Source organism: Microbaculum mangrovi (assembly GCF_051390635.1).
In the GTDB taxonomy this organism is placed as follows: Bacteria; Pseudomonadota; Alphaproteobacteria; order Rhizobiales; family Tepidamorphaceae; genus Microbaculum.
Window position 1 is genome coordinate 1,070,054 of the sequence record NZ_JBPODT010000001.1, and the last position, 199,323, is coordinate 1,269,376.

The 199,323-nt window shown below is 64.8% G+C and carries 178 protein-coding genes, 2 rRNA genes and 3 pseudogenes (2 of these 183 only partly in view); 49 read left to right on the forward strand and 134 right to left on the reverse strand.

Translation table 11 applies throughout. The features are described 5' to 3' along the window. The 5 genes from ACSF9G_RS05170 to ACSF9G_RS05190 all read right to left on the reverse strand — a co-directional run. Positions 1-261 carry the beginning of a DoxX family protein gene (locus ACSF9G_RS05170; protein WP_436639133.1) on the reverse strand. It extends 369 nt beyond the left edge of the window, so 261 of the gene's 630 nt are visible here — the first part of the coding sequence; its start codon is at positions 259-261; the stop codon falls past the left edge of the window. 3 nt (positions 262-264) lie between these two features. Then, positions 265-1,077 (reverse strand): HvfC/BufC N-terminal domain-containing protein, encoded by an 813-nt coding sequence (locus tag ACSF9G_RS05175; protein ID WP_436639135.1) that lies wholly within the window; start codon positions 1,075-1,077, stop codon positions 265-267. Then, on the reverse strand, positions 1,061-1,960 hold the full coding sequence (gene bufB, locus ACSF9G_RS05180) for an MNIO family bufferin maturase (protein WP_436639137.1): 900 nt from the start codon (positions 1,958-1,960) through the stop codon (positions 1,061-1,063). Before bufB ends, ACSF9G_RS05175 begins: the two co-directional genes overlap by 17 nt. A 55-nt stretch (positions 1,961-2,015) precedes the next feature. Further along, the gene (locus tag ACSF9G_RS05185) at positions 2,016-2,306 is read right to left on the reverse strand and encodes a BufA1 family periplasmic bufferin-type metallophore (protein ID WP_436639139.1); all 291 of its coding nucleotides are present in this window, start codon (positions 2,304-2,306) and stop codon (positions 2,016-2,018) included. Positions 2,307-2,419: 113 nt separating this feature from the next. Next, on the reverse strand, positions 2,420-2,707 hold the full coding sequence (locus ACSF9G_RS05190) for a BufA1 family periplasmic bufferin-type metallophore (protein WP_436639141.1): 288 nt from the start codon (positions 2,705-2,707) through the stop codon (positions 2,420-2,422). A 568-nt stretch (positions 2,708-3,275) separates the two neighbouring features. Here ACSF9G_RS05190 and gltB point away from each other — a divergent pair. Both gltB and ACSF9G_RS05200 read left to right on the forward strand, forming a co-directional pair. After that, positions 3,276-7,967 (forward strand): glutamate synthase large subunit, encoded by a 4,692-nt coding sequence (gene gltB, locus ACSF9G_RS05195; RefSeq protein WP_436639143.1) that lies wholly within the window; start codon positions 3,276-3,278, stop codon positions 7,965-7,967. 4 nt (positions 7,968-7,971) lie between these two features. Further along, complete coding sequence (locus ACSF9G_RS05200) at positions 7,972-9,390, forward strand: glutamate synthase subunit beta (protein ID WP_436639145.1); 1,419 nt, start codon at positions 7,972-7,974, stop codon at positions 9,388-9,390. 16 nt (positions 9,391-9,406) lie between these two features. Here ACSF9G_RS05200 and ACSF9G_RS05205 read toward each other — a convergent pair whose 3' ends face one another. After that, positions 9,407-10,663: an SGNH/GDSL hydrolase family protein gene (locus tag ACSF9G_RS05205; protein ID WP_436639147.1), complete on the reverse strand. Its 1,257-nt coding sequence runs from the start codon at positions 10,661-10,663 to the stop codon at positions 9,407-9,409. 127 nt (positions 10,664-10,790) lie between these two features. Continuing rightward, positions 10,791-11,783 carry a UDP-glucose 4-epimerase GalE gene (gene galE, locus ACSF9G_RS05210; protein ID WP_436639149.1) on the reverse strand — a complete coding sequence of 331 codons (993 nt, stop codon included), beginning with the start codon at positions 11,781-11,783 and terminating at the stop codon, positions 10,791-10,793. A gap of 114 nt (positions 11,784-11,897) precedes the next feature. On the opposite strand from galE, the gene galU reads away from it, so the two are divergent. After that, positions 11,898-12,770 (forward strand): UTP--glucose-1-phosphate uridylyltransferase GalU, encoded by an 873-nt coding sequence (galU, locus tag ACSF9G_RS05215; protein ID WP_436639151.1) that lies wholly within the window; start codon positions 11,898-11,900, stop codon positions 12,768-12,770. Positions 12,771-12,780: 10 nt separating this feature from the next. On the opposite strand, the gene ACSF9G_RS05220 is transcribed toward galU, so the two are convergent. Further along, positions 12,781-14,166 (reverse strand): outer membrane beta-barrel protein, encoded by a 1,386-nt coding sequence (locus ACSF9G_RS05220; protein WP_436639153.1) that lies wholly within the window; start codon positions 14,164-14,166, stop codon positions 12,781-12,783. Positions 14,167-14,360: 194 nt separating this feature from the next. Between ACSF9G_RS05220 and ACSF9G_RS05225 the strand changes: the two genes are divergently transcribed. The 3 genes from ACSF9G_RS05225 to ACSF9G_RS05235 all read left to right on the forward strand — a co-directional run bounded on the left by ACSF9G_RS05225 (position 14,361) and on the right by ACSF9G_RS05235 (position 17,130). Next, positions 14,361-15,368 (forward strand): KpsF/GutQ family sugar-phosphate isomerase, encoded by a 1,008-nt coding sequence (locus tag ACSF9G_RS05225; RefSeq protein WP_436639155.1) that lies wholly within the window; start codon positions 14,361-14,363, stop codon positions 15,366-15,368. Between the two features lie 124 nt (positions 15,369-15,492). Further along, positions 15,493-16,266: a motility protein A gene (locus tag ACSF9G_RS05230; RefSeq protein ID WP_436639157.1), complete on the forward strand. Its 774-nt coding sequence runs from the start codon at positions 15,493-15,495 to the stop codon at positions 16,264-16,266. A gap of 9 nt (positions 16,267-16,275) precedes the next feature. Then, positions 16,276-17,130, forward strand: coding sequence for an OmpA/MotB family protein (locus ACSF9G_RS05235; RefSeq protein WP_436639159.1), 855 nt, complete (start codon positions 16,276-16,278; stop codon positions 17,128-17,130). A 47-nt stretch (positions 17,131-17,177) separates the two neighbouring features. On the opposite strand, the gene ACSF9G_RS05240 is transcribed toward ACSF9G_RS05235, so the two are convergent. The 6 genes from ACSF9G_RS05240 to ACSF9G_RS05265 form a co-directional block, all read right to left on the reverse strand. Next, positions 17,178-17,627, reverse strand: coding sequence for an NfeD family protein (locus ACSF9G_RS05240; RefSeq protein ID WP_436639161.1), 450 nt, complete (start codon positions 17,625-17,627; stop codon positions 17,178-17,180). A 13-nt stretch (positions 17,628-17,640) separates the two neighbouring features. After that, positions 17,641-18,717, reverse strand: coding sequence for an SPFH domain-containing protein (locus tag ACSF9G_RS05245; RefSeq protein ID WP_436639163.1), 1,077 nt, complete (start codon positions 18,715-18,717; stop codon positions 17,641-17,643). Between the two features lie 99 nt (positions 18,718-18,816). Further along, a complete protein-coding gene (locus ACSF9G_RS05250; RefSeq protein WP_436639165.1) occupies positions 18,817-19,662 on the reverse strand; it encodes a polyphosphate kinase 2 family protein in 846 nt (281 codons plus the stop codon). A gap of 79 nt (positions 19,663-19,741) precedes the next feature. Beyond that, positions 19,742-20,800: a ferrochelatase gene (hemH, locus tag ACSF9G_RS05255; protein ID WP_436639167.1), complete on the reverse strand. Its 1,059-nt coding sequence runs from the start codon at positions 20,798-20,800 to the stop codon at positions 19,742-19,744. Between the two features lie 122 nt (positions 20,801-20,922). Next, positions 20,923-21,444, reverse strand: a complete 522-nt coding sequence (locus tag ACSF9G_RS05260) for a c-type cytochrome (protein WP_436639169.1) — start codon at positions 21,442-21,444, stop codon at positions 20,923-20,925. A 96-nt stretch (positions 21,445-21,540) separates the two neighbouring features. Continuing rightward, on the reverse strand, positions 21,541-22,926 hold the full coding sequence (locus tag ACSF9G_RS05265; protein ID WP_436639171.1) for a PQQ-dependent sugar dehydrogenase: 1,386 nt from the start codon (positions 22,924-22,926) through the stop codon (positions 21,541-21,543). A 456-nt stretch (positions 22,927-23,382) separates the two neighbouring features. Here ACSF9G_RS05265 and ACSF9G_RS05270 point away from each other — a divergent pair, with 456 nt between their 5' ends. Next, the gene (locus tag ACSF9G_RS05270; protein ID WP_436639173.1) at positions 23,383-24,900 is read left to right on the forward strand and encodes a bifunctional metallophosphatase/5'-nucleotidase; all 1,518 of its coding nucleotides are present in this window, start codon (positions 23,383-23,385) and stop codon (positions 24,898-24,900) included. 66 nt (positions 24,901-24,966) lie between these two features. Here the strand turns inward: ACSF9G_RS05270 and ACSF9G_RS05275 are convergent, their stop codons facing one another. From ACSF9G_RS05275 to ACSF9G_RS05310, 8 genes are all read right to left on the reverse strand, one after another. Then, the gene (locus tag ACSF9G_RS05275) at positions 24,967-26,187 is read right to left on the reverse strand and encodes a phenylacetate--CoA ligase family protein (protein WP_436639175.1); all 1,221 of its coding nucleotides are present in this window, start codon (positions 26,185-26,187) and stop codon (positions 24,967-24,969) included. An 80-nt stretch (positions 26,188-26,267) separates the two neighbouring features. Continuing rightward, positions 26,268-27,122 (reverse strand): ABC transporter ATP-binding protein, encoded by an 855-nt coding sequence (locus tag ACSF9G_RS05280; RefSeq protein WP_436639177.1) that lies wholly within the window; start codon positions 27,120-27,122, stop codon positions 26,268-26,270. A 98-nt stretch (positions 27,123-27,220) separates the two neighbouring features. Then, positions 27,221-28,540: an ABC transporter substrate-binding protein gene (locus ACSF9G_RS05285; RefSeq protein ID WP_436639179.1), complete on the reverse strand. Its 1,320-nt coding sequence runs from the start codon at positions 28,538-28,540 to the stop codon at positions 27,221-27,223. A 139-nt stretch (positions 28,541-28,679) separates the two neighbouring features. Next, positions 28,680-29,759 (reverse strand): branched-chain amino acid ABC transporter permease, encoded by a 1,080-nt coding sequence (locus ACSF9G_RS05290; RefSeq protein ID WP_436639181.1) that lies wholly within the window; start codon positions 29,757-29,759, stop codon positions 28,680-28,682. 15 nt (positions 29,760-29,774) lie between these two features. Next, positions 29,775-30,731: a branched-chain amino acid ABC transporter permease gene (locus ACSF9G_RS05295; protein ID WP_436639183.1), complete on the reverse strand. Its 957-nt coding sequence runs from the start codon at positions 30,729-30,731 to the stop codon at positions 29,775-29,777. Positions 30,732-30,904: 173 nt separating this feature from the next. Continuing rightward, on the reverse strand, positions 30,905-31,702 hold the full coding sequence (locus ACSF9G_RS05300) for an ABC transporter ATP-binding protein (RefSeq protein ID WP_436639185.1): 798 nt from the start codon (positions 31,700-31,702) through the stop codon (positions 30,905-30,907). Continuing rightward, complete coding sequence (locus tag ACSF9G_RS05305; protein WP_436639187.1) at positions 31,699-33,678, reverse strand: AMP-binding protein; 1,980 nt, start codon at positions 33,676-33,678, stop codon at positions 31,699-31,701. Before ACSF9G_RS05305 ends, ACSF9G_RS05300 begins: the two co-directional genes overlap by 4 nt. Positions 33,679-34,016: 338 nt before the next feature. Further along, positions 34,017-34,691, reverse strand: a complete 675-nt coding sequence (locus tag ACSF9G_RS05310) for a Crp/Fnr family transcriptional regulator (protein WP_436639189.1) — start codon at positions 34,689-34,691, stop codon at positions 34,017-34,019. A gap of 146 nt (positions 34,692-34,837) precedes the next feature. Between ACSF9G_RS05310 and ACSF9G_RS05315 the strand changes: the two genes are divergently transcribed. Continuing rightward, a complete protein-coding gene (locus ACSF9G_RS05315; protein WP_436639191.1) occupies positions 34,838-35,542 on the forward strand; it encodes an SDR family oxidoreductase in 705 nt (234 codons plus the stop codon). 6 nt (positions 35,543-35,548) lie between these two features. Here ACSF9G_RS05315 and ACSF9G_RS05320 read toward each other — a convergent pair whose 3' ends face one another. The 9 genes from ACSF9G_RS05320 to ACSF9G_RS05360 all read right to left on the reverse strand — a co-directional run bounded on the left by ACSF9G_RS05320 (position 35,549) and on the right by ACSF9G_RS05360 (position 47,728). Next, positions 35,549-39,025, reverse strand: a complete 3,477-nt coding sequence (locus ACSF9G_RS05320) for an indolepyruvate ferredoxin oxidoreductase family protein (protein ID WP_436639193.1) — start codon at positions 39,023-39,025, stop codon at positions 35,549-35,551. Between the two features lie 160 nt (positions 39,026-39,185). Further along, positions 39,186-40,058 carry an N-carbamoylputrescine amidase gene (gene aguB / locus ACSF9G_RS05325; protein ID WP_436639195.1) on the reverse strand — a complete coding sequence of 291 codons (873 nt, stop codon included), beginning with the start codon at positions 40,056-40,058 and terminating at the stop codon, positions 39,186-39,188. 31 nt (positions 40,059-40,089) lie between these two features. Beyond that, positions 40,090-41,265 carry a YbfB/YjiJ family MFS transporter gene (locus ACSF9G_RS05330; RefSeq protein ID WP_436639197.1) on the reverse strand — a complete coding sequence of 392 codons (1,176 nt, stop codon included), beginning with the start codon at positions 41,263-41,265 and terminating at the stop codon, positions 40,090-40,092. A 13-nt stretch (positions 41,266-41,278) separates the two neighbouring features. After that, complete coding sequence (locus ACSF9G_RS05335; protein WP_436639199.1) at positions 41,279-42,319, reverse strand: agmatine deiminase family protein; 1,041 nt, start codon at positions 42,317-42,319, stop codon at positions 41,279-41,281. A gap of 70 nt (positions 42,320-42,389) precedes the next feature. Beyond that, entirely contained in the window at positions 42,390-43,598 is a 1,209-nt protein-coding gene (locus ACSF9G_RS05340; RefSeq protein WP_436639201.1) for an acyl-CoA dehydrogenase family protein, read from the reverse strand. Between the two features lie 64 nt (positions 43,599-43,662). Beyond that, complete coding sequence (locus ACSF9G_RS05345; protein WP_436639203.1) at positions 43,663-44,439, reverse strand: SDR family NAD(P)-dependent oxidoreductase; 777 nt, start codon at positions 44,437-44,439, stop codon at positions 43,663-43,665. Further along, a complete protein-coding gene (locus tag ACSF9G_RS05350) occupies positions 44,439-46,025 on the reverse strand; it encodes a TRAP transporter large permease (RefSeq protein ID WP_436639205.1) in 1,587 nt (528 codons plus the stop codon). Before ACSF9G_RS05350 ends, ACSF9G_RS05345 begins: the two co-directional genes overlap by 1 nt. 5 nt (positions 46,026-46,030) lie before the next feature. Beyond that, positions 46,031-46,561, reverse strand: a complete 531-nt coding sequence (locus ACSF9G_RS05355) for a TRAP transporter small permease subunit (RefSeq protein WP_436639207.1) — start codon at positions 46,559-46,561, stop codon at positions 46,031-46,033. A gap of 69 nt (positions 46,562-46,630) precedes the next feature. Then, the gene (locus ACSF9G_RS05360; protein ID WP_436639209.1) at positions 46,631-47,728 is read right to left on the reverse strand and encodes a TRAP transporter substrate-binding protein; all 1,098 of its coding nucleotides are present in this window, start codon (positions 47,726-47,728) and stop codon (positions 46,631-46,633) included. Positions 47,729-47,999: 271 nt separating this feature from the next. On the opposite strand from ACSF9G_RS05360, the gene ACSF9G_RS05365 reads away from it, so the two are divergent. Continuing rightward, entirely contained in the window at positions 48,000-48,800 is an 801-nt protein-coding gene (locus tag ACSF9G_RS05365) for a gamma-glutamyl-gamma-aminobutyrate hydrolase family protein (RefSeq protein ID WP_436639211.1), read from the forward strand. A 100-nt stretch (positions 48,801-48,900) separates the two neighbouring features. Here the strand turns inward: ACSF9G_RS05365 and ACSF9G_RS05370 are convergent, their stop codons facing one another. Beyond that, positions 48,901-49,575 carry a haloacid dehalogenase type II gene (locus ACSF9G_RS05370; protein WP_436639213.1) on the reverse strand — a complete coding sequence of 225 codons (675 nt, stop codon included), beginning with the start codon at positions 49,573-49,575 and terminating at the stop codon, positions 48,901-48,903. 91 nt (positions 49,576-49,666) lie between these two features. Here ACSF9G_RS05370 and nthA point away from each other — a divergent pair, with 91 nt between their 5' ends. From nthA to ACSF9G_RS05385, 3 genes are read left to right on the forward strand one after another with little or no spacing between them, the layout of a single operon-like run. Continuing rightward, a complete protein-coding gene (gene nthA, locus ACSF9G_RS05375) occupies positions 49,667-50,311 on the forward strand; it encodes a nitrile hydratase subunit alpha (RefSeq protein ID WP_436639215.1) in 645 nt (214 codons plus the stop codon). Continuing rightward, a complete protein-coding gene (gene nthB / locus ACSF9G_RS05380) occupies positions 50,308-50,967 on the forward strand; it encodes a nitrile hydratase subunit beta (protein WP_436639217.1) in 660 nt (219 codons plus the stop codon). The genes nthA and nthB overlap by 4 nt, the downstream gene beginning before the upstream one ends. Next, on the forward strand, positions 50,954-51,349 hold the full coding sequence (locus tag ACSF9G_RS05385) for a nitrile hydratase accessory protein (RefSeq protein ID WP_436639220.1): 396 nt from the start codon (positions 50,954-50,956) through the stop codon (positions 51,347-51,349). Before nthB ends, ACSF9G_RS05385 begins: the two co-directional genes overlap by 14 nt. Here ACSF9G_RS05385 and ACSF9G_RS05390 read toward each other — a convergent pair. The 3 genes from ACSF9G_RS05390 to ACSF9G_RS05400 form a co-directional block, all read right to left on the reverse strand. Beyond that, positions 51,346-52,395, reverse strand: a complete 1,050-nt coding sequence (locus ACSF9G_RS05390) for a nickel/cobalt transporter (RefSeq protein ID WP_436639223.1) — start codon at positions 52,393-52,395, stop codon at positions 51,346-51,348. The genes ACSF9G_RS05385 and ACSF9G_RS05390 overlap by 4 nt on opposite strands. Beyond that, a complete protein-coding gene (locus ACSF9G_RS05395; protein ID WP_436639225.1) occupies positions 52,392-53,075 on the reverse strand; it encodes a DUF1007 family protein in 684 nt (227 codons plus the stop codon). Before ACSF9G_RS05395 ends, ACSF9G_RS05390 begins: the two co-directional genes overlap by 4 nt. A 105-nt stretch (positions 53,076-53,180) precedes the next feature. Further along, positions 53,181-53,708, reverse strand: coding sequence for a L,D-transpeptidase (locus ACSF9G_RS05400; RefSeq protein ID WP_436639227.1), 528 nt, complete (start codon positions 53,706-53,708; stop codon positions 53,181-53,183). Positions 53,709-53,992: 284 nt separating this feature from the next. Between ACSF9G_RS05400 and ACSF9G_RS05405 the strand changes: the two genes are divergently transcribed. Next, complete coding sequence (locus ACSF9G_RS05405; protein ID WP_436639230.1) at positions 53,993-55,060, forward strand: Glu/Leu/Phe/Val dehydrogenase dimerization domain-containing protein; 1,068 nt, start codon at positions 53,993-53,995, stop codon at positions 55,058-55,060. 4 nt (positions 55,061-55,064) lie between these two features. Here the strand turns inward: ACSF9G_RS05405 and ACSF9G_RS05410 are convergent, their stop codons facing one another. Together ACSF9G_RS05410 and ACSF9G_RS05415 are read right to left on the reverse strand one after the other, a co-directional pair. Continuing rightward, a complete protein-coding gene (locus ACSF9G_RS05410) occupies positions 55,065-55,892 on the reverse strand; it encodes a beta-keto acid cleavage family enzyme (protein ID WP_436639232.1) in 828 nt (275 codons plus the stop codon). Continuing rightward, a complete protein-coding gene (locus ACSF9G_RS05415) occupies positions 55,889-57,247 on the reverse strand; it encodes an aspartate aminotransferase family protein (protein ID WP_436639234.1) in 1,359 nt (452 codons plus the stop codon). Before ACSF9G_RS05415 ends, ACSF9G_RS05410 begins: the two co-directional genes overlap by 4 nt. 96 nt (positions 57,248-57,343) lie before the next feature. On the opposite strand from ACSF9G_RS05415, the gene ggt reads away from it, so the two are divergent. Next, positions 57,344-59,101: a gamma-glutamyltransferase gene (gene ggt, locus ACSF9G_RS05420; RefSeq protein WP_436639236.1), complete on the forward strand. Its 1,758-nt coding sequence runs from the start codon at positions 57,344-57,346 to the stop codon at positions 59,099-59,101. On the opposite strand, the gene ACSF9G_RS05425 is transcribed toward ggt, so the two are convergent. Next, positions 59,098-60,300, reverse strand: a complete 1,203-nt coding sequence (locus ACSF9G_RS05425; RefSeq protein WP_436639238.1) for an amidase — start codon at positions 60,298-60,300, stop codon at positions 59,098-59,100. The two genes, ggt and ACSF9G_RS05425, sit on opposite strands and share 4 nt — an antisense overlap. Positions 60,301-60,398: 98 nt before the next feature. Next, positions 60,399-61,964, reverse strand: coding sequence for an OpgD/OpgG family glucan biosynthesis protein (locus tag ACSF9G_RS05430; RefSeq protein WP_436639240.1), 1,566 nt, complete (start codon positions 61,962-61,964; stop codon positions 60,399-60,401). Positions 61,965-62,118: 154 nt separating this feature from the next. On the opposite strand from ACSF9G_RS05430, the gene ACSF9G_RS05435 reads away from it, so the two are divergent. Further along, a complete protein-coding gene (locus ACSF9G_RS05435; protein ID WP_436639242.1) occupies positions 62,119-62,829 on the forward strand; it encodes a gamma-glutamylcyclotransferase in 711 nt (236 codons plus the stop codon). A 107-nt stretch (positions 62,830-62,936) separates the two neighbouring features. On the opposite strand, the gene ACSF9G_RS05440 is transcribed toward ACSF9G_RS05435, so the two are convergent. After that, positions 62,937-65,420 carry a heavy metal translocating P-type ATPase gene (locus ACSF9G_RS05440; protein WP_436639244.1) on the reverse strand — a complete coding sequence of 828 codons (2,484 nt, stop codon included), beginning with the start codon at positions 65,418-65,420 and terminating at the stop codon, positions 62,937-62,939. A gap of 92 nt (positions 65,421-65,512) precedes the next feature. Here ACSF9G_RS05440 and ACSF9G_RS05445 point away from each other — a divergent pair, with 92 nt between their 5' ends. Continuing rightward, a complete protein-coding gene (locus ACSF9G_RS05445; protein ID WP_436639246.1) occupies positions 65,513-65,788 on the forward strand; it encodes a metal-sensitive transcriptional regulator in 276 nt (91 codons plus the stop codon). Between the two features lie 329 nt (positions 65,789-66,117). On the opposite strand, the gene ACSF9G_RS05450 is transcribed toward ACSF9G_RS05445, so the two are convergent. The 7 genes from ACSF9G_RS05450 to ACSF9G_RS05480 form a co-directional block, all read right to left on the reverse strand. After that, positions 66,118-67,296 (reverse strand): M20 aminoacylase family protein, encoded by a 1,179-nt coding sequence (locus tag ACSF9G_RS05450; protein WP_436639248.1) that lies wholly within the window; start codon positions 67,294-67,296, stop codon positions 66,118-66,120. Positions 67,297-67,389: 93 nt separating this feature from the next. Continuing rightward, positions 67,390-68,562: a M20 aminoacylase family protein gene (locus ACSF9G_RS05455; RefSeq protein ID WP_436639668.1), complete on the reverse strand. Its 1,173-nt coding sequence runs from the start codon at positions 68,560-68,562 to the stop codon at positions 67,390-67,392. Between the two features lie 5 nt (positions 68,563-68,567). After that, positions 68,568-69,596, reverse strand: a complete 1,029-nt coding sequence (locus ACSF9G_RS05460; RefSeq protein ID WP_436639250.1) for an ABC transporter ATP-binding protein — start codon at positions 69,594-69,596, stop codon at positions 68,568-68,570. Next, positions 69,593-70,570 carry an ABC transporter ATP-binding protein gene (locus ACSF9G_RS05465; protein WP_436639253.1) on the reverse strand — a complete coding sequence of 326 codons (978 nt, stop codon included), beginning with the start codon at positions 70,568-70,570 and terminating at the stop codon, positions 69,593-69,595. The genes ACSF9G_RS05460 and ACSF9G_RS05465 overlap by 4 nt, the downstream gene beginning before the upstream one ends. Positions 70,571-70,580: 10 nt before the next feature. Beyond that, the gene (locus ACSF9G_RS05470) at positions 70,581-71,537 is read right to left on the reverse strand and encodes an ABC transporter permease (protein WP_436639255.1); all 957 of its coding nucleotides are present in this window, start codon (positions 71,535-71,537) and stop codon (positions 70,581-70,583) included. A 3-nt stretch (positions 71,538-71,540) separates the two neighbouring features. Then, positions 71,541-72,521, reverse strand: coding sequence for an ABC transporter permease (locus tag ACSF9G_RS05475; RefSeq protein ID WP_436639258.1), 981 nt, complete (start codon positions 72,519-72,521; stop codon positions 71,541-71,543). Between the two features lie 90 nt (positions 72,522-72,611). Next, on the reverse strand, positions 72,612-74,204 hold the full coding sequence (locus tag ACSF9G_RS05480) for an ABC transporter substrate-binding protein (RefSeq protein ID WP_436639260.1): 1,593 nt from the start codon (positions 74,202-74,204) through the stop codon (positions 72,612-72,614). Positions 74,205-74,429: 225 nt separating this feature from the next. Here ACSF9G_RS05480 and ACSF9G_RS05485 point away from each other — a divergent pair, with 225 nt between their 5' ends. The 3 genes from ACSF9G_RS05485 (at position 74,430) to ACSF9G_RS05495 (ending at position 79,082) form a co-directional block, all read left to right on the forward strand. Next, positions 74,430-74,891, forward strand: coding sequence for a GNAT family N-acetyltransferase (locus tag ACSF9G_RS05485; RefSeq protein WP_436639262.1), 462 nt, complete (start codon positions 74,430-74,432; stop codon positions 74,889-74,891). Positions 74,892-75,058: 167 nt separating this feature from the next. Next, positions 75,059-76,534: a RimK family ATP-grasp domain-containing protein gene (locus ACSF9G_RS05490; protein WP_436639264.1), complete on the forward strand. Its 1,476-nt coding sequence runs from the start codon at positions 75,059-75,061 to the stop codon at positions 76,532-76,534. A gap of 145 nt (positions 76,535-76,679) precedes the next feature. Beyond that, positions 76,680-79,082 carry a DUF3772 domain-containing protein gene (locus ACSF9G_RS05495; protein WP_436639267.1) on the forward strand — a complete coding sequence of 801 codons (2,403 nt, stop codon included), beginning with the start codon at positions 76,680-76,682 and terminating at the stop codon, positions 79,080-79,082. Between the two features lie 34 nt (positions 79,083-79,116). On the opposite strand, the gene ACSF9G_RS05500 is transcribed toward ACSF9G_RS05495, so the two are convergent. The 6 genes from ACSF9G_RS05500 to ACSF9G_RS05525 form a co-directional block, all read right to left on the reverse strand. After that, positions 79,117-79,545, reverse strand: a complete 429-nt coding sequence (locus tag ACSF9G_RS05500; RefSeq protein WP_436639269.1) for a universal stress protein — start codon at positions 79,543-79,545, stop codon at positions 79,117-79,119. A 20-nt stretch (positions 79,546-79,565) separates the two neighbouring features. Beyond that, positions 79,566-82,184 (reverse strand): TRAP transporter permease, encoded by a 2,619-nt coding sequence (locus ACSF9G_RS05505; RefSeq protein ID WP_436639271.1) that lies wholly within the window; start codon positions 82,182-82,184, stop codon positions 79,566-79,568. A gap of 127 nt (positions 82,185-82,311) precedes the next feature. Continuing rightward, positions 82,312-83,271 (reverse strand): TAXI family TRAP transporter solute-binding subunit, encoded by a 960-nt coding sequence (locus ACSF9G_RS05510; protein ID WP_436639274.1) that lies wholly within the window; start codon positions 83,269-83,271, stop codon positions 82,312-82,314. A gap of 180 nt (positions 83,272-83,451) precedes the next feature. Then, the gene (locus ACSF9G_RS05515) at positions 83,452-84,264 is read right to left on the reverse strand and encodes a creatininase family protein (protein ID WP_436639276.1); all 813 of its coding nucleotides are present in this window, start codon (positions 84,262-84,264) and stop codon (positions 83,452-83,454) included. A gap of 1 nt (position 84,265) precedes the next feature. Then, positions 84,266-85,618: an 8-oxoguanine deaminase gene (locus ACSF9G_RS05520; protein ID WP_436639279.1), complete on the reverse strand. Its 1,353-nt coding sequence runs from the start codon at positions 85,616-85,618 to the stop codon at positions 84,266-84,268. A 2-nt stretch (positions 85,619-85,620) separates the two neighbouring features. Further along, positions 85,621-86,010, reverse strand: coding sequence for a RidA family protein (locus tag ACSF9G_RS05525; protein WP_436639281.1), 390 nt, complete (start codon positions 86,008-86,010; stop codon positions 85,621-85,623). Between the two features lie 41 nt (positions 86,011-86,051). Between ACSF9G_RS05525 and ACSF9G_RS05530 the strand changes: the two genes are divergently transcribed. Then, the gene (locus ACSF9G_RS05530; protein WP_436639283.1) at positions 86,052-86,852 is read left to right on the forward strand and encodes a creatininase family protein; all 801 of its coding nucleotides are present in this window, start codon (positions 86,052-86,054) and stop codon (positions 86,850-86,852) included. Between the two features lie 38 nt (positions 86,853-86,890). On the opposite strand, the gene ACSF9G_RS05535 is transcribed toward ACSF9G_RS05530, so the two are convergent. After that, positions 86,891-87,685 (reverse strand): phosphodiesterase, encoded by a 795-nt coding sequence (locus ACSF9G_RS05535; RefSeq protein ID WP_436639285.1) that lies wholly within the window; start codon positions 87,683-87,685, stop codon positions 86,891-86,893. A gap of 317 nt (positions 87,686-88,002) precedes the next feature. On the opposite strand from ACSF9G_RS05535, the gene ACSF9G_RS05540 reads away from it, so the two are divergent. The 9 genes from ACSF9G_RS05540 to ACSF9G_RS05580 all read left to right on the forward strand — a co-directional run bounded on the left by ACSF9G_RS05540 (position 88,003) and on the right by ACSF9G_RS05580 (position 96,664). Continuing rightward, a complete protein-coding gene (locus ACSF9G_RS05540) occupies positions 88,003-89,016 on the forward strand; it encodes an ABC transporter substrate-binding protein (RefSeq protein ID WP_436639287.1) in 1,014 nt (337 codons plus the stop codon). Between the two features lie 122 nt (positions 89,017-89,138). Next, the gene (locus ACSF9G_RS05545; protein WP_436639289.1) at positions 89,139-89,984 is read left to right on the forward strand and encodes an ABC transporter ATP-binding protein; all 846 of its coding nucleotides are present in this window, start codon (positions 89,139-89,141) and stop codon (positions 89,982-89,984) included. 24 nt (positions 89,985-90,008) lie between these two features. Then, the gene (locus ACSF9G_RS05550; RefSeq protein ID WP_436639291.1) at positions 90,009-90,872 is read left to right on the forward strand and encodes an ABC transporter permease; all 864 of its coding nucleotides are present in this window, start codon (positions 90,009-90,011) and stop codon (positions 90,870-90,872) included. Between the two features lie 4 nt (positions 90,873-90,876). Next, positions 90,877-92,202: a cytosine deaminase gene (locus ACSF9G_RS05555; RefSeq protein ID WP_436639293.1), complete on the forward strand. Its 1,326-nt coding sequence runs from the start codon at positions 90,877-90,879 to the stop codon at positions 92,200-92,202. A 29-nt stretch (positions 92,203-92,231) separates the two neighbouring features. Then, a complete protein-coding gene (locus ACSF9G_RS05560) occupies positions 92,232-93,632 on the forward strand; it encodes an FAD-binding oxidoreductase (RefSeq protein WP_436639296.1) in 1,401 nt (466 codons plus the stop codon). Between the two features lie 21 nt (positions 93,633-93,653). Further along, entirely contained in the window at positions 93,654-94,232 is a 579-nt protein-coding gene (locus ACSF9G_RS05565) for an NAD(P)H-dependent oxidoreductase (protein ID WP_436639298.1), read from the forward strand. Then, on the forward strand, positions 94,232-94,834 hold the full coding sequence (locus ACSF9G_RS05570; RefSeq protein ID WP_436639301.1) for an NAD(P)H-dependent oxidoreductase: 603 nt from the start codon (positions 94,232-94,234) through the stop codon (positions 94,832-94,834). The genes ACSF9G_RS05565 and ACSF9G_RS05570 overlap by 1 nt, the downstream gene beginning before the upstream one ends. Before the next feature lie 71 nt (positions 94,835-94,905). Beyond that, positions 94,906-95,400 (forward strand): MarR family winged helix-turn-helix transcriptional regulator, encoded by a 495-nt coding sequence (locus tag ACSF9G_RS05575; RefSeq protein ID WP_436639303.1) that lies wholly within the window; start codon positions 94,906-94,908, stop codon positions 95,398-95,400. 85 nt (positions 95,401-95,485) lie between these two features. Beyond that, positions 95,486-96,664: a pyridoxal phosphate-dependent aminotransferase gene (locus ACSF9G_RS05580; RefSeq protein ID WP_436639305.1), complete on the forward strand. Its 1,179-nt coding sequence runs from the start codon at positions 95,486-95,488 to the stop codon at positions 96,662-96,664. 11 nt (positions 96,665-96,675) lie between these two features. On the opposite strand, the gene ACSF9G_RS05585 is transcribed toward ACSF9G_RS05580, so the two are convergent. From ACSF9G_RS05585 to ureC, 10 genes are all read right to left on the reverse strand, one after another. After that, positions 96,676-97,785 carry an ABC transporter ATP-binding protein gene (locus ACSF9G_RS05585; protein WP_436639307.1) on the reverse strand — a complete coding sequence of 370 codons (1,110 nt, stop codon included), beginning with the start codon at positions 97,783-97,785 and terminating at the stop codon, positions 96,676-96,678. Next, complete coding sequence (modB, locus tag ACSF9G_RS05590; RefSeq protein WP_436639309.1) at positions 97,785-98,453, reverse strand: molybdate ABC transporter permease subunit; 669 nt, start codon at positions 98,451-98,453, stop codon at positions 97,785-97,787. The genes ACSF9G_RS05585 and modB overlap by 1 nt, the downstream gene beginning before the upstream one ends. A gap of 18 nt (positions 98,454-98,471) precedes the next feature. After that, a complete protein-coding gene (modA, locus tag ACSF9G_RS05595; RefSeq protein WP_436639311.1) occupies positions 98,472-99,290 on the reverse strand; it encodes a molybdate ABC transporter substrate-binding protein in 819 nt (272 codons plus the stop codon). Between the two features lie 79 nt (positions 99,291-99,369). Continuing rightward, positions 99,370-99,735 (reverse strand): winged helix-turn-helix domain-containing protein, encoded by a 366-nt coding sequence (locus ACSF9G_RS05600; protein WP_436639314.1) that lies wholly within the window; start codon positions 99,733-99,735, stop codon positions 99,370-99,372. Between the two features lie 49 nt (positions 99,736-99,784). Next, positions 99,785-102,493: an HAD-IC family P-type ATPase gene (locus ACSF9G_RS05605; protein ID WP_436639317.1), complete on the reverse strand. Its 2,709-nt coding sequence runs from the start codon at positions 102,491-102,493 to the stop codon at positions 99,785-99,787. Between the two features lie 93 nt (positions 102,494-102,586). Continuing rightward, positions 102,587-103,177, reverse strand: coding sequence for a HupE/UreJ family protein (locus tag ACSF9G_RS05610; RefSeq protein ID WP_436639319.1), 591 nt, complete (start codon positions 103,175-103,177; stop codon positions 102,587-102,589). Positions 103,178-103,189: 12 nt separating this feature from the next. Further along, on the reverse strand, positions 103,190-103,852 hold the full coding sequence (gene ureG, locus ACSF9G_RS05615; protein ID WP_436639322.1) for an urease accessory protein UreG: 663 nt from the start codon (positions 103,850-103,852) through the stop codon (positions 103,190-103,192). Next, a complete protein-coding gene (locus ACSF9G_RS05620) occupies positions 103,849-104,535 on the reverse strand; it encodes an urease accessory protein UreF (protein ID WP_436639324.1) in 687 nt (228 codons plus the stop codon). Before ACSF9G_RS05620 ends, ureG begins: the two co-directional genes overlap by 4 nt. Then, positions 104,528-105,022 (reverse strand): urease accessory protein UreE, encoded by a 495-nt coding sequence (ureE, locus tag ACSF9G_RS05625; RefSeq protein ID WP_436639326.1) that lies wholly within the window; start codon positions 105,020-105,022, stop codon positions 104,528-104,530. The genes ACSF9G_RS05620 and ureE overlap by 8 nt, the downstream gene beginning before the upstream one ends. An 8-nt stretch (positions 105,023-105,030) precedes the next feature. Then, positions 105,031-106,737, reverse strand: a complete 1,707-nt coding sequence (gene ureC, locus ACSF9G_RS05630) for an urease subunit alpha (RefSeq protein WP_436639328.1) — start codon at positions 106,735-106,737, stop codon at positions 105,031-105,033. 220 nt (positions 106,738-106,957) lie between these two features. Between ureC and ACSF9G_RS05635 the strand changes: the two genes are divergently transcribed. Then, positions 106,958-107,812 (forward strand): c-type cytochrome, encoded by an 855-nt coding sequence (locus tag ACSF9G_RS05635; protein ID WP_436639330.1) that lies wholly within the window; start codon positions 106,958-106,960, stop codon positions 107,810-107,812. Between the two features lie 86 nt (positions 107,813-107,898). Here the strand turns inward: ACSF9G_RS05635 and ACSF9G_RS05640 are convergent, their stop codons facing one another. The 8 genes from ACSF9G_RS05640 to urtA form a co-directional block, all read right to left on the reverse strand. After that, positions 107,899-108,303 carry a lysozyme inhibitor LprI family protein gene (locus ACSF9G_RS05640; protein WP_436639332.1) on the reverse strand — a complete coding sequence of 135 codons (405 nt, stop codon included), beginning with the start codon at positions 108,301-108,303 and terminating at the stop codon, positions 107,899-107,901. Positions 108,304-108,329: 26 nt separating this feature from the next. Further along, entirely contained in the window at positions 108,330-108,953 is a 624-nt protein-coding gene (locus ACSF9G_RS05645; protein ID WP_436639334.1) for an urease subunit beta, read from the reverse strand. Positions 108,954-108,972: 19 nt separating this feature from the next. Then, positions 108,973-109,743 (reverse strand): urease accessory protein UreD, encoded by a 771-nt coding sequence (locus ACSF9G_RS05650; RefSeq protein ID WP_436639336.1) that lies wholly within the window; start codon positions 109,741-109,743, stop codon positions 108,973-108,975. A 61-nt stretch (positions 109,744-109,804) separates the two neighbouring features. After that, entirely contained in the window at positions 109,805-110,503 is a 699-nt protein-coding gene (gene urtE, locus ACSF9G_RS05655) for an urea ABC transporter ATP-binding subunit UrtE (RefSeq protein ID WP_436639338.1), read from the reverse strand. 4 nt (positions 110,504-110,507) lie between these two features. After that, on the reverse strand, positions 110,508-111,260 hold the full coding sequence (urtD, locus tag ACSF9G_RS05660) for an urea ABC transporter ATP-binding protein UrtD (RefSeq protein WP_436639340.1): 753 nt from the start codon (positions 111,258-111,260) through the stop codon (positions 110,508-110,510). Positions 111,261-111,269: 9 nt separating this feature from the next. Beyond that, positions 111,270-112,451: an urea ABC transporter permease subunit UrtC gene (urtC, locus tag ACSF9G_RS05665; protein WP_436639342.1), complete on the reverse strand. Its 1,182-nt coding sequence runs from the start codon at positions 112,449-112,451 to the stop codon at positions 111,270-111,272. Beyond that, entirely contained in the window at positions 112,448-114,067 is a 1,620-nt protein-coding gene (gene urtB, locus ACSF9G_RS05670) for an urea ABC transporter permease subunit UrtB (RefSeq protein ID WP_436639344.1), read from the reverse strand. The genes urtC and urtB overlap by 4 nt, the downstream gene beginning before the upstream one ends. A 123-nt stretch (positions 114,068-114,190) precedes the next feature. After that, the gene (gene urtA / locus ACSF9G_RS05675) at positions 114,191-115,489 is read right to left on the reverse strand and encodes an urea ABC transporter substrate-binding protein (RefSeq protein WP_436639346.1); all 1,299 of its coding nucleotides are present in this window, start codon (positions 115,487-115,489) and stop codon (positions 114,191-114,193) included. A 47-nt stretch (positions 115,490-115,536) separates the two neighbouring features. Between urtA and ACSF9G_RS05680 the strand changes: the two genes are divergently transcribed. Next, entirely contained in the window at positions 115,537-115,695 is a 159-nt protein-coding gene (locus ACSF9G_RS05680; protein WP_436639348.1) for a hypothetical protein, read from the forward strand. A 114-nt stretch (positions 115,696-115,809) separates the two neighbouring features. Here ACSF9G_RS05680 and ACSF9G_RS05685 read toward each other — a convergent pair whose 3' ends face one another. The 4 genes from ACSF9G_RS05685 to ACSF9G_RS05700 all read right to left on the reverse strand — a co-directional run bounded on the left by ACSF9G_RS05685 (position 115,810) and on the right by ACSF9G_RS05700 (position 122,768). Next, entirely contained in the window at positions 115,810-118,920 is a 3,111-nt protein-coding gene (locus tag ACSF9G_RS05685; protein WP_436639350.1) for an efflux RND transporter permease subunit, read from the reverse strand. 18 nt (positions 118,921-118,938) lie between these two features. Beyond that, a complete protein-coding gene (locus ACSF9G_RS05690) occupies positions 118,939-120,057 on the reverse strand; it encodes an efflux RND transporter periplasmic adaptor subunit (protein ID WP_436639352.1) in 1,119 nt (372 codons plus the stop codon). Between the two features lie 236 nt (positions 120,058-120,293). Next, complete coding sequence (locus tag ACSF9G_RS05695) at positions 120,294-121,202, reverse strand: fatty acid desaturase (protein WP_436639354.1); 909 nt, start codon at positions 121,200-121,202, stop codon at positions 120,294-120,296. A gap of 204 nt (positions 121,203-121,406) precedes the next feature. Beyond that, entirely contained in the window at positions 121,407-122,768 is a 1,362-nt protein-coding gene (locus ACSF9G_RS05700) for a malonyl-CoA decarboxylase (protein ID WP_436639356.1), read from the reverse strand. Between the two features lie 466 nt (positions 122,769-123,234). Between ACSF9G_RS05700 and ACSF9G_RS05705 the strand changes: the two genes are divergently transcribed. Then, the gene (locus ACSF9G_RS05705) at positions 123,235-124,071 is read left to right on the forward strand and encodes an isocitrate lyase/PEP mutase family protein (RefSeq protein WP_436639358.1); all 837 of its coding nucleotides are present in this window, start codon (positions 123,235-123,237) and stop codon (positions 124,069-124,071) included. Positions 124,072-124,180: 109 nt separating this feature from the next. Here ACSF9G_RS05705 and ACSF9G_RS05710 read toward each other — a convergent pair whose 3' ends face one another. After that, positions 124,181-125,569, reverse strand: coding sequence for a glutamine synthetase family protein (locus ACSF9G_RS05710; RefSeq protein ID WP_436639360.1), 1,389 nt, complete (start codon positions 125,567-125,569; stop codon positions 124,181-124,183). 344 nt (positions 125,570-125,913) lie between these two features. On the opposite strand from ACSF9G_RS05710, the gene ACSF9G_RS05715 reads away from it, so the two are divergent. Further along, positions 125,914-126,720 (forward strand): glutathione S-transferase family protein, encoded by an 807-nt coding sequence (locus ACSF9G_RS05715; protein ID WP_436639362.1) that lies wholly within the window; start codon positions 125,914-125,916, stop codon positions 126,718-126,720. 203 nt (positions 126,721-126,923) lie between these two features. Here ACSF9G_RS05715 and ACSF9G_RS05720 read toward each other — a convergent pair whose 3' ends face one another. The 15 genes and pseudogenes from ACSF9G_RS05720 to ACSF9G_RS05790 form a co-directional block, all read right to left on the reverse strand. Then, positions 126,924-127,844: a DMT family transporter gene (locus ACSF9G_RS05720; protein WP_436639364.1), complete on the reverse strand. Its 921-nt coding sequence runs from the start codon at positions 127,842-127,844 to the stop codon at positions 126,924-126,926. Between the two features lie 242 nt (positions 127,845-128,086). Continuing rightward, positions 128,087-128,644, reverse strand: a complete 558-nt coding sequence (petA, locus tag ACSF9G_RS05725; RefSeq protein ID WP_436639366.1) for a ubiquinol-cytochrome c reductase iron-sulfur subunit — start codon at positions 128,642-128,644, stop codon at positions 128,087-128,089. A 107-nt stretch (positions 128,645-128,751) separates the two neighbouring features. After that, the gene (locus ACSF9G_RS05730) at positions 128,752-129,813 is read right to left on the reverse strand and encodes a YncE family protein (protein ID WP_436639368.1); all 1,062 of its coding nucleotides are present in this window, start codon (positions 129,811-129,813) and stop codon (positions 128,752-128,754) included. Between the two features lie 152 nt (positions 129,814-129,965). Further along, positions 129,966-130,622: a methyltransferase family protein gene (locus ACSF9G_RS05735; protein WP_436639370.1), complete on the reverse strand. Its 657-nt coding sequence runs from the start codon at positions 130,620-130,622 to the stop codon at positions 129,966-129,968. Then, complete coding sequence (locus ACSF9G_RS05740; RefSeq protein ID WP_436639372.1) at positions 130,619-130,867, reverse strand: DUF2933 domain-containing protein; 249 nt, start codon at positions 130,865-130,867, stop codon at positions 130,619-130,621. The genes ACSF9G_RS05735 and ACSF9G_RS05740 overlap by 4 nt, the downstream gene beginning before the upstream one ends. A gap of 99 nt (positions 130,868-130,966) precedes the next feature. After that, positions 130,967-131,155, reverse strand: a complete 189-nt coding sequence (locus ACSF9G_RS05745) for a cupredoxin domain-containing protein (protein ID WP_436639374.1) — start codon at positions 131,153-131,155, stop codon at positions 130,967-130,969. Between the two features lie 360 nt (positions 131,156-131,515). Continuing rightward, positions 131,516-131,863: pseudogene (locus ACSF9G_RS05750) on the reverse strand (MaoC/PaaZ C-terminal domain-containing protein); the annotation flags it as partial. Positions 131,864-132,033: 170 nt separating this feature from the next. Continuing rightward, positions 132,034-132,732 (reverse strand): DUF2231 domain-containing protein, encoded by a 699-nt coding sequence (locus ACSF9G_RS05755; protein WP_436639376.1) that lies wholly within the window; start codon positions 132,730-132,732, stop codon positions 132,034-132,036. 89 nt (positions 132,733-132,821) lie between these two features. Then, positions 132,822-134,207 carry an ethylbenzene dehydrogenase-related protein gene (locus ACSF9G_RS05760; RefSeq protein WP_436639378.1) on the reverse strand — a complete coding sequence of 462 codons (1,386 nt, stop codon included), beginning with the start codon at positions 134,205-134,207 and terminating at the stop codon, positions 132,822-132,824. Positions 134,208-134,251: 44 nt separating this feature from the next. Further along, positions 134,252-134,674: a hypothetical protein gene (locus ACSF9G_RS05765; RefSeq protein WP_436639380.1), complete on the reverse strand. Its 423-nt coding sequence runs from the start codon at positions 134,672-134,674 to the stop codon at positions 134,252-134,254. A 126-nt stretch (positions 134,675-134,800) separates the two neighbouring features. Next, positions 134,801-135,178 carry a cupredoxin domain-containing protein gene (locus ACSF9G_RS05770; RefSeq protein ID WP_436639382.1) on the reverse strand — a complete coding sequence of 126 codons (378 nt, stop codon included), beginning with the start codon at positions 135,176-135,178 and terminating at the stop codon, positions 134,801-134,803. Then, on the reverse strand, positions 135,175-137,736 hold the full coding sequence (locus ACSF9G_RS05775; protein ID WP_436639384.1) for a heavy metal translocating P-type ATPase: 2,562 nt from the start codon (positions 137,734-137,736) through the stop codon (positions 135,175-135,177). The genes ACSF9G_RS05770 and ACSF9G_RS05775 overlap by 4 nt, the downstream gene beginning before the upstream one ends. After that, positions 137,723-137,932 (reverse strand): YHS domain-containing protein, encoded by a 210-nt coding sequence (locus tag ACSF9G_RS05780; RefSeq protein WP_436639386.1) that lies wholly within the window; start codon positions 137,930-137,932, stop codon positions 137,723-137,725. The genes ACSF9G_RS05775 and ACSF9G_RS05780 overlap by 14 nt, the downstream gene beginning before the upstream one ends. 251 nt (positions 137,933-138,183) lie before the next feature. Further along, the gene (locus tag ACSF9G_RS05785; protein WP_436639388.1) at positions 138,184-139,371 is read right to left on the reverse strand and encodes an NAD(P)/FAD-dependent oxidoreductase; all 1,188 of its coding nucleotides are present in this window, start codon (positions 139,369-139,371) and stop codon (positions 138,184-138,186) included. 7 nt (positions 139,372-139,378) lie between these two features. Then, a complete protein-coding gene (locus tag ACSF9G_RS05790; protein ID WP_436639670.1) occupies positions 139,379-141,151 on the reverse strand; it encodes a PHA/PHB synthase family protein in 1,773 nt (590 codons plus the stop codon). Between the two features lie 360 nt (positions 141,152-141,511). On the opposite strand from ACSF9G_RS05790, the gene ACSF9G_RS05795 reads away from it, so the two are divergent. Continuing rightward, positions 141,512-141,922 carry an SHOCT domain-containing protein gene (locus tag ACSF9G_RS05795; protein WP_436639390.1) on the forward strand — a complete coding sequence of 137 codons (411 nt, stop codon included), beginning with the start codon at positions 141,512-141,514 and terminating at the stop codon, positions 141,920-141,922. 28 nt (positions 141,923-141,950) lie between these two features. Here the strand turns inward: ACSF9G_RS05795 and ACSF9G_RS05800 are convergent, their stop codons facing one another. From ACSF9G_RS05800 to ACSF9G_RS05815, 4 genes are read right to left on the reverse strand one after another with little or no spacing between them, the layout of a single operon-like run. Further along, entirely contained in the window at positions 141,951-143,054 is a 1,104-nt protein-coding gene (locus tag ACSF9G_RS05800; RefSeq protein WP_436639392.1) for an ABC transporter permease, read from the reverse strand. A 1-nt stretch (position 143,055) separates the two neighbouring features. Beyond that, positions 143,056-144,150 carry an ABC transporter permease gene (locus tag ACSF9G_RS05805; RefSeq protein WP_436639394.1) on the reverse strand — a complete coding sequence of 365 codons (1,095 nt, stop codon included), beginning with the start codon at positions 144,148-144,150 and terminating at the stop codon, positions 143,056-143,058. Then, a complete protein-coding gene (locus ACSF9G_RS05810; RefSeq protein ID WP_436639396.1) occupies positions 144,147-145,907 on the reverse strand; it encodes an ATP-binding cassette domain-containing protein in 1,761 nt (586 codons plus the stop codon). Before ACSF9G_RS05810 ends, ACSF9G_RS05805 begins: the two co-directional genes overlap by 4 nt. A gap of 9 nt (positions 145,908-145,916) precedes the next feature. Then, on the reverse strand, positions 145,917-146,855 hold the full coding sequence (locus ACSF9G_RS05815; RefSeq protein WP_436639398.1) for an HlyD family secretion protein: 939 nt from the start codon (positions 146,853-146,855) through the stop codon (positions 145,917-145,919). A 283-nt stretch (positions 146,856-147,138) separates the two neighbouring features. Between ACSF9G_RS05815 and ACSF9G_RS05820 the strand changes: the two genes are divergently transcribed. The 7 genes from ACSF9G_RS05820 (at position 147,139) to ACSF9G_RS05850 (ending at position 151,264) form a co-directional block, all read left to right on the forward strand. After that, complete coding sequence (locus ACSF9G_RS05820; protein ID WP_436639672.1) at positions 147,139-147,789, forward strand: GntR family transcriptional regulator; 651 nt, start codon at positions 147,139-147,141, stop codon at positions 147,787-147,789. A 188-nt stretch (positions 147,790-147,977) separates the two neighbouring features. Then, positions 147,978-148,568 carry a biotin transporter BioY gene (locus ACSF9G_RS05825; RefSeq protein WP_436639400.1) on the forward strand — a complete coding sequence of 197 codons (591 nt, stop codon included), beginning with the start codon at positions 147,978-147,980 and terminating at the stop codon, positions 148,566-148,568. Continuing rightward, positions 148,565-149,002 (forward strand): DUF1284 domain-containing protein, encoded by a 438-nt coding sequence (locus ACSF9G_RS05830; RefSeq protein ID WP_436639402.1) that lies wholly within the window; start codon positions 148,565-148,567, stop codon positions 149,000-149,002. Before ACSF9G_RS05825 ends, ACSF9G_RS05830 begins: the two co-directional genes overlap by 4 nt. Positions 149,003-149,154: 152 nt before the next feature. Next, positions 149,155-149,661, forward strand: coding sequence for a hypothetical protein (locus ACSF9G_RS05835; RefSeq protein ID WP_436639412.1), 507 nt, complete (start codon positions 149,155-149,157; stop codon positions 149,659-149,661). Further along, the gene (locus ACSF9G_RS05840) at positions 149,658-150,275 is read left to right on the forward strand and encodes a hypothetical protein (RefSeq protein WP_436639418.1); all 618 of its coding nucleotides are present in this window, start codon (positions 149,658-149,660) and stop codon (positions 150,273-150,275) included. The genes ACSF9G_RS05835 and ACSF9G_RS05840 overlap by 4 nt, the downstream gene beginning before the upstream one ends. Positions 150,276-150,335: 60 nt before the next feature. Next, positions 150,336-150,722: a hypothetical protein gene (locus ACSF9G_RS05845; protein ID WP_436639420.1), complete on the forward strand. Its 387-nt coding sequence runs from the start codon at positions 150,336-150,338 to the stop codon at positions 150,720-150,722. Positions 150,723-150,775: 53 nt separating this feature from the next. After that, positions 150,776-151,264 (forward strand): hypothetical protein, encoded by a 489-nt coding sequence (locus ACSF9G_RS05850; RefSeq protein ID WP_436639422.1) that lies wholly within the window; start codon positions 150,776-150,778, stop codon positions 151,262-151,264. A gap of 115 nt (positions 151,265-151,379) precedes the next feature. Here ACSF9G_RS05850 and ACSF9G_RS05855 read toward each other — a convergent pair whose 3' ends face one another. Continuing rightward, positions 151,380-152,342 carry a hypothetical protein gene (locus tag ACSF9G_RS05855; protein WP_436639674.1) on the reverse strand — a complete coding sequence of 321 codons (963 nt, stop codon included), beginning with the start codon at positions 152,340-152,342 and terminating at the stop codon, positions 151,380-151,382. 170 nt (positions 152,343-152,512) lie between these two features. Between ACSF9G_RS05855 and ACSF9G_RS05860 the strand changes: the two genes are divergently transcribed. From ACSF9G_RS05860 to ACSF9G_RS05870, 3 genes are read left to right on the forward strand one after another with little or no spacing between them, the layout of a single operon-like run. Beyond that, on the forward strand, positions 152,513-153,025 hold the full coding sequence (locus tag ACSF9G_RS05860; RefSeq protein WP_436639424.1) for a putative pterin-binding protein: 513 nt from the start codon (positions 152,513-152,515) through the stop codon (positions 153,023-153,025). Continuing rightward, positions 153,025-154,824: a sensor histidine kinase gene (locus ACSF9G_RS05865; RefSeq protein ID WP_436639426.1), complete on the forward strand. Its 1,800-nt coding sequence runs from the start codon at positions 153,025-153,027 to the stop codon at positions 154,822-154,824. The genes ACSF9G_RS05860 and ACSF9G_RS05865 overlap by 1 nt, the downstream gene beginning before the upstream one ends. Positions 154,825-154,826: 2 nt before the next feature. Next, positions 154,827-155,912, forward strand: a complete 1,086-nt coding sequence (locus ACSF9G_RS05870; protein ID WP_436639428.1) for a response regulator — start codon at positions 154,827-154,829, stop codon at positions 155,910-155,912. A 27-nt stretch (positions 155,913-155,939) separates the two neighbouring features. On the opposite strand, the gene ACSF9G_RS05875 is transcribed toward ACSF9G_RS05870, so the two are convergent. The 8 genes from ACSF9G_RS05875 to ACSF9G_RS05910 all read right to left on the reverse strand — a co-directional run bounded on the left by ACSF9G_RS05875 (position 155,940) and on the right by ACSF9G_RS05910 (position 165,580). Continuing rightward, positions 155,940-156,698: a TSUP family transporter gene (locus ACSF9G_RS05875; protein ID WP_436639430.1), complete on the reverse strand. Its 759-nt coding sequence runs from the start codon at positions 156,696-156,698 to the stop codon at positions 155,940-155,942. A gap of 468 nt (positions 156,699-157,166) precedes the next feature. Continuing rightward, positions 157,167-158,450, reverse strand: a complete 1,284-nt coding sequence (locus ACSF9G_RS05880) for a TRAP transporter large permease (RefSeq protein ID WP_436639432.1) — start codon at positions 158,448-158,450, stop codon at positions 157,167-157,169. A 2-nt stretch (positions 158,451-158,452) separates the two neighbouring features. Next, positions 158,453-158,980, reverse strand: coding sequence for a TRAP transporter small permease (locus ACSF9G_RS05885; RefSeq protein WP_436639434.1), 528 nt, complete (start codon positions 158,978-158,980; stop codon positions 158,453-158,455). Positions 158,981-159,081: 101 nt separating this feature from the next. Continuing rightward, positions 159,082-160,308 carry a TRAP transporter substrate-binding protein gene (locus ACSF9G_RS05890; RefSeq protein ID WP_436639436.1) on the reverse strand — a complete coding sequence of 409 codons (1,227 nt, stop codon included), beginning with the start codon at positions 160,306-160,308 and terminating at the stop codon, positions 159,082-159,084. 157 nt (positions 160,309-160,465) lie between these two features. After that, positions 160,466-161,524, reverse strand: a complete 1,059-nt coding sequence (locus tag ACSF9G_RS05895; protein ID WP_436639438.1) for an SDR family oxidoreductase — start codon at positions 161,522-161,524, stop codon at positions 160,466-160,468. Next, positions 161,521-163,779, reverse strand: a complete 2,259-nt coding sequence (locus tag ACSF9G_RS05900; RefSeq protein ID WP_436639440.1) for an acetate--CoA ligase family protein — start codon at positions 163,777-163,779, stop codon at positions 161,521-161,523. The genes ACSF9G_RS05895 and ACSF9G_RS05900 overlap by 4 nt, the downstream gene beginning before the upstream one ends. Positions 163,780-163,790: 11 nt before the next feature. Next, entirely contained in the window at positions 163,791-164,012 is a 222-nt protein-coding gene (locus ACSF9G_RS05905) for a biotin/lipoyl-binding carrier protein (RefSeq protein ID WP_261615082.1), read from the reverse strand. A gap of 38 nt (positions 164,013-164,050) precedes the next feature. After that, positions 164,051-165,580, reverse strand: coding sequence for an acyl-CoA carboxylase subunit beta (locus ACSF9G_RS05910; RefSeq protein WP_436639442.1), 1,530 nt, complete (start codon positions 165,578-165,580; stop codon positions 164,051-164,053). 267 nt (positions 165,581-165,847) lie between these two features. Between ACSF9G_RS05910 and ACSF9G_RS05915 the strand changes: the two genes are divergently transcribed. Further along, entirely contained in the window at positions 165,848-166,765 is a 918-nt protein-coding gene (locus ACSF9G_RS05915; protein ID WP_436639444.1) for a LysR substrate-binding domain-containing protein, read from the forward strand. Here ACSF9G_RS05915 and ACSF9G_RS05920 read toward each other — a convergent pair. Beyond that, positions 166,762-168,105 (reverse strand): MmgE/PrpD family protein, encoded by a 1,344-nt coding sequence (locus tag ACSF9G_RS05920; protein WP_436639446.1) that lies wholly within the window; start codon positions 168,103-168,105, stop codon positions 166,762-166,764. The two genes, ACSF9G_RS05915 and ACSF9G_RS05920, sit on opposite strands and share 4 nt — an antisense overlap. 254 nt (positions 168,106-168,359) lie before the next feature. Here ACSF9G_RS05920 and ACSF9G_RS05925 point away from each other — a divergent pair, with 254 nt between their 5' ends. After that, positions 168,360-169,181, forward strand: a complete 822-nt coding sequence (locus ACSF9G_RS05925) for a GntR family transcriptional regulator (RefSeq protein WP_436639448.1) — start codon at positions 168,360-168,362, stop codon at positions 169,179-169,181. A 26-nt stretch (positions 169,182-169,207) separates the two neighbouring features. On the opposite strand, the gene ACSF9G_RS05930 is transcribed toward ACSF9G_RS05925, so the two are convergent. The 4 genes from ACSF9G_RS05930 to ACSF9G_RS05945 all read right to left on the reverse strand — a co-directional run bounded on the left by ACSF9G_RS05930 (position 169,208) and on the right by ACSF9G_RS05945 (position 173,707). Then, positions 169,208-170,092 carry an amidohydrolase family protein gene (locus ACSF9G_RS05930; protein WP_436639450.1) on the reverse strand — a complete coding sequence of 295 codons (885 nt, stop codon included), beginning with the start codon at positions 170,090-170,092 and terminating at the stop codon, positions 169,208-169,210. Positions 170,093-170,126: 34 nt separating this feature from the next. Beyond that, positions 170,127-171,623: a hypothetical protein gene (locus tag ACSF9G_RS05935; RefSeq protein WP_436639452.1), complete on the reverse strand. Its 1,497-nt coding sequence runs from the start codon at positions 171,621-171,623 to the stop codon at positions 170,127-170,129. 20 nt (positions 171,624-171,643) lie between these two features. Further along, positions 171,644-172,189, reverse strand: a complete 546-nt coding sequence (locus ACSF9G_RS05940; RefSeq protein ID WP_436639454.1) for an acetyl-CoA carboxylase biotin carboxyl carrier protein — start codon at positions 172,187-172,189, stop codon at positions 171,644-171,646. Positions 172,190-172,336: 147 nt separating this feature from the next. Beyond that, positions 172,337-173,707, reverse strand: a complete 1,371-nt coding sequence (locus tag ACSF9G_RS05945) for an acetyl-CoA carboxylase biotin carboxylase subunit (protein ID WP_436639456.1) — start codon at positions 173,705-173,707, stop codon at positions 172,337-172,339. A 262-nt stretch (positions 173,708-173,969) separates the two neighbouring features. On the opposite strand from ACSF9G_RS05945, the gene ACSF9G_RS05950 reads away from it, so the two are divergent. Beyond that, positions 173,970-174,116: a hypothetical protein gene (locus ACSF9G_RS05950; RefSeq protein ID WP_436639458.1), complete on the forward strand. Its 147-nt coding sequence runs from the start codon at positions 173,970-173,972 to the stop codon at positions 174,114-174,116. A gap of 153 nt (positions 174,117-174,269) precedes the next feature. After that, positions 174,270-175,371 (forward strand): annotated as a pseudogene (locus ACSF9G_RS05955) (IS3 family transposase); the annotation flags it as partial. Positions 175,372-175,471: 100 nt separating this feature from the next. On the opposite strand, the pseudogene ACSF9G_RS05960 reads toward ACSF9G_RS05955, so the two are convergent. From ACSF9G_RS05960 to ACSF9G_RS06030, 15 genes and pseudogenes are all read right to left on the reverse strand, one after another. Then, positions 175,472-175,680, reverse strand: a pseudogene (locus ACSF9G_RS05960) (transposase); the annotation flags it as partial. Then, on the reverse strand, positions 175,620-175,970 hold the full coding sequence (locus ACSF9G_RS05965) for a hypothetical protein (protein WP_436639460.1): 351 nt from the start codon (positions 175,968-175,970) through the stop codon (positions 175,620-175,622). The gene ACSF9G_RS05965 and the pseudogene ACSF9G_RS05960, both read right to left, overlap by 61 nt. A gap of 254 nt (positions 175,971-176,224) precedes the next feature. Beyond that, positions 176,225-176,509: a cation-transporting P-type ATPase gene (locus tag ACSF9G_RS05970; protein WP_436639462.1), complete on the reverse strand. Its 285-nt coding sequence runs from the start codon at positions 176,507-176,509 to the stop codon at positions 176,225-176,227. A 39-nt stretch (positions 176,510-176,548) separates the two neighbouring features. Then, positions 176,549-178,948: a heavy metal translocating P-type ATPase gene (locus ACSF9G_RS05975; RefSeq protein WP_436639464.1), complete on the reverse strand. Its 2,400-nt coding sequence runs from the start codon at positions 178,946-178,948 to the stop codon at positions 176,549-176,551. Positions 178,949-178,984: 36 nt separating this feature from the next. Next, positions 178,985-179,596: a polyphosphate kinase 2 family protein gene (locus ACSF9G_RS05980; protein WP_436639467.1), complete on the reverse strand. Its 612-nt coding sequence runs from the start codon at positions 179,594-179,596 to the stop codon at positions 178,985-178,987. A 151-nt stretch (positions 179,597-179,747) separates the two neighbouring features. Next, positions 179,748-180,023 carry a DUF5676 family membrane protein gene (locus ACSF9G_RS05985; protein WP_436639468.1) on the reverse strand — a complete coding sequence of 92 codons (276 nt, stop codon included), beginning with the start codon at positions 180,021-180,023 and terminating at the stop codon, positions 179,748-179,750. A gap of 152 nt (positions 180,024-180,175) precedes the next feature. Further along, entirely contained in the window at positions 180,176-180,358 is a 183-nt protein-coding gene (locus tag ACSF9G_RS05990; protein WP_436639469.1) for a DUF2933 domain-containing protein, read from the reverse strand. A 909-nt stretch (positions 180,359-181,267) separates the two neighbouring features. After that, complete coding sequence (locus ACSF9G_RS05995; RefSeq protein ID WP_436639470.1) at positions 181,268-181,459, reverse strand: helix-turn-helix domain-containing protein; 192 nt, start codon at positions 181,457-181,459, stop codon at positions 181,268-181,270. Positions 181,460-181,498: 39 nt separating this feature from the next. After that, positions 181,499-182,362: a DUF2652 domain-containing protein gene (locus tag ACSF9G_RS06000; protein WP_436639471.1), complete on the reverse strand. Its 864-nt coding sequence runs from the start codon at positions 182,360-182,362 to the stop codon at positions 181,499-181,501. Between the two features lie 198 nt (positions 182,363-182,560). Further along, complete coding sequence (locus tag ACSF9G_RS06005; protein ID WP_436639472.1) at positions 182,561-182,845, reverse strand: copper-binding protein; 285 nt, start codon at positions 182,843-182,845, stop codon at positions 182,561-182,563. Between the two features lie 39 nt (positions 182,846-182,884). Then, positions 182,885-183,400 carry a cupredoxin domain-containing protein gene (locus tag ACSF9G_RS06010; protein ID WP_436639473.1) on the reverse strand — a complete coding sequence of 172 codons (516 nt, stop codon included), beginning with the start codon at positions 183,398-183,400 and terminating at the stop codon, positions 182,885-182,887. Between the two features lie 48 nt (positions 183,401-183,448). Further along, a complete protein-coding gene (locus tag ACSF9G_RS06015) occupies positions 183,449-184,804 on the reverse strand; it encodes a multicopper oxidase family protein (RefSeq protein WP_436639474.1) in 1,356 nt (451 codons plus the stop codon). Positions 184,805-184,817: 13 nt separating this feature from the next. Beyond that, a complete protein-coding gene (locus ACSF9G_RS06020) occupies positions 184,818-186,287 on the reverse strand; it encodes a TolC family protein (protein WP_436639476.1) in 1,470 nt (489 codons plus the stop codon). Further along, complete coding sequence (locus tag ACSF9G_RS06025) at positions 186,284-186,499, reverse strand: hypothetical protein (protein WP_436639477.1); 216 nt, start codon at positions 186,497-186,499, stop codon at positions 186,284-186,286. Before ACSF9G_RS06025 ends, ACSF9G_RS06020 begins: the two co-directional genes overlap by 4 nt. A gap of 1,091 nt (positions 186,500-187,590) precedes the next feature. Beyond that, positions 187,591-187,914, reverse strand: a complete 324-nt coding sequence (locus ACSF9G_RS06030; protein ID WP_436639478.1) for a hypothetical protein — start codon at positions 187,912-187,914, stop codon at positions 187,591-187,593. A 527-nt stretch (positions 187,915-188,441) separates the two neighbouring features. Between ACSF9G_RS06030 and ACSF9G_RS06035 the strand changes: the two genes are divergently transcribed. Continuing rightward, positions 188,442-189,710 carry a class I SAM-dependent methyltransferase gene (locus ACSF9G_RS06035; protein ID WP_436639676.1) on the forward strand — a complete coding sequence of 423 codons (1,269 nt, stop codon included), beginning with the start codon at positions 188,442-188,444 and terminating at the stop codon, positions 189,708-189,710. Positions 189,711-190,107: 397 nt separating this feature from the next. Here the strand turns inward: ACSF9G_RS06035 and ACSF9G_RS06040 are convergent, their stop codons facing one another. The 9 genes from ACSF9G_RS06040 to ACSF9G_RS06080 all read right to left on the reverse strand — a co-directional run. Next, positions 190,108-191,067, reverse strand: coding sequence for a phosphate acyltransferase (locus ACSF9G_RS06040; RefSeq protein WP_436639479.1), 960 nt, complete (start codon positions 191,065-191,067; stop codon positions 190,108-190,110). Between the two features lie 3 nt (positions 191,068-191,070). Then, positions 191,071-191,718 (reverse strand): hypothetical protein, encoded by a 648-nt coding sequence (locus ACSF9G_RS06045; RefSeq protein WP_436639480.1) that lies wholly within the window; start codon positions 191,716-191,718, stop codon positions 191,071-191,073. Next, positions 191,693-192,169 carry a hypothetical protein gene (locus ACSF9G_RS06050; protein WP_436639678.1) on the reverse strand — a complete coding sequence of 159 codons (477 nt, stop codon included), beginning with the start codon at positions 192,167-192,169 and terminating at the stop codon, positions 191,693-191,695. The genes ACSF9G_RS06045 and ACSF9G_RS06050 overlap by 26 nt, the downstream gene beginning before the upstream one ends. A 130-nt stretch (positions 192,170-192,299) precedes the next feature. Beyond that, the gene (locus tag ACSF9G_RS06055) at positions 192,300-194,150 is read right to left on the reverse strand and encodes a DUF3141 domain-containing protein (protein WP_436639680.1); all 1,851 of its coding nucleotides are present in this window, start codon (positions 194,148-194,150) and stop codon (positions 192,300-192,302) included. Positions 194,151-194,428: 278 nt separating this feature from the next. Continuing rightward, on the reverse strand, positions 194,429-194,725 hold the full coding sequence (locus ACSF9G_RS06060) for a YHS domain-containing protein (protein WP_436639682.1): 297 nt from the start codon (positions 194,723-194,725) through the stop codon (positions 194,429-194,431). Between the two features lie 110 nt (positions 194,726-194,835). After that, positions 194,836-195,027, reverse strand: coding sequence for a hypothetical protein (locus tag ACSF9G_RS06065; protein ID WP_436639481.1), 192 nt, complete (start codon positions 195,025-195,027; stop codon positions 194,836-194,838). A gap of 84 nt (positions 195,028-195,111) precedes the next feature. After that, complete coding sequence (locus ACSF9G_RS06070; RefSeq protein WP_436639482.1) at positions 195,112-196,299, reverse strand: thiolase family protein; 1,188 nt, start codon at positions 196,297-196,299, stop codon at positions 195,112-195,114. 695 nt (positions 196,300-196,994) lie between these two features. Then, positions 196,995-197,109 (reverse strand): 5S ribosomal RNA (rrf, locus tag ACSF9G_RS06075). Positions 197,110-197,221: 112 nt separating this feature from the next. Further along, positions 197,222-199,323 (reverse strand): 23S ribosomal RNA (locus tag ACSF9G_RS06080); it runs 650 nt beyond the window's last position.

Here is a 199,323-nt window from a genome sequence, read left to right on the forward strand (position 1 = left end):
TTGGTACCTCGCCCCCCCGCTCAGGCTCGGCCAGCCGTTCCACGCCCACGCCTCGGGCTTCAGGAACGGAAAGGTCTCCCACTTGGTCAGGCCCGAATTGACGAACGGCAGCATAAAGAAGACCCAGGCGCGCAGGCCCAGCTGGACCGGCAGCATCGCCCAGCGCATCGCCGGGCCTTTCAGCCAATGATCGAGCGCCAGCCCCGCCCACAGCAGCCCGCTCCGGCGCGTCGGCCGCGCACCCGCGTCGACCCCGATCATGATTCAGCCCCCGGAGCCCACACAGCCGTGGCCCGCACCGGGCGGGTCGGCGAGACGAAACCCGACGATGGCTCCGGCGCCGATCAGACCCTGAAGGTTGGCGGCGAGGTCGAAGTCGGGGCTTGCCGCGATCGCCCGCTCGAAAGCCCCGCCGAGACGCCCGCCTTCGCGTAGCGCCGCGATGAACGTCGCTCCGCCGCGCGGCAACGTTCTCAGTTCCACCTCGTAGGCGGGCCGAATGACGAGGACGTCGCCGCCGCCCGTCGACAGATCGACCGGGCGCACGTCCTCCTCATTGGTGTTGGTGTCCCAGATCGCCAGGACCGGCCAGGGCGAAGAGACGACCTGCATGGAGGGGTGCAGGTCGAAAACGAGGTCGGTCATCCGGTCCGGCGGGATGTCGCCAAGCGCCTGTCCGTCTAGCGGCGTCGCGTCGCCCGCGTGATAGGACAGGTTCCAGGCCCATTCGAGCCGGGCGACATCGGCCAGATAGCCGAGTTCGCGGGCGGGCTCGAAGCTTTCGATGAAGTCGGCGAAATCGTCGCCATAGTGGATCAGCACGGGCGTGCGCGGCAGCGAATTACCGACATAGACCCGCGCCATGCCGCGGAAGAAATCCTCGCCAACCAGTCGCAGAACGACGGGATAGGTACCCATCAGCGCCTCGACCAGACTGACATGGACGTTGTTGCGGTAGACACCGAAGCGCCGCTCCGGCGTCTCGTCGCTGCGTCCGGCGATATCGGCGGGCGGCGGCAGGCCGCGGTCGCGAAGCGCCGAAACGAAACGCGCCTGGACCTCAGCCAGCGAGGGCATAGGCGTTCTCCGACCCGACAGCCTCGCGCATCACCGCTTCGGCACGCCTGGCCTCGGCATGCAGAACCGGCCATTCGGGAACGTTGGCGTCCCATTCGATGAGCGTCGGCACCGGACCGCAACGGCGTATCGCGCGGGCGTAGAGGTCCCAGACGATCCGGTCGACCTCCCGATCGTGCGCATCGATCAGGAGCGGCTCGCCGAGGTCGTCCGTTTCCCGGGCGAAACCGGCGAGATGGATCTCGCCCACATGTTCGATCGGGAATGCGTCGATATAGGCGAGCGGATCGAACCCGTGGTTGGTCGCCTGCACATAGACGTTGTTGACGTCGAGCAGAAGACCGCAGCCGGTGCGCGCGACGAGCGCGGCAATGAAATCGACCTCGCTCATCTCCGTTTCGGCGAAACGAACGTAGGTCGAGGGATTCTCGAACAGCATCCGCCGCCCAACCACCTCCTGGACCCGGTCGACATGCTCTGCCACGCGCGCCAGCGTCTCGCGCGTGTAAGGCAGCGGCAGCAGGTCGTTTAAATAGCCCTCGTCATGGGTCGACCAGGCCAGGTGTTCGGAGAACAGGCCCGGCCGGTATCGCTCGACCAGGGCTTTCAGGCGCGCGAGATGGTCTTCATCGAGCGGTCGGTCGCCGCCGATCGACAGGCCGACGCCGTGCAGCGACAGCGGGTAGCGCTCGCGGATCTCGGAAAGGTATCGGTGCGGCGGCCCGCCGGCCCCCATGTAGTTTTCCGGATGAACCTCGAACCAGCCGATATCGGGCTCGGACTCCAGGATCGTCCGGTAGTGCCGGGCCTTGAGGCCCACCCCGGCACGCGCCGGGATGGAACCGTCATGGCGGGCTGTCGCGGGCTGTACGGTTACGGACATGTGTCGGCCTCCGTCGCGCGCTTGATGTCGTGGCGCAGTTGTTTCCGGGGGGCGGTCAGCTCGGCAGATCACGGTCGAGCGGCTCCAGGCTGCCGTGGCGATCGCCGGGCAGCGCCATGGCGGTGCAGCTGCCCTTGGGCACCAGTTTCCATGCATTGCCCTGGTAGTCGACCGCCGAGGTTCCCGCGCACGTCGTGCCCGGCCCCGCGGCGCAGTCGTTCTGGCCCTTCAGCGAGATACCGTAGCACTTCTCCATTTCCTGCGCTTGAGCGGGAAACGGCGCTGACGAAACGGCGGCGGCGAGTGCACCGGCGATCACAGCGGCTGCGGTCTTGGAACTGTTCATGGGGCGCTCCTTGGAACTGGCGTCGGAATGGGGGCGTCGCGTCCGGGCGACAGCGAACAGCATACGGGACACCGGCGGTTTCCCTCCAGCATCCCGTATCTGTTCGGCAACAATCAGGACGGACGCTTGATTGGCTCTAGCGCCCCCGGCCCCTCCGGCGTCTGCATCGCGGTGCAGCTGCCCATGGCGACCAGTTTGAAGGACTGCCCATCGTAGTCGACCGTCGACATGCCCTTGCAGTCGTGGGCACCGGCCTTGCAGTCGTTCTGCCCCTTCAAGGCGACGCCGTAGCACTTCTCCATGTCCTGCGCACCGGCGTGCTTCGGTGCCGCGGTCATCGTCAGCGCGGTCGCCACCGCGCCGGCAACGGCCATCGCCGTCAGCGTCTTCGTGGTGCTCATGCTCTTTCTCCCTTGAAGTTCGCCCTCGAGAAAATGTTTGCCGCGTCGGCACTTCGGAGCCTGCTGCGGCGCCGGGATCCTAATGATCTGCCGGCAAAGTAAGACTGCGCCGGCGAAACCTTCAAGCGAAAGTCAACTTGATGTTACGGTTTCGCGACTACGCGCGAGTTTTCGTGTTGGCAGTCCGATCGCCCGGATCCACGCGACATTTCCGGATCTGTCGCATTGACGCTATCCTACGCAACAATCGTGCGTGAACGGCCTTGCAGGCGCGTAGTAAATCTGGCATTTTGCCGCGACTGATAGGACAGTCTTACTGACCCAATTCGCGGATCACCGCCGATCACGGACAGCGGCGCTTCGCGACAGAGCGGGTCGGAAAGCGGGTCGGAACCGGCGAGCGGCGCGGCAGTGCGCACGGCGCCGGCCGAACGGCTGCCCCGGACTTTGGGTGCGGACCAACGGCAAAACTTGAACCGATCCGACGGACCACCGGGCGAGAAACCGGGCGGACCGAGGGACGACGCGCCGCCGGACGGCGGCCCGGACAGGCTAGGGAGCGAAGAGAATGGGTGCTGAAACGACAGTTCGGAAGCCAGCGTCGGTGCTGCGGACAACCGGACGCCCGGCAGCCAGGGGCCTGTTCGACCCCGCGCACGAGCGCGACGCCTGCGGCGTCGGCTTCGTCGCGCAGATGAAGGGCGTGGCCAGTCACGACATCGTCGAGCAGGGCCTGGAGATCCTCGTCAACCTGACCCATCGTGGCGCTGTCGGCGCCGATCCGCTGATGGGCGACGGCGCCGGCATGCTGGTGCAGATACCCGACGCCTTCCTGCGCGAGGAGTGCGCGAAGGTCGGCTTCGAGTTGCCTCCCGTCGGCTTCTACGGCGTCGGCCATCTGTTCATGCCGCGCGACGCCGAGGGCCAGAAGGCGATGCGCGCGCTGTGGGAAACGGTGATCGCGGAGAACGGCCAGACCCTGCTGGGCTGGCGCGAGGTGCCGACCGACAATTCCTGCCTCTCCGAAACGGTGATCGCCACCGAGCCGCAGCATGTGCAGATCTTCATCGGCCGCGCGTCCGACGTCGAGGAGCAGGACACCTTCGAGCGGAAGCTCTACCTGATCCGCAAGATCGTCTCCAACCGCCGCCTCGAACCGGACATGCCGGAGACGCTCGACTATTACCCGGTGTCGCTGTCCTCGCGCACGCTGGTCTACAAGGGCATGTTCCTGGCCTACCAGCTCGGCGCCTATTACAAGGACCTGAAGGACCCGCGCTTCACCTCCGCGCTGGCCCTCGTCCACCAGCGCTTCTCCACCAACACCCTGCCGAGCTGGCCGCTGGCCCATCCCTACCGGATGGTGGCCCACAACGGCGAGATCAACACGCTGCGCGGCAACGTCAACTGGATGGCCGCCCGTCAGGCGTCCGTGGCCTCGCCCCGCTTCGGCGACGACATCTCGAAGATCTGGCCGATCTCCTACGAAGGCCAGTCCGACACCGCCTGCTTCGACAACGCGCTCGAGTTCCTGACCGAGGGCGGCTACGACCTCTCGCACGCGGTCATGACCATGATCCCGGAGGCCTGGGCCGGAAATCCGCTCATGGACGAGGACCGGCGCGCCTTCTACGAGTATCACGCCGCCCTGATGGAGCCGTGGGACGGCCCGGCGGCCGTCGCCTTCACCGACGGGCGCCAGATCGGCGCGACGCTGGACCGCAACGGCCTGCGGCCGGCGCGCTGGTTCGTGACCGACGACGACCGCGTGATCATGGCCTCCGAGATGGGCGTCCTCGACGTTCCCGAGGAGAAGATCGTCCGCAAGTGGCGGCTGCAGCCCGGCAAGATGCTGCTGATCGACCTCCAGGAAGGCCGGATCATCGACGACGAGGAGATCAAGGCCGGGCTCGCCCGCGCCCATCCCTACCGCGAGTGGCTGGCCCGCACCCAGATCGTGCTCGAGGACCTGCCGCCGGTCCGCGGCGCCTCGCCGCGCACCAATGTCAGCCTGCTCGATCGCCAACAGGCCTTCGGCTACACCCAGGAGGATCTCAAGATCCTGATGGCGCCGATGGCGACGACCGGCCAGGAAGCCGTCGGCTCCATGGGCAACGACACGCCGATCGCGGCGCTGTCGGAGCAGCCGAAGCTGATCTACAACTACTTCAAGCAGAACTTCGCCCAGGTCACCAACCCGCCGATCGACTCGATCCGCGAGGAACTGGTGATGAGTCTGGTCTCCTTCATCGGGCCGCGGCCGAACCTTTTCGACCTCGAAGGCGTCTCGAACCTGAAGCGGCTCGAGGTGCGCCAGCCGATCCTGACCAACGACGATCTGGAGAAGATCCGGATGATCGGCGATATCGCCGACAACCAGTTCCAGACGCAGACGCTCGACATAACCTTCAACGCCGACCGTGGCGTCGATGGGGTGCAGATGGCGATCGACCGGCTGTGCGAGCGCGCCGAAAGCGCCGTCCACGGCGGATACAACATCATCGTTCTGTCCGACCGGCTGGTCGCCCCCGACCGGATTCCGATCCCGGCGCTGCTGGCGACCGCCGCCGTGCACAATCACCTCATCCGCAAGGGGCTGCGCACCTCCGTCGGCCTGGTGGTGGAGACCGGCGAGGCCCGCGAGGTGCACCATTTCTGCGTGCTGGCCGGCTACGGCGCCGAGGCGATCAACCCGTATCTCGCATTCGACACGCTCGCCGAGATGAAGGCCGACTTCCCCGAGGAGGTCGACGAGTACGAAGTCGTTCACCGCTACATCAAGTCGATCAACAAGGGCATCCTCAAGGTCATCGCCAAGATGGGGATCTCGACCTACCAGTCCTATTGCGGCGCCCAGATCTTCGACGCCGTCGGTCTGTCGCAGGCCTTTGTCGACCGCTACTTCACCGGCACTGCCACCACCATCGAAGGTGTCGGCATCGCCGAGATCGCCGAGGAGACCGTGCGCCGGCACTACGCCGCGTTCGGCGACTCGCCGGTTCTCGAAAACGCCCTGGAAGTCGGCGGCGACTATGCCTTCCGCTTCCGCGGCGAGGCCCATGTCTGGCAGCCCGACACGGTGGCCGCCCTGCAGCATGCCGTTCGCGGCAATGCCCGGGACAAGTATCGCGAGTACGCCCGCCTCGTGAACGAGACCGAGGACAAGTACCTCACCATCCGCTCGCTGTTCCGCATCAAGACGGCGGAGGAAGTCGGCCGCGCGCCGGTGCCGCTCGACGACGTCGAGCCGGCGGCGGAGATCGTGAAGCGCTTCTCGACCGGCGCCATGTCCTTCGGCTCGATCAGCCGCGAGGCGCATACGACGCTGGCGATCGCCATGAACCGGGTCGGCGGCAAGTCGAACACCGGCGAGGGCGGCGAGGAGCCCGATCGCTTCAAGCCGCTGCCGAACGGCGATTCGATGCGCTCGGCGATCAAGCAGGTCGCGTCCGGCCGATTCGGCGTGACGACGGAGTATCTCGTCAACGCCGACATGATCCAGATCAAGATGGCGCAGGGCGCCAAGCCCGGCGAAGGCGGCCAGCTGCCCGGCCACAAGGTCGACGCGGTCATCGCCAAGGTGCGCCACTCCACGCCGGGCGTCGGTCTGATCTCGCCGCCGCCGCACCACGACATCTATTCGATCGAAGACTTGGCGCAGCTGATCTTCGACCTCAAGAACACCAACCCGGCCGCCGACATCTCGGTGAAGCTGGTCTCCGAGGTCGGTGTCGGGACGGTCGCCGCCGGCGTCGCCAAGGCGCGCGCCGATCACGTCACCATTTCCGGGTACGAGGGCGGCACCGGTGCCTCGCCGCTGACCTCGATCAAGCACGCCGGCAGCCCGTGGGAGATCGGGCTCGCCGAAACGCACCAGACGCTCGTCGAGAACCGCCTGCGCGGCCGTATCGCGGTGCAGGTCGACGGCGGCATCCGCACCGGTCGCGATGTGATCGTCGGAGCGCTGCTCGGCGCCGACGAGATCGGCCTTGCCACCGCGCCGTTGATCGCGGCGGGCTGCATCATGATGCGCAAGTGCCATCTCAACACCTGCCCGGTCGGCGTCGCCACCCAGGACCCGGTGCTGCGCAAACGCTTCACCGGCACGCCCGAGCACGTCATCAACTACCTGTTCTTCGTCGCCGAGGAAGTGCGCGAGATGATGGCCGAGCTGGGCTACCGCACCTTCGACGAGATGGTCGGCCAGATGCAGATGCTCGACAAGAGCGCGGCCATCTCGCACTGGAAGGCGCGGGGGCTCGACTTCTCCCGCTTGTTCTACAAGCCGGACGCGCCCGAAGGCGTCGCCATCCATCACAGCGAGACGCAGGACCATCCGATCCACGAGATCCTGGATCGCCGCCTGATCGAGAAGGCGATGCCGGCGCTGCAGGACCGCAAGCCGGTTCGCCTAGAGGATACGATCAGCAACACCGACCGCACCGCCGGTGCCATGCTGTCCGGCGAGGTGGCGAAGCGCCACGGCCATGCCGGCCTGCCCGAGGACACGATCGCCGTCACCCTGCGCGGCACGGGCGGCCAGAGCTTCGGCGCGTTCCTCGCCCACGGGGTTTCGCTGGAGCTGATCGGCAACGCCAACGATTATGTCGGCAAGGGCCTGTCGGGCGGCCGCATCGTCGTTCGCCCGGACGAGAAATGCCCGGCGGTTCCCGAGGACTCGATCATCGTCGGCAACACGGTGCTCTATGGCGCGGTCGAGGGCGAATGCTACTTCCGCGGCGTCGCCGGCGAGCGGTTCGCGGTGCGCAATTCCGGCGCGCTCGCCGTCGTCGAGGGCGCTGGCGATCACTGCTGCGAGTACATGACCGGCGGCGTGGTCGTCGTGCTCGGGTCGTCCGGCCGCAACTTCGCGGCTGGCATGTCGGGCGGCATCGCCTACGTCCTCGACGAGGACGGTTCGTTCGCGTCGCGCTGCAACCTGTCGATGGTGGAGCTGGAGCCGGTGGCCGAGGAGGACGACCTGCTCGAGAAGCTGCACCACCACGGCGGCGACATCGAACACAAGGGCCTGATCGACGTCATGGCCGACATGAGCCGCCACGATGCCGAACGGCTGCACAAGCTGATCGCCAATCATGCCCGTTTCACCGGGTCGACGCGCGCCGCAGAGATCCTGGAGAACTGGGCGAGCTATGTTCCGAAGTTCCGAAAGGTAATGCCGGTGGAATACCGCCGCGCACTGGCGGAGCTGGCCAAGCAACAGGAAGAAGCGCCGGTGATGGCGCGCGCCGGGGAGTAGTCACGTGGGCAAGGTAACCGGATTTCTCGAGATCGACCGCCGCGACCGGCGCTACGCGCCGGCCTCCGACCGCGTCCGCCACTACCGCGAATTCGTCATTCCGCTGTCGCAGGAGGCGACGCGTGACCAGGCGGCCCGCTGCATGGATTGCGGCATCCCCTATTGTCACAGCGGCTGTCCGGTGAACAACCAGATCCCGGACTTCAACGACCTCGTCTATAACGACAAGTGGCAGTCGGCGCTGCAGAACCTGCAGTCCACCAACAATTTCCCGGAGTTCACCGGCCGCGTCTGCCCGGCGCCGTGCGAGGCGTCCTGCACGCTGAACATCCAGGACGTCCCGGTCACCATCAAGACGATCGAATGCGCCATCGTCGACCGCGGCTGGGAGAACGGCTGGATCCGGCCGGAACCGCCCAAGCGCAAGACCGGTCACTCGGTCGGCATCGTCGGTTCGGGTCCGGCTGGGCTTGCCTGCGCCCAGCAGCTTGCCCGCGCCGGCCACACTGTGCATGTCTATGAGAAGAACGCCTTTCCCGGCGGTCTGCTGCGTTACGGCATTCCGGACTTCAAGCTCGAAAAGAGCAATGTCGCCCGCCGCGTCGCGCAGATGGAGGCCGAAGGCGTGGTGTTCGACTGCAACGTCCATGTCGGCGTCGACGTCACCGCCGAGGAGATGCTCGAGCGCCACGACATGATCGTGCTGTCGGGCGGCGCGGAAAAGCCGCGCGACCTGCCGGTGACCGGCCGCGATCTCAACGGCATCCACTTCGCCATGGATTTCCTGCCGCAGCAGAATCGCCGCGTCAGCGACGAACCGGTCGGAAACGTCACGCCGATCCTCGCCGGCGGCAAGCACGTCATCGTCATCGGCGGCGGCGACACCGGCTCGGACTGTATCGGCACCTCGATCCGCCAGGGCGCGCTTTCGGTCACACAGCTCGAAATCCTGCCGCAGCCGCCGTTGAAGGAAAACAAGGCGCTGACCTGGCCGAACTGGCCCTTGAAGCTGCGCACCTCGTCGAGCCAGGAAGAAGGCGCCGAGCGCGACTTCTCCGTCCTCACCCGTAGGCTCATCGGCAAGAACGGCCACGTCACCCATCTCGAATGCGTCCGCGTCGACGACAAGATGCAGCCGGTCGCGGGCAGCGAGTTCGAGCTGAGAGCCGATCTCGTGCTCCTGGCGATGGGCTTCCTGGGCCCCGTCCAGGAAGGCGTGATCGAACAGCTGGGCCTGGACCTCGACCCGCGCGGCAACATTCTCGCCAATACGGTCAACTACCGGACCTCGAACGAGCGGGTTTTCTCCTGCGGCGACATGCGTCGCGGCCAGTCGCTGGTGGTCTGGGCGATCCGCGAAGGCCGCCAGTGCGCCCGCGCGGTCGACCTGGCGCTGATGGGCGAGACGGTTCTGCCGCGCTGAGGGCGGCGGCCCGGTATCAGCCTCCGCCGGCCGTTTCCTCGTCCGGCACGGACGCGGCCGCCGGATCGCTCGGCTGGGGTATGACCGCCGTCGGCAGCGGCACGCTCTTGCGTGGCCAGCTGAAATCGTCGCTGCGCCCCGGCGACGTCTCCGGCGGCTCGCCTTCCAGAATGGTCTGGCGATAGGCGGAATCGCGCGGCGCCTCGGGCGTCGGGTCCGGCCCGCCGGCAAGGGTCGTGCTCAGGCCGCCCCGCGCGCCGGTCAGCGCCACCACCTCACCGACACCGGTACGCAACTGCTCGTCGCTCGGCATGAACGGCTGCGGCCCGGTCGCGCCCTGCGGCAGCGCCAGGAACAGCCCGCCCTCGCGTCCGAAGTCGCGACGGATCTCGCGGGCGACGAAATGGGCCAGCTTGCGGTTGCCGGCTGAGGTGAAATGCAGTCCGTCCTCGGAACGCAACTGCCGGCGCTCGCCGTTGATGTCCGGCCCGGTCGCCGTATAGTTGCCGGCCTCGTCGACGAAGCTGTTCCAGATGTCGACGAACTGGATGCCGTGCCGATAGGCGCGCTCGCGGTACAGTTCATTGAAATAGGCGTAGTCCTGGCTCAGCCGGCCCGATGCGACCGGCGGCAGCGACACCCAGTAGAGCGGCACGCCCCTGTCGTCGAAGAGCTCGATGATGGCATCGATGCGCTCGGCGTAGAGCTCGCGCCAGCGCTCGCTGCGCGCCTGGTGCTCGCCGGTTTCGTCGGACAGGTTCTGCCGGTCGTTGGCGCCGATCATGATCACGGCGAGATCGGTCGTCCTCTCCGGATCGGCGAGCCAGCCGGAGATGAAGGCCGGCCAGTTGAAATGGTCGGCGCGCACCAGACCGGAACTGGCTTCGTTCTGACCGTCGACGATGACGGAGGACGATTCCAGGAAGGCTTCCTTGAGGCCGGCTTCCAGGCCGTCGGCGAAGAAGTCGCCGAACACGACGACCCGCTTGGCGTCTTCGGCCTTCTCGACGGCGACGACCGCCGGCGCGCGCTTGCGCACGACGGCGCCTGAACGGCTGCTCCCTACGTTCTTCTGCGGCGTGCGGATCTGGCGTGCCGGCTGCGATCGCCGGGTGAGGCCGCCGAACAGGGAGTTGAAGAACGACGAGATCGGATCCTTGCGCTGCTGGGCGACGGTCGCGCCCTGCGCATAGGCCGTCACCGGCACGGCGAGACTGACGGTGGCCATCACCAGTGCCAGCACCAGGATCAGCCGGGGGACCGAGCGCAACATTGCCAATACCTTCGCCACTATCTTCAGCCGCCGTGTGCGAATCTTGCGATCGTTACCGGCGGCCAGCCCCCGCTCGCCTGCGCCGACTATAGCGCCGATCGCCGCGCACGCCCAGCCGGGGACGCCGTCAGGCCCCCTTCGCCCTCGTCATCAGATGCCGCTCCCAGTTGAGCGCGTCGGTGACGATCAGGTCGAGATCGTCGCGCTCCGGCGCCCAGCCGAGCGTGTCCCGGATCCGTCCCGCGGCAGCGACGAGCGCGGCCGGATCGCCCGGCCGCCGGTCCGTGGTCCGCACCTCGAAATCGACGTTGGACGCCCGTTTCACCGCGTCGATGACCTCGAGAACCGAGAAACCGCGGCCGTAGCCGCAGTTCATCACCAGGTTCTCGTCCTGCCCGCGCAGATGGTCGAGCGCCAGCACGTGCGCCCGCGCCAGGTCGCTGACATGGATGTAGTCGCGGATGCAGGTGCCATCGGGCGTGTCGTAGTCGGTGCCGTAGACCTCCAGTCGCGGCCGCTTGCCCAGCGCCGCCTCGCAGGCGACCTTGATCAGATGGGTCGCGCGCGGCGTCGACTGGCCGCTGCGCCCCTTCGGATCGGCACCGGCGACATTGAAGTAGCGCAGCGCCACATAGTTGAAATCATGGGCAAACGCCGTGTCGCGCAGCATCGTCTCGGTCATCAGCTTGGAACTGCCATAGGGCGAGATCGGATCGAGCGCGACGCTCTCGCCGACCGGATTGACCTGCGGCATGCCGTAGACGGCCGCCGTCGAGGAGAAGATGAACCGCTTCACGCCGCCTTTCACCGCCGCCTCGATCAAGGAGCGCGATTTCACCGTGTTGTTCAGGTAGTAGCCGAGCGGGTCGGCGACCGAGTCCGGCACCACGATCGAGCCTGCGAAATGGATGATGGCGTCGATACCCCGGCTTTCGATCAGGGCGCCGACGGTCTCGATATCGCCCACATCTGCAACCACAAGTTCCGCCGGCGGCTGAACCGCCCAGTCGAACCCCGTGGACAGGTCGTCGAGAACGACGACGTCCTCGCCGCGATCGATGAGAGCCAGAACCAGGTGGCTGCCGATATAGCCGGCGCCACCCGTCACGAGTACCGTCATGGTCCTTTACCTCTTGAAACGATTGCGGAACGACCCAGGCCGAGGACCCTAGCCGACGGGGCTTTAAGTCTGGTAACTAGCGCCACCTCCTAACCAAGCGAGACGACGAGAACAATGCCCAAGATCCGCAAGGCCGTCTTTCCCGTGGCTGGTCTCGGCACACGGTTCCTGCCCGCCACCAAAGCGATGCCCAAGGAAATGTTGACCGTGGTCGACCGACCGCTGATCCAGCATGTAGTCGACGAGGCGCGCGAAGCCGGCATAGAGCACTTCGTCTTCGTCACCGGCCGCAACAAGGGCGTGATCGAGGACCATTTCGACAAGCAGATCGAACTGGAGATGACGCTGGAATCGCGCGGCAAATCCCGCCAGCTGCGCGAGCTCGAGCAGGCCCTGCCCGGGCCCGGCTCCACCAGCTTCACCCGCCAGCAGGCCCCGCTGGGCCTGGGTCACGCGGTGTGGTGCGCCCGCGACCTGATCGGCGACGAGCCCTTCGCCCTGCTCCTGCCCGACGTATTGGTCCAGTCGAAACCCGGCTGCCTCAAGCAGATGGTCGACGCCTGGGAGGATCTGGGCGGCGGCAACCTGGTCGCGGTCGAGGAAATCGACCCGGCCAAGGTGTCCGATTACGGCGTCGTCGGGGTCGGCGAGGAGAAGGGCCGCGCCTTCGGGATCACCGGCATGGTCGAGAAGCCCGCGCCGGCCGAAGCCCCCTCGAACCTGATCATCACCGGCCGCTACATCCTCGAACCCGGCATCTTCGATATCCTCGACAATCCGGAAAAGGGCGCCGGCGGCGAGATCCAGATCACCGATGCGATGATCAAGCTGATGGAGACGAGGCCCTTCCACGGCTTCAAGTTCGAAGGCCGCACCTTCGACTGCGGCTCGAAGGTCGGCTTCCTCGCCGCCAACATCGCCTTCGCCCTGGAGCGCCCGGACATCGAACCGGAATTCCGGCAGGTGATCGCGGACCTGCTCGACTGACGGGCGCCGGTCAGCGCTGCAGCCGCATGCCCAGCTCGACGCGGGTATCGTCGTAGTTCTGGCCGGGAAGGTTGGTTTCGTAGGCTTGGTACGACGCGTCGAGCTGGAACGACAGCCAGCGGCTGACCAGGTACTTTAGGCCGGCGCTGACCACGTAATCGGTCTCCTCGCGGCCCGAACCGATATAGTCCGACAGCGCGTATGCGAAGTTCGCCGAGGCGATCAGGTTGTGGCGCAAGGCGTGCTCGACGCCGATGTCGGCGGCATAGACAAGCGCGCCCGACGCCGTCGGGTCGAGCGTCGTCTCGGTCGGCTCGATCGACCCGTCGAAGGTGACGGTCGTCAGTTGCGTCGGCTGCCAGACCAGCGACCCGCGGAAGGCGATGCTGTCGATTTCCTTAAGGGACGGATCGACCGGCTTTTGCCGCTGATACCCCACAGCGATCTCCCCCGACAGCGGATCTCCGCGATCAAACGACACGCCGACCAGGAAATCGTATCCGCTGGAGCCGCGCCGCACGCCGTCGTCGTCGATGCTGCGCCGGTATTTGCGCTTGTTGGCGCCGGTCTCGAAGAAGACGGCGCGCGATCCCTCGTCGATATCGACGCTCGCCCGGACCGCGCCGTTCACCTCCGTGTAGTCGCGGTCGGAATTGTCGACGATCGTGCCGTCAGTCAAAACGGCGCTGTCGTAGGTGAACTTCTCGTAGGCGCCGCGCAGCGACACCTCGAGCCGGCCGAACCGGTGCGCGTAGGTGCCCTCCGCGACAGCCTCTTCGGAGTCCGGCGGTTCGATGACGGATTGCGGCACGTTCGGGTCGCCGCGGCTTTCCGGAACGACCGCATAGGCAAGGCGCAATCCGGCGACATCGCGCGCGCTGATGTCGAGCCGGCCTTCGAGTTCGGCGTCGATCGCCGTGGTCGTCTCTCCGGAATAGTCGAAGAAGGATTCGTGATCGACCGCCACGAATCCGCGCAACTCATGGCGCACCCAATCGGACGTGACTTCCAGCTCCGGCGCGACACGGTAATAGCCGCCCGATTGCGGGTCGGTCGCGCTCGAGAATACGTTGCTGGCATGGCTCAGGAACGCCTCGATCGCGGGAAAGATCCGGAACGCCCCGATGCGCAGGCCGAGCGGCGCATACGGATCCGCTTCCGCCTCGTCGACCGGCGCGGCGTCGGGCACCTGGCCGAGTTCGTCGCCGGCAATCTGGGTTGCGGCCTCGAAAGCGGCCTCGTCGTCGGTCTGCGAGCCGGCGTCGGTCGATCCGCGCAGGGTCGCGAACGATCCGGTATCGCCCGAGGATTGCGCGGAGGCCGAGATTGTCCAAAGGGAAACCGCCGCGGTGAGGCACCACGTCGCCAGTCCAGTGATAGAGGGCGATATCGTCACGGACCGCGTACCCGTGCTGTCGGTTCGGGAGGGCGCGGCAGCCGGGGCCGTCGACACGCGTCCACCCTAGAGTGCGTATGGTTAACGGGCGCTTAAATGCCGCGTCTCGACGGGTGCGGTCCCGACCCGAAATGTGCTATCTGATAGACGGTTAGGCTTGGCATCGTCCGGGCTGTCTAGGAAATCCGATTGTCATGGTTGCATTGAAATCCGTGGGGAGCGGGCCGGTGTCCGACACCACGCTGATCGATTCGGCGTTGCGCACGCTCGACCTTGAATCCGCCGGCCTCGCCGCTCTGCGCGAGGCGCTGTCGAACGGGCTCGGCCAGGCCTTCGCCGCGGCCGCCCGGCAGGTGCGCGAGGCGCGCGGACGCGTCATCGTCTCCGGCATGGGCAAGAGCGGTCATGTCGGCCAGAAATTCGCCGCCACCCTCGCCTCCACCGGAACACCGGCGTTTTTCGTGCATCCCAGCGAGGCAAGCCACGGCGATCTGGGCATGATCACCACGGACGACGTGGTCATCGCCCTGTCCTGGTCGGGCGAGACGGCCGAGCTGCGCTCCGTCGTCGAGCATGCGACACGGTTTCAGGTGCCGATGATCGCGATCACCTCCAATCCGGACTCGTCCCTGGCCACCGCGGCGGACATCGTTCTCGCCCTGCCGAAATCGCCGGAAGCCTGTCCGCACGGCCTCGCGCCGACCACCTCGACGGTCATGCAGCTCGCCCTCGGCGACGCGCTCGCCATCGCCCTGCTCGAGAGCAAGGGCTTCACGGCGCGCGACTTCAAGGTCCTGCATCCCGGAGGCCAGCTCGGTGCCCAGCTCAGCTTCGTCAGCGATCTGATGCATCCGCGGGACCGGCTGCCTCTGGCCGCCCCCGACACGCCGATGGCCGAGGCGATCGTGGTCATGACCGAAAAGAGCCTCGGGTGCCTCGGCATCGTCGAGGACGGCCGGCTGGTCGGGATCATCACCGACGGCGACCTGCGCCGCCACATGAGCGCGGACCTGTTGAAACGGACAGCGGGCGAAATCATGACGCCGAGCCCCAAGACGGTGAGCCCAGACACGCTCGCCTCCGAGGCGCTCGCCGTCATGAACCTCGGCGACCGCCCCTTCACCGCACTTTTCGTGGTGGAAAACGGCAGCCCCGTCGGAGTCGTCCACGTTCACGATCTTTTGCGCGCGGGCGTCGCCTGAACCCTGCCCCGTTTCGGGGAATTTCCCGCACACGTTTAGCGTTTGCTTAGGAAGCGCCCATAGGATGACCGCAGTGCTGTTCCGGCCGGAAGGGTCGGGAAACCGTTTGTCTGCGGGAATTCCAATGGATATCGCCACAATTCTTGGCATTTTGTTCGGCACGGGCGTCGTGGGGGCGGCGATTTTCGTCGGCGGCGACGTGACCCTGTTCCTCGACCTGCCCTCGATGCTGATCGTGCTGGGCGGGGCCATGGCGGCAACCGTCATCCGGTTCCCCATTACCGGCGTACTTTCCGCACTGGGACTCGGCGGCCGCGTGGCCTTCACCCACCGCAAGATCGAGCCGCGGCAGCTCATCGACGAAATCGCCAAGCTTGCGGAGGTCGTCCGCAAGCAGGGTCCGCTGGGCCTGGAGAACGTCGAGGTGGACGACGAGTTCCTCGCCAAGGGGATGCAGTACGTCGCCGACGGCTACGATCCCGTGTTCATTCGCGAATCTCTGGAACGGGAGCGCGACCTCAATCTCGAGCGGCTCGAGGACGGCCAGCGTGTCTTCAAGGCCATCGGCGACTCCGCGCCGGCCTTCGGCATGATCGGCACCCTCGTCGGTCTGGTGCAGATGCTGGCCAACATGGACGATCCCGCAACGATCGGTCCGGCCATGGCCATCGCCCTCCTGACCACCCTGTACGGCGCCCTTGTCGCCAACCTTATCGCCCTGCCCATCGCCGACAAGCTCTCGCTGAAGTCCAAGGTCGAGGAGGTCAACCAGACGCTCGTCCTCGACGGCATCATGCAGATCCGCGACTCCAAGAGCCCGGCGCTCATCCGCGAGATGCTGATCGCCTATCTGCCCGAGAAGCACCGCGGCGAGATGGCCGAACCGGTCCCGGCCTGACGCCGAGCCATGGCGCGCCAGAAGAAAGCCTCCGGCGGCGGCGTTCCCGAATGGATGGTCACCTTCGGGGACCTGATGGCCCTGCTTGCCTGCTTCTTCGTCTTGATCATCTCGTTTTCGATCCAGGACGAGAAGAAGCTTCAGGTCGTGGCCGGCTCCATGCGCGAGGCCTTCGGCGTCCGCAAGGAAAGCCGCAAGGAAGGCATGATCGAGGTCGAGGGCGTTCCGGTCCGCGAGTTCGTCAAGTCCATCACCTCGGTGCCGCAGGAGCCCGATTCCGAATTCGCCGAGCAGCGCCACGATCTGCGCCGCAAGCAGGGGCCGGAAGCCAATACCCACGATATCGACAAGACCGATATCGAACGGCCGCGCCAGTTCGCCACCGCCGCCGCCTCCCTGCGCCAGGCCTGGCAGGAAATGCCCGAGATCATGGAGATTTCCGACCAGATACTGGTCGAGGAAACGCCCGAGGGGCTGAACATCCAGCTCGTCGACCAGGAAGGCCGCTCGATGTTCCCGCCGAGCCAGCCCTATCCCTACGAACGCACCCGGCTGATCCTGACCAAGATCGCCAACGTCCTGCGCGAGCTGCCCAACCAGATCGAGATCACCGGGCACACCAGCGCGGACAGGAGCGAAGAACAGCCCGGCCGCACAAACTGGGATCTGTCGGTTCAGCGCGCCAACTCGGTGCGGTCGATCCTCGCCGAATACGGCGTCCCCAACGGTCGTTTCGACGCGGTCATCGGCAAGGCCGAGACGGATCCGCTGTTCCCGGAAGATGCCTTCCTCGCCGCCAATCGGCGGATCAGCATCCTGCTACGCGCCGAGGAACCGCCGCTGCCGGCCGATCACCGGCTCTGATCCCCGGGACAGACTGCCGTCGAAACACCGCTGCCGAGAAGCGGCTGTCACGCGTCTGATTGCCGGACCACGAGCCGCGAGCCGCGCGCGGCCGACACGGTGACATGCGTACCCTCGGGCAGGTCCGGTCCCTCGATGCGCCACACCGTATCGTCGATCGACAGGCGCCCCCGGCCGTTGACGATCGGCTCGGTCAGGACGAAACCGCGCCCGACGATCGCGTCAGCCCGCCTGTTCAGGAAAGGCGCCTCCCCCTCCGAGGGTTTGCGCCGCAGAAAAAACCGCGACAGCCCGACGCTGGCGATCGACAGCACGCCGAACGTGATGAACTGCGCCTGCCACGACCAGTCGATCAGCAGTGACAGAAGCCCGACGACGAGGGCCGCCGCCCCGAACCAAAGCATGAAGGTTCCCGGGGCGACCAGCTCGACGCAGAGCAGCACGATGCCGAGGATCCACCAGTTCCAGTAGCCCAGGGACGCGATGAGTTCGATCACGATGCCGCCCCTGTCAGTTGGAGCCCCAGGGACCGCCGGGCGCTTCCGGCACCGAGGCGGACGGAGCAGCAGGCGCGGCTGATCGTGCCGCGCCCCGGTTCGACGTGCCCCGATCCGGGGTCTGGCCGCCACCGCTGCCACCACCACTACCGGAACCGCCACTACCGGAACCGCCCCTGCCGAACGCCTCGCCGGCGATCTCGCCGATGCCGCCCAGCGCGCCGAGCAGCGCCGTGGCCTCGACGGGCAGGATCATCACCTTCTGGTTCGGCGCCGCCGCCAGTTCCTTCAGGGCGCCCACATACTTGTCGGCGACGAAGTAGTTGATCGCCTGGATGCTGCCCGTGCGCACGGCCTCCGAGACCACCGTCGTCGCCCTCGCCTCGGCTTCGGCGAGCCGTTCACGCGCCTCCGCGTCGCGGAAGGCGGCCTCGCGACGGCCTTCCGCGGCGAGCACCAGCGCCTGTTTCTCGCCTTCGGCCTGCAGGATCTCCGACTGCCGCTCGCCCTCGGCCTCGAGAATGGCGGCGCGCTTGTCGCGCTCGGCCTTCATCTGGCGGGCCATGGAATCGACCAGGTCGCGCGGCGGATTGATGTCCTTGATCTCGATGCGCGTGATCTTGACGCCCCACGGCTCGGTCGCCGCGTCGACCACCTTGAGCAGCCGGGTGTTGATTTCGTCGCGCTGCGACAGCAGTTCGTCGAGGTCCAGCGACCCCATGACGGTGCGCACGTTCGTCATGGTGATGTTGAGGATCGCGTTGTCGAGGTCGGAGACCTCGTAGCTCGCCCGCGGCGCATCGAGCACCTGGAAGAAGGCGACGCCGTCAACCGTCACCGTGGCGTTGTCGCGGGTGATCACTTCCTGGCTCGGAACATCGATGAATTGCTCCATCATGTTCATCTTGCGACCGACCCGGTCGATCAGCGGCACGATGAAGCCGAGGCCCGGCTGCAGCGTCTTCGAATAGCGGCCGAAGCGCTCGACCGTATAGTCGTAGCCTTGCGGCACCTGCTTCACGCCGGAAATGACCAGCAGGATCAGCAGGACCACGAAGACGACAACAACGATATCCAGCCCGAATGCCATGGCGCCCTTCCGCGAATCGTTGCCAGAAAAGCATTGTCCTATGCGCCGCACACGGGAACAAGAACCCAGGGACAGCCGCCAGGTGGTGCCGATCCGCGCCTAGCTGGTCCGGCCAGCGGTGCTCGTGATCAGATCGGAGGTTTCGAAGATCTCGCGCGCGGCGGTTTCCACCCGGACATCGAGCGGTGGCGGTGCGAGATCCACGCCCTTCGCGAGACGATCGGCGATGAGCTTGAGCGCGGTGATCCGCGCGTGCTTCTTGTCGTTCGCCGAAATGAGGTGCCACGGCGCGTGCCTGGTCGAGGTCCTGTCGACCATGTCCTCGATGGCGGCCTCCATCTCGCCCCAGTGCAGACGATTGCGGAAGTCCTCGTAGGACAGCTTCCAGCGCTTCATCGGGTTGCGCAGCCGCTCCTCGAACCGCCGGAGCTGCACCTCCGGCGTGACATGCAGGAAGATCTTGACGATGCGCGTGCCGTCCGCGGTCAGAAGCTGCTCGAATTCGTTGATCTCCTCGTAGGCGTGCCGCCACCGCGCTTCCGGCGTCAGCGCCTCGACCCGTTCGACAAGCACCCGCCCGTACCACGAGCGGTCGAAGACGGAGATGGCGCCGTTGGGCGGCAATCGTTCCCAGAAACGCGTCAGATAGTGCCGCTCCAGGTGATACCGGCGCGGGGCCGCGATCGGCCAGACCTTGAAGCCGCGCGGATCGAGCACGGCCGACATGCGCCGGATCGTGCCGCCCTTTCCCGCCGCGTCCCAGCCCTCGAAGACGATGGCCGCCGCGTCTCCGGTATACAGGTAGGCCTGCTGGATACGTTGCAGCCTAGCCTGGAGCTTCCTGAGCCGAACTTCATAGTCGGCGCGCTTGATCGAGGCATCCATGTCGAGCGATGCCAGGTGGCCACCGCGCGGCCTGCGCCTTCCGGTCTTTCCCTTCGCCATGGCCTGTCTTGCCCCCGGGCTCGCGATAGGTCCGCGAAAGTCTAGCCCGGCGCGACGACCGTTGGCGAGTGGCGTCCGCTCAGATCCAGCCCGCGAGCTCCCGGGACACCACGGTCTCGATCACGCCCATCCCGTCCGCGCTGTCGTTGAGACAGGGGATCGCGGCGAATTCCTCGCCGCCGTGCTCGAGGAAGAACTCCTTGTTCTGCTCGGCGATCTCCTCAAGCGTCTCGACGCAATCGGCGACGAAGCCGGGGGTGACGATCGCGAGCCGTTTGACGCCCTCCCGCGCCATGCGTTCCACGGTCTTGTCGGTATAGGGCTGCAGCCACTCCGCCTTGCCGAAACGCGACTGGAAGGTGAGCACCAGCTTCTTCTCGTCCCAGCCAAGGGCCTCGCGCAGAAGCCGCGTCGTCTTCTGGCAATGGCAGTGATACGGGTCGCCCTTGTCGAAATACTCCTTCGGCAGCCCGTGGAACGAGGCGATGACGACTTCCGGCTCGAAGGGCAGCGCGGCCAGATGCTGCCGCATCGACGTCGCCAGCGCCTCGATATAGACCGGATCGTCGTGATAGGCCGGCACCGTGCGGACCGCCGGCTGCCAGCGCATCTTCATCAGCGCCTCGAAGGCCTTGTCGTTGACGGTCGCGGTCGTCGCGGCGGCGTATTGGGGATAGAGCGGAAAAACCAGGATGCGCTCGCAGCCGGCCTTCTGCAGACGCTCCAGGCGCGAGGCGATCGACGGATTGCCGTAGCGCATCGCCCAGTCGACGACGACCCGGCCCTCGCCGAACGATTCTGCGAGCTTCTCGGCCTGGCTGCGCGTGATCGTCCGCAACGGCGATTCGTTGCGCTCGCGGTCCCAGATAAGATCGTAGGCCTCGCCGCTCGATTTCGGCCGCTTGGTCAGGACGATCAGGTTGAGCACCGGCCACCAGACCAGCCGCGACGTCTCGATCACCCGGCGGTCCGACAGGAACTCCTTCAGATAGCGCCGCATCGACCAGTAGTCGGTGGCATCCGGCGTTCCGAGATTGACGAGCAGAACGCCGACCTTGCCGAATGCGACGGGGGGATGATCCGTCGGAAGCTTGGCGGGCGTACCGGCAAAGGCGCGGCGGGAAGCACTGTCGGGCATGAATTCGTTCCGGTTGACGATCCGGCCGGTTGACGATCCGGGCATTGGCGGGAGCGTGATTGATCCTGCCTATACGCCGTTTTGGCCCTATCGGATCGCCGAAGCAAGCATGGCGGACCGGGTCAGTTCGTCTCGCCGCGCAATTCCTTCAGATACGCCATGACCTTGAGGATATCGTCCTGGTCGATGCGTCGACCGAAGGCCTGCATGGCGCCGGCCCCGCCTGCGTAGATGATCTCGAAGCGGCCGACGTCGCTGGCCACGCGAGGGTGCTTCCATTCGTCGTCGACCAGGCTCGGGCCAATCCGGCCGGTGCCGTCCTTGAGGTGGCAGGCCACGCAGAGCTTGCCCCACAGCTTCTTTCCCGCCGCGATCTTGTCGTCGTCGCCGTCATAGGCATTGACGGCCGTCTTGTGGAAGGCGTCGACGGCCGGAGTGATCGTCTGGTCGGGTCGGTATTCGAATTCGATCGGTTCATCATCGAGGACATGACGGAAAACGATGTTGCCGTCGGCGTCTTTCTCGACACCGGCGGGCAGCTCCGTTTCGCTGGCTCCCGACAGCCGGCTGCCGGAAACACTCGCTATGCCGGTCGCGATCAGGACGACGACGGCGACGGCAACGCGATCGATACCTCTTGCCATGATCGATGGGTCTCCACGTTTGCGCATACAAAGACAATGACGGGCGCCGGAGCGGGTTCCGCCCCGGCGCCCCGATTTTCCTGGAATAGCCTTCGGCTACTTCGCCGTACGCGCCACTTCCGCGTCGGCCGGCACATCGCCCGCCGGCGTCACGCGCCACAGGGCACCGGGCGGATTGGCCTCGGGTCCCTCATCGGCAAGATAGAAGTTGTTGGCGCTGACCGCGTAAACCGCTCCGTCCTCGCCGTAGCCACCGGCGGTGAACTGCAGATCGGTCTGGGCGAACTCGTGGAACTGCCATTTCGAACCGTCCCATCCCAGGCCCCATAGCCGGCCCGAGCACCAGTCGCCGACCATATAGACCCCGTCCATGCCGCCGTAGTTGACGACGCCGAGCCCCTGCGCGGAACAGCCGTAGCCGTCGCTGAGTTCGCCAGCGCCCGGATACGGTGTCTGGTGCGGATAGACCGCGGCGGGAAGCACGCCGACGACGGCGCAGTCCTCTCCTGCCGGATCGCCGGTCATCGGATGGCAGTAGATGCCTTCCATGCGCGCCCATCCGTAATTCTCGCCGCCCTTGCTGGACGCCGGCTGGTAGATGATCTCCTCCCAGTGGTTCTGCCCCACGTCGGCGATGAACAGGTCGCCGGTCTTCGGATCGAAGGAGAACTCGTAAGGATTGCGCACCCCATAGGCCCAGGTCTCGGGAATCGCGCGCGTCTTGATCTTCGAGAACTGTTCCTCCGTGATCCCGAACAGGGACATCAGCTGCTCCTTGGCGGCTTCGGCGAACGGATTGTCCTTCGGGATCGCATAGGGGCGGCTGTCATCGTCGGGATGCACGTCGATGCGCAGGATCTTGCCCAGCGGTGTCGCCAGGTCCTGCCCCGCCTCGTACGGATCGCCTTCCCAGCCGCCGTCGCCGGAGCCAATATAGAGATAGCCGTCCGGACCGAACTCGATCTGGCCGCCGTTGTGGTTGTACCAGGGCTGCTCGATCCGCATGATCACCTTCGCGGTCTCGTTGGTGCGCTCGGGCGTCATGACGTCGGGGCTATCCGGATCGATCTGGAACCGGACGATCATACCGTCGCCATTGAAGGGCAGCGACGCGTAGTGGACATAGAAATAGCCGTTGTCCTTGAAGTTCGGATCGAACGCCACGGAATACAGCCCCTGCTCGACGAACCCGGTCTGCACGTCGTTGCCGAGCGGGTTTATGTTGGTCAGGTCCAGGAACGGGTCTTCCTTTACGCTGCCATCGGGATTGACGATCTTGATGCGCCCGACGCGCTCCACGACGAACAGCCGACCGGAATCGTCGCCGGCATTGGCGACGTTCGTCGGATCGGAGAAACCTTCGGCCACCTTCACCAGAACGACCTCGGGATTCCCCGGAAGGCTGCCTCCCGGCTTGGCCACCTGATCCGTGGTCTGCGGCACCTCGGCCGCCGAAACAGCTCCCGCGGAAGCGAGAGCCATCGTAACGGCCGCTACGCCGACTGTGATAGTTCGCAACATATTGAGCCTCCCTGTTGGCATTCTTTTCCGGGCGGCGCCGTGGCCCGATTCCGCGGCCGCTGCAGACCGATCCGCGGAGACCCGGCCAGGACCGCGCCACCCGCGATCAGTAAAACATGAAATCGATCCGGCCCGAATAGAAATCGTTTAACCCCTATAATTCAGATATTTAATTATAGATTTAGTTGAAACGATCCTTGCCCTATTCCAAACATCCGCCTTATGGCTTTCCCGAACTCTACTGCCGAAAGCATCGATCTCAGGAAAAACAACCGGGCATCGACTCCGGCAAGGCGATTGCGCAAATAAACCCCCGTTCTATCCGGCGACAAAAAACGGCAGCAGCGGCGTCATGTACCGGTCGACAGATCGTGTAGAATGGGTGACCCTAAGTAACCCGGCTGGAAAAGGCTCCCCATGCTGAAGCGATGGCTCTCGCGGTTTGTCCTGGTGGCACTGGCTTTCGCCCTCGGAATGACCGCAGCGCGGACCGACGCGGCCGCGGAGCCCGTCAACGTCACTTTCGTTCTGGTGAACGACCTCGACTCGATCGAGGTCGGAGCGACACGTGGCGGCTTCGCGCGGCTTGCGACGCTCGTCGCCCGCGAACGCGCCGCCAACGAGAACACATTGGTCCTGCACGCAGGCGATGCGATCTTCCCCTCGCTGCTGTCGGGTTTCGATCAGGGCACGCACGTCGTCGAACTCCTGAACATGATCGCCCCGGACGCCATGACCCCCGGCAACCACGAGTTCGATCTCGGCCCCGACGTGTTCCGTGAGCTGGTCGAGCAGGCGACCTTCCCCGTTCTCGCGGCGAATATGCGCGAGGCGGACGGGACGCGCGTCCGCGGCGTCAGGGATACGCGAATGTTCGAATTCGGCGGCGCGAAAGTCGGTCTGATCGGTCTGACGTCGGAGGACGCCTACGAGAAGTCGAACCCCGGCGATCTGACGTTCGGCAAAATGTCTCAGGCGCTCGAGGAACAGGCCGCCAGGCTGCGGGAGGCGGGCGCCGACATTATCGTTGCCCTGGCACATGCCAGCCGCCCCGAGGACCAGGCGCTGATCGGCACGCGCGCGGCCGATGTCATCCTGAGCGGCGATGACCACGACCTCACGGTGTTCTTCGACGGCCGCACCGTGCTCGCCGAGTCGAAGGCGCAGGCCGAGTACATCGTCCTTGTCGACCTGACCATCGACATCGGCGAGGAAGACGGCCAGCGGTCGGTGCAGTGGACGCCGGGCTTTCGGGTCGTCGATACCGCCCGGATCGCGCCGGATCCTGCCATTGCCGCCCGGATCCGCGGCTACGAGGCGGAACTCTCGAAGGAACTCGACGTCGGGCTGGGCACGGTCGACGTCGCCCTCGACAGCCGCCGCGCCACCGTACGCACGCAGGAAACGGCGATCGGCAACCTGATCGCGGACGCCATGCGCTCCGCGACCCGCGCCGACGCGGCGATCACCAACGGTGGCGGCATACGCGGGGACAAGATCTATCAGACCGGTGCGGAGCTGACCCGCCGCGACATCCTCACCGAACTGCCCTTCCGCAACAAGACCGTGATCATCGAACTGACCGGCGCCCAGATCAAGGAAGCCCTCGAGAACGGATACTCGGCAATAGACCAGGTAAGCGGACGCTTCGCCCACGTCTCCGGCATGCGCGTCACCGCGGATCTGTCGAAGCCGGTCGGCGAGCGCGTCACCGGCGTCGAGATCGGCAACGCGCCCCTGGACCCGGCGAAGACCTACAAGATCGCCACCAACGACTTCCTTCTGCGCGGCGGCGACGGCTATACCGTGTTCGGGGAAGGCAAGGTGATCCGCGGCGCGCTGCACGGCAACCTGATGGCCAGCGACGTCATGGTCTATGTGCGTATAAGGGGGACGAAGGGCGCCGCCGTGGACGGACGCGTCTCGCTGCAGTGAGGCTCGTGCCGCGGGGAGGCCGGCCGCAAGGACCGGCGCCGCGGCGGGGCCGACAGGTGTAGGCCGTCAGGTGTAGCTGCGCTCGTCCGCGATGACCTTGCCGTCGTTGGGCAGGCTGCCCGCCGCCACGATTTCAACGGCCCCCTTCATCTTGGTCACCGATTGCAGGGTTTCGGCAAGACCGACCTGATTGCCGCCCTCGGCCTTCAGCGTCATCGCATCCTGCTCGCCGGTGCGAGTGACGACGAGGCGCAGCTTGCCGGCCTCCGGATGGCGACGCCCGATTTCGGCGATCTGCTCGGGATCGACGAACATGCCCTTGACCTTGGTGCGCTGGTCGGCACGTCCCATCCAGCCCTTGATCCGCATGTTACTGCGCCCGCACGGCGAGACGCCCGGCATGACCGCCGACAGGTCGCCGGTGCCGAAACGGATCAGCGGATAGTCCCCGTTGAAGCTGGTGACGACGATTTCACCGACCTCGCCTTCCGCAACCGGTTCGCCGGTGCCCGGCCGGACGATCTCGACGATCATCTCCTCGGTGATGACCATGCCTTCGCGCGCCTCGGTCTCGTAGGCGATGATGCCGATATCGGCCGTACCGTAGCCCTGCAGCACGTCGACGCCGCGCCCGCTCAGTTCCTCGCGCAGCGACGGCGGCAGCGCGGCGCCGGAGACGAGCCCCATCTTCAGGCTGGACACGTCCTTGTCGAGTTCGTCCGCCTTGTCGAGCAGGACCTTCAGGAAGTCAGGCGTGCCGGCATAGCCCTTCGGCCGAAGTTGGGCGATCGCATCGACCTGCAACTCGGTGTTGCCGATGCCGGCCGGGATGACCGCGCAGCCGAGCGCACGCGCACCGGACTCGAACATGTGGCCGGCCGGCGTCATGTGATAGGCGAAGGAATTGTGGACGATGTCGCCGGGTCTCAGGCCGACCGCGAACAGCGCGCGCGCCGCCCGCCACCAGTCCTTGCCCGCCCCCTCCGGCTCGAAGATCGGACCGGGCGACATGAACAGGCGCGCGAAGGCGCCCGGCGCCTTGGTCACCAGACCGCCGAACGGCGGGCGCTCGCGCTGCAGCTCCAGAAGCCTGGCCTTGCGCAGCACCGGCAGCTTGGCCAGGCTGTCCCGGTCCGTCACCGCGCGGGCGTCGACGCCTTTCAGCAAGTCGGCCCAGCCCGGCGCCGCCCGCACGCATTCGCCGATGAACCCCGGCAAGGCGCCGAACAGCGCCCTCTCGCGCTCCTGAGGATCACGGGTTTCCAGCGAATCGAAATGTTCCCCCATCGGGCTTCAACCTCGTTGTGCATTTGCCGCGCCGCCGCGGCATGGGACCTGTCCGTTCGCCGCGGCAGGCGATCGGGCGTTCACGACAGCCAGCGCTTGCGCCGGCGATAGCTTTTGACATCGCGGAAGCTGCGTCGTTCGCCGCCGCCGACGCCGAGATAGAATTCCTTGACGTCCTCGTTCTCGCGCAGGGCCGACGCCTCGCCGTCGAGCACCACCCGGCCGTTCTCCAGGATATAGCCGTACTTCGCGTATTTCAGCGCCATGTTGGTGTTCTGCTCCGCGAGCAGAAAGCTAACGCCCTCGTTGACGTTGAGCTGTTTGACGATCTCGAAGATCTCCTCGACGAGCTGGGGGGCGAGCCCCATCGATGGCTCGTCGAGCAGTATCATCGTCGGCCGCGACATCAGCGCCCGGCCGATCGCGCACATCTGCTGTTCGCCGCCCGAGGTATAGCCGGCAAGGCTCGATCGACGCTCACGCAGGCGCGGGAAGTAGCTGTAGACCATCTCGAGGTCCTGGCGGATGGCCGCGCCGCCGTCGCGGCGCGTGTACGCCCCGGTCAGCAGGTTCTCCTCGATGGTCAGATGGCCGAAGCAATGCCGCCCCTCCATCACCTGGATGCAGCCGCGCCGGACCAGTTCGTTCGGCGACAGCGCCTCGACCCGGTCTCCCTTGAAGATGATCGCACCCTTGGTGACGTCGCCGCGCTCGGCGCCGAGCAGGTTGGAGATCGCCTTCAGCGTGGTCGTCTTGCCGGCGCCGTTGGCGCCCAGCAGCGCCACGATGCCGCCCTCGGGCACCGACAGCGACACGCCTTTCAGCACCAGGATGACGCGGTCGTAGATGACCTCGATATTGTTGACGGAGAGGACCGGCGCCACATCGGGCGCAACCGCATCACCGACATGGTTGGTCGCAGCCACGGCATTCATCGCGATTTCTCCCCGCGGGTATTCCCGGAAAACAGAGTGCTGGACGTCCTGATCGCGGGGGCGCGGCGAACGCCGCGACCCCGCTTGTCGTCATGCGCCTACTGTGCGCACGCCTCCGTCCGCTCCGGCCACGGAGCGTTCTTCTCGGCATACTCCTTGGCGGCGGCCGCGAGCAGCGGCTGCACGACGTCGGTCATCGGCGCGAACCAGTCGGTCGCCTGGGTCCACTTCTCGCCATCCCACTGGGCGATGTACATGTTGTGGTGACCGCTGTGATCCGAACAGCTCATCTTGATGGCCGGTGCGAAGCCTTCCAGGCCTATCTCCTTCCAGCGTTCCTCGGTGATCTCGAGATTCTCGAGTCCGGCCCGCATGTCGGCCGCGTCGATGACCTTCTTGCCGGTCATCTCCTGCGCGGTACGGATGGCTTCGGCCATCAGCACCGAGTTGAGGACGCCGCGGTTGTAGAGGTTCTCGCCGACCTTGGCGGGATCCGTCTGGCCCTTGCCGGTATCGAGGACGTGCTTCTTGATGTCCTGGAGCGCGGGATAGTCGGCGCCGACACCGTTGAAGTTCATCGTCTTGTAGCCCTTGGCGTCCGCGCCGCCGGCGCGCGCGTCGTCGTCGCCGCCCGACCACCAGATGCCGATGAACTTGTCCATCGGATAGCGGATCTTCGCGGCTTCCTTGACGGCGGTCGGGTTCATCGCACCCCAGCCCCACATGACCATGTAGTCCGGTCGGTCACGACGCACGTTCAGCCACTGCGAGGACTGGTTCTGCATCTCCTTGCCGGGAACCGGGTACTGCAGCAGCTCGAACCCGTATTGCTTGGCAAGGTCCTCGAGCAGCGGGATCGGCTCGCGGCCATAACCGGCATCGAGGAAGATGTAGCCGATCTTCTTGCCCTTCAGATTGTCGAGGCCACCCTCCTGGTCGGCGATGTGCTTGATGATGCCCGACGCGCCGTCCCAATAGGTGGCCGGCGGGTTGAAGACCCACGGGAACACGTTGCCCTCGGCGGCCGCCGAAAGCCCGTAGGCCATCGACAGGACCGGGATCTTGTCGACCGAGGCCTTGGGGATCAGCTGCAGGGTGATGCCGGTCGAATACGGATTGTAGACGAGCGGGTTCTTGCCCTTGGTTCCCTCGTAGCACTCGACGCCCTTCTGGGTGTCGTAGCCAGTCTCGCATTCCTCGATCTCGATCTTGACGCCATTGATGCCGCCGTCACGCTCGTTGAGCATCGTGAGATAGTCCCACATGCCGTTGGCGACCGGGATGCCGGAGCCGGCGAAGGGACCCGTCCGGTAGGACAGAAGCGGGATGAACACGGTGTCCTGCGCGAGCGCCTCGGCGGCAAGGCTGCCTGCCATGGCGAACGCGGCGACACCGAGGGCGCATTTTCTAAACATCATTGCGTACCTCCCAGTTGGCCGGCTGTGTATCAGCCGTTGTGGACCGTTGAATTCCGGAAACACCAGGCGCGGTCCGATGCCCGATGGTACCGACTTGAGGTCGCCCGTGAAGGGGCGGCCCGCGATGGTCCGGCGCCCGTCATGCGTACGGGAACGGCCAGACTCGAAGCTTTTCTTTGCCGATCTGCCACAGCCGCGCGAGGCCATGCGGCTCGACGACCAGGAAGAAGATGATGAGCGCGCCCACGATCATCCGGCTGACGTGCTCGACGGTTTCCGCACCGATATCGATGCCGATTTCGGGCAGCCCCGTGCGCAGAACGACGGGAAGGATCCAGATGAAGGCGGCGCCGAAGAAACAGCCGATCAGACTGCCAAGGCCGCCGAGGATCGCCATGAACAGGATCTGGAACGACAGCGTGATCGAGAACGACGACGGTTCCGCCGCGCCAAGCCAGAAGAAGACCATCATCGCCCCGGCGACACCGCAGATGTAGGACGACACTGCGAAGGCCGACAACTTGGTGAAGAGCGGGCGCACGCCCATCAGCTCGGCGGCGATATCCATGTCGCGGATCATCATCCAGGTCCGGCCGATCCGGCCGCGGATGACGTTCTTCATGATCAGCGTGGCGACGACGACGATCCCGAGCACCACATAGTAGCGGGTGACCGGGGGCGAGGCCGGTCCGGCGAGAACGAGCCCGCCCAGTCCGGTGCGCTCCGGCACCTCGATGGCGCCGGAGTTGTTGTAGTTGTAGAGCCACGGAATGCGGATGAAGCACCACTCCAGGAAGAACTGGGCGGCGAGCGTCGTGACAGCGAGATAAAGGCCCTTGATGCGCAGCGACGGCAACCCGAAGACGATGCCGATGCCCGCCGAGAAGATGCCCGACAGAACCACCAGGATGATGATGTTCACGTCCGGGAAGAACGTCGTCAGCTTGTAGCAGGCATAGGCGCCGACCCCCATGAACGCGCCGGTGCCCAGCGACAGCTGGCCGGCATAGCCGGTCAGCACGTTGAGCCCGATGGTCGCCATGGCGAAGATCAGGAACGGGATCATGATCGAGGCCAGGACGAAGTCGGACGCGATGAGCGGGATCAACAGGGCTATGACGAGGATGACGACGACGCCGACCCGATCCTGCAGGATCGGGAAGACCGCCTGGTCCGCCTCGTAGGTCGTCTTGAACTGGCCGGCTTCGCGGTACAGCATTTTTGCTTCAGCCCCTCACACGCGCTCGATGATCTTCTCGCCGAACAATCCCTGCGGCCTGAACAGCAGGAAGATCAGCGCGATGACGTAGGCAAGCCAGCTCTCGATGCCGCCACCGACGAGCGGCCCCCAGTAGATCTCGCCGATCTTCTCGCCGATGCCGATGATCAGCCCGCCGACGATGGCGCCGGGGATCGACGTGAAGCCTCCGAGGATCAGCACGGGAAGGGCCTTGAAGGCGACGATTTCCAGCGCGAAGGAGACATCCGATCGCGCACCCCACATGATTCCGGTCGCCAGCGCCACGATGCCGGCGGCGAACCAGACGATGACCCAGATCTGATCGAGCGAGATGCCGACCGACAGCGCCGCCTGGTGGTCATCGGCCACCGCCCGCAGTGCCCGCCCGATGCGCGTCTTGTTGAAGAACACCGCGAGCGCCAGCACCATGATGATGGCGATGACGGCCGCCGCGACGTCGATATGCTGGAGGATGACGAGCCCGCCGAGTACGTCGAAGGCCGTCGATCCCGTCGGCAGGCCGAGTTCCTGGGTGATCATCACCTTCGGATCGCCGCCGAAGACGAACTCGCCGAAGCCGATCAGGAAATAGGTCAGGCCGATCGTCGCCATCAGCAGGATGATGTCCGGCTGGTTGACCAGATGATGGAAGATCGTCCGCTCCACCACGTAGGCGAGAATGCCCATGATGGCGATGGTCGCGATCAGCGCCACGTAGGCGGGTAGACCGAGCGCATAGAGCCCGACCAGCGACAGGGCGGCGAACACCACCATGATGCCCTGTGCGAAATTGAAGACCCCGGAGGCCTTGAAGATCAGCACGAAGCCGAGCGCGATCAGGGCGTAGAGGATGCCGGAGACGAAGCCTTCCCACAGAACCTGCAGGAGGAAGTCCGGCAGCTCGACCATCTGCACGAAGGGATCGATGAAGACCTGGTAGAGGATGTCCATTGCCATCGTCCCCTAGCGCCAGACGCTCATGGTTCGAGACGGGCTCCTGCGAGCCCTCCTCGCCATGGAGGTCCCCGTGCGCCCAAGCTCGCCGCGAGCACAAACCTCGTCCTGAGGAGCGGCGAAGCCGCGTCTCGAAGGATGGACGTCCCGACTGAAAAACATCGCTCCCCCTAGTGCGAGACGCCGAGATAGGCGTCGATGACGTCCTGATTTGCCTGCACCTCGGCCGGCAGGCCGTCGGCGATCTTCTCGCCGTGGTCGAGCACCACCACCCGGTCGGACAGGTCCATGACCACGCCGATGTCGTGCTCGATCAGCGCGATCGTCGTACCCAGCTGCTGGTTCACGTCGAGGATGAAGCGGCTCATGTCCTCCTTTTCCTCGAGATTCATGCCCGCCATCGGCTCGTCGAGCAGCAGCAGGTCCGGCTCCATGGCCAGCGCCCGGGCCAGCTCGACGCGCTTCTGCAGGCCGTATGGCAGTCGCCCGACCGGCGTCTTGCGGATCGCCTGGATCTCGAGGAAGTCGATGATCTCCTCGACCTTGTGGCGGTTCTCGACCTCTTCCTTCAGCGCCGGCCCCCAGTACAGGCACTGCCAGAAGAAGCCGCGGTGCATCTTCAGGGTCCGCCCGGCCATGATGTTGTCGAGCGTCGTCATGCCGCGGAACAGCGCGACGTTCTGGAACGTGCGGGCGATGCCCTGGCTCGCCGCCTCGTAGGGCTTCATGCGCCGGCGCTGCTCGCCGCGGAAGGAAATCGTTCCTTCCTGCGGATGGTAGAAGCCGTTGATGACGTTGAGCATCGACGTCTTGCCGGCGCCGTTGGGGCCGATGATCGCGCGGATCTCGCCCCGCTTGATATCGAACGACACGTTGCGGATGGCGCGGACGCCGCCGAACGACAGGGAGATGTCGTCGACGGCCAGAAGGGTTTCAGCCACCGTCGACTCGGCTGCCAGCGCGCTCATTCGGCGGCCTCCCGCTGTGCCCCGAGGCCGAAGGTCTGCACGTCTCGGATCTGGACCCGCGCCTTGATCGTGCCCTTGCGGCCGTCCTCGAAGGTCACTTCGGTCGAGATATCCTGCTCGGTCGAACCGTCGTAGAGCGCGGAGATCAGCGGCGCGTATTTCTCCGCGATATAGCCCCGCCGGACCTTCTGGGTGCGGGTCAGCTCGCCGTCGTCGGCGTCCAGCTCCTTGTGCAGGATCAGGAAGCGGTGGATCTGCGAACCGGCCATCCGCGGCTCGTTCGACAGGTCCTGGTTCACCTCGACCACATGCGCCTCCAGCATGTCGTAGACCTGCGGCAGGCCGGCGAGCTCCTGGTAACTCGCATAGGAGACGTTGTTGCGCTCCGCCCAGTTGCCGACGGCGACGAGATCGATGTTCAGCATCATGGTCACGAAGTCGCGTTCATGCCCGAAGGCCACTGCCTCCTTGATGTTCGGGTAGAACTTAAGCTTGTTCTCGAGGTATTTCGGCGCGAACAGCGTGCCGTCCTTGAGGTGGCCGACATCCTTGGCGCGATCGATGATGCGGAGGTGTCCCTCGCTGTCGAAGAAGCCGGCGTCGCCGGTATGCACCCAGCCTTCCGCGGTCTTCGTCGCCTTGGTCGCGTCCTCGTTCTTGTAGTAGCCCACGAACACGCCCGGCGAGCGGTAGAGCACCTCGCCGGACTCGTCGATCCGGATCTCGACCTCCGGCGCCGGCTTGCCGACCGTGTCGGCACGGATCTCGCCGTCGGGCTGCACCGTCACGAAGACGGTGGCTTCGGTCTGGCCGTAGAGCTGCTTCAGGTTGAGGCCGAGCGACCGGTAGAAGCGGAAGATCTCCGGCCCGATTGCCTCGCCGGCGGTGTAGCCGACGCGCATGCGCGACAGGCCCAGCACGTTCTTCAGGGGCTCGTAGACCAGCACCTTTCCGATCGCATAGAGCACACGGTCGGAGAACGGCACCGGCTCGCCGTTGAGGATCTTTTCGCCGGCCCGGCGCGCCACCGCGAGGAAATAGTGGAACATCTTCCGCTTCAGCGGACCGGCGTCCTCCATCCGGATCATCACCGTCGTCAGCAGGGTCTCGAAGATGCGCGGCGGCGAGAAGAAATAGGTCGGGCCGATCTCGCGCAGGTCCTGCAGCATCGTTTCCGCCGATTCCGGACAGGCGACGCAGAAGCCGCTCCAGTAGGATTCGGCGTAGGAGAAGATGTGGTCGCCGACCCACGCCATCGGCAGATAGGCAAGCACTTCGTCCTGCTCGGTGAGACGGTCGAACTCGCAGGCGAGCCTGGCGCTGATCACCGTGTTGTCGAAAGACAGCATGACGCCCTTCGGCTGGCCCGTGGTGCCTGACGTATAGAGGATCACGGCGATGTCGGATCCCTTGCCCTCCGCGATCGAGGCGTCGAGCGCCCTGGCCACGTCCGGATCGGCGGCGAGCTTCTTTCGGCCGATCTCCTGCACGTCGGCGAAGGAATGCAGGCGGCCGTGATCGTAATCCTTCAGGCCGCGGCTCTCGTCGTAGATGATCCGCTCGAGCCCCTTCAGGTCGTCGGACAGCGAAAGCAGCTTGTCGACCTGCTCCTGGTCCTGAACGACGGCGAAGCGCGCCTCGGCGTGCTGCAGCACGAAGACCATCTCGGCGGCCACCGCGTCCTGGTAGACCGGCACCGGGATCGCGCCGAGCATCTGCGCGGCACACATGGTCCAGTAGAGACGGGGCTTGTTGGCGCCGACGATGGCAATCTTGTCGCCGCGCTTGAGCCCGAGTTCGGCAAGCCCGACGGCGAAGGCGCGCACCTCGTCGAGCACCTCCGCCCAGGTCCAGGTCTGCCAGATGCCCAGGTCTTTTTCCCGGATCGCCGGCCGATCGGCCCAGATTCGGGCATTGCGGACGAGCAGCTTCGGAAACGTGTCCTCGCCGCCCGTGGAAGCCACGGCTCGCGTCATCGGTTTCCCCACCTAAAAGCGCGCCGTTTTCGGCGCTTATTGTGCTTTGACGTTAGAACCGACCGGTAGCCACAATCAAGCGTCGCAGCGTCTTATGTATGCGTAGCCGGATGCACCGATCGGAGGGCGCAGTGTGCACATCCTGGCGCATGATACCATCGGACAGTTGACAGACAGATGGGCCTGCCATCAAGTAGGCGTGGGAAAATATAGCTGGCGAACATAGCCGGCGGAGTTTTTCGGGCCGAAATACCTGCTATTTCCGTAGCCGGCAACAAAAAGACCCCGAAAATCGCACGGTTTCGAGCCTTTCCGCGCGACCGCAGATTTCTTCCCTGCTACTCTCCGAAATGCTTCAGACCGTTCAGGTCCAGGATCTCGACCCCGTCGTGCGCGACCCGCACGAGCCCCGCCTCCTCCAGCACCTTCAGGCTGCGGTTCGCCATCTGACGGGACAGGCCCGACAGCAGCCCGAGCTCCTCCTGGCTGATCTCCAGGTGCTTGCCGATGCCCGGCGACAGCACCGGATTGCACAGCCAGGCGATGCATCGCGCCACGCGCGGCGTCGCCTCGAACGCCCTGTCGTGGCCGAGAAAGGCGATGAACTGGCCGAGCCGCTCGTTCAGCTGGGTGACGAGGAAACGATTGAAGCCGGTCGAGTTCTCGAAGAGCCACCGGAACGTGGCGCCGGTCATGCAGGCGATCTGACTGTTGCGCAGCGCCACGATATCGTACTGGCGCGGCTCGTTCTTGATGATCGAGCCTTCGCCGAACCAGCCGCCGTTGGTTATGCCGGTATAGCTTACCGCCTTGCCGGAACTCGTCACCGTGCTCATCTTGACGATGCCCGACACGACACCGGTCCAGGAGTCGAAGCTGTCGCCGCGATGGAACAGATGGGTGCCGGTCGAGAGCGTCTTCTCGGTGATACCCCGGCAGGCCCGATCCACCTCCTCGTCGGTCAGTTCCTTCGACCAGACGGCGATGCGGCTGAGATGTTCGGGGGCGATCACCAGATCCTCGCGGGTTCGTTGCGGGAACAGCGGGAAGTATCGCCCCACACGCCGCGTTGCTCAAGCGCGCGGCGGTGCGGTGTCTTATCGCTGCCGCGAGTGCTAGAAAACCACTGCGAAGGCAAACAGACGGGGAGGACCGGCCCGTGAGCGAACGGAAAGTCGCGATTGTCATCGGCGGAGGCAGCGGAATGGGCGCCGCGGCCGCGCGCAAGCTGGCCGGCGACGGGTTCTCCGTCGCGATCCTGTCCTCGTCTGGAAAGGGCGTGGCGCTCGCCGAGGAGCTCGGCGGCTTCGGCGTCCAGGGCTCCAATCAGTCGAACGAGGATCTGGGCCGGCTCGTCTCCGAGACGGTCGCCAAGTGGGACCGCATCGACGCGGTCGTCTCCAGCGCCGGACACGGGCCCAAGGGCGCCGTTCTCGACATATCGGACGAGGACTGGCACCGCGGCATGGACTTCTATCTGATGAACGTTGTCCGCATCGCCCGGATCGCAACGCCGGTGATGCAGCGCCAGGGCGGCGGGGCCTTCGTCAACATCTCCACCTACGCGACCTTCGAGCCGGAATCGACGTTCCCGACGTCGGGCGTGTTCCGCGCCGGCCTGGCCGCCTTCACCAAGCTGTTCGCCGATGCCCATGCGGCCGAGAACATCCGCATGAACAACGTGCTGCCCGGCTTCATCGACAGCCTTCCCGAATCCGCGGAACGGCGCGCCCGCATCCCGATGGGCCGCTACGGCCATGCCGATGAGGTCGCCGACCTGATCGCCTTCCTGGCCTCCGACCGGTCAAGCTACATCACCGGCCAGAACATCCGCATCGACGGCGGCATCACCCGCTCGGTGTGAGCCCGATTACTCCGCCGCCTGCCGCGCCGGGGCGGCGCCGGAACGGAACGCCTCGGCAAGCGCGGCCCATTCGGCCCTTGCGGCCGTCAGGTTGCGCTCCTTTACCGGCCCGTAGCCGCGGATCTTCTCCGGCACGGAGACGAGCGCCAGCGCCGTCGTGTGCCGTCCGGAATCGAGCCGGGAGACGACCTCGTCGAGCGTCGCCTCGTAGTCGGCGATCAACTGGCGTTCCGTGCGCCGCTCGTGGGAATAGCCGAAGACGTCGAAGGCCGTGCCGCGCAGGCCCTTCAGCGTGGCCAGCATCCTGAAGCCCTTCATCATCCACGGGCCATAGACGCTCTTCTCCGGCCGCCCCGTCTCCGGGTCCGGCTTGTTGAGAAGCGGCGGGGCGAGATGGAACTTCAGTTTGTAGTTGCCCTCGAACGTATCGGCGATCGCCTTGGCGAAGGTGCCGTCGGTATAGAGCCGGGCGACCTCGTACTCGTCCTTGTAGGCCATCAGCTTGAAGAGATAGCGGGCCACCGCCTCGGTGAGCGCAGTCTCGCCGGGCTTCGCCGCCTGTTCGGCGGCACGCACGCGCTCGACCCGTGCGCGATAGCGCTCGGCGTAGGCGGCATTCTGGTAGCCGGCCAGGAAGCTGGCGCGACGATCGATGATCTCGTCGAGGTTCGTCGCGATGTCGTGCAGCGGATCGGCGTCCCGACCCGGCTCCGCCAGCGCTTCCACCGCTTCCGCGTCGATCGCCGCCCAGCGGCCCCAACGGAACGCGGCGACATTGTCGGCAACGGCCACGCCGTTCAGCGCGATCGCCTTCTCCAGCGCCTCCGCGGACAGAGGCAGCCGCCCGAGCTGATAAGCATAGCCGAGCATGAAGATGTTGCCGAGGATCGAGTCGCCGAGAAGCGCGGTCGCGAGCCCCGTCGCGTCGACGGTGTGGACGTGCCCCTGCCCCGCCTGCCCGCGGATCGCCCGTTTCAGCCGCTCGATCGGCAGGCTGAAGTCGGCATTGTGGGTGAGATCGCCGGGATAGGCGGCATGGGTGTTGATGACCACCTCCGTGCGGCCCGGCCGCATCGAGGCGAGCACCTTCTTGGTGCCGGCGACCACGATGTCGCAGCCGAGTACCAGCTCGGCCGCGCCGGCCGACACCCGGATCGCGGAGATCGAGTCGAGATCCTCGGCGATCTTCAGGTGCGTCAGCACCGAGCCGCCCTTCTGCGCCAGCCCGGCCATGTCGATGATGCCGCAGGCCTTGCCTTCCAGATGCGCGGCCATGCCGATCAGCGCGCCAATGGTGACGACGCCGGTGCCCCCGACGCCCGTGACCACCACGTCGTAGGTGCCGTCGATCTGCGGCAGGTCCGGTGTCGGGAAATCAGGGAAACCGGTCTCGCCGACCGTGTTGCGCTTGCCCTTCTTCAGCCGCCCCCCCTCGACGGTGACGAAGCTCGGGCAGAACCCCTTGATGCAGGAATAGTCCTTGTTGCAGCTCGACTGGTCGATCTGCCGCTTGCGGCCGAATTCCGTCTCCACCGGCTGGATCGCGACGCAGTTCGACTGGACGCCGCAATCGCCGCACCCTTCGCAAACGAGCTCGTTGATGAAGATCCGCTTCTGCGGGTCGGGGAACTGGCCACGCTTGCGCCGGCGCCGCTTCTCCGCAGCGCAGGTCTGGTCGTAGATCAGCGCGGTGAGCCCCGGAATGTCCCGCAACGTCTTCTGCACCGCGTCGAGTTCGGAGCGGTGGTGGATGGTGACGCCCGCCGGGAACTCTGTGCCGGTCGGATACTTGTCCGGCTCGTCTGTGACGATGACGACCTTCTTGGCGCCCTCGGCGGCGACCTGGGCCGCGATCTGCGGCACCGTCAGCCCGCCCTCGTGGCGCTGGCCGCCGGTCATGGCGACCGCGTCGTTGAACAGGATCTTGTAGGTGACGTTGACGCCGGACGCGGCGGCTGCGCGCAGCGCCAGATAGCCCGAATGGTTGTACGTGCCGTCGCCGAGGTTCTGGAACACATGCCCGCGCTTGGAGAACGGCGCCTCGCCGATCCAGTTGGCGCCCTCGCCGCCCATCTGGGTGAAGCCCTCGGTATGGCGGTCCATCCACTGGGCCATGAAGTGGCAGCCGATGCCGGCATAGGCGTGGCTGCCCTCCGGCACCACGGTGGAGGTGTTGTGCGGACAGCCGGCACAGAAATACGGGGTGCGGCTGGCCACGTCCTGGGTGTCGGCGAGAACCTTCTGGAAGGCCCTGATCTCGTCCAGCCGGGCGGCGACGTCCTTGTCCTTGCGGACCGCCAGAACGCGCTCGCCGATGGCAATCGCGATATCGTTGGGATCGAGCGCGCCCTTGGACGGAAATAGCCAGCCGCCGGTCTCGTCGTGCTTGCCGACAATCACCGGCGCCTTCCCGGTGCCGTAGAGCTGCTCCTTCAGCTGCGTTTCGATCAGCGAGCGCTTTTCCTCGACGACGATGATCAGGTCCAGCCCCTCGGCGAAGCGCTTGACGCCTTCCGGCTCCAGCGGCCACGGGCAGGCGACCTTGTAGAGACGAATGCCGAGCTTGGCCGCCTTCACCTCGTCGATGCCGAGGTCCTCGAGCGCCTGGCGCACGTCGAGATAGCTCTTGCCCGCCGTGGCGATCCCGATCTTCGGCGTCTTGCCGCCCTGCATGACGATCTTGTCGAGCTTGTTGGCGCGCAGATAGGCAAGGACCGCATAGCGCTTGAAATCGTGCAGGCGGGCTTCCTGCGTGATCGGATGATCGCCGATCCGGATATTGAGGCCGCCGGGCGGCATCTCGAAATCGGTCGGCGTCTTGATCTCGATCCGGTCGACGCGGCCATCGACGATCGCCGTCGACTCGATGGTGTCCTTGACGCACTTGATACCGCACCAGGTGCCGGCATAGCGCGACAGCGCCCAGCCATGCACGCCGTAGTCGAGGATCTCCTGGACACCCGCCGGGCTCAGGATCGGGATCATCGCATCGACGAAGGCGAACTCGGACTGGTGCGCGGTGGTGGAGGATTCGCAGGTATGGTCGTCGCCCATCAGCGCCAGCACGCCGCCGCGCGGCGCGGAACCGGCGAAATTGGCGTGCCGGAACACGTCACCGGTCCGGTCGACGCCGGGGCCCTTGCCGTACCAGATGCCGAACACCCCGTCGAACGCACCCTGCCCGCGCAGTTCGGCCTGTTGCGCGCCCCACAGCGCGGTAGCCGCCAGGTCCTCGTTCAGGCCCGGCTGGAACACCACGTCGGATTGCTGCAGGACCTTCTTGGCGCGGCCGAAGGTCTGGTCGAGACCGCCGAGCGGCGAGCCTCGGTAGCCGGTGACGTAGCCGGCGGTGTTGAAGCCGTCCCGCCGGTCGCGCTCCTTCTGCATCAGGCAGAGCCGGAGCACGGCCTGGGTGCCGGAAACGAAGACCTGATCCTTGGAGAGATCGTACTTGTCGTCGAGCGTGACGGGTTTGAGCGCCATCAGCGTTTCCTCTTGCCGCCCCGCCGATCCGGGGCGGGCCATAATGTATACCCACCATGATAGGTCAGCATTATTGCCTTACAAGAGGTCGCCGACATGGGGGCCATGCACAGACTAGCACGCGGCAACGCGCTCCGCAGGCGTTGAAAGCAGGACGGGCTCATAGCTCGCCGTCGAGCGTGAGCAGCGTGTCGTACATCTCCGGGCGCCGGTCGCGGAAAAGCCCCCAAGACGCCCGTCTTGCGGCGATGTCATCGAGATCGAAGGTCGCGGTGAGCACGGTTTCGGTCGACCGGTCGGCCTCGGCGACCTTCTGGCCCATCCAGTCGGCAATGAAGGAGGAGCCGTAGAAGGTTATCGACGTGTCGCGCTTGCCCGCTTCCGTACCGATACGGTTCGAGGCGACGAGCGGCATCAGGTTGGCGCCGGCATGGCCGCACATCACCGTCTGCCAGTGCGCGCAGGAATCCCATTCCGGATCGATGAGCTCCGAACCGATCGCCGTTGGATAGAAGAGGATCTCAGCGCCCATCAGCGCCATCGAACGGGCGGATTCCGGGAACCACTGGTCCCAGCAGATCCCGGACCCGATACGACCGAATTTCGTGTCCCAGACCCGAAAACCGGTGTCGCCGGGACTGAAATAGAACTTTTCCTCGTAGCCCGACCCCTGGGGGATGTGCGTCTTGCGATAGAGGCCGAGGACGGCCCCGCCCGCATCCACCATCGCGAGCGAATTGTAATGGGCATTGTTGGCCTTCTCGAAGAAGCTCACCGGCAGGACGACGTCGAGTTCGTCGGCAAGCGCCTGGAACCGGCGGATCGTCGGATGCCCGTCGAGCGGATGGGCGCGGCCGAAATGCTCCGGCAGTTCGTCCTGGCAGAAATAGAGCCCCTCGAACAGTTCCTGGATGAGAACGATGTTCGCGCCCTTGCCCGCCGCCTCGCGGATCAGGGCCTCGGCGCGGGCAACGTTCTCCTCGACGACGTCGGTGCAGGCCATCTGCGTGGCGGCTACGGTGACTTCCCTCATGTCGCTTCCCCATGCGTGATCGTGCGCGATGTCATGACGCGGAGCCGGTCTCCCGCGCAACCCCCAAGCCGCGCCGGGCCACGGCGACGACCAGCACCACTGTCCCGAACACGAGAACGGCGGCCGATCCGATCAGGGTCTCGGAATAGCCGACGCCGGTCGCCACGAAATGTCCGGCGACCGCGGGACCGACCATCTGCCCCAGCCCGAACCCCGCCGTCAGGATCGCGATGCCGCGCCCGTCGACGCTCTGCCGGCCGACGGCCAGCGTCAGCATGGTCACGCCCATCAGCGTGCCGCCGAACATGGCGGCGGCGGCCAGCGCGACGAACCCGCTGCCGCTCAGGGCCGGCAGCGCGACGGAGACGATCTGGACCACATAGGCCGCGACCAGCGCGCTGGCGTAGCCGATACGGCCGGCGGCGGCCGCCCACAGCAGCGTGCTGAACACGCCGCCGATGCCGGCGATCACCCAGACCCAGTCGGCGAAGGCCTCCATGCCCGGCCGCCCCTTGACGATCGCCACGATAAAGGTGGCGAAGACCGAATAGCCGAGCCCCTCGCACGTGTAGTTGACGAGCAACGCGGCGAACGGCAGGGGCCGCGGCTGGCGGGTCCGTGCGCTGATCTTGTGCGGCCGCGCCTCGAGTTGCCGATCGCGCATCTCGGCGAAGATGAACGGAACCATCAGCACGCACAGGCCGGCGGCGAGGTACCACATCTGCGCCGACGACAGCGCGTGGCCGGCGACCTGCGCCAACACGCCGGACAGCGCGATGCCGGCGCCGACACCCGAGAACAGCCAGGCCAGCCTGCCCGGTTCACCCGCCAGGTGCAGCGCCTCGGCGACGACCGTCGCCGCGACGATCATCGCCAGGGCGCTGACGACACCGGAGACGAACCGCAGCACCATCCACAATGCGACGTCGTCGGTCAGCCCCATCGCCGCCGTCGTCAGGACACTCGCCACCACGCTGGTCCGGAATATCCACAAGCGCAGCGGCCCGGGTCGGATGAACGACGCGGCAATCGAGCCGACCAGATATCCGGCGAAATTGGCCGACGCGATGTACCCGGCGACAGCGGCGTCGAAGCCGTAGTCGCGCTGCATCAAAGGCAGCATCGGCGTGTAGTAGAAACGCCCGACGCCCATGACCAGCGCCATGGCCAGAAGGCCGGCAAGCAGGAGCCGTGTCGCCTGGCTCATGCCGCGCCCCGTCTCATCCGGCCCGCGCCAGCGGTTCCTGCTGGGTGATGCAGTGGATGCCGCCGCCGCCCTCGAAGATGCGGGTGGCCGGCACCTGCACGACCCGCCGGTCGTTGAACAGGCGGCTGAACATCTCGGCGACCGCCTCGTCCTTCGGATCGTCGAAGCCGCACAGCACCACGCCGCCGTTGACGAAGGAGAAATTCACATAGGTGCAGGACAGCGGCTCGCCGTTCGCCTTGAACCGCTGCGCCGGCGCGTCGATCTCGATGACGTCGAGCGTGCGTCCGGCGGCATCTCTAGCGGCTTTCAGGGTGGCGATGTTCTCGCGGGCGATATCGTAGTCGGGATGAGCCGGATCGGGCTGGCGGTGGGCGAGCACCAGGCCCGGCCTCAGGAAACAGGCCAGCGTGTCGACGTGTCCGTCGGTGCCGGTGTCGTCGCAGTCGGACTCGAGCCCCTGTTTCAGCCAGATCGCCGTGCGGGTGCCGAGCAACGCGTGGATCTCGGCCTCGACCTCGGCCTTGGTCCAGTTCGGATTGCGGTTGGCGTTGAGCTGGACGGATTCGGTCAGCATCACCGTGCCCTCCCCGTCCACATGGATCGCGCCGCCCTCGTTGACGAGCCTGGAGGCGAACCGTTCGGCCCCCGCCCGCTCAGCGACGAAACGGGCGATCAGCGCATCGACCTTGTTGTCCGGAAAGGTGCGCCCGCCCCAGCCGTTGAAGGTCCAGTCGACCGCGCCGAGCCTGCCCTCCGGGCCGAGTACGAAGGTGGGGCCGAAATCGCGCATCCACGATTCGGCGATGTCATGCTCGACGACCTCGACGCCGGCCTCGAGATAGCCGCGCGCCTGCGCCTTGCCCCCCGGCGGCGCCAGCATGACGACAGGCTCGAACCCGGCGATCGCATTGGCGACCGCCGCCCAGGCCCGATAGGCGCCGTCCGCGCCGCCGGTTCCCTCGAGCACGGTCTCCGCCACCGGCCAGGCCATCCAGGTACGGCGATGGGCCGACCATTCGGCGGGCATGTGGAAACCGCGTGTCGAAGCCATGTGTCGCCGTCCTGTGCTGGCCCGTCTCGTCGCAAGCGGGAACCGCGAACGCGAGACCGTCCGCCGAAATCTAGCTCCCCCAGCGCCAGAAGTCCTGCCCCTCCTTCGCGTAGAAACGGGCGAGCACCATGTTGTGGACCTCGGAGGCACCGTCGACGATGCGGGCGCACCGGGCATACCGGTAGATCCACTCGAGGATCGTATCCTTGGAGTAGCCGCGCGCGCCGTTCAGCTGGATCGCCACGTCCGCCGCCTTTTGCAGGGTGTCGGCGACATGGACCTTCGCCATCGACACTTCCTTGCGGGCGAAGTCGCCCTGGTCGAGCATCCAGGCCGCGTGCATGACCAGCAGCCGGCCGATCTGGATGTCGTGGGCAAGCTCGCCCATCTTGAGCTGCACCGATTCCCGGTCGGCGAGCCTGATGCCGAAGCCTTCGCGGCGCGACGTGTACTCCGCGGCGATTTCCATGCAGCGCTTGGCAAGTCCCAGCCAGCGCATGCAATGGGTGAGACGCGCCGGCCCGAGGCGGATCTGCGTCGCCTTGAGCCCGTCGCCGACCTCCATCAGCCGGTCCGCGTCGGCGATCTCCAGCCCGTCGAACTCGAGCTCGCACACCCCGCCGTGTTCGTCCGGGCCCATGTTGTCGATGCGCCGGACGATCTTCCAGCCCGGCTGGTCGCGATGGAACAGGAACGCGGACAGGTGCCGGCGCTTCTCCTCCGGGTTGGGATCGGTGCGGGCGACCAGGATGAAATGCTTGGCGACCCCCGCGCCGGAGATGAACCATTTGCGCCCGCGCACGACCCACGTGTCGCCCTGTTTCTCGGCGCTGGTCAGCATCATGCCCGGATCCGAGCCCCCGCCGGGATGCGGTTCGGTCATCACGAAGGAGGAATTGACCGCACCGTCGATGATCGGCTGCAGCCACTGGTCCTTCTGGTCCTCGCGCGCCACCATCGACAGCAACCGCATGTTGCCGTCGTCCGGCGCGGCGCAATTGATGCAGGACGGCCCGAAGATCGACCGGTTTGCCTCTTCGTAGAGGGCAGCCTGCCCGATCATCGGCAGGCCGAGGCCGCCGCGATCGGTCGGCATCTGCGGTGCGTAAATACCGGCGGCGCGCGCCCTGGCGCGCATCCGGTCCCGCAGATCCAGGCGGATATTCTCGAACTCGTTGTAGCTGGCCGGATCGGCTTCGAGGGGCTCGATTTCGTCGGCGACGAATGTGCGCACCTTCAGGCGAAGGGCGTCGATCTCAGGCGAAAGAATGAAGTCCATGTTCGCTCCCGTCGTTTCGACGGGACAATCGCCGCTCGGGTGGCCGAGGGCAAGATCTATGTCGTCAGAGCGCGATGCCGCCGTCGACGAGGATGGGCGTGCCGGTGATGAACGAGCCCGCGTCCGAGGCCAGCAGCAACAGCGTGCCGTCGAGCTCCTTGATGTCGCCGAGCCGCTTCATCGGCACGTAGCGCTGGATCATCTTCTGGCCGCCCTCGGTCGCGAAGTAGTCGCTGTTGATCTCGGTCTCGATATAGCCGGGACAGATCGCGTTGACGCGGATGTTCGCCTCGGCGAGTTCGAGCGCCATCACCTTGGTGAGCTGCACGACGCCGGCCTTCGCGGCGGCATAGGCGCCGAGCGTCTTCGAAACCTTGAAGGCGATCGCGGAGGCGATGTTAACGATCGACCCGCCCTTGCCGGCCGCGGTCATCCGACGTGCCGCTTCCTGTCCGACGAGGAAGACACCGTCGAGATTGGTATCGAGCACCTTGCGCCAATCCGCCGGGTTCATGTCGGCGATGAACCCCTCGGCGGCGACGCCGGCGTTGTTGACGAGGATGTCGACTGGACCGAACGCCTTCTCCACCGCATCGAAGGCCGGTGCGATGGTATCGACATCGGTGACATCGAGCGGTACCGCCAAAGCGCGGCCGCCGCGTGCTTCGATTTCGGACTGGAGCGTCTCCAGCCGATCGGTCCGACGCGCCGCGATTCCCACGTTCGCCCCGTTTGCGGCCAACACTTCGGCAAAACGCCAGCCGAGACCGCTCGACGCTCCGGTGACAAGTGCAGTCCGACCCGAGAGGTCGAACAGGTCGGTGACACGCGCAATCGCCATCAGTTGTACACCACGCTCGGTAGCCAGGTTGCCAGCGCCGGCATGTACCAAAGTACGATGAGTGCGATCAACTGAATAAAGACGAAGGGTATGATGCCCCGGTAAATATCCATCGTCTTGACGGATGCCGGCGCGACCCCGCGCAGATAGAACAGCGCGAAACCGAAGGGTGGCGTCAGGAACGAGGTCTGCAGGTTCACCGCCATCATGATGCCGAGCCAGACCGGGCTCATAGTGCCACCGTCCGGCATCTCCAGCGTCAGCAGGATCGGCGCGACCAGCGGCACGACCACGAAGACGATCTCCAGGAAGTCCAGGAAGAAGCCTAGGAAGAACATCAGCAGCATGACGGCGATCATCGCCCCCAGCGCGCCGCCGGGCATGCCCTGCAGGGCCTGGTGCACCATCTCTTCGCCGCCCAGGCCGCGGAAGACCAGGCTGAACAGGGCCGCGCCGATCAGAATGACGAACACCATCGCGGTGATCTGCGTGGTGGTCTGCATCACCGGGACAAGAACGTCGCCGCCGTACACCCGCAAGAGCGATATCAGAAGCCCGTAGGCGATCCCGACGCAGAACGCCGCCGCGACCCAGATCCCGACCATGTCGGCGGTCGGGATCTCGGTGCGCGCGACGCGCAAATCCATGAAACCCGTCAGAACCAGAACACCAATCAGCGACAGGCCGGCGATATAGACCGGCCACGGCCTGGTCTCGTCCAGTCGGTACCCCGCGAGCAGAATCGCGCCGATGGCGCCGACGGCCGCCGCCTCGGTCGGCGTGGCGACGCCGGCCAGGATCGAGCCGAGGACCGCGACGATCAGCAGGATCGGCGGCAGCAGTGCGTGCAGAATCTTGCCGACGCCGACGTCGCCCGTGTCCGCTGCCGGCATGGCCGGAGACGTCTCCGGCTTAACGATCGCCATGAAGACCTGATAGACGAGATACATGCCGACCAAGACGAGGCCCGGGATCAGCGCCCCGGCGAATAGGTCGCCGACGGACACCGTCTCCGGCGAGAAGATGCCCATGTCGAGCTGGGCCTTCTGGTAGGCGTTGGACAGCTGGTCGCCGAGGATGACGAGCACGATCGAGGGCGGAATGATCTGGCCGAGCGTGCCGGAGGCGGCGATCGCGCCGGTCGCCAGTCGCGGCGAGTAGCCGTAGCGCAGCATGGTCGGCAGCGACAGGAGCCCCATGGTGACGACGGTCGCGCCGACGATGCCCGTGGAGGCGGCGAGCAGCATGCCGACGATCGTCACCGAAATGCCCAGGCCGCCGCGCATCTTGCCGAACAGCCGGCCCATCGTCTCGAGCAGCTCTTCGGCGACGCGCGAGCGCTCGAGCATGACGCCCATGAACACGAACAGCGGCACCGCGACCAGCACCTCGTTGGTCATCGTGCCGAAGATGCGTTGCGGAAAGGCGAGGAAGAACGACAGGTCGAAGACGCCGGCCAGGTAGCCGATGACGCCGAAGACCAGCGCGACGCCGGCGAGCGTGAACGCCACCGGATAGCCCGCCAGCAACACGACGCAAACGACGACGAACATCGCGATGTCGAGGGAGTGCTGGAGGCCGCCCATCGCCGTTACTCCGCCGACCGCAGGGCTTTTATTTCCTTCTCGTCCCCACGCAACGTGAGGACGGATCGGATGATAATGGCGAGCGCCTGCAGACCCATGAGGACGGCGAAGACGAGGATCGCGGTCTTTTGCAGGTAGCGTGCGGGAATGCCGCTCGCTTCGGTCGAACCTTCCCAGATGGACCACGACTGGACGACATAGGGCCAGGCGATCCAGAAGATCAAAAAGCACATGGGGAGCAGGAAGAAGACCGACCCCAGGAGATTTACCAGCGCCTTCGTGCGCGGCGCTGCCTCTCTGTAGAAGATGTCCACGCGCACATGTCCGTCATGGCGGAGCGCATAGGCAGCGCCGAGCATGAAGGTGAAGCCGAACATGTAGATGACCAGCTCCTGCATCCAGATCGATCCGACACCGAAGACATACCGGCCGACGACGATCAGGAACTGGACGAGCACGATCGCCAGCGCCAGCCACGACACGGCGCGGCCGATACGCTCGTTCAACCCGTCTACGAAATTTGCGATCTCGCGCATCGTGCCCGACGACGGGAGGTGCGGCCCCAGGGGACGCCGCACCTCCCTCGATGTGCCGTTGTTGCGTTGCTACGAGCCCAGGACGCGCGCCCGGTCGCGGACATAGGCCGGTTCGGCGACCTGGCTCCAGCCGCGATAGTCGTCGCGCGACTTGAGATAGGCGTCGTGGATGCGCTTGCCGATATCGTCCGTCGCCGCGGACGCCAGGACATCGGGAGCGGCTTTGCCCAACGCGTCGATGATGTCGTCGGGGAAATGGCTGACCTTGACCCCGTGCTCGTTGATCAGCGTGTTGAGGGACTTGGCGTTGTTGGCGTTGAAGTCCGCATAGAACTGGCTGTTCTCGGCCGCCGCCGCCGATTTGAAGATCTCCTGGTCGGTCGGAGACAACTTGTCCCAGACGCCCTTGTTGATCCCGAGCGCGATCGCGGCGCCGCCCTCCGACATGTTGGGATAGTAGTAGTTCTTGGCGACCTTGTAGAAACCGAAGGCCAGATCGTTCCACGGCCCCACCCAGTCCGCGCCGTCGATGGCGCCGGACTGCAGCGCCGGGAAGATCTCGCCGCCCGGGAGGTTGATCACGTTGACGCCGATCTGCCGCATCAGCTCGCCACCGAGGCCGGGCATACGGAACTTCAGGCCCTTGAGGTCCTCGAGGCTCTTCACCTCGTTCTTGAACCACCCGGCCATCTGGGTGCCGGTGTTTCCACACAGAAGCGACTTGATGTTGAAGCCGGCGCCGAGCTCGTCCCAGAGCTCCTGACCGCCGCCATAGGCGATCCACGCGGACTGTTCGGCGTATGTCATGCCGAGCGGAACGGCACAGAAGAAGGCGTAGGCCGTATGCTTGCCGAGCCAGTAGTAGTCGGCGGCGTGATACATGTCCGCGGTGCCCTGCGAGACCGCATCGAAAGACTCGAACGGCGGCACGAGCTCGCCGGCGGCGAATACCTTGACGGTGATCCGGCCGTCGGTCAGCGCCGTGATGCGGTCGGCGGCGCGCTGGGCTCCGGTGCCCAGGCCGGGGAAGTTCTTCGGCCAGGTGGTTACCATCTTCAGTTCCATTGTGCCCTGCGAGATGGCGGGCGTCGGGAACGAAGCGGCGGCCGCGCTGGCAGCGGCAGCGCTGCCGATGCCGGCTTTCTTCAGAAACGAACGACGATCCATGTGGTTTCCTCCCACTTTCCGTGAGTGTTGGTGACTGCCATCCGGATCCGGCGCACCTATTGTCGTTGTCTCGGTCCCGGCGGCACCGACCGGCCATTGCGGCTCGGCGATCGTCGATATAAAGCGCAGCCGGTTGCGCAACACAAGTCTACTTCCGTTGCCACAAATCTCCGTGTATCGGATCGCAAGCGCCGGGGAAAATACCTAAGTATTGCGGCAACATCGCCAATGCGCCGACGCGTTGCCGGCTAAGCAAAGAAAGGAATTCCGCATGAACGCTGGCGTTAGGGGCCAGTCGGGTAGCCGTCCGGTCGTCGCCGTGCCCGCGGATGTGAAATCCTTCGAAGGATACCGCTGGCACGCGGTCGCTGCCCAGTACCTGGAGGCGGTCGCCCATGTGGCCGGCGCGATGCCCATGGTGGTTCCCGGGCTCGGCGGCGAACTCGACTATTCGCGCGTCCTAGATTTCGTCGATGGCGTAATGCTGACCGGCAGCCGTTCCAACGTGCACCCCGGCAACTACGGCGAAGTGCCGACGCCGGCCTACGAACCCTTCGACGAGGCGCGCGACGCAACGACGCTGCCGTTGATCCGTGCGACACTTGAGCGCGGTCTGCCGCTGTTCGCGATCTGCCGCGGGTATCAGGAGCTCAACGTCGCGCTCGGCGGATCCATCGCCACCGAGATCCAGGAGCAGCCGGACCGCATGGATCATCGTGCCCCGGACTCGACAGTCCAGGACGAGCGGTTCGCCATCCGTCAGAGGATCGAAATCCGTCCCGGCGGACAGCTGGCGTCGATCCTCGGCACCGAGCCGATCAAGGTCAACTCCCTCCATCGCCAGGCGATCGACCGGCTGGCCGACGATCTCGAGATCGAGGCGACGGCGCAGGACGGCACGATCGAGGCCGTCTCGGTCAGGACCGCCAAGGCGTTCGCGCTCGGCGTCCAGTGGCATCCCGAATACTGGGCAGGGTCCGATCCCGCGTCGCGAACGCTGTTCGAAGCATTCGGCGACGCCCTCCGCGGCTATCGGTCGCAGAAGGCGACGCTGCTCTCGGCGGCCGGGTGACACGCGCGCTCCCGAACACCGCAACGTACGACCGGCGGCGGGCGGCCGACGCGCAACACCTGCAGCCGATCGGCGGGAACGGCGCTGCCGCCACGCGGGCTCAGGATATCAGGTCCGGAATAGCGTTCAGCGTCGCGACCTCGGCGGAAATGTCGCCCGGCAGGTTGTCGGGCGGCACGCCGAGCCGGTTGAGACGGGCGACCTTGAAACCGAAATAGGCAGCCCCGCTCGCGTCCCACGGGTTCATCGACACGAACAGCATATCGGCGGCGGGAATTCCCAGTTCATCGACAGCGAGCTGATAGACGCGCGGGTCGGGCTTGTAGATGCCGACCTGCTCGATCGACAGGATGTGGTCGAGTTGCGCGTCCAGCCCCGCCGACTTCGTCGCCGCATCGAGCATCGCGGGCGAGCCGTTCGACAGGATCGCGGTGGTCAGCCCCTTCGATTTCAGGGTCTCCAGGCAGCGGCGCGCGTCCGGATAGGCGTCGAGCGTCATGTAGAGATCGAGCAGCCGCGCCCTCAGCGGGGCGTTCGAGACGCCATGCGCGGCAAGCGCGTAGTCGAGCGCATCGGCTGTCACGGCAAGGAAATCCGCGTGTGCGCCCATCAGGCTTCTGAGCCAGGTGTACTGCAACTGCTTGTCGCGCCACATCCGGGATACCGCGTCGGCCTTGTCGCCAAGCGCGGCGGCAACCTTGGCGACCGGCGCATGAACGTCGAACAACGTTCCATAGGCATCGAAAACGCAGGCGCGGATGCCATCGAGCTTCATGGACCCCTCCTCCCGCTGGCAATCAGACACTGGCCTGCGGCGACCAGCCTGTCTAGGATCGCAATGGTAAAGCTGTTGTGAGGCGCGAGCGATGTCCGGTGACCACCACGACCATGACCACGACAGTTCGGAGCTGTCCCCGACGGCGTTGCGGGTCCGCGCGCTGGAATCCCTCCTCGTCGAGAAGGGCTATGTCGACCAGGCGGCGCTCGACAAACTGATCGACACCTACGAGCACAAGGTGGGCCCGCGGAATGGCGCCCGCGTCGTCGCCAAGGCCTGGAGCGACCCGGCCTACCTGGAACGCCTGCGCGAAAACGCCACGGCGGCGATCGCCGAGCTCGATTACACCGGCCGGCAGGGCGAGCACATCGTGATCGTCGAGAACACGCCCGACGTGCACAACATGGTCGTCTGCACGCTGTGCTCCTGCTACCCGTGGCCGGTGCTGGGCCTTCCCCCCGTCTGGTACAAGTCGCCGCCCTACCGCTCGCGCGCCGTGATCGACCCGCGCGGCGTGCTCTCCGAATTCGGGGTGGAGCTGCCGGAGGAGACCGAGATCCGGGTGTGGGATTCGACGGCCGAGGTCCGCTACCTGGTGATCCCCATGCGGCCGGACCACACCGAGGGCCTAAATGAGGAGGCGCTGGCCGCGCTCGTCACCCGCAACGCGATGATCGGAACGGGGATCGCCCTGTCGCCCGAGGAAGCGCGCGCGGAGGGAGGTTTCGAATGAACGGCGTCCACGACATGGGCGGGATGCAGGATTTCGGTCCCGTCGTTCCCGAACCGAACGAACCGATCTTCCACGCCGACTGGGAACGCCGGGTGCTGGCGCTGACGCTCGCCATGGCCGCGCCGGGAGGCTGGAACATCGACATGTCGCGCCACGCCCGCGAGAGCCTGCCGCCCGCGCAATACCTGTCGTCCAGCTACTATCAGATCTGGCTTGCCGGCCTCGAGAAACTGATGAGCGAACGTGGTCTGCTCACTGGCGAAGAGATCGAGACAGGTCGCGCGACAGTGCCGCCAAAGTCCATCGACCGCATTCTGAAGGCAGAAAACGTGGCCGGGGTGCTCGCCAGCGGCACACCCTACGAACGGCCGGCGGGCGAGCCGGCACGGTTCAAGACGGGCGACAGGGTGCGCGCCAGGAACCTCCATCCCGAGGGGCATACGCGGCTGGTGCGCTACGTGCGCGGCCATGCCGGCACGATCACCCGCGTGCACGGCTGCCACGTCTTCCCCGACGCCAGCGCGCACGGCCTCGGCGATCGGCCCCACTGGCTCTACTCTGTGCGCTTCACCGCGCGCGAACTCTGGGGCGGGGAAGCCTCGGCGCGCGATACCGTGCAGGTCGATCTCTGGGAGCCCTATCTTGAGCCCGCCTGAGGCCCCGCGCCCCGAGATCGCTGCCGCTCTGGAGACGCTGCCGTCGCTCCCACGCGACCGGGATGGTCCGGTATTCGCCGAGCCGTGGCACGCGCAGGCCTTCGCCATGGCCGTCGAACTGAACGCCGGCGGCCACTTCACCTGGAGCGAATGGGCCGACACCCTCGGCGCGGAACTGAAGCGGGCCGGTCCCCGCGCGACCGGCGACGACGCCTACTATTCCGCCTGGCTGAGCGCGCTTGAACGCCTGCTCGATCGCAAGGGGATCGTTCCCGAAGCCGAAAGGTCAGGCCGCGAGATCGCCTGGGACCGCGCCGCGAAGGCGACACCCCACGGCCAGCCGATCGAACTCGGCGCCGAAAACGGGGGTAAGGCCGGCTAAAGCCCGGCCTGCAGCGCGCCGCCCAGCATCAAGAGCCCGAAGGCGCAAACCGCAAGCGCCGCCAGAAGCTCGACGGTCTGCAGGCCCACGGACGCCCAGCCGGCCCCGTCATCGGCGAGCCTGGCGGCGAAGCCGCGCGCGCCGACCGCCAGAGCGGCAAGGATGGCGACGGCCAGTCCGGTCCCCACGGCCATCGCCAGCGTCGAGGCGACGCCCACCGCGTAGACGCCCTGGGAGAAGGCGAAGACCAGCACGACGAGCGCCCCGGTGCAGGGGCGGATGCCGACGGCGAGAACAGCCGTCCAGGCGCGCTTCAGCGAGAACGGCCCGCCCAGCGACGCCGGATCCGGCGCATGGGCATGTCCGCAGCCGCAGTCCGGCCCGGGCCCATGGTGGTGGTGGTCATGGTCGTGATCGTGATCGTGGCCATGATGGTGATGAGGACCGTGGCCGGGAGCGCCGGCTGCCACGGTCTGGGGGGAGCCGACCGGCACCTTCGCGAACAGGGCAAGGCTCTTGCCATAGACGAGCCGCGCGCCGATCAGCGCGATCAGGACGTAGCTTGCGATCTCGACGAATCCGGTCGCCTGGGTCATGGCGACGCTCGTTGCGCGCAAGATCACCGTCAGCACCGTCACCATCGCGATCGCCGTCAATGCCTGCACGAACGCGGCGGCGAAAGAGAGCGCGATGCCGCGTCGCATCGTCTCCCCCGTCGCCACCAGATAGGAGGTGATCACCACCTTGCCGTGACCAGGACCGGCGGCATGGAACAGGCCGTACAGGAACGACAGGCCCGCCAGCGCCCAGCCCGCCCCCGGATCCGTACGAAACGCCGAAACAAGGCCCGAAAGGGCCCTGTAGAACTCGGACTGTTTCGCCGCGATCCAGCCGAACAGGCCGGCGAGCGGCCCCGACTGAACGGCGACGGAGGGGTCGGGTCTGGCGATGCCGAACGGATTGGCCGCAGCCGTTTCGACAACAAGACCGGCGACCGCCAGCACCGCGATCAGCACGACGATCCGCGTTTTCGCGCGAACGATCATTCGCACACGACCTTGATCGTGTTGGCGTTGCCCTCGGTCAGCTCGAGTATCTCCGGCGGCAGATCGCGAACGTCGGCGGGAAACTGCGACAAAAGGTTCGCCGTCGCCGTGTCGAAGCCTTCCGCGCGCTCGATTTCCAGCCGACAGCCCGCGGGCGCGTCGACCAGAAGCGCCGTATCCGTCTCGGCGAGCTGGAAGTCGACAAAGAAGGTCGGGTCGTAGACCTCGATAGCGGTCAGGCCCTGCTTCGGATCGAACGGCTCGCTGAGCGGCAGGGTGAAATGCAGCGTCAGTTTGGTGCCGTCATAGTCCAGCCAATAGTCGACCGGATCGCGGAAGATGCCATAGACCTCGTCGACGCCGATGACGCCGAGATAGGTGAAATAGTCGAACTCGTTCAACGACTCGACGTTGACCTGGGCGAGCGGCTGCAGTTCCTCGCGGGTCAGCTTGCCGTCATTGTCCTCATCAAGCCCCTGGATGGCGTACGCCGAGAAAATCTCGTCGAAGGTCCAGGCATGGCGAACACCGCTGATCGCGCCGTCCGCGTTGAACAGGATGTCGGAGCGGCTGTCGACCCAGACGTGCGGATGCGAAATCGCCCCGCCGGCGAAACCGATCGCTCCGGCCACGAAGGCCGCCCCGGCCAACGCGGATTTCCTGACAGAATTGAGATACATCAGCCGAACTCCCGGCGCCGCTTCAACAGCACGATAGCGGCGGAAGCGTGGCGCGGGAATCCCCCTGGACCGGACCTTGCGGGAACGCCGGCGGGAACGAGAGAGCTAGCGCGCCACGATGACCGGTGCGCCGATATGCACGCGCTCGAACAGGTCGACCACGTCCTCGTTCAGCATGCGGATGCAGCCGTCCGACACCGCGTGGCCGATGGAGCCGGGCGCGTTGGTCCCGTGAATGCGATACGTGGTCCAGCCGAGATACAGGGCCCGCACCCCGAGCGGATTCTTCGGGCCGGGCGCCATGGAGGAAGGCAGCCGCGGATTTTTCTTGCGCATGCTGGGCGTCGGCGTCCAGCTCGGATTTTCCCTCTTCTCGCTGACCCAAGTCGTACCGAACCACTGGTTCCTGGGGCTGCCGACGGCCACCGCATAGCGGATCGCTTTGCCGTTGCCGAGCGCATAGTAGAGCCGTCTTTCCGCGGTCTTCACTATGATCGTACCGTAGCCGTGGTCACCGTCCATCTCGACGATATCGCGTGTCGTCGCCGATGCCGTGCTCGCCCCCCCGACCATCACCGCCATCGCCAGCGCGGCAAGTACAGTCGCGAAAAGCCGTGTGGTAGTCCGGATCATTGCTCGCCCCCCGGCCCGATCGCCGTCATGCCTGACCGCAGTCAAACCGCGCCGCGTTAAAATTCGGCAACCGCCTCGGTCGGTCCGGCCAGCACCGTTACGCAGCCGCAACATACAATGGGGCGAGAATTTTCCCATTTTCCGCCAGATATCGGAACCATTCTTCAGAACCCGAAGAGATACCGCACGGAAAAGATAATTATTCCTATTAATCGGCATATCTTTCCCAAAGACAAAGCAGTCGCCGGCCAGGGCGACCGGCGCGACGATTATGAGGATCCAACATGCCGACCCAGGAATTCGACGCCACCGCCCATCCCAGTTTCGACGGACATCAGCAGGTCGACTTTCGCATCGACCAGAAAACCGGCCTGCGCTCCATCATCGCCATCCACGACACCACCCTCGGCCCGGCACTGGGCGGCTGCCGCATGTGGCCCTATGCCAACGACATGGACGCCCTCGACGACGTTCTGCGCCTGTCGCGCGGCATGACCTACAAGAACGCATTGGCCGGCCTGCCCCTCGGCGGCGGCAAGGCGGTGATCATCGCCGATCCCAAGACCGACAAGTCGCGGGCCCTGTTCGAGGCCTTCGGCGACCATGTCGACAGCCTTGGCGGCCGCTACATCACCGCGGAGGACGTCGGCATCACCGACGCGGACATGGAGATCGTCGCCGGCCGCACGCCGCATGTGCGCGGCATCCGCGCCACGGGCCTGGGCGATCCCTCGCCGTTCACCGCCTGGGGCGTGTTCTGTGCCATGCGCACCGCCGTCGGCTTCGCCCTCGAACGGGCGTCCCTCGCCGGCCTGACCGTCGCCGTCCAGGGCCTCGGCCATGTCGGGGGTCGCGTCGCCGCCCTCGCCCATGCCGACGGCGCCCGGTTGATCGTGGCCGATATCGATCAGGCCCGCGTCGACGAGGTCGTCGCCCGCACCGGCGCGACGTCCGTTCCGGTCGACCGGATACACGCCGTCACCGCCGACGTCTTCGCGCCTTGCGCCCTCGGCGGCGGCCTGAATGAAACGACGGTTCCGCAGGTTCGGGCCGGGATCGTCTGCGGCGCCGCCAACAATCAGCTGCGCACCCTGCAGGACGGCGCGTCGCTGATGCGGCGCGGCATCCTCTACGCACCGGATTATCTGGTGAATGCCGGCGGCGTCATCTCCATCGCCCCGGAGCGGCCCGGCATGACGGCGGACGAAATGAAGTCGCGGATCGCCCGGATAGGCGACACGCTCGGTCTTGTCCTGTCGCGCGCGAAAATGCAGGACCTGCCACCCGAGGTCGTCGCCGACCGGATGGCCGAGGAGCGCATTGCCGCCGCCCGCCGCGACCGCAGCGCCTGAGGGTCTAGAGCCAGCTCCCGACCAGTGCCCTGACGGCTGCCGCCTTGAGCGGCGGTCGCCCGGCCGCGCGCGCGGCATCGGCAGCAAGGCCGACCAGATCGGCCGTGTAACCGGCGGTCTCGCCGTTCGGCAGAAGCATGTTGTTCTCGAAGCCGACGCGCACATGCCCGCCCTCCGCTAGGGCGTGACGCATGCAGGCGTTCTCCTTCGGCCCGAAGGCGCAGACCGACCACGAAACGGCCTCGCGCATCGGCGCCAGTGCTTGCAGCATCGGGTCGAGATCGGACGGCTCGGAGCGCTGGCCGGCGGTATAGCGCCCCAGCACCAGCAAGAGGCTCGGGCGCCGGACGGCGAACAGACCGGTTTTGCTGAGCGCGATGAACCGTTCGATATCGGCCGGATCATACAGGATAATCTGCGTCCAGACCCGGCGTTCCCCCAGCCACCCGAAGAAGCTTCGAACGGGCGTTTCGTCGGCGCCATCGGGCAGGATCTCGCGCAGCGCCACCGACACCGCTTCCGGCTCGAGCGCGCGCATCGTTGCCATCTGTACGTCCGGCGAGTAGCGTCCGACCGCCTCCGTCGTCGGCTGGATGACCAGCGCGTCGCCCACCGCGTCGCGCACCGCCGCGGTCGCCTCCCGGTAGAGTCCGACGTCGAGAGAATGCACGCCGTCGGCGTCGCGCACATGCAGGTGCAGGACCGACGCCCCGGCGTCGAGGCACCGTTTGGCCTCGGCCGCGATCTCGGCCGCGGTCATCGGCAGGTTCGGATGATCCGCCTTGGTGCGCCGCGCCCCGTTCGGCGCGGCGATCACGATGGTCCCGCTCACGCGCGAACCTCGGCGAGCGATGCGGCGATCGCCGCGTCCAGCCGGTCTACCACCATCGCCAGCTCGTCGTCCGACATGATGAACGGCGGCGCCAGCAACACGTGATCGCCATCGATGCCGTCGGCGGTGCCGTTGAACGGGTAGCAGACGAGCCCGCCCGCCATCGCGTGCGTCTTGATACGGCCGGCCAGCCCCTTGGCGCGCGGGAACGGCGCCTTGCTCTCCCGGTCCGCGACGAGCTCGACGGCGCGGAACAAGCCGCGTCCGCGGATGTCGCCGACATTGGCGTGCTGGCCGAAGCGATCAACGAGCATGTCCTGGAACATCTCGCCCGCTGTTCTGACGCGCTCCAGCAGCCCCTCCTCCTCGATCACCTTCTGCGTCTCCAGCGCGGCGGCACAGGCGATCGGATGGCCGATATAGGTGTGACCGTGCCGGAACACGCCGTCATGTCTTTCGATCACCCGGGCCAGGTCCTCGCGCACCAGCGTCGCGCCGATCGGCTGGTGGCCGGCGCCGAGCCCCTTGGCGGTGGTGATCATGTCGGGCACGACGCCGTCCTGCTCGCAGGCATAGAGCGTGCCGGTGCGCCCCATGCCGCTCATCACCTCGTCGAGCACCAGGAGCACGCCGTAGGTGTCGCAGATACGCCGGATCTCGCGGAAATAGCCCGGCGCCGGCGGAACCGCGCCCGACGTCGCGCCGACCACGGTCTCGGCGAAGAAGGCGGAGACGGTTTCCGGACCGACCTTCAGGATCTCGTCTTCCAGGGCTCGCGCCGCGCGCAGGCCATAGGCTTCGTCGCTTTCGCCCTCTTGCCTGTGGCGATACGCATAGCAGGGAACGATATGGCTGACCGGCAGGCCGAGCAGCGGCGCGTAGAGCTCCTTGCGCGCCGGATTTCCGCCCAGCGCCAGAACGCCGAGGGTGTTGCCGTGGTAGGACTGCTCGCGGGCGATGTTGTGCGCCCGTTTCGGCTCACCGCGTTCGACATGGATCTGCCGGGCCAGCTTCAGCGCCATCTCGTTGGCTTCCGAGCCGCCGGAGACGAAATAGACCCGGCCGAATCCCTTCGGCGCCCGCGAGACGAGGAAATCCGCCAGTTCTTCCGCCGGCTCGGAGGTGAAGAACGCGGTATGGGCGTATTCCAGCTTGCCGGCCTGCTGCTGGATCGCCCTGACCACGCGCGGATGCAGATGGCCGAGGCAGGACACCGCCGCCCCGCCAGTCGCATCGAGATAGCGTCTTCCTTCGCGGTCGATGATCCACGCTCCCTCACCGGAGACGGCGACGGGATAGGACGCCTTCAGATCGCGGTGAAAGACATGGCTGTGAGATGTCGTGCCCTCGGGCATCGCCAGATTTCCCTCTTCGTTTCGTTCGCCAAAACCGGTGCGCTCGCATAGCCTAGCAGCGGATTCCGGATCGCGCTGCTGTAAAGGGCCACTTCGATGCTGCGATACATTCGCCCCTCCCTCGCCATCGGCCTGATCGCGACGGCGACCGCTCTGTTCTGGACGCCGGCCTCGGCCGATTCCCTCAGCCGGGCGGCTCCCGAGCCGGCAAGCGTCGGCGTGGCACGGGCGCCCGTCGAGGCGGACCGGCAGATGGTCGTCGCGGCCCACCCCCTGGCTTCGCTCGCCGGCCTCCGCGCCTTGCGCAACGGCGGCAGCGCGGCGGATGCGGCGATCGCGGCGATGATGGTGCTCGGTCTCGTCGAGCCGCAATCGGCGGGCCTAGGCGGCGGCGCCTTCCTGCTGCACTGGGACGAAAAGGCCAAGGCGCTGACGAGCTGGGACGGGCGCGAGACCGCGCCGGCCGCCGCCACGCCGAAGCGCTTCCTGAACGCCGAGGGCAAGCCCAACCCGTGGCCGCAGATGGTGCCGGGCGGCCTTTCGGTCGGCGTGCCCGGTCTCGTGGCGATGCTGCACGACGTCCATGCCCAGCATGGCAAACTGCCGTGGGCACGCCTGTTCGACGACGCGATCGCCCTGGCGAGCGGCGGCTTCGGCGTCTCCCCGCGCCTCTCCATGCTGGTCGCGGGCATGGGGGACGACGCCTTCTCGCCGCAGGCGCAGGACTATTTCCTCGATCCCGACGGCGCCGCTCCCCTGCTCGGCCAGGTGATCGAGAACCAGGCCTATGCCGACACGTTGCAGCGCATCGCCGACGGCGGCCCGGATGCCTTCTATTCGGGCGAGATCGCCGAGGACATCGTCGGCGCCGTCGCCAACGCCTGGCGCAATCCCGGCGACATGACGATGGACGATCTCGGAAACTACCGCGCCATCGAGCGCCCGGCCGTCTGCGGCGACTATCGCGGCCACAAGGTCTGCGGTATGGGCCCACCGTCGTCCGGCGGCCTCGCCGTCGCCATGACGCTTCGGATGCTCGAGCGCTTCGACCTGGGTAAGGCGCCGACGCCGGAGGCCCTGCACCTGATCGGCGAGGCCGGGAATCTCGCCTTCGCCGACCGCAACCGCTATGTCGCCGATCCCGATTTCGTGACCGTGCCCGCCGGACTGATGAATCCGGACTATCTCGCCGAGCGCTCGTCCCTGATCGATCCGGCGAAGGCCGGCGGCGTCCGCGAGCCCGGAAATCCGCCGGCCTCGGCCGAGCCCTCCCCCGGCAGGGACGGCACCAAGGAAGCGCCGGGCACGACGCAGGTCTCCGTCATCGATGCAGACGGCAATGCCGTCTCGATGACCGCCTCGATCGAATCCGCCTTCGGCTCGCGGCTGTTCGTGCGCGGCTTTCTCCTCAACAACGAACTGACCGACTTCTCCTTCGCCCCGGCCGACGCGGAGGGCCGGCCGATCGCCAATCGCGTCGAGGCCGGAAAGCGGCCGCGCTCCTCGATGGCGCCGACCATGGTGTTCGACGAGAACGGCAAGCTGGCGATGGTGCTCGGCTCGCCCGGCGGCAGCCGCATCATCGGCTACGTGGTCAAGGCGATCGTCGCCATGGTCGACTGGGGTTACGATCCGCAAGCCGCCGCAGCGCTGTTCAATTTCGCCAGCCGCAACGGCCCCTTCGAGGTCGAGGAGGTCACCGGCGCCGACCAGTGGATCGCGGCGATGGAAACGTTCGGCGGGCCGGCCAAGACCGCCGACATGACCAGCGGCCTCAACATCATCGCCGTCGGTGGCGGCAAGCTCACCGGCGGCTCCGACCCCCGCCGCGAAGGCGCGGCGATGGGGGATTAGCCGGCCGCGATCCTTCCGGCCAGGTCCACCAGCGCGCGATCGCTGCCCGCCGGGCCGATGATGGAAAGGCCGAGCGGCGCCCCGTGATGCGTCGCCAGCGGGATATTGACCTGCGGCAATCCGCCGATGCCGGCGATGCACAGGATCGACAGCGCCCGGTCGCGGAAAACCTCGAGCTCGGCGACCGGCGTCGCGCAGAGCGGCGCAATCGCGGGAACCGTCGGAAGAATCAGCAGCCGCGCCGCCGCGAGGTCGCGCACATGCTGGCGAAGCGTCGCATGCAGCGCCCACGCCTGGGCTTTCGCGGTCTCGTCGCGATTGATCCGCCGCGCCCATTCGAAACGGTCGCGCACGCCGGGCCCGAACTGCGGATCGAGGCTCTCGATCCAGCCCCCGTGCGTATCCCAGATCTCGGAGGCCTGCGTCGTGCGGAACACCAGCAGCCAGTCGGCAAGCCCCCGGGGGGCGACATGCCGGGGCGCGACACGACCGTGCTCGGTCTCGCCGATGACCGCTTCCGCCTTCGCCAGGGCGGGCAAGAACGCCGCCTTGGTCTCCTCGTCGATCATCAGATCGAATGCATCGCTCAGGAAAGCCGGCCGGCCATCGGGCAGTTTCGCGCTGTCCTCGCCAAGGACAATGTCGCCGACGCGCGCAAACGTCACGGCGTCGCGAGCGAACCAGCCGACCGTGTCGTAGCTCGGCGCAAGCGGCATGCAGCCGGAAATATCGATGCGCGCGTGCGTCGGCCTGAGGCCGAACAGGCCGCAATAGCTGGCCGGCGCGCGCACCGAGCCGCCGGTGTCGGTGCCGAGCGCGAAATCGACGAGGCCGCCCGCGGTCGCCGACGCCGATCCCGACGAAGACCCGCCGGGGATTCGGTCGGGCGCCGCCGAATTCACCGGCGTGCCGTAATGCGCGTTCTGCCCCTGCAGACTGAAGGCGAGTTCGTCGGTGATGGTCTTGCCGACGAAGTCCGCCCCCGCATCAAGCAGCGCCTGCACCACCGGCGCATTCTTAATCGCGATGGACGATCCCGCGAGCTTCGCCGGATTGCCGCAGCCGGTCGGGTAGCCGGCGACCTCGAACAGGTCCTTGACGCCCATTTTCAGGCCGGACAGCGGCCCGGCTTCCGCATGCGCAACGGCAACAGCGGGATAGCGCATGAACGCGCCGATCGGGTCGTCCTGAATGAGCACTGTGGCCTCCCTCGCGTCTTGGCCGGGAGACCTTAGTGCCGGAGACCACGCCTGTCATGCGGATCACGGCTGTCATGCGGCCCGCGACTGCGGACCACTCAGGCCAGCGCCGTCGGGAAGAACTGGTAGATCCAGGTCTCGCTCAACGCCTTGTCGTCCAGGCGCACGAACATGCGCAGGTTGACGGGGTCGTGCCCGGTCGCCTCCAGGTCGAAGAGCACCCGCCAGCGGTCGGTTCCCACCACCGGATAGGCGACTTCGTTGCTCACACTGCCGCGGCTCGCATCGATGACGACCTCGACGCCGCTCGACCGGTCGAGGCCCTCGAAGGCCGGGCCTTCCAGGTCGATGGCGAACTTGCGCACGCCGGGCGGACGCGGCTGGCCGGGAATCCCGCCCATGCCGATCCGCGTCGCCACGATCCGGGCGACCGGCGCGGGATAGGGCTGATCTGCGACCCAGTGCAGCCGGTAGGCGAAGTCGAAGGACTGCCCGGCCTCGACCGGCGCGCGCGGCACCCAGAAGGCGACGATATTGTCGTGGATCTCGTCGTCGGTCGGGATCTCGACGAGCTGAACCGAACCCTCGCCCCACGTACCGATCGGCTCGACCCAGACGCTGGCGCGCTTCTCGTAGAAAACGCCGTCGTCCTGATAGTTGTCGAAGTCGCGGTCACGCTGCATCAGGCCGAAACCGCGGGGATTGGTGTCGAGGAACGCGTTGGTGACGACGCGCGACGGGTTGTCGAGCGGCCGCCAGATGCGTTCGCCGGAGCCGGTCCAGATGGCGAGCCCGTCGGAATCGTGGACTTCCGGCCGCCAGTCCTTCGCGTCCTCGCGGTTGGTTTCCGAGTACCAGAACATGCTGGTCAGCGGCGCCACGCCGAGCTTCTCGATCGCTCGGCGTGTGAACAGGGCGCAGTCGACGTCCTGGACGATGCCCTTGTTCGGCGCATTGCTGACGATCCGGTAGGCGCCGGAAAGGCTCGGCCCATCAAGCAGGGCATAGGCGATCAGCCCGCCGGCCCCGTCGCGCTCCAGCCAGAATTCGGTGAAACGGGGGAACTCCTCCGGTTTCGAGGCCGCCGTATCGATGGCGATGCCGCGCGCCGACAGCCCGTATTGGTCAAGCGGCCCGGAGGTGCGGAAATAGGAGGCGCCCAAAACCGCCAGCCAGTCGGTCTTGCCTCCGGGTGCCATGACGCGGAAGCCGGCAAAGCCGATGTCCTCGGGCAGGTCGCGGGCCACATGATCGGCCGGCATGTCGAAATAGTCAGGCGAATAGAGCAGTTCGCGCGCCTCGCCCTTCTCGACGGCGTGGATCTTCACCGGCGCCTTGAAGTAGCGTCCGAGGTGGAAGAACCGGACGCCCGGGTCGTTGCCCGCCTCGCCCCACATGGTCGACTCGTCCCTGAAGCGAATCTGCTGGTGCGCATCGAAATCGACCGCCTCGAGGACGTCACCGGCCCGAATCTCGGGCCCCTCATAGGGTCTGGCGGCAAGCGCCTCGGCTCGTGCCTTCAACGCGTCGAATGAAAACGGCGCTGCCGCACCGAAGCGTGCGCGCGGGTCCGCTGCGGCGTCCGCGAGCCTCGGCAAGAAAGCCAGCGCGCCGGCCGCAAGTCCGCCGGCCAGCACGCCGCGACGGGAAAATTCATTGCTCATGGCGATCCACGATCCGTTTTGAACGCTCTGCTGATCGATCCGGAAGGTGGAATTTTGATGGCAGCCATGGCAATTCATGGAGCGTTTCAACAGATGTGAACGCGGTCAGCCGCCAGACCCAACTGGTTTTCGTCGCAGGAAAGGACGTTTTTCGATGCCGCCCCGCCGGATGGCCCTGACACCCGATCATGTCGCGCGCGTTTACCGGGACATCGAGTTCAAGGGGCTCGACCCGAACTACACGTATCGTACGGACGAAGAGTACCAGGCCGTCATCGACGACCTGCTGGCTCAGCGTCCGGATACCGAAGAGTTCTGGCTGTTCGCGTCGGGCTCACTGATCTGGAAGCCGGAAGTCGAGCACCTGGAACGGCGGGTCGCGACGATCCGCGGCTATCACCGCTCCTTCTGCCTCCACATGCGCCAGTGGCGCGCCACACCGGAACAACCCGGCCTGATGATGGCGCTCGACCGGGGCGGCCAGTGCAGGGGCGTCATATTCCGACTCGACCACGACGCCTTGGAGGAGCAGCTCCGCAAGCTGCTGGAGCGCGAGATGCGCATGCGCCCGTCGAACAATCTGGCCCGCTGGGTGGCGGCGCAGACCGACAAGGGGCCGGTGCCGGCGCTCGCCTTCGTGATGAACCGCAAGGGACCGGGCTATGTCGGCCGCCTGCCGATCGAGGAAACCGTGACCATGCTGGCGCGCGCCTGCGGCCACATCGGCTCCTGCGCCGAGTACCTTTACAACACGGTCGCGCACCTGGAAGAACTCGGCATCCACGACCGCCACCTCTGGCAGCTGCAGCAGTTGGTGGCCCAACGCATCGCCGAGGATCACGGGCTCGAACTCCCGGCGGAGTGAACCCCCGCCTGCCGTTACAGCGCCGTGCCGCGTAAAGCCCGGCAGTCTCGGGCGTACGCCGCGAGATGCCCGGGTCGGGCCCCGGGCATCCGGTAGAGACGAAGCCGCTACAACTCCACCCGTCGCAGGCGCAGCGAGTTGCCGATGACGCTGACCGACGACAGCGACATCGCCGCCGCGGCGATCATCGGCGACAGGAGCAGCCCCAGGAACGGATAGAGAATACCGGCCGCGATCGGCACGCCCGCCGTGTTGTAGACGAAGGCGAAGAACAGGTTCTGGCGGATATTGCGCATCGTCGCCTGGCTCAGGCGTCGGGCCTTGACGATGCCGTTGAGATCGCCCTTCAACAGTGTCACACCGGCGCTCTCGATGGCGACATCCGTGCCCGACCCCATGGCGATGCCGATATCGGCGGCGGCGAGCGCCGGGGCATCGTTGACTCCATCGCCGGCCATCGCGACGACGCGGCCTTCCTTGCGGAACCGTTCCACCACCGCGCTCTTCTGGTCCGGCAGCACCTCCGCCTCGACCTCGTCGATACCGAGGCGGCGGGCGACGGCCTCGGCGGTCGTGCGATTGTCGCCCGTCAACATGACAATTCGGATGCCTTCGCCGTGCAGCGCCTTGATCGCCGCAGGCGTCGTCTCCTTGACCGGATCGGCGATCGCGACGACTCCGGCCGCCTTGCCGTCGATCCCGGCGAAGATGGCCGTGGCGCCGTCCTTGCGCAGAGCGTCCGCCTTGTCGGCGAGCGGAGCCACGTCGATGCCGTGCTCCTTGAGGAAACCGGCCGTGCCGAGCAGCACCTTGCGGCCGTCGACCGTTCCGAGCGCACCCTTGCCCGTCGGTGCGTCGAAATCCGTGGCGTCGGCGAGCGCGATGCCTCTGGTTTCCGCCGCCGCGACAATTGCCGCGGCCAGCGGATGCTCGCTCGCCCGCTCCACGCTCGCCGCCAGCCTGAGCAGCTCCGCCTCCTCGATCCCGTCGGTCACGATCTCCGTAACCGCCGGCCTGCCCTCCGTAAGCGTGCCGGTCTTGTCGACCACCAGCGTGTCGACCTTCTCCATGCGCTCCAGCGCCTCGGCGTTCTTGATCAGCACCCCGGCGCCGGCGCCGCGTCCGACGCCCACCATGATTGCCATCGGCGTCGCAAGTCCCAGCGCGCAGGGACAGGCGATGATCAGCACGCTGACGGCAGCGACCAATGCGAACGTGAAACGCGGCTCAGGCCCGTAGATCGACCAGGCCGCGAAGGCGATAACGGCCGCGGCGACGACGGCGGGCACGAACCAGCCCGAAACCTGATCGGCGAGCCGCTGGATCGGGGCGCGGCTGCGCTGGGCTTCGGCAACCATCTGGACGATGCGCGACAGCATGGTGTCCACTCCAACCCTGTCAGCGCGCATGACCAGGGCACCGGACTGGTTCATCGTACCACCGATCACCGCGTCGCCGACTTCCTTGGAAACCGGCATGGATTCGCCGGTCACCATGGACTCGTCCAGCGCCGAGTGCCCGTCGACGACCTCTCCGTCGACCGGCACCTTCTCGCCCGGTCGTACGCGCAGCCGATCGCCGATGGCGATATCCTCAAGCGACACCTCCTCATCGGAGCCGTCGTCACGGATGCGCCGCGCCGTCTTCGGCGCGAGATCGAGCAGCGCCTTGATCGCCCCGCCGGTCCGCTCGCGCGCCCTCAGTTCCAGAAGCTGGCCGAGCAACACCAGCACGGTGATCACGGCTGCCGCCTCGAAATAGACCGCGACCGATCCGTCCGCGCCCCGGAACGTCGCCGGGAACAGGCCGGGCGCCACCGTCGCCACCACCGAATAGACCCAGGCGACACCGGTGCCCATGGCGATCAGCGTGAACATGTTGAGGTTGCGCGTGACGATGGACTTCCAGCCGCGCTCGAAGAACGGCCAGCCGCACCACAGCACCACCGGCGTGGCTAGCACCAGCTGGATCCAGTTGGAAAGCGCCGGCGACACGAAATGCAGGCCGAGGACGTGCCCGCCCATTTCCAGAAAGAACACCGGCACCGTCAAGGCGAGGCCGATCCAGAACCGCCGGGTGAAATCGATCAGCTCGGGATTGGGGCCGGAATTCGCGGTGATCATCATCGGCTCGAGGGCCATGCCGCAGATCGGGCATGTGCCCGGGCCGACCTGCTGGATCTCCGGGTCCATCGGGCAGGTGTAGATCGCCCCCTCTATCACCGGCTCCTCGGGGCGCACGTCGGCCAGGTATTTGTCCGGATCGGCGATGAATTTATCGCGGCACTTCGGATTGCAGAAATAGTAGGTCGTGCCGCCGTGCTCGTGCGTGTGCTGCGCGGTCGCCTTGGTGACCGACATCCCGCACACCGGGTCCGTCGCCTTCAGGTACTTGTCAGGGTCGGCGACGAACTTCTCGCGACACTTTGGATTGCAGAAGTAATAGGTGGTCCCGTCCAGCTCATGGGTGTGCTTGGCGGTCTCGATCGTCACCGTCATGCCGCAGACGGGATCGATGGCCTTGCCCTCCGGCGCCCCGGTTTTGGCGGCCGGTTCATGATGGCTGCAACAGGATGCGGTCTCGCTGGACATGACACTCTCGATTCTGCTCGATGGGCCCGGATACCCGATGGGGGTATCGCATTCGCTTGACTACATATACCCCCATGGGGTATCTGACAAGCATGCAGGACAAAGCAAAGAACGCCGTCGCCAAACGGCTTGGCCGGATCGAGGGACAGGTGCGCGGCATTGCCCGCATGGTCGCCGAGGACCGATATTGCATCGATATCGTCACTCAAATCGATGCCGTCCGCGCCGCGCTCAAGCGCGTCGAGGAAGAAGTTCTGCGCGACCACGTCGCCCATTGCGTCGAGCACGCCATCCTGAGCGGCGACAAGGAAGAACAGCGCCAGAAGATCTCCGAGCTGATGCAGGTACTGGAGCGCAGCGGGCGCTAGGCCGACCTCCCGACCCCGTTCATTCCTGCGCAAGCGGGAAGCGGCCTATTGTCTGCTGCGGCGGTACGTCGCCTCGCCACATCGCAGCCTCCGACAAAGGGGGACCTGCCAATCGCGACCCGACTCCCGCTTTCGCGGGAGCGAGCGGAACGCAGCCTGGCGCAAGCCCCCCACCTCGGCCGTCATGCCGGACTCGTGCCCGCTGCGACCGGCAATGAAAAAAGCGACGGCGGCGGCGTTTCTCGGAAGGCCGCGCGGGGCGTTTGACGCAACGAAAAAAGCCCCCGCTCTCGCGGGGGCTTCGTTCTTCTGCGAACGCCGATCGAACCCTACGCTGCCTTCGGCAGCACCGTCTCGACCAGCGAGGCCCAGTAGCCGACGCCATAGGGGATGGCGTCGTCGTTGAAGTCGTATTGCGGCGTATGCACGTTGGCGCCGCCCTTCTCGCCGGGCATGCCGTTGCCGAGCCAGATGTAGCAGCCGGGCCGCTCCTCGAGCATGTAGGAGAAGTCCTCCGCCCCCATCTTCGGCTCGCCGGTGGTCGAGACCTCGTTGGCGACGTTGCGGGCCGCCGACGCGGCGATCTCGGTCTCGTCGGACGTATTCACGGTCGGCGGATAGTTGCGCATGTACTTCACTTCCGCCGTCGCGTCGAAGGCGAGCGCCACGTTGGTCGCGATACGCTTGAGCTCGGTCTCGACCAGGTCGCGCACATCCGGCAGGAAGGTGCGGCAGGTCCCGCTCAGCTCGGCTTCCTCGGGGATGACGTTGAAGGCATCCCCGGCATGGAACTGGGTCACCGAGACGACGGCCTCCTTGATCGGATCGACGCGGCGGCTGGCAATCGACTGCAGCGCCGTGACGATGTGCGAGCCGATCAAGACGGGATCGCGCGAGACGTTCGGCATGGCGCCGTGGCCGCCCCTGCCCTTCACCAGGATCCTGAACTCGTCGGCTGCCGCCATGCACGGGCCCGGCCGCATGGAGATCGCGCCGAGCGGCAGGCCGGGCATGTTGTGCATGCCGTAGACGGTCTCGCAGTTGAAGCGCTCGAACAGGCCGTCCTCGATCATCACCTTGCCGCCGCCGCGGCCTTCCTCGGCCGGCTGGAAGATCAGGTAGACCGTTCCGTCGAAGTTGCGGTGGTCGGCGAGATAGCGCGCCGCGCCGAGCAGCATCGTGGTGTGCCCGTCATGACCGCAGGCATGCATCTTGCCGTCGGTTTGGGAATGATACTCGAGACCCGTCTTCTCGAAGATCGGCAGGGCGTCCATGTCGGCCCTCAGGCCGATCGCGCGATTGGAGCCGCCCTTGCCGCGCACTACGCCGACGACTCCGGTCCTGGCGATACCGGTGTGAACCTCGTCGACGCCGAATTCCTTCAACTTCCGCGCGACAATCTCGCAGGTACGGGTCTCCTCGAAACCGAGTTCGGGATGGGCATGGATGTCGCGGCGGATCGCCACAAGTTCATCCATATAGGGCTTCACGCGGTCGGTATAACTCATGCCAGGATCTCCTGAATTCGATGCCTTACCTCTAGTTGTGCCTACCTGCGGCCGATTGGCAAGCGCGACGTGACCGCAAAGCCGGCATCGCGGCTAGTCCGGCCTCGGTAAAGCGGTTTCGACAAGCGAAACCCAATAGCCGACGCCCGCGGGGATCGCCGCGTCGTTGAAATCGAAATCCGGCGCATGGAGCCAGGGGCGATCCTCGCCCGTCCCGAGCCAAATATAGGTTCCGGGGCGGGCACCCAGCATAAACGCAAAATCCTCCGCGCCCATCAACGGTGTCACATCGGTCTCCACCGCGTGCGCGCCGACGACCCGGCGGGCCGCCGCCGCCGCCAGCTCGGTTTCCTCCGGTGCGTTCACCGTCGTCGGATACCCACGGCTGTAATCGACCTCGGCCACGGCCCCGAACGCGGAGGCGACCTCCGTGCAGATCCGCTTCATTTCGGCTTCGATCAGATCGCGCACCTCGGGCAGAAAGCTGCGGCAGGTGCCGCCGAGCTCGATTTCCTCGGGTACGACGCTGCCCCCGGTGCCCCCCCGGAACGTCGTGATCGAGACAACCGCCGAATGGATCGGATCAACGCGCCGGCTGGCGATCGACTGCAGCGCCGTGACGATATGGGCACCGGCGACGATCGGATCGCGCGTCTGGTGCGGCCAGGCGCCGTGTCCGCCCGTGCCGCGCACCACGATGCGGATGATGTCGGACGCCGCCATGATCGGCCCCGTGCGCATCGCGATCGAGCCGAGAGGGCGGCCGGGCATGTTGTGCATGCCGAACACGGACTCGCAGTTGAACCGCTCGAACAATCCGTCGCGGATCATGAAATCCGCGCCGCCGCCGCGTTCCTCGGCCGGCTGGAAGATCAGATGGACGGTTCCGTCGAAGTCCCGGTGTTCGGCAAGATAGCGCGCGGCCCCGAGCAGCATCGTCGTATGCCCGTCGTGGCCGCAGGCATGCATCTTGCCATCGACCGTCGAGCGGTAGGGAACGTCTGTCTTCTCGGTAATCGGCAGCGCGTCCATGTCGGCCCTGAGGCCGATCGCGCGATTTGACCCGCCGTGTCCGCGCAGGACACCGACGACGCCGGTGCGCCCGATGCCGGTATGCACCTCGTCGACGCCGTATTCCTTGAGCTTTTCGGCGACCAGCGCCGCCGTACGGTTTTCCTCGAAGGCGATCTCGGGATGCGCGTGGAGGTCGTGGCGGATCGCCACCAGCTCGTCGATATAGGGTTCGACGCGACCGGCGATCGACATGTTCATCATTTTACGCGTTCCGTCTCCATGCGCTCCATCCGCCCTTCCTCCACCGCATGGCAGGAGACCAGATGGTTCTCGCCGACCGGCAGGAGCCGCGGCTCCTCCGATTTACAACGATCGAAGGCGTAGGGACAGCGCGGATGGAACGTGCAGCCGGGCGGAGGATCGATCGGATTGGGCACCTCGCCCTTGACCGGCGTGCGCGCCCGCCCCGTCATGTCGATGTCGGGCACCGCGTCGAGAAGCATGCGAGTGTAGGGATGACGCGGATTGTCGAAAAGCGCGCGCGACGGCGCATCCTCGACCAGCTTGCCCAGATACATGACGCCGATGCGTGTCGCCATGTGCCGGACGACGGCGAGGTTGTGGCTGATGAACAGATAGGTCAGGCCGAACTCGTCCTGCAGGTCGCGCATCAGGTTGAGGATCTGCGCCTGCACCGATACGTCGAGCGCCGAGGTCGGCTCGTCGCAGATAATGAATTCGGGCTTGTTGGACAGCGCCCTTGCGATCGCGATGCGCTGGCGCTGTCCGCCCGAGAACTCGTGCGGAAACTTGGCCCCGTCGGCGGGATCGAGCTTGACCACTTTCAGCAGCTCGCCCACCTCGTGCTCGATTTCCCGCGTGTCGCGGGCAAGGCCGAAGGCGCGGATCGGCTCGGCGATGATCTTGTCGACCCGCCACCGCGGGTTGAGGCTGGCGAAAGGGTCCTGGAAGATCATCTGGAACCGGCGCCGCAGCTTGCGGTCCTCGGCCGCTGGCCGCGCCGCGCCACGGTCGATGCCGTCGAAGACGATCTTGCCGGCGGAGGGATCGATCAGGCCGGCGACCATCCGCGCCACCGTCGATTTGCCGCAGCCCGACTCGCCGACCAGCGCGAAGGTCTCGCCGGCACCGATCTTGAAGCTCACGTCATGGACGGCGCGCAAATGCTGGCGTGGTACGCCCTCGATCACCCGGTTGAGGAGCGGTTTGGACACGTCGAAGAAACGCGTCAGCCCCTCGACTTCGACCAGCGGGGCCCCGTTCATGTGACGGCCTCCTCCGCGTAGAGCCAGCACGCCGCCCGCGTTTTGCCGGTATCGAGCAGTTCCGGCCGCTCCGCGCGGCAGCGATCGAATACCCTCGGGCAGCGCGGATGGAAGGCGCAGCCCTGCGGGATCGCCGTCAGGCGGGGCATCGAGCCGTCGATCTGTTGCAGCCTGGCGGCCTCGTGGGCGAGCGAGGGGATCGAAGCCATCAGGCCCACGGTATAGGGATGGCGCGGGTTCTTGATCACCTCGCGCACCGGGCCGATCTCGGCGATGCGCCCGGCATACATGACCGCGACGCGATCGGCCGTCTCGGCGATGACGCCCATGTCGTGGGTGATCAGCATGACGGCCGCGCCGTGTTCGGCGCAGGTCTTCTTCAACAGCCGGATGATCTGTGCCTGCACCGACACGTCGAGGGCCGTCGTCGGCTCGTCGGCGATGACCAGAACGGGATTGACGGCAAGCGCCAGGGCGATCACGACGCGCTGGCGCATGCCGCCGGAGAACTGGTGCGGATAGGCATCGATGCGCGAGCCGGGCGCCGGGATGCCGACCTCGGTCAGGAGCTCGATCGCTCGCTTGCGCGCGTCCGCATCCGACATCCTGACGTGTGTCTGGATCGTCTCGGTGAGCTGCTCGCCGATCGTGTAGAGCGGATTGAGACTGGTCAGCGGGTCCTGGAAGACCATGCCGATCTGCTTTCCGCGGATCTTGCGCATCTCCTCCTGCGGCAGGTTGTCGATGCGCCGGCCCTGCAGGATCACCTCGCCGCCGCCGATGCGACCGGGCGGCTCCAGCAGATTGATGACGGCCGTGCCGGTCAGCGACTTGCCGGCGCCGGATTCGCCGACGACGCCGAGCACCTCGCCCGGCGCGATGTCGAAGGACACCTTGTTCACGGCCGTCAGCGTTCCGCGCCGGGTCGGGAACTCGACGACGAGGTCGCGGACCTGGAGAAGAGGTTGAGTCACGCCGCCTCCTTCACCGGAGCTTCGGATTGAGCGCGTCGCGCAGCCAGTCGCCCAGCAGATTGACGGCGAGCACGAGCGTTGCCAGCGCGGCGCCGGGAAAGATGGTGATCCACCATTCTCCCGAGAACAGGAAGTCCTGGCCGATGTCGATCAGCGTACCGAGCGAGGGCTGCGTCGGCGGCAGGCCGACGCCGAGGAACGACAGCGTCGCCTCCAGAATGATGGCCACCGCCAGGTTGATCGTCGCGATCACCAGCACCGGCCCCATGACGTTCGGCAGCACGTGGCGCAACATGATCAGGAACGGCGGGATACCGATCAGCCGCGCGGCCTGGACATATTCCTTGTTGCGCTCGACCAGCGTCGAGGCGCGCACGGTGCGCGCGTACTGCACCCAAAACGACAGACCGATCGACAGGATCAGCACGCCATAGGCGGTGTCCTCGCGGCTGATGTCCCTGAACAGGCCGTGCACCACACCGTCGATCAGGAGCGCGATCAGGATCGACGGGAAGGTGAGCTGTATATCGGCGATGCGCATGACGATCGTGCCGAAGGTGCCGCCGAAATAGCCGGCGGCCAGCCCGAGCCCGATACCGAGCGTCGCGGCGAACAGCACACTGGCGAAGCCGACGGCGAGCGAAGCCCGCGCGCCGTAGAGGATGCCCGACAGGATATCCCGGCCTTGGTCGTCGGTGCCGAGCAGGAAACGCGGGTCGCCGTACTGCTCCCAGGCCGGCGGCATAAGCGAATCCATCAGGTCGATGGAGGCCAGGTCGAAGGGATCATGCGGCGCGATCCACGGCGCGAAGACGGCGCCGAAGATGAACAGGAAGGTGACGAGGGCTGCGAGCATCGTCAGCTTCGACTGCTTGAAGGAATGGAAGATATCGCTGTCGAGCACGCGCGTGGCGAAGCCGTGCGGCTTCGACAGGAATTCGGCTTGGGTCTCGGGTCCGCCGGTCATGGCCTACACCGCCGCGCCGCCGTCGAGCCGCACCCGCGGGTCGACCACGGTGTAGAGGATATCGACGACGAGGTTGATGACCACGAACAGGAAGGCGATCAGCATCAAATAGGCCGCCATGATCGGAATATCGACGTTCTGCACGGATTGCAGGAACAGAAGCCCCATGCCCGGCCACTGGAAGACGGTCTCGGTGATGATCGCGAACGCGATGATCGAGCCGAGCTGCAGGCCGGTCACGGTGATCACCGGGATCAGCGTGTTCTTCAGCGCGTGACCGAAATTCACCGCCCGCTCGGTGAGGCCGCGGGCGCGAGCGAACTTGATGTAGTCGGTGCGCAGAACCTCGAGCATCTCCGCCCGCACCAGCCGCATGATCAGGGTGAGCTGGAACAGGCCAAGCGTGATCGCCGGCAGGATCAGCGCCTTCAGCCCCGAGACGGTCAGGAGCCCCGTCGACCAGAACCCGAGATCTACCACGCTGCCGCGCCCGAAGCTCGGCAGCCATTGCAGGTTCACCGCGAAGATGAAGATCAGCAGGATGCCGATCAGGAACGGCGGCAGCGAGATGCCGACCAGCGAGACGGTGAGGAACAGCTTCGACATCCAGGCATTGCGGCGGATGCCCGTATAGACGCCCATCGGGATGCCGACGAGCAGGGCAAAGAGCGCCGAGACGATCGACAGCTCCAGGGTCGCCGGCAGCCGGGACAGGATCATATCGGAGACCGGCTGCTTGAACTGGTAGGAGATGCCGAAATTGAACTGCGCGGCGTTCAAGACGAACCGCGCGAACTGCACCATGATCGGGTCCCTCAACCCGAGCCGCACGCGCAGCGCCTCACGCTCGGCCGGCGACGTCTCGATCCCGACCATCTGATTGATCGGATCGCCCACGTACCGGAACATCAGGAAGGCGATCAGCGCCACGACCAGCATGACCAGGACGGCCTGAAGGAGGCGGCGGATAATGAATGCGGTCATCGTGTCGGAACGCCAGGCGTCGGGTGCACAAAGGAACGCCGGCGGGAGGCCGCCTTCAACGGTCTCCCGCCTGTCGTCGGGACTACGCCGTCAGTTCTTGTTGACGTAGTAGAACATCAGCGTGTTGTCGGCGCGCTGAGCCAGTTCGACACTATCGGCAACGCCCCAAGCCAGGCCCTGCTGGTGCAGCGGAATGTGGCCCGCCTCATCCAGATGCATCTTGAACGCGTCGGCGATCATCTGATTGCGCTTGTCCGGGTCATTCTCGACCAGGATCTTCGCCGTCAGCTCGTCGACCTTCGGGTTGCAGTAGCCGCCAAGGTTGAACGGCGCCTCGCTGCCCTCTTCCGTCCGGCAATGGATGATGTTCTTCAGGATGTTCCAGGAGTCGAACGAGCCCGGCGTCCAGCCGAGTAGATAGAACGACGTGTCGAAGCCGTTCGACTGCAAGACCTTGGCGAAATACTTCGCCTTCGGCTGGGCATTGAGGTCGACCTTCACACCGATCCTGGCAAGCATGGAGACCACGGCCTGGCAGATCGCCTCGTCATTGACGTAGCGGTCGTTCGGGCAATCCATGCCGACCTCGAAGCCATCCGGATAGCCGGCATCGGCCAGAAGCTTCTTGGCCTCTTCCGGATCATACGGATAGCGCTCGAACTGATCCGACAGGGCGAACAGGAACGGCGAGATCATCAAGGCCGACGGGGTCGACAGACCGCGCATGATCTTCTGCTTGATCGCTTCGATGTCGATCGCCTTGAATAACGCCAGACGCACCCGCTGGTCCTTGAAGGGATTCTTGCCCTTGACGTTCGAGTACAGAAGCTCGTCACGCATCTGGTCCATGCCCAGGAAAATCGTCCTGAGTTCGGGCCCGGTCAGCGCCCGCGTGCCGTCGTTGCCCTCGACACGCTTAATGTCCTGGACCGGCACCGGATAGACCATGTCGAGCTCGCCCGACAGGAGCGCGGCGACACGGGTCGCGTCCTCGCTGATCGGCGTCAACTCGACGGTGTCGACGTTGAACTTCTTGTTTCCGTAATCCCACCAGTCCTTGTTTTCCTCGAAAACCGTCTTCACGCCGGTTTCGTGGCCGGTGATCATGAACGGCCCGGTTCCGTTGGCGTGCAGACCCGCATAGCTTGGGCTTTCGTCGGACGCCGACATCACCTTCGTGGTGTTGTTTTCCTCGGACCACTCCTTGTCCATGATGCCCCACGTATCCCACTCGTAATGCAGGATCGGATTGGGGCTCTGCAGCACGAAGTCGACCGTGTGGTCGTCGACCTTCTCGACCTTCACATCAGCGCCGATGCGGGTCTTCAGGTCGGATTCCTGGGACCGCACGCGATCGGCCGAGAACACCACGTCGTCGGCGGTGAAGTCGTTACCATTGTGGAACTTCACCCCCTTGCGCAGATGGAAGCGCCAACGGGTCGGTTCGAGGATCTCCCAGCTTTCGGCCAGCGCCGGCTGGATCTCCAGGTCCGGACCGCGGCGGGTCAGGCCTTCGTAGACGTTGCCCAGCGTGCCGAGCGAGAATGTTTCATTGAGGCTGTAGGGATCGAGCCCCTTTAGTTCCCCCTGGAACGCATACTTGAACGTTTCGGCCTGGACGGAGCCCACCACGCCGATTGCGACGGCAAACCCCGCCGCGATAGCCGTTTTACTAAAGGCCATCTGTCACCTCCCTAAGTTTATTTTTTGATCCACCGTCCGGCGGATTTAATTACCAGTCTATATACGCTGCGAGGCCGCGTCACCCTCGTCTGTACGCGACCTTAGCTTACCTCATCATACCGCTCGGCAGCCCACAACGGTAGGATTGCCAAACTATCTACTTTGCGATGAAAAATCCGCAGTGGTCCGATGGCGGACCGTGATGCCTGCGAAGGGCCACGCACAATGACGGACCGCTTGCGGACGGCCGTACCTGCCGACCTGGATGCCCTCGTCGAAATCGAGAAAGCCGTCTTCGTTCGACCGGCCTACGAGCCGATGTCGCGCCGCCAGTTCCGCTGGCACATCTCCAACCCCCGCGCTGCCCTGATCGTCTGCACCCGCAACGGCCGTGTCGTCGGCTACGCGCTCGGCCTCGCCCGCGCGGGTTCGCACCACATGCGGTTCTACTCGCTGGCCGTCCTGCCGGAGGCCCAGGGCGGAGAGCTCGGCAAGCGCCTGTTCGAGGCGATCGAGAGGGCGGCGCGCGAGCGCGGACTGGGCGTCATTACCGAGGTTCGGGCCGACAACACCAGGCTTCACCGCCGCTATCTGGGGCTCGGATACGCGGAATTCGAGCGCAGGCCGGATTACTATCCCGACGGCTGTGCGGCGATCCGTATGAAAAGGTCGATCGGGAAGGTTTGAGCCTCGCCATCAATAAATCGCAATCGCCGCTGAAAGCCTCTTGTTCCGCCGTATAAACGGCGTAGGTATAGGCAATGATTCGGCGTTGCCGCTTCGCTAGGACGTGTCCGCTGCGTGACGCGCCTCGCCATTGACGCCCCTGAAAGGAGGGGCCGAACGCCTAGAGCATGAGAAAGCCGCTCTATTCGGGCTGGGTCATCCTCGTCGACAGCCTCAAGGATTTCCCGAACGCCGAGACCCCCCACAAGGTCATCACTACCCGCGACTACCTCGCCCGGCCTCAGCTTTTCGACGCCGGCCGGCCGAAGGTGGTCAACCTGTCCCGTTCCTATGCCTACCAGAGCCGCGGCTATTTCTGCTCGCTGCTCGCCGAGGCGCGCGGTCACCGGGTTATGCCGACCGTCGAGGCGATGCTCGATCTCGCAGGCCGCGAGCTCTACGGCCACGCCATTCCGGAGCTGGAGCAGGAGTTGAACCGCTGCGCCCGCACCGCCAAGCACGTGCCTGAGGAGGAGTTCCAGTTCCTCGTCAGCATGGGTCGGATCGAGGACGCCCGCTACGAGCGCTTCGCCCGGCTTCTGTTCGACTGGTTCCGCTGCCCGATCATCGAGGTCACGGTCGCCCCCGGCCAATTGCTGTCGATCAAGCGCATGCGGCCGCGCCCCTTGAGCAAGCTGACCGAGGCGCAGGCCGCCGCGTTTCGCGATGCCCTGCAGCATCACACCACGCGCGACTGGCGCACGCCGAAGGCGCGGCCCAGCCTGAAATACAGCCTCGCCGTGCTGTACGATCCCGACGAGGCCCTCGCACCCTCGTCCCCGGCCTCGATCCGGCACTTCGCCAGGATCGCCGAGAAACACGACATCGACGTCGAGCCGATCACCAGGAAGCAGTTCCACCAGCTCGCCGAGTACGATGCCTTGTGGATCCGCGAGACGACTTCGATCGACAATCACACCTATCGGTTCGCCCGGCGCGCGATGCAGGAGGGCATGCCGGTCATCGACGATCCGATCTCGATGATCCGCTGCACCAACAAGGTCTATCTGAAGGAGTTGCTGACAGCAAACGACGTGCCGGTGCCGCCGACCGTCGTCGTTGCGAACAAGGACGAAATTGCCGGCGCGGAGGAGCGGCTCGGGTACCCTCTGGTCGTCAAGATCCCCGACGGGTCCTTCAGCCGCGGCGTCCACAAGGTCGAGACGCCCAAGGCCTTCCGCGATCTCGCCAAGGAGCTTTTCAAGGAAACCGACCTGCTGATAGCCCAGAAATTCATGCGCACCGACTACGACTGGCGCATCGGCGTGCTCGGCGGCGAGCCCCTGTTCGCCTGCCACTACCTGATGGCGCGCAGCCACTGGCAGATCGTCAAGCACAAGCCCGACGGGTCCGCCATCCAGGGCTCAGCCAGGGCGTTCCGCTTCGACGAGGTGCCGCCGGAGGTTCTCGATGTCGGCGTCCGCGCCGCCCGTTTGATCGGAGACGGCCTGTATGGCGTCGACATAAAGCAGAACGCCGATGGGGTGTTCGTCATCGAGATCAACGACAATCCGAATGTCGACCACGGCTGCGAGGACGCCGCCGGCAAGGACGATGTCTGGTCGAAACTCGCCCGCTGGTTCTACGACCGCCTGGAGATGTAGGCCGCCGCTGTCTTCCAGCGCCGTTCACCCAAGTGATCCACACCGGGTATTTAGCCGACACCGATTACGTCGTACCGTATAGTTTCTTGTTCATATCAATCAGCGCGTGTCCATCTGCGCGCGGCAGGAAGCTGACGGAAACGGCATGTATCGAGGGCTCTCTCTTGCATTCGCGCTGATCGTTTTCCTGGGGCTCGCAGCGGGCGCCAACGCGCAGGACGGTTCTCAGGACGGTTCCCAAGAGGACTTCAGCAAACGCGTTGCGGCCTGGGAGGAAACCGCTACGCGTGTCGAGCAGGCCCTGCGCGACGAGACCATCTCGAAAGCCACGCTCGATCAGCTTCGCGCGGACGCCGTGGCCGACCGCGAGGAAGCGTTCGAGATTATCAAGGACGACAGCCTCGAGGTCCGTATGCTCCAGGCACAGCTGGATGCGCTGCCTGACCCGCCCGGCGAGAATGTGGAAGAACCCGCCGCAGTCACAGAGCGGCGCGCGGAGCTGCTCCAAGCCATTGCCACGGCCAATGCGCCGACGCTCGCGGCGCGGGAGGCCTACAACCGCGCCGATGTTCTCGTCAGCGAAATCGACAGAATCATTCGGTCGCGTTTCACCACCGATCTGATGGAGCGGAGTCCTTCACCGCTCATCCCGACACATTGGCCCGCGGCCATAGGGGAACTATTCGGCTACGTCGGTGCCGTGTCTGCGCAGATCGGCACGGACCTGGAGAAACCGGAAAACCGGACACGCTTCCTCAGGGGCCTGCCGATCGCGATCGGCCTGATCATCATTGCACTCGTCGTGCTGCTGATCCTCCAGCCCTGGGTCACGAAGCGGCTGGATGCCCTCGTGCTGGCGGCCGACAAGCCGACGAAGGAGCGTCTGTACTGGTTTGCCACCCTGATGGTCCGGCTGATCCTTCCGACGATCGCCGGCGCCGCCTTCTATTACGCCTTCAAGGCCCTCGCCATCAGCCCGTTCGCTGCGCGCTCGGTCGTCGCGGCTATCGTCAGTTTGCCGATATTTCTGGTCGTCGGCTACTGGCTGGGGCAGTTGGTGTTTTCTCCCACCGTCCCGGCGCACCGTGTCCTCCAGATGGATGACAAACGGGCAGGCCGCGCGGCACACCTGTGCCTCGCCCTTGGCGGGGTTCTGGTTGCCGAAGCCCTGGTCGAAGCGGCCGGCCGGGACTACGACTTCACGCCGGCGTCCGACGCCATCCTGTCCGCCATCGTCGTGGTGACCGGGAGCTACTTCGTCTGGCGGCTGGCGCGAACACTGATCGCCGCCCGACAGGCGCCGGCCGACGCACCAGGCCGCCCGATGCCAGCGGAGACCGGACCGGGCGTCGATTTCGTCACCCTGCTCGGCCGCCTGATGCAACTGGCCGCGGTGGCGGCGGTCGTCTTCGTCGTCTTCGGATATGTGAAGTTCGCGCGGCAGGCGATGGTTCCGACAATCCTGTCGCTCGGCGCCATCGGGTTCGCACTGGCGATCTACCTTCTCCTGTCCGGCCTCTCACGCGGTCTGCTTCGCGGGCGGCCTCCCGAAGACGTACCGATCTATTCGATCGTCCCGATTGCAATCGCCTTCGTCGTCATCGCCGCCGCGCTACCCATCTTCGCGCTTATCTGGGGCGCGCGCGTTGCGGACCTCCTGGAGATCTGGATCCTGTCCGTCCAGGGCGTCGAGGTTGGCGGCACACGGATTTCGATCGGGGTCATCTTCATACTCATCGCCGTTTTCCTGGTCGGCATGTCGATCACGCGATGGCTGCAACGCGTACTCGACACGTCCGTACTGCCGAAGACGCGCATGGATCGCGGCGCTCGCAAGGCGGTTCTGACCGGCCTCGGCTACACAGGCGTCACCCTGTCGGCCCTTGTCGCGATCTCGGTGGCCGGGATCGACCTGTCCAACCTGGCGATCGTCGCCGGTGCGCTGTCGGTCGGTATCGGCTTCGGCCTGCAGGCGATCGTTTCGAATTTCGTCTCCGGCATCATCCTGCTGATCGAACGCCCCGTGAAGGAGGGCGACTGGATCGAGGTATCCGGCTACTCGGGTATCGTGCGCCGGATTGCCGTGCGGTCGACGCGCATCGAGACATTCGACCGGCACGAGGTGATCGTGCCCAATTCGGAGCTGATTACCGGGACCGTCACGAACATGACTTTGAGTTCCAAGACCGGCCGGCTGATCGTGCCGGTCGGGGTCGCCTATGGCGCCGACATCGAAAAGACGCAGGAGATCCTGCTGGAAGCGGCACGCGACAACGATAAGATCATGCCGAATCCCGAACCGGTGGTCCTGTTCGTCGGGCTCGGCGAAAGCTCCATCGATTTCGAACTCCGCTGCTTCCTGGCCGACGTCAACACGGTCGTGACCGTCAAGTCGGAACTTCTGCTGGAGATCTACAGGAACCTCGGGCAGGCCGGCATCGAAATACCGTTCCCGCAGCGCGACATCACCGTTCGCAATGTCGATGCCCTCGCCGAGGCCATCGCCTCGCAGGTCGCCGCGCGTGCCAGTGCGAGCCAGATTTCCTAGAGGAGACCACGGCCGGCCCGCCCAATCGAAACCCCTATTCGCGAACCACCAGCACCGACTGCCTGGCGTGGCGAACCACCCGCGCGGCGTTGGGGCCGAGCAGATAGTCCCGCATGGCCGGGCGATGCGAAGCCATGACGATCAGGTCCGCCGAGAGCTGATCGGCGGTCCGCAGAATCTGCTCGTAGATGCTGCCATGCATGACATGGCCCTTCACCTTCACGTCGCCGGGCACGAGATCCTCGAGATAGGCCTTCAGCCGATCCTTGGTCTCATCGAGCGCCTTCTGCTCGAAGCCCTCCGGGAAATAGCCGCCGACGATGGACATGCCCATGTCCGGCACGACGGTCACCACGTGCATCGTCGCATCATAGTCCCTGGCCATCTGAATGGCCGCGTTGAGCGCCCGGCCGGAGCTATCCGGCTCGGCCAGATCGATCGGAACGACGATCGTCTTGAACATCGCTTTCTCCTGCCTCTCGATCAGAACGCGGGCACCGTCTGGCGCCGGCGCTGCAGCAGCACCACGATGACGAGCAGAACCAGCGCCGGCAGGTAGAACAGCTCCTTGGCAAAGCGGTCCTTAGGCAGTTCCACGTTGGAGATCGTCACCAAGGTGTCGCCGTAGAAGTCGAAATCCTGGAAGGTCTCGAAGAAAGCCGTGCCCGGGAACGGCTCTTCCAGAACCGCCTCGTCGCCTTCGATCATCACCAGCAACCCGGCTTGTTCCAGCCGCGCCGCGCCATCGCCTGCCTCACCGAGCGGGACGGCGATGGTCAGCGTGTCGATCTGGTCGGGATTGTCGAAATCCGGCCCCGCGATGGTCATGCGCAGCGCGGCACCGGCCGGCTGGCTTCCGGCGATCTCGATGACCTCGACGCCCGGCCGGTTATCGTAGGGCGGCTCCACCAGGTCGAGCCAGAAACCGGGCCGGAACAGCGTGAAGGCGATCAGCAGCAGCGCCACGGTTTCCCAGATGCGGTTGCGTGTCAGGAAGTACCCCTGGGTGGCGGCCGCGAACAGCAGCATGGCGATCGTGGCGATGCAGAACACGAAGACCGCCTTCCACACGGTCACGTCGATCAGCAGGAGTTCGGTGTTGAAGATGAACAGGAACGGCAGCAACGCGGTGCGGATGTCGTAGCCGAAGCCCTGGAAGCCGGTCTTGATCGGATCACCGCCGGAGATCGCCGCGGCGGCAAAGGCGGCAAGCCCCACCGGCGGCGTATCGTCGGCCAGAATGCCGAAATAGAAGACGAACATGTGAACCGCGATCAGCGGCACCAGCAATCCGCTCGCCGCGCCCACCGAGACGATCACGGGCGCCATCAGCGAGGACACGACGATATAGTTCGCCGTCGTCGGCAGGCCCATGCCGAGGATCAAACTCATCACCGCGACGAGCAGCAGCATCGCCATCAGGTTGCCGCCCGACAGGAACTCGACGAACTCGCCGACGACCTGATGCGCGCCGGTCAGCGAGATCGTGCCGACGATAATGCCGGCCGCCCCCGTGGCGACGCCGATGGCGATCATGTTGCGCGCGCCCGAGATCATGCCCGAGACGAAGTCCTCGGCGCCCTGCTTGAACGCCCCGCCGATATCGCCGGCACCGCGCAACATGCTCTTAATCGGGTGCTGGGTGACGACGATGACGATCATCGACAGTGTCGCGTAGTAGGCCGACAGGGACGGCGAGAACCGCTCGATCAGGATGCACCAGATCAGGATCACGATCGGCAGCACGAAGTGCAGACCGGTCACCGCCACCTCGCCCGCACGCGGCAGTTCCCGCAAGGGCGCGTTCGGATCGTCCATCTCCAGATCGGGATGGCGCGCGGCGAACCCGACCAGGAGCAGATAGGCGACCAGGAACAGCAGGATGACCGTGAAGAAGGTCATGTTCGGGAAGGCGACCTTGATCCAGCCGAGGCCGTAGTAGACGGCGGCGGCCAGCACGCACATCGCGATGAATCCGGTCAGCACGCCAATCATCCGGCGCATCAGCGTCTGCGTCGCCGGCGGCTTGACCAGGCCCTTGAGCTCCAGCTTCAGCGCTTCGAGGTGAACGATGTAGACGAGCGCGATGTAGGAGACGACCGCCGGCAGGAAGGCGTGGCGGATGATGTCGGTATAGGCGATGCCCGTGAACTCGGCGATCAGGAAGGCGGCCGCGCCCATGACCGGCGGCGTCAACTGCCCGTTGGTGGACGAGGCGACCTCGACGGCACCGGCCTTTTCCGGAGGGAAGCCGGTCCGCTTCATCAGCGGGATCGTGAACGTGCCGGTGGTGACGACGTTCGCGATCGACGACCCCGAATAGAGGCCCGAAAGCGCAGATGCTACGACGGCCGCCTTGGCCGGCCCGCCACGCAGGTGCCCGAGCAAGGCGAAGGCAAGCTTAATGAAGTAGTTGCCAGCGCCGGCCTTCTCCAGGAGCGAGCCGAACAGGACGAACAGGAAGATCATCGAGGCGGACACCCCGAGCGCGACGCCGAAGACGCCCTCCGTCTGCATCCAGTAGTGCCACATGGCCTTGCCGTAGGAGGCGCCCTTCCACTGGATCGCCTCCGGCAGCCAGCGGGCATCGCCGAAGAACACGTAGCAGACGAAGACGCCGGCGACGATGACCAGCGGCAGGCCGAGCGAGCGATAGACCGCTATGGCCAGGACCGTCATGCCGATCGTCGCGGCGACCAGGTCGCCCGTGGTCGGCAGGCCGGCGCGGGCGGAGATCGCCTCGTCGAAAACGATCAGGTAGAGACAGGCATAGACGCCGAGGACGGCCAGCAGCCAGTCGTACCAGGGAATGTGGTGGCGCCCGCTCGACTTGAACAGCGGATAGGCGAGCGCGGCCAGTGTCAGCGCGAAGGCGAGGTGAACGACGCGCACTTCGAAGTTGTTGAGGACGACGTTGACGCCGATCGTCCCGGTGATCCAGAAGGGAACGTTCGAGGCGACGTAGAGCTGGAACAGCGACCAGACAAACGCCAACCCGGCGATGAAGAGACCGACAGCGCCTGAAACGCTGCGTGCGCCGGTATCGACCTGCGCTACCAGTTCGTCGACATCGATCTCGCGCTTTTGGATGTCTTCGGCCATGCCGCCCTCGGATCACTCACAATCCGTCGCCCCCCAGCGACGTCCCGCCGGCGAAAAACCCGGCTACGCCTGAAAATCGGAACTGAGTAAAAAAGGGGCGGCCTGACGGCCACCCCTTCCGGAACACTCACATCCAGCCGCGTTCCTTGTAGTACTTCACCGCACCGGGATGCAGGGGAGCGGACAAGCCGTCCTTGACCATCTCCTCCTCCTTCAGATTGGCGAAGGCGGGGTGCAGGCCCTTGAAGTCGTCGAAATTGTCGAACACGGCCTTGACCACCGTGTAGACGACGTCCTCGGGAACCTCCTCGGATGTCACGAACGTCGCGCCGACGCCAAAGGTGTTCACGTCGTTGTCCTGTCCCGCATAGGTGCCGGCGGGGATCGTCGCCAACCGATAGTAGGGCTTCTCGGAGATGAAGCTCTCGATATCGGGACCGGCCACGTCCGCGATCACGGCGTCGCAGGTCGACAACGTCTCCTGGATCAGCGCCGACGGATGGCCGACCGTGTAGAAATACGCGTCGATCTTGCCGTCGCACAGCGCCTGCCCCGTCTCCGCGGGCTTCAGCTCGGCGGCGAGCTTGAGCGCGTCCGTATCCACGACGCCGGCCTCGTTCAAGGAATCCCACAGGGCACGCTGGCCCGAACCCGGGTTGCCGATATTCACCGACTTGTCGGCGAGATCCTGGTAGCTCTTGATGCCGGAGTCGGCACGGGCCACGAGCGTGGCGGGTTCGGGATGCACCGAGAACACGGAGCGCAGGCCCTTGAAGGGCTTGCCGTCCCACTGCGCCTTGCCTTCATAGGCATTGAACTGGACGTCGGACTGGGCGACGCCGAACTCGAGCTCGCCGCCCTGGATGGTGTTGACGTTGTAGACGGAGCCGCCGGTCGATTCCGCCGAACAGCGGATGCCGTGCTCCTTGCGGTCCTTGTTCACCAGCCGGCAGATCGCACCGCCGGTGGGATAGTAGACGCCGGTGATGCCGCCGGTGCCGATGGAGACGAACTTTTGCTGGGCCGAGGCGCCACCCGCGCCGACGGCCAAAGCCACGGCAAAAGCGCCGAATGCCAGATATCTCATCACATCTCCTTCCGTCACTGCTTAGTTAAGCGCCGGAATTGCGCCGGCTTTGTCGGTTATTGGGACAACGCGCGAAACCGCGTCTCCCCTGGTGCTTATGTCATCGCCAAATGCTGGCTAAGACAACCCTCTGATAGGGGGCACGTTGTGTGCGGCGCAATATCCGGGGACTAGAAGAGATCACTCGGAGAGCCGCGACAGGTCAAAACGATCGATATCGCCGAGAAGGGCAAGGAAGCGATCGACGGCGAAACCGGCAGCCCGGCGGCCCTTCTCCGCGGACGCCGCGGCCGCGTTTCCGCAGGCTCCGCTCGAACTGAGATCCGCCGTCGTCCAGGCGAACGCCACACGGCCGGTGCCGCGCAGGACGTCGAACTCGTCTTCCATCGCAACCGACGCCGGAACGAAATCGCCGCACTCGGCCGACCGTACCGCCTCCGGCTTCAGGTGCAGCATCAGCGAGGTCTCGATGTCGCCGGCATGAATGCCGTGGGCGATCTCGGCCTCGTCGAACAGACCGGCGGGATAGCCCATTCGCGCCCAGCTCGTAGCCACGACGAGCATGCGATGGCGGATGCGAAGCGCCCGGGCGGCAAGGCCCATCACCTCGCTGTTGCCGCCGTGCGAGCTTATGATTACCAGTTTGCGCAGCCCCGCGCGGGCGACCGAGTCGCCGAGCGCCTCCAGCATGTCGAGCAGGGGTCGCGCGTCGATGCTGAGCGTTCCGGGAAAACCGAAATGCTCGTCGCTCTTGCCGACCGCGACCGTCGGCAGGATCAGCGCCGGCAGATCGGCAGACATACGTTCGACCGCTTGCCCGATCAGACCGTCGGCAATGACCGTGTCGACGCCGGTCGGCAGATGCGGCCCATGCTGCTCAGTTGCAGCGATTGGCAGCACAGCGATCCAGCCAGACGTGTCGGCCTCGAAGTCGGCGGTGGCGAGGTCCTGCCAGAAACGGCTCGGGGGAAGCGAGGGCGCGGACACTGCCATCTCACAGCGCCTCCAGGAACCGCTTCGCCGCCGTGCCGTGCTCAACCCTGAGGCGCTCCACGTCGATGCCGACCGGCATGCCGTCCTCGACCTTCCATTCGCCGGCGAGCATCACCCGGTCGGCCTTGTGGGCCCCGCACAGGACGAGGGCGGCGAGCGGATCGCCGGCGCCGGAGAAGCGGAGCTCGTCGAGCGTGTACAACGCAAGGTCCGCCTGCTTGCCGACGGCGACGGCGCCGATATCGTCGCGGCCCAGACACCGGGCCGAGCCCTCGGTGGCCCAGCGCAACACGTCAAAATGCGTGACCGCGCCGGACCCGTATGTCAGCCGGTTGATCATCAGCGCGTGACGCACGCCTTCCATCAGATTGGAACTGTCGTTGGAGGCGGAGCCGTCCACCCCGAGCCCGACCGGGGCACCCATGGCTTCGAGCTCTTTGGTGCGGCACTGGCCGGAGGCGAGCACCATGTTGGAGGTCGGGCAATGGCTGACGCCGACCCGGTGGCGGCCCAATCGTTCCACCTCGTCGTCGTTGAAATGGATACCGTGGGCGAGCCAGACCCGCTCGTTCATCCAGCCGATTTCTTCCAAGTACTCGACGGGACGGCAACCGTAATGCTCGAGGCAGTAGGCGTCCTCGTCGTGGGTTTCGCCGAGATGGGTGTGCAGCCGGCAGTCGAAGCGCTCGGCGAGCCCGACCGAATCCGTCATCAGCCGCTTGGTGACGGTGAACGGCGCGCACGGGGCGAGCGCCACGCGGATCAGTCCGCCTTCGCTGGTGTCGTGGTATCGCGACAGCACCCGCTCGCAATCGGCGAGGATCGTATCCTCATCCTGGACGACGTTGTCGGGCGGCAGGCCGCCGTCCTTCACCGACAGGTTCATCGAGCCGCGCGTCACCGTCATGCGCATGCCCAGCGCAGTCGCCTCCTCGACCTGGATGTCCATCGCGCTCTCGAGCCCGTCGGGAAACAGGTAATGATGGTCGGAGGCCGCAGTGCAGCCCGACATCAGCAGCTCGGTCAGCGCCAGCCGCGTCGCCAGCCGGAAGCCGTCGGGCGTCAGCCGGCTCCAGACCGGATAGAGCGCCTGCAGCCAGGGGAACAGCTCCTTGTTGATGGCGTCGGGATGCGCCCGCGTCAGCGTCTGGAAGAAATGGTGATGGGTGTTGACGAGGCCCGGCAGCGCGACATGGCGGCCGGCGTCGAAGACCGCATCGACGGGCGCGGCCGGCTCCTGGCCCCTGCCGACCAGCTCGACGATGCGTCCGCCCTCCACGACGATGCCGCGTTCAGCGCCTTCCGCTGGATTGGCGGCCAGGATCGCGAGCGGGTCCTTGATCCATCTGCGCATGATCAATCCACCCTGGCCGCGATGACCTCGACCTCGACCTTGAACTCAGGCCGCGCGAATCCCGACACCACCATCAGCGTCGAGGCCGGCGGCGGATCTGCAGTGAACTCGTCGCGCGCGGTCATATAGTCCTTCAGGTAGGCCCGGTCGGATACGAAGGCGTTGATGCGCACGATGTCGGCCAGCACCATGCCTCCCGAAGCCAGGATCGCGCGGATGTTCTCGAAGCACAATCGGGTCTGGTCGGCGGCGCTGTCCGGGATCGCGTCGTCCGCCGCGATGCCGAGTTGGCCGGAACACAGCATCAGCCGCGCGCCCGGCGCGATCTCGACGCCATGGCTGTACCGGGCGAAGGGGGGACGGATGCCCCCCGGCGTGTGATGCGTTACCATGACTGCTCCCGCCGAACGAGTTTTCGATTCCGGAGACGCTAATGACCGCCGTGCGCCACTGGCAAGACCTGACCACCGTCGACTTCGAATCGCTCGATCCCGACCGGACCGTCGCGGTGCTGCCGGTCGGTGCGATCGAACAGCACGGCCCGCACCTTCCCGTCGCCACCGACGCGCTCGTCGCCGGCGCCGTGGCCGAGGCCGCCGTCGCGGCGGCCGACCCCGACCTGCCGGTCCTGCTCCTGCCGCTGATGCCGGTCGGCAAGTCCAACGAGCACATCGATTTCCCCGGCACGCTCACGCTTCCCGCCGAAACGCTGATCGCGGTATGGCGCGAGATCGGCGAGAGCGTCGCCCGCTCCGGCTTGCGGAAGGTGCTGTTCATCAATTCCCATGGCGGCCAGCCACAGGTGATGGAGATCGTCGCCCGCGAACTGCGGGTGCGCCACGAGATGTTCTGCGTCTCGTCGAGTTGGTGGCAAATGGGAACGCCCGAGGACCTCGTTCCGCCCCACGAAGCGCGGCACGGCATCCATGGCGGCCTGGTCGAGACCTCGCTGATCCTGCACCTGGCACCCGATCTGGTCCGGATGGACAAGGCGGAGGATTTTAGGCCCGTGATGGCGGAAATCGCCGGCGACTACGAAAAACTCACCTATCTCGGCGGCGTCGGCATCGGCTGGCAGGCGCAGGACATCCACCCGGCCGGCGTTGCCGGTGACGCCAGCAAGGCGACGGCGGACATCGGCAAGGCGATCTTCGACCACGTCGTCGCCGGTTACGCGAAACTGCTGGCGGAGATCTCCGCCTATCCCCTGTCGCGCATCCGCAAGCGCCAGTGACATCATAAGCGCCGAGGCTCTCACGAACGCCGGGGACCTCATGCGAACAGAACGCCCGGCCCGTAGTCGCCGATATAGCTGACATGGCTGACGAGCCCCGCCTGCGGACGCCACAGGTGCAGCAGACAGGCCGGCGGTTCGGCGACCCAGGCGGCCCGCGCAAACGGGCCGAAATCGAGCGTCACCTGATGCGCCGTTCCCGGCGCGATCGACGCGATCGTGCCGGCGAACCGCGTCTGCACCGGCCGATGGACATGTCCGCAGGTGACCGCCTCGATCTGGCGATGGCGTACCACGACCGCGGCGAGCGCACGCCAATCCTCGAGCATGATCTCGTCCATGAAGCCGATCCCCGTCGCGAACGGCGGATGGTGCAGAAACAGGAGGGTCGGAGTCTCGGGCGCCGCGGCAAGCGCCTCGTCGAGCCAGTCGAGCTGATCCCCGCCGAGGCGTCCGGCGTCCGTCCCCTCCACCAGCGTGTCCAGCCCGACGAGCCGGACCGGATGGTCCTCGACCACGTAGTGCAGCGGTCCCGTGGATGGCAGCACGCCCGTATAGGACAGGTGCCTGCGGACCAGTTCGCGGCGGTCGTGATTGCCGGGTATCGGATAGACCGGCATCGGCAGTCGCCGGAAGAGATCGGCCAGCGCCGCGTAATCCTCGTCACCGCCGTCGTTGACGAGATCGCCGGTGACGATCACCGCGTCGGGGCGCGGGGTCAGCGCCAAGAGGTGGTCAATCGCTCGTTCCGTCGCGCCGTAGGTATCGACGGCACCGAACAGCCTCACGCCGCGGACGCGGAAATGCAGGTCGGAGATCTGGGCAATGAGCAAGGCTGGCTCCCGAGGACTTGGCGAATGATCCATGGCTTTGATCTTCCGCCGGCCGCAACACACCGATTTTACGACTTTGTCGAGCCTGTTCCCTCCCCGACCGTGATGATAGGGTGAGCGGCCACCGCCTGGTTGCCCTTTTCTTGGGCTCCGGGATTACGAGAAATTTGGATTCGCGCGCGGATTGAGCCGCGAATCGGGGTGGCACGGGGTTTGCTCCGAAGACCCGGTTCGCAATTCGATCCGTTATAGTTTTGACCGAGTTTCCGGGGAGTCGACGCCGATACCCGGGTTGTCAACAAGGGAGGTTTTTCCGGATGTCCTTGCTCAAGCGCACGATCCCGGCAATCGGTGCCGTTCTCGCTGCTGTCGGGCTTGCCGGCCCGGCCGCGGCGCTGGATGAAGTCACGTTCGGCACGAACTGGCTCGCCCAGGCCGAGCACGGCGGCTTCTACCAGGCGGTCGCCGACGGCACCTACGAGAAGTACGGGCTGAAGGTGACGATCCGCCAGGGCGGCCCGCAGGCCGGCAACCAGGCCCTGCTGATCGCCGGCAAGATCAATTTCTACATGCAGGGCAACATGCTTTCGCCCTTCGACGCCGCCGAACAGGGCATTCCGCTCATCGAGGTCGCCGCGATCTTCCAGAAGGAGCCGCAGGTCCTGCTTGCCCATCCGGATGCGGGCGTGGAGACATTCGAGGATCTCGCCAAGCTGCCGACGCTTTACCTGTCGAAGGACGGCTACTCGTCCTATTTCCTGTGGATGAAGTCGGCCTTCGAAGGCTTCAACGACGCCCAATACAAGCCCTACACCTTCAACGCGGCGCCGTTCATCGCCGACAAGCAATCCGCCCAGCAGGGATATGTGACGTCGGAGCCCTACGCCATCGAGAAGGAAGCCGGCTGGGAACCCAAGGTCTTCCTGCTCGCCGACTCCGGCTTCAACACCTATTCGACCCTGATCGAGGGCATGAAGGACTATGTCGAGGCCAACCCCGACATCACCAAGCGCTTCGTCGAGGCCTCGATCATCGGCTGGTACAACTATCTGTATGGCGACAACACGGCTGCCAACGCGCTCATCAAGACCGACAATCCGGAGATAACCGACGAGCAGATCGCCTTCTCCATCGCCAAGATGAAGGAGCATGGCATCGTCGACTCCGGCGACAGCCTGACCATGGGCATCGGCTGCATGACGGACGAGCGCCAGAAGGACTTCTACGAAAAGATGGTCAAGGCCGGCGTCGTCAAGGCGGGCATCGACTACACGACGACCTATACGACCGAGTATGTCTGCAAGGGCCTCGGCCTGGACCTGAAGAAATAGCGCCGCGTCCCGGCGTGCACGCAATCGCCGATGGCGGGTCTGTGGACCCGTCGTCGGATTTCGGTACTGGTGGCGAGTGAGATCGCCGACGCCGGCTTCCTGGCGTAAAACGGAGGCGGACTTTGACCACCCACACAGAAGCGGCCCCTGCGGTTCGCGACCCGGTATCCGGGCCCAGCGACGCCGCGACGCGGCCAATCGTTTCGCTGCGCGCGATCAACAAGACGTTCTCGAGCGGCACCGTGGCGCTCCAGGACATGTCGCTCGACGTTCATCCCGGCGAGTTCATCAGCCTGCTCGGCCCTTCCGGTTGCGGCAAGTCGACGGCGCTGCGCCTGATCGCCGGCCTCGGCGAGCCGACATCGGGCACCATCGACTGGACGGGTACGGCACAGGACCGGTCCGGCCGGGTCGACAACGAAATCGGCTTCGTCTTCCAGGAGCCGACGCTGATGCCCTGGGCCACCGTCTTCAACAATGTCTGGCTGCCGCTGCGGTTGAAGGGCCAGGCCAAGGCCGGCGCGCGCGACGAGGTCATGAACGCGCTCGAGATGGTGGGGCTCGAGAACTTTGCCGACGCATATCCGCGCGAACTGTCGGGCGGCATGAAGATGCGTGTGTCGATTGCCCGCGCGCTGGTCACCCGGCCGAAACTGCTGCTGATGGACGAACCGTTCGCCGCGCTCGACGAGATCACGCGGTTCAAGCTCAACAACGACCTGCTGCACCTGTGGGAGAGCTTCGGCTGGACGGTGATCTTCGTCACCCATTCGGTGTTCGAATCGGTCTACCTGTCCAACCGCATCGTCGTCATGGCGGCACGCCCCGGCCGGGTGGTCGCCGATATCGCGATCGACGCCCCCTATCCGCGCGAGGACGATTTCCGCACCTCGACCGTCTACAATGATCATTGCCGCGAGGTGTCGACCGCCCTCCAGGAGGCAATGGCCAGCAAGGCGGAGGCGTGACGCCCGGAACATGACGGCTGGACCATGACGACCGTGCACACGACATCCAAGCCGACGGCCGCCGTTGACGAGGAAGGCCCCTTCTCCACAGATCCGAACCGGCTCGGAGAGCGCCTCCTGCGCATCATCGTGCCCGTCGCCATGCTCGGCGGCCTGGTGCTTGTGTGGGCCTGGTACGTGACGGCCTTCGACGTACCGCACTACATCCTGCCGAGCCCCGCCCGCGTCGCACAGGCAATGATCGAGGACTGGCCCATTCTCGGGCCGGCTTTGCTGGTCACGCTGAAGATCACCTTCACGGCGCTGGCGCTGGCGCTCGTCGGTGGCGTCGCGTTGGCCGTACTGCTGATCCAGTCGAAATGGATCGAGCTCGCGCTCTACCCCTATGCCGTGATCCTGCAGGTAACCCCGATCGTGGCGATCGCGCCGCTGATCCTCATCTACACGCCGACCACCCAGGCCGCTCTACTGATCTGTGCCTGGCTCGTCGCCTTCTTCCCGATCCTGTCGAACACCGCTCAGGGACTGAAGAGCGTCGACCACAACCTCCTGAACCTGTTCGAGCTCTACGGCGCCAGCCGTTGGCAGAGCCTCTACCTCCTGCGCCTGCCCGCCGCCCTGCCCTACTTCCTCACGGGCTTGCGGATCGGCGGCGGACTGGCGCTGATCGCAGCCGTCGTCGCCGAGTTCGCGGCCGGCTCCGCCGGCGCCAGTTCAGGCCTTGCCTTCCGCCTGCTCGAATCGCAGTTCCGCCTCAACATCCCGCGCCTGTTCGCCGCGCTGATCCTGTTGTCCGTGACGGGCGTCCTGATCTTCTTCGCAACCAGCCTGATCTCGCACCTGCTTCTCCACAAGTGGCACGAGAGCGCTGTCAAACGGGAGAACTAGCGAGATGCCCACTGGCTTTGCCCGCGTGCCGTCCGCTGGGCGGTTTCTGATCGCCAACGCGACGATTCCCGCCGCGCTGGTCGAGACGGAAGGCCCCCTTCCCGACGCCGGCGACGGCCTGCTCCGCGCCGAGATCGAGATCGACGGTACGACCATCGCCGCGATCCGCGCGCCCGGCGGTGGCCAGAACGAGGACCTGCCCGCCCTCGACCTGGACGACGGCCTTGCCTGGCCCGGCTTCGTCGACATGCATACCCATATCGACAAGGGCCACATCTGGCCGCGCAAGCCCAATCCGGACGGCACCTTCTTCGGCGCGCTGAACGCCGTGCACGCGGACCGCGAGGCCAACTGGTCCGCACGCGATGTCGCCCGCCGCATGGACTTCTCGCTGCGCTGCGCCCACGCGCACGGCACGGTACTACTGCGCACCCACCTCGATTCCCTGCAGCCGCAGCACAAGATCTCCTGGCCGGTATTCGCCGAGATGCGCGATCGCTGGGCCGGCCGCATCGACCTGCAGGGCGTGGCGCTGGTGCCGATCGAGGTGGCCGAGGACCGCGCCTATCTGGAAGAGATCGCCGCGCTGGTGAAGGCGCACGGCGGCGTCATGGGCTGCGTCACCTATATGCATCCGGGCATCGACGGCCTGCTCGACGCGGTTATCGCGGTCGCGGAGAAGCACGGCCTCGACCTCGATTTCCACTCCGACGAATCCCAGGACCCGAACGAGCGCTCGCTCGCCCATGTCGCGGACGCCATCCTGCGCAACCGCTTCGAGGGCAGGATCGTCTGCGGCCATTGCTGCTCGTTGACCCGCCAGCCCGCCGACGAGGCCAATCGCACAATCGAGCGGGTCGCCGAGGCCGGCATCGCGATCGTCTCGCTGCCGATGTGCAATATGTACCTGCAGGACCGCGAATCGGGCCGCACCCCGCTGTCGCGCGGCGTCACCATGCTCCACGAACTCGCCGCAGCCGGCGTCGAGGTGGCCGTCGCCAGCGACAACACCCGCGATCCGTTCTACGCCTACGGCGATCTCGACATGCTCGAGGTGTTCCGCGAGACCGTACGCATCGGCCAGTTCGACCATCCCTTCGGCGATTGGCCGGCGACCGTTGGCGCCACGCCCGCCCGCATCCTGGGTCGTCCGGACCGCGGCGTCCTGCGCGCCGGAGCACCGGCCGACATCGTCTTGTTCCGGGCAAGGAGTTGGACCGAGTTGCTGGCGCGCCCGCAGAGCGACCGCACGGTCCTGCGCAGCGGCCGCCCCATCGACAAGACACTGCCCGACTACCGCGAGCTGGACGATATTTTCGCGGGAAGTTGAGCGGCCAGCCAACACGGACGGAGAAGACGATGACCGACCTCGCCGCGCTGAAGAAGGCGCTCGAAGGCCTGAAGATCGAGGACAATCCGGCGCTGGTTAAGCAGAAGAGCCGCGACTTCTTCTGGTACAGCCCGGTCCTGAAACGCCAGCTCGACGCCGTCACCGCCGACATGGTCGTGACCCCGAAGAGCGAGGCCGAAGTCGTCCAGGTCCTCAGGACCTGCTTTGCGATGGACGTTCCCGTCACTGTACGCGGTTGCGGCACCGGCAACTACGGCCAGGCGATGCCGCTGTCGGGCGGCATCATACTCAACATGGCCGAGATGAACCGAATCATCGACATCAAGCCCGGACGTCTCGTCTGCGAACCGGGCGTTATCCTCCACGATCTCGACCAGGCCGCCCGCGCCGATTCGGGCCAGGAGATGCGCATGCATCCCTCCACCGCCAAGACCGCGTCCATCGGCGGCTTCATCGGCGGCGGCTCCGGGGGTGTCGGCTCGATCCGCTGGGGCGGCCTGCGCGATCTCGGCAATGTCCTGCGTCTGCGCGTGGTCACCATGGAGGAGACCCCGCGTGTGCTCGAGCTCGACGGCTGGGACCTTCAAAAGGTCAGCCATGCCTACGGCACCAACGGAGTCATCACCGAGGTTGAGATCCCGCTGACCGCGGCCTACGACTGGGTCGACGTCATCGTCGGGTTCGACGATTTCATGGACGCGGCCCGCTACGGCAACGCGCTCGGCACCCACGACGGCCTCCTGCTCAAGCTCGTCACCCCGATAGCCGCCCCGATCCCGCACGATTATTTCCTGCGCCATCGCAAGTTCATACCGGAGGGCAAGAGCGTCTGCCTCGTCATGGTCGCGCCGCACGCGGTCGAGTCGCTGATCGCCTATACCGAGCGCACCTCAGGCGAGATCCTGTTCCGCTCGGATACCGCCGAGGACCTGAAGGGGCTTCCGCCGGCCTTCGAGCTTGCCTGGAATCACACCACGCTGCGGGGTTTGAGAGTCGACGACGGCATCACCTATCTTCAGGTCCTCTATCCCTTCCCGGATCAGATCGAGCTGGTCCAGAAGGTCCACGCGCACTTCGGTGACGAGGTCATGGCGCATCTCGAATTCGTTCGCTTCGACGGCAACGTCACCTGCTTCGGCCTGCCGATCGTGCGCTTCACCACTGAAGAGCGGCTGGAGGAGATCATGCGCATCCACGAGGACATGGGCTGCGTGATCTTCAATGCCCATCGCTACACGCTGGAGGAAGGCGGCATGAAGCAGACCGACGAGGTCCAGCTTGCCTTCAAGCGCGAGGCCGATCCGAAAGGCCTGCTCAATCCTGGCAAGATGGTCGCCTTCGAGGATCCAGAATTCGACTTCTCCGCCCACAAGGTCTACCTGTTCCCCGGCCTCGAGCAGGCGGACTGAGGTCGGTCCGGCGAGCCGCACATGCGAGTCCTGGTCGTCTACGCCCATCCAGTCGAAACGAGTTTCTGCGCCGCCTTGCACACGCGCGTCGTCGACACGCTGCGCGCCGGCGGCCACGAGGTGGACGACTGTGATCTCTACGCCGAGGACTTCGAACCGCGGCTAAGCCGCGAGGAACGGCTCGGCTATCATGACGTGCCGCAAAACCGCGATCCGGTTGCTCCCCATGTCGACCGGCTGTTGGCGGCCGAGGCGCTCGTTCTGGTATTCCCTGTGTGGAACTACGGCTTCCCCGCGATACTGAAAGGTTATTTCGACCGGGTCTTCCTGCCCGGCGTATCGTTCCGTCTGGAAGACGGCATGGTCTCGCCGAACTTGTCCCATCTCAAGCGGATCGCCGCGATCACGACCTATGGTGGAACCCGTCTGCGCGCCTTTGTCCTCGGCGATGCGCCACGAAAGATCGTCAAGCGCCTGCTGCGCGCGACGTCGCCGGGCGCCCGCGTCGATTACCACGCGCTGTACGATATGAACCGCAACGACCGGGCGACACTCGATAAACACCTCGAATCGGTCGCGCGCTTAATGGAGCGTTTCTGATGCGAGCCCTCGTGGTCTACTGCCATCCCTGCGAGGAGAGCTTCAATCGGGCCGTTCTCGACACGGTTCTCGGCGCCCTCGGCGAATCGGGCCACGAGGTGCGGCTAATTGACCTATACGAAAGCGGTTTCGACCCGGTGATGAGCCCCGAGGAGCGGCGCGGCTACCATACGCCGCAGGAGAACGAAGCCCCCATCGCAGACCACCTCGCCCTGCTGAAATGGGCGGAAATGCTGGTTTTTGTCTATCCGACCTGGTGGTTCGGCCTCCCGGCAATGCTGAAAGGCTGGTGCGACCGGGTATTCGTGCCCCACGCGACCTTTGAGATGCCCGATGAGTCGTCGCCGATGGGCCCGAAACTGACGAACATCCGGAGACTCTCCGTCTTCACCACCTGCGGCGCGAGCTGGTGGATGTCGAAATATGTGGGAGAACCCGGCCGTAGAACAATTTTGCGTGGAATACGGTGGCTATGCCACCCAAAATGCAAGACCTCTTTCGCGGCTCACTATAAAATGGACACTTCTACGCCGGACAGCCGCGCGCGCTATCTGAATCGCGTATATCAGTTATGCCGACTTATGACTTGTAAACTCAACTAATGGAAGTAGGTTTCTAGGATCACCGCCATAACGGCAATCATCCACTCTGGGAGTTGGGGGACTTCCTTGAAATGAAGAAATGGTACGAAGATTCTGTCGGGCTGCGTCTCACCCGGGCAGCTCGGCTGCATCGGGCGCGAGCTCACACGATGCTCGGTGAAATCGGCATCCATCCCGGACAGGAAAACGTCCTTCAGGTACTTCTGGAGGACGACGGACAGCCGATGACCAAGCTCGCTGCCGAGCTCAAGGTCAAGCCGCCTACAGTCACGAAAATGGTATCCCGGATGGCCGCCCAGGGTTTGGTGCGGCGCATCGCGTCGGAAACGGATGCACGCAGCGCGCGCGTATTCCTGACCGACGAAGGGCGTTCGTGCGGTATCGAGCTGAAGAAACGCTGGAAGCGGCTCGAGCAGATGACCATGCGCAACGTCCCGGAAAAGGATCGCGCCAAGCTGATCAAGCTGCTGATGGCTGTAGAGGCTTCGCTCGACGGCGACGCCTCCGCGGCTGGAGCGGCGGACGTCGACGCCGATCTCGACGTTTACGACGAAACGGCCGCCTGAGGCTCTCGTTTTTCTCTCCGCCGGGGTTTGCAACGCGCCGATCGTTGGCGTTAGCTAGCCTCGGCGCAAGAGGAGGGCCGGCCCCGTGTTCAAGACCGTCGCATCGTTCGACCGTATAGGCGAAGAGAACGCGTTTGCCGTGCTCGCGCGGGCGACGGCGCTCGCCGCTGCCGGCCGCGACATCATCAATCTGGGTATCGGACAGCCGGATTTCCGCACGCCCGACCATATCGTCGAGGCCGCGGTGAAGGCGTTGCGCGACGGTCATCACGGCTACACGCCGGCAACCGGCATCCTGCCTCTGCGCGAGGCCGTGGCCGCCGACATCCACAAGCGTCTGTCCGTCGAGGTCGATCCCGAACTGGTGCTGATCGTGCCGGGCGGAAAAGTGACCATGTTCATGGCGATCTTGATGTTCGGAGAGCCCGGCGCCGAGATCCTCTATCCCGACCCCGGCTTCCCCATCTATCGCTCGATGATCGAGTTCACCGGCGCGCGGCCGGTCCCGGTCCCGATCCGCGAAGAGAACGATTTCGCCTTCTCGGCCGAGGAAACCCTCGCCCTGATCACGCCCCGGACGCGGCTCCTGATTCTCAACAGCCCCGCCAATCCGACCGGAGGCGTCACGCCGAAGGATGAGATCGACAGGCTCGTCGAGGGCCTCGCCCGCCATCCCGACGTTGCCGTGATGTCGGACGAAATCTATGGGCAGATGACCTATGACGGGCTGGAGCACCGGACCCTGCTCGCCTATCCCGACATTCGCGACCGGCTGATCCTGCTCGACGGCTGGTCCAAGACCTATGCCATGACCGGCTGGCGCATGGGCTACTCGGTGTGGCCGAGGAAGCTGCACGACTATGCCCGCAAGTTGGCGGTCAATTCCTATTCCTGCGTCAATGCCGCCGCCCAGTTCGCCGGTCTCGCCGCACTCCAGGGGTCGCAGGACGCCGTTGCCGCGATGGTCGCCGAATTCGACCGCCGCCGCACGGTTGTCGTCGAGGGACTGAACGGGCTGCCGGGCATCTCCTGCCGCACGCCGAAGGGCGCCTTCTACGCCTTCCCGAACATCAAGGAGACGGGCTGGCAGGCCAAGCCGCTTGCCTCGGCCCTGCTCGAGGATGCCGGCGTCGCCACCATCGGCGGCCCGGATTTCGGCGTCCATGGCGAGGGCTATATCCGCGTCTCCTACGCCAACTCGACCGAGAACATCCGCCGCGCCATCGACCGCATGGGCGAGTTCCTGACCGCGAAGGCCGCCTAGAGCCTTTCACCCTAGGCAGACGCATCCTCTGAGCGCGGCATCAGATGGATTCCCTCGGCCAGCAGGGAAACGGTGATGGCGGCGCCCGCTTCGATACCGTTGCGGCGGGCGACATGCACGGGCACCGAGAACTGCAGCGGCAACTCCTCGGTCCCGTCGATTCGCATCGTCACGTGCACCGTCTGGCCGATCGCCAGCACGTTGTCGACCAAGCCGGACACGGGGTTTTCGCGCTCCCCGCGCGAGGGTCGGTCGCGCCGGTGCAGCACCACGAATCCATCGGGGATCACCCAGGCGACACGGGTGCCGGCCGCGAACCGCCGTTCGGCCGGGATTTCCAGGCGGTGCCCGGCCCAGTCGAGCGCGCAACCGCTCTCATCGCTTGCAATGACGGTCGCCTCGAACACGTTGCGCAGGTCGACGAGCCGCGCCACTTCCGGTGACGCCGGCCGTGTCGTGATCTCCTCCGGCGTGCCCGTCTGCAGGATGTGGCCGCGATGGAGGACGGCGATCCGGTCGGCCAGCATCACCGCCTCGTCAAGATCGTGCGTGACCAGGATGACGGGCACGTCGAGACTGCGGCGCAGCTCGGCGATTTCGCGGTAGAGCCTCTTGCGGGTCGCCCTGTCGACGGCGGAGAACGGTTCGTCGAGCAGTAGCACCTTCGGATCGCGTGCCAGTGCCCGCGCTACCGCGACGCGCTGCTGCTGCCCGCCGGAGAGTTCCGCCGGCCGCCGCCCTTCGAGCCCATCGAGATGAACGAGCTCCAGCAGCTCGCGCGCCCGCGCCGACCGCCGGTCCGTGCCGACATGATCGAGCGCCGCCTCGACATTGGCCTGCGCCGTCATGTGCGGGAACAGCGCGTAGCTCTGGAACACGAAGCCGACGGTACGCCGATAGGCCGGCAGGGTCGTTCCGGCCGCGGTATCGAGCCAAATCTCCTCACCGACGCCGACCCTTCCCTCGTCGGGTCGGTAGAGCCCGGCGATAACCCGCAGGATCGTCGACTTGCCGCTGCCCGACGGCCCGACCAGCGCCAGCACCTCGCCGGGCGCGCAGGAGAGTTCCGCATCGAGAGGGATCGGCTTCGCCTGCCGGATATGCGCCTTGAGGTCGGGCATCAGCCGAGACGCCGACCGACACGCCGCGACAAGGCGATCGTCAAGGCGATCGTGACCAGCGACAGGGCGAGCAGGAAGGCGGACATCTGCGCCGCCGCCACCCCGTCGAAGGCCTGGACCCGATCGTAGATCGCGATGGCGATCGTGCGGGTCTCGCCCGGGATGGCGCCGCCGACCATCAGCACCACGCCGAACTCGCCGAGCGTGTGGGCGAAGCTCAGGACCATCGCCGTGGCGATCCCCGGCCAGGCGAGCGGGATCTCGATGCGCCGGAGCGCCTTGAGCGGGGTCATGCCGGAACAGGCCGCGGCCTCCCGCACTTCCGGCGGGATCGCCTCGAAGGCACGCTGCATCGGCTGGATCGCGAACGGCAGGTTGACGATCACCGAGGCGACGAGCAGGCCCTGGAAGGTGAACACCAGCGAGCCGCCGAACAGCGTCTCCCACATCCGGCCGACGGGGGATGCCGCGCCGAAGGCGACTAGCAGGTAATACCCGAACACCGTCGGCGGCAGGATCAGCGGCAGCGCCACCAGCGCCTCGACGATGCCCTTGCCGCGAAACTGCCGGTAGGCCAGCAGTCGCCCGACGACGATGCCGATCGGCAACAGGACCAGGACCGCGAAGAAGCCCAGGCGCAGCGACAGCCAGAGTGCGGTCCAGTCCATGTCCGCCTCGAAGCCTCCTCAGTCCGTTTCCCCGGGCAGGGCGTAACCATACCTGCGGAAGATCGCACGGGCCGGCGGGCTCTGTACAAAGGAATAGAAGCGCTCGGCGGCCGGTCCCGCATCTTTCAGCAGCACCATTCGCTGCTTCAGCGGCGCATGCCAGTCCGCCGCGATCAGCGCGTGATCGGCGACCGTCAGGACCTTCGGCGACAGAGCGAGCGAATAGGCGACGATGCCGCCCTGGGCGTTGCCGGAGGTCGCGAACAGCGCCGTCTGGCTGACGTTCTCGCCAAGCACCAATTTAGGCTGGATCGCCTCCCACAGCCTCGAATGTTGCAGGGCTTCCTTCGCGGCCTGGCCGTAGGGGGCGTGCTCCGGATTGGCGATCGCGAAGCGGGAGAGCCGTCCGTCGGCGATCGCGGCCTTGAGATCCTCCAGACTCCCGTCAGCCTTCAGTGGCGAACCCTTCGGAACGATGAGCACGATTCGGCCGCTTCCGTAGAGCATCCCCTCGTCGCGGGTGAAGCCGTCGCGGGCGAGATCGAGCACGTAGCGCTCATCGGCGGAAAAGAACAGTTCGAACGGCGCCCCCTGGCGGATCTGCGCGGCGAAGTTACCGGACGAACCGAATGTCAGCCTCGGTTCGAGCCCGGTCTCGGCCGTGAACACGTCCGCGATCTCTTCCATCGCGGCCTGCAGATTGGCGGCGACCGCGATCGGCGGTGCGTCCTCCGCCCAGACCTGCCCCGCCAGCCCGGATAAAACCAATCCGGATAAAACGGTCAGGACCGACAGAACCCCGGCCGCGGCACCCAATACCCGCCGAAACGATGACATCGTCCCATTCATGGTCATCCCCCATCGATATGTCTGAATAAACATATCGATCGAAGAAGGGCCTTGCCAAGCGTTATATTCATTTGGACATATCGCGGATTTCCGCCCGGAGCGCGGCGATATCGGTCTCGACGGCCGCGCTTGCCGCCTGTTCCATCCGCCGATAGGCCTCGCGCACCCGCTCGCCGAGCGCCGTGAGCTGCGCTCCGCCGCCGCCGGCACCGCCCTTGCCGGTTTCAACCAGCGGGTCGGCGAACCAGCCGTTCATTTCGTTGACCAGCGACCAGGCACGCTTGTAGCTCATCGTCATGCGTCGCCCTGCCGCCGATATCGATCCGGTTTCGGCGATCGCCTCAAGCAGGTCCGCCTTGCCGGGGCCCAGCGCGACGCCGGGCGCGAGCACTACCCGCAGCCGAACGCCGGTTGTCTTGTTTCCCGCTTTCATACCGCGATCATCGGCCCGCCGGCGCGCTTTGCCAAGCGGTCAAACCGCGTCAGGCTCGCAGGATGCGGCGCGCGACCAGCTTCTCGGCCTCGACGATCAGGAAGAGGCCCACGGCGGCGCCAACGACCAGCCCCCAGTCGGAAAGGCTCAGGGGCCTGGTGTCGAATATAGTCTGGAACAGCGGCACATAGGTGAACACGAGCTGCAACACGGCGACAGCGGCAACGGCGACAAGCACCGGCACACTGCCGAACAGACCGCGCCACGACAGGACGGGTCCGCGAACGAACCGGCTGTTGAACAGATAGGCTGCCTCGAAGGCGACGATCACGTTGACGGCAAGGCTGCGGGCATGGTCGAGCCCATTGCCGGTCTTGACGTGGACGAACAGCGCGAAGACCGCGAGCGTCATCAGCGTGGCGACGTAGGCTGTGCGCCAGATCAGATAGGCGCCGATTATCGGCTCCCCGGGCGGGCGCGGCGGACGCCTCATGATATCGGCCTCGGCCGGCTCGACGGCCAGCGCCAGCGCCAGGGTGACGGTCGTCACCATGTTGATCCACAGGATCTGGATCGGCGTGATCGGCAGCGGCAACCCGACGAGGATCGCACCGATGACGATCATCGCTTCGCCGCCGTTGGTCGGCAGCATGAAGGCAATCGACTTGCGGATGTTCTCGTAGATGGTGCGGCCCTGCTGCACCGCCTTGGCGATCGTGGCGAAGTTATCGTCGGCGAGCACGATCTGAGCGGCTTCCTTGGCCGCCTCCGAGCCTTTGATGCCCATCGCGACGCCAACGTCGGCGCGCTTCAACGCCGGCGCATCGTTGACGCCGTCGCCGGTCATCGCGACGATCTCGCCCTTGTTCTGTAGCGCCTCGACGAGACGCAACTTGTGCTCGGGGCTGGTACGCGCGAACACGTCGATCTCGGCTGCCCGCTGGGCGAGTTCGGTCGGTGCGAGAAGGTCGAAATCGCGACCGGTCATCACCGCGTCCGTAGACAGCCCGAACCGGCCCGCGATCGCCCGGGCGGTCTCCGGATGGTCGCCGGTGATCATCTTGATGCGGATGCCGGCGGCGCGGCAGTCGGCCACCGCCGAAATGGCTTCCGGCCGCGGCGGATCGGCCAGACCGATCAGCCCGAGCATGGTCAGCCCCTCCTCGAGGTCGCCGAAATCCATGTCGGTCAGGCTTGCGGGTACGGCCCGGCAGGCGACCGCGATGACGCGCTGGCCGGCGGCCGTCATTTCCTCCAGCCGGCGATGCCACATCGCCAGGTCGATGCGCTCGTCGCCAAGCGTGTCGCGCTGCCTGTCGCACAGGACAAGCAGCCGCTCCGGAGCGCCTTTCACGTAGATGACGCCGCCATCGTCGATGCGGTGAAGCGTCGCCATGAGCTGGGATTCGGATTCGAACGGAATCGTGTCGAGCCGCGGCATGGCGGCGCTGTCATCGTCGCGGTCTATCCCCACCTTGGCCGCCAAGGCGAGCAGCGCGCCTTCCATCGGGTCGCCCTCGACGTGCCAGTCGCCGTCGTGATCGCGGCGCAGCCGCGCGTCCGAGCACAGACCGGAGGCGCGCGCGAGCTCGACGAGGGCGGGCTCCGCCGCCACGTCGACCGGTCCGTCGTCGGCCATAACGCTGCCGTCCGGCGTGTAACCGGTTCCGGTGATCCGATAGAGTTTGCCGGCGGTCGCCACCTCCTCGACGACCATGTCGTTGCGGGTCAGCGTCCCTGTCTTGTCGGAGCAGATCACGGTGACGGACCCAAGCGCCTCCACGGCCGGCAGGCGCCGCACGATGGCATTGCGCCGCGCCATCCGCTCGACACCGAAGGCAAGCGCGATCGTCAGGATCGCGGGCAGTTCCTCGGGGATCGCGGCAACCGCGAGGCCGACGGCAGCGAGGAACATGTCACCCAGCGGCAACCGATCGACGAGTACGCCCCAAGCGAACATTGCCGCCGACACGACGAGCACGACAGCCGCCAATCCTTGGCCGAACCGGGCGACGCGCCTGAGAAGCGGCGTTGCCACCGTGCCGACCCCCTCGATCAGCGTGCCGATCCGGCCGATTTCGGTGCGCGATCCGGTTTCCACCACGACAGCGGAGGCGTGGCCACGGGTCACCAGCGTGCCGAAGAAGGCAAGATCCGCCCGGTCGCCGATCGCCGCATCGTGCCACACCGCCGCGACCTGCTTTCCCGTGGGCAGCGATTCACCAGTCAGCACTGCCTCGTCGATCTCGAGGCCCTTGACGTGCAGCAGACGAAGGTCCGCGGGAACGCGGTCGCCCGGTTCTAACAGCACGACGTCCCCCGGCACCAGCACGGCCGCATCGAGCGTCAGGCGGCGCCCGTCGCGCAGCACCGCGGCCTGCGGCGACAGCATCTTCCGGATCGCTTCCAGCGCCGCCTCGGCGCGGCCTTCCTGAACGAAGCCGATCACCGCGTTGATCACCACCACGGCGACGATCACCACGGCATCGACGTAATGGCCGATCGAAACCGTGATCGCCGCCGCGACAATCAGCAGATAGACGAGGACGTTGTTGAAATTGGCGAGAAAGCGCAGCCAGGCCGGACGGCGTGGCGCTTCCGGCAGCAGGTTGGGACCGTAACGGCGCAGCCGCGCAGCCGCATCCCCCGCGCTGAGGCCGGCATGTTCGGTTTGCAGACGCTCGAGCACCTCCCGCGCCGAGAGCGCGTGCCAGGCGGTATTGTCGCCAGTCTGCGGTTTGCCGTTTCCCGTTGCCACGTCTTTGCCTTACCTGCCCGTATCGTTGTCCGTTCAGATCGACACGACCAAGCGGCTATGACGCCCTCCGACGCGCATTGCAAGGTAGCCGGATCAGCCGGCGGCGAGTGCCGCTCCTGCGAAGGCAACGCCGGCTCCGAGACTGCGCACGAGCGCCGGCGACATACGGAAGCGCGCAGGTACGATGGCGATAGCGATGCCGACGCCAAGAATAGTTGCGGTCGCCAGCGCGAATCCGGCCAGATAGTCGACGCCCGCCGCCGTCTCGGGGATTTCCGTGCCGTGCGCATGCCCGTGGAACATCGCGAAACCGCCGACCACCAACGCCCCGAGCGAGACCGGCGCCCGGACAGCCAGCGCGACGGCCGCGCCGACCGCGATTACCGAGGCGAGGATCGCCGGCTCAACGAACGGCAGCGGCACGCCGGCCATGCCCATGCCCCCACCGGCAATCATCACGCCGATGAATGCGGCCGGCCACACCCAGAGCGCCGAACCGCCGACAAGACCGGCCCAGAGCCCGACACCGACCATCGCGAGCAAGTGGTCGGGGCCGAGTAGCGGATGGGCAAAACCCGACGCGAACCCCGACGTCGCGCCGGCCCCGACATGAGCGAGCGCCGGTGTCGCGGCGAGCAAAGCCAGAAGGAAAACGAGTTTTCCAGTCGATATCCTGCTAATCATTGGCGTCCCCTTTCAACGCGAGGCGGCGACGGCCGCGGTTTCGTCCTCTCCGACGGCCGGCTTCAACCCGCCGGCGGCCTCGATGAAGTCGATGATGGTCGGAAGCCCCTCGCCGGTTTTCAGGTTCGTGAAGACGAAGGGCCGCTCACCCCGCATCCGTTTCGTGTCCGCATCCATCACCTCGAGCGACGCCCCGACCAGCGGCGCCAGATCGATCTTGTTGATCACCAGGAGATCGGAGCGGGTGATCCCGGGCCCGCCCTTTCGCGGGATCTTCTCGCCTGCGGCGACGTCGATCACGTAGATCGTGATATCGGCAAGCTCGGGCGAGAACGTCGCCGCCAGATTGTCGCCACCCGACTCGATCAACACGAGGTCGAGATCGGGAAACCGACCGCGCATTTCGGCAACGGCGGCGAGATTGATCGAGGCATCCTCGCGGATCGCCGTATGCGGGCAGCCACCCGTCTCCACCCCGAGGATACGCTCGACCGGCAGCGCGCCGGCACGTGTCAGGATCAGCGCGTCTTCCTTTGTGTAGATGTCGTTGGTGATCGCGGCGATGTCGTAGGTGCCGCGGATCGCTTTGCACAGCGCCTCCATCAACGCCGTCTTGCCCGAGCCGACCGGTCCGCCAATGCCTACTCTCAGGGGTCCGTGGGGAGAGTTCGTCATGTCCTGAACAGCCTCGTGTACTGGGTTTCGTGACGCATCGACGCGATGTCGGCGAGAAAGACGCAGCCGCCGAGATCTTCGAGTGTCGCCGTCTCGGCCTCCGCCGCGACCTGCGCGACGACGGGCTCGAGAGCGGCCGTCACCTTCTGCCCGTCGGTCTGGCCGAGCGGTATCAGCCGGACGCCGGCCGAGACGATGTTCGCCGCGAAGGCGTGCAGATAGGCGACGAGGGAGGCGTCGAGCGGGATACCGTGCCGCCCGGCCGCGATACCGACCGCGACCGGATAGGCGAGATCGCCATCCGGCAACGGCGCGCCGGCCACAGGCCACGCCGCCTCGGTGGCGAGCACGAACGCCTTTCCCTGTGACAGGGTCTCGACGGCCCGCTCCTTCGATGGCGACAAGGCCGCCGCGAGCTCGGCGATCTCGTCCAGCCGCCGTCTGTCGCCCGCGGTCATCGCCCGCCAGGTCGCGGCAAACAGGATCGCATCCTGCCGGCCGGCGCCAAAGCGGAGAATCTGCCCGACCCAGGCCTCAAGGCCTGCCGCGTCGGCGACATCGCCGATCTCGGCGGCCCATTCGAGACCGTGGCTGTGCGAGAAGGCGCCCACGGGAAAGGACGGGGAGAGCCAGGCCATCAGCCGGTAAAGAGCCGCGGGATCGAGGGGCTGCCGTTCAGCCATCGCCGTCACCGTCGTGGTGATGCCCCCCGTGGCCGTCCTCGTGATCGTGCCCGTGCCCGCCGTGCGCATAGGCGCCGCCTTCCGGATCGAACGGCGCACGAACCGCGCGCACCCGGCCGCCAAGCCCTTCGATCATTTCGGCGATCACGTGATCGGGGCGGATCAGGATCCGGTCGGCCCCGATCGCCGCGGGCAGATGCCGGTTGCCGATATGCCAGGCGAGCCGCATCAGGTGGTGGGCGTCGGTCGCGGTGATCTCCATGAGGTCTTCGTCCGCCGCACGGACGATAACGACGCGCCCGTCCTCCAGTTCGAGCCCGTCGCCGTCCCTGAGCGCCACCGCTTCGGGCAGGTCGAGCAGGAACTCCGTCCCCTTGGCGCCGGTCAGCGCGATACGGCGGCGGAAGCGGCTGTCGTGATCGAGCGTCACCGTGTCGACGGCAGCCGCGTAGCCGCCTTTCGGAAGGACTTTCAGAGCGCGTAGCATCGCCATCCTCAGAACAGGAAATACATCTGCGCCATCGGCAGCACCTCCGCCGGCGGACAAGTGAGCAATTCGCCGTCGGCCCGCACCTCGTAGGTCTCCGGATTGACGTCGATGCGCGGCGTCGCCGCGTTGTGGATCATGCTCGCTTTGGAAATGGCGCGCGTGCCGGCCACCGGGACCAGCGTCTTCGCCACGCCGAGCCTGTTCGACAGACCCGCATCGACGGCAGCCTGCGACACGAAGGTCACCGAGCTCGTCGTCAGCGACTTGCCGCAGGCGGCGAACATCGGGCGGTATTGAACCGGCTCCGGCGTCGGGATCGAGGCGTTCGGATCGCCCATCGGCGCCGCGACGATCGAGCCGCCGAGCAGCACCATCTCCGGCTTCACGCCGAAGAATGCCGGCGACCACAACACCAGATCGGCGCGCTTGCCGGCCTCGACCGAGCCGATATGCGCCGACATGCCATGTGCGATCGCCGGATTGATCGTGTACTTGGCGACATAGCGCCTGACCCGGAAATTGTCGTTGTCGCCGGTTTCCTCGGGCAAGCGCCCACGCTGTACCTTCATCTTGTGTGCCGTCTGCCAGGTGCGGATCACCACCTCGCCGACCCGACCCATCGCCTGGCTGTCGGAGGCGATGATCGAGAAGGCGCCCATGTCGTGCAGGATATCTTCCGCCGCGATCGTCTCCTTGCGGATACGGCTCTCGGCAAACGCGACGTCCTCGGGGATCGACGGATCGAGATGATGGCAGACCATCAGCATGTCGAGATGCTCGTCGACCGTGTTGCGCGTGTAGGGCCGCGTCGGGTTGGTCGATGACGGCAGGACATTGGCAAGCCCGCACACCCTGATGATGTCCGGCGCATGACCGCCACCCGCGCCCTCCGTATGGAAAGCGTGGATCGTGCGGTCCCTGAAGGCCCGGATCGTATTCTCGACGAAGCCAGACTCGTTCAGCGTGTCGGTGTGGATCATCACCTGCACGTCGTAGTCGTCGGCGACCGACAGGCAGCAGTCGATCGCGCCCGGCGTCGTGCCCCAATCCTCGTGCAGCTTCAGCGAGCAGGCGCCGCCGAGGATCTGCTCGACGAGCCCCTGCGGCCGCGACGCATTGCCCTTGCCGGACAGGCCGATATTCATCGGCAATCCGTCGCAGGCCTCGATCATCCGGCCGATGTGCCAGGGTCCCGGCGTACAGGTCGTCGCCAGCGTCCCGTGCGCCGGGCCGGTTCCGCCGCCGAGCATGGTGGTGACGCCAGAATAAAGCGCCTCGTCGACCTGCTGCGGGCAGATGAAATGGATATGGGCGTCGAACCCGCCCGCGGTCAGGATCTTGCCCTCGCCCGCGATCGCCTCGGTGCCCGGCCCCACGACGATGTCGACACCCGGCTGGATGTCGGGGTTTCCGGCCTTGCCGATGCCGACGATGCGACCGTCCCTGAGCCCGACATCGGCCTTGACGATCCCCCAGTGGTCGACGATCAGCGCATTGGTGATCACCGTGTCGACCGCGCCGTCCTCGCGCGTCACCTGGCTCTGGCCCATGCCGTCGCGGATGACCTTGCCGCCGCCGAACTTCACCTCCTCGCCGTAGGTCGTGAAGTCCTTCTCGACCTCGATCCAGAGATCCGTGTCGGCAAGCCGCAGCCTGTCGCCGACGGTCGGGCCGAACATGTGGGCGTAGTCCTTGCGGGACATCCTAGCCATTGCGCCGAACTCCTGCGTTCCCAGCGGAGCAAATCCGTCGGTGTTTTCGCCCCAGAGATTTTCGACATAGCGATTTTCGCCCCAGCGAATTACGCACCGCCCGTTTCCCTGAAATAGTCCTGAAACGATCCGGACCTAAACGAGCAGCCCGCCGGCCCAGACCTCGGCATCGCGACGCGACGACGTCGGGGACGGAGCTCGTACCAATGGAGAAAAGACCTTGAAAACAATCCGGATTCTGATCTCGGCGGGCGTCATCGCCTGGTTCGTAAGCCCCGCCGAAGCGGAGACGCCGCTCGAACGGGGCACCTACCTGATGAACGGCCCCGCCGCCTGCGCCAATTGCCATTCGCCGATCAACGCCGACGGCACCCCCGTTCCCGGCAAGGAGCTTTCCGGCCGGCTCGTCGACGACAACGAAGCCTTCACCGCCTACGGATCCAACCTGACCCCCGACGAAGAAACCGGGATCGGCGCCTGGACGGACGAACAGATCATCACGGCGATCCGCGAGGGCAAGCGTCCGGACGGAACCATCATCGGCCCGCCGATGCCGATCGGCCTCTATCGCGGCATTTCCGACGCGGATGCCAGGGCAATCGTCGCCTATCTGCGCGCGCTGCCGCCGGTGAAGAACGCCGTGCCGAAATCCACCTACCGAATTTCGCTGCCCCCGAGCTACGGCCCGCCGGTCGGCGAAGTCGCAAGCCCGGAACCGGGCGCAACCGCCGAGTACGGCGCCTATCTCGCCGGTCCTGTCGCCCACTGCATGGAGTGCCACACGCCGATGGGACCGCAGGGACCGGACTTCGCCAATCGTCTCGGCGCCGGCGGTTTCGAGTTCCACGGCCCGTGGGGCGTTTCGGTCACCTCCAACCTGACGCCGCACGAAGATGGCATCGCCGGCTACAGCGACGAGGATCTCGTCGCGATGATAACCACCGGCACGCGTCCGGACGGTACCCGCATGTTGCCGCCGATGGGATATGGCTACTACGCCAACATCAAGCAGGACGACCTCAAGGCGATCATCGCCTACCTGCGCACGCTTCCCGCCCAGCCCGATCCGCAATAACGCACCCGCCATCCCGCCAGGCCCGGACTGCCGGAGTCGGGCCTGGACGGACTTGCCGTGAGTGGACGGACGCATGACCGGCACGCTCAGTTCCCCATGCCCTCGACCAGAATGGTCAGGTCGCCGATGCGCTGGCGCGTCAGACGTTCCAGACATTCGTTGATCACCAGCCCCAGCATCGAGCCGCCGCTGACGAGATAGCCCTCCGCCTGGCAGGCGTCGTCGCGGTAGGGGATCCAATTGCGCTGCGCGGTCTTCAGGGCGTCGGCCGCGCCGCGCTGATCCTCCGGCAGGTAGCCGTCGATCGTCTTCATCGCCACCATTGCCGACTTGTAGAGGTCGTTCAGCTCCGCGTCGGCGGCAAGAAAGGATTGCTCGGCGCAATAGTTGAGCTCGATCTGCACCTGCGGATCGGTGCAATCGATCTTGTCATCGTCTGCCGCGGCAGCGAGGGGCAGCAGGACAAGAAATGTCGCGAGGCTCAGTTTCATTCGACGTTTCTCCCTTTGGCGCGCGCCTAGAGCGCGCCCATGATTTTCTGGTTGAAGCCGTAGACTATACGCGCACCGGAAAGCCGGACGAGCGTCACCTCGCGGGTCTGGCCGGGCTCGAAGCGCACCGCCGTGCCGGCGGGGATATCGAGCCGGAAGCCGCGTGCCGCCTCGCGGTCGAAGTCGAGCGCCTCGTTGGTCTCGTGGAAATGGTAGTGACTGCCGACCTGCACCGGCCGGTCGCCGGTATTGGCGACCGTCAACGTCACTGTCTCGCGCCCGGCATTGAGCGCGATGTCCCCGTCTGCCGGCTCCAGCGCACCGGGCACCGTCGCCGCTTCCGCCGCGCCGCGCACCGGCTGATGCACGGTGACGAGCTTGGTGCCGTCCGGAAACGTCGCCTCGACCTGCACCTCGTGGATCATGTCGGCGACACCCGGCATCACCTGCTCCGCCGAGACGACATGCGCACCGGCCTCCATGAGATCGGCAACCGAGCGACCGTCGCGCGCGCCCTCGACGATGAAGTCGGAGATGAGGGCCATCGTTTCGGGGTAGTTGAGCCTCACTCCGCGCTCGAGCCGCTTGCGTGCGACCATCGCCGCCATGGCGACGAGGAGCTTGTCTTTTTCTCTCGGCGTCAGTTTCACGCCCCGCCTCCCTCGGTTTCTAGATGGACCACGCGCGCGGCGTGCGAATGGCCGTCGCGTTGCAAAGTCTGACGATGGACTGCCGCAGGGCCATGCCATCGTCGGCGACCAGTCGTACGGCCAGCATGCCATCCCAGCCACTCGCCCCGCCGGTCGCCGGGCAGTTCTCGAGTGCCGCGCGTGCCGGCTCGATCCGCGCCTCGGCATTCGGCGCCAGCACCAGGAGCGACGCGAACGCCCGCTTGCCACCGAGCGTGGCGCTGCCGTCGGTTCCCCGGTTCCCGTGGATCGTCGTGTTGTCGGCATAGACGAGCTTGCCACGGCGGCGAACGCGCCAGCGATCCGTGATCAGGCCGTCGCGCACGCTCTCGCCATGCGCGGCACGGCCAAGGATGACGGCTTCGCACAATACGGCTTCCGCATCGTCCTCCATCACCACGTCGAGCCGACGTTCGTAGCGTCCGCCGTCAAACAGAATGGTCTCGTGCGGCAGCCAGGCAAGCCGGGCACCGGCAGCGAGTGTCAGGGAAACGTCGAAACGGCCTTCGCCACCGGGCGACCGGTAGATCTTCTCGGCGGCCTGCGAGGTCAGCGTCAACGCGGCCCCCGCATCGATCTCGGCCTCGACACGGAAGCGGTCGCCGCCAGTGATGCCGCCGGCCGTGTTGAGGAGTACGGCCTCCGGAACCTCGGTATCGGATTGACGGGGGAACCGAACCTTGAGCGAGCCCCCCTGATAGCAGCGGTCGAGCCGGCTGCGCCCCGCGGCGTTCGCGATGCGAACCCGCACTGCCCCCTCGGCGCGCTCCAGACCGGCAGGCTCGAGCGCCCTTTGGACGGGCGCGGCATTCTCAAACCGTGAGACGGCGGCGTACATCGTCTTCGACCATCTCTTCCCGCGTCCCGGCCAGGACGATCTCTCCGCGGTCCATGACCGCGAAACGATCGGCGAGGTCTCGGGCAAAATCGAAATACTGCTCGACCAGCAGAATTGCCATGTCGCCCTTGTCGCGAAGATAGGCGATTGCCCGGCCGATGTCCTTTATGATCGAGGGCTGAATACCCTCGGTCGGCTCGTCCAGCACCAGCAGCCTGGGCCGAGTCACCAGTGCCCGGGCGATGGCGAGCTGCTGCTGCTGGCCGCCCGACAGGTCGCCGCCGCGTCGCCGCTGCATGCTTTTCAGGACCGGAAACAGCTCGAATACCTCGTCGGGCACGGCCCGCTTCACGCCCCGGCCAAGCGCGGCGAAGCCGGTTTCCAGGTTTTCGCGGACGGTGAGTAGCGGAAAGATCTCTCGTCCCTGCGGCACATAGGCGATCCCGCGCTTCGCGCGATCGTAGGGGCGCAGGCCCTTCACGTCGCCGCCCTCCCAGACGATCGCCCCGGCGCTTACCGGATGCTGGCCGACGATCGCCTTCAGCAGCGACGTCTTGCCAACCCCGTTGCGCCCGAGCAGGCAGGTCACCCGGCCAGGCTCGGCCGACAGCGAGACATCCCGGAGCGCCTGGGCGGCGCCGTAGTGCAGATCGACATGTTCGACGTTCAGCATGACGCTAGCGTCCCAGGTAGACTTCGACGACACGGGGATCGGCGGACACGTGATCGAGCGAGCCTTCCGCCAGCACGGAGCCCTCGTGCAGCACCGTGACCTTGACGCCGAGGTCGCGCACGAAGGCCATGTCGTGCTCGACGACGACGACCGACTTGGTCTTGGCGATCTCCTTCAGGAGGATCGCCGTCTGCTCGGTCTCCGCGTCGGTCATGCCGGCCGCCGGTTCGTCGACGAGCAACAGTTTCGGCGCCTGGGCGAGCAGCATGCCGATCTCCAGCCACTGTTTCTGACCATGGCTCAGGTTGGCGGCCACCTCGTAGCTTTTCTCGGTCAGGCGGATCGTCTGAAGCAACGCGTCGATGCGTTCGCGCTCTTCCACGTCGGTGCGGTGAACCAGCGTCGCGAACGGCCCGCGCGGCGCCTTCAGGGCAAGCTCCAGATTGTCCCAGACCGTGTGACTCTCGAATACGGTCGGGCGCTGGAATTTCCGCCCGATGCCAAGCTCCGCGATATCGGTCTCGTCGAGATGCGTCAGGTCGGTATCGCCCTGGAACAGCACGACGCCCTCGTCCGGCCGCGTCTTGCCGGTGATGACGTCCATCATGGTGGTCTTGCCGGCGCCGTTGGGGCCGATGATCGCCCGCATCTCGCCCGCCTCGATGACGAGCGACAGGTCGTTCAGCGCCCGAAACCCGTCGAACGATACGCTGACACCGTCGAGATAGAGAAGCGGAGAGGTCGTGGGCTGGTTCATGCCGCGCTCCTATTCCGCAGCCTGCGGCTTGCCGGCGAGCGTATCGGTGTCGACGCCCGCTTCGGCATCCTCCGAAGCCTCGCGCAAATCCGCGGCCGAGGGCGCCGCAGCGCGCCGGTAGGTCATGGCCTGTACGACCGCCCCGACGATGCCCTTGGGCAGGAACAGCGTCACCGCAACGAACAGGCCGCCGAGCGCGAACAACCAGAGGTCGGGCAGCGCGCCGGTGAAGTAAGTCTTGGCGTAGTTGACCAGCACCGCGCCGATCACCGGCCCCACCAGCGTGCCCCGCCCGCCGACCGCGACCCAGATGACGACCTCGATCGAGTTCGCCGGGGCGAATTCGCTCGGGTTGATGATGCCGACCTGCGGCACGTAGAGCGCGCCCGCGACGCCGGCGAGCACCGCCGACAGGGTCCAGACGAACAGCTTGTAGTGTTCCACCCGGTAGCCGAGGAACCGGGTGCGGCTCTCCGCGTCGCGCACGCCCACCAGCACCTTGCCGAACTTCGAGGACACGACCGCACGGCAAATCACGAAGCCGGCGGCGAGCGCGATCGCCGATGCCGCGAACAGCGCCGCCCGGGTCTCGTCGGCCTGTATGTTGAAGCCAAGGATGTCCTTGAAGTCGGTGAGGCCGTTGTTGCCGCCGAACCCCATGTCGTTGCGGAAGAAGGCGAGCAGCAGGGCGTAGGTCATCGCCTGGGTGATGATCGACAGGTAGACGCCGGTCACGCGCGAGCGGAAGGCGAACCAGCCGAACACGAAGGCGAGCATGCCGGGCATCAGCGCGACCATCACCATCGCGAACGCAAAGTTGTCGAAGCCGTACCAGTACCAGGGCAGCTCCTGCCAGTTCAGGAACACCATGAAATCCGGCAGGTCCGGATTGCCGTAGACGCCGCGGCTGCCGATCTGGCGCATCAGGTACATCCCCATCGCGTAGCCGCCGAGCGCGAAGAAGGCGCCGTGGCCGAGCGACAGGATGCCGGCGAAGCCCCAGATCAGATCGACCGACAGCGCCAGCAGCGCGAAGGTCAGGTACTTGCCAAACAGCGTCACCACATAGGTCGGGACGTGGAAGGGGTTCGACGGCGGCAGGCCGAGGTTCATCGCCGGCACCAGCACGGCGAGCGCCAGCAGGATGGCGAGGAAGGTCGCCGAATAGCGGTTGATGCCCCTGAGGATCATGCCTCGACCGCCCGGCCCTTCAGCGCGAACAGGCCGCGCGGGCGCTTCTGTATGAACAGGATGATGAAGACGAGCACCAAGATCTTGCCGAGCACCGCGCCGGCATAAGGCTCGAGGAACTTGTTGACGACGCCGAGCGTCATCGCGCCGACGAGCGTGCCCCACAGGTTGCCGACGCCGCCGAACACCACGACCATGAACGAGTCGATGATGTAGCCCTGCCCGAGATTGGGGCCGACATTGTCGATCTGGCTGAGCGCCACGCCGGCGATCCCGGCGATCCCCGAGCCCAGTCCGAAGGTGAACGCGTCGACCCAGGGCGTACGGATCCCCATCGAGCCGGCCATCGGCCGGTTTTGCGTCACCGCGCGCATCCTCAGGCCGAATGAGGTGCGCTTTAGCGCGATCACCAGCAGCGCGAAGACGGCGAGCGCGAACAGCACGATGACGAGCCGGTTCCAGGTTATCGACAGTCCGCCGATCTCGAAGGCGCCCGACATCCACGACGGCGCGCCAACCTGCCGGTTGGTCGGCCCGAAGATCGTGCGCACGGCCTGCTGCAGGATCAGCGACAGTCCCCAGGTGGCGAGCAGCGTCTCGAGCGGCCGCCCGTAGAGGAAGCGGATGATACCCCGCTCGATCGCGATGCCGATCAGTCCGGCGACCAGGAAGGCGAGCGGCAGGGCGATGACGACGGAGGCGTCGAACAGGCCCGGCGCATGGTTGCGGATCACGTCCTGCACGACGAAGGTCACATAGGCGCCGATCATCACCATCTCGCCGTGCGCCATGTTGATGACGCCCATAACGCCGAAGGTGATGGCAAGTCCGATTGCCGCGAGCAGCAAGACGGATCCGAGCGACAGGCCGTACCAGACGTTCTGGACCGCATCCCACAGGGAGAGGATCTGGTCGACATCGCCGATCGCCTGTTCGGCCGCGGCTTTCACCTCCCCCTCGCTGTTGGCAGCGACCGCCGTGAGCAGGCTCAGCACGTCACGGTCGCCGCGCGCGGCAACGGTTTCGATGGCGGCGATCTTCGCTGCATCGTCGGCGTCCGAGGACAGGACGATCGCGGCGCGCGCCTGCTCCATCGTGGCGCGGACCGCAGCGTCGCTCTCGGCCTCGATTGCGCCGTCGAGCACCTCCGCCATGTCCGTGTCGGGTGACTTGAACAGCGTCTCCGCGGCGGATGCCCGTGTCGCGAAATCGGGCGAGCGGAGCGTCAGCCCGGCGAGCGCACCGCGAATGACACGGCGCAGGTTGTTGTTGACGCGGATCTTGTCCACCACCGAACGACCCGCCGTGCCCGCATCCTCGCCGGTCAACGGATCGGTCAGCGTATAGTCGCTGCCCGCGCGTTCGGCGACGAAAACCCGTTTGTCGGACTTTCGGACGTAGAGATCGCCCTCGCCGAGGGCCTCCAGCACCGACGCCACCGCCGGATCGCCGGTCGCGCCGAGCACCGCGATCGCACGCTCGGTCTCGTCGAAACCGCCCACCCCGAGCGCATCGACGAGGCCACGCAGGTCCTGGGCGACCGCTGGCAGGGCCGAAACGCTCAGGACAAGCGCGAGGACGGCAGCAAGACGTCTGAGGACAGGCAGGGCAGACATATGTCGTCCGGGATGATTGGGTTTTGGATGACCGGCTCGATTGCCAGGAGAAGCCGTCGCCGGCCGGGTTTGGCGTTGGCCGCGACCCGCCGGCGACGTCCCCTCTGGTAGCTCTTCAGGCGATCAGGAGCCCTGGCCGCCGCACTTGCCGGAAGCCACGTTGAAGTTCCCGCAGGACATCGGCGCGCGCCAATCGGAGATCAGGTCCCTGGAGCCCTCGAGATAGTCGGACCAGGCATCGCCAGGCACGAGGCCCGAGGTTTCCCAGACGGTCTCGAACTGGCCGTCGTCCTGAATCTCACCGATCAGCACCGGCTTGGTGATGTGGTGGTTCGGCATCATCGCCGAGTAGCCGCCGGTCAGGTTCGGCACGGCGACGCCGATCATCGCATCGATCACCGCATCCGGGTCGGTGGTGCCGGCCTTCTCGACCGCCTTCACCCACATGTTGAAGCCGATGTAGTGGGCTTCCATCGGGTCGTTGGTGACGCGGTCCGCGTTCTTGATGAACTCATGCCAGGCGGCGATGAAGTCCTCGTTCTCCGCAGTGTCGGCGCTCATGAAGTAGTTCCAGGCCGCGAGGTGGCCGACGAGCGGCGCGGTATCGAGACCGGCAAGCTCCTCCTCGCCCACGGAGAACGCCACGACCGGAATGTCCTCGGCCTTGATGCCCTGGTTGCCCAGTTCCTTGTAGAACGGCACGTTGGCATCGCCGTTGATGGTGGAGACCACCGCCGTCTTCTTGCCGGCCGAGCCGAACGCCTTGATCTCGGAAACGATCGACTGCCAGTCGGAGTGACCGAACGGCGTGTAGTTGATCAGGATGTCCTCGGCGGCGACGCCCTTAGCCCTCAGGTACGCCTCGAGGATCTTGTTGGTGGTGCGCGGGTAAACGTAGTCGGTGCCCGCCAGCACCCAGCGCTCGACGCCTTCGACATCCATCAGATAGTCGACGGCGGGGATCGCCTGCTGGTTCGGGGCAGCCCCCGTGTAGAACACGTTCCTGGAGGATTCCTCGCCCTCGTACTGCACCGGATAGAACAGGATGCCGTTCAGCTCCTCGAACACCGGCAGAACCGACTTGCGGCTGACCGACGTCCAGCAGCCGAACACCGCCGCCACCTTGTCCTGGGTTATCAGCTCGCGCGCCTTCTCGGCGAACAACGGCCAGTCGGAAGCCGGGTCGACAACGACCGCTTCCAGCTTCTTGCCGAGAAGACCGCCCTTCTTGTTCTGCTCCTCCACGAGCATCAGCATGACATCCTTCAGGGTCGTCTCGGAAATCGCCATCGTTCCCGACAGCGAATGCAGAATGCCAACCTTGATGGTGTCTTCTTGTGCATGCGCCGGTGCGCCCGTCACCGATAGCGCGACGGCCGCAGCCCCCAGTACCGCACTCGCGCCTGTCCAGATCCTCGACATGTGACAACTCCCCTCTCTGAGCGGCGGCCGAACAGTCGGCCACCGTGATGCTGCATCGCAAAAGCCGGGCCAAGTCGGTGCAGCGCCGCGGAGTCGTCCGTAAGGAATTGAAAAATCGAGGATTTCAGAGAAGCCAAAAAAACTACTGGGCTATCGGCACTGCAAAAGAAATCAGCGCGGTCGAGCGCCGTGCGATTATTTCGTGAGCATAATGACCATTGCCGAAAATATAGCCACACGCGAAAACCGCACGGCAAGCGCCCTCCCGGTCACCGGGGAGCGATCGCGGAAACCGTGGGGGCGCACGGAACGGCGGCGGTTCAGGACGCGCCGCCCTCCGGCGTGGCCTCAGCGGCCTCCATATCCCTGATCGCCTGCTCTTCCGCCGCCAGTCGCTCGCGCGTACCGGCCCGGTCCGTCGCCAGGAAGGTGTAGATCACCGGCAGCACGAACAGCGTGAACAGGGTGCCAATCAGCAGCCCGGCGACAATCACCACCGCGATCGAGAAGCGGCTCGCCGCACCGGCACCGGCGGCGAACAGGAGCGGCAGCAGCCCGGCGACCATCGCCGCGGTCGTCATCAGGATCGGGCGCAGCCGCAGTTCGGCGGCATGCTGCACCGCCTCCGCACGCGACTGGCCGAATTGCTCCTGCTGCTCGCGCGCAACTTCGCAGATCAGGATCCCGTGCTTGGTGATCAGGCCGATCAGCGTCACCAGTCCGATCTGACTGTAGATGTTCAATGAGGCGACGCCGAGCGCCAACGGTATAAGCGCGCCGACGATCGACAGCGGGACCGACACCAGGATCACCAGCGGATCGCGCAGGCTCTCGTATTGGGCGGCGAGCACCAGATAGATCACGACCAGCGCGAAGACGAACACGAGATAGAGCGCGCTGCCTTCCTGGATGTATTGGCGCGAGGTGCCGGCATAGTCGACGGAGAAGCCGTCCGGCAGCGAGCGGGCCGCCTCCTGCTGGAGAAATTCAAGCGCGACGCCCGGCGTCAGGCCGATCATCGGAACCGCGTTGATCGTCGCGGCGTTGAGCTGGTTGAACCGGTTGAGGCTGATCGGCGCGACTTCCTGATCGATCTCGACGAGGCTCGACAGCGGAACCATGTCGCCGCTCGCGGTCTTCACGTAATACCCGCCAAGCTGCTCGGGGATGAGCCGGTCCGCACGCGGAACCTGCGGTATCACCTGGTAGGAGCGGCCGCCGAGATTGATGAGGTTGACGTAGTTACCGCCGGTCATCATCGCCAGCGTCGCGCCGATGTCGCGCATGCTGACGCCGATCGCGCCGGCCTTGTCGCGATCGATCTTGATGATCGTCTGCGGCGTGTCGAACTTCAGGTCCGTATCCAGAAACAGGAACATGCCGCTGTCGCGGGCCGCCTCGACGATGCGATCCGTCACCTGGAGAAGCTGCTCGTAGTCCGCCGTCGTCTGGACGACGAACGAGACCGGAAAGCCCGCCCCGGACGTCGGCAGCGGCGGCGGCGAGAAGACCGAGCCCTTGATGCCGGGGATCTTGTTCAGGTTCTCCTGGATTACCGGCTGCATCTCCTGGGCGGTGCGCTCGCGCTCGCTCCACGGCACGAAGGTACCGATACCGATCGCCGAACTCGCAGTGCTGCCGTCGAAACCGACGATATTGAAGGCGAGCTCCGTTTCCGGGAGGTCGGTAAAGGCCTCCGCGACATCGTCGGAGAACAGGTTCATGAAGTCGATGTTGGCGTAGCTCGGCCCATTGTAGAGCGTGAACAGCGCGCCCTGGTCCTCATCCGGCGCGAGTTCCTGCTGGATCGACGGAAACAGAACGCCGATCATGCCGAATACGATGAGCGCGAACACAATCGTCGTCGGCCGGTCCCGCAGGGATGCCCCGAGCGCCCGCCCGTAGCCGCGCTGCAGGCGGCCGAACACCTTGTCGATCTTCGCCGCGAAACCGCCTTGGGCACTGTGCGTCAGGACCTTCGAGCACATCATCGGCGACAGCGTGAGCGCGACTATGCCCGACACCACCACGGCGCCGGCGAGCGTCAACGCGAACTCCCGGAACAGCGTGCCCGTCAATCCGCCGGTCAGCGCGATCGGCGCGTACACGGCCGCCAGCGTTATGGTCATCGAGATGACCGGGTTGGCGATTTCGCGCGTTCCCTTGATCGCCGCCTGGAACGGCGTGAGCCCTTCCTCGATATGGCGGTGGATATTCTCCAGAACCACGATGGCGTCGTCCACGACGAGGCCGATCGCGAGCACCATCGCAAGCAGCGACATCAGATTGATGGAGAAACCAAGCGCGTAGAGCGCCGTCATGACGCCGATCAGCGACAGCGGGATGGTCACCATCGGTATGACGGTGGCACGGAAGGATCCGAGGAACAGGAAAATGACCACGATGACGATCAGCGCCGCCTCCGCGACCGTCTTCACCACCTCGAAGATGGATTCCTGAATGAACTCGGTGGCGTCGTAGGCGATCTCGAGATCGAGCCCTTCCGGGAGTTCGTTCTGGATTCGGGGCAGTTCCTTGCGGACGGCATCGATAACGGTGATCTCGTTGGCGTCCGAGGCGACCTGAATGCCAAGGAACACGGCCGACTTGCCGCCGACGATCACCGCCGAGTCGGCGCTTTGCGACCCGAGGCCGATCGTCGCCACGTCTCCGAGCCGGACGATATCCGTACCGTTGTTGCGCACCACCAGCGCCCGGAAATCCTCAACCGTGGTCGCATCCGTCTCGGCCCGGTTGGTGACGATGTCGTAGTAGCCCTTGGTGGCGCCGGCGGCCGACGAATAGTTGTTGGCCTGCAGGGCGGCCAGCACCTCGGCGGCCGACAGGTTGAACTGGGCGAGTTTCACCGGATCGAGCCACACCCGCATCGCGAAGGTGCGGTCGCCGAGAATCTCCGGCGAGGCGACGCCCGGGATGACCGACAGCTCGGGCTGCACCACGCGGCTCAGATATTCGGTGATCTGCTCCTCGTTCAGGATCGGCGAGGTAAAGGCGACGTACATCGACGCGAACGTGCTGCCCGTCGCCTTCACCAACACAGGATCGTTGATGTCGGAGGGCAGCTGCGCGCGCACCTGGTTGACCTTCGCTGTCACGTCGGTCATCGCGGCGTTGGCGTCGTAGTTCAGGCGCACATAGACCTGGATCACGCTGACGCTCTGCGCGCTCCTCGAGGTCAGGTAGTCGATACCGTCCGCCGTTGCCACCGCCTTCTCGATCGGCTGCGTCACGAAGCCCTGCATGAGGTTCGCGTCCGCGCCGGGATAGGTGGTGGTGATGGTGATGACCGTGTTCTGCATCTCCGGGTACTGACGCACCTGGAGACTGAACACAGATTGCAGGCCGACCACGAAGATCAGCAGGCTGACGACGACGGCGAGGACCGGTCGGCGGATGAAGATATCGAACACCGTCTGTCTCCGTCCGCGCTAGTAGGGCTGTTGCGTCACGTCCGGCCGCGTCAGCGGTTCGGACGCCGCGTCGATCTGCATGCCTGGGGACAGCTTGAGCTGGCCCGAGGTCACCACCGTCTCGCCGGCCTCGACGCCCGTCTCGATGACGACCATGCCGTCGCGCCGGTCTCCGGCCTCGACGATAACGCGCTTGACCGTCGGATGGTCGGCGCCTTCGGCCTTCGGCTCGACGATGTAGACGAAGTCGCCGTAGAGATTGTAGCTCACCGCAGATTCCGGGATCACCACCACATTGCGCTCGTCGGCGAGGTCGACCTGGACGCTTACGAACATGCCGGGACGCAGGATGCCATCGGGATTGGGAAGGCTGCCTTCCACCCGGATGACGCCGGTGGCGGAGTCGACTTTCGGTTCCAGCGACGTGATCTCGCCGGTGAACGTCTTGCCGGGAACGACATCGGCGAAGACCTGTATCGTGCGGCCCGGCACGACCTCGCGGACGTCGCGCTGCCCGACCGAGAATTCCACCCGCAGATTGGTCAGGTCCTGAAGATTGACGATCGCCGTACCTGGCTGGATGTACTCGCCGACGTCGACTCGGCGAATACCGAGCTTGCCGTCGAACGGCGCCGTGATCGTCTTCTTTGAGATTTCCGCGTCGAGCGCGGCGACCCGCGCCTTCGCCGCCTGCATGGCGAACAGGTTTTCGTCGATCCGCGCCTGCGAGACGACGGCGCCCTGCTTCAACGAGCTGACGCGCTTGTAGTTCGCCTCCGTCAGTTGCGCGTCGGCCTCCGCCGCGTCTCGGTTGGCCTGCAGGATGTCGGAATCGAGGACGACCAGCGTCTGGCCGGCTCTTGCCTCCTGGCCGGACTTAAAGAGGATCTTCTGGATCTGGCCCGGAACCGCGGCCGTGACATCGACGCCGTTGAACGCCCGCAGCGTGCCGACCGCGGGAACCGTCGTGTTCCACTTCTCCGTTTCCGCGTCTGCGACCGTGACGGTGACCACCGGCTTCGGCATGTTGGCGAAGAACTCGGCGATCTTCATGTTCTTGAACTGGATGAAGCCGTACACGCCGCCGAAAACGACGCCGGCCCCTACCAGCATCACCGCCATCCGTTTCCACCGCATGCGTCACTCCAGTCCACAAAAACGCACGCGGCCATTCGCGGCCGCGTGACTCAAAATCCGAGGCCGTTATTTATTGCACAGCAGCAAAGGCTGCCAGTCCCCCTCGGCGGTCTGATGTCACGGAAGCGTGATGAGCGGACTTTCGGTCAGAGGCCGATGTCCGCGGAATTGCAGGCGTGGAGCGGAGAGATCTGCGTTTTTCGCATACCACCCCGAGCGTTCAACGCGACCTTCGTCTATCCGTCCGGACCAATCGCTTCCCGAATATAGCGCGCGTTGAAGGCCGCATAGCCCTCCGAGAGGTTTTCCAGCCTGTCCTTGAAGCGCGAATGAACCTCCGGCAGCGCATGGAAGGGAATGCCCATGAACGCATGGTGCTCCGTGTGATAGGGCATGTTCCAGGCGACGAATCGGACAAGTCGCGTCGTCAGCGTGGTGCGGGTGTTGGCGAAAGGATCGCCGATAAAGGCGCATAGCCCGTGTTCGGCCAGGAGGTAAAGCCTCAGCGTTGGCTGACCGAGCAGCATCGGCACGATCCAGTACCAGAGCAACATGTCGGTTCCGAACGCCACCGATCCGACAGCCAGCGCGCAATAGAGAAGAAGGAACCAACGCGCCTCGGCAACAACGCGCGGTTTCAGTCCTTCGGACACGTAATGTTCAGGGACGATCCCGCCTGCGTGAGTAACGAGGCCCGCGATGGCGCCGGCCCAGACCTTGAGCCCGCTGACATGCCACAGGTAAAGCGGCCATGTGTCGACGCGCTTGTGGTCGAGTTCCGGGTCCTCACCGAGGATCTGCGTGTGCCGGTGATGGGCGAGATGGAAGGCACGAAACCAGGCCGGCGGCACAATGGTGACGAAGCCTGCAACGTGGCAGACGGCCGCATTCAGCCAAAGCGACGCAAAAGCGGTGCGGTGCATCGTCTCGTGTACGGCGCAGAACAGAAAGACCAGGAAGACGCCCTGAAGAAACATGGCCGGTACCACTAGCCAGTTGCCGGACGTCGCGTAGATCAGCAGAGAGGCAAGCGCGATCAGCCCGACGTGCCCACCAAGGCGCAGGAGCCCCTTTGCGTCGGACCGCGCCGAATGCGCCTTCAGAAACCGTTTGTCGCCGGGCTCAAGAACGACCGGGCCACCCATCTGAAAACTCCCAGTTTGAAGTTCCCAACGCCGGAGTCTAGCGCCGCAAATACGCTGCGGCAACGAGCGCCCAAGAGGCAACAGAAGGCGGGACAACGCACGAAGCGCCAGTTCCGCGACATCCGGCTCCCGGTGGTCCCGTGTTTCCAATGACCGTTAGGGCAGATCGGCGGCAGACCGTCTGGGAGAAAACCCGGCGCGCTTCTAGCCCGCCGCCAATGCCAAAACCTTTGGTTCCGGCGCGCCGCGCAGAAGCTTCTTCACGCCGGCACTCGCAGCGACCTCGCCCTTGTTGGCATAGGCCTCGTGCTGACGTTCGATCGACTTGGGATCGTAGAGATAGTTGACCATTAGCCCGTAGGACTCGGATAGGCCTTTGGGCGACGTATCTCCAAGAAAGTCGATCTGCTCGAGCCGCGCGCCGTTGCCGAGATGGAAGCGCGCCACCGGATCGGGTAGCGTGCCACGGTCGGTCTTGGCCTGCAGGTAGTACTGCGCGGCCAGGCGCGCCAGCACCGGACGCACCTCCTCCACGATCGCGGCATCGTCGTTCCAGCCCGGCGTGTCCGTCAGCGCCAGCACGGCTTCGTCATCGGGCAGCAACATGCCGTTGGTCTCCGAAGTACGCTGCGCCTCGACCCACCGCCGAAAGGTCGGCGCCGGCGACAGCGTCACGAAGCTTTTCAGCGATGGGAACGCGCGCGCCAGCTCATCGACGACCTGCTTGATCAGGAAATTGCCGAAGGAAACACCGCGCAGGCCCGTCTGGCAGTTCGAGATCGAATAAAAAACCGCCGTCGTCGCCTGCGAAGGATCAATCGGCTGCCGGTCCTCGGCGAGGATCGGCCCGATCGCATCGGGAATCCCGCTCGTCAGCGCGACTTCGACGAAGATCAGCGGCTCGTCGATGAGCGCGGGATGAAAGAAGGCGAAAAGTCGCCGGTCCGGCGGATCGATGCGCCGACGCAGGTCGTCCCAGCCGTTGATCTCGTGCACCGCCTCGTAGCGGATGATTTTCTCCAGGATCGCCGCCGGCATCGACCAGTCGATGCGGCGCAGTACCAGGAAACCGCGGTTGAACCAGGACCCGAGAAGATGAGCGAAATCGTCGTCGACCGGCTTGAAATCGGGATGGTCGCGGAGGCGCTGGAGCAGGTCCTCTCGCATGGCGACCAACGCCGCCGTCCCTCCGGGGGCCCGGTTCAAACGGCGGATCAGCTCTTGCCGGCGCGGTTCCGACGCGCCGTGAAGTGTCATCGCGTTGGCTTCGCTCGGATCCTCGATATAGGCGCGCGCCGCCTCTCGCACCGTTTCGGGATCGGCACCGAACTCGGTGGCGAGCGCCCGGAAGAACCCGGTACGTCCCGCCGAATCCAGACTCGCATAGGTGTCGAGCAGATCACGCGCCATCGCAACGCCTGTCGCCTCGCCGCGGCCGGACAGGAGATCCTCGGCAAGCCCGGCAACGCTCCGGCCGGACGGCCGTCGTTCCCGACCGCGCTCGACGATGGCGCGCCCCCGGTCGACAATCGTCGACAACAGATCGTTGAAGAAATACGAGGTCATCGTAGCCTTTCCCCGAACGGCCGAACCGGCAACCTTGTCGCCAAAGTCATATAGGCGCCCGCGCGCCTCCGGCGACACCTCGTATATCGCCGAGATCAGCGCGGCGCGAGCCGATCCGCTCATTTTCCACATCGCCGGCCGACGCCGGTCTTCGTTCAAGCTTCCCATAGCCCCGTTACCTTGCCGCTAACGCCGAATGGAATCGGATTGCGGCGAGTCTCCCAAGTTTCCGTGACGCTGCGATATCGGTGGCGTCTTCGACGGTGTCCGGCCGGCCTCCGCACCGGCGTAGCTCCGCCTGAACCGTACCGCGGCAACGCGCGAACGCGGCTGGGACACCACGCGGGCTCGGGGATGGCGACCCACGTCTCCCCGACGATCGACGATGTCGCCCGGGCGGCATTGAAACCGATGTATGCTTCGAACACGGAACGGATACCGACATAAGCAGACAAGGGAGCGCTGGATGCCGACGCAAGCCGAGAAGGGAGTGAAATTCGAAGACCTGCACCATGACACCGGACCATTCGTCCTCCCGAATGTATGGGACATCGGATCGGCGCAGCTGTTTGCGGGGCTTGGATACAAGGCGCTGGCCACGACCTCGTCCGGCTTCGCCTACACGCACAACTTTCGCGACGGCGAAGGGGATTTCGGCCTCGATCAGGCGCTCGCCCATGCACGTGCAATCGTTGAGGCGACCGGCCTGCCTGTTTCGGCCGACCTGGAGAACGGCTATGCCGACGATCCCGACGGTCTCGCAGAAACGATCACGAAAGCCGCAGCCGCGGGGCTCGTCGGTTGCACCATCGAGGACACCCATCCAGGCGATCCGGGCTTCTACCCGTTCGACGTCGCCGTCGCCCGCATCGAAGCGGCGGTCATGGCGGCCGGGTCGCTGCCGTTCCCCTTCACGGTGACGGCGCGTGCCGACGGACTTATCCAGGGCTTTTACGATCTCGACGAGGCGATCCGTCGGTTGCAGGCCTACGAAGCGTTGGGCGCGCCCGTTGTCTACGCCCCGTTCCTGAAGAGCCTGGATGACATCAAGCGCGTCTGCGCCTCGGTGAAGACGCCGGTCAATCATCTGGCCGGCCTGGGCGTCCCGGGCGAGACCGTCGAGTCTCTCGGCGAGGCCGGCGTGAAGCGGATCAGCCTCGGCGGCTCGCTTGCCCGCGTCGCGCTCGGGGCGGCCTACAAGGCCGGCAAGCAGATCGCGGAGACCGGAACCTTCGACGAGGTCACCGCGGCCCCTGGCTGGAAACCCATTCTCGCGGCGATAAACGCGGGCAAGCCCATGTGAGCCGGCGGCACCACACGCGCTAGAAGGGCCGCGGCCTTAGGCCGGAGGGGCCTTCGGCAACGACAGCCGATCGCTTTCACCCGCGCCGCCGCGATCCTCGAGGTCCCGTCTACACCGTGTGCAGGTAGAGATCGTAGTCCACGTCGGGAATGGTGCGGGCGACGCGGGCGTATTCGGCCGCTTTCACGGCCGTGAAGGTGCGATGCATGTCCTCGCCGAGCGCGTCCTTGAGGAAGGCCGAGCCCTGTGCGGCGCGGATCGCCTCGCCCCAGTCGCGCGCGATCGCCAGGCTGTCACCGTCCTTGTAGGCGTTGCCCTCGCGCGCCGGGCCGGGGTCGATGCGGTTCCTGAGCCCGTGGCGGATACCCGCGAGCACCGTGGTGGCGACGAGATAGGGATTGGCATCCACGCCCGACGGCCGATGCTCGATCCTGCGCGCTATCCGGTCGCCGGCGGGAATGCGCAGCGCGACGGAGCGGTTGTTGAAGCCCCACGACGGCGACACCGGCGCATAGCTCTGCGACGAGAAGCGGCGCCAGGAATTGGCGTGCGGCGCGAAGACGAGCATCGATTCCGCCATCGTCTCCCTCAAGCCTCCGAGCGCATGCAGGATCGTGGGTCTCCACGCCCCTTCGGTCTCCTCGACGAAGACGTTGCCGCCGTTATCGTCCATCAGGCTGACGTGGAAATGCATGCCCGAGCCCGCGTACTGCTCCACCGGCTTGGCCATGAAGCATGCCGTGACGCCATGCGCCCGCGCCTGGGCGCGCACGATACGCTTGATGCGCATCAGGTCGTCCGCTGCCTGCATGACATCGGTGCGGTAGTGCAGCGTCAGCTCGTACTGGCCCGGCGCGAATTCGGAAATCAGTGTCTCGGCCTGAATGCCGGCCAATTCGGCGCCCGCATAAACATCAGAGAACAGCGGCAGCATTCCGTGCAGGTGATCCACGGAGTAGACCTCCGTCCTGTGGCTCTCGCGCCCGTCGAGCAGATCGGCTGCGGGCCGCACTCTGCCGTCCGGCCCGCGGTCGTTGGACAGCAGGAAGAACTCGAGCTCGAAGGCGCCGGCGGCATGCAGCCCCTCCGCGGCGAGCGCATCCACCTGCCGCTGCAGCGCATGGCGCGGGTCCGAGGTCATTGGCCGCCCGTCGAGTTCGTAGAGCGACACGAAGACCTCACCGCGCGCAGGCGTCGTGTTGTGCAGGGGTTTCAGCGTTCCCGGGACCGGCCACGCGCGCAGGTCGCCGTCGCCCTGATCCCAGATCAGGCCGGTCTCGTGCACGTCCTCTCCGCAGATATCGAGGCCGAGGATGGAGATCGGCACGTGCCGGCCATGGCCGAAGAGACCGGCCAGCTCGTGACGACGGATGATCTTGCCCCGGCCGATGCCGTTCGAATCGTGCAGCACGATGTCGATGGCCTCGATCTGTGGATACGCGGCAAGAAAGGCGTCCGCTTCGGCCGGCGTGGAGCCGGAAGGGCTTTCGTTTGTCATTGTTTCACCCGGGAAAATCGCAAAGCGCCACGTCAAAGGCGGCAACGGCGTGGTCAATCCGCGCCGACTTCATCGCCGGCGCAATCGGCATCGGAATGTGGAAGCGAGCGATCAGGTCGGTCATGGTTGTCTCGGACGGACGCGTTACCTATACGGCGGGGGTCCCGGACCGATCCGGGGCGCCTTCCCGCGTTCGAAGACCGGCAAGGTGTCCCCGCGGTCGTCGAATGCACGTGTGTATCATGGCTTCGCTGGCTGTCAGGCAAGCGGAAATTCGAATGCCGGTCGGGATAGAAGCACGGTCACGATGGACCGGCAGCCCTTTGTGATTGAGGTAAAGACCGATGACGAGCGAGACCCGGATGATCGTCTACCATATCCCCGTCTGCCCATTCAGCCAGCGGCTCGAGATCCTTCTGGACTTGAAGGGCCTCACGGACGCCGTGACCTTCCACAAGGTCGACATCACCGTGCCCCGCCCCGACTGGCTGCAGGAAAAGCTTCGCAATACGACAGCCCTGCCGGCCCTGGAGACGGAGGACGGCCGGATCGTCAAGGAGAGCCTTGTCATCCTGCGCTATCTCGAGGATCGCTTCCCCGAGCCCTTGATCCGGCAGGCCGATCCCTATCGCCACGCCGTCGAGAACATGCTGATCGCCTTCGAAGGCAACTTCGCGACGACCGGCTACCGCTATGTGCTGAACCAGGACCGCGACCAGAAGGATGCGTTCCGGCAATCCATGCTGGCGCAATACCGCAAACTCGACGATTTCCTCGCCCACCACAGCCCGGAGGGTACTTTCCTGTTCGAAGACTTCGGGCTCGCCGAAACCGTCTTCACGCCGATGTTCATGCGGTTCTGGTTCCTCGACTATTACGAGGACTTCGCCCTGCCGGATACGGCGGACTACGCGCGCGTCCGCAGATGGCGCGACGCCTGCATGACCCATCCGGCCGCGCGACAGGTGACGCACGACGAGATCATCAAGCTCTACTACGACTATGCCAAGGGTGCGGGGAACGGCGCCCTGCTTCCCGGGCGGCGCTTTTCCAGCTTCGTCTTCGAACCGCACTGGGCGACGCGGCCGATGCCACCGCGCGACAAGTACGTCGTTAGCGCGACCGACACGGAACTGGGCCTTGTGGTGTGAGAGTCCGGCGCGGCGGACTGAATTGCGATGTGCGACGACGCTCCCGGCTGACGTGAATGGTGCGGACTGCTCGCCGCAACACTGACGGCGGGCGCTCCGGTTGCGGATCGGAGACACCACCACACTGAATGCCCGCATCGAGCCGTGGCGCTGGGCATCTCGTCGGATCACGAAGAATTGGCGGTTCGCGGCGCGCTCCCCCTCTACGCCCCCCGGTGGCCGACGCCATCCGCGACGGACACCGCGCCCGACGCGGGGGCGCCGCGCTGCAAAAAAACGATCCCGGCAAGCACGAGGACCACGCCGATGGCCTGCGCCCCGTCAAGCCGCTCCCTGAACAGGGTGGCGCCGATCGCGAGCCCGAGAATCGGCACCAGAAACGTGAAGGCGTTCGCTCGGCTCAGGTCCACCTCCCGCAGCACCGAAAACCAAAGCCAGAAGGCAAGAGAGGTGCCGAGCACGGACAGGACAAGGAGGACGAGGACGAACTCGGCCGACCAGACCTGCGACGAGATTTCTTCCGTCGAGACGGACAGGAGCGCGAGGGGGACCGCGCCGATAAGCATCTGGAAGCCCATCGCCATGATCGCGTCCGCTTTTCCGGTGAGCCGCTTGATGGCGAGGTTTCCTATGGCGACTCCGGCCGCAGCCAGTGCGACATAGCCAATGCCGAGACCGTAGCCAGTGCCTTCATCGGAGGTGAGACCGGGCCACGCGATTGCGACGATTCCGGCGAATCCGAGCGCGAGGCCGGTCATTCCGAGACTCTTCAACCGCTCGCCCAACACGGCATGGGCCAGGACCGCCGCAAGCAGCGGCTGTGCATTGGCGATCACGGTCGCCAGGCCCGGCGCGATGAACTCGGCGGCATGGAACATGCCGAAAAATCCCAGGCTCGTCGTACCGGCCGCCACCACGGCGATGAGCCCCCAGGATGACACACCGCGCGGAACGGGACGGTGCAAGGCGATCCCCAGCAAAAGGAGACACGCGCCCGCCAGGGCCGCGCGCATGGCCGCGAACGCAAGATGCGGTGCCAGATCCAGGCCTATCGTGATGAGCGGGAAGCAACTCGCCCACAGGACCATCACGGCGACTAGGCGAAGCACTGTGCCGGCGCTCACCCGTCAAACCTCGCGGCGGCGTGTCGAAAAGGGCCTCGCCAGGGAAAGGCAACGTATCTTTCCCGATCCGGTCCAGGTGGGGTGTTCATATCCGTTTCCGATCCTGGTTTGGCGTCGGGTGCGGCATCAGCTGTCGGTAGAGACGGTCGGTATCGCGCTTGCGGGCGAGTTCCGTCCCGGGCGTCAGCAGCGCCGCCGTCCCCCTTTCCGTTCTGCTCTGCCAGGGCCCAGCACGACCGCACCTAGCCGATGCGCACCGTGGTGTCGTCAAGGAACCTGTATGGAGGAACATCGAGATTGCGCGGGGCTGGCCCGCGCCTGACCCGACCGGAGGTATCGTAAAGCGATCCGTGACAGGGGCAGAACCAGCCGCCATAGGCGCCGCGCGGGTCCCCGGCTCTCTGGCCCAGGGGTATGCATCCAAGATGGGTGCATACGCCGACGACGATAAGCCATTCGGGCCGCTCGATCCGCTCGGCATCGGCAGCCGGATCGATCAGACGCGGATTGTTGTCGTCGGCCCGCGCCTGAGCGATCTGTTCGGGGTCGCGACGCACGACAAAGACGGGACGGCTCTGCCACATCACCGAAACGCGTTGGCCAACGTCTATCGAGGCGAGATCGATCTCGACGATCGACAGCGCGGTGACATCCGCCGACGGATTCATGGTGTCGATGAATGGCCACAGGGCCAATGCCGTCCCGACGGCCGCCACCGAGCCGGTTGCGATATAGAGGAAATCGCGACGCCGGGGCTCCGAGCCTGGGCGATCGGCGGCAGCCTCCGCACCGGTCCTCATGTCGTCACTCCTCCTCGTCGGCGTCGTGTGCCATTTCCTGCCCCGTGGCCGGCCTCACCCTGCGTGCGCTCGATTGGATCTTCGCGACGGCACGGTCGGATGCACCCTCACGGAAGGACCACCATCTGGTGCGCCACCCCCCGGACGGGGATGGTGCCGCGTGACGTCAGGGTCGCTTCGTCGACAACCCAGACCTCGGGCTCTTCGCGGCTGGAGACGTAGAGCTTCCCGGTGCCGCGGACGACGGCGAGATGATAGGGACCGGGTCCTATCGAAGCCGTGCGCATACTGCCGGAAGGCAGGTCGATCGCCACGACCTTGTCTTCGCCGCTCCCGCTGACGAACAGCGTGTCGCCATCGTCGGAGATATCGAGACCATGAAGTTCACCGCCCACCGCGAAGGTCCGGTCGACGCCACCTTGCTCGATGGCGAGAGCGGAGACGGACCCGGCCTCGACGTTGGCGACGTACAAGGTGCGCCCGTCCGGCGCCAGGACGATATGCTCGGGGGAGTCTCCGGCCGGCAGGTCGCGTCGAACGACCCACCGGTCGACGTCGATCTCGCTGACGGTGCCGTCGCTGGCGTTGCTGACGTAGACCAGGCTGCCATCGGCACTGAACACCGCGTAATTCGGCATCGCTCCGGTACGAACGAGCTTCCGAACGGTCAGGTCGGACAGATCGACGACGCTGATACCATCGGCATTGGGATGGGTCGCGACGGCATAGCGGCCGTCCGGCGAGACGGCGACATGATGGACGGCGCCCGGAACTTCGAGACGCCGGACGGGCTTGCCGTCGTCGGCGTCAATGACCGTGAGGATACTGACCGCGTTGCCGGGAGAAGCGCCCGTTCGCGCCGCCGCGCCATGGTGAGCTGCGTGCTCGTCTTCGGACACGTCAGCCGGGCGGTCGACGGCCGGCATCTGGTCGGATGACGTCTCGGCGTAGCTGCCGGCGACCAGGTAGCGCCCGCCAGCGGCGGCGCCCAGGCCATGGACATCGGGGAGCCCCTTGATGCGGCCGACGACGGTGTCCGTCCCGGCATCGATGACGATCGCCTCACCGGCACTACCCTCGGGTATATATACGGTCGCGGCCTGCGCCACGCCGAGGAAAGCGATCAACAACGCCGGCACTCCGGTCGATATCGTGACGCACCGCTTCATGAAATCCTCCTGTCGCCGTGGCTAAGCCAGGCTGCGCACGTTCAAACACGTGCCATCACGGGCGCGATTTGAGCAGCCGCCCACCCGGACGTCCTTAAGGGAGATTAAAGATCGGCCGGCAACCTTCGACACGCACGGCAGGGTCGGCCCATCTAACGCCTGGTCTCGCCAAATCGAACGCCGAAGCGGGGCACAAAGGCGGGCACACGGCGCGCGTACACCCCATAGGCCTCGCCGAACCGGGCACGCGTCTCACGCTCCTCGTGCCGGGCGAGGTGCACGTACATCCAGGCGAGGACTGGGAACATCATGAGCGTCAGCAGGGTCGGCCATTGGAGCAGGAAGCCGAACATGATCAGCACGAAGCCTACATATTGCGGATGGCGGACGTGGGCATACGCACCCGTGGTCGCAAGCGTGCCACCCTGCTGGGCCCAATAGAGGACACGCCACCCCGCGGCGATGAGCCAGAAGCCGGCGCCGATAAAGACGAAGCTCAACAGATGGAACGGCCCGAAATGCGGGTTGGCCTTCCAGCCGAACAACATTTCGGGCAGGTGCCCGGCGTCGTGTGTGAACCAGTCCACGCCGGGGAAGCGAGCCTGCAGCCAGCCGGACAGGACATAGATCGTCAGGGGAAATCCGTACATCTCGGTGAAGAGCGCGACGAGGAACGCGCTGAACGCGCCGAAAGAGCGCCAGTCCCGCCTGGACTTTGGCTTGAGGAAGCTGAAGGCGAAGAGAATGAAGACCGCAGAATTGACGATAACCAGGGACCACAGGCCGTACGCGGGCACCGCCTCGTTCACGGGTGCCCCCGCCTGTCGGGGCTCTCGTCCGTGCCGGGTCTCCCATGCATCAAGAGATGCATGCCGACGCAGAGGCCGAGCAAGGCGACGAGGATGCCGGTCCCGGTAAAGGCGTGGAGCCGGTGCTCATAGGCAAGAAGGAAGCCGGCAACGGCAAGAAAGGCAACCAGGACGAAGCCTGCGCGCGGCGTCCAAGACCCCGCCGGCAGGTGCGAATGGTCCCTTGAATGGTCATGTTCGCGCATCGCGCCCATCCAATTGCAAGGCCGGTTTTGGACCGGGCCTCACCCGACCTTGCCGACGGCAGATGCCCGGCCACCCGCGGCCGTTCGACGGAACACGGCCTACTCGACGATCAGCCGACCGTGGAACATGCCCATGGGACAGGCGAAAGCGAACTCGCCGGCCTCCTTCGGCATGAGCTCCACGGCGACGAGCTCGCCGGTCGGCAGCTCTGCACTCTTGCCGAAATGCTCGAAGACGACCTTGTCCGAGCAGGACGCCGTCTCCTCGCGACGGAAGTTGAGGCGCACCGGCCTGCCGCGGCTGACGATGATGGTGTCGGGTGTGTAAGCCCCCTTTCACAAGGATCATCGCCTCCTGGAAGCCGCCGCTGGTCTCGGCTGCGCGAACGCCCCTGGCCCGCTTCAGCCAGAAGAACCAGACGATGAATCCAATGATCAGGATCCCGGCAATGAGTACGACCCAACGGTCCGGCGTCATGATACGGGCCTCCTTGGCTGGAAGAAGCGGAGACGATTGGCATTCGTCACGACGGTGACCGAGCTAAACGCCATGGCGGCGGCCGCGATCAGCGGCGACAGCAGGATCCCGAGGAAGGGATAAAGAACCCCCATGGCGACGGGGATCCCGAGTGTATTGTAGCCGAACGTGACGCGACGTTTCGCCGGCTCCTTGGCGGTCGCGGTGACGCGCACGGTCACGGTATCGCCGAGCCCGATCGGCCGGCGGAAGCGAAGGGTCTGGCCGACGTAGATCGTGCCGGGCCCCGGCAGTTCGGTGCCCAGAACGGTGGAGATCAGCGCGCCGCCCCACATGCCGTGGGCGATGATCTTGTGGAACATGTCGCTCTTGGCGAACTCCACGTCCATATGAGCCGGGTTGACGTCGCCGGACATCGCCGCGAACAGCTCGATGTCCCGCCAGGACAGCGTTCGCGACAAGCTGACCGACTCGCCGACCGCAATCTCATCGAAGGTACGGTTTTCAATGCAGGTCATGGATCTTCTTTCCGGTGGGCATCCGACGATGGCGGAAGGCCCTGCCTTGAACTCAGTCCCGCTTCAAGCCGGGTTGCCCGCAAACATCCTCAAATGCAGGACGAAGCGGGGCACCCGCGCGGGCAGACCATCCGAGATAGTCGAGCGATCCGCCGCGCGAGGCTAGGACCTCAAACCAACCTGTACCGCCCATAAAGGCCGATCACCACCAGCAAAGCGGCGCCCACGGCATAGAGAACCAGCATCCAGGTGGGAAGGTAGAAGGTCATGTAGACGTTCCAGCCGATCAGCCCGAGGCTCTTGGTCACCAGCGAAGGGGTCCCGGCCAGAGATCCGCCGAGGGTGCCGGTGATCGTCGTCACCGCCGCGCCGATGCTGGCCAGCGCGAAAGTGATCCAGCGCTGGCCGTCCTCGAAGAGGTGGCGGCGGAAGCGATAGCCGATCAACCCCATCGCGATCCAGTAGGACAGCGTCCAGGTCGCCAGCATGATGTGGTTGCGGCCCAGCGGCGACTCGGTAATCGCCGACCAGGGGTAGATCAGAAGCCCCAATGCGTAGGCCACGATCCCGGCCAGAGAGCCCAGGAAGAGCAGTGGCCAGACGGATTTTTGCAGCCGGACCGCCAGTTCGGAGCTGGAAAAGGTCCGGAACACGATGAACAGGTAGGCCACAAGCCACAGCGCGACAGGGAAGTGCACGACCAGGATGTGATAGGCTGGATTGAGCCCGAAGGGGGGCGGGCTGGCCCCGGCGATCTGCAAGCCGCCCTCGTCACCATGAGCCAGCGCCAGGCCCGTGCCTAGGACTGTGAGAACCGCGGCGGCGAGCGCCGCGCGAAGCGACTGTCGAAACGCGCGGCCTGTGTTCATCTTTGGTACCTCCTTTATCTCCTTGTTGCCCAAACGCGGCGGCCCGGCGTTCCAGGTGGTCACGGTGATGGGACTTGATGATGCGGCGGTCATGACCGGTTCTCCCGGCGGCGCATGAGAAGGTTAACGTTGATGCCGAGGCCGGCGATCAGTCCGAGGCTGGCGAAGAGTGTCCAGAGCCACTGGCGGCGGATCTCCTCGGCGAACTCCACCTCGATACCGTAGAGGGCGAGCTGCTGTTCGTTGTGACGATAGGCCACCGGCACCCGCTCGGCGATCTTCTGCGCGCCGGGATGCTTACGCGGGTCGGTCAGGCGGGTCCAGCTCACCTGGCCGGGATAGAACATCTCGATCTCGGCCCAGGGCTGATCCCAGTCGGGTGCCCCGCCCTCGAATTTTTCGGCAACCAGTTGCGCCGGCTGCCCCAGCCCCAGAGAGACGGGAAGCGAGATATAGTGCCAACGCATGGTCGAGGCGTTGCGGAACACCGCGAAGGCCAGGTCATAGGAGCCGCCGTCGCGGAAGATCTTGTCGTCGAGCGGGTTGCCGGTGTCCATCTTGCGGGCCAGCGTCACGTCCCAATAGCCGTCCTTCCAGCGAGCAACGGCAGGCTCCACGACATCTGCCCGCGAGCCGCTCTCGGGGCGCAACACCCGGCGGGGAAGCGTGTCGCCGTTCTTCCATGCTATATTGGGGTCGAAGGGAACCGACGTTTCGGCGCTCAGGTAATAGATATCGTCGAAGCCAATCTTTCCGCCGACGACATCGTCTATATTGAGCGCCGTCTTTCCGGTACGCGCCGGGTCGAACATGAACCTCGGCTGATTGGCCTCTTTGTCCCAGTTGGTGAAATAGGGACCGGTGCCCGCATCGCCCGTGCGCTCCTCGGCAACGTAGCCATCGTCACCGAGCGCGATCGGGTTCGACCGGTTCGAGCGCCACTGCCACAGATCGATGAAATATCCCGCCTTGCGCAGCTTCTCTAGTTCGCTTTCCGGCCGCACAGTGTCGAAGTCGTTCGGGTCAGTGCGCGTGGCGTGCAAGTATTTCGTCCGCTCCTCGCCGGTCTCTGGCACGCCGGTGAAGGTTGTGAGCCCGTCGCCGATGGTTATATAGCCGCCGTACCGGCTGAAGAGCGGTACCGAGCCGTCGTCGATCATCATCGCCACGCGGTCTTCGGTCAGGAAATCCGGGTTCGGTCCGATCGACTCGCCGCCGCGTTCCTCCCATTCGCCGTCCTGATAAACCAGCACGTCGTTGAACAGGCTCGGGCGATCCACCGGCCAGCGGTAGCGGAAGTAGATGTTTTCCCCGTCATAGGCGACCTTGACCTGGAGGGTCGTGGTCAGCTCCTTGGGGATCGCGATGTTGCGCTCGGGGTCGTCCCCAATGATCCCGGTGCGGTGGTAGGCCCAGCCAAGGGCGAGCAGTCCGGCGAAGATCGCGACGGACAATGCGAGATATCCTGTTCTCATGTTTCGACGTCCTCATAAGGCGGCGAGTGCCGCGCGCCGCCCTGTCAATGATGCCGGTACGCGAACCGGGTCTTGACGACCCTCGACGATCCGGGCCTGCGGACCTCGGTGTCGATCGTGTAGGTCGCCAACTTGGAAAACTCGAAGTAGTTGCCGTATGTCAGGGCGTCCGCGACCGTGAACGGCTCGAGCTGCTTTTTCCGGCCCGCAAGCCCGGGCTCAGCGACGGTCGCGGTGACCTGGGCATCGGTGACACGCTCCATGGTCTTGCCGTCGAACAGGGCGACCATGACGTGATGGACGTGCTTCCCTTTCGGGACGCCGCCGTGCATGACGGCCTCAGGGTGTCCCTTGGGATGCCCGCGGATCACCTCGGCCGGCAAGACGGCGTAGTAGATCGCGAGCCCGTCGACGACCCTGTAATCGCTGGAATCGGCGGCGAAGGCGGCATCCGAAAACAGCAGCAAGACGGCTACCAGCGCGGGACCCAACACACCCGTCCCATGCCCTCGCCTCGTTGAACTTGCGGATTTCATTGGCTTTATCCATCGCACTTACCCGACAAATCGAATGCCGGGTGTCTGGCCAACCCCTTACTCGACGATCAGCCGACCGTGGAACATGCCCATGGGACAGGCGAAAGCGAACTCGCCGGCCTCCTTCGGCATGAGCTCCACGGCGACGAGCTCGCCGGTCGGCAGCTCTGCACTCTTGCCGAAATGCTCAAAGACGACCTTGTCGGAGCAGGACGCCGTCTCCTCGCGACGAAAGTTGAGGCGCACCGGCCTGCCGCGGCTGACGATGATGGTGTCGGGCGTGTAGCCACCCTTCACAAGGATCATCGCCTCCTGGTAGCCGCCGCTGGTCTCGGCCGCGCGAATGCCCTTTGCCCGCTTCAGCCAGAAGAACCAGATGATGAAGCCAATGAGCAGGATCCCGGCCAGAAGCACGATCCAACGGTCCGGCGTCATGACGCGGGCCTCCTTGGCTGGAAGAAGCGGAGACGGTTGGCGTTCGTCACCACGGTGACCGAACTGAACGCCATGGCGGCGGCCGCAATCAGCGGTGACAGCAGGATCCCGAGGAAGGGATAAAGAACGCCCATGGCGACGGGGATCCCGAGTGTGTTGTAACCAAACGCACCGATGAGGTTCTGCCGAACGTTGCGCATGGTCGCGCGGCTGATTTCGATAGCGGTGACCACGCCCGTAAGGCTGCCCTTGATCAACGTCACGTCGCTGGCCTCGATGGCGACGTCTGTGCCGGTGCCGATGGCGAAGCCGACATCGGCCTGCGCCAGCGCCGGGGCGTCGTTGATGCCATCGCCGACCATGCCGACCGTCTTGCCTTCGAGCTGCAGCTTCTGCACCTCGTGCGCCTTGTCGTCCGGCAGCACCTCGGCGAGAACCCGGTCGATCCCGACCTCGCGGGCGATGGCGGCGGCTGTGCGCGCGTTGTCGCCGGTCAGCATCACCACCTCGATTCCAAGACGTTTCAGCGTTTCGATCGCGTCCTTCGAGTCCGGCTTGACGGTATCGGCGACCGCGATGAGCCCGGCCGCCTTGCCATCGACCGCCACATACATCGGCGTCTTGCCCTCCGTTGCCAGCCGCTCCCAGTCCGTCGCGAGCGTTTCGATCGCAATGCCGCGGTCGCCCATCAGCTTCGCGTTGCCGAGAAGCACATCGCGCCCGTCGACACGGCCGGTCACGCCGTGCCCGGGGACCGCCGCGAAAGTCTCCGTATCGGCGAGCGGGAGGCCGCGCTCATCCGCGCCCTTAACGATGGCCTCGCCCAGCGGGTGCTCGGAGCCCCGCTCGAGCGAGGCCGCCAGCCGAAGTACGTCCCCCTCCTCTTGCCCCTGCGCGGCGATGACGTCGGTCAGCGCCGGCTCGCCGCGCGTGATCGTTCCGGTCTTGTCGAGGATGATCGCGTCGAGCTTCTGAGAGGTCTGCAGGGCATCGCCCGAGCGGATCAGGATGCCGTTCTCCGCCCCCTTGCCGAGGCCAACGGTCAGAGAGGTCGGCGTGGCGAGACCGAGTGCACAGGGACATGCGATGATCAAAGTCGTCACCAGCACGATCGTCGCGTAGACGAAGCGGGGTTCCGGGCCGATGAGATACCAGGCGACGAAGGCGAGGATCGCGAGGATCATGACGGTCGGCACGAAATAGCCGGACACGAGATCAACCACGCGCTGGATCGGTGCCTTGGAGCCTTGAGCGTCCTTCACCATGCGGATGATGCTGGCAAGAGCCGTGTCCTTGCCGACCTTGGTCGCCTTGAACTTGAAGCTGCCTGTCTTGTTGAGCGTCGCTCCGATCACCTCGTCGCCGACCCGCTTTTCGACAGGGATCGACTCGCCGGTGATCATCGACTCGTCGACGGCGCTCGATCCTTCAATGACCGCACCGTCGACCGGAATCTTGTCGCCGGGGCGAACGACGACAATGTCCCCGACCACGACCTCCTCGACCGGCAGGTCGACCTCCTCGCCGTCGCGAACGACGCGCGCGGTCTTGGCCTGCAGGCCGATCAGCTTCTTGATCGCCTCGGAGGTGCGCCCCTTCGCCTTGATCTCCAGTGCGAGGCCGAGCACGACGAGTGCGACGACAACGTCCGTGACGTCCCAGAAGACTTCGGCAAGGGCCAGGTCGGGAAAGATCCCCGGAAAGGCGACGGCGATGACCGAGTAAAGAAAGGCGGCGGTGATGCCGATGGCGATCAGCGTGTGCATATTCGCCGATCGGTGCTTCAGGGCGTCCCACATGCCGACGAAGAACTGCGAACCGGCCCACAACAGGACAGGCAGGGATATGACGCCGAGCAATGCCCAGACGACACGGCGCGTGTCGCTGCCCATCGGCATCCAGTCACGCAGCCCCGGAATCAGGTCTGGATAGCTGAGGGCCATCACAGGGATCGAGATCGCGGCGGCAACCCAGAACTTGCGCATCAGCGTGCGATACTCGGCCTCGCGCGCAACCTGTTCGGCGTCGCCCCCATCTTCGACCGCCGCCTTGACCGCGGCCGCTTCGGGCTTCGCCACCTTGTGACCGGCGGACACGATGGCGCGCCGGATGCCCTCGAAATCGACCGAGCCGGGGTCGTACTCGACGTCGACGGCGTTCGGTCCGAGATTGGCGCGCGCCGAGATCACACCTGGCGTCATGTACAGGGCCTGCTCGATCCGCGTGACGCAGGACGCGCAGTGCATGTTCTCGATCGGCAGCCGTACCGTGGCGGCGCCGCCGGAATAGCCGGCGGCCCGAATGGTTTTCACCAGGTCAAGCGGCGTCGCCCGTTCGGGGTCGTAGTCGATTGACGCCAGCTTGTTGGCGAGATTGACGCGGGCTGAAACAACGCCGTCGATATCCGCAAGCGCCGTCTCCACCGCCGAGGAGCAGTGCGCACAGGTCATCCCGCCAACCGTCAGGTCGATATGCTGCCGTCCGGCCGGGATGGGCAGTGCGTTCGCACGGGGCGTGGGAGATGTCACCTCGCTGAACGCCCGCTCAGCCTTTTCCATGATCTCTCCTGCTGGTCTTTGCGAAAGGCGAGAAGGGGAACTCGCCCCATGGGTCGGCATAGGTCTCGGGACTGTCACTGAAACGTCGGTGGCAATCGGTGGAGCAAAAGAAATAGGTCCAGCCATCATGGTCGGCTCGTGCGGCAACTTCGTCGATGTCGATCTGTGCGCCGCAGACGGGATCGGTTACGGTCATCGCTTACGCGTCCTTGCCTCTGGATCTCTCCGTGCGAACCGAGCCATTCCTGCAATTTTTTGCAGGCGCGCTCAGGGCCCCGGCTCCGCACGACGGCACATCGATTGTTCCCCGCGTTCCGGTCCGATCCGGAGCGGCATTTCGTCCGGCAGGTTACACACGTCAGGGTCGGCCTGTGTTTGACGGACATTAAAGAGTCGCGGAGGGAGGCATACTCGCTGGCCGGCCCGCGCCGTGTTCAGCGTCAGCGCCTAGCGTTCGGTCTCGCCCGGCAAGCGCATAGCCTTGAGTTCGGCTTGGCATTCGCACCAGACGCAATGGCAGTCCACATGGTCGCAGCTTCGGTCGCGCAGCGGTGCGCGGTAGCGCAGCCGCGCCACCGGAAACAGAAGCCGACTAATCATCGAAGGCCGGTAGAACCGGTGCAGCACCGATCGGGCATCACCTTGGCCGAGCCTCTTAGCCACCGCCCGCCAGCCCGGGTCCCCGACGAGGTTGAAGACGAACCGGTTGACGGTGCCGACACGCAGAAGCGGCTCCAGCTCGTCTTGCCAGAGGCTCGTGTAATCCACCCCATCGAGAATGCTCCGGGCGGCGAGCAGACCGGACCTGAGAGCGTAGCGTATGCCGAAGCCGGCCAACGCATCCTGAAACCCCGCCTGTTCCCCGATCACCGGATGGCCGCCCTGCATGGCGGTTCGCGGGAGCCGAAAATTGGCGAAGCCGCCGAAGGGGCGCGGATCGCGCATTTCCAGGCCGACGCGCTCGCGGAAAGCGGTCACCGTCCGCTCGACATATACCGCCTGGCGCTTGAAGTCGGAGAACAGACAGGTCGCGACCGTCCCGCGGCCGCCATGAACGAGGAGATAGGCGTAGCCGAGCGGTGCCAGCCGGTTGTCGAGGATGAGCCAGTTCCCGTCGGGCAGACCGGTCTCGAAGACGTAGCCGACCGCGATGGCATCGGCAACGCGCGGGCCGATAGCAAGGACGGAGCCGCCCTCGGCCCGGGTCGCCCGCTCGCCCAGCCTGACGTCGACCCCGGCCGCAATGGCCTGCCGCAACAGGTCATGATCCAGGCACCCCGCACCGGCCCCGCGCCGGACGAGATAGAACAGAGGCTTTCGGCTCCGGACCCGATAATGGTTCCCGTGAGAGTCGTAGACGGTTCCCCGCAGGACGGCATGATGCTCGAAGGTCGGCGCGACGCCGGCCGCGCCCAGTTCGTCGAGCACGTCCCGTTCGTCGCTCCAGTTTTCGAGCCCCTGGAAATCACCGTGGAACCGTGTGCCGACATCGCCACGCCATTCGTGGACGACGACCGGCCGGCCGCCGCCGGCCAGAGCGATGGCGCAGGCAAGGCCGGCCGGTCCCGCGCCGACGACGGTCACCGGTTCAACTCCCTCCTGCCGATCGCCGGCGGCCCCCTGGCGAGTGCTCATGTCCGCATTATGGTTCCAGCACGTAGCTTCCCGGCGCGTCTTTCAGCGCCACATAGCCCTTACCGGCCCCCTTACCGGCGCAGCCCGTGGCCGGAGGCGGCACCCGATCAGACGAGTGCCCGACCAGCCAGCCCTGCCAGCATGGCCACCAGGAACCCTCGTGGCGCACCGCGGCCGCCTGCCAGGTATCCGGGTCGACGTAGTTCTCGTCTTCTTTGTGGGTCGCGATCTGGTGGTGACGGTGCGGGTGGCCCGGAGGACTCACGATGCCGGCGTTGTGACCGCCGTTCGACAGCACGAAGGTCACGTCGGCGTTGGTCTGCATCTGTATCTTGTAGACCGAGCGCCATGGCGCGACATGGTCGGCGATGGTGCTGACGGCGAAGACCGGGGCGCGGATGTCGCGCAGCGACACCGGGCGTCCCTCGACAGCATAGCGGTTTCCCGCCAGGTCATTGTCCAGGAAGAGATGGCGGAGGTACTCCGAGTGCATGCGATACGGCATGCGCGTGGCGTCGGCGTTCCACGCCATGAGGTCGATCGTCGGCCGACGCTCCCCCATCAAATAGGTCTGCACCATCGCCGACCAGATGAAGTCGTTCGACCGTAGGAGCTGGAAAGCGCCCGCCATCTGCCGCGTGTCGAGATACCCCTGCTCCGCCATCATGTCTTCGAGGAAGCTCACCTGAGCCTCGTCGATGAACAGCATCAGCTCGCCTGCCTCGGTGAAGTCCGTCTGGGCCGCAAACAGCGTCAGGCTCCCGAGGCGCTTGTCGCCATCGCGCGCCATCGCGGCGGCGGCGATGGCCAGCAACGTGCCGCCCAGGCAGTAGCCCACGGTATGGACCGGCCGTTTCGGAACGATGGCGGCTACCGCATCGAGCGCCGCCATGACACCGAGCCGGCGATAGTCATCGAGACCCAGGTCACGATCCTCGCTCGTCGGATTCTTCCAGGAAATGACGAAGACGGTGTGGCCCTTCCCGACCAGGTATCCGACCAGCGAGTTCTCGGGAGAGAGGTCGAGGATGTAGTACTTCATGATCCAGGCCGGGACGATCAATACCGGCTCGGCGTAGACCGTGTCGGTCGCCGGCGCGTACTGGATCAACTCGATCAGCCGGTTGCGGAAGACCACCTTTCCGGGGGTGATCGCGACGTCGCGGCCAACCCGGAAGGCCTCCGCTCCGACCGGCGGCGCGCCGGTCGCGAGCCGGCGCCAGTCCTCGTAAAGGTTGGCCGCGCCCTGGATGAAATTCATCCCGCCTTGCCTGCGGGTCGCCTCGAGCACGTCGGGGTTGGTGAGCGGGAAATTCGCGGGCGATACGACGTCGAGAAGCTGACGCGTCACGAACGAGACGACGTCCTCATGGTGCTTCGAGACGCCCTCTACGCCGGTCGTAGCGCTGTGCCACCACTGCTGCATCAAGAGAAAACCCTGATGGATGGCCGCGAAGGGCTGGTTCTGCCACGCGTCTCCGGCAAAGCGCTTGTCGTGCGGCAGCGGGTCGATGCACACAGGGCAGTCCGGATCGCCGCAGGCGCGCAGACCGTAGTCTGCGTACCGGAACCACTTGCGGACGGCCTTTCGGAGAAGCTCGGCCTGCTTGTCCGGAGATCTGAGGAGATGATGGGCCCAGTCGACATGGGCCAGCATCAAGGCCGCCGGCGAGATCCCTGCGGTCAGCCGGGCCGTGGCGGCGTGCAGCGGCCGGTCGAACGAGAGCGGGCGCAGTGCCTGAGAGTGGGCCTCAGCGGGCCCGCGTAGCGGCCCTTGCATCGCGCGACTCTTTTCGGCCGGCCGCGCTTGCGATTTGAGTGGCCTGCGAGCGCCGGCACGCCCGCCCACTTCCGCCACGGATCCGCCGACCATGGACGATTTCCCGACGATCATTTTCCGCTCCACGGCTGAAAACCGCGAGCGACAGCATCGCTCCGTTGGTCGCGCCCCTCTTTGATACAGGTTTAAGACCTCGGGCCGCTCCCCCGGTATTTGGGCCCCCTGACAAGCACGATTTCGTCGTTTTCGGTGCTGCGCCGAAGCCGTCGGCCAGCCGACCCGCCCACAGAGGAACTCCCGATGGGTGCCAAATTACCGTTCCTCGGCGTCGTCCTTCGGCGTTGCCGATGATGGAACGAGATGGGTCGGGACTACACGGGCAGCGCGGCCCATGACGATCAGAAACTGGAAGGGAGAGGCGCGATGCAATGGCCGAAAGGCGCAGTCACCACGATGCTCTTGCCGACCCTGTGGGCGGCGCCCGTCTCTGCCCAGACTTCCGGCGACAGGGAACTCTGGTGGCATCCTGCATGGGGTTGGGAACACATGATGTTCGGTGGCCTCATGATGGTCGTTTTCTGGGGCGCAATCATCGCGTTGATCGTGCTGTTGGTTCGCTGGCTGGGCGGCGCAGGTGCTCCCGGCCCGGGCGCTCCCGGTTACGGTCCGATAGCCGGTCGAACGCCCATCGAGATCCTGCGGGAACGCTTCGCCAAAGGCGAGATCGACCAGGCGGAGTTCGAGGAGCGCAAACTACTCCTCTCGGATTGAGCCTCTCGCGGCAGCGACGCAACTGCCCTTATGCCGTGCGACGACGGAACAGCACCGCGGCGATGGCGAACAGCGGTGTGCCGATCGCAACAAGCGCGACCGCCTGCGGCCACAGTTCAGGCAGCCCGGTACCCTTCAGGAATATACCGAGCGTGATGTCGAGGTAATGCCGCAAGGGACTGGCCAGCGACAGCGCCTGCAGCCCCTCGGGCATGCTTTCGACGGGCGCAACCGTGCCCGACAGGAACATCATCGGGAACAGTCCGAAGAAGCTCAGCAACAGCGCCTGCTGCAGGGTGCGGGTGGCAGCCGCGATCAGCACGCCGATGGCGATGGCGCTGATGAGGAATAGCGCCGTCAGCCCTAGGAACAGGGACAGGCTTCCGCGAAGCGGAACGCCGAACCACCAGACGATCAGGAGACTGGGGAAGACCGACAGCAATCCCATGACGAGCGTCGGGAGGGTCTTGGCCACGAAGAGCTCCCCCGTTCCCACAGGCGTTACCCGCAACTGCTCGATGGTGCCGGCCTCCTTCTCACGCACGATCGAGGCTGCCGGGTAGATGACACCCACCATGAGGGCAGCCAGCGTGACCATGGAAAGCACCATGAAGGCGGTATAGGTCTGGTCGGGGTTGTACCAGACGCGCACTGCCGGTCGGATTGCGGCCGCGGGACCGCCACCCTCTGCTGGCGGGGGACGGAAGCGACTGACGATCTGGAGCGTGTAGCCGCGCGCCTGCGCCGCAACATTGGAATTGGTCCCGTCGAGCAGCACTTGCACACTTGGCGCGTCTCCACGCGCAAGATCCCGCTCGAAACCCTGGGGAACGACAAGCGCGATGCGGGCACGTCCGGTCTGCAGCCATTTCGTCGCGTCAGTGGCGGTCACCGCGTAACCCGCGGGCGCGAAGGTATCCGTGACCAGGAACATCTCGATGAGCGCACGGCTCGCCGGCGTCCGGTCAAGGTCGACCGCGGCCAGCGGCATGTCCGTGACCTCGAATGACAACGCCAGCGTGCAGATCACGACCTCGACTGTATAGAGCCAGAGGATGAGGACCAGCATCACGCGGTCCCGCAGGAACTGGATCGACTCCTTGACCACGAGGCCTGCGAGCCGAGTCCACATATCAGGCAACCTTCTTCCGGAACCGCCAGGCTGCCAACGCGAAGACTGCCAGCGTGTAGGCCAGGAGCAGCACCACCGACGGCCACAGCTCGGGCAACCCGGCGCCCTTGAGGACGATGCCGCGGGACAGGTCGACGAAATATCGAGCGGGAAAGACCCGCGTGTAGACCTGCAGAATGTACGGCATCGTGAAGATCGGGAAAAGGAACCCCGAGAAAAGGAAGGACGGCATCAGGGTAACGATTAGTGCCAGGAGCATGGCGGTAAGCTGGGTTCGGGCGATCGTCGAGACAAGCAGGCCGATGCCGACGGTGCAGAACACGTAGATGAGTCCGGCCGCGAGCAAGAGGCTCAACTCGCCGCGCAGCGCAACCCCGAACCACACGAAACCAACAGCGATGACCATCGCGATCTGCGCGAAGGCGATGATCCCGTACGGCACGAGCTTGCCTGCCAGGAACTCGGCGGGCGACAGCGGTGACGCGAATATCTGCTGGATCGAGCCGGTCTCCTTTTCGCGCGAGACCGCAAGCGCCGTGAGGAGCGGCGGAAACGCCATCAGGATGACGCCAAAGAGACCGGGGACGACATAGGTCACGCTGCGCAGCGACGGGTTGTACCAGACGCGCGCATCCACCCCGACAACGGACGCGGCGTGCGTTTCCGCGGCCGAGACAATCGCCTCCGCGTAGGCCGCAATCAGGTTGGCCGTCGCCGAATAGGTCCCGTCCACGAGAACTTGAACGGACGCGGTCCGGCCGCGTGCGATCGTTTCCTGCAAACCTGCAGGCAGCACCAGTGCGAGCTTGACCTCCCCGCGCTGAAGCCCGGCCTCGACGGCGTGCGACGACGTGTACTCGCTGGCGAGACGAAAGTAGCCGCTCCGCACGAACCGGTCTACGAGCTGCCGGCTCGCGGGGGACCGGTCCTGATCGAGCACGCCCATCGAAACGTCCTCGACATCCAGCGAGATGGCGTAGCCGAAGAGGAACAGCATGACGAGGGGCATCAGCAGCGCAACCGCCACCGTGACGGGATCGCGTACGATCTCCTTAGTCTCCTTCTCGACGACGGCGGCAATCCGGGCGAGCGTCATAGCGAGCCTGCCGCCACCGCAGGGGGCTTCGAGCCGGCACGCTCGATATAGCCGAGGAACACCCCGGCCACGTCCGTCGGAACGTCGCCCTGAAGCCCTGCGCGCAGGGACGGCAGATCGCCATGGGCGATCAACCGACCTTCGTGCATGAGCCCGAGGCGGTGACAATAGACGGCTTCCTCCAGGTAGTGCGTCGTCACGATCACGGCGGCACCAGCCGCTGCCACGGTGCCAATGAGCTGCCAGAAGCGGAAGCGGGCAAGCGGATCGACCCCGGAGGTCGGCTCGTCGAGGAACAGCACCGCCGGCCGGTGCAGGAGACTGCAGGCCAACGCGAGGCGCTGGCGAATTGCCCCGGACAGCCGCGCGACCGGGCGTTCCGCAACGCCCGCAAGGTCGGTCATGTCGGAGGCCCAGCCGATGGCGTCGCGTGCGGCCCGGCGCCGAAGGCCGTATGCGCTCGCGAAAAAGTTCAGGTTCTCGCGCGCCGTGAGGTCGGGATAGAGCGAGAAGCGCTGCGACATGTAGCCAATGCGACGACGCAAGCGGTCCGGCTGTGCGCCGACATCGATACCGGCGACACGTGCCGCCCCGCTCGATGGTGGCAACAGCCCGCACAACATTCGTATCAGCGTCGTCTTGCCGGCCCCATTCGCGCCCAGAAGGCCGAAGATCTCGCCGGCGCCGACATCGAGCGACACACGGTCCACCGCCACGAAGTCATCGAAGCGGCGGCTCAGCGCGCGGATCCGTACCCGGTCGGACGGCGGCTCGCCTGTGTCCGCGATCGTAATGGGGTTTGGCGCGACCCGGATGGCATCGGTCGAGACGCCGACGGCGTCGCCACCGTGGAGAACCACGAAGACGTCCTCCATGGTGGGTGTCGCTGGCGTGACCGGTCCAAGCCGTTCGAGGTCGGCCCGCAGACGGGCCGAGAGCCCCTTGCGCGGGTCCACCGTGAAGCGGATCCCCGTCGGACGCCATTGAAAGCCGATGACGTCCGGGGCCCGGATCAGCAGTTCTTCGACTGCGCTCCGGCCGTCTGCCGGCGCCTGGAAGGCGCTACCGGCTGCGCGGCTGCGAAGCGCGTCCGGCGTACCGTGCGCGAGGATGCGCCCGGCGTCGAGAAAGGCGAGCCGGTCACATCTCTCGGCCTCGTCCATGTAGGAGGTGGCGAAGACAATGGTGGCCCCGGCGGAGCGGAAAGACTCCAACATGCGCCAAAGCTCTCGCCGCGACAATGGATCGACGCCGAGCCCCGGCTCATCGAGAAGGAGCAACCGCGGTTCATGCACGAGATTGGTGCAAAGGGCGAGCTTCTTGCGCATGCCGCCGGATAGCGCGCCCTCGGCACGGTTGAGAAAGGGGGCAAGGCCCGCCATCGCTAGCAACCGCTGCCGCCGCGCCGCGAAATGCGAAGCCGGGACGTTCCTCGTCTTGGCGGCAAAGGCCAGGTTTTCGGCGACTGTCAGGCGCTCGTAGAGCGTGAAGCCCTGCGGCATGTAGCCGATCCGGGATGTGACCTGCCGCGCTTGCCGGACCGTATCGAAACCAAGCACGCGACAACGCCCCGCGTTCGGATCCAGGATGGCGGCCAGGAGTTGTATCAGCGTCGTTTTTCCGGCGCCGTCGGGTCCGACCAGGCCGAAGATCTCGCCGCGCGTGATGCGCAGGTCGATATCCTTGACCGCCCAGGTCTTCCCGTATTGCCGGCCAAGGCCCCGCGCATCGATTATTTGGTCGACCCGGCTGGCCATGACAACGCCCTATTCCGGTACGCTGAGCCGCTCGGGCCATACCCCGTCGGCTTGCCAGAGTATCCAGGCGTCGGCGGGCATGCCCGGCTTGAGCACGCCATCGACATTGGCGAGAGCGATTGTGACGCCGAACACCATGCGGGTTCGTTCCTGTGGCATGTGGATGTCGCGCGGCGTAAATTGAGCCTGTTGATCGACCCGTGCCACCGCCCCGTCGAACAGCGTATCGGGGAACGCGTCGACCCTTACCCGTGTGGTACCCCCGAGCCGTACCTTGCCGATATCCCTCTCGGGGACGAAGATCTTCAGCTCCAGACGGGAAAGATCCATGAGAACCGCGACCGTTTGGCCGGGCTGGACGTATTCGCCGACCTCGGTCGCTTTTGCCAACACCGTGCCGGTGATGGGCGCGAAGATGCGCGTCTTGGCGAGCCGGCGTTCCATGAGGCCGAGCTCTTTTTGCGCGGCGTCGATGCGGGCGTCGAAAGCGCCGATGTCGGCCGCCAGAACGGCGACCCGGCCCCCTGCCTCTTGGAAGGCGTCCTGCGCCTGCTCGAGCCGCTGCGGCGCAATGGCATCGCGTTTCCGCAGTTCCCGGTAGCGCTCGAGATCGCGCTCGGCCATCTTGAAATGGTGGCGCGCGACGCTGAGCTCCTTATCCCCCCGCTCCCGGGCACGGCGCAAAGCTTCGATCTCCGCTACAGCTCGGTCTCGTTGCAGAACGGCATCGGCCCTGTCCACGCTGACGAGGAACGCGCCGACCTCAACGCGTTCGCCTTCGACGAGACGACTGTCGACGACCCGCCCCCCGACCTCCGCCGCCACGTGGACTTCGGAGCCCTCGATATGGCCGTTGCCATAGAGGACCGCTTCGGGCAGGGGCTGAGGTTGCAGGAACGTGTACAGGGCATACGAGCCGCCCGCGATGACGAGCAGCGCCACCCCCATCCAGAGCCATGTCCTCCGCATGCCACCACCTCACGGTGGTATTGTTAGCTCAGGTGCCGCATCCGATTTTTAACCGGGATCATAGTTCCAGACTTGGTTTCGTCGTAGTCTTCACCTGTCAAGCGGACACGACCGCACAAGAGTGGCTCAACGCGGCCGCAACGGCGGATACCCGCCAAGGCAATTCCCGGGCGTACCGGCGGGCGACGTGTTGGACTGCATTTCCCGGACATTTCAGCAAGCACGCTCGACGCCGGGCCGCATTCGGATTATCTATAATCCCATGTCGAATGCCAAATCAGAGCCTCTTGCCGCACGCATCAGCCGCGAACTCGCCAGCCGCATCATCTCCGGACAGATCGAAGCGGGCGCGCGACTGCGGCAGGATCACATCGCCGAGGAATTCGGCGCTAGCCATGTGCCGGTCCGCGAGGCGTTCCGTCGACTTGAAGCGCAGGGGCTGGTTGAAAGCGAGCCGCACCGGGGCGTTCGCGTGGCGGGCTTCAGCCTGGAGGAGGTGCGCGAGGTCGCGGAAATGCGGGCCGCGCTCGAGGTTCTTGCCCTTCGCAATGCCGCGCCGCATCTGACCAAGGCCATCCTCGACGAGGCGGAGGAAGCCACGCGCGCTGGAGACCACGCGGGCGATGTTCAGGCCTGGGAAGAAGCCAACCGCAAGTTCCATCGGCTGATCATCACCCCCTGCGGCATGCCCCGGCTGCTCAGAACCATCGAAGACCTGCACGCCGCGAGCGCCCGCTTCCTGTTCTCCGGCTGGCGCGCGGAATGGGAAACGCCGACGGACCGCGATCACAGGGCAATCCTGGCCGCCCTGCGCTCGGGCGACATCGAGGCCGCTACGGCTTTGCTTGCACGACATGTGCAATGGATCGGAAAAATGCCGAAGCGGCAGAACGCTCTCGGCGACCGTTCGTAAGGGCTTTCTCGCCCTGGCGGCGGAGCACGGCTTGCCATCCGAGCACGCCCGTTTTCAATTCAAAATCGCGGGTCTGCTTCATCCGGAGGCCCCCTATGCGCGCGTCGGCCTTGCAATGCGCGAGGTTCTGTGGCCTATCATTAGCGATAGAGTTGCAAGATTATCTATAATCCTGAAAGGACCCACGCGTGAACGCTTCAGCCACCGTAAGCCTCAAGCCGACCTTCAGCCCTCTCGATCTGCAGAACCGCCCTCTGGCCTGGAAGATCGGGGCAGTGTTCTTCGGCAGCCTCTTCCTGGCGCTCTCCTCCTACATCGAAGTGCCGATGTTCCCCGTTCCCATGACGATGCAGACCTTTGCCGTCGCGTTGGTGGGAGCGCTCTATGGCTGGCGTCTCGGCGGCCTTACCATTACCGCGTGGCTGGTCGAAGGCGCGCTTGGCATGCCGGTGCTCGCCGGAGGCGCCGCCGGCGCACATCACTTCGTCGGCCCGACCGGCGGTTATCTCTTCGCCTTCCCGGTTGCGGGCATGGCCATGGGCTGGCTGGCCGAACAGGGCTGGAACGGACGGCGCGTCGGCCTGGCCTTTGTCGGCATGCTGATCAGCAACGCGATCTGCCTCGTTCTCGGCGCGGCCTGGCTGGCGGTCCTCATCGGTCTGGAGCCGGCGATCATGGCCGGGGTCGTACCCTTCGTCGTCGGCGCGATCCTCAAGTCCGCACTTGGGGCAGCGACCCTGAAGGCCATGGCTCGCGGACCGAAGCGCGCCGCCGTATGACGGTGCGGCTGCGCCCGCACCATCTTCTCTGTATCCTGACCTACGCAGGAAAGGGCTACAGCCCCGCTTTCACGGCCAACCTGACCGTGATCGCGGGGCGCCTCGCCGCGGGGGAAGAGATCGAAATCGTCGCGGGGCCGGACGACGTCTGCGCCCCGCTTCTCGCCGATCCCGAGCCACATTGCCACCGTTGCAGCGTGACCGAGCGGGATCGGGCTGCCGCGACAGACGTCGGCAGACTGTTAGGCAAGCCGATCGCATCCGGAGACGGGTTGGTGCTGGATGACACACGCCTTCGACTGCTCCGCGCAGCTTTTTCGGCCGGCCAGATCCGATCCGCGTGTCGCGACTGCGAATGGGCCGACCTCTGCACCTCGCTTGCGGAGGACGGCTATGCCGATACGGTCTTGGCCGGTCGGTCGCCCCAAGGATAGTCACTAGCTATCTGCCCCCGGCAGGGGCCGCCATGTCAGGCCCACACTCTTGACGACACAGACGCGATCCCCTCCGTTCGAACGGGGCGCTGATTGCGCGATAACGCTAGGTTCCCGAGCCGATCGAAATATCCGCACGGGAACACCGCCTTATGAAGAAGCGCATCCTAGCCGGCATCCTGCTGGTTTCGTCCGTCCAGTTCGCCGCCGCAATGGAAACGATCGGAACGATCACGGCGACGGTCGGCGACGAAGCGCAACAGTGGAAGATCCTGGGCTCCGACGGCAACGATGCCATGGCCAAGGCCTACAAGATCGGGCCCGTGACCTCCCTCGAAATTCACGGCGGCGGTCAGGGCCAACTGGTGATCGAAGCGATCTTCGCGGGGTCTCTGTCGCCGGATTCCCGCCCTCAAGAAGTCACCGTCGTCCTGTTTCCGAAAGGCGAAGGCTTCATGGGCGCGCGCTGGACGTCCGAAGGGGCCGGCAGCGATCCGCAGGTGACGTTCGACGCATTGGAGGTCGGCGACGAGTCCGGCCGGGCCGAAGGCAGTTTCGCAGCGCGACTGTGCCGGGCACAAGGTTTCGGGGACGCCGACACGGCGGACTGCAGGGACATTTCCGGTCGTTTCGCCACCCGACTCGCCGTCGAGAAATGATCCGCGTGACCAGCATGCCTGCCTTGGCCCGCTGCGGCGGCATCCTGTTTGTCGGGCTCGCTCTGGCAGCCACGGTTATTGCACCGTCGCGGCCGGATGCCGACCCCTCACCGATGTGCGGCAAGGCCGGCGCGCGCGAATGGGCATCGATCCGGCGGGATCTCGTCGGCTCCTGGCAGATAGAACACCAGGCCGGCTTTTTCCGGCTGGGGCCCATCGTCCAGGGTTTCCCCGCCGCCGATGACAATGATGTGCTGTCAATTGCCGAACAGGGCGACAAGCTCGCGCTGACCCACCCGGACATGCGCGAGCCAATGGTCCTGCAGCTAACGGACGAAAAGGCGTGGAGCCTCGACACCTCCGCTCCCTATGAGCCTGTGCCGGTGCTGACGCCTGACGATGTGGCGATGGTCGTCGACTGCGATCAGACGAACCTGCCGCGGCTCATCGGCAAGACATCCTACACCCTGGACGGCATCCGTATGGACATGACGTACCGGATGATGGTTGCCGATCGGTCCACCATTTTTGGCGTCATGGAACTTATCGGCACGGGCAACGGCGTGACCATTACCGCTAGCCGTACGGTCTGGATGCGCGCGGTCGGCCAATGAGCCCCATGCCCCCCAGTCCATGCGAAGTGGCGGCGCGACATGACATCGGAGGGACGGAAAATGCTTCGGACATCGGGCGTCGCGATAGTGCTGCTCGGTCTCGGCCTTGCGCAGGCCGCCGCGCAGATCAGGGACGGGGTTTATGACGCCTTCGATTGCACCGTCCCGGTGAGCGACCAGCGCATCGCCATACGCGGTAACGATCTGCTCTTCTATGAAACCACCTGCCGCCTCGGCGCGCCCGCACCGGTCGAGGGCATGGAGGGCGGGGCTCTCTATTGGGCGGACTGCACGGGCGAAGGCGAGACGTGGCGAGAGCGCTTCCTGCTGAAACACCACGTCTCCGGCGCATTGCTGGTCGCCGGTTCACATTGGTTCGACAGGCACGAGTTGTGCGAAGCCCGCTCGCCCGAGGACGAAGCCACCCTTGGAGCGGGCCAGAGATAGGACGATCCGTTGTGCCGAAACGCGCGAGGAGCACACAAATGAAACCGATAGTCATGGCTTTCGCGATCGGCCTGGCCGCTGGGCCTGCCCTGGCCGACGAGCCTGGCGGCCGGATCACGGGCAACATCGGCGACAGGCCGGTCACGGTGGAGGTCTGGCGTGCTCAGTCGGACGCATATGGGGATGCCGAAAGGGGGGGCGTTTCGATCTACACCCGCCACATCGCCCCGGACAACGGGCTCGGACGCCTCTCCCTGGGCTTCGAAGGCACGTTCACGGAACCGTTCAACATCGAATTGTCCATCGCTGGCGTCGGCAACGATCCCAAGCCACATATCAACGGCTACTGGGAGGCCGACGAAGACGCCCTGACGTTGAGCATCGCCCGCAGCGAGGTTCGCGACAATTTGCTGGCGATCAGCGGCACGGTTTCCGGAGATCTGGTCTTCCGGCCGCAAGCCGACCGGAACACGCCCGTGGCGGCGCCGGGCGACAGCCTCTCCGTCACCCTAGATTTCGATGCCAGGCTGGAGGTGTATTGAGATAGGCGGCAGCGCCATGACGACGCACCAGCCCTCCGGGAACAGCCTGGATTCGCTCCGAAAAAGTGAAGGGCGGGACGCCGGACAAAACGCACGACGTCCATATGACCGCACCTCACGCCTTCACGGGAATCGGCGAATACCCCAGCGCCTTCTCTTTGAGCTGGCGGAATTTTTTTGACATCTGTTCGAGCCGCGCATCCCATTCTGGATCCGGGGTCTGTCCCTCGGTCGTGCGGAAATAGACCTGCATGAGGCACGCGATGGCAAACGGTTCGAAAATCGCGGCCTTCACGCTCCAGGCGAATATCAGGGCGAAAACGAAGCCGCCCGCCGACCAGTTGCCGGGCATCAGGTAGACGACGCCAGCGGCGGGCGCCAGCATGAGCACGAAGACGAGCGCACTCAGGCCATAGACGAAAAGCGTGAGCCACGCGGCATTCTTGAGCATCACCTTGTAGTTCTGCCCGTAAAGGACCAGCCCCTCGCGGGCCGATTCCCAGGGGTTCGCCTGCCCGGACCGGATCATGTGGGCGAGGATCACCTCGTCGACGAAACCGACGGCCACACGCAGAAACGCCTCGACGATCGTCATCAACTGCTTGACCCCCTGGATGGGGATGAACGACAGGATCCCGCGGACCAGCACCGAGATCGCCCGGATGACGCCCTTGACTATCTGGTCGATGGCGAACAGCAGGCTTGCCTGCGCGAAACGCTCCTTGACGACCGCGGTGGCATGGGTGATTTGCGATCGGCCCGCCGGCAGTTCCCGGCCGGAGATGAGCTCGACCAGCACGGCGATATGTCCGGCCTTGGCGAGATACAGAATATATTCGCGCGCCCAATACATGATTGCGCCAACGACGCCGAAGCCGCCGATGGCGCCCCAGAAAGTCGTCTGCGCCTGAAAGTCGGGTTCGCCGAAGGCACCGACCCCATAACCGATGCCTGCCCCGGCCCCGGTAACGACGACATAGGCCAGCGCCGCCCCGAAATAGATGGCCCCCCGCAACACGATGAACGGCATGGTGCGAACCATCAGGCTAATCGCCTGCCCGATACTGAAATCCCACATATGTTCCTGACCGTATAGCCGAATCGAATCCCTGTCCGACCGACGGTAATCGCGCATCGGCTGCGGCGCCCCCTCTGTTCGGAGGGGACGCGGTGACGGTTTCAAGCTATTCAGTAAGGTGCGATCGACGGGCCGTCCGAACGCAAGAGAAGCATGGAGGAACCTGGGGAGTGGCGTCAGCGAAGTTTGCAATCATCCTGATCGGATTTACCGTGCTCGCCCAAGCGGCTCAGGCAGGGACGAACGGCCTTGACGCTCCTGCCGGCCCGGTGGTGCTCGAGGTGCGCGGCAATATTGGCCGAACCAATACCGAGAGCGCGGCACGGTTCGACCTGGACATGCTCAAGTCCCTGCCGCAACGCGCGCTGGAAACCTCGACCACCGTCACCGACGGTGTGCGCCGGTTCGACGGCTTTCTGATGCGGGATCTGCTCGCGCTGGTGGAAGCGGACGGTGGAACCGTCACGGCAATCGCGCTCAACGACTATGTCATCGATATTCCGGCGGATGATTTCACTCGCTTCGATGTGCTTGTCGCCTTCGAGATGGACGGAGACGCGCTTCATGTGAGCGACAAGGGACCGCTCTGGATCGTCTATCCGCGCGATGATCACCGCGAGTTGCAGGATATCCGCTACGACTATCGCTGGGTCTGGCAGCTCTATCGGCTGGAGATCAGGTAATGCGGGGCACGCGCCCCATCCTCGGCTTCTTCCTGCCGCTCGGCGTCATCGCCATTCTCGCCATCCTTCTCGTCTATTCCCTGATCGGACTGGCGCAGACCGAGCGCAAGATGCGCATTGACGCGAGCACGAACATGGTCTGGGTTCTCTCGCGCGCGGAAGCCGCCAGCCTGCGGTTCGCCCAGGCGCTGGCGCGATTGGAACTGGGGGCAAGCAGCCAGGACGACATCGAGCTTCGCTATGACATCCTTCTGAGCCGCCTCGGCCTGATCGACGAGGGACCGCAGCGGCGCCGGATGATTGCGCTTGGCTATGAGGAGGAACTCGAACAAACGGTCCAGGCCGCCCGCGAGTTAGAGCCGCTCGTATCGAATGCCGCCTCCACGGACCTCGCACATGCCCGCGATATTGCCGAGTCGATCGCGGTCTGGCTCGCGCGCGCCGCCAATGCGGCCATGGTTGCGGAATGGAATGAACTGGGCGGACAGCTCGATCAGTACCGCGGTGAAATCTGGCAGATAATCATTTGGCTCGTTGGCATTGCCGTTGCCGGCGGAATCCTCTCCGCCTACCTGATCCACAGTCTCGTCGTTTCCCGACGCCGCACCGAACTTCTCTATAGGGAGCGCGATTTTTCCAGCCTGCTCGTCGCCTCCAGCGGCGAGGGCATTCTCGCTTTTGATCGGGATTTGCGCTGCAGCCTGTGGAATGACGCCATGGGGCGCCTCATTGGCTGGTCCTCCGAACGCGCCGTGGGCACGACGCTGGCCGAAATTTCAGGCTTCTTCGCGATTGAAGGCATCGCCCGCCCCTTCCGCGAAGCCTTGGAGGGGACATCCTCGTCCATATCGGACAAGGCCCTTTTCCATCCCGACTCAACGGACGCGCGCTATGTCGATATGCGTTGTTTTCCACTCAAGGATGACGAGCAGATTATCGGAGCAATCGCTTTCATCGGCGACGTTACCGAACGCCACGCGGCGCAAAGAGAGCTTGCCCGCCACCGCGACCACCTCGAAGAGCTGGTGGCCGCACGAACCCGTGAGTTGATTGCCGCACTGGAACGCGAACGCGCGGCGACCGAGCTCTACAGCAACTTCGCGACCATGGTCTCGCACCAGTTCCGGACCCCGCTGGCGATCGTCGATTCCACTCTTCAACGCCTGATCCGTCGCCGCGAGCATGTATCGGCGGATGAAATGGTCGCGCGGGCGCACACGGCGCGGAGTGCCATCGCGCGTCTGATCCGGCTGGTCGAAAGTACACTGGACGCCGCCCGGCTCGACGCGGGCCAGATAGAATTGTCCAGCGAACCTTTTGGGATCAATGCCCTTGTTACAGCGGTCTGCGCGCGTCAGAGGGAGGAAACGCCGGATCGGGAAATCATCCTCGCGACGAAGACCGATAATGCCCTGTCGGTGATGTGCGATCCGGCCCATGCCGAACACGCGCTTGCCAATCTCGTCTCCAACGCTGTCAAGTATTCGCCGCCGGAAACGCCAGTGCGCTTAGATATCGAGGCGACATCCACCCATGTGCGCTGTCTTGTGCACAGCGAAGGAGACCCGATCCCAGACGCGGATCGGGACAAGCTGTTCGAACGCTATTTTCGAGGTCGGAATTCCGCGGGCAAGACCGGGATCGGCGTCGGGCTCTACATGGCGCGCGCACTGGCGCGCATGCAGGGGGGAGAGGTCGAGCTTGTGGAATCCCGGCACGACGGGACCGTCTTTTCCCTTGTGCTCCCCCTCCCGGGCGCCGCCACGGGCGCCAAGGTTTCAGAACGTCCGGGAGGATAGGAATGGACGCAACCACCCCGCGGTCCATCGAGAGCCGGGCCATCATCCTGTGCGTGGAAGATGAAGCCGAGTTGCTTTCTGACCTTGCCGAGGAACTCACAGAGGCCGGCTATTTGGTGATCGCGGCGGAAAGCGGCGAGCAAGCCCTGTCCAGATTGGAAACGACGCGGCCGGATCTCATCCTGTGCGACATCGGCTTGCCCGGTCTAGACGGCTACGCGGTGCTCGAGACCGTGCGCGCACGTCACCCCGACCTCGCGGAAGCGCCCTTCCTGTTCCTCACCGCGCTCGCCAGCCCGCGCGAGATCATTCAGGGAAAGCAGGCCGGCGCAGACGACTATTTGGTCAAGCCCATCGACTACGACTTGATGCTGGCCACGATCGAAGCCCGGCTGCGGCAGGTGAATCGGATCCGCGCGCGAAACGACGAGATCTTCGAGGCCCTCCGCGCGTCGGTTCCACACCTCGCCTCGACGGGCGCCGATGCCCCAACCACCGGGATCCGGCAAGTGCTCGACCGCCTGGCGCTTGGGATCGTGCTGGCGGACAGCCAGTGCCGCGTGCTTTTCGCCAACCGCGCGGCCCACGACATGGCGGCGCGCAAGGACGGTCTCAATATCGACGCCAGGATCTGGGCGGACCACGCGCCAACCAATGCGGCCCTGAACAGGCTGGTTCGCGAGAAATGCACACCCGCACGGAATAACGCCGAGGATCTGGCCAGCCTCTCCGTGCCCCGCCACTCCGGCCAGCGCGATCTGATGGTACTGGCCTCCGCCCTTTCGGACCCTGCCGGCGCTAAGTCCCGGGAAACCGCAGCGGTTCTGTTTCTCTCAGACCCCGAGCAACGCCCGTCCTTGTCTCGAAACACGTTGTGTGCGCTCTTCGCCCTCACCCCGACCGAGGCGAAAATCGCGGCCGCGTTGGCTGCCGGCTCCCGACCCGCCGACATCGCCGCCGACCTAGGGATCGCTCCGACGACCGTGGCCTTTCATTTGCGCAATCTGTTCCAGAAGACCGGCACCAGCCGCCAGGCCGATCTGGTCGCCCTCTTGCTGGTCAGCCCCGCCGCCGGGGCCATCGAATAGACCTGCAATCAAAGCACCGCTCAGGCCTCAACTGCTCAGTAGAACAGGGGCCATCACGCCCAACCCCGCGAACAGCAGCAGGATGAACGCCGCGCGCCGCATCGCCGTTTCACCAAGCGGTGGGGACAGTTTCCCACCGAGGAGCGTAAACGCAACCGTTACCGGGAGCGCCACGACCGCTTGGACGATGGCGTCGAACGGCATCTCGCCGCGTAACACCAGAAAGCCGATCCGTTCCATCGCGAGCACCATGAACACCAGGAGCAGCGAGTCCCGGATCATCGAGAGCCTGAGCGGCTGCCGGTAGAAGTGGAAGATCAAGGGTGGACCGGACGCCGCGAACAGTCCGCCCAGCACCCCAGCGACGGCGCCGAGGAGACCGAACGACGTCCGGCTCGATTCTCGCGTCATGGGTCGCGGATTGAAAACCAGCAGCAGGCTGCTCCCGACGATCGTCACGCCGAGCAGCAACCGCAGCAGCCCCATGCTCTCGGTCCCCAACAGACTCAGCAGGACCAGCCCGAAATAGGTCGCAGGTGCCGCCGCCAAAATCACGGGAACCGCTCGACTCCACTGCACCTGGCAACCGCTTCGGCCCAAAGCAACGCTCGCATTCGACAGCGTAATGATCGTCACGACGATTGAGGCCTGTTCGATCGACATGATGCCGAACAGGGTCGCGAACGCCACCACGATAAGCCCGAGCGCGAACCCGGTGATCGCCTGCGTATAGCAGCCCAGTGCCACGATGCCGAGGAACAGCACCTGATCCCAGAATGGCAGCACTTGATTGTCTCCCTAAAAAGAGCAGTGAGGTACCGGCGCGAGACGGGGTCTACGCGGAGTTCCGGGAGCCCGACCATGCGACCGGGCAGATTTCGCCGTGCGGGCCCGACTGGCCGTATTGCCAGGCCCCGTTGGAGCGCGCAGGCATATCCAAGTACGACTTGTTCGACGCTCGTGTCAGCCGGCCATGCCTACGACGGCTCGTCCAGCCATCCAGAGTTCCGCGCCGCTGTTGGCGAGAGGGACAGGGTTGCCGATGTAGTCGATTGGAGAGGACGCTGTCCGAACGGCTCAAACACCACGCCCCCTCCGGCCACGACCGGACAATGAAGGCAAGTGTGTTCGACGCACGATTCGCCCGGAAACGCCGATCATAGGTCCGGATAGGTGATGATACCCCTCCCGTTTGGCCGTCCCGTTTTCCCCGCCCGGAAAGGTCGGGCGGGGAAGCGAGAACGGTGGCAGGCGTTACATCCCGCTGATCGACGGCAGGTAGGTCGAAAGCGCGGGAATACCGACGATGGCAAACCAGGCGAGCATGAGGATGATGAAGTACGGCACCACGAAAGGCACGATCCTCAGGAACGGAAGTCCGGTGGTGCTGCTCGCCACGAACAGATTGAGGCCGAACGGCGGGGTAATGAAGCCGATGGCGGTGCCAGCCACGAACACGATCGCGAAGTGAACCGGATCGACGCCGATCCCGTAGGCGATGGGCGCGAGAATCGGCGCCAGGATGATCACGACCGGAACGCTCTCCAGGAAGCAGCCGGCGACGATGATCATGGCCATGCAGATAAACAGGGTCGCGTAATACCCACCGATGCCGTCGAACAGCCCCGCCACGAACGCCGGCGCCCCGATTATCGAGAGGATCTGCTGCATCACGATCGATACAGCGACCAGCGGAACGAGCAGCCCGGCGATCTGTCCTGAATGAAGCAGGATCTTCGGGACGTCGCGCAGCTTGATCTCGCGCGTGATCGCTATGCCTGCAACCAGCCCGAACACCGCCGTCATCGCGGCCGCTTCCGTCGGTGAGAAGATACCGCCGTAGATGCCGAGCAGAACGATTGCGATGGCGGCGAACCCGAGGTAGCTGCGGAAACCGGTACGGACGCAATTGCCGAGCTGAAACGGGATGATCTTGCCCCAGCCGAACTTCCAGGACATCACGAGGCAAACAACCTGCATGCCGACGATCATCAGCGCACCGGGCAGCAGGCCCGCCATGAACAGATCGCCGATCGGCAGGTTCAGAAGGAACCCGTAGATCACGAAGATGATCGACGGCGGGATGATGATCCCGACGACACCACCCGAGGCAAGCGTCGCCGCCGAGAAGCGGCTGTCGTACCGCCCCTCTTTCAGGTCCTTGTACATGATCGAGCCGATGGTGGCCGTGGTGGCGGCATTCGAGCCGGAGATCGCCGCGAACATGCCGCACGCGGCCAGCGCCGCCAGGCCGAGTCCGCCGCGTACCCAGCCGAGCATGGCATAGGCAAAGTCCGTCAGCCGCTTGGCAATCCCGGCCGCGTTGATGATGTCGCCGGTCAGAATGAACAGCGGCAGGGCGAGAAGCCCGAAGAAATTGATCCCCTCGAACAGGGTGAGGCTGAGATTGGCAAGTGTGAAATCGGTCACCACACTGGTCCAAAGGACCCAATGGGCGATGATCAGGAAGATCGGGACGCCGATAACGAACAGGACAATCGCCGAAACCGAGATGAGGGCAATGAGTTCGCCTTCCATGACTATCCCTTTTCCACCATCGAAGGCGCGCCGAGCTGGAACGGCTCGCGCCGTCGGTAATGACCGATGTCCTGCCAGAGGTTCTGCAGCGCGCGAAGCACGATCAGTCCCCAGCCAAATGGCATGATGAGGTAGAACCACCACTGCATGAGGTCGCTCGTACCCGGCACGAAAGCGAAGTTCATCTGCAGCAGTTCGATCTGGTCGACGGCGTAGTAGATCACCACACCGGCTAGCGAGACCCAGAGCGCCGCGTCGAGGATCAGGCAGGCGAACTGGACGCCGTAGGGAAGGACCGAGCGGACTTCGCCGAAGTTCAGGTGCGAGCGCTGGCGCACATTATAGGCTGCCCCCAACCACGTCACCGCGATGAACATGTAGATCGCGACAGCGGAACTCCAGGCGATCTGCGTCTTGAATACGAACCTCAGCACGACCTGCTCGAAGACCAGTACGGCCATCACCACGTAGGCGATGTTCATGAGGATCGGTTCGATGTTGCTGTCGAGCCAGTGTATGATTTTCTTCACGCTCGGCCTCCCCTTGTTGTCCGCCGTGCGGGACGGGTTCTAGATACGCGTCCCAGGCGGCTGGCGGCGCAACCCGTAGGCCGCGCCGCCCGTCGCGATTGTCAGGCGTTCCACCAACGCCGCGGCGAGACATCCTGCACCAGCGTGCCCTTCGGGATCTCCCGCGCGATCGCATGGATTTCCTTGTAGACATCCTGGCCATTGGCCCAGCCGTTGATCCGCTCGCGCCATTGCTCCCAGGGGCCCGGAACGTATTCGGGCGCGCACATCTTCTCGGCCTTCTCGATCTCCTGATCGGGCAGAGTGGCGACGCGTACGCCAAATTCGTCGAACACCGTGCCCGGTATCGGAGGCGTGGTGGCGCCGACCAGATTCACCAGCGCCGCCTCATGCGTTCCCTGAATCCGGGCCTGGGTGAGGTAAGCCGACTCCATGATCGCGTCCTGGTATTCCGGCTCCAGCTTCTCGAAGACGTCGAGGTTCATCGCGGCATGCTCGGCGCCGCAGAAGAACCGTAAATCGACAGCCTGCGAGACGACGGGGGTCATGTTGAAGGCGGCAACCGCCGACATCCACGTCTCGGCGCCATCGATCAATCCCTGCTTAAGGCCGTCGAGGGTTTCTTCCCACGCTACCGGGACGGGATTCAGGCCCATCAGGTCCATCGCGATCCTTCCAGGCTGCGAACCGGTCACGCGATTCTTGCCGCCCTGCAACTCCTCCAGCGTCGAGATGGTGGGTCGGTCCTTGTACTTGAGGCCCATCATCAGGCCCCGCGCTTCGTACATCGTGAACAGGAACTGCACCCGATGCATGCGGCGCAAAGGTTCGCGAAGCAACGCCTCGCTCTTCGGATGGTAGAGGAAGTGATAGAACGACGCCCGGCTCGGGAACATGTAGGCAAAATCCAGCGCGTTGTAGTACGGCGCCGCGCCAGCCGCGTTCTGGGTCGAGGACGTGAAGATATCGATGATGCCCTGCTGGGTCTTCTTCACACAGTCGAGCTCGTTGCAGATCTGGTTTTCACCGATGAACTCGACGCGAACCGCACCATTGGTGCGCTCCTCGAGATCCTGGATGAACTCCAGACAGCCGACATGAACATACTTCAACCGCTGGGCATTGTAGCCGGCGCCACCGTAACGCAGCTGGTACTTCGGCTCCGATTTAGCGCGCTTCTTCTCGGTATCCTCGGCAGCGGAGGCGAGTTGCGGTGCGGTAATGGCTCCAGTCATACCGGCCGCGGCCAACATCGTCGACGTCAACCCAAAGCGGCCGGCGATTCCCATCACGTCACGACGGGACACACCCTTGAACAGATCAGTCATTGTTTCCTCCCGTTCGCCAGATCGTTACCCATCCGGCATTGCTTCGAGCGCGGCAGAACCAACCCGCCGGACTCAACAAAGGCGCGCGCATCCGGCGCACAGCCAAAAAGAAAAACGAAAGCAATCAGGCACCAAGAATCGCCAAATAGCCTCCATTTTATGGAATAACTCTCTCTGACCGCATGGATTCCAAGGCAGAAACATAGAATTCCTCGCTGTCAACACAGTCGTTAAACCCCGCTTTCCGCACCTTTACCGTCGATGAGAGATTGTCGAATGCACTACCGAAGACGAAGTCGCCCCAAGCCCAGTTCGCGAGGGAATCCATCCTGTGTTTACGGAGACCATGCTCAGCGACGATGCGATCCCAGACCGGCCCCTTGTCGGACATCATGTCCACCAGTGATCGCGTTCGGACCTCGCCTACCGGCGCGCCGAAGAACGCCGCCAGCCGCGGCCACAGGTTCCGCCAACGAAACTGGTCGCCGTTGGTCACGTTGAAAGCCTGGTTTGCACACTGTGGCTGCGTCGCTATCCAATGCATCGCACGTCCGAGCAACTTCGGGTCCGTTACCTGGTAGAGCGCGTCGAAGCAGCCTTGCGACCCGGGGAAATGGAACGGAATACCCAGGGCCCGACAAATCGAGCCGTACACGCCGACGATCAGCACTTGGTTCATGGGACTGTTCAGCGAGAAGCCGAGCGGGGCTTGCACCCGTACGGCCGACCAGGTCCAGTCTTTGCCACGCTGGCGGTTCTCGATGAAATCCTGCTGATCATAGTAGAAGTTTGGCGGCATATGGCGCGGATCGTCCTCCCGCGCCGGTGTGCGATACGGGCCGAGATGATTGCCATACCATTTCTGGCCGTGCACCAAATGGATATGCTTGAGGTCGGGTGCCCCGGCCTCAAGCATATCTGTCAGATTCACGAGCATGCGGAGATTGGTCACGGTCTCCTTTAGCGGGTCGGCCGCCTTCGCATAGGCGGCATAGAACACGTGCGTGACATCGCGACAGGTCGCAAGCGCCGCGCGGCAGCTCTCCGGATCCAGCAAATCGACGGCGACACACCGAAGCCCATCGCCCCCTTCCGGCGGATGGCGCGACGCGGCGATCGTCCGCCATCCATCCTGCGATAAAAAATGGTCGAGCGCCGCGCCGCCGACGACACCGCCGGCACCGACAACGAGAGCGGTATTCGGTGACGCCGTCATGACGGCAAACTCCGGTCGGCGCGACGTTGCGCCTGGAACGCCTCGAAACGGGCCAGGGCGGCCAGCGCGGTCGCGGCCATGGCGAAGCTCTCGAACACGGGGATCCCTGCGGCAACCGCGCGCTGGCGCTGCTCGCGCCGCAATGCCTCAACCTCCTCGCTGCCGTCGGAACGAAAAACCATCACGAGGTGCGGCGCATCCCCTTCGGTCGCGGCGCGTTGCGCGATCGCAGCGTCGACAATGTTGGGCACGATCTGGCTTTCGCGATAGCTCATAAGCACGGGCATGTTGAGATGCAGCAGAATCACATCGGTTGCCGCATCCCCGCTCAGCGCCCGCAAGACGCCCTCCGCGACCCTGCCGTTGCTGCGGTTGAAGGCGTTCGCCGGAAAGTCGATGGGGTTTCCGGCACTGGCTCCGTCGGGAAGCTCCAAGGCATGGAGTCGCGCCCGGGTCTGCTCCGACGGCTCCGCCAGGTCGAAGCCGTGCCCAACCAGACAATCCGTGGCCACCACGCTTGCGCCGCCACCGTTGCCGAAGAGCGCCAGCCGGCGGCTGACCCGCGTGTCGGACGGCGTGATCGACTGGAACATCAAAAGGACGTCGAGAAGCTCCTCGATGGTTTCCACCAGGATGCAGCCCGTTTGCGCCGCCACGGCGAGCCAGACACGCATGTCGCCTGCCAGAGCACCGGTATGCGACATCACCGCCTTCTGGCCCTGCGCACTGCGCCCCCCCTTCAGCAAGACGACCGGCTTGCGCCCGCGCGCCGCCCGCAGAAGGCTGACGAACCGCCGCCCGTCGCCAATATCCTCCAGGTACATTCCGATGACTGCGGTATCCGGGTCGGCAAGGAAGTGTTCCAGCAGGTCGTTCGGGCCCAAGTCAGCGCTGTTGCCGATCGTGACGACCGCCGAATAGCGCAGGCCGCGCGCTTGCCCCGTCCGTACGAAGTCGACCCCGATGCCACCGCTCTGCGAGATTATGCCGACGCGGCCCGGATCCGCGTGCGCCCGGTGTGTCTCGGTGAACGTCATGCGTCCCCGCGGCGAATAGGTACCGAGGGAGTTGGGACCGAGGATACGCACGCCGCCCGCTCGCGCCGCCGCCAGAAGATCGTCCTGGCTTACCCCCCGCGCGCCGCTCTCGCCGAAGCCGCTCGTCATGATCTGGGCGAAGCGGACGCGACCGGCCGCCGTTCGGAGCATATCCGCGACCCCGGCCTTCGGCACCGCGATGTAGGCGTAATCGATCGGCTTCGGCGCCTCCGCGAGACTGCGGTAGACGGGCAAGCCTTCAAGCTCGGTCGCACTCGGGTGGATCGGATAGATGTCACCCTCGAAGTCCAGCGATCGCAGGTTCCGGATGAACCGGTTGCCCGGCCCCTGCCCCGAACCCGATACCCCGGCGACGGCGATCGTCTTCGGCGCGAAAAGGGGGGCAAAGCTGTCGGGCAAAGGGGGACTTTCAAGACCGCCGGCGACGCACTCACCCGTCAGGACAAATCGCGCGTCGACAGCGACGGCCCGCTCGGGCCCGACGATCAGCGGATTGATGTCGAGCTCGGCGATCTCTTCGCCCAGCTCCATGAGAAGGCCGCCCTCTCCGCCGATCGCCAACAGCGCATCGATCAGCGCCGACATATCGACGGGACGACGGCCGCGCACACCATTCAACAGCGGCTGCGCCTTGAGTTCGCCCAGCATGGCGGCCGCGTCACCCCGCGTAATCGGGCAGACGCGGAATGTGACGTCGGCAAAGACCTCGACAAAAACGCCGCCCAGACCGACCATGACCATCGGCCCGAACTGAGGATCCAGGAAGCCACCGATCACCACTTCCTGGCCCGCTGGCGCCATTTCCTCGACCAGGAAGCCTTCGATCGGAGGTGCATCGGACGGCCAGCTATCGGCAATTCCGGTGGCAGCATCGTGGACCGCCTCGGGCCCATCCAGGTTCAGCCGAACACCCCCGAGATCACTCTTGTGCAACGGCTGCGTCGACAGCACCTTGACGGCGAACGGCGGTGTAAGCCGGGCCGCGCGATCGCGCGCCTCCTCTGGCGTCGCCGCCACCGCGGAGGCGGGCACGTCGATGCCGAAGGCCTCGAGTATCGACTTGCCGGTGCTTTCGTCGAGCGCGCCTTGCCCTTGCCTGCGCGCCGACGCGAGGATTTGCCGAACCCGCGCGACGGGGCCATTGTCTGCCACGCCGGGTTCGGCGTCCAACACGCGATAGTTCGGTCCTGCCGTCATGTGTCGCGTCATCAGACCGTGAGGACCAGGACCAGCTGGCCTTCGACGACCGCGTCACCTTCCGCTATCGCCACACTCTTCACGGTACCGCTCTCGGGAGCCGAGATCGGAATCTCCATCTTCATCGACTCGAGGATCACCACCGTGTCGTCCTCCTCAACCTCGGTACCGGGCTGAACGAGGAGCTTCCAGACGGCTCCGGCGATGTCGCTCTTCACTTCTATGTCGGCCATGCGTGACTATCCTTCTTCTGTCTTGTTGCCCGCCGGGATCAATAGCTTGTTGGCCAGGTAGCCAGCTTGTGCTCGCCCACGCCGCCCTTGTTCGCGTGGACCTCGAGCAGCCGCGCCAGCGCCTGTCTGGTCTCACGCGGATCGATGAGCATCTGGGTCTCGTAAAGCTCCGCGAGCGCATAGGCCGCGGAGTCCCGCTTCAGCTCCTCGACCAATTTGTCGAAGCGCTCCGGATCATCCTCTCGCTTCAGCTTGTGAAGCATGTGCACGCCGAGCACCGGATCGACGAACCCCAGGTCCGCCGTCGGCCAGCACAGCACCTCGTCGGAGTTCCGTCCGCCCCCCATGTTCAGATACGCCTGCCCGTAGCTCTTGCGCATGATCACCGAGAGCTTCGGGGTCGTTACCAGGCTGATGGCGTTCATCCAGTTCATGATCCGCCCCGGCGCCCACCGCCGTTCGCCGTCGATGCCGATCAGGAACCCCGGCTGGTCCACCATGAAAACGACCGGAAGGTTGTACGAGTCGCAAAGCACGAGGAGGTTGACCGCCTTGCGCATGGCGTCCACGTCGATCGCCCCTCCCTTGAACTTGGGGTTGTTGGCCAGAATGCCGACCGACCGACCGTCGATTCGGGCAAGTCCGGTGACAACCGACTTGCCGAAACGCGCCTTGAGTTCGAAAAGGCTGCCCTCGTCGACCACACAGCGCACGATATCGCGCACGTCATAGACCGCATTGCGGACCTCGGGCAGGACCTCGAGGATGCGCTCGGCCGCGTCGGCCGGCGGGTCCACGGGCTCGGCACGCGGCGGCGCTTCGCCGTTGTGCCGGGGAAGATAGCTGAGGAAGGTGCGAACGGCCTCGAGAGCCTCCTCATCGGTATCGACAGCCATGTCGACGAGACCGGTCTCCGCCGTATGAAGGCGCCACCCGCCGAGATCCTCGGCGTCGACCGGCTGGTTAATCGCCACAGACGTGACGAGGCTGCTCGCCACGGCCATGGTCGCGCCCTTGCGCATGACCACGAAGTCAGACATGCACGCATACCAGGTGGACGACCCGTAGCAATCGCCCAGCAGCGCCGACACCCACGGCGTCCTGCGGTCGCGAAGGTACTCCGCGGCGTCCTGGCCAAGCATCGCGCGACCGGGCGCGCCCATCCGGTCGGGCATCCTGGCACCGGCCGATTCTCCGAGAAAGATCAGCGGCATTCCGCGCTCGCTCGCGACTTCGCGCATGTGCCGGATCTTCTTGCCGTTGATCGAACTGCTCGAGGCACCGACCACGGTGAAATCGTTGGATACGACGGCGACCTCGCGCCCGTCGATTCTGCCAAAGCCCGCGATCTTGCCATCCGCCGGGGTCTTGTGGCGCACTTCCGGCCGGATACCGCGAGCGAACAGGCCGGACTCGCAGAAGCTGTCCGGATCGAGAAGCGTGTCGAGACGCTCGCGCGCATTCAGGACACCCTGTGACCGACGCTTGGCCAACTTCTCCTCGCCACCCATGGCAAGTGCGGCCTCTCTGCGCTGTCCGAAATCGTCGAGCAGGTCCCTGAATTTCACTAACTTTCTCCCGAAAAGAGTCTTTGCGTCCCGGCGCCACGGCCGGCCCGGGCTGAAGCCGGAACGTGCTCATTTTTGCGAAGCCAATCTATAAATTCCAATATTATTAGCTCATTTAACTATGCAGTTATGTTATAGGGTTGTGACGGCGCAGATTACCGCTGAACGCTCCGTTTCGGGCGGACATACGCGCCTTCGGACTGAGGCGAGACGCGGCATGCGCGGGATTTCTGATAGCCGTTCGGTAATTCGTTTCGGGAGGTTTCCATGTCCGGCGCGCTGAACCTGAAGCAGATCGACGCTTTTCGATGGGTAATGATCTCAGGGTCGACCAGCCAGGCCGCCGCAATCCTCAATGTCTCTCAGCCAGCGGTCAGTCGCCTGCTGAAAAATTTCGAAGGTCAGGTCGAGTACCAACTCTTCATCCGCAGCGGCGGACGGCTGCACCCGACCCCGGAGGCCGAGGCGCTGTTTCGTGAGATCGAACGGGTCTACCCCGGCCTTACGCATCTCAGCAATCTCATGCAGAACATCGCGCTGATAGACAGCGGCCTGGTGCGGATAATCGCCACCATGCCGATGATGCAGCGTCTCGTGCCCGAAGCGCTCTACGAGTTTCACCGCGAAATGCCGCAGATCCGAAGCTCCGTGAAAACGATCGTAAAACGCGAGCTTCGCGAATGGCTGGACGGGCAGCAGTTCGATATTGGCCTGGCCACGCTTCCAGTCGACTATCTGGATGCGAACATCATGCCGCTGGCGAGCCTCAACTGTGCGTGCGTCCTGCCGCCGGGCCATCCACTGAGCGGCGCCGACGTGATCCATGCCCGCGACCTGGCTGACGAACCGTTCATCTCGATAATCCCCGACACGATCCTGCGCAGCCGGGTCGACCGCGTATTCGACAAGCTCGGCGTGCAGCGGCGCCTGATGATCGAGACCCAGTCCGCTGCCGCGATCTGCGAAATGGCAGCAGCCGGACTTGGGGTATCGGTGGTCGATATCTTCACGGCCAGCGGGTTCGCCGACAAAGGCATCCTCGTGAAACCGTTTCGGCCTGCGATCAGACTCCAGTTCGGCATACTCCTGCCGGTACAGCGGCCGCAATCGAATGCCGTCGAGGCGCTGATCGAAATCGTCCGCAAGCGTGCGAAGGGATTCGAGGAAAGCTATCGCAACTTCTAGGTCGCAACGGCCCTCATCAGGTCGCCGACGTCTTCGCGGGTCTCCAGCTCCGCCATGATCTCGATCGACCGCGCGATATCGGCCTCGGCGACAATCCCTTCGACGCAGCCGCGGTACTTCGGCACGCATTCGTCAAATCCAAGCAACGCCGGCGGCTGTCCCTTCGCCGTCTCGGGCCGGCGGGTGATGGTGCGCCCGTCGGTCAGATTGTAGGTGATGTTCGGGGTCCATCCTGTCGGCGTCCAGCCCCAGTCTTCGCGAACGACCGTCCTGACCTTCTTGCGGAAGGCCGCAAAGGCCGGGTCGTTGATCTTGGCCTTCGAGAATCCGGCCGGCAGAACCCGCGGCTCGAGCATGGCGATCGCCATCGCATGAGGCAGACTGAACTGGGCTTGGATCTCGTCATTCGGCTCCTCGTGCTGAACGACGGTCGGAAAGAACGCGTTGACCTCGACTGTGATGTTGTCGATGTCCTCCACCGAAACACCCTCTTCGCGGATCGCCAGCGTGGTCTCGATCATCCGTTGAAGATGGTAGCAACAGGGATAGGACTTGATCCCGATCTCGTTGATCCGGAACGGCTTGCCCCAGTCCTCCAGGATCGCCTCCGGGTTCTCGACATTGCCCGCGGTGATGATGTTGAAAAGCCCGCGCGGCGCCTCGAGAATGTCCTTCTGCCCGGTGAAGCCGTCGCTCGCCAGCAGGGCGGCCGTCAGGCCGTTACGGGCCGCAAAGCCCATCTCGGCGATATGCGACATGGTACCGGTCTGGTAGCCGAGGCCGCTCGCTTGGGACGCGGCGACGGCGATCGCGTTGGCCGTCTTCTCGGTGTCCAGATGCAGCAGCCGCGCCGCGCCCAGTGCACAGCCGATGGAACCGGCAAGACTGAGCACCATATAGCCGAGGCGCCGCGCCTCGCGGCATGCCAAACCGATCCGGGCCTGCGCCTCATACGAGAGGATAAAGGCGGCAATGACATCCTTTCCGTCTGAACCGAGCTTCTCGCCGAGCGCAAGGATGGCCGGGAACAGCGTGTAGCTGGAGACGGCCTCCGGAAAGCTGTCGTCCTCGTATTCGGTCGCATGGGCATAAGTGCCGTTGGCGAGGGCTGCCATTTCCACGGGGGCCTTCATCGACGCGCCAAGCACCGACGCCTCCGCAGCGCCCCCCGCGCGCTTCACGTATCGCGTAACGATATCGCTTCCAGCGCAGTGCGGCCCCGCGACCATCGCCCCGAGCGCGCTCATCGCAAGCGTCTTCGAATAGGCGACATCGTGGTCGCTGAAGTCTTCGAATCGCGTGGTCGCGACGCGCGCGGCAATCTCACGGGTGATGTTCATGCGGCCCTCGTTGCATGCAATAAATACATATGTATGATACATATCTTACCGCACTGGTCAAACCCTTAGCGTCCTGTCCAAGCGTGGATGGCGCACCGCGGAAAGCCCCCGGATAACTGGCACTTGAGAAGGACATTAACTAGACTTCGGTCTTGATCGGAAGAATCGGCTGTTCGCCCTACGATTGCTGCTTGCCTGAGCCGGTCCGCTCGCGGAGCCTCGTTTCCGTGTCCTGAACAGTAGAGAAATCGAACATGCCGAAACGTTCCCCCTCCACCGGATCCGGGCCGCGCACGACGAGGTCAGTACCGGCCCGTCAGAGCCGGAGAAACGGCATTGCCCTTATGGGGGACGCCGGCCAGCCGCTCTACAAGGAGGTGAAACTGGCGCTCACGCGGATTCTGAGCAGCGGTGAGATTCAGGCGGGCGACGCCATCCCGACCGAGAAACAGCTCTGCGAGATGTTTGGCACCAGCATCGGGACCGTGCGGCGGGCGATAGACGAACTGGTCGCGGAACACGTTCTAGTCCGCCAACAGGGCCGCGGCACCTACCTCATTCCCTACAGCCCCGAGCGAATGCTCAACTTCTTCTTCCACATCGTGCGCCGCGACGGGCACCGCGAGATTCCCATCGTCCAGACACTTACGTTTCAGACGGGGACGGCCGATTCAGAAACCGCCGCGGACCTGGCCATCCGGCCGGACGACCCGATCTATCGGGTGTTCAACGTGATGCTGATGGCGGGCGAGCCGGCGGTTCTCGACGAAATCCGCATCTCCGAGGCGATGTTCCCCGGTTTGACCGAGGCCGAGTTCGTATCGCGCAACACCACCATCTATGACCTGTATCAGAGCAGGTTTGGCATCAACGTGATCCGAACACTCGACCGGCTCCGGGCCGTATCGGCCGATGCGAAGACAGCCAAGCGTCTCAACGTTGCGCTCGGCACGCCCCTGCTCGAGATCATCCGTGTCGCCGTGACCTTCGATGAGCGCCCGGTCGAATGGCGCCGGACGCTGCTGAACACCGAGACCTACGAGTATCGCAACCTGCTGAAGTCGGAATTGCCCTGACGGTGCCCGCCGCCAGGGCCGCTCTCCTAGCCGAGATCGAGCTTCAGCAACTTCGCCGCATTGCCGTACAGGATCTTCGGAATGATGTCCTGTCGCCATCCCATGTCGAGGAAGTCCCGGACGGCCTCCTGGATATCCTTGACCGGATAGGCGGAACCGAACAGCGTCTGGTTCTCCAAGAACATGTTGGCGCCCTTCACATACGTGTCCGCGCAGATCATGTCCTTGGTCGCCGCATACAGATCCGGCGAGACGTAAATATTCGGACAGGCCATGGCGACCACCACCATCTCGGCGGCATAGGGCCAGGCGGCGTGAGATACGATAATCTTCAGGTCGGGATATTTCTGCGCAACCCGCTGTATCGACACCGGACTGGACCAGGTGATGTCGTGCCCGCCCAGCACCGAGAGCAGACCGGACAGCGAGATCGATACCGGCAGATCGTGCTCCAGCGCGGCCTGATAGACCGGATCCAGGCTCGCATCGTCGGACCAGCGCGGGTCGCGCGCGGATCCGGGCTCGATTGAAACGCCCTTGATGTTGGTTTCCGAGGCATACTCGCGGATCTCCGCAAGACCCCGGTCTATGTCGTCCAGATCAACCCCGAGGAAACCCAGGAAACGATCCGGGTATGTGTTGACCGCTTCGACGATCTCACGGTTCTCGACACCGCCAAGGTTGCCCGCGCCAGACGACGCGCGTCCGACCAGCACGCCATAACGGATGCTTGAGGAGTCCATTTCCTCGAACAGGATATCGAGATCTTCCAGCCAGGCGGACCTCGCCCCCTTGAAGCTGATCATCTTGCGGGGGTAATGCATCGCGGTGCGGAACACGCTGCCACGTGTCCACGCCGGGATTGGCGGCCGCAAGCGCATGTCGACGATCGGCGGCATCATGTAGGTCATTCCTGGATCCTCCCTTACCTTGTCGTGCGAACGGCTAGGCCGTCCGGCTCATGGCGACGCGCGTGTTCTTGTATTCGACGTCGAAGCGGGTAACGGAGCCGCGCCCCTGCAGGCCGCGCAGCAGCGCTTCGACCGGACTGCCGAGGGTGGCCGTGGTTCGGATCGCGCCAGCCTCTTCCATGGCGTCGACCTCGCTGCCGGCGAACATGTAGCGCAGCATCCGCGCGTCGTCGTCGAGGTTTGGATAGGCCTTCTCGAGTGCCGGGCGCCCCGGTTCCAGCTGCTTTGGCTCCAGCGGAATAGCCGGTGATCCGTTCTCCACAATGCGGTCGAGAATGTCCGGATCGACCGGCGACAGCAGCCTGCCGAAATGGCCGAGCGCATAGCGCTTGATCTCGTCCGGGACGTTCCGATACCGCTCGCCTCCGACGACGTTCAGCATCGCCTGCACGGCGATGATCTGCGAGAACGGTGTCACCATGATCGGCCATCCGAGCTCGGCCCGGATCTTTACGATCTCATCCAGGATCTCGTCGAAGCGATCCTCCAGGCCCTGCTCGCGCAACTGGAATCGCCAGTTGTTGAGCATCCCGCCCGGCATTTGGTGCTGGTAGTGATAGAGGTCGTATTCCATCGGCGCGCCGTGAGGGAAACCCTCCTGAGCGGCCAGATCGGTCAGGTAGTCGCTGATCTCGTCAATCAGATCGCTGTCGACCGTGGTGTCGAAACCGGCTGTCGACAGATTGCCCAACGTGTTCTGGATGGACGGCTGCGCCGGCCCGCTCGCCAGCGGCGCGATCGACGTATGCAGTTGATCGATCCCGAGCTTCGCTGCCTCCAGGTAGACAAGCGGTGCGAGCCCCGTGTTGCAATGACTATGCAGTTCGAGAGGCCGGCCTCCCATGACCGCCTTCAGTGCGGGCACGAGCGTCCGGATGCGATCCGGCGTCAGTAGCGCACCTGAATCCTTGATCATGATCGCGTCGACGTCGGTCTTCTCGATCAGCGCCTTGGCCGTATTGGCATACACCTCGTCGGTGTGCACGGGGCTCTCGCTGAACACCAGCGCGCCAACCGTATACAGACCCAGCTTCTTTCCATGCCGAATGCTGACGGCCATGTTGTCGACGTCGAATAGCGCATCGAGCGTGCCGACGACCGAGAACCCGTTTGCGGCGAGACGCTCCATCCACATCTCGACCATGTCGTCTGGCGCGAGGCTGAATCCGATCAGGCTCTTGCTTCGGCAATAGGATCGCAGTGGCGTATTCGGAAGCCTCGCCTTGACCAGGCGCGCCTTCTCCCAGGGATTTTCCTTGAGATAGCGCACACAGACATCGAACTGCACCGGCGCCATGAAGTCGACCATCTCGAATCCGGCGCGGTCCATGCGCTCGGCGATCGGCAGCATCATTCCTGCCGTCATCCGGGTGGTCCACAGGCACTGTTGCGCATCGCGAAACGTGGTGTCGATGATCCCGATCGCACCTGATCGGCTGCGTTTCGCGCGAACCTTTTCTGCTTCGGTCATGGAGCTCGCCTTGTTCGGGGTCAATCGGGCTGGACGACGAAGAGGATCTGGTCTTCCTCGACCATCTCCTCATTGGAGGCCCGGATCTCCACGACTGTGCCGCCGACACCCGCCTTTACGTTGTTGAAGAGCTTCATGACCTCGATCAGGCCAACCGTCTGATCCGCCGTGATCCGCCTCCCGACCTCAACGAACGGTGGTTCGGTTGGCGACGGCGCGCAGAAGAAGCGCCCGAGCATCGGCGAGCGAATGACGACGGCGCCCTCGGGCAACGCGGCCGACTGCTGTGAGCTCACGTCGACAATTTTCGGGTCGGCAATTGCCGCGATAGGCTGCAAGCCTGTTTCGACCGCTGAGACGGGAGTCGGAGGCGCGGCGACAGGTTGCTCGCCAGTGCGAGGATCAAGGGATCCGCCCTGCGCGCCTCCTCCCTTCTGCACATGTAGTTTCATGCCGCCGTATTCGACCAGCACCTCCGCGGCATCGGTCTCGTCAACGATCCGAAGAATCCGCATCACGTCCTGATGTGTGAGATCCGCCTGCCCAGTCATCGACACACCTTTCATCGTTGAGGGCTTCAAGGCCCGGTGTTTTCAAACGCCCCCTGCTCCAGGCGCGAGCCGCAGCTCCAACCGAAGCAAGATATGATTATATCATATATATGATATAACGAATTGCGGGGTTTTCAACAGAGATCCGTTGACACGGGTTCGCTAGAGCATCTGCTGCATCGGGTGACCCGCGTACATCTCCTCGCGCAGGTAACGGGTATGCACCCTTCCCTCCAGGAACGCGGGATCGGCCAGAAGCTTCTGATGGAACCCGATAGTGGTGGGCACGCCCTCGACCTTCATCTCGCCCAGCGCCCGGCGCATCCGCGCAAGTGCCTCCTCCCGGTTGCGTCCGCGCGCGATCACCTTGGCGAGCAGCGAGTCGTAGTAGGGCGGCAGCTTGTAGCCGGGGAAAACGTGGGTATCGACCCGGATGCCCGGTCCGGTCGGGACGACGAAAGTCTCTATCGTGCCCGGCTTGGGAAGAAAGCCCCGATCCGGATCTTCCGCATTGATCCGGCACTCGATCGCGTGACCGTCGATACCGATATCCGCCTGATGCAGATCCACGGCTTCGCCGCCCGCATGCTGGATTTGCCACTTGACCAGGTCGTGCCCCGTGACCTCCTCGGTCACCGGATGCTCCACCTGGATCCTGGTATTCATCTCGATGAAGTAGAAGCACTGCGTCTCGGCATCCACGATGAACTCGACGGTGCCGGCTCCTTCATAACCGACCTGATCGCCGAGCGCACAGGCAGCGGCCGCCATCTCCTCGCGCAGCTTCTGCGTCAATGCCGGGGACGGGCTTTCCTCGACAAGCTTCTGGTGGCGGCGCTGAACGCTGCAGTCACGCTCGCCGAAATGCAGCGTTTTCTTGCCGTCGCCGAACACCTGCACTTCGACGTGGCGCACGTCCGACAGGTACTTCTCGATGTAGACGCCGCCATCGCCAAAGGCCACTTCCGCTTCGCGGGCGGCACTCTCCAGCGTTTCGCGCAGCTTGTCTTCGGTCTCGACGACCCGCATGCCGCGACCGCCACCACCTGCGGACGCCTTGATGAGCAACGGGTAGCCGACCTCTCGCGCCACCTCGCGCGCAGCATCATAGTTCGCCACTGGCTCGCGGGAACCCGGCGTCACCGGGACACCCGCCTTCCGGGCCAGGCTGCGGGCCGCCGCCTTGTCGCCCATCATGTCGATCACCGCTCCCGTGGGCCCGATGAATATGAGACCGGCGGCAGCGCAGGCATCAGAGAACACTGCGTTCTCCGAAAGAAACCCGTATCCCGGATGGATGGCATCGGCCCCCATCCTCATTGCCGCCTCGATTATTGCGTCGCCCCGTAGATAGCTTTCCGCTGCCTGCGGACCGCCGATTTCGACCGACGCATCGGCCAATTGCACCGGAAGCGTGTCGGCGTCGGCGCTGGAGTGCGCTTGAATGGCTTCAATCCCAAGATCCCGGCACGCGCGGATCACTCGCAGGGCGATCTCACCCCGGTTAGCAACAAGAACTCGGCGAATTGGCATTGCGTCACCCAACCTTTCTATTCGTCCCCAACGCCGTGCCGCTAGCTTGGCAAAACCCTGCGGCCTCTTTCATTTGTATCATATATATCTTTGAAGTTTTCAAACGCAAGCGCCGATGGGACCAGAAGCTTGCGTTGCCGAGACCGCTGTTGAATGAGCGACCTCCCATACAGCACCGCGCGGGCCACCGATCGCACCAGCATTGCTCCCTACGAATCGCTTGCGTCGAGAACGGCGCGGATCTTTCCGGTGGAGGGAAATGATGACCACTTCGCGAAACCTTCACGCGCTGAATATCGGTGACCTCGCGAAGCCTCGCGGTTTCACCAACAACGAGAGCCGGGGCACGGCCCAGTTGTTCATTCCCGAGAATTGGATGGTCTGGAAGTTCAGGGAAGCGCTGTGGTAGCGCGGCCCACGCCTCGCTGGTTGCTCTATGGGCGGATTGCTTCTGGCATGGCCATTGCGGGCAACAATGCTATGACGAGCGCGCCAGGTGCGGGATCGTGGACCTGCAGAGCATTGAGGCCGTCGTCGAACGGCACCAAATCTAATCCCGAAGGTGTCTACAGAACGCGGGGCTATTCAGATCATCGCGGTGCTGCGCGAGCACGAGGCAGGGGCGAAGACGGGCGATCTTGCCCGCAAGCACGGCGTCAGCGAGGCGACGCTGTAAAACTGGAAGGCGAAGTTCGGCGGCATGGACATATCCGACGCCAAGCGCCTTAAAGCCCTGCAAGTCGAGAACGCGAAGCCGAAGACGCCGCTGGCGGACCAGATGCTGGAGGCCGTGGCTCTGAAGGCGCTTCTGTCAAAAAAATGGTAGGGCCAGCCGCCAGGCGCGAAGCCGTCGCGCATCTGCAGGCCGCCATGAGCCTGTCGGAGCGTCGTGCCTGTTCCGTCGTCGGCGCCGATCGGAAGATGGTGCGCTACCGGTCCTGCCGGCCGCCGGAGACGGAACTGCGCGGCAGGCTGCGCGAGCTTGCAAACGAGCGAAGACGCTTTGGCTATCGGCGGCTGCTCATCCTGCTGCGGCGCGAGGGCGAGTTGTCGGAGATCAACCGCATCTACCGGCTCTCCCGGGAGGACGGGCTGACGGTGCGCAAGCGCAGGGCACGACGCCGGGCGGTGGGCACACGCGCTCCGATCCAGGTCGAAGCAAGGGTGAATGCGCGATGGTCACTCGACTTCGTGCATGACCAGTTCGCCGGTGGACGGCGGTTCCGAGTGCTGTACATCGCCGACGACGTGGCACGGGAATGCCTCGCTGCGATCCTCGACACGTCGATCTCCGGCCGTCGGGTGGCACGTGAGCTGACCAAACTGATCGGCCGTCGCGGCAGGCCGGACATGATCGTTTTGGCCCACGGCACCGAGTTTACCTCGAACGCCATCCTTGCCTGGTCGAAGGACCACCGAGTGGAGTGGCACTACATTGCGCCGAGCAAGCCGATGCAGAACGGCTACATCGAATCCTTTAACGGGCGGATGCGCGACGAGCTGTTGAACGAGAGCCTGTTTTTGGCCTCGATCACGCCCGCAGTGCCAGTGCCGAATGGAGAGAGGACTACAGCACCGCGAGGTCGCATTCCTCGCTCGGCTACCAGACCCCGGCGGCCTTCGCCGAGGTCCTCACCGCAACCGGTTCGCCGGTTGCCCAACCCCGCGCCTCGCGGCGTAGCACAAACAGCCGAGGCTCTAATCGCCACTGGATGAAAGTTCAGTGGCAGGTCACAACGGGGCAGGCATGTTCGCTGGCAGCGCGTTCTCCTTGCGTAGCCGCTTCAACTCGGCACGGAGATCGAGCGGGTCATCCGCAGGTTTATCAGCTTCGCGATCCTGGCTCACCCATCGCCTCCGCGTCGAGAGGCCGATGCCGAGATCGTCTGCCATGTCACGCCGCGTCCCCGCGTCAGCGCCAACCGCACCGCTTCACGCCGAAAGTCCGGCGTCGGCCGTTTCCCCTGGGACATAGAACACCTCCCGGCTCCTCAGGCAGTGCTCTCCACTTTTCTCGGGCAAGTCCAATGGTGGCAGAAGCTCTGCTGGTCGAGTGGCTCCCGGCCGTCGCGCCCGGGGTGGTCGTCTCACATCGCCAAAATGCGCTCGGGCGCCCCTTCACATAAGCGACCGCGCCGTCAGTATGAGCGTGGTGAAGTGTTGCCATGAAACGGTGCGCGGCGTCGAACGGGATTTCGTCGCTGCGCGGAATTTGCCGGCGGATTGCGTCGGCGTCCTCGCCTGCCTTGATGGCGAACGCCACAAGCGCCCTTCCATCGGGTCGCCGTCAACCGTCCATTCGGCCTCGGCGTGAAGCAGGACGGCATCGTTGTACAACAGGGTGGCGCGTGCGGGGTGAGGCAGGATCAGGCCCTCTCACGGCGCGAGATCGCGTTCGGCGTGCTGGAAAGCGCCATGCGGCTCATAAACGGCGCCGGTCACGTCGAAGATCCCCCGCGGAGCGACAGGGGTGCGTATGGTCATCTCGTTGCGGATGAGCGTGCCGGTCTTGTCGGATCAAATCACCGAAACCGCGACGAGCGCAGCGGCGAGGGTGGCGGCGGCGAGGAGCACGTAGATGAAGACGATGTGGAACTGGGCGAGAAACCGAATGAGCGGTCCGCGCGATGCCGGTTGCGGCAACCGGTTCAAGCCAACCTCCGCAAGGCGACGGGCATGCTTGGCCGGCGAGAGACCGTCATGGCCGGAGCCGACCCGACGCCGGACGGCGTCGACCGTGATCGCATGCCACGGCTCCGACGCGAGCCGGCTGGTACTGCGCTCGATGACGATTTCGTTCATCGCGCGACGGACCATAACGCCCTTACCGGAAGGCCTTCATCATCCGGTCGCAACAGCCTGTGGCCGCGCCTTGTGAATACCTTCGAGCCGCGTCCGTTTGAGCAACAAAGCGTTGACGGCGACAAGCGCGGAGCTGCCCGACATGGCGAGTGCGGCGACCTCGGGGCTGATCACCAGTGGATAGAAGACGCCGGCCGCCGCCGGGAACGCCACCACGTTGTAGGCCACCGCCCAGAACAGGTTCTGGTGCATCTTGCGCAAGGTCGCGCGGGAGAGCTCGATGGCGCCGACTATGTCGTAAGGGTCACTCTTCATGAGCACCACATCGGCGCTCTCCATGGCAACGTCCGTGCCTGCGCCGATCGCGAAGCCGACGTCTGCCTGCGTTAGGGCCGGCGCGTCGTTGATCCCGTCGCCCACCATGCCGACCCTCCTGCCCTGGGACTGCAACTCCTTGAGCCGCTCCGCCTTCTGGCCGGGGAGCACTTCCGCGAGGACGGTATCGATGCCGAGTTGGCCCGCGATGCGCTGCGCCGTCTCCTGGTTGTCGCCGGTGATCATCGCGACATCGACGCCGCGCTCCCGCAGCTTTCTGACCGCGGCTGCCGAGGTCGGTCGCGGGGCGTCCGCAATGGCGATCAGCCCGACAAGCTTGCCGCCCCACGCCACGTGGACCACCGTCTGTCCCTTGCCCTGCAATCGTCCGATCTCGGCCGACAGTGGCGCCAAATCGATCTTGATTTCGTCCATGAGGCGGCGGTTGCCAAGCATGACTGTGCGGCCGCCCACCTCGGCCCGCGCGCCTCTGCCTTCGAGCACCTCGAAGCCCTTCGGCTGCTCGATGGCCAGATTCTCAGAGCGCCGCAGTATCGCCTGCGCCAAGGGATGGTCTGAGCCCTGCTCGACCGCGGCAGCCAGCGCCAGAGCTTCGTCCTCGCTCGAGTCAGGTGCGGCGACGACCTCCACGACCTCCGGCTGCCCAAGTGTGAGGGTTCCGGTCTTGTCGAACACAATCACGTCAAGTTTGGTCGCGTCCTCCAGCGCCGAGGCATTCTTGAACAGGATGCCGTTCATGGCGCCAAGCCCAGTGCCAACCATCACCGCCATCGGGGTAGCAAGGCCGAGCGCGTCCGGACAGGCAATGACGAAGACCGTGATCGTGAGGGTCAGGGCGAACAGCAGAGGCTCGCCAATCCACCAGAACCAAACCGCGAAAGTGGTGAGCCCGATCACCACGGCGATCAGCACCAACCACTGCGAGGCCTTGTCAGCGAGAAGCTGCGCGGGCGCCTTCGAGTTCTGCGCCTCCTGCACCAGCTTGACGATCTGAGCGAGCGCGGTGTCGGCGCCGACCTTGGTCGCCCGATATTTGAAGGTACCGCTCTTGTTGATGGTGGCGCCGATCACGGCATCGCCGGGCTCCTTCTTTACCGGCATAGACTCGCCAGTCAGCATGGACTCGTCGACCTGCGACTCGCCCTCGATGACCTCGCCGTCCACCGGGATCTTGTTGCCCGGGCGGATGACGACGATATCGCCGACCAGCACTTCGGCCGTCGGCAGCTCGACCTCGCGCCCGTCGCGCAGCACCATCGCCATCGGTGGGGCGAGGTCGAGCAGCGCGCGGATCGCCGCCGAGGCGCCGGCGCGGGCGCGCATCTCGAGCCAATGGCCGAGGAGGATGAAAACCAGGAGGACCGCGACGGCCTCGTAGAACTGCACGCCAGGGAAGAAGAAGGTCGCACCGACGCTGAACACGTAGCCGGTGCCGACCGAGAGGACGACAAGCACCGCCATGTTGAGGACGCCGTTCTTCAGGGCTCGCCAGGCGGCAACGAAGAACGGCCAGCTCGGATAGATCACGGCGACGGTAGCGAGCAGGAACAGCCACCGATCGAGGCGAAGCCCAAAGGGCGGTGCCGGTGGCGTGAACATCCCGCCCATCGGCGAGTAGACGAAGATTGGGATGGTGAAGACGAGCGCGATCCAGAAGCGGTTGCGCATGTCGCGCACCATCGCCTGCATGTCCGTGCCCGCCCCGTGGCCCATTTCATGGGCCATGGCATCGGCTTTCCCGGCCACCGCAGCGTGTTCATGGAGGATCGCTTCTGCCGGATGCGCCGCATTGGTTGCGTGCGCCGCCTGGCGGTGAGGCTCGTTGGCAGGGACCGCCACTGCAAGCGTGTTGTCCGGGGGATCCTCGGGTTCACAGACGTGCTTCGGCTGTACTTCGCCGCTGCAGTGGTATCCGCACGCGCGCACCTTGGTCTTGATCGCTTTGAGGTCAGTGGTCGCTTCGTCAAAGGTCACCGTTGCGCTACCCGCGACGTAGTTGACCTCGGCCTTCTGGACACCGGGCAGCCGACCGAGCTGCTTCTCGACGCCCAATGCGCTCAGCGCGGAAAGCAGGTCGGCAACGTCGATGGTCACCGTTCTCATCTTACGGTCCTCCGTCTCGGATGGCGTTGGTTCGCCTTATGGAGCAATCATGCCGTTCTGAACGTATGCTTCCCGATACTGAAGGACGATGTCCGGATTGATCCGTACCGCCGACTCGTCCTTGTCGTCATAGCGCAGGCGTAACAGAAGGTCCCGGACGAGGTTGAGACGCGCCAGGCGTTTGTTTTCCGCGCGCACCACTATCCACGACGTGACGGGATTTTGCGTGCGCGCGAACATCTCGTTTCGCGCAAAGCTGTAGTCGTCCCACCGGTTCAACGCTTGGGAGTCGATCGGGATCACCTTCCCCTGTTTGAGCGGGTCGGTGCGGCGTCCCGTCAGCCTGCTCCTTTGTTCTCCCTGGCGGATATCCAAATAGCAATTGAGCAGCTCGCCCTCCGACCTGACGATCAGGTGCTCGCAGCCAGGCACGGTTTCCACGAACCCTTCGTACGCCTTGTCTGTGCAGAAACCCATGCCCCCCTCGACGCCTGCCCGATTGTTCCAACTAGGGTTGAACAAGCGGATGACATGCTTTTGCAGCTTGATCGGCCCGACCCGCAGGACGTGAAGCGCTTCCCGATTCTCCTGCTTGCCGACATCTACAGTTACCGCTTGAATCTCGTCCTTCCGGTTCTTCTCCGCCATCAAGCCTCCTCTTGCCGGGTCCACTGTCCTTGATCAGGAATCAAAGTCCGGCAGTAGTTAGAAAGGTGTCGGTCTGCCAGAGCGTCGTGCAATCTGGGATCGGCAGAAGTGCGATCGCACTGATCATCGCAACCGCCGCGGTTTTCACTTCTCAGACCTTAAATCGCGACTCTTGCCCCCACCGCCGATACAAAAAGTTGTAGATCGGGCAGAAGACGAGACCGACATAAGCGCCGTAGAGGAAGCTCTCGGCAAGGCCGAGCAGGAAACCCCACCATGTCAGCCATTTGAAAGCCGGCAGCATCATTTCGAGGGACTGCTGTATGCCGAGAGCGTGCGGCGTCACCAAGCCGTAGATCACACAAAGAACGAAGGTGATAGCGGCCCACAGACTCAATGCCCAGGTCACCAGTCGCGTGTTCAACATCGCGTTCTCCGTTCAATTCCACGCCGAGAAGAGAAGCCATCCACAGGCGGCTTGCGCCCGCCAACCAGAGTGCTTGTTCGCTCCCACGTCCGGCGACTGAACTTGCCGGGCCGCCTTCTGCGCAAAATCCGACATGGCATCGACGACGGCCCCTAGTGACGATGACCACCCGGCCCATCCTCATCGCGCCCGTCTGCCTCCTCGCGATCGGCTTTCCGGCTGACGCGACCACCGTGTCCACCGTGTCCACCGTGGCCTCCATGGCCGAACATGTGCATGGCGAGGAAGGCGATGCCGATCAGCAACCAAACCCAGTTCTCGGAAAGCCAATCCATGACGTGACCCTTTCATCAATCGGCGTTCCACGGAAACAGTCCGCCGGTGAAGCCTGTTCGCCAGGCCTCGCGACGTGCGGCTTGTATACGGCCCATCTCGATCCCTCTCCGCGCCGCGGCTCTATGAAGCCCGCGGGGAGCCTTGAGCTATCCGGCGATCCGTACCGTTCAGGGGCGACTACAGGCTCCGCCCGGATGGGTCTTAAACCTGCATCAAAGACCCTCCGGTCGTCTCGGGGGAAGTTGCAGTTGTTCGGTCTTCATCGTGAATGGACCATCCGAGGGACCGGCGATGCGCACCGCCGCGGGTGAAAAGCTCTGCAACGGAGTAGTGCCGACGAATGGTTGGCTGGCGCCTCGGTTGTCTTCTTTCGCGCGGAGTTCGAATCGGGCGTTCAATCCCGATATTCGCCGTTCTTTACGGTCTTCGGGCATCTCGGATCCGGCGAAATCGGCGTGACTCGCCCAAGGCAAAATCCTTCAGTTGCAAAGATGCGGACGAGGATGGGCCTGCCGCTACCGCGGCGGTTCCTCCGCCAGATCGTCCGTAAGGGTACATTGCCCCTTGTCGGGCCGGACGGCCGCTCCGATCTGACGACCGGAGAAGTCTACTTGGACGGCACGCTCGTCATGAGGACCGGGACGCGCGGATATCCATCTTGGCCACGAGCACGGCCTTGCCAGACCGGGTTCGCTTAAGCAGACCTCTCACGCCACCTTCAAAGCCCCTTACAGACAGGGCGGCCATACGTTCCGAACGTCCAGCCGAGCCCGTTGAGGAAAAGCCGGATCGTCGACGGTGCCCACCCGCACCTTGCGCTCAACGACAAGGCGCTCGCCGAGCTGGGCAAGTGTGATGTCGGGCGTGTCCTCTATGAGGCCGAGAATGAAGGTCGGATTTGCATCGCGCTACGAACGCGACGGCGGCCCCTGCTTGCGCGGCCTCGTCTCTCCAGTTTCGCGATAGTGGCGATGCCAGCACCCCACAATCGAAATCCGGATCCGGAAACGCCGCGCTGCCGCCCGCGTCGAAGCCCCATCTTCAAATGCAGCAACGACCCGCATGCGCGGATCGGCGCTCATGCTCATCGTCACCATCATCTCCAGGCAAATCGCCAGAAGAAGTGAACCAGACCAGGCCTACCGTGTGCCTCCCAAACCCAACTCTGTACTTATAGAAGTTGCTCCGGGTTGCAACATTTTGTCGACCGTATCTACATCGACATGGAACACCGATGCGCGCACGATTCCGATATAATTCAATTGTTCCTGGACTTGTTGTATCTCGAATGCGCTGGGCAATCTTATGCATTCGGCAGCGGCATCCGTGACCATAACGTATCGGTCGCTCATGACGCTATTTTTCATCAGACTGTATAATATCACGACGTCCGACCCGAAATGATCGACGGACCCGCGAAATGTGAAACGCGTCGCCAGCCCTCTATGAACGAATATTTTCAGGTCCAGATCACCGATATGACGGCACGCGCGGCATGAGCAGAAATTGGCCGCCATCAGGCGATTACGCTCTTTGAAAAATGCGTGAAAAATGCGCATCACCGTGTCACCGATCTCTTCCCTGGAGTGACTGCGAGCATTGGCAAAGAACAACGCAGCGTCGCCTTCGAGTTTCGACAACTCGACAGTCTTCGTTCCAGCCTCGATTATTGCGTTTATCAGCGAAAATATGATCTCCTGCTTGCAGGAACAACTAAAATTGTCCCCTGCTATAAATCTCGTGTAGTGACTTATATCCGGGATAATAAATATCGTATCCATATCCGGGTCAGTGACTTGTTCTATAAAAACTCCGGAAACCGAAGGCGGCGCGGAGACGCCACCGGCGCCTTCGAACGCGAATTCGCTGCGTGGGAAATATCGCGGCAGGCCGCACCCCTGAATATAGAGAAAATATATAAACCCAACGGTCAGCAATATAGAAACGAACAATAAATCTTTCGTCCCAAAGTGTTGAAAAACATGCCCGATATGCTCGATCATTGACGCACCCATCTACTCGTACCATTGGCATTCATCGAACTAGCATAGCGATATGCAATTCTACAATATTAATTGTTATGACCCTTAAACTCGAAATTGATTTCTTCAATTAAATAAGAAAAATAGCCAATAAACTTAAATTGATATTATGAATTGGCGGAGCGCTATATTCAGCGCTCCGCCTTCGTCGCTATTTTGCTATTTCAGCTCAATGATCGTCAGCTTGCCTTTGACGCGGTCGGCGATGAATTCGATTTCCTGACCGTCCTGTATTCGCGCAAGAATCGCGTCATCGCCAGCCACGAAGACCATGGTCATCGCGGGCATTTCGAGGTTCTTCAGCTCCTCGTGGATGACGGTGACCTTACCGGCATTGAGATCGACGCTTTTGACCACCCCCTTGGTGTACTCGGTGGCGAGCGCACCGCCTAGCGCTGACAGCGTCAGAGCGGCGGCAAGCGGAACGGATAGTCTGTAGCTCATGTCACAGGTCCTCGTATGTTCAGTTCAACGCGAAACGGGTCAATTTGTGACCGGCGATTCGACGACCGACAGTTCGCCGTACATGCCGGATTCGTAGTGGCCCGGAACCAGGCAGGCGAACTCAAAACCGCCGCCGTTGGTGAAGGTCCAAACTATCTCGCCGCTCTCGCCCGGCATCAGCCGCACGGCATTCGGATCGTCATGTTCCATTTCCGGGAACTTCTGCATCAGATCCTTGTGCTCGGCATTGCGCGCCTTGTTGTCGAGAACGAACTCATGCTCGAGTTCGCCGGTATTGACGATGGTGAACCGGACGGTCTCACCCTGCTTAAGCGCAAGACGGTCCGGCTTGAAGATCATCTCCCCGTCGTCGGTTTCCAGCATTTCGACCTTAATCGTGCGCGTGACGTCGGAGGCCTGCCCTGGCTCGCCGACCGCCATGTGCTTGCCTTCCGCCGCATCGTCGTGACCGTGGCCACCGGTATGACCGCCGCCGGCAAGGGCGGCTGTGGCGAACAGGAAGGCGAACGCGGGAACAACAACTAAGCTCTTCATTAGACTTCCTTTCAGGTGGGTGTGCGCGTTAAGTACAGAACCAAGCATTCAACTCTTGGTTGGCGCTACCGGCTTCTGGGTGATCTTTGTTTCGGCGCTTGCCGACTTGGCGAAGTCCGGGAGTTCGCCGGTCCATTCGTAGGCTTGCGTTCCGGGTGGGTTCTCGTACCAGCCGGGGTCGGCGTAATCGCCCGAGGCTAACCCGTCGCGGACCTTGACGACGGAGAACATGCCGCCCATTTCGATCGGGCCGTGCGGGCCCCAGCCGGCCATCATCGGCACCGTGTTGTCCGGAATCGGCATGGACATCTCGCCCATGTCGGCCATGCCGGCTGTCCCCATCGCCATGTATTCCGGCTGCACCTTGCGGATCATCTTGGTGACGCCGCTGGCGTCGACCCCGATAAGGGTGGGCACATCATGGCCCATGGCGTTCATGGTGTGGTGCGACTTGTGGCAGTGGATCGCCCAGTCGCCCACATACTTCGCGTCGAACTCGTAAGCGCGCATGGCCCCGACGGGGATGTCGATGGAGACTTCTGGCCAGCGCGCTTCCGGTCTCACCCAGCCACCGTCTGTACACGTTACCTCGAAATCGTAGCCATGCATGTGGATGGGGTGATTGGTCATGGTGAGATTGCCGACCCGCACCCGGACCCGGTCGTCCTTGGAGACGACCAGCGGGTCGATGTCGGGGAACAGCCGGCTGTTCCAGCACCACAGATTGAAGTCGGTCATGGTCATTATTTTCGGCACGTAAGAGCCGGGATCGATGTCGAAGGCGTTGAGCAGGAAGATGAAATCTCGGTCGACCCGCATGAATTCCGGATCCTTCGGGTGGACGATGAACATACCCATCATGCCCATCGCCATCTGCACCATCTCGTCGGAGTGCGGGTGGTACATGAACGTTCCGCTCTTCACGAGATCGAACTCGTAGACAAAGGTCTTGCCCGGCCTGATATGCGGCTGCGACAGGCCGCCCACCCCGTCCATGCCGGACGGCAGGATCATGCCGTGCCAGTGGATGGTGGTGTGTTCGGGCAGCTTGTTGGTCACGAAGATGCGAACCCGGTCGCCTTCGACCGCCTCGATGGTCGGACCGGTCGACTGTCCGTTGTAGCCCCACAGATAGGCTGTCATGCCTTCGGCCATCTCGCGCTCGACCGGTTCGGCGACGAGGTGGAACTCTTTGACGCCGTTGTTCATTCGGTGCGGCAGGGTCCAGCCGTTCATGGTAACGACCGGCTGATAGTCCGGCCCAGTGGTGGGATGGAGCGGTGGCTGTGTCTTCGCCGTCTCCATGACCGCAGCGTCGGGCAAACCCATATTCGATGTTTTCGCCCAGGCGGCAGTTGATACGAGCGCGGCACCTGCGCCAAGAAGCTGACGTCTGTTGAACATGTCTGTCTCCGGTCTAGTGTCCGCCGCCGCTGTCGGCGAGCGCCGTGGCTTCGCCCCCGCTGGCTCCGGCAGTATCTCCGCCACCGTAGATCGAAGCGGAGAGATCGGTCTCGGCGAGCCAGAAATCGCGTTTCGCGCTGACAGCCTGAAGAACGGTGTTGATCTTCGCCCGCGTATCGGCAAGCAGCTCGAAGGTGTTGGTGATCATGCCGTTGTAGGTGAGGAGCGACTGCTCCTCGACCTCGAGGCGCAACGGCAGGACGTTGTTCTGGTAGTGCCGAGCGATGTCGTAGGTCGCGGTATACGCCGTGTACGCAGAGCGGGCTTCCGACCGGATGTTGACGGCTTTCTCGGCGACCAGGTTGGCGGCCCGCATGTAGGTCAGTTCGCCCTTGCGCAACCGCGCCTCGCCAGAATCGAATATCGGAATGACGAATTCCAGCTCGACCTGCGGTGTGGTGTCGGTCTTCCTGCCGCCGTTTTCATCGAGTTCGCGCTCGCTTTCGAAGCCCCCGATGATCTCGAAGTCGGTGACATAGCGGGTCGCCTCCGTCAATCCGTATGCCTGTGCTACCGCCTGGAGCTCAAGTTTGGCGATTTGGAGATCAACTCGGCGCTGGAGCGCTTCGATTTCGATCGCGCTCTTCCTGGCGACCGACCCCGGCAGGCTCGGCAACATGTCGGGAACAAAGTAGTCCACATCTGAGCCCCACAGCCCCATCAGCCGTGTGAGGTTCTCTTTCGCCAGTCGCGCGGCCAGGCGCGCCTGGGCCTGCTGGCCGGTCAGTTCGGCGTAAAACGCATGCTCGCGGGCCTGGCCGCCCTTCGGCATGGCGCCGGTTTCGCCTAGTTTACGGGCCAGTTCCGAGGCGGCGTCGGCGGCGTCCTGCGCCTGATTGAAGTACACGGTGGTCTCGAACGCCCCAACGGCGGTGATCCAGGCCTTGCGGGTTTCAGCAGCAAGCCGGAGCGTTTCGAGAACGGCGGTATATTGCGCCTGCCGAAACCGCGTGTCGGCGATATCGACGCGGTATTTTTCCGTGGCCAGCGCAAGAATGTTGGCAGCGATCAGCCCCTCGATCGAGCGATAGGCGCCAAGCTCGGGATTGATGATGCCGAAAAACCCAATCGAGACCCTCGGATTTGGCAGCATCGTCTGTTGCCAAGCCTCTGCCGCCGACAGGCCGATATCGGCATAGGCCGCCTGCAGCCCTTTGTTGTTCAGTAGCGCAACCTGAACGGCGGTATCGGCATTGATTGTCTTCTTGTGAACCAGCGCGTGGACGCGCGTGGCCAGCGCCTCGGCGTCCTCCTTTCCTTGCGCCCACACCGTCTGCTTGCCGATCATCTCGCCGGTAGTGGCCGATACGGTCGAAAAGCCGGCATCCTTTGCCGAGTATTGCTCAACCTCCGCCCCGGTGACGCAGCCGGCCAATACGATCGGCGCCAGGGCAACGAAAACGAATCGGGCCACCGGAATCATGAACCCGCTCCCTTATTCGGGGCCTGCTCCTGATTGAGCAATTGCCACGATTTGGGAGTGACCGGTTCGCGACGGACGTAGTCGCCGGTTACGTTGATGGTGGCTGGCGCGCTGTCCGCGATTTGCGGGTCGGCGGGCGATTGATAGGGCAGGACGTCGGGCAGGGAAGAGTCCGCGCACGCGCCGAGCAGCAGAGGCAGCAGGACTGCCACAAGTGGTCGTTGCATAGATAAAACACCTGATGATGTACCAAGTCGAATAGCTGCCCGCAAATAGTCCCGGACGGCACGACTAAGAAGAGGCATTGCCTCTCGGTACAATCAGGCTCGTGGCGGAGAGCGCGGCGCGATCAGGTCCGCATTTTTGAAGGCAACCGGGGGGTCATTAAAGTAGCTGGGTTGAATCCGGGCATGGGCCCTCACTTTACCCCCCACGACAACATCAGCCAGACACATGCCGTAACAGCATGCATTGGTTGAGTCGCCGGAGTGGTGGGCCTGCGAAGCCAATTCGCCAGGACAATCCTGCGCGTCACTGAAAGTCACCACGTCATCGGAATGGTTCGATTGTGGGACCGCTATGTCCGCCGCAGCGTTAGTCGCAAGAACGGAAAAGCCGATTACATCCGAAGACGTGTGGGCCTGCGCCATCGACAACGGCACGGCAACGAGCGCGAAGACGATTGCAATGCGTAGAAGGACTAACGCACTCCTTAGGCGCACGACCATGTGACTCCGCGTCCGAGTTCGAATTCGTGGGCTATGCAAACTGTCATCGCGCCTAACACATATTTCGAACCGCTTCGTTGGAAAGCGCTTGTAGCTGACCGATGCGAAGTCGGCAAGGTGGTGTGCATTAGGAGAAGAAATGCCTCGGATCATAATTTTGTGACTGATCTTTTTATTTTTTGGTAACGTTTCGCGCAATTTTCGCCACATTTCACGAACGCTGACTGAATCGCTCCAGATGTGGTCCCGCCACTGTTTCGATGGGTCGGCGCAGTGTAGTGCGAGGCCCGAACTGCTCGGTTCGCGCAATCCGACACCCCGGGGCTCTCGCGCGTTAGGCACCTTCCCGCAGTCACAAGATCTCCGGAAATCCCGGTTGGGCCGGCCAGATCGGAGGAAATATCACCCTCCGGTCCTAATCAGCGAAGCGGATGTCGCAAGAAATCGGTGAACTCCCGGGGGGCCAGATGGGCATACACAAGAATGTCGGCCTGATTCCGCGTTGCTGAGAGCGTGTTGCGATGGGTGAAGCGCCTGGGACCGCAGGTCCGGGCTCTGCGCTGGTTTTCGACATGTTAATCGGCGCGCAATTTAGGCTTTGCCGTATTTCTGATGGTGCCGCCCACATCAATTCGCGCCAGCCAATCGTGCTTCGAGCAGATCGATCTTGGCACCGCCGAAAATCTGCCTATTGACGAGCGTGCGCTTGTTGATCTGGCCTTCGGTCGGGCCGTTCGACCAGGGTTCGGTGATTGCGGCGCGGACGGCGGTGCGGTCCTGGCGATGCCGTGGGCGAATGAGGCATCCAGGCCGCTATTTGCTGTATCGATCCACGGATCAAGGTTGGCGACGGTCTTTGTGCGGATCATGCCGCGGAAATGGTCGATGATCTCGCGCACGGCGCGGAGCGCCGGCACTCCTCTCTCGATCTCCGTGACGGTACCGGTCTCGGCTTTACACAGGGCCACTCTGGCCTCCCATACCTGAAACGGACGCGCCCTCGGACTTCGAGGAATTCAGACTGAACTCTAATTCCGTGAAGGCAACCAGCCCATGCTGCAATCGCTCGCAGTTTTTCGCGTGACACAGCCGAGTTCGGTCACATCGTGCCGCAGGCCATTGCGATCGGCTGAACGGCAATGTGATTTCCGCTCATAAAAACGGCCCAGCATCTAAGCCTGCACCAGATTGAGCCAGCAGATGCCGTCCCCCCAGAGCAGATGTCTAATCTCCATCAGAGAAGGCAGCGACGACGAATGGTCGACTGATGCCTCGGTTCTCTTCGTTCGTGCGGAGACTCAAAATGGGCGTTCAATCCCGATATTCGTCGTTCTTGACTGCGTCCGAACATCTCGAATCCGCTGACAGCGGCGCGGTTCGCAAAAAGCAAAGCCACTCACTCGATAAGATTCGGACGAGGCTGGGTATGCCCCTGTTGGAAGGTTTGCTCCGGCGGATCATCCACAACGGAGCAATCACCCTTGTCTCGCCTGACGGTCGCGCCGGTCGCATCGGCAGCGGTCCGCCGACAGTGACCATCCGCGTCGTCGATTCCGCCGTCATTCCACGCCTCCTCCTGCATCCCGATCTGGCGCTTGGGGAAGCCTATATGGATGGCGCGCTCGTTATTGAAGACGGCGACATCTACACCTTCCTGAATCTCTGCTTCTCAAATCTCGGCTGGAGCAACGGCCATGGACTGCGGCGCGTCCGCGCCTCCCTCAGGCGCCGTGTCCAACGGATCGCTCAGCGCAATCCCATACCGGTCGCGCGCGCCAACGTCGCACACCATTACGATCTTTCGGACGCGCTCTACGAACTCTTCCTCGACGCGGACCGGCAATATTCCTGTGCCTATTTTATGTCACCCGACGACACGCTGGAGCGTGCGCAGGCGCAGAAGAAGAGGCATATCGCGGCGAAGCTGCTCTTGCGCCCGGGCCAGCGGATTCTCGATATCGGATCGGGGTGGGGCGGACTTGCATTTTACCTCATCCAGGTTGCCGATGTGGACGTCACGGGCCTCACCTTGTCCTCCGAGCAGATTGCCTACGCGCGGCGGCGCACCAACGAGATTGGCATGGGTGACCGTGCGAGGTTCCTGTTGAAGGACTATCGGCAGGAAGACGGCCGCTACGACCGCATCGTGTCGGTCGGGATGTTCGAGCATGTCGGGACCGCGCACTACCGCGAATACTTCGAAAAGGTCAGAGATCTCCTGGACGATGATGGCGTTGCCTTGATCCACACGATTGGCCGTGCCGACGGCCCCGGCGCGGCGAATGCGTGGATCAACAAATACATCTTCCCCGGCGGATACGTGCCGGCGCTGTCGGAAATACTGCCAGCCATCGAGCAGGCCGGCCTTTATATTACGGACGTCGAGGTGCTGCGGCTGCACTATGCGGAAACGCTGAAGGCCTGGCGGCGGCGCTTCAATTCGAACCGTGAGCGCATCGCGGCGATCTACGATGAGCGATTCTGCCGCATGTGGGAGTTCTACCTGGCAGGCTGCGAGGCCGCGTTCCGCCATGCCGGACTGGCAAACTTTCAGATCCAGCTTGCCAAGCGCGTCGACACCGTGCCCCGAGCCAGAGACTACATCGTCGAATGGGAGCACGCGCACGCCGAAGACATTCCGAAGGCCGAGCTGGTGGGCGGGCAGAGCGGTGGCGAGATCGAACGTCGTACATAGCTTGAAGAACAGGAGCCTGTCACCCTCGGAAAGCAGGCGCTGCGATGGCCCGCACGTCGCGCTGGCATCCCCACGTTTCGATGCCGGGCGTCGCCGCGTCCGCCATCACAACGATCTAGCCGCGCCCTAGCTAGACCGCGAGAGGTCTCAGCTTTTGCTTACGGCTTGCAAGATCGAAGACATCGGCGAGTCCGGCGTTCTCGGTCAACGCCTCGCGATCACGGCGATCAACGTCGCGGCCGGTCATGGCCGTCTCGATTGCGGACCCGAACGGGCGTCAAATTGATGATAATGGCAAGTGATCTGTTGCCGCATTCACGCCCCCCTCTAGGGAATGCCGATGGACAAGCAAGAGCCACATATGGCACTCGAGGGACTTCCCCCAACGGCAAGCCTCTCAGGGCATAGAGCTGTGCGGCGATGCCCCAGTTGCTCCTCTGGTGCAGTTTCGCGGGCATATAGCAACGAACAGGCGCGACGATGAGCAAGCGGGCGGCCTGGCTCCCGGCTTCGAGGCTAAACTCGTGATTGCCGACAGGAAGCGGCGCCGGCGGCAATGGCGCCCGCCAGGTATTCGAGGTTCTTTGCAAGGATGTTGCCGGACACGAGATCCGGCACGAGCAGGATGTCGGCGTCGCCCCCCCACCACTGAGGCGGTTCCCTTTTCCTCCGCCGCCCGCCGCGAGATGGCATTGTCGAATGCGAGCGGGCCGTCGACCACCGCGCCGGCGATCTGCCCGCGCCGTGCCATGAGCGTCAGATAGGCGGCGTCGAGCGTCGAAATGATCTCGGGATTGATGGTCTCGACCGCCGACAGCACTGCGACCTTCGGCATCTCAAAACCCAATAGACGAAGCAGATCGACGGCATTCTGGAGAATCTGCGCCTTGGCGTTGAGATCGGGCGCAAGGTTGATCGCGGCGCCCGTAATTGCGGGGAGTTTCGGATGAGTCGAGACCTCGATCAGGAACACGTGGCTGACGCGTTGTCCAGGCAGACGCAAGCCGCGCTCCTTGTCGAGCAGGGCGTGCATGAGCACATCGGTATGGATATTGCCCTTCATGACCGCATCAGCCTCGCCCTCGCGTACGAGCTCGACCGTTTTCGCCGCAACAACCGCATCGGTGCTTGCCGGGACGATCCAGTCCCCCGCCGTCGCCCAGCCGATGTCCTTGCAGGTTGCGGCGATCAAGTCCGCGTCACCGACGAGGCGCGGCGCGACGAAGCCGAGCGCGTGCGCGTCACGGAGCGTCTCGATCACGACTTCTTGCGCGGCGTCCGCGACGGCGACGCGGATCGGTACCAGCGCCTTTGCCTGATCAATGAGATGCTGCAGGCTCTCAATGGACGCAGCCATTGTTTACGCCCCCTGTGCGGCGGGCTGCGCCGCAAGCACCTGCTGGACGTGCCGGGCGATCATCCACTCTTCGTCGGTAGGGAACGCCTGGATGGCAACGCGGCTGGTGCCTGCCGAGATCGCGCGAGCGCCATTGGTGTTTCTCTTGTCGTCGAGCGCGATGCCGAGATACCCTAGGGCCTCGCATATCTTTTTTCGAATGGCTGGCGCGTTCGCGCCGATTCCCCCGGTGAACACCAGCCGGTCGAGGCCGCCGAGCGTCGCGGTCAGCGCCGCCAGGTGCCGGCGGGCCTCGTAGCAGAAGACCTCGATGGCCTCGAGCGCAGCCGGCTCTTCGCGCTGCGTCAGTAAATCCTGCATGTTGCGGCTGATGCCCGACAGGCCGAGCAACCCGGACTCCTCGTAGAGGAGACGCTGGATGCGCTCGACCGTCATAGCTTTCTCGGCAAGCAGGTAGAGGACAATCCCCGGATCGAGGTCGCCACAGCGTGTGCCCATCGGAAGGCCGGCGAGCGTTGAGAAGCCCATCGTGGTCTCGACGCTGCGCCCATCCTGCAGGGCGCAAATGGACGCGCCGTTGCCGAGGTGTGCGACGATGATCCGCTCGCCATCGACATCGACACCGTCATGGCCGGAGCGCGTGAGCAACATATTCATAGGACAGGCCGTGAAAGCCGTAGCGTCGAACCCCGCTGTCGTAGAGTTCCCGCGGCAGCGATGTCAGTGTCGCCAGCCGTGGCAGGGTGTGACGAAACGCGGTATCGAAAGAGGCTACCTGCGGCAGGCCCGGGCGAGCGGTGCGGACGGCCGCGATGCCGGCGAGGTTGTGCGGCTGGCGCAGCGGCGCGAGCGGGATGAGCTTGCGGAGCCGCGCCTCCAGCACGGTGTTCACGATGGCCGGGCAATCGCACTCGAGACCGCCGTGGACGACCCGATGACCGACAGCGGCCAAACGCGTGCCCGAGGGATGCCGTGCGATCGAGTCGAGGAGAAGGCGCAGCGCCGTTTCGTGGTCGGCAATCTCGCCCGTTCCGTCGAGCACTGTCGCGCCGTCGGCATCGCTGGCGTGGAAGTGGCCGTTCGCGAGGCCGACGCGCTCGATGGCGCCCGATCAGAGACGCGGCTGCGGCTCTTCCTTGGCAAAGAGCGCAAACTTAACGCTCGACGAGCCACAATTGATCACCAGGATCGTACCGGCCGCCGCTGCGGACACAGGCCGGGGGGGCCTCAGCTCAGCCATTCGATTGGCTCTCTGCGGTCAATTCGCCGTACAGCAGGCTGAAGGCCTGCTCGTAGCCGGCGTCGCGGGCCTCGCGGGCATGCGCCATCGCCTCGCTGATTTCGCCGATGGCTGCTCTTTCACGTTCAATCAGGGGGTGATCCTGGGGAAGCGGCTGCCGTCTCCTGGCGACGGTTCCCGCCAGTATGGCGATCCCGCGCATCCATGGATTGAAGGCTTCGGAGAACAGGTACCGACTGGTGCGCATTGGATGCAACCACTTGAGCGCCTCGGCTGTCCACGGCGTTGCGAAAGTCTGCACCGACGGGCTCACGAACGTCCGGTACAGCGTCTCGTTGAACTCGGAAACCCGCCGCACGGACTCGAAGGCCTCGCGCGGATGGTCGGCCTTGAGGTCCTCGACCTTGCGCGGCTCGAACCGGACGCTGTAGGCGGGCTTGTGGCAGTCGGGGTCGCCGGACGGGTTGTCGATCTTCATCTCGTAGAGGCCGGGCTCGAGCGCCTCGATGTCATCCAGGCTTTCGAGGATCGCCCGGTGCTCGAGCCGCGCCACGCTGGCCGAGACGAATATGCCGAGATGCCCGACATGGGGGGTCGTCATGTAGACAATGCGCTGCCCGGTCTGCTTGAGGTCTTCCGTGTCCTTGTAGACGACCGGGATCCAGCCGAGCGCCTGGTGTGGCGGCGTGATGTTGTCGCCGTATGAAGCAAAGATGACGAGCGGATTTCGAATGCGCCGCAGATCGGCCCAGCAGCCTTCGCAGATGCGTAAGAGTCCCTGCTCGAGCTTGTTGCCGATGAACAGGTTCTCGACGATGGCGAGGATCTCCTCGCGGCTCAGGAAATAGAAACCGTTCCACCAGCGCTCGAACTCGAGGAAGCGCTCGCGCTCGGTGTCGATGTTGGTGAAGAGAGAGGCGTATTTCTCCCAAATCGCCTTTTCCGGTTTCAGGTTCTCGAAGTTTTGTGCGAGCCAGGCGCCATCGAAGCGGCCACCGCCGAAATCGGAGGTCAGATGGGCGAGCCACGCGCCGCCAAGAAGACCGCCGGAGATGCGCATCGGGTTGCCCCCCGACTCGCCCGCCCAGTAGGAGAGCGGGGAACCGTTGAGCACCGCCGGCCCGAGGAGCCCTTCGCAGTCGGCCGACAGAAGCGCCACCGCCCAGCCGGCCTGGCAGTTGCCGTAAAGGACGGGTGGCTTGCCGGGATGGCGCTGCGCCACCTCCTCGACGAAGCGCCTCAGCGCATGCAGCACATCGGCGAGTGTCTGGCCCGGTGCGGGCTCGGGAAAGAAGATCACGAAGTAGACCGGATAGCCCTCATTAAGGGCCATGCCGACCTCGGACTCCCGTTTGAACCCGCCTATGCCTGGGCCGTGGCCGGCGCGCGGATCAATAATGATCACCGGCGGTTTGTCGGGTTCGACGCAGTCTTCGGCGTGGGTATCGCCGATCTCGGTAATCCGCAGCAGCGCATAATTGACAGGTTGGTCGAACCGGCGTGCATCGAGCAGCGTCTCGTACTTGAAGTCGAGCAGCGGCGGCAGCCCGGCGCGCTCGTGCTCGAGCATGTTGTTAGCGCGTTGGCGCAGCGTGTCCCAGAACAGAATAGTGCGCTTGAGGAGATCCCGCTGATAGTCGGCGATCTCCTGCAAGGAGGGCGCCGCGGCGCCCTCGCGTGCGCCACGGACTGCCTCAGCTGGATATTGTTCTTGAGCATCAGAGCGCGAGCGAGAAACGGCCTTTCCGCCTTCGGCTGGCCCTTTGGTCGTTCGCACGACTCGCCCTACCCTTGCACCCGCAGCGCGGCCCTTCCGGGACGCAGCGCGTCCCTTCCGGGACATCGAGCTACTCGCCATCATATCCACCATCCGGCAAAGAGGTTGAACAAGGGCCCGCAGACCAGAGCGACGTACCAGCCGTAGGCAGCGCTCTCAACGAACCCGAACAGCAAGCGCGGCCACGTGAGCCAGGTGAAGCCTGGAAGGAGCTGCAACCAAGTCTGGAATATCGCCTGGCCGGAAAAGATGAGAGCGAAAACGACGCGAGGCTCGTCCCGAACGCCAGCACAGGGATCCGCTGCGTCGCTACCGCGACGAGCGGCACTCCGGGGCATCGACGTTCAATGATACGCAGGGGCTCGACCATGGGCGTAATCCTTCTGCTTCAATAACGTCTCTCGTTTCGAGCCGGCGCAGATTGAGGGCGCCGCTTCGAAACGCGAACGGCAGCCGCGCGAGCAGAAATAGTAAACGGTGCCGTCATAGACTGATGAATTGGCCTCGTCGGTGCGTACCGTCTTTCCGCGGACCGGGCCGACGTCGGTCCGGGCGGAACCCAGCGGATTTTGCCCGCACTTTCGGTTGCGCCCTTGTCGCGTCCGCCGTGTTGTCCGCGACCCATGACATGGCTGCCCCACCCGAACCGCATCAGCAGGAAAAGCAGGCCGGTCCCGAAGCGCGAAGTAGATCAGGGCTTCCAACGCTGCGTGCTCCCGGTTATGGGCGCAGCCAATGCAGGCGCACGTACTCAGTCCGTATCGAGCCGATCGGTCAGGACGGGATTGATCGGCGCAAGATTGGGCGACCCCAGTTCCAGCGCTCGTGCTTCCGCTTCCATGCCGATCCAGCGCAGCTTTCGAATCCTCTTGAGGACGTCGTCCGATGTCTGCAGTTCTGCCCGTTCGTTAAATCGCTTTTGCGATCCTGCTTGTGGCGTCATGATGGTCTCCACGGTCTGGTCTACGCCCCTTATCGCCCCCCCTTCGCGTCAGCCTAACGAGGCCCTTCCAATCCGCTCTTTTGCCTACTGGATGGCTTCAAGGGCCAGAGCCACTCCTTGGCCGCCTCCGATGCACAGCGTGACTAGCCCACGGCGCACCCCGTCGCGATGCATGGCGTGTAGCAGACGCGTGGTCAGAACAGCCCCTGTCGCACCGATCGGGTGTCCGTGGGCGATCGCCCCGCCCTCGACGTTGACGATGTCCTCGGGCAGTCCGAGCTCTTGGATGAGCGCCAGCACGATCGCGGCGAAGGCCTCGTTGACCTCGGCTCGCTCTACGTCACCGGGCGTCCAGCCGGCGCGTTCCAGCGCCTGCCGGACCGCCGGTACGGGTCCTAGGCCGAACAGGCCCGGCGCGACCGCGCCGACTCCATAGGAGACGAGGCGGGCCATGGGCTCGAGGTCATGTTTCTCGGCCCAAACGGCGTCGGCGACGATCATCGCCGCGGCACCGGAGTTGAGACCGGGCGCGTTGCCGGCGGTGATCGTGCCATCCTGACGAAACGCCGGTCTCAGCTTGGCAAGCGACTCCAATGTCGTGCTCGGGCGATTGTGCTCATCCCTGTCGAAGACCGACGGACCTTTCCGGCCGGGGATCTCGACCGGAACGATCTCGGCCTCGAATTTGCCGGCCGCCTGCGCCTCGCTGAATCGCGTCTGCGACCGGTGAGCCCAGCCGTCCTGCGCTTCGCGGGACACCTGGAACTTGGTGACGAGGTCCTCGGTCACCCAGCCGGAATGCTGGTCTGTGAAAGCGTCATTGAGGCCGTCGCGCAGCATGCTGTCGTAAACGTGCGCATCGCCCATGCGGTAACCCCAGCGCCCGCCCGTCATCAGGTACGGCGCCTGGTCCATATTCTCCATACCGCCAGCCACTGCGCACTTGACGAATCCGAGCATCACCTCCTGCGCGGCGGTCGCTATCGCCTGCGCACCGGAGCCGCAGACGCGGTTCACGGTCATTGCCGGCGCATCGATGGGAATCCCGGCGTTGATCGCGGCCTGGCGCGCCGGGTTCATTTTTGCTCCAGCCTGCACCACCTGGCCCATGACAACAGTGTCGATGTCGGATCCGTTGAGCTTGGCGTGATTAAGGGAACTGCGGATCGCAGCGGCACCAAGGTCGGGCGCCGAGACCTCCTTGAGGGCGCCAGCATAGGTTCCGATCGCGGTCCGCACCGCGGCACAAAGTACGACATTCGATGAGGACATTAGGGACCTCTCGTAAGCTTGCTGCCCACGAAAATCAGCGCGGCCACACTTCAAACCATCTTTGCACCGCCGTGCTTGGCCTCGAAGCGTGCCCATTAGGCCACGGATGGCCGCCGCCCCGCTTTGATGGACGTTAAAGAATCCGGCGAAAGCGATGTCCGGGCGGTGCGCATTAACCTGCCAAGGGCGGCATGGGCACGAAGCTGGCCGGCCGCTGACCGCTCGGTTGCACGAGCGGTGTCCGGAACCATCCTAGGTGGCTGCGTCGAGAACAGCGTCTTGAGCTCCTCACCTGACAAGGTCTCGGCGACCAGCAGAGCTTCTGCCACCATTGGACTTGCCGACGCCGGACTTTCGGCGTGAAGCGGTGCGGTTGGCGCTGACGCGGGGACGCGGCGTGACATGTCAGACGATTTCGGCATCGGCCTCTCGACGCGGAGGCGATGGGTGAGCCAGGATCGCGAAGCTGATGAACCTGCGGACGACCCGCTCGATCTCCGTGCCGAGTTGAAGCGGCTACGCAAGGAGAACGCGCTGCCAGCGAACATGGCAGCGTGGACAAACCGGGGAGCAGGTCATCACGCACCGGCTGGCGCGGCGTAAATCGGCAACGCCGCAGACAACAAAAAAGCCCGCCAGAGGCGGGCTTTAAAAGGTTGGATTTATTGTTTTTAGACATGTCCTGTCATTGGCAGGCCTGGCAGCGACCTACTTTCCCGTCCCTCAGGGGACAGTATCATCGGCGCGGGAGCGCTTAACGGCCGAGTTCGGGATGGGATCGGGTTTGGTCACTCCGCAATGGCCACCAAGCCGGCCAAGGACAGGATTTCCGTGAAATGAGGAGATCTTCAAGAAGCGACTTGGGTCCCTGTCGAGGACCAGATCCGGACATAACGGTCCGGATGGACATTGATTAATGAGAGCAATCAAGCCGATCGAGCTATTAGTACTGGTAAGCTTCACGCGTCACCGCGCTTCCACACCCAGCCTATCAACGTGGTGGTCTTCCACGGCTCTCAAGGGAGAACTCGTTTTGAGGTGGGTTTCCCGCTTAGATGCCTTCAGCGGTTATCCCGTCCGTACATAGCTACCCTGCTATGCCGCTGGCGCGACAACAGGTCCACCAGAGGTACGTCCACCCCGGTCCTCTCGTACTAGGGGCAGATCCTCTCAATTCTCCTACACCCACGGCAGATAGGGACCGAACTGTCTCACGACGTTCTAAACCCAGCTCACGTACCACTTTAATCGGCGAACAGCCGAACCCTTGGGACCTGCTCCAGCCCCAGGATGTGATGAGCCGACATCGAGGTGCCAAACGATGCCGTCGATATGGACTCTTGGGCATCATCAGCCTGTTATCCCTAGAGTACCTTTTATCCGTTGAGCGATGGCCCGTCCACGAGGGACCACCGGATCACTATGGCCGTCTTTCGACTCTGCTCGACTTGTCAGTCTCGCAGTCAGGCAGGCTTATGCCATTGCACTCACCGGTTGATTTCCGACCAACCTGAGCCCACCTTCGCGCGCCTCCGTTACACTTTGGGAGGCGACCGCCCCAGTCAAACTACCCACCATGCGCTGTCTCGGACCCGGATAACGGGCCGCGGTTAGACAATCATGTCAATAAGGGTGGTATTTCAAGGGTGACTCCACCACAGCTGGCGCCGCGGCTTCAAAGTCTTCCACCTATCCTACACATATCGGCACAAGTGCCAGCGCAAAGTTGTAGTAAAGGTTCATAGGGTCTTTCCGTCTGACCGCAGGAACCCCGCATCTTCACGGGGAATTCAATTTCACTGAGTTGATGCTGGAGACAGTGGGGAAGTCGTTACGCCATTCGTGCAGGTCGGAACTTACCCGACAAGGAATTTCGCTACCTTAGGACCGTTATAGTTACGGCCGCCGTTTACCGGGGCTTCGGTTCAGAGCTTGCACCCCTCTCCTTAACCTTCCGGCACCGGGCAGGCGTCAGACCCTATACGTCGCCTTGCGGCTTCGCAGAGCCCTATGTTTTTAGTAAACAGTCGCCACCCCCTGGTCTGTGCCCCTCGATCCCGGTTGCCCGAGGCCGAGGCCTGCTTATCCCGAAGTTACGCAGGTAATTTGCCGAGTTCCTTCAGCATCATTCTCTCAAGCGCCTTGGTATTCTCTACCAGTCCACCTGTGTCGGTTTAGGGTACGGTCTGATGTGGAGGCTATTTCCTGGAACTCTTTGGCTGCCGGGAGAAATCCAGTAATCCCCGACAACTTCCGGAATTCGTCACCATCCACTGGCCCAGGAATATTGACCTGGTTCCCATCGACTACGGCTTTCGCCCTCGCCTTAGGGGCCGGCTAACCCTGCGCCGATTAACGTTGCGCAGGAACCCTTGGACTTTCGGCGGGAGTGTCTCTCACACTCCTTGTCGTTACTCATGTCAGCATTCGCACTTCCGATACCTCCAGGAGCCCTCACGGATCTCCCTTCGCAGGCATACGGAACGCTCCGCTACCGCGTGCACAGAGTGCACACCCGCAGCTTCGGTGCGTGGCTTAAGCCCCGTTACATCTTCGGCGCAAGAACCCTTATTTAGACCAGTGAGCTGTTACGCTTTCTTTAAATGATGGCTGCTTCTAAGCCAACATCCTGGTTGTTTTGGGATTCTCACATCCTTTCCCACTTAGCCACGACTTGGGGACCTTAGCTGGCGGTCAGGGCTGTTTCCCTTTCCACTACGGACCTTAGCACCCGTAGTGTGTCTCCCGCGCAGTACTTCCCGGTATTCGGAGTTTGGTTAGGTTTGGTAATCCTGTGGGGACCCCTAGCCCATCCAGTGCTCTACCCCCGGGAGTATTCACGCGAGGCGCTACCTAAATAGCTTTCGCGGAGAACCAGCTATTTCCGAGTTTGATTGGCCTTTCACCCCTAGCCACAGCTCATCCCCGAATTTTTCAACATTCGTGGGTTCGGTCCTCCAGCAAGTGTTACCTTGCCTTCAACCTGGCCATGGCTAGATCACTCGGTTTCGGGTCTAGTCCGAC

Excerpts from the sequence above, each read along its gene's own strand:
- ACSF9G_RS05175 (WP_436639135.1), bottom strand. The coding sequence starts at position 1,077 with ATGCCCTCGCTGGCTGAGGTCCAGGCGCGTTTCGTTTCGGCGCTTCGC.
- bufB (WP_436639137.1), bottom strand. The coding sequence starts at position 1,960 with ATGTCCGTAACCGTACAGCCCGCGACAGCCCGCCATGACGGTTCCATC.
- ACSF9G_RS05185 (WP_436639139.1), bottom strand. The coding sequence starts at position 2,306 with ATGAACAGTTCCAAGACCGCAGCCGCTGTGATCGCCGGTGCACTCGCC.
- ACSF9G_RS05190 (WP_436639141.1), bottom strand. The coding sequence starts at position 2,707 with ATGAGCACCACGAAGACGCTGACGGCGATGGCCGTTGCCGGCGCGGTG.
- gltB (WP_436639143.1), top strand. The coding sequence starts at position 3,276 with ATGGGTGCTGAAACGACAGTTCGGAAGCCAGCGTCGGTGCTGCGGACA.
- ACSF9G_RS05205 (WP_436639147.1), bottom strand. The coding sequence starts at position 10,663 with ATGTTGCGCTCGGTCCCCCGGCTGATCCTGGTGCTGGCACTGGTGATG.
- galE (WP_436639149.1), bottom strand. The coding sequence starts at position 11,783 with ATGACGGTACTCGTGACGGGTGGCGCCGGCTATATCGGCAGCCACCTG.
- galU (WP_436639151.1), top strand. The coding sequence starts at position 11,898 with ATGCCCAAGATCCGCAAGGCCGTCTTTCCCGTGGCTGGTCTCGGCACA.
- ACSF9G_RS05225 (WP_436639155.1), top strand. The coding sequence starts at position 14,361 with ATGGTTGCATTGAAATCCGTGGGGAGCGGGCCGGTGTCCGACACCACG.
- ACSF9G_RS05230 (WP_436639157.1), top strand. The coding sequence starts at position 15,493 with ATGGATATCGCCACAATTCTTGGCATTTTGTTCGGCACGGGCGTCGTG.
- ACSF9G_RS05235 (WP_436639159.1), top strand. The coding sequence starts at position 16,276 with ATGGCGCGCCAGAAGAAAGCCTCCGGCGGCGGCGTTCCCGAATGGATG.
- ACSF9G_RS05245 (WP_436639163.1), bottom strand. The coding sequence starts at position 18,717 with ATGGCATTCGGGCTGGATATCGTTGTTGTCGTCTTCGTGGTCCTGCTG.
- ACSF9G_RS05250 (WP_436639165.1), bottom strand. The coding sequence starts at position 19,662 with ATGGCGAAGGGAAAGACCGGAAGGCGCAGGCCGCGCGGTGGCCACCTG.
- hemH (WP_436639167.1), bottom strand. The coding sequence starts at position 20,800 with ATGCCCGACAGTGCTTCCCGCCGCGCCTTTGCCGGTACGCCCGCCAAG.
- ACSF9G_RS05260 (WP_436639169.1), bottom strand. The coding sequence starts at position 21,444 with ATGGCAAGAGGTATCGATCGCGTTGCCGTCGCCGTCGTCGTCCTGATC.
- ACSF9G_RS05265 (WP_436639171.1), bottom strand. The coding sequence starts at position 22,926 with ATGGCTCTCGCTTCCGCGGGAGCTGTTTCGGCGGCCGAGGTGCCGCAG.
- ACSF9G_RS05270 (WP_436639173.1), top strand. The coding sequence starts at position 23,383 with ATGCTGAAGCGATGGCTCTCGCGGTTTGTCCTGGTGGCACTGGCTTTC.
- ACSF9G_RS05275 (WP_436639175.1), bottom strand. The coding sequence starts at position 26,187 with ATGGGGGAACATTTCGATTCGCTGGAAACCCGTGATCCTCAGGAGCGC.
- ACSF9G_RS05280 (WP_436639177.1), bottom strand. The coding sequence starts at position 27,122 with ATGAATGCCGTGGCTGCGACCAACCATGTCGGTGATGCGGTTGCGCCC.
- ACSF9G_RS05285 (WP_436639179.1), bottom strand. The coding sequence starts at position 28,540 with ATGATGTTTAGAAAATGCGCCCTCGGTGTCGCCGCGTTCGCCATGGCA.
- ACSF9G_RS05290 (WP_436639181.1), bottom strand. The coding sequence starts at position 29,759 with ATGCTGTACCGCGAAGCCGGCCAGTTCAAGACGACCTACGAGGCGGAC.
- ACSF9G_RS05295 (WP_436639183.1), bottom strand. The coding sequence starts at position 30,731 with ATGGACATCCTCTACCAGGTCTTCATCGATCCCTTCGTGCAGATGGTC.
- ACSF9G_RS05300 (WP_436639185.1), bottom strand. The coding sequence starts at position 31,702 with ATGAGCGCGCTGGCAGCCGAGTCGACGGTGGCTGAAACCCTTCTGGCC.
- ACSF9G_RS05305 (WP_436639187.1), bottom strand. The coding sequence starts at position 33,678 with ATGACGCGAGCCGTGGCTTCCACGGGCGGCGAGGACACGTTTCCGAAG.
- ACSF9G_RS05320 (WP_436639193.1), bottom strand. The coding sequence starts at position 39,025 with ATGGCGCTCAAACCCGTCACGCTCGACGACAAGTACGATCTCTCCAAG.
- aguB (WP_436639195.1), bottom strand. The coding sequence starts at position 40,058 with ATGAGGGAAGTCACCGTAGCCGCCACGCAGATGGCCTGCACCGACGTC.
- ACSF9G_RS05330 (WP_436639197.1), bottom strand. The coding sequence starts at position 41,265 with ATGAGCCAGGCGACACGGCTCCTGCTTGCCGGCCTTCTGGCCATGGCG.
- ACSF9G_RS05335 (WP_436639199.1), bottom strand. The coding sequence starts at position 42,319 with ATGGCTTCGACACGCGGTTTCCACATGCCCGCCGAATGGTCGGCCCAT.
- ACSF9G_RS05340 (WP_436639201.1), bottom strand. The coding sequence starts at position 43,598 with ATGGACTTCATTCTTTCGCCTGAGATCGACGCCCTTCGCCTGAAGGTG.
- ACSF9G_RS05345 (WP_436639203.1), bottom strand. The coding sequence starts at position 44,439 with ATGGCGATTGCGCGTGTCACCGACCTGTTCGACCTCTCGGGTCGGACT.
- ACSF9G_RS05350 (WP_436639205.1), bottom strand. The coding sequence starts at position 46,025 with ATGGGCGGCCTCCAGCACTCCCTCGACATCGCGATGTTCGTCGTCGTT.
- ACSF9G_RS05355 (WP_436639207.1), bottom strand. The coding sequence starts at position 46,561 with ATGCGCGAGATCGCAAATTTCGTAGACGGGTTGAACGAGCGTATCGGC.
- ACSF9G_RS05360 (WP_436639209.1), bottom strand. The coding sequence starts at position 47,728 with ATGGATCGTCGTTCGTTTCTGAAGAAAGCCGGCATCGGCAGCGCTGCC.
- ACSF9G_RS05365 (WP_436639211.1), top strand. The coding sequence starts at position 48,000 with ATGAACGCTGGCGTTAGGGGCCAGTCGGGTAGCCGTCCGGTCGTCGCC.
- ACSF9G_RS05370 (WP_436639213.1), bottom strand. The coding sequence starts at position 49,575 with ATGAAGCTCGATGGCATCCGCGCCTGCGTTTTCGATGCCTATGGAACG.
- nthA (WP_436639215.1), top strand. The coding sequence starts at position 49,667 with ATGTCCGGTGACCACCACGACCATGACCACGACAGTTCGGAGCTGTCC.
- nthB (WP_436639217.1), top strand. The coding sequence starts at position 50,308 with ATGAACGGCGTCCACGACATGGGCGGGATGCAGGATTTCGGTCCCGTC.
- ACSF9G_RS05390 (WP_436639223.1), bottom strand. The coding sequence starts at position 52,395 with ATGATCGTTCGCGCGAAAACGCGGATCGTCGTGCTGATCGCGGTGCTG.
- ACSF9G_RS05395 (WP_436639225.1), bottom strand. The coding sequence starts at position 53,075 with ATGTATCTCAATTCTGTCAGGAAATCCGCGTTGGCCGGGGCGGCCTTC.
- ACSF9G_RS05400 (WP_436639227.1), bottom strand. The coding sequence starts at position 53,708 with ATGATCCGGACTACCACACGGCTTTTCGCGACTGTACTTGCCGCGCTG.
- ACSF9G_RS05405 (WP_436639230.1), top strand. The coding sequence starts at position 53,993 with ATGCCGACCCAGGAATTCGACGCCACCGCCCATCCCAGTTTCGACGGA.
- ACSF9G_RS05415 (WP_436639234.1), bottom strand. The coding sequence starts at position 57,247 with ATGCCCGAGGGCACGACATCTCACAGCCATGTCTTTCACCGCGATCTG.
- ggt (WP_436639236.1), top strand. The coding sequence starts at position 57,344 with ATGCTGCGATACATTCGCCCCTCCCTCGCCATCGGCCTGATCGCGACG.
- ACSF9G_RS05430 (WP_436639240.1), bottom strand. The coding sequence starts at position 61,964 with ATGAGCAATGAATTTTCCCGTCGCGGCGTGCTGGCCGGCGGACTTGCG.
- ACSF9G_RS05435 (WP_436639242.1), top strand. The coding sequence starts at position 62,119 with ATGCCGCCCCGCCGGATGGCCCTGACACCCGATCATGTCGCGCGCGTT.
- ACSF9G_RS05440 (WP_436639244.1), bottom strand. The coding sequence starts at position 65,420 with ATGTCCAGCGAGACCGCATCCTGTTGCAGCCATCATGAACCGGCCGCC.
- ACSF9G_RS05445 (WP_436639246.1), top strand. The coding sequence starts at position 65,513 with ATGCAGGACAAAGCAAAGAACGCCGTCGCCAAACGGCTTGGCCGGATC.
- ACSF9G_RS05450 (WP_436639248.1), bottom strand. The coding sequence starts at position 67,296 with ATGAGTTATACCGACCGCGTGAAGCCCTATATGGATGAACTTGTGGCG.
- ACSF9G_RS05455 (WP_436639668.1), bottom strand. The coding sequence starts at position 68,562 with ATGTCGATCGCCGGTCGCGTCGAACCCTATATCGACGAGCTGGTGGCG.
- ACSF9G_RS05460 (WP_436639250.1), bottom strand. The coding sequence starts at position 69,596 with ATGAACGGGGCCCCGCTGGTCGAAGTCGAGGGGCTGACGCGTTTCTTC.
- ACSF9G_RS05470 (WP_436639255.1), bottom strand. The coding sequence starts at position 71,537 with ATGACCGGCGGACCCGAGACCCAAGCCGAATTCCTGTCGAAGCCGCAC.
- ACSF9G_RS05475 (WP_436639258.1), bottom strand. The coding sequence starts at position 72,521 with ATGACCGCATTCATTATCCGCCGCCTCCTTCAGGCCGTCCTGGTCATG.
- ACSF9G_RS05480 (WP_436639260.1), bottom strand. The coding sequence starts at position 74,204 with ATGGCCTTTAGTAAAACGGCTATCGCGGCGGGGTTTGCCGTCGCAATC.
- ACSF9G_RS05485 (WP_436639262.1), top strand. The coding sequence starts at position 74,430 with ATGACGGACCGCTTGCGGACGGCCGTACCTGCCGACCTGGATGCCCTC.
- ACSF9G_RS05490 (WP_436639264.1), top strand. The coding sequence starts at position 75,059 with ATGAGAAAGCCGCTCTATTCGGGCTGGGTCATCCTCGTCGACAGCCTC.
- ACSF9G_RS05495 (WP_436639267.1), top strand. The coding sequence starts at position 76,680 with ATGTATCGAGGGCTCTCTCTTGCATTCGCGCTGATCGTTTTCCTGGGG.
- ACSF9G_RS05500 (WP_436639269.1), bottom strand. The coding sequence starts at position 79,545 with ATGTTCAAGACGATCGTCGTTCCGATCGATCTGGCCGAGCCGGATAGC.
- ACSF9G_RS05505 (WP_436639271.1), bottom strand. The coding sequence starts at position 82,184 with ATGGCCGAAGACATCCAAAAGCGCGAGATCGATGTCGACGAACTGGTA.
- ACSF9G_RS05510 (WP_436639274.1), bottom strand. The coding sequence starts at position 83,271 with ATGAGATATCTGGCATTCGGCGCTTTTGCCGTGGCTTTGGCCGTCGGC.
- ACSF9G_RS05515 (WP_436639276.1), bottom strand. The coding sequence starts at position 84,264 with ATGGCAGTGTCCGCGCCCTCGCTTCCCCCGAGCCGTTTCTGGCAGGAC.
- ACSF9G_RS05520 (WP_436639279.1), bottom strand. The coding sequence starts at position 85,618 with ATGCGCAGATGGATCAAGGACCCGCTCGCGATCCTGGCCGCCAATCCA.
- ACSF9G_RS05525 (WP_436639281.1), bottom strand. The coding sequence starts at position 86,010 with ATGGTAACGCATCACACGCCGGGGGGCATCCGTCCCCCCTTCGCCCGG.
- ACSF9G_RS05530 (WP_436639283.1), top strand. The coding sequence starts at position 86,052 with ATGACCGCCGTGCGCCACTGGCAAGACCTGACCACCGTCGACTTCGAA.
- ACSF9G_RS05540 (WP_436639287.1), top strand. The coding sequence starts at position 88,003 with ATGTCCTTGCTCAAGCGCACGATCCCGGCAATCGGTGCCGTTCTCGCT.
- ACSF9G_RS05550 (WP_436639291.1), top strand. The coding sequence starts at position 90,009 with ATGACGACCGTGCACACGACATCCAAGCCGACGGCCGCCGTTGACGAG.
- ACSF9G_RS05555 (WP_436639293.1), top strand. The coding sequence starts at position 90,877 with ATGCCCACTGGCTTTGCCCGCGTGCCGTCCGCTGGGCGGTTTCTGATC.
- ACSF9G_RS05560 (WP_436639296.1), top strand. The coding sequence starts at position 92,232 with ATGACCGACCTCGCCGCGCTGAAGAAGGCGCTCGAAGGCCTGAAGATC.
- ACSF9G_RS05565 (WP_436639298.1), top strand. The coding sequence starts at position 93,654 with ATGCGAGTCCTGGTCGTCTACGCCCATCCAGTCGAAACGAGTTTCTGC.
- ACSF9G_RS05570 (WP_436639301.1), top strand. The coding sequence starts at position 94,232 with ATGCGAGCCCTCGTGGTCTACTGCCATCCCTGCGAGGAGAGCTTCAAT.
- ACSF9G_RS05575 (WP_436639303.1), top strand. The coding sequence starts at position 94,906 with ATGAAGAAATGGTACGAAGATTCTGTCGGGCTGCGTCTCACCCGGGCA.
- ACSF9G_RS05585 (WP_436639307.1), bottom strand. The coding sequence starts at position 97,785 with ATGCCCGACCTCAAGGCGCATATCCGGCAGGCGAAGCCGATCCCTCTC.
- modB (WP_436639309.1), bottom strand. The coding sequence starts at position 98,453 with ATGGACTGGACCGCACTCTGGCTGTCGCTGCGCCTGGGCTTCTTCGCG.
- modA (WP_436639311.1), bottom strand. The coding sequence starts at position 99,290 with ATGTCATCGTTTCGGCGGGTATTGGGTGCCGCGGCCGGGGTTCTGTCG.
- ACSF9G_RS05600 (WP_436639314.1), bottom strand. The coding sequence starts at position 99,735 with ATGAAAGCGGGAAACAAGACAACCGGCGTTCGGCTGCGGGTAGTGCTC.
- ACSF9G_RS05610 (WP_436639319.1), bottom strand. The coding sequence starts at position 103,177 with ATGATTAGCAGGATATCGACTGGAAAACTCGTTTTCCTTCTGGCTTTG.
- ureG (WP_436639322.1), bottom strand. The coding sequence starts at position 103,852 with ATGACGAACTCTCCCCACGGACCCCTGAGAGTAGGCATTGGCGGACCG.
- ACSF9G_RS05620 (WP_436639324.1), bottom strand. The coding sequence starts at position 104,535 with ATGGCTGAACGGCAGCCCCTCGATCCCGCGGCTCTTTACCGGCTGATG.
- ureE (WP_436639326.1), bottom strand. The coding sequence starts at position 105,022 with ATGCTACGCGCTCTGAAAGTCCTTCCGAAAGGCGGCTACGCGGCTGCC.
- ureC (WP_436639328.1), bottom strand. The coding sequence starts at position 106,737 with ATGGCTAGGATGTCCCGCAAGGACTACGCCCACATGTTCGGCCCGACC.
- ACSF9G_RS05640 (WP_436639332.1), bottom strand. The coding sequence starts at position 108,303 with ATGAAACTGAGCCTCGCGACATTTCTTGTCCTGCTGCCCCTCGCTGCC.
- urtE (WP_436639338.1), bottom strand. The coding sequence starts at position 110,503 with ATGCTGAACGTCGAACATGTCGATCTGCACTACGGCGCCGCCCAGGCG.
- urtD (WP_436639340.1), bottom strand. The coding sequence starts at position 111,260 with ATGAACCAGCCCACGACCTCTCCGCTTCTCTATCTCGACGGTGTCAGC.
- urtC (WP_436639342.1), bottom strand. The coding sequence starts at position 112,451 with ATGATCCTCAGGGGCATCAACCGCTATTCGGCGACCTTCCTCGCCATC.
- urtB (WP_436639344.1), bottom strand. The coding sequence starts at position 114,067 with ATGTCTGCCCTGCCTGTCCTCAGACGTCTTGCTGCCGTCCTCGCGCTT.
- urtA (WP_436639346.1), bottom strand. The coding sequence starts at position 115,489 with ATGTCGAGGATCTGGACAGGCGCGAGTGCGGTACTGGGGGCTGCGGCC.
- ACSF9G_RS05680 (WP_436639348.1), top strand. The coding sequence starts at position 115,537 with ATGCTGCATCGCAAAAGCCGGGCCAAGTCGGTGCAGCGCCGCGGAGTC.
- ACSF9G_RS05690 (WP_436639352.1), bottom strand. The coding sequence starts at position 120,057 with ATGCGGTGGAAACGGATGGCGGTGATGCTGGTAGGGGCCGGCGTCGTT.
- ACSF9G_RS05695 (WP_436639354.1), bottom strand. The coding sequence starts at position 121,202 with ATGGGTGGCCCGGTCGTTCTTGAGCCCGGCGACAAACGGTTTCTGAAG.
- ACSF9G_RS05700 (WP_436639356.1), bottom strand. The coding sequence starts at position 122,768 with ATGACCTCGTATTTCTTCAACGATCTGTTGTCGACGATTGTCGACCGG.
- ACSF9G_RS05705 (WP_436639358.1), top strand. The coding sequence starts at position 123,235 with ATGCCGACGCAAGCCGAGAAGGGAGTGAAATTCGAAGACCTGCACCAT.
- ACSF9G_RS05710 (WP_436639360.1), bottom strand. The coding sequence starts at position 125,569 with ATGACAAACGAAAGCCCTTCCGGCTCCACGCCGGCCGAAGCGGACGCC.
- ACSF9G_RS05715 (WP_436639362.1), top strand. The coding sequence starts at position 125,914 with ATGACGAGCGAGACCCGGATGATCGTCTACCATATCCCCGTCTGCCCA.
- petA (WP_436639366.1), bottom strand. The coding sequence starts at position 128,644 with ATGAGGACCGGTGCGGAGGCTGCCGCCGATCGCCCAGGCTCGGAGCCC.
- ACSF9G_RS05730 (WP_436639368.1), bottom strand. The coding sequence starts at position 129,813 with ATGAAGCGGTGCGTCACGATATCGACCGGAGTGCCGGCGTTGTTGATC.
- ACSF9G_RS05740 (WP_436639372.1), bottom strand. The coding sequence starts at position 130,867 with ATGCGCGAACATGACCATTCAAGGGACCATTCGCACCTGCCGGCGGGG.
- ACSF9G_RS05755 (WP_436639376.1), bottom strand. The coding sequence starts at position 132,732 with ATGAACACAGGCCGCGCGTTTCGACAGTCGCTTCGCGCGGCGCTCGCC.
- ACSF9G_RS05760 (WP_436639378.1), bottom strand. The coding sequence starts at position 134,207 with ATGAGAACAGGATATCTCGCATTGTCCGTCGCGATCTTCGCCGGACTG.
- ACSF9G_RS05770 (WP_436639382.1), bottom strand. The coding sequence starts at position 135,178 with ATGACGCCGGACCGTTGGATCGTGCTTCTGGCCGGGATCCTGCTCATT.
- ACSF9G_RS05775 (WP_436639384.1), bottom strand. The coding sequence starts at position 137,736 with ATGGAAAAGGCTGAGCGGGCGTTCAGCGAGGTGACATCTCCCACGCCC.
- ACSF9G_RS05780 (WP_436639386.1), bottom strand. The coding sequence starts at position 137,932 with ATGACCGTAACCGATCCCGTCTGCGGCGCACAGATCGACATCGACGAA.
- ACSF9G_RS05785 (WP_436639388.1), bottom strand. The coding sequence starts at position 139,371 with ATGAGCACTCGCCAGGGGGCCGCCGGCGATCGGCAGGAGGGAGTTGAA.
- ACSF9G_RS05790 (WP_436639670.1), bottom strand. The coding sequence starts at position 141,151 with ATGCAAGGGCCGCTACGCGGGCCCGCTGAGGCCCACTCTCAGGCACTG.
- ACSF9G_RS05795 (WP_436639390.1), top strand. The coding sequence starts at position 141,512 with ATGGGTCGGGACTACACGGGCAGCGCGGCCCATGACGATCAGAAACTG.
- ACSF9G_RS05800 (WP_436639392.1), bottom strand. The coding sequence starts at position 143,054 with ATGTGGACTCGGCTCGCAGGCCTCGTGGTCAAGGAGTCGATCCAGTTC.
- ACSF9G_RS05805 (WP_436639394.1), bottom strand. The coding sequence starts at position 144,150 with ATGACGCTCGCCCGGATTGCCGCCGTCGTCGAGAAGGAGACTAAGGAG.
- ACSF9G_RS05810 (WP_436639396.1), bottom strand. The coding sequence starts at position 145,907 with ATGGCCAGCCGGGTCGACCAAATAATCGATGCGCGGGGCCTTGGCCGG.
- ACSF9G_RS05815 (WP_436639398.1), bottom strand. The coding sequence starts at position 146,855 with ATGGGGGTGGCGCTGCTCGTCATCGCGGGCGGCTCGTATGCCCTGTAC.
- ACSF9G_RS05820 (WP_436639672.1), top strand. The coding sequence starts at position 147,139 with ATGTCGAATGCCAAATCAGAGCCTCTTGCCGCACGCATCAGCCGCGAA.
- ACSF9G_RS05830 (WP_436639402.1), top strand. The coding sequence starts at position 148,565 with ATGACGGTGCGGCTGCGCCCGCACCATCTTCTCTGTATCCTGACCTAC.
- ACSF9G_RS05835 (WP_436639412.1), top strand. The coding sequence starts at position 149,155 with ATGAAGAAGCGCATCCTAGCCGGCATCCTGCTGGTTTCGTCCGTCCAG.
- ACSF9G_RS05840 (WP_436639418.1), top strand. The coding sequence starts at position 149,658 with ATGATCCGCGTGACCAGCATGCCTGCCTTGGCCCGCTGCGGCGGCATC.
- ACSF9G_RS05845 (WP_436639420.1), top strand. The coding sequence starts at position 150,336 with ATGCTTCGGACATCGGGCGTCGCGATAGTGCTGCTCGGTCTCGGCCTT.
- ACSF9G_RS05850 (WP_436639422.1), top strand. The coding sequence starts at position 150,776 with ATGGCTTTCGCGATCGGCCTGGCCGCTGGGCCTGCCCTGGCCGACGAG.
- ACSF9G_RS05855 (WP_436639674.1), bottom strand. The coding sequence starts at position 152,342 with ATGTGGGATTTCAGTATCGGGCAGGCGATTAGCCTGATGGTTCGCACC.
- ACSF9G_RS05865 (WP_436639426.1), top strand. The coding sequence starts at position 153,025 with ATGCGGGGCACGCGCCCCATCCTCGGCTTCTTCCTGCCGCTCGGCGTC.
- ACSF9G_RS05870 (WP_436639428.1), top strand. The coding sequence starts at position 154,827 with ATGGACGCAACCACCCCGCGGTCCATCGAGAGCCGGGCCATCATCCTG.
- ACSF9G_RS05880 (WP_436639432.1), bottom strand. The coding sequence starts at position 158,450 with ATGGAAGGCGAACTCATTGCCCTCATCTCGGTTTCGGCGATTGTCCTG.
- ACSF9G_RS05890 (WP_436639436.1), bottom strand. The coding sequence starts at position 160,308 with ATGACTGATCTGTTCAAGGGTGTGTCCCGTCGTGACGTGATGGGAATC.
- ACSF9G_RS05895 (WP_436639438.1), bottom strand. The coding sequence starts at position 161,524 with ATGACGGCGTCACCGAATACCGCTCTCGTTGTCGGTGCCGGCGGTGTC.
- ACSF9G_RS05900 (WP_436639440.1), bottom strand. The coding sequence starts at position 163,779 with ATGACGGCAGGACCGAACTATCGCGTGTTGGACGCCGAACCCGGCGTG.
- ACSF9G_RS05905 (WP_261615082.1), bottom strand. The coding sequence starts at position 164,012 with ATGGCCGACATAGAAGTGAAGAGCGACATCGCCGGAGCCGTCTGGAAG.
- ACSF9G_RS05915 (WP_436639444.1), top strand. The coding sequence starts at position 165,848 with ATGTCCGGCGCGCTGAACCTGAAGCAGATCGACGCTTTTCGATGGGTA.
- ACSF9G_RS05920 (WP_436639446.1), bottom strand. The coding sequence starts at position 168,105 with ATGAACATCACCCGTGAGATTGCCGCGCGCGTCGCGACCACGCGATTC.
- ACSF9G_RS05925 (WP_436639448.1), top strand. The coding sequence starts at position 168,360 with ATGCCGAAACGTTCCCCCTCCACCGGATCCGGGCCGCGCACGACGAGG.
- ACSF9G_RS05930 (WP_436639450.1), bottom strand. The coding sequence starts at position 170,092 with ATGACCTACATGATGCCGCCGATCGTCGACATGCGCTTGCGGCCGCCA.
- ACSF9G_RS05935 (WP_436639452.1), bottom strand. The coding sequence starts at position 171,623 with ATGACCGAAGCAGAAAAGGTTCGCGCGAAACGCAGCCGATCAGGTGCG.
- ACSF9G_RS05940 (WP_436639454.1), bottom strand. The coding sequence starts at position 172,189 with ATGAAAGGTGTGTCGATGACTGGGCAGGCGGATCTCACACATCAGGAC.
- ACSF9G_RS05945 (WP_436639456.1), bottom strand. The coding sequence starts at position 173,707 with ATGCCAATTCGCCGAGTTCTTGTTGCTAACCGGGGTGAGATCGCCCTG.
- ACSF9G_RS05950 (WP_436639458.1), top strand. The coding sequence starts at position 173,970 with ATGACCACTTCGCGAAACCTTCACGCGCTGAATATCGGTGACCTCGCG.
- ACSF9G_RS05970 (WP_436639462.1), bottom strand. The coding sequence starts at position 176,509 with ATGAACGAAATCGTCATCGAGCGCAGTACCAGCCGGCTCGCGTCGGAG.
- ACSF9G_RS05975 (WP_436639464.1), bottom strand. The coding sequence starts at position 178,948 with ATGAGAACGGTGACCATCGACGTTGCCGACCTGCTTTCCGCGCTGAGC.
- ACSF9G_RS05980 (WP_436639467.1), bottom strand. The coding sequence starts at position 179,596 with ATGGCGGAGAAGAACCGGAAGGACGAGATTCAAGCGGTAACTGTAGAT.
- ACSF9G_RS05985 (WP_436639468.1), bottom strand. The coding sequence starts at position 180,023 with ATGTTGAACACGCGACTGGTGACCTGGGCATTGAGTCTGTGGGCCGCT.
- ACSF9G_RS05990 (WP_436639469.1), bottom strand. The coding sequence starts at position 180,358 with ATGGATTGGCTTTCCGAGAACTGGGTTTGGTTGCTGATCGGCATCGCC.
- ACSF9G_RS05995 (WP_436639470.1), bottom strand. The coding sequence starts at position 181,459 with ATGATGGTGACGATGAGCATGAGCGCCGATCCGCGCATGCGGGTCGTT.
- ACSF9G_RS06000 (WP_436639471.1), bottom strand. The coding sequence starts at position 182,362 with ATGATCGAGCATATCGGGCATGTTTTTCAACACTTTGGGACGAAAGAT.
- ACSF9G_RS06005 (WP_436639472.1), bottom strand. The coding sequence starts at position 182,845 with ATGAGCTACAGACTATCCGTTCCGCTTGCCGCCGCTCTGACGCTGTCA.
- ACSF9G_RS06010 (WP_436639473.1), bottom strand. The coding sequence starts at position 183,400 with ATGAAGAGCTTAGTTGTTGTTCCCGCGTTCGCCTTCCTGTTCGCCACA.
- ACSF9G_RS06015 (WP_436639474.1), bottom strand. The coding sequence starts at position 184,804 with ATGTTCAACAGACGTCAGCTTCTTGGCGCAGGTGCCGCGCTCGTATCA.
- ACSF9G_RS06020 (WP_436639476.1), bottom strand. The coding sequence starts at position 186,287 with ATGATTCCGGTGGCCCGATTCGTTTTCGTTGCCCTGGCGCCGATCGTA.
- ACSF9G_RS06035 (WP_436639676.1), top strand. The coding sequence starts at position 188,442 with ATGCCCCTGTTGGAAGGTTTGCTCCGGCGGATCATCCACAACGGAGCA.
- ACSF9G_RS06040 (WP_436639479.1), bottom strand. The coding sequence starts at position 191,067 with ATGGCTGCGTCCATTGAGAGCCTGCAGCATCTCATTGATCAGGCAAAG.
- ACSF9G_RS06045 (WP_436639480.1), bottom strand. The coding sequence starts at position 191,718 with ATGTTGCTCACGCGCTCCGGCCATGACGGTGTCGATGTCGATGGCGAG.
- ACSF9G_RS06055 (WP_436639680.1), bottom strand. The coding sequence starts at position 194,150 with ATGTCCCGGAAGGGACGCGCTGCGTCCCGGAAGGGCCGCGCTGCGGGT.
- ACSF9G_RS06065 (WP_436639481.1), bottom strand. The coding sequence starts at position 195,027 with ATGACGCCACAAGCAGGATCGCAAAAGCGATTTAACGAACGGGCAGAA.
- ACSF9G_RS06070 (WP_436639482.1), bottom strand. The coding sequence starts at position 196,299 with ATGTCCTCATCGAATGTCGTACTTTGTGCCGCGGTGCGGACCGCGATC.